Origin of the sequence: Actinoplanes sp. NPDC020271 (assembly GCF_044388125.1) — a bacterium.
Classification (GTDB): Bacteria; Actinomycetota; Actinomycetes; order Mycobacteriales; family Micromonosporaceae; genus Actinoplanes.
Genome location: NZ_JBIRWQ010000004.1, coordinates 203,216 through 380,868 on the forward strand (window position 1 = coordinate 203,216; position 177,653 = coordinate 380,868).

At 70.4% G+C, this 177,653-nt stretch carries 158 protein-coding genes, 5 tRNA genes, 1 other RNA gene and 4 pseudogenes (1 of these 168 cut by a window edge); 81 read left to right on the forward strand and 87 right to left on the reverse strand.

The genetic code is table 11. The annotated features are described in order from the left end of the window. Both ACH442_RS11120 and ACH442_RS11125 read left to right on the forward strand, forming a co-directional pair. Nucleotides 1-547, forward strand: the final stretch of a protein-coding gene (locus ACH442_RS11120; protein ID WP_396337802.1) for a hypothetical protein. Its footprint begins 698 nt before the window's first position; the window shows 547 of its 1,245 coding nt (coding positions 699-1,245); the start codon falls outside the window, past its left edge; its stop codon occupies nucleotides 545-547. Nucleotides 548-813: 266 nt separating this feature from the next. Then, nucleotides 814-1,146, forward strand: coding sequence for a PRC-barrel domain-containing protein (locus ACH442_RS11125; protein ID WP_396337803.1), 333 nt, complete (start codon nucleotides 814-816; stop codon nucleotides 1,144-1,146). Nucleotides 1,147-1,180: 34 nt separating this feature from the next. On the opposite strand, the gene ACH442_RS11130 is transcribed toward ACH442_RS11125, so the two are convergent. The 3 genes from ACH442_RS11130 to ACH442_RS11140 all read right to left on the reverse strand — a co-directional run bounded on the left by ACH442_RS11130 (nucleotide 1,181) and on the right by ACH442_RS11140 (nucleotide 3,827). Then, nucleotides 1,181-2,050 carry an MHYT domain-containing protein gene (locus tag ACH442_RS11130; protein WP_396337804.1) on the reverse strand — a complete coding sequence of 290 codons (870 nt, stop codon included), beginning with the start codon at nucleotides 2,048-2,050 and terminating at the stop codon, nucleotides 1,181-1,183. Nucleotides 2,051-2,333: 283 nt separating this feature from the next. Beyond that, a complete protein-coding gene (locus ACH442_RS11135; protein WP_396337805.1) occupies nucleotides 2,334-3,191 on the reverse strand; it encodes a response regulator in 858 nt (285 codons plus the stop codon). 87 nt (nucleotides 3,192-3,278) lie between these two features. Further along, nucleotides 3,279-3,827, reverse strand: coding sequence for a PadR family transcriptional regulator (locus tag ACH442_RS11140; RefSeq protein WP_396337806.1), 549 nt, complete (start codon nucleotides 3,825-3,827; stop codon nucleotides 3,279-3,281). A 105-nt stretch (nucleotides 3,828-3,932) separates the two neighbouring features. On the opposite strand from ACH442_RS11140, the gene ACH442_RS11145 reads away from it, so the two are divergent. Next, entirely contained in the window at nucleotides 3,933-5,156 is a 1,224-nt protein-coding gene (locus ACH442_RS11145) for an FAD-binding protein (RefSeq protein ID WP_396337807.1), read from the forward strand. A 176-nt stretch (nucleotides 5,157-5,332) separates the two neighbouring features. Here ACH442_RS11145 and ACH442_RS11150 read toward each other — a convergent pair whose 3' ends face one another. Continuing rightward, nucleotides 5,333-5,755 carry a rhodanese-like domain-containing protein gene (locus ACH442_RS11150; protein ID WP_396337808.1) on the reverse strand — a complete coding sequence of 141 codons (423 nt, stop codon included), beginning with the start codon at nucleotides 5,753-5,755 and terminating at the stop codon, nucleotides 5,333-5,335. 71 nt (nucleotides 5,756-5,826) lie between these two features. Here ACH442_RS11150 and ftrA point away from each other — a divergent pair, with 71 nt between their 5' ends. After that, on the forward strand, nucleotides 5,827-6,804 hold the full coding sequence (gene ftrA, locus ACH442_RS11155) for a transcriptional regulator FtrA (protein ID WP_396337809.1): 978 nt from the start codon (nucleotides 5,827-5,829) through the stop codon (nucleotides 6,802-6,804). Here ftrA and ACH442_RS11160 read toward each other — a convergent pair. Together ACH442_RS11160 and ACH442_RS11165 are read right to left on the reverse strand one after the other, a co-directional pair. Further along, complete coding sequence (locus ACH442_RS11160) at nucleotides 6,771-7,325, reverse strand: hypothetical protein (RefSeq protein WP_396337810.1); 555 nt, start codon at nucleotides 7,323-7,325, stop codon at nucleotides 6,771-6,773. The two genes, ftrA and ACH442_RS11160, sit on opposite strands and share 34 nt — an antisense overlap. Nucleotides 7,326-7,335: 10 nt before the next feature. Beyond that, nucleotides 7,336-9,300 carry a beta-galactosidase gene (locus ACH442_RS11165; RefSeq protein ID WP_396337811.1) on the reverse strand — a complete coding sequence of 655 codons (1,965 nt, stop codon included), beginning with the start codon at nucleotides 9,298-9,300 and terminating at the stop codon, nucleotides 7,336-7,338. Between the two features lie 156 nt (nucleotides 9,301-9,456). Between ACH442_RS11165 and ACH442_RS11170 the strand changes: the two genes are divergently transcribed. Then, on the forward strand, nucleotides 9,457-11,541 hold the full coding sequence (locus ACH442_RS11170; RefSeq protein WP_396337812.1) for a glycosyl hydrolase family 95 catalytic domain-containing protein: 2,085 nt from the start codon (nucleotides 9,457-9,459) through the stop codon (nucleotides 11,539-11,541). A gap of 57 nt (nucleotides 11,542-11,598) precedes the next feature. Here ACH442_RS11170 and ACH442_RS11175 read toward each other — a convergent pair whose 3' ends face one another. The 3 genes from ACH442_RS11175 to ACH442_RS11185 all read right to left on the reverse strand — a co-directional run bounded on the left by ACH442_RS11175 (nucleotide 11,599) and on the right by ACH442_RS11185 (nucleotide 15,184). Continuing rightward, on the reverse strand, nucleotides 11,599-12,540 hold the full coding sequence (locus ACH442_RS11175; protein WP_396337813.1) for a carbohydrate ABC transporter permease: 942 nt from the start codon (nucleotides 12,538-12,540) through the stop codon (nucleotides 11,599-11,601). Beyond that, on the reverse strand, nucleotides 12,537-13,418 hold the full coding sequence (locus ACH442_RS11180) for an ABC transporter permease (RefSeq protein WP_396338126.1): 882 nt from the start codon (nucleotides 13,416-13,418) through the stop codon (nucleotides 12,537-12,539). The genes ACH442_RS11175 and ACH442_RS11180 overlap by 4 nt, the downstream gene beginning before the upstream one ends. A 107-nt stretch (nucleotides 13,419-13,525) precedes the next feature. Then, nucleotides 13,526-15,184, reverse strand: coding sequence for an extracellular solute-binding protein (locus ACH442_RS11185; RefSeq protein WP_396337814.1), 1,659 nt, complete (start codon nucleotides 15,182-15,184; stop codon nucleotides 13,526-13,528). A 193-nt stretch (nucleotides 15,185-15,377) separates the two neighbouring features. Between ACH442_RS11185 and ACH442_RS11190 the strand changes: the two genes are divergently transcribed. The 5 genes from ACH442_RS11190 to ACH442_RS11210 all read left to right on the forward strand — a co-directional run bounded on the left by ACH442_RS11190 (nucleotide 15,378) and on the right by ACH442_RS11210 (nucleotide 22,277). Beyond that, nucleotides 15,378-16,484 carry an ROK family protein gene (locus tag ACH442_RS11190; protein WP_396337815.1) on the forward strand — a complete coding sequence of 369 codons (1,107 nt, stop codon included), beginning with the start codon at nucleotides 15,378-15,380 and terminating at the stop codon, nucleotides 16,482-16,484. A 202-nt stretch (nucleotides 16,485-16,686) separates the two neighbouring features. Next, nucleotides 16,687-19,647: a glycoside hydrolase family 3 C-terminal domain-containing protein gene (locus ACH442_RS11195; protein WP_396337816.1), complete on the forward strand. Its 2,961-nt coding sequence runs from the start codon at nucleotides 16,687-16,689 to the stop codon at nucleotides 19,645-19,647. A gap of 223 nt (nucleotides 19,648-19,870) precedes the next feature. Then, nucleotides 19,871-20,503 carry a LysE family translocator gene (locus tag ACH442_RS11200; protein ID WP_396337817.1) on the forward strand — a complete coding sequence of 211 codons (633 nt, stop codon included), beginning with the start codon at nucleotides 19,871-19,873 and terminating at the stop codon, nucleotides 20,501-20,503. Next, the gene (locus tag ACH442_RS11205) at nucleotides 20,503-20,898 is read left to right on the forward strand and encodes a hypothetical protein (protein WP_396337818.1); all 396 of its coding nucleotides are present in this window, start codon (nucleotides 20,503-20,505) and stop codon (nucleotides 20,896-20,898) included. The genes ACH442_RS11200 and ACH442_RS11205 overlap by 1 nt, the downstream gene beginning before the upstream one ends. An 824-nt stretch (nucleotides 20,899-21,722) precedes the next feature. After that, nucleotides 21,723-22,277, forward strand: a complete 555-nt coding sequence (locus tag ACH442_RS11210; RefSeq protein ID WP_396337819.1) for a hypothetical protein — start codon at nucleotides 21,723-21,725, stop codon at nucleotides 22,275-22,277. A gap of 4 nt (nucleotides 22,278-22,281) precedes the next feature. On the opposite strand, the gene ACH442_RS11215 is transcribed toward ACH442_RS11210, so the two are convergent. Genes ACH442_RS11215 through ACH442_RS11225 form a run of 3 tightly spaced genes read right to left on the reverse strand, consistent with a single transcriptional unit; the run spans nucleotide 22,282 to nucleotide 25,158 of the window. After that, on the reverse strand, nucleotides 22,282-22,902 hold the full coding sequence (locus ACH442_RS11215; RefSeq protein ID WP_396337820.1) for a GNAT family N-acetyltransferase: 621 nt from the start codon (nucleotides 22,900-22,902) through the stop codon (nucleotides 22,282-22,284). A 10-nt stretch (nucleotides 22,903-22,912) separates the two neighbouring features. Beyond that, a complete protein-coding gene (locus tag ACH442_RS11220; RefSeq protein WP_396338127.1) occupies nucleotides 22,913-24,457 on the reverse strand; it encodes an APC family permease in 1,545 nt (514 codons plus the stop codon). Nucleotides 24,458-24,516: 59 nt separating this feature from the next. Then, nucleotides 24,517-25,158 carry a GPP34 family phosphoprotein gene (locus ACH442_RS11225; RefSeq protein ID WP_396337821.1) on the reverse strand — a complete coding sequence of 214 codons (642 nt, stop codon included), beginning with the start codon at nucleotides 25,156-25,158 and terminating at the stop codon, nucleotides 24,517-24,519. Between the two features lie 251 nt (nucleotides 25,159-25,409). Between ACH442_RS11225 and ACH442_RS11230 the strand changes: the two genes are divergently transcribed. The 3 genes from ACH442_RS11230 (at nucleotide 25,410) to ACH442_RS11240 (ending at nucleotide 27,583) form a co-directional block, all read left to right on the forward strand. Beyond that, nucleotides 25,410-26,258, forward strand: coding sequence for a helix-turn-helix domain-containing protein (locus tag ACH442_RS11230; RefSeq protein ID WP_396337822.1), 849 nt, complete (start codon nucleotides 25,410-25,412; stop codon nucleotides 26,256-26,258). A gap of 41 nt (nucleotides 26,259-26,299) precedes the next feature. After that, nucleotides 26,300-26,515: a DUF397 domain-containing protein gene (locus tag ACH442_RS11235; RefSeq protein ID WP_396338128.1), complete on the forward strand. Its 216-nt coding sequence runs from the start codon at nucleotides 26,300-26,302 to the stop codon at nucleotides 26,513-26,515. Between the two features lie 243 nt (nucleotides 26,516-26,758). Further along, nucleotides 26,759-27,583 carry a serine protease gene (locus ACH442_RS11240; RefSeq protein ID WP_396337823.1) on the forward strand — a complete coding sequence of 275 codons (825 nt, stop codon included), beginning with the start codon at nucleotides 26,759-26,761 and terminating at the stop codon, nucleotides 27,581-27,583. A gap of 450 nt (nucleotides 27,584-28,033) precedes the next feature. On the opposite strand, the gene ACH442_RS11245 is transcribed toward ACH442_RS11240, so the two are convergent. Both ACH442_RS11245 and ACH442_RS11250 read right to left on the reverse strand, forming a co-directional pair. Next, nucleotides 28,034-29,089 (reverse strand): hypothetical protein, encoded by a 1,056-nt coding sequence (locus tag ACH442_RS11245; protein ID WP_396337824.1) that lies wholly within the window; start codon nucleotides 29,087-29,089, stop codon nucleotides 28,034-28,036. A 93-nt stretch (nucleotides 29,090-29,182) separates the two neighbouring features. Further along, complete coding sequence (locus ACH442_RS11250; RefSeq protein WP_396337825.1) at nucleotides 29,183-29,512, reverse strand: hypothetical protein; 330 nt, start codon at nucleotides 29,510-29,512, stop codon at nucleotides 29,183-29,185. A gap of 310 nt (nucleotides 29,513-29,822) precedes the next feature. On the opposite strand from ACH442_RS11250, the gene ACH442_RS11255 reads away from it, so the two are divergent. Continuing rightward, on the forward strand, nucleotides 29,823-31,631 hold the full coding sequence (locus ACH442_RS11255) for a diguanylate cyclase domain-containing protein (RefSeq protein WP_396337826.1): 1,809 nt from the start codon (nucleotides 29,823-29,825) through the stop codon (nucleotides 31,629-31,631). A 96-nt stretch (nucleotides 31,632-31,727) separates the two neighbouring features. Here the strand turns inward: ACH442_RS11255 and ACH442_RS11260 are convergent, their stop codons facing one another. Then, nucleotides 31,728-33,146 carry an LVIVD repeat-containing protein gene (locus tag ACH442_RS11260; RefSeq protein WP_396337827.1) on the reverse strand — a complete coding sequence of 473 codons (1,419 nt, stop codon included), beginning with the start codon at nucleotides 33,144-33,146 and terminating at the stop codon, nucleotides 31,728-31,730. A gap of 106 nt (nucleotides 33,147-33,252) precedes the next feature. Here ACH442_RS11260 and ACH442_RS11265 point away from each other — a divergent pair, with 106 nt between their 5' ends. Then, entirely contained in the window at nucleotides 33,253-33,903 is a 651-nt protein-coding gene (locus tag ACH442_RS11265) for a DUF305 domain-containing protein (RefSeq protein WP_396337828.1), read from the forward strand. 298 nt (nucleotides 33,904-34,201) lie between these two features. Here the strand turns inward: ACH442_RS11265 and ACH442_RS11270 are convergent, their stop codons facing one another. Together ACH442_RS11270 and ACH442_RS11275 are read right to left on the reverse strand one after the other, a co-directional pair. Then, nucleotides 34,202-34,924 (reverse strand): SDR family NAD(P)-dependent oxidoreductase, encoded by a 723-nt coding sequence (locus ACH442_RS11270; RefSeq protein ID WP_396337829.1) that lies wholly within the window; start codon nucleotides 34,922-34,924, stop codon nucleotides 34,202-34,204. A gap of 71 nt (nucleotides 34,925-34,995) precedes the next feature. Beyond that, nucleotides 34,996-35,814, reverse strand: a complete 819-nt coding sequence (locus tag ACH442_RS11275) for a helix-turn-helix transcriptional regulator (protein ID WP_396337830.1) — start codon at nucleotides 35,812-35,814, stop codon at nucleotides 34,996-34,998. A 136-nt stretch (nucleotides 35,815-35,950) separates the two neighbouring features. On the opposite strand from ACH442_RS11275, the gene ACH442_RS11280 reads away from it, so the two are divergent. Genes ACH442_RS11280 through ACH442_RS11290 form a run of 3 tightly spaced genes read left to right on the forward strand, consistent with a single transcriptional unit; the run spans nucleotide 35,951 to nucleotide 43,280 of the window. After that, nucleotides 35,951-36,514, forward strand: coding sequence for a hypothetical protein (locus ACH442_RS11280; protein ID WP_396337831.1), 564 nt, complete (start codon nucleotides 35,951-35,953; stop codon nucleotides 36,512-36,514). Next, a complete protein-coding gene (locus ACH442_RS11285; protein WP_396337832.1) occupies nucleotides 36,514-38,469 on the forward strand; it encodes an SPFH domain-containing protein in 1,956 nt (651 codons plus the stop codon). Before ACH442_RS11280 ends, ACH442_RS11285 begins: the two co-directional genes overlap by 1 nt. Continuing rightward, the gene (locus ACH442_RS11290; protein WP_396337833.1) at nucleotides 38,466-43,280 is read left to right on the forward strand and encodes a DNA repair ATPase; all 4,815 of its coding nucleotides are present in this window, start codon (nucleotides 38,466-38,468) and stop codon (nucleotides 43,278-43,280) included. The genes ACH442_RS11285 and ACH442_RS11290 overlap by 4 nt, the downstream gene beginning before the upstream one ends. 34 nt (nucleotides 43,281-43,314) lie before the next feature. Here the strand turns inward: ACH442_RS11290 and ACH442_RS11295 are convergent, their stop codons facing one another. After that, entirely contained in the window at nucleotides 43,315-43,908 is a 594-nt protein-coding gene (locus ACH442_RS11295; RefSeq protein ID WP_396338129.1) for an FIMAH domain-containing protein, read from the reverse strand. A 28-nt stretch (nucleotides 43,909-43,936) separates the two neighbouring features. Then, on the reverse strand, nucleotides 43,937-45,160 hold the full coding sequence (locus ACH442_RS11300) for a cytochrome P450 (RefSeq protein ID WP_396337834.1): 1,224 nt from the start codon (nucleotides 45,158-45,160) through the stop codon (nucleotides 43,937-43,939). 143 nt (nucleotides 45,161-45,303) lie between these two features. On the opposite strand from ACH442_RS11300, the gene ACH442_RS11305 reads away from it, so the two are divergent. The 4 genes from ACH442_RS11305 to ACH442_RS11320 all read left to right on the forward strand — a co-directional run bounded on the left by ACH442_RS11305 (nucleotide 45,304) and on the right by ACH442_RS11320 (nucleotide 48,987). Continuing rightward, complete coding sequence (locus tag ACH442_RS11305) at nucleotides 45,304-45,804, forward strand: hypothetical protein (RefSeq protein ID WP_396337835.1); 501 nt, start codon at nucleotides 45,304-45,306, stop codon at nucleotides 45,802-45,804. Between the two features lie 62 nt (nucleotides 45,805-45,866). After that, entirely contained in the window at nucleotides 45,867-46,967 is a 1,101-nt protein-coding gene (locus tag ACH442_RS11310) for a sensor histidine kinase (protein ID WP_396337836.1), read from the forward strand. 66 nt (nucleotides 46,968-47,033) lie between these two features. Continuing rightward, on the forward strand, nucleotides 47,034-47,687 hold the full coding sequence (locus ACH442_RS11315; RefSeq protein WP_396337837.1) for a response regulator: 654 nt from the start codon (nucleotides 47,034-47,036) through the stop codon (nucleotides 47,685-47,687). A 547-nt stretch (nucleotides 47,688-48,234) separates the two neighbouring features. Further along, entirely contained in the window at nucleotides 48,235-48,987 is a 753-nt protein-coding gene (locus ACH442_RS11320) for a calcium-binding protein (protein ID WP_396337838.1), read from the forward strand. Between the two features lie 221 nt (nucleotides 48,988-49,208). On the opposite strand, the gene ACH442_RS11325 is transcribed toward ACH442_RS11320, so the two are convergent. Further along, nucleotides 49,209-49,838, reverse strand: coding sequence for an NADPH-dependent FMN reductase (locus tag ACH442_RS11325; protein WP_396337839.1), 630 nt, complete (start codon nucleotides 49,836-49,838; stop codon nucleotides 49,209-49,211). A gap of 112 nt (nucleotides 49,839-49,950) precedes the next feature. On the opposite strand from ACH442_RS11325, the gene ACH442_RS11330 reads away from it, so the two are divergent. Beyond that, on the forward strand, nucleotides 49,951-51,756 hold the full coding sequence (locus ACH442_RS11330) for a glycoside hydrolase family 9 protein (protein WP_396337840.1): 1,806 nt from the start codon (nucleotides 49,951-49,953) through the stop codon (nucleotides 51,754-51,756). 175 nt (nucleotides 51,757-51,931) lie between these two features. Next, a complete protein-coding gene (locus ACH442_RS11335) occupies nucleotides 51,932-52,132 on the forward strand; it encodes a hypothetical protein (RefSeq protein WP_396337841.1) in 201 nt (66 codons plus the stop codon). Nucleotides 52,133-52,174: 42 nt separating this feature from the next. Here ACH442_RS11335 and ACH442_RS11340 read toward each other — a convergent pair. The 3 genes from ACH442_RS11340 to ACH442_RS11350 all read right to left on the reverse strand — a co-directional run bounded on the left by ACH442_RS11340 (nucleotide 52,175) and on the right by ACH442_RS11350 (nucleotide 53,412). Continuing rightward, nucleotides 52,175-52,247 (reverse strand) — tRNA-Lys (locus ACH442_RS11340). Between the two features lie 53 nt (nucleotides 52,248-52,300). Beyond that, the gene (locus tag ACH442_RS11345) at nucleotides 52,301-53,269 is read right to left on the reverse strand and encodes an SEC-C domain-containing protein (RefSeq protein WP_396337842.1); all 969 of its coding nucleotides are present in this window, start codon (nucleotides 53,267-53,269) and stop codon (nucleotides 52,301-52,303) included. Between the two features lie 67 nt (nucleotides 53,270-53,336). Then, nucleotides 53,337-53,412: transfer RNA gene (locus ACH442_RS11350), tRNA-Lys, on the reverse strand. 133 nt (nucleotides 53,413-53,545) lie between these two features. Here ACH442_RS11350 and ACH442_RS11355 point away from each other — a divergent pair. The 4 genes from ACH442_RS11355 (at nucleotide 53,546) to ACH442_RS11370 (ending at nucleotide 56,885) form a co-directional block, all read left to right on the forward strand. After that, nucleotides 53,546-54,778 (forward strand): Ig-like domain-containing protein, encoded by a 1,233-nt coding sequence (locus ACH442_RS11355; protein ID WP_396337843.1) that lies wholly within the window; start codon nucleotides 53,546-53,548, stop codon nucleotides 54,776-54,778. Between the two features lie 174 nt (nucleotides 54,779-54,952). After that, a complete protein-coding gene (locus ACH442_RS11360) occupies nucleotides 54,953-56,209 on the forward strand; it encodes an Ig-like domain-containing protein (protein ID WP_396338130.1) in 1,257 nt (418 codons plus the stop codon). 73 nt (nucleotides 56,210-56,282) lie between these two features. After that, the gene (locus tag ACH442_RS11365) at nucleotides 56,283-56,477 is read left to right on the forward strand and encodes a hypothetical protein (RefSeq protein ID WP_396337844.1); all 195 of its coding nucleotides are present in this window, start codon (nucleotides 56,283-56,285) and stop codon (nucleotides 56,475-56,477) included. A 9-nt stretch (nucleotides 56,478-56,486) separates the two neighbouring features. Then, a complete protein-coding gene (locus tag ACH442_RS11370) occupies nucleotides 56,487-56,885 on the forward strand; it encodes a hypothetical protein (protein WP_396337845.1) in 399 nt (132 codons plus the stop codon). A gap of 145 nt (nucleotides 56,886-57,030) precedes the next feature. Here the strand turns inward: ACH442_RS11370 and ACH442_RS11375 are convergent, their stop codons facing one another. The 7 genes from ACH442_RS11375 to ACH442_RS11405 form a co-directional block, all read right to left on the reverse strand. Beyond that, nucleotides 57,031-57,825, reverse strand: a complete 795-nt coding sequence (locus ACH442_RS11375; protein ID WP_396337846.1) for a hypothetical protein — start codon at nucleotides 57,823-57,825, stop codon at nucleotides 57,031-57,033. Beyond that, the gene (locus ACH442_RS11380) at nucleotides 57,818-58,339 is read right to left on the reverse strand and encodes a SigE family RNA polymerase sigma factor (RefSeq protein ID WP_396337847.1); all 522 of its coding nucleotides are present in this window, start codon (nucleotides 58,337-58,339) and stop codon (nucleotides 57,818-57,820) included. The genes ACH442_RS11375 and ACH442_RS11380 overlap by 8 nt, the downstream gene beginning before the upstream one ends. A gap of 41 nt (nucleotides 58,340-58,380) precedes the next feature. After that, nucleotides 58,381-59,646, reverse strand: a complete 1,266-nt coding sequence (locus ACH442_RS11385; RefSeq protein WP_396337848.1) for a cellulose binding domain-containing protein — start codon at nucleotides 59,644-59,646, stop codon at nucleotides 58,381-58,383. A 402-nt stretch (nucleotides 59,647-60,048) separates the two neighbouring features. After that, nucleotides 60,049-60,124 (reverse strand) — tRNA-His (locus ACH442_RS11390). Nucleotides 60,125-60,214: 90 nt separating this feature from the next. Further along, nucleotides 60,215-60,805 carry an oligoribonuclease gene (gene orn, locus ACH442_RS11395; RefSeq protein ID WP_396337849.1) on the reverse strand — a complete coding sequence of 197 codons (591 nt, stop codon included), beginning with the start codon at nucleotides 60,803-60,805 and terminating at the stop codon, nucleotides 60,215-60,217. A 396-nt stretch (nucleotides 60,806-61,201) separates the two neighbouring features. Beyond that, nucleotides 61,202-64,942, reverse strand: a complete 3,741-nt coding sequence (locus tag ACH442_RS11400) for a hypothetical protein (protein ID WP_396337850.1) — start codon at nucleotides 64,940-64,942, stop codon at nucleotides 61,202-61,204. Between the two features lie 118 nt (nucleotides 64,943-65,060). After that, nucleotides 65,061-66,722 (reverse strand): copper resistance CopC/CopD family protein, encoded by a 1,662-nt coding sequence (locus ACH442_RS11405; RefSeq protein WP_396337851.1) that lies wholly within the window; start codon nucleotides 66,720-66,722, stop codon nucleotides 65,061-65,063. A 95-nt stretch (nucleotides 66,723-66,817) separates the two neighbouring features. Between ACH442_RS11405 and ACH442_RS11410 the strand changes: the two genes are divergently transcribed. The 4 genes from ACH442_RS11410 to ACH442_RS11425 all read left to right on the forward strand — a co-directional run bounded on the left by ACH442_RS11410 (nucleotide 66,818) and on the right by ACH442_RS11425 (nucleotide 69,664). Continuing rightward, nucleotides 66,818-67,366 (forward strand): sigma-70 family RNA polymerase sigma factor, encoded by a 549-nt coding sequence (locus ACH442_RS11410; protein WP_396337852.1) that lies wholly within the window; start codon nucleotides 66,818-66,820, stop codon nucleotides 67,364-67,366. Between the two features lie 89 nt (nucleotides 67,367-67,455). Beyond that, entirely contained in the window at nucleotides 67,456-67,944 is a 489-nt protein-coding gene (locus ACH442_RS11415) for a MauE/DoxX family redox-associated membrane protein (RefSeq protein ID WP_396337853.1), read from the forward strand. Continuing rightward, nucleotides 67,941-68,690: a DsbA family protein gene (locus ACH442_RS11420; RefSeq protein WP_396337854.1), complete on the forward strand. Its 750-nt coding sequence runs from the start codon at nucleotides 67,941-67,943 to the stop codon at nucleotides 68,688-68,690. Before ACH442_RS11415 ends, ACH442_RS11420 begins: the two co-directional genes overlap by 4 nt. Beyond that, the gene (locus ACH442_RS11425) at nucleotides 68,687-69,664 is read left to right on the forward strand and encodes a hypothetical protein (RefSeq protein WP_396337855.1); all 978 of its coding nucleotides are present in this window, start codon (nucleotides 68,687-68,689) and stop codon (nucleotides 69,662-69,664) included. The genes ACH442_RS11420 and ACH442_RS11425 overlap by 4 nt, the downstream gene beginning before the upstream one ends. Here the strand turns inward: ACH442_RS11425 and ACH442_RS11430 are convergent. Then, the gene (locus ACH442_RS11430; protein WP_396337856.1) at nucleotides 69,651-70,154 is read right to left on the reverse strand and encodes a hypothetical protein; all 504 of its coding nucleotides are present in this window, start codon (nucleotides 70,152-70,154) and stop codon (nucleotides 69,651-69,653) included. The genes ACH442_RS11425 and ACH442_RS11430 overlap by 14 nt on opposite strands. Nucleotides 70,155-70,287: 133 nt before the next feature. On the opposite strand from ACH442_RS11430, the gene ACH442_RS11435 reads away from it, so the two are divergent. From ACH442_RS11435 to ACH442_RS11450, 4 genes are read left to right on the forward strand one after another with little or no spacing between them, the layout of a single operon-like run. Next, on the forward strand, nucleotides 70,288-71,157 hold the full coding sequence (locus tag ACH442_RS11435) for an ATP-binding cassette domain-containing protein (protein ID WP_396337857.1): 870 nt from the start codon (nucleotides 70,288-70,290) through the stop codon (nucleotides 71,155-71,157). After that, on the forward strand, nucleotides 71,154-71,933 hold the full coding sequence (locus ACH442_RS11440) for a hypothetical protein (RefSeq protein WP_396337858.1): 780 nt from the start codon (nucleotides 71,154-71,156) through the stop codon (nucleotides 71,931-71,933). Before ACH442_RS11435 ends, ACH442_RS11440 begins: the two co-directional genes overlap by 4 nt. A gap of 18 nt (nucleotides 71,934-71,951) precedes the next feature. After that, nucleotides 71,952-73,070: a sensor histidine kinase gene (locus ACH442_RS11445; protein WP_396337859.1), complete on the forward strand. Its 1,119-nt coding sequence runs from the start codon at nucleotides 71,952-71,954 to the stop codon at nucleotides 73,068-73,070. Further along, nucleotides 73,067-73,717 carry a response regulator gene (locus ACH442_RS11450; protein WP_396337860.1) on the forward strand — a complete coding sequence of 217 codons (651 nt, stop codon included), beginning with the start codon at nucleotides 73,067-73,069 and terminating at the stop codon, nucleotides 73,715-73,717. The genes ACH442_RS11445 and ACH442_RS11450 overlap by 4 nt, the downstream gene beginning before the upstream one ends. Here ACH442_RS11450 and ACH442_RS11455 read toward each other — a convergent pair. Next, a complete protein-coding gene (locus tag ACH442_RS11455; RefSeq protein ID WP_396337861.1) occupies nucleotides 73,714-74,085 on the reverse strand; it encodes an Asp23/Gls24 family envelope stress response protein in 372 nt (123 codons plus the stop codon). The genes ACH442_RS11450 and ACH442_RS11455 overlap by 4 nt on opposite strands. A 262-nt stretch (nucleotides 74,086-74,347) precedes the next feature. Here ACH442_RS11455 and ACH442_RS11460 point away from each other — a divergent pair, with 262 nt between their 5' ends. Together ACH442_RS11460 and bcp are read left to right on the forward strand one after the other, a co-directional pair. Beyond that, nucleotides 74,348-74,791 (forward strand): S-adenosylmethionine decarboxylase, encoded by a 444-nt coding sequence (locus tag ACH442_RS11460; protein ID WP_396337862.1) that lies wholly within the window; start codon nucleotides 74,348-74,350, stop codon nucleotides 74,789-74,791. Continuing rightward, nucleotides 74,784-75,260 (forward strand): thioredoxin-dependent thiol peroxidase, encoded by a 477-nt coding sequence (gene bcp, locus ACH442_RS11465; RefSeq protein ID WP_396337863.1) that lies wholly within the window; start codon nucleotides 74,784-74,786, stop codon nucleotides 75,258-75,260. Before ACH442_RS11460 ends, bcp begins: the two co-directional genes overlap by 8 nt. 440 nt (nucleotides 75,261-75,700) lie before the next feature. Here bcp and ACH442_RS11470 read toward each other — a convergent pair. The 3 genes from ACH442_RS11470 to ACH442_RS11480 all read right to left on the reverse strand — a co-directional run bounded on the left by ACH442_RS11470 (nucleotide 75,701) and on the right by ACH442_RS11480 (nucleotide 78,139). Beyond that, a tRNA-Leu gene (locus tag ACH442_RS11470) sits at nucleotides 75,701-75,783 on the reverse strand. Between the two features lie 531 nt (nucleotides 75,784-76,314). Then, nucleotides 76,315-77,238 (reverse strand): expansin EXLX1 family cellulose-binding protein, encoded by a 924-nt coding sequence (locus tag ACH442_RS11475; protein WP_396337864.1) that lies wholly within the window; start codon nucleotides 77,236-77,238, stop codon nucleotides 76,315-76,317. An 85-nt stretch (nucleotides 77,239-77,323) separates the two neighbouring features. Then, complete coding sequence (locus ACH442_RS11480; protein ID WP_396337865.1) at nucleotides 77,324-78,139, reverse strand: MOSC domain-containing protein; 816 nt, start codon at nucleotides 78,137-78,139, stop codon at nucleotides 77,324-77,326. Nucleotides 78,140-78,202: 63 nt separating this feature from the next. On the opposite strand from ACH442_RS11480, the gene ACH442_RS11485 reads away from it, so the two are divergent. From ACH442_RS11485 to hutH, 8 genes and pseudogenes are all read left to right on the forward strand, one after another. Then, complete coding sequence (locus tag ACH442_RS11485; RefSeq protein ID WP_396337866.1) at nucleotides 78,203-78,514, forward strand: hypothetical protein; 312 nt, start codon at nucleotides 78,203-78,205, stop codon at nucleotides 78,512-78,514. Then, on the forward strand, nucleotides 78,514-79,179 hold the full coding sequence (locus ACH442_RS11490; RefSeq protein WP_396337867.1) for an HAD family hydrolase: 666 nt from the start codon (nucleotides 78,514-78,516) through the stop codon (nucleotides 79,177-79,179). The genes ACH442_RS11485 and ACH442_RS11490 overlap by 1 nt, the downstream gene beginning before the upstream one ends. A 25-nt stretch (nucleotides 79,180-79,204) precedes the next feature. Next, entirely contained in the window at nucleotides 79,205-80,050 is an 846-nt protein-coding gene (locus tag ACH442_RS11495; RefSeq protein ID WP_396337868.1) for a MurR/RpiR family transcriptional regulator, read from the forward strand. Further along, nucleotides 80,050-81,696, forward strand: a complete 1,647-nt coding sequence (gene hutU, locus ACH442_RS11500) for a urocanate hydratase (RefSeq protein ID WP_396338131.1) — start codon at nucleotides 80,050-80,052, stop codon at nucleotides 81,694-81,696. Before ACH442_RS11495 ends, hutU begins: the two co-directional genes overlap by 1 nt. Next, nucleotides 81,689-82,843: an allantoate amidohydrolase gene (locus tag ACH442_RS11505; RefSeq protein ID WP_396337869.1), complete on the forward strand. Its 1,155-nt coding sequence runs from the start codon at nucleotides 81,689-81,691 to the stop codon at nucleotides 82,841-82,843. Before hutU ends, ACH442_RS11505 begins: the two co-directional genes overlap by 8 nt. Beyond that, the gene (locus tag ACH442_RS11510; protein ID WP_396337870.1) at nucleotides 82,840-84,141 is read left to right on the forward strand and encodes a formimidoylglutamate deiminase; all 1,302 of its coding nucleotides are present in this window, start codon (nucleotides 82,840-82,842) and stop codon (nucleotides 84,139-84,141) included. Before ACH442_RS11505 ends, ACH442_RS11510 begins: the two co-directional genes overlap by 4 nt. Before the next feature lie 58 nt (nucleotides 84,142-84,199). Further along, a pseudogene (hutI, locus tag ACH442_RS11515) lies at nucleotides 84,200-85,384 on the forward strand (imidazolonepropionase); the annotation flags it as partial. 173 nt (nucleotides 85,385-85,557) lie between these two features. After that, the gene (hutH, locus tag ACH442_RS11520; RefSeq protein WP_396337871.1) at nucleotides 85,558-87,093 is read left to right on the forward strand and encodes a histidine ammonia-lyase; all 1,536 of its coding nucleotides are present in this window, start codon (nucleotides 85,558-85,560) and stop codon (nucleotides 87,091-87,093) included. Nucleotides 87,094-87,232: 139 nt separating this feature from the next. On the opposite strand, the gene ACH442_RS11525 is transcribed toward hutH, so the two are convergent. The 5 genes from ACH442_RS11525 to ACH442_RS11545 all read right to left on the reverse strand — a co-directional run bounded on the left by ACH442_RS11525 (nucleotide 87,233) and on the right by ACH442_RS11545 (nucleotide 91,940). Next, nucleotides 87,233-88,495 (reverse strand): MFS transporter, encoded by a 1,263-nt coding sequence (locus ACH442_RS11525; protein ID WP_396337872.1) that lies wholly within the window; start codon nucleotides 88,493-88,495, stop codon nucleotides 87,233-87,235. 82 nt (nucleotides 88,496-88,577) lie between these two features. Continuing rightward, complete coding sequence (gene rdgB / locus ACH442_RS11530) at nucleotides 88,578-89,192, reverse strand: RdgB/HAM1 family non-canonical purine NTP pyrophosphatase (protein ID WP_396337873.1); 615 nt, start codon at nucleotides 89,190-89,192, stop codon at nucleotides 88,578-88,580. Next, nucleotides 89,189-89,917 carry a ribonuclease PH gene (gene rph / locus ACH442_RS11535; RefSeq protein ID WP_396337874.1) on the reverse strand — a complete coding sequence of 243 codons (729 nt, stop codon included), beginning with the start codon at nucleotides 89,915-89,917 and terminating at the stop codon, nucleotides 89,189-89,191. Before rph ends, rdgB begins: the two co-directional genes overlap by 4 nt. Before the next feature lie 10 nt (nucleotides 89,918-89,927). Beyond that, nucleotides 89,928-91,130 carry a glycosyltransferase gene (locus tag ACH442_RS11540; RefSeq protein ID WP_396337875.1) on the reverse strand — a complete coding sequence of 401 codons (1,203 nt, stop codon included), beginning with the start codon at nucleotides 91,128-91,130 and terminating at the stop codon, nucleotides 89,928-89,930. 63 nt (nucleotides 91,131-91,193) lie between these two features. Further along, nucleotides 91,194-91,940, reverse strand: a complete 747-nt coding sequence (locus ACH442_RS11545) for an MBL fold metallo-hydrolase (RefSeq protein WP_396337876.1) — start codon at nucleotides 91,938-91,940, stop codon at nucleotides 91,194-91,196. A 284-nt stretch (nucleotides 91,941-92,224) separates the two neighbouring features. Here ACH442_RS11545 and ACH442_RS11550 point away from each other — a divergent pair, with 284 nt between their 5' ends. Further along, nucleotides 92,225-92,611: a hypothetical protein gene (locus ACH442_RS11550; protein ID WP_396337877.1), complete on the forward strand. Its 387-nt coding sequence runs from the start codon at nucleotides 92,225-92,227 to the stop codon at nucleotides 92,609-92,611. Nucleotides 92,612-92,648: 37 nt separating this feature from the next. On the opposite strand, the gene ACH442_RS11555 is transcribed toward ACH442_RS11550, so the two are convergent. The 5 genes and pseudogenes from ACH442_RS11555 to clpS all read right to left on the reverse strand — a co-directional run bounded on the left by ACH442_RS11555 (nucleotide 92,649) and on the right by clpS (nucleotide 95,431). Beyond that, nucleotides 92,649-93,614, reverse strand: coding sequence for a PLP-dependent cysteine synthase family protein (locus ACH442_RS11555; protein WP_396337878.1), 966 nt, complete (start codon nucleotides 93,612-93,614; stop codon nucleotides 92,649-92,651). Between the two features lie 73 nt (nucleotides 93,615-93,687). Continuing rightward, nucleotides 93,688-94,002, reverse strand: coding sequence for a MoaD/ThiS family protein (locus ACH442_RS11560; RefSeq protein WP_396337879.1), 315 nt, complete (start codon nucleotides 94,000-94,002; stop codon nucleotides 93,688-93,690). Between the two features lie 55 nt (nucleotides 94,003-94,057). Next, nucleotides 94,058-94,557 (reverse strand): annotated as a pseudogene (locus tag ACH442_RS11565) (Mov34/MPN/PAD-1 family protein). Nucleotides 94,558-94,619: 62 nt separating this feature from the next. Next, entirely contained in the window at nucleotides 94,620-95,120 is a 501-nt protein-coding gene (locus ACH442_RS11570; protein WP_203739907.1) for a DUF2017 domain-containing protein, read from the reverse strand. Nucleotides 95,121-95,140: 20 nt separating this feature from the next. Continuing rightward, nucleotides 95,141-95,431, reverse strand: a complete 291-nt coding sequence (gene clpS / locus ACH442_RS11575; RefSeq protein ID WP_203739906.1) for an ATP-dependent Clp protease adapter ClpS — start codon at nucleotides 95,429-95,431, stop codon at nucleotides 95,141-95,143. 96 nt (nucleotides 95,432-95,527) lie between these two features. On the opposite strand from clpS, the gene ACH442_RS11580 reads away from it, so the two are divergent. The 4 genes from ACH442_RS11580 to ACH442_RS11595 are packed head-to-tail and all read left to right on the forward strand — an operon-like array spanning nucleotide 95,528 to nucleotide 98,496. Continuing rightward, on the forward strand, nucleotides 95,528-96,814 hold the full coding sequence (locus ACH442_RS11580) for a nicotinate phosphoribosyltransferase (protein ID WP_396337880.1): 1,287 nt from the start codon (nucleotides 95,528-95,530) through the stop codon (nucleotides 96,812-96,814). 10 nt (nucleotides 96,815-96,824) lie between these two features. Continuing rightward, nucleotides 96,825-97,406 (forward strand): isochorismatase family protein, encoded by a 582-nt coding sequence (locus ACH442_RS11585; protein ID WP_396337881.1) that lies wholly within the window; start codon nucleotides 96,825-96,827, stop codon nucleotides 97,404-97,406. After that, on the forward strand, nucleotides 97,390-97,911 hold the full coding sequence (locus tag ACH442_RS11590; RefSeq protein ID WP_396337882.1) for a GNAT family N-acetyltransferase: 522 nt from the start codon (nucleotides 97,390-97,392) through the stop codon (nucleotides 97,909-97,911). Before ACH442_RS11585 ends, ACH442_RS11590 begins: the two co-directional genes overlap by 17 nt. A 6-nt stretch (nucleotides 97,912-97,917) precedes the next feature. Further along, nucleotides 97,918-98,496 carry an RBBP9/YdeN family alpha/beta hydrolase gene (locus ACH442_RS11595; protein WP_396337883.1) on the forward strand — a complete coding sequence of 193 codons (579 nt, stop codon included), beginning with the start codon at nucleotides 97,918-97,920 and terminating at the stop codon, nucleotides 98,494-98,496. Between the two features lie 215 nt (nucleotides 98,497-98,711). Here ACH442_RS11595 and ACH442_RS11600 read toward each other — a convergent pair whose 3' ends face one another. The 4 genes and pseudogenes from ACH442_RS11600 to ACH442_RS11615 form a co-directional block, all read right to left on the reverse strand. Continuing rightward, on the reverse strand, nucleotides 98,712-99,632 hold the full coding sequence (locus ACH442_RS11600; RefSeq protein WP_396337884.1) for an LLM class flavin-dependent oxidoreductase: 921 nt from the start codon (nucleotides 99,630-99,632) through the stop codon (nucleotides 98,712-98,714). Nucleotides 99,633-100,372: 740 nt separating this feature from the next. Continuing rightward, nucleotides 100,373-101,578 (reverse strand): annotated as a pseudogene (locus ACH442_RS11605) (MFS transporter); the annotation flags it as partial. Nucleotides 101,579-101,751: 173 nt separating this feature from the next. Beyond that, nucleotides 101,752-103,509 (reverse strand): cytochrome c oxidase subunit I, encoded by a 1,758-nt coding sequence (gene ctaD / locus ACH442_RS11610; protein ID WP_396337885.1) that lies wholly within the window; start codon nucleotides 103,507-103,509, stop codon nucleotides 101,752-101,754. A 230-nt stretch (nucleotides 103,510-103,739) separates the two neighbouring features. Then, nucleotides 103,740-104,846: an FAD-dependent monooxygenase gene (locus tag ACH442_RS11615; RefSeq protein WP_396337886.1), complete on the reverse strand. Its 1,107-nt coding sequence runs from the start codon at nucleotides 104,844-104,846 to the stop codon at nucleotides 103,740-103,742. A 304-nt stretch (nucleotides 104,847-105,150) separates the two neighbouring features. Here ACH442_RS11615 and ACH442_RS11620 point away from each other — a divergent pair, with 304 nt between their 5' ends. Together ACH442_RS11620 and ACH442_RS11625 are read left to right on the forward strand one after the other, a co-directional pair. Continuing rightward, nucleotides 105,151-106,212 (forward strand): DNA polymerase ligase N-terminal domain-containing protein, encoded by a 1,062-nt coding sequence (locus tag ACH442_RS11620; RefSeq protein ID WP_396337887.1) that lies wholly within the window; start codon nucleotides 105,151-105,153, stop codon nucleotides 106,210-106,212. Nucleotides 106,213-106,344: 132 nt separating this feature from the next. Beyond that, complete coding sequence (locus ACH442_RS11625) at nucleotides 106,345-107,721, forward strand: MGH1-like glycoside hydrolase domain-containing protein (protein ID WP_396337888.1); 1,377 nt, start codon at nucleotides 106,345-106,347, stop codon at nucleotides 107,719-107,721. 151 nt (nucleotides 107,722-107,872) lie between these two features. On the opposite strand, the gene ACH442_RS11630 is transcribed toward ACH442_RS11625, so the two are convergent. The 9 genes from ACH442_RS11630 to ACH442_RS11670 form a co-directional block, all read right to left on the reverse strand. Next, nucleotides 107,873-108,958: an S-(hydroxymethyl)mycothiol dehydrogenase gene (locus ACH442_RS11630; protein ID WP_396337889.1), complete on the reverse strand. Its 1,086-nt coding sequence runs from the start codon at nucleotides 108,956-108,958 to the stop codon at nucleotides 107,873-107,875. 33 nt (nucleotides 108,959-108,991) lie between these two features. After that, on the reverse strand, nucleotides 108,992-109,441 hold the full coding sequence (locus ACH442_RS11635; RefSeq protein WP_396337890.1) for a MarR family winged helix-turn-helix transcriptional regulator: 450 nt from the start codon (nucleotides 109,439-109,441) through the stop codon (nucleotides 108,992-108,994). Between the two features lie 231 nt (nucleotides 109,442-109,672). After that, entirely contained in the window at nucleotides 109,673-110,059 is a 387-nt protein-coding gene (locus ACH442_RS11640) for a cupin domain-containing protein (protein ID WP_396337891.1), read from the reverse strand. Nucleotides 110,060-110,073: 14 nt separating this feature from the next. After that, on the reverse strand, nucleotides 110,074-111,720 hold the full coding sequence (locus tag ACH442_RS11645) for an EAL domain-containing protein (RefSeq protein WP_396337892.1): 1,647 nt from the start codon (nucleotides 111,718-111,720) through the stop codon (nucleotides 110,074-110,076). Nucleotides 111,721-112,056: 336 nt separating this feature from the next. Further along, nucleotides 112,057-116,394, reverse strand: coding sequence for an AAA domain-containing protein (locus ACH442_RS11650; RefSeq protein ID WP_396337893.1), 4,338 nt, complete (start codon nucleotides 116,392-116,394; stop codon nucleotides 112,057-112,059). Nucleotides 116,395-116,566: 172 nt separating this feature from the next. Next, on the reverse strand, nucleotides 116,567-117,337 hold the full coding sequence (locus tag ACH442_RS11655; protein ID WP_396337894.1) for an SDR family NAD(P)-dependent oxidoreductase: 771 nt from the start codon (nucleotides 117,335-117,337) through the stop codon (nucleotides 116,567-116,569). A 398-nt stretch (nucleotides 117,338-117,735) separates the two neighbouring features. After that, nucleotides 117,736-118,404, reverse strand: a complete 669-nt coding sequence (locus tag ACH442_RS11660; RefSeq protein WP_396337895.1) for a hypothetical protein — start codon at nucleotides 118,402-118,404, stop codon at nucleotides 117,736-117,738. 746 nt (nucleotides 118,405-119,150) lie between these two features. Next, nucleotides 119,151-119,528 carry a YbaB/EbfC family nucleoid-associated protein gene (locus ACH442_RS11665; RefSeq protein WP_396337896.1) on the reverse strand — a complete coding sequence of 126 codons (378 nt, stop codon included), beginning with the start codon at nucleotides 119,526-119,528 and terminating at the stop codon, nucleotides 119,151-119,153. A gap of 75 nt (nucleotides 119,529-119,603) precedes the next feature. Beyond that, nucleotides 119,604-119,975, reverse strand: coding sequence for a hypothetical protein (locus tag ACH442_RS11670; protein WP_396337897.1), 372 nt, complete (start codon nucleotides 119,973-119,975; stop codon nucleotides 119,604-119,606). 151 nt (nucleotides 119,976-120,126) lie between these two features. Here ACH442_RS11670 and ACH442_RS11675 point away from each other — a divergent pair, with 151 nt between their 5' ends. The 4 genes from ACH442_RS11675 (at nucleotide 120,127) to ACH442_RS11690 (ending at nucleotide 125,904) form a co-directional block, all read left to right on the forward strand. Next, nucleotides 120,127-121,422, forward strand: a complete 1,296-nt coding sequence (locus tag ACH442_RS11675; RefSeq protein WP_396337898.1) for an AAA family ATPase — start codon at nucleotides 120,127-120,129, stop codon at nucleotides 121,420-121,422. 36 nt (nucleotides 121,423-121,458) lie between these two features. Continuing rightward, nucleotides 121,459-122,457 carry a beta family protein gene (locus tag ACH442_RS11680; RefSeq protein WP_396337899.1) on the forward strand — a complete coding sequence of 333 codons (999 nt, stop codon included), beginning with the start codon at nucleotides 121,459-121,461 and terminating at the stop codon, nucleotides 122,455-122,457. Between the two features lie 375 nt (nucleotides 122,458-122,832). Then, nucleotides 122,833-123,675, forward strand: a complete 843-nt coding sequence (locus ACH442_RS11685; RefSeq protein ID WP_396337900.1) for a bifunctional DNA primase/polymerase — start codon at nucleotides 122,833-122,835, stop codon at nucleotides 123,673-123,675. Between the two features lie 369 nt (nucleotides 123,676-124,044). Then, on the forward strand, nucleotides 124,045-125,904 hold the full coding sequence (locus ACH442_RS11690) for a GAF domain-containing SpoIIE family protein phosphatase (protein WP_396337901.1): 1,860 nt from the start codon (nucleotides 124,045-124,047) through the stop codon (nucleotides 125,902-125,904). Nucleotides 125,905-126,132: 228 nt separating this feature from the next. On the opposite strand, the gene ACH442_RS11695 is transcribed toward ACH442_RS11690, so the two are convergent. Both ACH442_RS11695 and ACH442_RS11700 read right to left on the reverse strand, forming a co-directional pair. Next, nucleotides 126,133-127,554 (reverse strand): hypothetical protein, encoded by a 1,422-nt coding sequence (locus ACH442_RS11695; RefSeq protein ID WP_396337902.1) that lies wholly within the window; start codon nucleotides 127,552-127,554, stop codon nucleotides 126,133-126,135. Further along, on the reverse strand, nucleotides 127,551-128,600 hold the full coding sequence (locus ACH442_RS11700) for a hypothetical protein (RefSeq protein ID WP_396338132.1): 1,050 nt from the start codon (nucleotides 128,598-128,600) through the stop codon (nucleotides 127,551-127,553). The genes ACH442_RS11695 and ACH442_RS11700 overlap by 4 nt, the downstream gene beginning before the upstream one ends. A 325-nt stretch (nucleotides 128,601-128,925) precedes the next feature. On the opposite strand from ACH442_RS11700, the gene ACH442_RS11705 reads away from it, so the two are divergent. Further along, nucleotides 128,926-129,210: a DUF427 domain-containing protein gene (locus ACH442_RS11705; RefSeq protein ID WP_396337903.1), complete on the forward strand. Its 285-nt coding sequence runs from the start codon at nucleotides 128,926-128,928 to the stop codon at nucleotides 129,208-129,210. Between the two features lie 20 nt (nucleotides 129,211-129,230). On the opposite strand, the gene ACH442_RS11710 is transcribed toward ACH442_RS11705, so the two are convergent. Both ACH442_RS11710 and ACH442_RS11715 read right to left on the reverse strand, forming a co-directional pair. Beyond that, complete coding sequence (locus tag ACH442_RS11710) at nucleotides 129,231-129,563, reverse strand: hypothetical protein (protein ID WP_396337904.1); 333 nt, start codon at nucleotides 129,561-129,563, stop codon at nucleotides 129,231-129,233. Nucleotides 129,564-129,612: 49 nt separating this feature from the next. After that, entirely contained in the window at nucleotides 129,613-130,095 is a 483-nt protein-coding gene (locus ACH442_RS11715; RefSeq protein WP_396337905.1) for a YbaB/EbfC family nucleoid-associated protein, read from the reverse strand. Nucleotides 130,096-130,256: 161 nt separating this feature from the next. Here ACH442_RS11715 and fxsA point away from each other — a divergent pair, with 161 nt between their 5' ends. The 3 genes from fxsA (at nucleotide 130,257) to ACH442_RS11730 (ending at nucleotide 133,720) form a co-directional block, all read left to right on the forward strand. Then, the gene (fxsA, locus tag ACH442_RS11720; RefSeq protein WP_396337906.1) at nucleotides 130,257-130,445 is read left to right on the forward strand and encodes an FxSxx-COOH cyclophane-containing RiPP peptide; all 189 of its coding nucleotides are present in this window, start codon (nucleotides 130,257-130,259) and stop codon (nucleotides 130,443-130,445) included. Nucleotides 130,446-130,456: 11 nt separating this feature from the next. Then, the gene (locus ACH442_RS11725) at nucleotides 130,457-131,893 is read left to right on the forward strand and encodes an aKG-HExxH-type peptide beta-hydroxylase (protein ID WP_396337907.1); all 1,437 of its coding nucleotides are present in this window, start codon (nucleotides 130,457-130,459) and stop codon (nucleotides 131,891-131,893) included. 144 nt (nucleotides 131,894-132,037) lie between these two features. After that, nucleotides 132,038-133,720, forward strand: a complete 1,683-nt coding sequence (locus ACH442_RS11730) for a putative bifunctional diguanylate cyclase/phosphodiesterase (RefSeq protein ID WP_396337908.1) — start codon at nucleotides 132,038-132,040, stop codon at nucleotides 133,718-133,720. A gap of 61 nt (nucleotides 133,721-133,781) precedes the next feature. Here the strand turns inward: ACH442_RS11730 and fxsT are convergent, their stop codons facing one another. Continuing rightward, complete coding sequence (gene fxsT, locus ACH442_RS11735; protein WP_396337909.1) at nucleotides 133,782-136,202, reverse strand: FxSxx-COOH system tetratricopeptide repeat protein; 2,421 nt, start codon at nucleotides 136,200-136,202, stop codon at nucleotides 133,782-133,784. Between the two features lie 108 nt (nucleotides 136,203-136,310). Between fxsT and ACH442_RS11740 the strand changes: the two genes are divergently transcribed. Beyond that, a complete protein-coding gene (locus ACH442_RS11740; RefSeq protein ID WP_396337910.1) occupies nucleotides 136,311-136,613 on the forward strand; it encodes an STAS domain-containing protein in 303 nt (100 codons plus the stop codon). A 203-nt stretch (nucleotides 136,614-136,816) separates the two neighbouring features. Here the strand turns inward: ACH442_RS11740 and ACH442_RS11745 are convergent, their stop codons facing one another. After that, nucleotides 136,817-138,097 carry an MFS transporter gene (locus ACH442_RS11745; protein WP_396337911.1) on the reverse strand — a complete coding sequence of 427 codons (1,281 nt, stop codon included), beginning with the start codon at nucleotides 138,095-138,097 and terminating at the stop codon, nucleotides 136,817-136,819. Between the two features lie 53 nt (nucleotides 138,098-138,150). Here ACH442_RS11745 and ACH442_RS11750 point away from each other — a divergent pair, with 53 nt between their 5' ends. From ACH442_RS11750 to pilO, 9 genes are all read left to right on the forward strand, one after another. Continuing rightward, the gene (locus tag ACH442_RS11750; protein ID WP_396337912.1) at nucleotides 138,151-139,128 is read left to right on the forward strand and encodes a GlxA family transcriptional regulator; all 978 of its coding nucleotides are present in this window, start codon (nucleotides 138,151-138,153) and stop codon (nucleotides 139,126-139,128) included. A 69-nt stretch (nucleotides 139,129-139,197) separates the two neighbouring features. Further along, nucleotides 139,198-140,865: a GspE/PulE family protein gene (locus ACH442_RS11755; RefSeq protein ID WP_396337913.1), complete on the forward strand. Its 1,668-nt coding sequence runs from the start codon at nucleotides 139,198-139,200 to the stop codon at nucleotides 140,863-140,865. An 87-nt stretch (nucleotides 140,866-140,952) separates the two neighbouring features. Continuing rightward, nucleotides 140,953-142,074, forward strand: a complete 1,122-nt coding sequence (locus ACH442_RS11760) for a type IV pilus twitching motility protein PilT (RefSeq protein ID WP_396337914.1) — start codon at nucleotides 140,953-140,955, stop codon at nucleotides 142,072-142,074. Nucleotide 142,075: 1 nt separating this feature from the next. Further along, a complete protein-coding gene (locus tag ACH442_RS11765) occupies nucleotides 142,076-143,308 on the forward strand; it encodes a type II secretion system F family protein (RefSeq protein ID WP_396337915.1) in 1,233 nt (410 codons plus the stop codon). A gap of 92 nt (nucleotides 143,309-143,400) precedes the next feature. Continuing rightward, nucleotides 143,401-143,910 carry a type IV pilin protein gene (locus tag ACH442_RS11770; RefSeq protein WP_396337916.1) on the forward strand — a complete coding sequence of 170 codons (510 nt, stop codon included), beginning with the start codon at nucleotides 143,401-143,403 and terminating at the stop codon, nucleotides 143,908-143,910. An 82-nt stretch (nucleotides 143,911-143,992) separates the two neighbouring features. Continuing rightward, a complete protein-coding gene (locus ACH442_RS11775) occupies nucleotides 143,993-144,775 on the forward strand; it encodes a prepilin peptidase (protein WP_396337917.1) in 783 nt (260 codons plus the stop codon). 47 nt (nucleotides 144,776-144,822) lie between these two features. Next, nucleotides 144,823-145,851 carry a type IV pilus assembly protein PilM gene (gene pilM, locus ACH442_RS11780; protein WP_396337918.1) on the forward strand — a complete coding sequence of 343 codons (1,029 nt, stop codon included), beginning with the start codon at nucleotides 144,823-144,825 and terminating at the stop codon, nucleotides 145,849-145,851. Next, nucleotides 145,848-146,522 (forward strand): hypothetical protein, encoded by a 675-nt coding sequence (locus tag ACH442_RS11785; protein ID WP_396337919.1) that lies wholly within the window; start codon nucleotides 145,848-145,850, stop codon nucleotides 146,520-146,522. Before pilM ends, ACH442_RS11785 begins: the two co-directional genes overlap by 4 nt. A 10-nt stretch (nucleotides 146,523-146,532) precedes the next feature. Continuing rightward, on the forward strand, nucleotides 146,533-147,123 hold the full coding sequence (gene pilO, locus ACH442_RS11790; protein WP_396337920.1) for a type 4a pilus biogenesis protein PilO: 591 nt from the start codon (nucleotides 146,533-146,535) through the stop codon (nucleotides 147,121-147,123). A gap of 39 nt (nucleotides 147,124-147,162) precedes the next feature. Here pilO and ACH442_RS11795 read toward each other — a convergent pair whose 3' ends face one another. Then, a complete protein-coding gene (locus ACH442_RS11795) occupies nucleotides 147,163-148,002 on the reverse strand; it encodes an LLM class flavin-dependent oxidoreductase (protein WP_396337921.1) in 840 nt (279 codons plus the stop codon). A 308-nt stretch (nucleotides 148,003-148,310) separates the two neighbouring features. Between ACH442_RS11795 and ACH442_RS11800 the strand changes: the two genes are divergently transcribed. Further along, nucleotides 148,311-148,697 carry a response regulator gene (locus tag ACH442_RS11800; RefSeq protein ID WP_396337922.1) on the forward strand — a complete coding sequence of 129 codons (387 nt, stop codon included), beginning with the start codon at nucleotides 148,311-148,313 and terminating at the stop codon, nucleotides 148,695-148,697. A 158-nt stretch (nucleotides 148,698-148,855) separates the two neighbouring features. Here the strand turns inward: ACH442_RS11800 and ACH442_RS11805 are convergent, their stop codons facing one another. From ACH442_RS11805 to ACH442_RS11825, 5 genes are all read right to left on the reverse strand, one after another. Then, entirely contained in the window at nucleotides 148,856-150,862 is a 2,007-nt protein-coding gene (locus tag ACH442_RS11805) for a prolyl oligopeptidase family protein (protein WP_396337923.1), read from the reverse strand. Between the two features lie 132 nt (nucleotides 150,863-150,994). Continuing rightward, nucleotides 150,995-151,489 (reverse strand): nuclear transport factor 2 family protein, encoded by a 495-nt coding sequence (locus tag ACH442_RS11810; RefSeq protein ID WP_396337924.1) that lies wholly within the window; start codon nucleotides 151,487-151,489, stop codon nucleotides 150,995-150,997. Between the two features lie 12 nt (nucleotides 151,490-151,501). Continuing rightward, on the reverse strand, nucleotides 151,502-153,349 hold the full coding sequence (locus ACH442_RS11815) for a BTAD domain-containing putative transcriptional regulator (protein ID WP_396337925.1): 1,848 nt from the start codon (nucleotides 153,347-153,349) through the stop codon (nucleotides 151,502-151,504). An 85-nt stretch (nucleotides 153,350-153,434) separates the two neighbouring features. Beyond that, nucleotides 153,435-153,605: a BBE domain-containing protein gene (locus tag ACH442_RS11820; RefSeq protein ID WP_396337926.1), complete on the reverse strand. Its 171-nt coding sequence runs from the start codon at nucleotides 153,603-153,605 to the stop codon at nucleotides 153,435-153,437. Nucleotides 153,606-153,765: 160 nt separating this feature from the next. Then, nucleotides 153,766-154,701: a LysR family transcriptional regulator gene (locus ACH442_RS11825; protein ID WP_396337927.1), complete on the reverse strand. Its 936-nt coding sequence runs from the start codon at nucleotides 154,699-154,701 to the stop codon at nucleotides 153,766-153,768. Between the two features lie 109 nt (nucleotides 154,702-154,810). Between ACH442_RS11825 and ACH442_RS11830 the strand changes: the two genes are divergently transcribed. Then, the gene (locus ACH442_RS11830; protein ID WP_396337928.1) at nucleotides 154,811-155,743 is read left to right on the forward strand and encodes an NAD-dependent epimerase/dehydratase family protein; all 933 of its coding nucleotides are present in this window, start codon (nucleotides 154,811-154,813) and stop codon (nucleotides 155,741-155,743) included. A gap of 239 nt (nucleotides 155,744-155,982) precedes the next feature. Here the strand turns inward: ACH442_RS11830 and ACH442_RS11835 are convergent, their stop codons facing one another. Both ACH442_RS11835 and ACH442_RS11840 read right to left on the reverse strand, forming a co-directional pair. After that, the gene (locus tag ACH442_RS11835) at nucleotides 155,983-156,465 is read right to left on the reverse strand and encodes a hypothetical protein (RefSeq protein ID WP_396337929.1); all 483 of its coding nucleotides are present in this window, start codon (nucleotides 156,463-156,465) and stop codon (nucleotides 155,983-155,985) included. 29 nt (nucleotides 156,466-156,494) lie between these two features. Then, on the reverse strand, nucleotides 156,495-157,211 hold the full coding sequence (locus ACH442_RS11840) for a TetR/AcrR family transcriptional regulator (RefSeq protein ID WP_396337930.1): 717 nt from the start codon (nucleotides 157,209-157,211) through the stop codon (nucleotides 156,495-156,497). 63 nt (nucleotides 157,212-157,274) lie between these two features. Here ACH442_RS11840 and ACH442_RS11845 point away from each other — a divergent pair, with 63 nt between their 5' ends. Together ACH442_RS11845 and ACH442_RS11850 are read left to right on the forward strand one after the other, a co-directional pair. Next, on the forward strand, nucleotides 157,275-158,858 hold the full coding sequence (locus ACH442_RS11845) for an MFS transporter (RefSeq protein WP_396337931.1): 1,584 nt from the start codon (nucleotides 157,275-157,277) through the stop codon (nucleotides 158,856-158,858). 32 nt (nucleotides 158,859-158,890) lie between these two features. Then, on the forward strand, nucleotides 158,891-159,649 hold the full coding sequence (locus tag ACH442_RS11850; protein WP_396337932.1) for an SDR family NAD(P)-dependent oxidoreductase: 759 nt from the start codon (nucleotides 158,891-158,893) through the stop codon (nucleotides 159,647-159,649). Between the two features lie 448 nt (nucleotides 159,650-160,097). Here ACH442_RS11850 and ACH442_RS11855 read toward each other — a convergent pair. Beyond that, nucleotides 160,098-160,173 (reverse strand) — tRNA-Ala (locus tag ACH442_RS11855). A 77-nt stretch (nucleotides 160,174-160,250) separates the two neighbouring features. Then, the gene (locus tag ACH442_RS11860; protein WP_396338133.1) at nucleotides 160,251-160,799 is read right to left on the reverse strand and encodes a YqgE/AlgH family protein; all 549 of its coding nucleotides are present in this window, start codon (nucleotides 160,797-160,799) and stop codon (nucleotides 160,251-160,253) included. 123 nt (nucleotides 160,800-160,922) lie between these two features. On the opposite strand from ACH442_RS11860, the gene ACH442_RS11865 reads away from it, so the two are divergent. Both ACH442_RS11865 and ACH442_RS11870 read left to right on the forward strand, forming a co-directional pair. Then, nucleotides 160,923-161,729 carry an S-methyl-5'-thioadenosine phosphorylase gene (locus ACH442_RS11865; RefSeq protein ID WP_396337933.1) on the forward strand — a complete coding sequence of 269 codons (807 nt, stop codon included), beginning with the start codon at nucleotides 160,923-160,925 and terminating at the stop codon, nucleotides 161,727-161,729. A 329-nt stretch (nucleotides 161,730-162,058) separates the two neighbouring features. Next, nucleotides 162,059-162,502 carry a DUF6232 family protein gene (locus ACH442_RS11870; protein ID WP_396337934.1) on the forward strand — a complete coding sequence of 148 codons (444 nt, stop codon included), beginning with the start codon at nucleotides 162,059-162,061 and terminating at the stop codon, nucleotides 162,500-162,502. A 2-nt stretch (nucleotides 162,503-162,504) separates the two neighbouring features. On the opposite strand, the gene ACH442_RS11875 is transcribed toward ACH442_RS11870, so the two are convergent. Beyond that, entirely contained in the window at nucleotides 162,505-163,416 is a 912-nt protein-coding gene (locus ACH442_RS11875; protein ID WP_396337935.1) for a helix-turn-helix domain-containing protein, read from the reverse strand. A 286-nt stretch (nucleotides 163,417-163,702) separates the two neighbouring features. On the opposite strand from ACH442_RS11875, the gene ACH442_RS11880 reads away from it, so the two are divergent. Further along, nucleotides 163,703-163,894 (forward strand): DUF397 domain-containing protein, encoded by a 192-nt coding sequence (locus tag ACH442_RS11880; RefSeq protein ID WP_396337936.1) that lies wholly within the window; start codon nucleotides 163,703-163,705, stop codon nucleotides 163,892-163,894. 20 nt (nucleotides 163,895-163,914) lie between these two features. Here the strand turns inward: ACH442_RS11880 and ACH442_RS11885 are convergent, their stop codons facing one another. The 11 genes from ACH442_RS11885 to ACH442_RS11935 all read right to left on the reverse strand — a co-directional run bounded on the left by ACH442_RS11885 (nucleotide 163,915) and on the right by ACH442_RS11935 (nucleotide 174,686). Beyond that, complete coding sequence (locus ACH442_RS11885; RefSeq protein WP_396337937.1) at nucleotides 163,915-164,514, reverse strand: DUF5753 domain-containing protein; 600 nt, start codon at nucleotides 164,512-164,514, stop codon at nucleotides 163,915-163,917. A 188-nt stretch (nucleotides 164,515-164,702) separates the two neighbouring features. Continuing rightward, nucleotides 164,703-166,121 carry a Re/Si-specific NAD(P)(+) transhydrogenase subunit beta gene (gene pntB / locus ACH442_RS11890; RefSeq protein WP_396337938.1) on the reverse strand — a complete coding sequence of 473 codons (1,419 nt, stop codon included), beginning with the start codon at nucleotides 166,119-166,121 and terminating at the stop codon, nucleotides 164,703-164,705. Nucleotides 166,122-166,126: 5 nt separating this feature from the next. Next, on the reverse strand, nucleotides 166,127-167,725 hold the full coding sequence (locus tag ACH442_RS11895) for a Re/Si-specific NAD(P)(+) transhydrogenase subunit alpha (protein ID WP_396337939.1): 1,599 nt from the start codon (nucleotides 167,723-167,725) through the stop codon (nucleotides 166,127-166,129). Between the two features lie 477 nt (nucleotides 167,726-168,202). Further along, nucleotides 168,203-168,584, reverse strand: a transfer-messenger RNA (tmRNA) gene (gene ssrA / locus ACH442_RS11900). Nucleotides 168,585-168,614: 30 nt separating this feature from the next. Further along, complete coding sequence (locus ACH442_RS11905; protein WP_396337940.1) at nucleotides 168,615-169,298, reverse strand: cellulose binding domain-containing protein; 684 nt, start codon at nucleotides 169,296-169,298, stop codon at nucleotides 168,615-168,617. A 71-nt stretch (nucleotides 169,299-169,369) separates the two neighbouring features. Beyond that, entirely contained in the window at nucleotides 169,370-169,846 is a 477-nt protein-coding gene (gene smpB / locus ACH442_RS11910) for an SsrA-binding protein SmpB (protein ID WP_396337941.1), read from the reverse strand. Between the two features lie 36 nt (nucleotides 169,847-169,882). Continuing rightward, nucleotides 169,883-171,130: a M23 family metallopeptidase gene (locus ACH442_RS11915; protein ID WP_396337942.1), complete on the reverse strand. Its 1,248-nt coding sequence runs from the start codon at nucleotides 171,128-171,130 to the stop codon at nucleotides 169,883-169,885. 112 nt (nucleotides 171,131-171,242) lie between these two features. Then, a complete protein-coding gene (gene ftsX, locus ACH442_RS11920) occupies nucleotides 171,243-172,118 on the reverse strand; it encodes a permease-like cell division protein FtsX (RefSeq protein ID WP_396337943.1) in 876 nt (291 codons plus the stop codon). A 66-nt stretch (nucleotides 172,119-172,184) separates the two neighbouring features. After that, nucleotides 172,185-172,865, reverse strand: a complete 681-nt coding sequence (gene ftsE, locus ACH442_RS11925; RefSeq protein ID WP_203739818.1) for a cell division ATP-binding protein FtsE — start codon at nucleotides 172,863-172,865, stop codon at nucleotides 172,185-172,187. A gap of 140 nt (nucleotides 172,866-173,005) precedes the next feature. After that, nucleotides 173,006-174,118, reverse strand: a complete 1,113-nt coding sequence (gene prfB, locus ACH442_RS11930) for a peptide chain release factor 2 (protein ID WP_396337944.1) — start codon at nucleotides 174,116-174,118, stop codon at nucleotides 173,006-173,008. Nucleotides 174,119-174,170: 52 nt separating this feature from the next. Then, nucleotides 174,171-174,686, reverse strand: a complete 516-nt coding sequence (locus tag ACH442_RS11935; protein WP_396337945.1) for a PadR family transcriptional regulator — start codon at nucleotides 174,684-174,686, stop codon at nucleotides 174,171-174,173. Between the two features lie 311 nt (nucleotides 174,687-174,997). Between ACH442_RS11935 and ACH442_RS11940 the strand changes: the two genes are divergently transcribed. After that, nucleotides 174,998-176,077 (forward strand): hypothetical protein, encoded by a 1,080-nt coding sequence (locus ACH442_RS11940; RefSeq protein ID WP_396337946.1) that lies wholly within the window; start codon nucleotides 174,998-175,000, stop codon nucleotides 176,075-176,077. Nucleotides 176,078-176,082: 5 nt separating this feature from the next. On the opposite strand, the gene ACH442_RS11945 is transcribed toward ACH442_RS11940, so the two are convergent. Beyond that, nucleotides 176,083-176,613, reverse strand: a complete 531-nt coding sequence (locus ACH442_RS11945) for a DUF6912 family protein (RefSeq protein ID WP_396337947.1) — start codon at nucleotides 176,611-176,613, stop codon at nucleotides 176,083-176,085. 139 nt (nucleotides 176,614-176,752) lie between these two features. Here ACH442_RS11945 and ACH442_RS11950 point away from each other — a divergent pair, with 139 nt between their 5' ends. Together ACH442_RS11950 and ACH442_RS11955 are read left to right on the forward strand one after the other, a co-directional pair. After that, nucleotides 176,753-176,980, forward strand: a complete 228-nt coding sequence (locus tag ACH442_RS11950) for a helix-turn-helix domain-containing protein (RefSeq protein WP_396337948.1) — start codon at nucleotides 176,753-176,755, stop codon at nucleotides 176,978-176,980. Nucleotides 176,981-177,098: 118 nt separating this feature from the next. Beyond that, nucleotides 177,099-177,653: pseudogene (locus tag ACH442_RS11955) on the forward strand (hypothetical protein); the annotation flags it as partial.

The following is a 177,653-nucleotide window of genomic DNA, read 5'->3' on the forward strand; positions in this document are numbered from 1 at the left end:
GGTCGAGCTGGGGCTGGACCCGGATCTGTCCGGCGGGTTGTTCCTCGCCGACGCGCGCTGGCGTCTCGGCCAGGCCGCGGGCGTCGACGGCAACTTCAGCATCGGGTCGTACCTGTCGCCGCAGAGCTTGATCAACCCCGGGCCGATCGACGAGACGTTCACCGCGGAGCTGGCCGGCGGCCGGATCCTGACGTCGATGCTGCTGCGGTCGGGGCGGCTGCTGGTGACCCGCGCGCCGCGCACCCCGGAGCCGTACCCGGAGGAGATCGCGATCGAGCCGCGCCCGCGGCTGGTCCTCGACGATCAGGGGCGGCACGACCTGCTCGGCGACCTGCCGTGGGGCGCCGATCCGGCCGGGCGGATCGACCAGAGCGCGCTGGCGTACTGCGAGCCGGAGGACGTGGTGCTGGCGATCAGCGAGATGGACGGCGTCCTGCATCTGGACGCGACGTTCCATTCCACGACGTACGACCCGGTGGTCGTGCAGCGGGCGCTGGACCTGGTCTGCAGCGACCCCGCCGGTTTGATCACGGCTGCCGCCCGCTGACGGAGGAGCGCACGGCCGGGGCAAGCCGGCCGCGCGCCCTTTCCGTCCGGGTCAGGTCAGTGGTGACCGCTGCCCTGACCCGGCCCACCGTGGCCCTGGCCACCCTGTCGGTGCCCGCACGGGCCGCCGGGCTTGGGCTGGAAAAGCCCGGATAATCGCATTTTTTCCGAGAAGAAACGCAACGTGGACAAAGCGTCATTGACGGCCGGCCGAAAAGACGGTGCCGCCACAGGACTGAAACAAGGGCCGCAGGGTAACGGGAAACCATGGCGGAGAAGGCGGAAGACCTCGGCGAACCGGTCGCCTACCAGGTCCTGCGAAAGGGCGTGCCGGTCTACGCGCTCAACGGCGACACGGTCGGCACCGTGGAACAGGTCCTCGCCGACGAACGCGAGGACCTGTTCCACGGGCTACTGATCACGACTCCCGATGGGCCTCGCGTCGCCACCGGCACGCAGGTGGCCGAGCTCTACGAGCGGGGCGCGATCGTCACCGAGACGGCCGACCGGCTGCCACGGCCGAGCGCGGATCTGCCCGAGGGGCGCCACGAGGCGAGTGGGCTGAAACGGGCGTGGGACTGGCTGGTCCAGCCCCACTGACCCGTACGCGCAAGAGCTCTGGGGGGTTTGACCCTTACTGCTGACCGCGGTCGCGGTAGGTCCAGTTGCCGTTGCCGAGGGTGCCCCGGCCGGTCGACTGACGCGCCGCCTGCTCGGCCTGCTGCGCCATCCGGGCGTCGATGCGGGCCTTCAGGTACTCACTGGCGGCGCGGTCCTCCTCGCTGGGCGCGGCCATCAGCGCGTAGACCATGCCGAGGATCGCGAAGACGACCGTGACACCGATCGGGACCAGCAGTGAACCGGCGGTGGCGCCCTGGATCGTGCCGAAGTGCTGCTCCTCGGTCACCGACATCGCGGACATGCCGGTGAAGTGCATGCCGTTGACCGCGATGCCCATGACCAGGGCGGAGATGAAGATGACCACGGGCTTGCGGACCACCAGGGTGAGCCAGAGCGCGACCGTGGCGGCGACCACGGCGATCACCACGGAAAGAAGGACCCGCGAGCCGGCGTAGTGGATCTCGCCGTCCAGGCGCATCGCGGCCATGCCGGTGTAGTGCATCGCGGCGACACCCAGGCCGGCCAGCACCCCGCCGACCAGGATCCGCAGGTTGCGCGCGCCGTTGCCGAGCAGCGCGATGGCCAGGCCGGCCCCGACCGCGACGACCGCGATCAGCACGCTGGCGGCGGTCAGGCCCACGTCGTAGCGCACCTGGGTGCCGACCACCTCGAAGCCCAGCATCGCGACGAAGTGCATGGTCCAGATGCCGGTGGCGCCGATCGCCAGCGTCGACAGGACCAGCCACCAGCCCTTCTCGGCGTTGGTCCGGGCCGAGCGCAGCCGCACCGCGCCGATCAGCCCGAGCAGCGAGCCGAGCACGGACAGCACATAGCTGAACGTCGGGGTCACCCATCCGTGGTCAAAATGATGGATCTCCGCCATGGTGCCGCGCTCCCTCGCCTCAAGAGTTCTGCCGCGCTGCATCCTGCCGGACCCCCATCGCAGCCGTCACCGATTGTGATCCAAGTTTCGTTACGAGCACACGAGCAGATGATCTCGATTTGGGTCACGGTTGATGGCGCATCGACCGAACTGCCGATATCGGACATGCGTTTTGCCTCGTCGCGGCGACATAGTCCGCTTTCTGTTACGAAGCAACTACAAATAGGGCGATATCGTTATCGACGGGCGTAAACATAACTTCAAGTAACGAATGTGAAGTGGGTCAGCGCGCGGGAGACAGCAGGCTGAGCGCGGCCGACCGTTGCGAGTGAAGGATCTGCACGGTGTCCTCGGTGCAGGTGCCGGGCTTCTCATCCATCACACAGAGAGTGCCCACGACGTGACCCTCCGGGGAATGCAAAGGCACGCTGGCGTACGACCGGACGCCGCTCACCGCGAACAGAGGCGTGTCCGCGTACTCCTCGTTCTCCCGGCTGTCCGCGATCAGCACCGGCACGTCCTCGGCCACCACGATCGCGTCCGGCGACCACTCGGCCGGCACACCGCCCGCCTCCCGGACCCACATCGGCAGCCCGAACGACCCGGCCACCACCACGCTGTCGTTGAGCACCAGCGTGATCGCCGCGGTCGGCAGCTTGGTCAGCACGGCCAGCCGCTCGGCGAACGCGTCCAGTCCACCGGCGGCGTGCGCGGGCCGGGTCAGGAAGTCGGAGACGGCCAGCAGCCGGGGGACGTCGGCCAGCTGGGCCGTCGTGTCGTGGTGCGCCTCCCGTGCGGCCAGCAGCTCGCTGGTCGCCTCCAGCAGGTGCCGCGGGCGGACCGGCTTGGAGATCGTCACGTCGCAGAGGTGGCGCGCGGCGGCCGGCGTCGCGGCGGACAGCATGATCACCGGGATGGCCGCGGTGCCCTCCTCGGCGCGCAGCCGGTCGGCCACCTCGAGACCGGTCATGCCGGGCATGTGGTGGTCGAGAATGACCAGGTCAGGACTGGCCTTGCCGATCAGGTCCAGTGCGGCCGCGCCGTTCGGGGCGGTCTGCACGGCGTGGCCCGCGTTGCTCAGCACCGTGCTCAGCAGCTCGGCGATGTCCCGGTCGTCCTCCGCGATCACGATGGACGCCATGGCCCGCTCCCCTCGGTCAGCCGACGAACGTTCCGACCCTAAACCCGGCGCGGGGAACCGGTTCGCCGAACGCGAAAGATCGGACGGTCACGCCGCCCAAGCCAGGTCGGCCGACCGGATCCGGGACAGCAAGGCCGCGATCCAGGCCGACTCGGCGGCCACCAGCCCGTGCCAGTAATCGTGCTCCAGGGTGCGCAGCTCGGTCATCGCCGCCGCCCCGGCCGGCCGCGCCGCCTGCTCCCGCGCCAGGCGCTCGGCCCGCTCCGACAGCAGCGCCACGGCCCGATCGGCGGGGAGACTCCCCAGGTACGCCACCGCGAGCGCGAAATCCACCGAGGCGACCGGGGTGTCGCGCAGGCCGGACTCGACCTTCTCCCGGAAGCCGGCGACACCCGCCTCGGTCAGCTCGAACACCGTCCGCGGCGGCCGGTTGCCGACCTGACCGGGCTCGCGCGCCACCACCAGGCCCGCCCGGTGCAGCGACTTGAGCAGGGTCGTCACCGTGCTGCGGGTCGCGGACAGCTGCGCATAACGCCCCCGCAGGCGGGTGGCCAGGTCGTAGGCGTGCGCCGGCCGCTCCCCGAGGAACCCGAGGATGGGCAGCACCAGACTGTTCCGTGAGGCATCCAGCGGCATGGAGCAACGTTATGGGCGTATACACCTAGAGACAACCCAATATTGACCTTGATCTCCGATTCCGGCCCGGATGGCGTACTGGCGTACACCCGTAGGGTGAGTCGGGTGGAACCACTGACGAACTGGGCCGGCAACATCACCTTCGGCGCGCGGCAGGTCCTGCGCCCGCGCACCCTCGACGAGGCCCGCGAGCAGATCGCGGCCGCCACGAAACTGCGCGTGCTGGGCAGCGGACACTCGTTCAACCACCTCGCCGACACCGACGGCGACCTGCTCTCGCTGGCCGGGCTCCCCCGGACCGTCGAGATCGCGCCGGACCGCGCGACCGTCCGCGTCGACGGCGGCATCCGGTACGGCGACCTCGCCGCCCGCCTGCACGCCGAAGGCCTCGCCCTGCACAACATGGCGTCGCTGCCGCACATCTCGGTGGCCGGCGCGGTCGCCACCGCCACCCACGGCTCCGGAGTCGGCAACGGCAACCTGGCCACCGCGGTCGCCGGCGTCGAGATCGTCCGCGCCGACGGCGAACTGGTCACCCTGACCCGCGGCGACGCGGACTTCCCGGGCTCGGTGGCGGCGCTCGGCGCGCTCGGGGCGGTGGTCGCGCTCACCCTGGACGTGCAGCCGGCGTTCGAGCTGCGGCAGTACGTCTACGAGACGTTGCCGGCCACGTCCGTACGCGCGAATCTGCCCTTGATCCTCGCCGACGGATACAGCGTCAGCCTCTTCACGCGCTGGACCGGCATCGACGTCGACCAGGTGTGGCTCAAACGACGCGAGCCGATGACCGGGCCGGAATTCCACGGCGCGACCCTGGCCGACGGGCCGCGCCACCCGGTGCCCGGCATGCCGGCCGAGAACTGCACCCAGCAGGGCGGTGTGCCCGGCCCGTGGCACGAGCGGCTGCCGCACTTCCGGATGGAGTTCACCCCCAGCAGCGGCGAAGAACTGCAGTCCGAGTGGCACGTCCCACTGTCGCGTGCCAACGACGCCCTCGATGCGGTGGCCCAGATCCGCGAGCGCGTCGCGGACGTCCTGCAGGTCTCCGAGATCCGCACGATCGCCGCCGACGACCTCTGGCTGTCCCCCAATTACCAGCGGGACAGTCTGGCGCTGCACTTCACCTGGATCGCCGACACCGAGGCGGTGCTGCCGGTCGTCGCCGACGTGGAGAAGGTCCTCGCCCCGCTCGACCCGCGCCCGCACCTCGGCAAGATCTTCACCAGCGCGCCGGAGCTGCCGCGGGTGGCCGACTTCACGGCGCTGGCGGGGCGCTTCGACCCGACCGGCAAGTTCCGCAACGACTTCCTCGACCGCCTCCTCGGATGAGCGCCGCCGCGAGCCGGTTCTCGGATGAGGGCCCGGCCACCCTCGAGTAGCCGGCGCGGGCGGGCCGGCATTCCCCGTCCTGGACTCCGGCGGGCTGGGCGGCGCGGCCCACCCGGCGCAGCACGGCCTGGTCGGCAAGATCAAGAAAAGTCGGCCGGGCCGGCCGGCCTGTGCGGTCAGCAGCCGCAGGTGGCACCGGCCGGGGCGGTCAGCTCGTCGGCGGGGCGGGACCACTCGCCCCGCTCGTCGTGCACCGGGAAGCCCTCCCGTACCCAGTACTCGTAGCCGCCGATCATCTCCTTGACCTGGTAGCCGAGCTTGGCGAACTCCAGCGCCGCCCGCGTCGCCCCGTTGCACCCCGGCCCCCAGCAGTAGGTGACCACCGCCGTGCCGGCCGGGATCAGCGCGGCGGCCCGCGTGGCGATCTCCCGCGTCGGCAGGTGCACCGCGCCCGGAAGGCGCCCCTGCCGCCACGACTCGTCACTGCGGGAGTCGACGACGATCACGCCGGGAGTGCCGGCCGCCACGTCCGCATGGACGTCGCTGACGTCGGTCTCGAAGCGGAGCCGGTTGCTGAAGTGTTCGATCGCACTGGTCATGGCGTTGATCGTGCCGCCCGGCGGCGAAACGGCCCAGTGGCGTGGATGCCATCCACCGCTAACATCTCGCCATGCTCACCATCGGGAAACGCGGACGGCCGGTGACGGTTCTGGCGTTCGACGGCATGTCCGTCTTCGAGCTCGGCATCGTGTCCGAGGTGTTCGGGCTGCCCCGCCCCGAGTTCGACCGGCCCTGGTACGAGCTGACCGTCTGCGCCGAGACCCCCGGCCCGGTGCGGGTGATCGGCGGTGCGTCCCTGCACACCGGGCACGGGCTGGACACGTTCGCGGCCGGCGAGATCGTGATCGTTCCCGGCGTGCCCGACGTCCGGGCCGACCCGTCCCCGGCGCTCGTCGCGGCGCTGCGTGCGGCCCACGCCCGGGGCGCGCGGATCATGTCGATCTGCTCGGGAGCGTTCGCGCTGGCCGGGGCGGGTCTGCTGGACGGTCGCCGGGCCACCACGCACTGGCGGTACGCGGAGATCCTGCGCGCCCGCCACCCGTCCGTCGAGGTGGATGCGGACGTCCTCTACCTCGACGACGGTGACGTGCTGACCAGCGCCGGCAGCGCCGCCGGGCTGGATCTGTGCCTGCACGTGATCCGCCGTGACCACGGGCCGGCGATCGCCAACGCGGTCGCCCGCCGCCTGGTCGTCCCGCCGCACCGTGACGGTGGCCAGGCCCAGTTCATCGAGGCTCCGGTGACCGAGGACCCGGCCGACGACCGCTTGACCCGCAGCATGGAGTGGGCGCTGGGGAACCTCGCCGGTCCGATCACCGTCGACGTGCTGGCCCGGCGCGCGCACATGTCGGCCCGCACCTACCTGCGGCATTTCGCGCGGGCGACCGGCACGACGCCGATCCGCTGGCTGATCGGGCAGCGGGTGCACGCGAGCCTGGCTCTGCTGGAGACGACCGCCAGCCCGATCGAGGAGGTGGCCGCCGCGGTCGGCTTCGATTCCCCGGTCACGTTCCGGCATCACTTCACGCAGGTGATGCGGACGTCGCCGTCGTCCTACCGCAGGGCGTTCCGGTCCGGCCCCTCGTAGGTCAGCCCGGCGAAGAGCACGTCGGCCCGGGTCCGCGCGGAGAACAGGTACCGCCCGTGCTCGCCCGGCTCGGTGCCCTGGCCGGCGAAGACCCGATCCTCGTCCGACTTCGCCGCCACGGCCGCCGGGCACGAAGCGGTGACGTCCTTCCCCGCGTCGGCGGTGAACCGTTTCGCCGCCCAGCCGGCCAGCGCCGCGCACGCCTCCGGGGTCCCCGTCGTGGACCAGACCAGGGTGAACCCGTTCGCCCCGAGCAGGACCGGGTTGCCGTCCTGCTGCGTCCATTCGGTCTGGTCGGACACGTCCAGTCCCGGGTCGGAGACCAGCTGCCAGCCGGACGGCCCGCCGTAGGCCAGCACCCCTTGCAGGGCCGCGTCCCGCTCGTCGGTGGGCGACGGCGGCCGGGTCCAGACCCATGCGGCGAGTGCGACCACCACGACGACCAGGATGCCGAGCGCGACGACGATCGGCCGCCGGCGGCGCGGGACGGTGACGGGCTCGGCGGGGCTTGTCTCGGTCACCGACCCAGTGTCACTCACCTCGCCAGACCGTCACGCCACCGGGCTGCACGGTCACCGCGCCGGACAGTGCGCGCCCGGTCAGCGCGTCGGTTCCCGGCCCCGGCAGCGGCACGATTTCCGGCGTCGCGCCGTGGTTGAACAGGAACAGCAGGTCACCACGCCGCACCGCCTCCACCTCGGGCGGCAACCCGGGCAGCACGGGTGCCACTCCGGCCTCGGCGGTCACCCGGTCCAGCAGCCGTCGCAGGTCGTCGTCGCCGAGACCGGGCGAGACATACCAGGCCACGCCGTCGCCGAGCCGGTTCCGGGTGATCGCCGGCGCGCCCGCCAGCACGTCCCCCGCATACCGCACCACGGTCTCGGCGCCGGCCGTCTCCACCCGCTCGCTCCAGCGAATGCCCTGGTCACCGTTGTCCAGCGCGATGGTGGTGCCGGGCGCGAGCGGGCGCCACTCCACCACCCGCACCCCCAGGACGTCGCGGAACGCACCGGGATAGCCGCCGAGCCGGATCCGCCCCGCCAGGTCCGCGATCCCGCTGAGATGCCCCACGACCAGGTGCCCGCCACCGGCCACGAAGTCCCGCAGCGCCGCCGCGTCCTCGTCGGAGACCAGGAACAGATGCGGCAGGAAGACGACCCGGTACGCCGCGAGCCGCGCCTCGAACCCCTCCTGCCCCGGGAACACGAAGTCGGTGGCGACGCCCGACCGGTACAGCGCCCGGTGCACCTGCCGCACCGCCGCCGGGTAGTCGATGTCCGCGGCCGGCAGCCCGCCCCCTTGCAGCGCCCACCACGACGGCGCGTCCCAGCTCACCGCCACCCGGGCGTCGACCGGGCCACCGGCGTACGGCGCGAGCGTCCTCAGCGCTCGGCCCAGCCCGACCGCCTCGCGGAACACCGGACTGTCCGGCCCGGCGTGCGGCACCAGCGCCGAGTGGAACAGCTCCGCCCCGCCGCGTGGCTGCCGCCACTGGAAGTACATCGCGCCGCGCGAGCCCCGGGCCACATAGTTCAGGCTGTGCCGGGTCAGCCGCCCGGGTTCCTTGGCGTGCATCCGCCCCGGCGTGTAGATCAGGTTCGGCGCGGTCTCCATCAGCAGCCACTCGCCGCCCGCCCAGCCCCGGGCCAGGTCAGCGCCGAACGCCGTTTCCGCCTCGCCCTCGGCGTCGGCCGCGGCCGGATAGTGATCGACCGCGACGAGGTCCACTTCGGATGCCCAGCGCGCGTGATCGACGCTGACCCAGCCGCCCTGCACGAAGTTCGTCGTGACCGGCACCTGCGGGCCGGCCGCCCGGAGCAGGTCGCGCTGCTCGGCGAACGCCGCCAGCAACTCGTCCGACAAAAAGCGCCGGAAGTCCAGCACGTGGGCCGGATTCGGCAGGTACTGCGTGGCGCGCGGCGGCATGATCTGCGCCCACTCGGAGTAGCGCTGACTCCAGAACGCCGTGGTCCACGACTCGTTCAGCGTGTCCAGATCGCCGTGCTTCTTCTGCAGCCAGGACCGGAACGCCGACGCGGTCAGATCACAGCGGCAATCCGTCCCGTACTCGTTGTGGACGTGCCAGAGCGCCAGGGCCGGATGCCGCGCATAGCGCCCGGCCAGTTCGGTGGCGATCCGGCGGGCGGCCGCGCGGTAGGCCGGCGCGGAGACGCAGTACGTGTCCCGGCTCCCGTGCGTCAGCCGGACCCCGTCCGCGGTCACCGGCAGTCCTTCCGGGTGTGCCAGCGTGAACCACGGCGGCGGCGAGGCGGTCGGGGTGGCGAGCGCGACGCGGATGCCGCCCTCGTGCAGCCGGTCCATGATGCGGTCGAGCCACCCGAACTCGAAGCGCCCCTCCTCCGGCTCGAGGTGGGACCAGGCGAAGACGCCGAGCGAGACCATGGTGACGCCGGCCTGGCGCATCAGTGCGACATCCTCGGCCCAGACCTCTTCGGACCACTGCTCGGGGTTGTAGTCGCCACCGAAGAACAGCATCACACCACCTTGATTTTAGTTTGACATCTAAACAAACTAGGCATCGTGACCAGCTCCGTCAATCCACCGTCCTCGCCTCCGGGCCTCCACTCTTCCCCTCCGGCCGCACGGGCGGCCACGGGGCGGACCCCCGAATCTCCGGAGGACAACCCGGGGGTGACAGCCTCCACCGAGGACTGGGAACACGCGCTGATCACCGGGAACGGACGGCAGGGGGCGCTCTGCTACGGCTCCCCCGCGGCGCTGCGGTTCACCCTCGCCCACGAGGACGTCTTCCAGCCGGTCACCGAGCCGCTTCCCGCGCCGGCGACCGCCGCCGCCCTGCCCCACCTGCGGCAACTGCTGGCGGACGGCCGTTACGCCGAGGCCGCCACCACGGTCGTGGACCTGGCCGTCGCGGAGCATCCCGGGTACGCCGGGACGCGCTGGATCGACCCGCTGATCGGCACGGCGACGCTGACGTTCACCCCCGACCGGCCGGGAGACGGCTGGTCGCGGGGCACGGACTTCGGCACCGGGGTGGTCCGCGCGGGATGGGACGGGGTGAGCTGCGAGGCGTTCTTCTCCCGCCCGGCCGATGCCTTGTTCATCCGGGTCACCGGCTGCGACGGGAGGCTGTCCCTGACGCCGATCCACGGGACCCCGGAGAGTCCGATCGAGGCCGAGCTGACCGAGGGGCCCGGGTCGCTCACCCTGACCGCCCGGTTCGGCGGCGCGACCTGGGCCGGGGCGCTGGACGGATACACCGTGACGGTGCGCTCATGGCGTACGCCGATCGGGGTTGTGATCGCGGCCCGGACCACGCCGGGCCTGGAGTCGCGGGACTTCAGCGAGCGGCCGGATTTCGACGCCTTGCTCGCCGAGCACGTCCGGGTCCATGGCGACCTGATCGGCCGGACCCGGCTGACCCTGCCGGACCGGCGCACCGGACTGCTCTTCGACGCCGGGCGCTACGCGATCATCAGCAGCACCGGGGCCCGGCCGCCGACGTTGCAGGGTGTCTGGAGCGGCACGTATTCACCGCCGTGGCGCAGCGGCTGGACCATCGACGGCAACCTGCAGGCTGCCCTGCTCGCGGTGCACACGACGGGGACGCCCGAGCTCATGCCGCCGCTGTTCGACCTGCTCGACGCGCTGCGCGAGGATCTGCGGGAGAACGCGCGGCGGCTCTACGGACTGCCCGGACTGTACGCGCCCGCCCATCTCGGCACGCACGGCAAACAGAACCATTTCGGCCCGGTCTGGTGCCTGACGTTCTGGACCGCCGGCGCGGCCTGGCTGGGCCGGCTCTACCTGGAACACTGGCAGCACACCGGTGACCAGGGCTTCCTACGCGATCGGGCGCTGCCGTTCCTGCGCGAGGTGGCCGAGTTCCACCTCGCGTTCGTGCAGGTCGTGGACGGGCAGGCCCGGTTCAGCCCGTCGTATTCGCCGGAGAATCATCCGCGGAACACCGGCTCGCAGGCCAGTGTGGACGCGACACTGGACGCGCGGGCCGGCGGTGACGTGCTGCGCGCGCTGCTCGACCTGGACGCGGGCCATCCCCGGGCGCAACGCTGGCGGGCGTTGCTGGAGGCGTTGCCGCCCTACCGCATCACGGAGGCCGGTGAGCTGGCCGAATGGCTCGACCCACGCTTCGACGACAACCATGCGCATCGGCACAGCAGCCACCTCTGTTCGCTGTACTACGGCGGCGATCCGGACCTTCTCGACGACCCCGCGCTGCGCGCCGCCGCGGTCCGGACGGTCCGGGAACGCCTGCGGTGGTGGCTGAGCGAGGACTCCGACGAAATGGGGTACGGCCTGGGCCTGCTCGGCGTGGCCGCGGCCCGGCTGGGTCTCGCCGAGGAGGCGCACGCGGCGCTGACCCGGCTGTCGGACGCCTACTGGCGACCGAACCTGGTACCGACCCACAACCGCGATCACATGTTCAACGTGGACCTGGCCGGCGCGTATCCGGCCCTGGTCGCCGCGATGCTGCTGGCCAGCCGGGACGTCGGCCCGGACGGGGTCGCGCGGCTGCACCTGCTGCCCGCGCTCCCGCGCGAGTGGCCGGCCGGAAGTGTTCAGGGTCTGACCGCTCGTGGCCCAGTCCGGGTCGACCTGACCTGGCGTCCGGGGTCAGGGGAGGCCACCCTGACCTCGGCGCTGCCCCGGACCGCGGAGGTGACCTGGCCGGGCGGCACCGTCACGGTCACCCTCGCACCCGGCGTGCCGCACCGGCTGAGCCTGACCGGCTGAGATGAACCGCCGGGCCGGACCGGAGCTGGGATCCGGACCCGCCCGGCGGCCGCCCTGTCAGCCCTTGATCGCGCCCACGATCACGCCCTTGGTGAAGTGCCGCTGCACGAACGGGTAGACGATCAGGGCCGGCACCAGCGTCACCACGACGACGGCCATCTTGATCGCGAGGTTCGGCGGTGCGGTGTAGCCGATGCCGGGCAGGTGCACGACCGTTCCGGCGCCCGCGTTGGTCGGGGACTGACCGGCGAGGATGAACATCTGCAGGACGCGCTGGACCGGTTGGAGATCGTTGCGGTCGAGGTAGAGGACCGCGTTGAAGAACGTGTTCCAGTACCCGACCGCGTAGAACAAGCCGACCACCGCGGTGACCGCTTTTGCCAGCGGCAGCACGATGCGGAACAGGATGCGGAACTCGCCGGCGCCGTCGATGCGGGCGCTGTCCAGCAGTTCGGACGGGATGCCCATGAAGAACGCGCGCAGGACGACCAGGTTGAACGCGCTCACCGCGGCCGGCGCGATCAGGGCCAGCAGGTTGTCCTTGAGTCCGAGACCGGTCACCACCAGGTAGCTCGGGATCATGCCGGGATAGATCAGGAAGGTGAGCAGGAAGTAGAACAGGATCGGGCGGTGCAGCAGCGTGCCGGTGCGCGACAGCCCGTACGCCGCGAGCACCGTCACGCTCAGGCTCACCGCCGTGCCGATCACCGTCACGATCGTGCTGACCAGCACCGCGTCGGTCACCTGGCCACCGGAGAAGATCACGATGTACGCGGATGGATTGAACTCGCGCGGGAGGAAGACGTACCCACCGGCGTTGTTGATCGTCTCGGTCGACGACAGGCTGGTGACCACGACGACCCAGAGCGGCACGACGACGATCGCGATGACGATCGCGATGACCGTGCCCTTGCCGAGCTGGCCGAGCCGGGACGGTTTCTCCTCCCACGCCGGCCGTCCGCTGGGCCGCCGCGGTTTCAGAGCAGCAAGAGTGGTCATTTCTTCGAGTAGATCCCTTGCTCGCCGAGCTTGTGGGCGACCTTGTTGGCGCCCAGGATGAGCAGCAGGCCGACCAGGGCCTTGAACAGGCCCGCGGCCGCACCGACGCCCCACTGCTGGACCCCGATGCCCTGGAAGTAGACGTAGGTGTCGAGCACTTCGGAGGCGTCCCGTCCGACCGCCTCGCGTTGCAGGTAGAACTGCTCGAAGCCGACATTGAGCGCGTCGCCGAGGCGCAGGATCAGCAGCAGCACGATGACCGGTCGCAGGCCGGGCAGGGTGACGTGCCAGAACCGTCGGCGGCGGCCGGCGCCGTCGGCCGCGGCCGCCTCGTAGAGGTTCGGGTCGATGGCGGCCAGCGCGGCCAGGAAGACGATCATGCCCCAACCGGCGTCCTTCCAGATCGCCTGCGAGGTGATCAGAAAGTAGAAGGTGTCCGGGTTCGTCATGAAATCCGGCGCGGTGAATCCGGCGTCGCGCGCGGTCTGCGCGATCAGCCCGGCGCCGCCGAGCATCATCTGGAACAGCGAGACGACCAGCACCCAGCTGAAGAAGTGCGGCAGGTAGACGACGCTCTGCACCAGCGAGCGGATCCGCGGCGACATGATGCTGTTCATCAGCATCGCCAGCAGGATCGGGATCGGGAAGTAGAAGACCAGCTGGAACGCGGTGATCCCGAGGGTGTTGCGGACCGCCTCCCAGAACGCCGGGGTCTCGAAGAGGTACTGGAAGTTGCCGAACCCGATCCACTCGCTGGCGAGGAACGCCTGGATCGGCGAGTCACCGGCGAACGGGTTGTAGTCCTGGAACGCGATGACGTTGCCGAGAGCGGGCAGGTAGTGGAAGACCGCCAGCAGCAACATCGCCGGCACACACATGAGCATGAGCGGCCAGTCGCGACGCAAGCGCGCCGCCACTGACATCTTCGAAGAAACCGCCTCTTTGGTACGAGGTGCAGCCGCGGCCTCCACTATCGACGGCGCACTCATCGGCCGTTGTCCGCCAGCACCTTGGCGTAGAAGTCGCGCGCCTTGTCACCGCCGCCGGCCTTCCACTCCGAGACGACCTTCTGGAAGTCGGAGAGCGGACGCCGCCCGCGCAGGATGTCGGTGACCTTGTCCTGGGTGGGCTGCTCGATCGCGGCCTGCTCGGTCGGCACCTCGACCTTGATGCCCTCCCACGGGTTCTTCTCCAGGTACTTGGTGGCGTCGTTGCCCCAGCCGACCAGGTCCTTCGCGTAGTTCGGCAGGTCGGGGTCGCTGACCACCACGGCGGGGCGGCCGCCGAGGAAGATGAACTGGTTGGCGAACTCCTTGGTGAAGGTCTCGTTGGTCTTCGGGGCGCCGCTCGCGTCCCGGGTGAAGTGGGTGCCCTCGACGCCGTAGTTCTGCAGCTCCCACTCCTTGGTGCCGAACGGCGCCGCCGTGTAGTTGAGCACGCGCAGCAGCTCCTTGGTCCGGTCCTCGCCGAGCCCCTTCTTGATGAAGGTCCACATGATCGACGGGGTGCCGCCCCAGCGGACGGGGGGCGTGCTCCCATCCGCCCCGAACACCTTGACGGCCTGCATGTTGAAGCCCTTGCCCTCCCGCGTCTTCTCGCGCTGCGTCTCCTTCCAGGAGCCGAGACCCGTGGCGTACGAGAAAATCTTGCCGCCCTTGAAGAGCGTGGTCACGTCACCGCCCTTGCTGCTGGCCAGGTCGGGGTGGATCAGCTTCTCGGAGTAGATCCGGGCCATCCACTCGACCGCCCGCTGGTACTGCGGCGTCTCGTAGCGGTGCATGACCTTGCCGTCAGCGGTCTTGAACCAGCCGTTCTGCGAGCCGGGGTTGCCGCAGATCTGCAGCACCTCCTGGAAGATGTCGCCGAACGCCCACTCACCCTTGTCCGGGTCGGTGAACTTCCTGCCGAACTCGTAGAGCGAGTCCAGCGAGGTCGGAGCGGCGATGCCGCGCTGGTCGGCGACGTCCTGCCGGATGAAGAGCGCGGTCGGGTAGGGCGAGTCGGTCGGGAACGGGACGCCCATCAGCTTGCCGCCCCAGACCGAGTCCTTCCAGGCCGCCGTGTCCAGGCCGGCCAGCAGCGGGTACGCGCTCGCCTTGTCCCCGGCCAGGTACGGCGTCAGGTCCTCGAACAGCACGTGCACGCCGTCGGAGAACCGCGCCAGTTTGCTGATCTCCCAGCCCGGGATGCAGGTCAGCTCGGGCACGTCCCGCGCGCCGAGCATGGTGTTCAGCTTGTCGCCGTACGTGTTGCCGTCCTGCACGCTGAACGTGATCGTGCCGCCCAGGTCGGCGCCGACCGCCTCGACGTACTTGTTCGAGGTCGGCGGGGCGGGCCCCCACCACGGGGTGGTCGCGGTGACCGGTTTTCCGCTGGTGATCGCCTTCTCGGTGATCGCGTCCACGAGGCTCGTCGGGTACTTCACGTAGCCGTCGGCCATCGGGCGGATGCCCTTGACGTCCGGCGCCAACAGGTTGGAGTCCTTGAACGTGGGCACGACGCCGGCGGCCTGCTCGGCGTTGGTGGCGGTGCCCGTGGAGCCGGGCTTCTTGCTGCAGCCCTCCAGGGCTCCCAGGCCGGCCATCGAGGCCGCGCCGAGACCGGCCAGGCCCAGGAAAGTACGCCTGCTCGTAGACGCGCCCACGGCGCACCTGCCTTCCTATGTGACTTGACAGTGTTTCTAGGCTTTAGTTTGTCCAGGCTCTAAACTAAGTGCATCGAAGACAAGCTAACTGACGCGGCGCAACCCGACAAGGTGCGGGTGGGAGCGCACCCACGGCGGGATGCGGCAAGATTGTTCACAGCATTGAGCCGGTGACCGGAGAGCGGAGCTTGACTTGACCACCACCCGGGCCGAACCTCAGCCGGCCGACTTCGCGGACGTGCGCACCACCAACCTCGCGGTGGTGCTGCGCCATCTGCGCACCCACGGCCCGAGCTCACGCGCCGCCATCGCGGCGACGACCGGGCTGACCAAGGCAACCGTCTCCAGCCTGACCGGTGATCTGATCGGCCACCGGCTGCTCCGGGAGACCGGGCTCAGCGGCAACCGGATCGGGCGGCCGGCAACCGCGCTGGCCCTGGACGGTTCGGCCTACGCGGCGATCGGCCTCCAGATCGCGTCCGGACAGCTGACAGCCCTGGCCGTGGACTATGCGGGCGATCAACTGCTGTTGTGGCACCGGGCGTACCAGCCTGGCCGGCTGAACAGCGAGATCGTCGCGCTCGCCCAGCGGGCCGCGTCGCGCGTCCGTCAGCAGGGCCGCCACCTGCTCGGGCTGACCGTGGCCTCGCCCTCCCCCGACCTGCGTGAGCTGCTCACCGGCTCGCTGCGCCAGAAGGACCTGGTCGTCACCGTCGCCGGCCACGCGACGCTGGCCGCCGTCGCCGAGCAGCGGCAGAGCGGACAGCCGGGTCGCGACCTGGCCTATGTCGCGGGCGTCGCCGGCCTGGAGGCCGGCCTGATCCTGGACGGTCACGTCGTCCGCGGCGGCCGGCTCGGTGGTTTCACGCTGGGCCCAGCCGGCTCGCCCACCCTGCAGGACCAGGCCGGGATCGAGCCACTGGTCCGACGCGCGCTGCCCGATTTTGATCAGGCAGCCCTGATCGACCTCGGCCCCGCCGTGGCGCAGGTCGCCACCCGCGCGCGGGCCGGCGACGAGGTGGCCCTGGCCGCGCTGACCCACACCGGCACCTACCTCGGCCAAGGCCTCGCGGCCCTGACGAACCTGGTCAGCCCGGATGTCTTGGTCCTCGGCGACCATTACGCCACGCTCGCCGACTGGCTGATCCCGGCCGCCACCGCCGAGTTGAGCCGCCACGCGGCCGTCCCGGAGTGCGGTCTGATCGCGTCCACACTGGGCCTGCATGCCGCCGCCCTGGGCGGTGCGGTGTCCCATCTTGATCAGGTCGACACGGGACGAATCCCGCAGCCGGTCGGCTGATTCATCGATGTAACGATCGATGACCAAACATGCCTGCCGCACCTTGACCTAGTCCTGAGGAGGGTGCGAGCCTCAGGGAACTTCGTCCGAAACATTCGCGAAACCACTCGCGTGGATTTCTTCGCTCGGTTATCGAAGCGCTTCGACGCATGACTTGGGAGCGCTCCAACGGCCGGGCACGGCCCCGAAGGAACACGTTGTGATGACCGAATCCCCCTCTCGCGTCGTCTTTCGCGACCCGCAGCAGAAGCTCGCCACCCGGGTCTCCGACCTGCTCGCCCGGCTCAGCCCGGCCGAGAAGATCGCCCTGCTCCACCAGCACCAGGCACCCGTCCCCGCACTCGGCATGGCCGGCTTCCGCACCGGCACCGAAGCGCTGCACGGCGTCGCCTGGCTCGGCACCGCCACCGTCTTCCCCCAGGCGATCGGCCTCGCCAGCAGCTGGAACCCGGACCTGCTCCGACGGGTCGGCGAAGCAGTCGGCACCGAGGTGCGCGCCATGCACCACGCCGACCCGGACCGCGTCGGCCTCAACGTCTGGGCGCCCGTCGTCAACCTCCTGCGTGACCCCCGATGGGGCCGCAACGAAGAGGGATACTCCGAGGACCCGTGGCTGACCGGGATGCTGAGCACCGCATACGCCGGCGGGCTGCGCGGCGACCACCCGCAATGGCTGCGGACCGCGCCGACCCTCAAACACTTCCTGGCCTACAACAACGAGACCGAGCGGTGCCTGACCAGCAGCAACCTGCCCCCACGGGTGCTGCACGAATACGAGCTGCCGGCCTTCCGACCGGCGATCGAAGCCGGCGCGGCAGTCGCGGTGATGGCGTCCTACAACCTGATCAACGGACGGCCCACCCACGTGAGCCCGCTGATCAACGAGGTGCTGCGCGGCTGGTCCTCCGACGACCTGATGGTCGTCGGCGACGCCTACGCGGTCCACAACATCGCCGGTGACCAGCGTTGGGAGGACGACCACGTGGCCGGCTTCGCGGCCGCGCTGCGCGCCGGCATCGATTGCGTGACCGAAGAAGGCGACGACGCCGCGCCGACCATCGCCCGGTACACCTCGGCGCTGGAACGCGGACTGATCAGCGAGTCCGACGTGGACGCGGCGGTACGGCACATCCTGTCCGTACGGATCCGGCTCGGCGAGTTCAACCCGGCCGAAGACCCGTACCGTGACACCGGCCCCCACGTGATCGCCTGCGCGGCCCATCGGGAACTGGCCCGGGAAGCGGCACGCGCCTCCGTAGTCCTGCTCAGCAACGACGGGATCCTGCCGCTGGACCCGGCCACGGCCGGGCGGATCGCGGTGATCGGGCCACTCGGCGACGCGGTGTTCGACGACTGGTACAGCGGGACGCCGCCGTACCGGCAGACCTTGCGTTCCTCCCTGAACGACGTGCTGTCGCGCTGGTCCCCGGGCGACAGCACATCCCATCCGTCCCCCGGCGACGTGCTCTTCCACGAGGGCGTCGACCGGGTGTCGCTGCGGGCCGCGGGTGGCACACTGGTCACCTCCGACGACGGGCTGCGGATCGGGAACGCCGCATCGCTCTTCGACGTCCTCGACTGGGGGCAGGAGACGATCTCGCTGCGGGCCGTGACAAGCGGCCGCTACCTCGGCTACGACGGGGACGTGCTCCGCGACGACCAGCCCGGACCGAACGGGTGGGAGGTCAAAGAAACCTTCGAATTCGTTCCCGCGGGCACCTCCCCGGGCGGCGTGGCGCTGCGGCACCTGCAGACCGGGAACTTCCTGCGAGCCGGCACGGACGAGCTGGTGCGCCCCGACGCGCCCGAACTGGCCGACGCCACGGTTTTCACCGTCGACGTGCTGGTGGACGGAGTCACCGCAGCCGCGGCGGTGGCGGCTTCCGCCGACGTCGTGCTGCTCGCCCTCGGCAGCCACCCGATGGTCTGCGGACGGGAGACGATCGACCGGCGGGACCTCGACCTGCCCGGCGGCCAGGACGAGCTGATGCGGGCGGTCCGGGCGGCCAACCCCCGTACCGTCCTGATCTTGACCAGCAGTTATCCCTACGTGATCGGCTGGGCCAAGGAGAATCTGCCGGCTGTGGTGTGGTCGGCGCACGGTGGTCAGGAACACGGGGCGGGGCTAGCCGACGTGCTGCTCGGGGCAGAACCGGGCGGGCGGCTGACGCAGACCTGGTATGCCGACGACAGCGAACTGCCGGAGCTGCTGGACTACGACATCATCGCGACGGACGCGACGTATCTGTACTACCGGGGGACGCCGCTGTTCCCTTTCGGTCACGGATTGAGCTACACCGATTTCCAGTACGCCGATCTCCGTGTCACCGCTTCGGGGCCCTCCCCCTCCCCTCCCACCTCCGTCGAGAGCGTGCTCTCGGTGGATCCGGCCGGCACGGTCACGGTCAGCGTGGACGTCATCAACGTCGGCACGCGCCCCGGCGACGAGGTCGTGCAGCTCTACACCCGGCAGCAGCACTCCCGGGTCAAGCAGCCGTTACGCCGCCTGCGTGAGCACCGGCGCGTGCACCTCGCACCTGGCGAACGCACCCGTGTCTCATTCACCCTGGACGTCGCCGAGCTGGCTTTCTGGGACGTCACGCGCTCCCGCTGGGTGGTCGAGCAGGCGGCGCACACCATCGCGGTCGGCCGCTCCAGCCTCGACTGGGCGCTGACCGCGACGCTACGCGTCCGCGGCGAGGTGATCCCGCCACGCACGGCCCGCTCCGGCTTGCGATTGATCGACAATGATGCGTACGCCGGAACAACGCCCGTGGCGATCGCCGCCGAACCCGGCGAGGCGCTGCGCAGCGTCGCACCCGATGCCTGGGCCCTCTTCGCCGGTGTCGACCTGAACGGTGGCCTTCAGCAGATCTCCGTGCTCGCTTCCACGGGCCTCACCTCCCTCATCGATTCGTCGCCGGTCACCTCGCCGGAGGTTGCATCGTTCGCTGATTCCGCGGGCGGCAGCGCCACCGTCACCCTGCGCCTGGATGATCCGTTCACCGGACCGATCCTGGCGATTCTCACGATTCCGCAGGCCGGCGGCCGTTTCGACGTCGCCTCCGCCCGGGCGCCGATCGGCCCGGTCAGTGGCGTGCACGATGTCTTCGTCGTCTTCGACCAGCCCGGCATCGCGGTGGCAACCCTAGCCTTTTCCTGACCGGCTGCCGGGGTTGTCCACAGCCGCCCGCCGGCCACCCGTTGTCCACAGCTCGGCCCGGCCGGCCTCGCGTTGTCCACAGCTCCGCTCGGCGGCTCCGCGTTGTCCACAGCTCCGCTCGGGCGGCTCCGCGTTGTCCACAGGCGGGAAAGAAGGGCCACCGGTGATCGCGTTCGCCTGGCAGAGTCGTGGGCGCAAGCAGGAACCGAACGGGGAGACAACGATGACGACTACGGGGCAGGTGGCGGCATTCGCCGGGGTGATCGCGCTGGCCGCGGCGTCGCCCGGGCCGGATTTCGCCGTGGTGGTGCGGCGTTCGATGGTCGCCGGGCGGCGGCACGGCGTGGTGGCCGGGCTGGGCGTGGCGACCGGCGTGTTCGTCTGGTCGGTCGCCGCCGCGCTGGGTGTCGCCGCGCTCTTGGAGGCCTCGGCGGTGGCTTTCACCGTGGTCAAGCTCGCCGGTGCGGCCTATCTGCTGTGGCTGGGCGTGACCGCCCTGCTCGCGGCGCGTCGGGGTGGCGCCGCGCCGGCGGTATCAGCGGATCGGGTGGCCGCTGCTCACCTGCGGGTCTCCTACCGGGGCGGGTTGCTCTGCAACGTCCTCAACCCGAAGTGCGGTGTCTTCTTCATGGCGGTCCTCCCCCAGTTCGTCCCGGTCGACGGTCGCCCCGATGACGTGCTGCTGCTCTCCACGGTCGCTGTGGTCGTCACGGTCGCCTGGTTCACGGTCGTCGCGACGCTGGTCGCCGCCCTGCGCCGGGGGCTGTCCCGGCCGCGGGTCCGCCGCGCGCTCGACGCCGCCACCGGGACCGTGATGGTGGCCCTCGGCCTGCGGCTCGCCGCCACCAGCGCCTGATGCGGTATGCACGGGCGTCGGTGCAGGCCGGCGGCACGATCGCGGTCGCGGTTCTCGCCGCGCTCAGCTGGTTCGGCTGGATGGGGTGGGACCGGCAGTATCAGACGGATCCGGCCACCGCGACGACCAGTGGTCCCTACGAGGCGTGGCAGGTGATCGGCTGTGCGCTGACGCTCGTCGCGCTCTTCGCCGGGGCGGTGGCCGCGGGCATCCGGCCGGTGCTGGTCTCGGTCGCGCTGACCGTGGCCTTCACCGCCGCCTGGACCGTCACCGCGGCGGCCCACGACGACAGTGGGCTCTTCGCGGTCGGCACCGTCCTGCTGTTCGTCGGTCTCGCCATCGCCACGTCGGTGGCGTCCACGATCGCTGTCGCCCTCCGGAGCCGCCGCCGCTAGGTGTGATGTCCAGCCGGGCCGCGTTCAGCCGGCCGCCCGCTGCTCTCGCTCCGGCGGACTGGCAGCGGTGCCGGATCGGGTGCGCCAACCGGAGCGCAGCTGTGCTTAGAGTTCCGGGTCCCGCCAGGTCAGCGCGGTGCGGTCGAGGTGCTGGCCGTTGTCCCCGAGCATCATGGTGACGTGGTTGATCCGGGCCTGGCGTCGAAGGTGTCGCCCAGGTTCCAGCCGGGCTGCATGGCGGCGACGGCCGCCTGCTCACCAGGGCGGCGCGGCGCCGGCAGCGACCGGCTCGACCAGAGCGAGGGTGGCGGTCGGAGCCAGGCTCAACAACCTGCCGAGCATGGCGCTCCTTCGCCAGCACGGGGGCTCGGTCTCGAGCAGATCATGTTCGGACGTTGAACTACGCCAATCGGTGCACATAGATGCGGGCCATCTCGGCGGCGGGGGGACTAACGCCTGCCGGGACGGCCCGCAGTGTCCAGCCGCATCGGACCCGTTCCGTCGTCGAAGGGATCCCGCCAGGTCGCACATAGGTGAACACTCCGCGTTCAGCGCACGGAGTCCAGTACTCGGAGTATTCCGCAAAAAGGCCGATCCACGGAATACGAACCTTTCCCGGAACCAATTCCAGCGGGAGCTCGATCGGGTTCGACATGGCCTTCAACCTGCTAATTTGCAAGTTGCATGCAGTTCCGCTAATGACCCTCCTTTCTGGAATTTGGCACACTGATTTACCGGGAACGCATTGTCCCGGAGCCATTGCTCTTCGTAGTCTGATGGTCAACTGTCATCGATCGACATAAGTGCGATGAAGCGGGGCAGCCATGCAGATCAAAGTCATCGACCAGATCACCGATGAAGAGATGCACGTGGCCGCGTGGGAACTCTACGAGCGAGCACTCGGAGAGATGCGTTCCCTTGCGGTGCAACGACACCTCATGTACCGGTCCGAGTTCGACGAGGTCATGCGCGACCTGCGGATCGACAAGTACCTCTGCTACGACGACGACGGCACGTTGCGCGGGTTGTCCACCTTCAGCAACGACCTGCGCGCCATGCCTCTCATCTCACCGGAGTACTTCGAACGCCGCTGGCCCGAGCTCTACCATGGCCGGAACATCTGGTACGCCGGTTTTGTAGCGGTCGACCGTGCGGCCCGTGGGTCCCGTGCCCTGCTCGAGCTGATGGAAGCCATGTACCACACTGCTTCCGCGAACAACGGCATGATCGCTCTCGACTTCTGCCGGTACAACGACAGCAAGCGGAACATGGGCAAGGCCACCGAACGGATCCTCGGCCGATTCGCACGCGGGGTGATTCGCGCCGAACGGATGGACGAGGAACAGTTCTGGTCCTACGAGTTCCCGGCTGCTGCCTGAACCCTCAGATTCGGGCCATAGGCTGCCTCCACATGGCCCAGAGCGGGGGCCCGTCAGGCAGCTCGATCACGGTCCGGACCTGGTAGCCGTGACGAAGGTAAAGATCGCGATTGCGCGGGTCGTTCGCCTCGAGATAGGCGGGAATGCCCGCACTGTCGAGCCGGGCGTGATGCCGGTCCAGAAGCGCGCCACCGATGCCGCGGTTCTGCCGGCTCGGACGCACGGCCAGGAACGCCAGGTAGTGATGCGGATCGAGCGGATGGTGGGCTTCGAGCGCGGCGTCCAGCTTCAGGACGCGGTCATGTGCGTCCTCGCTCGCCTCCTTGACCCGCCGGTCGTAGTCGGCCGGTGGCGGGATCAGCGAGGTCAGCGGGAACCACAGCGCGACGCCCGCCATCCGCCCGGTCTCCGCGTCCGACGTGCTGTACACCTCGCCGTACTGAACCGCGTAGTCGACGAAGATCTCGAAGTACCGGGAAGCGTTCCGGCGCCGCATCATCGGATCCGGGTGGAGCCAGCGAGCGACCGGGCCGTCCCACATCGCATCGGCCACGAGCTCGGTGATCTCGGCGGTGTCCAGAGGCGACACGTGCCTGATCACAAGGTCCTGGATGGCGTACGTCATGGAGAAGTCCCTACCTGATCGACGGCATCTGACTGTTGACGGGAACGGAGTGCGAGTGCGGGCGGGCCAGCTCGGGCAGCTCGATCAGCGCACGGCCGTCACCGCCGCGCCCGATCACCGCGTAGGCGTGCGGCCTGGTCCGCCGCATGATGAACGCCCAGCACATGCCGAGCGCCGCGGCCACGGCGTAGCCCACCGGGAAGATCCAGCGGAAGGTCGAGCCCTCGGGCACCTGCAGGATGTCGCCGAGCCCGATCACGGTCGCGTCCAGCACCAGGCTGAGCATGAAGAACGCGAGCACCGGAGCGATCTTCGACCGCCAGAGGTTCTCCCGCCCGGGGTTCTTGAAGAAGAACGCGATGACCGCCGCGGACGCCGCCCACATCAGGATCAGCACGCCGAGGCCGCCGATCGTGGTCAGCCAGGCGAACAGGTACACCAGCGGGTCCGCGTTGATGAACGAGTAGAGGACGATCACGCCGAGAGCGAGCACGCTCTGTGCGATTGACCCGACCACCGGCGCACCAGTTCGCGGGTGGGTGTATCCCCAGACGCTCGGCAGCACGCCCTCACGTCCCAGGGAGAACTGATACCGCGCGACCGCCGCGTGGAAGGCCAGCAGCGCGGCGAAGATACTGGTCATGAAGAGCAGATAGCCGATGGTCACCAGGATCTCCGGCACGTGTGGCCCGACCAGGGCGAAGACCAGGTTCGTCTTCTCCTGCTGAGCCACCGCGACGATCCGGGCCGGGCCGGTGCTGACCGACATCGCCCAAGCCGAGATGCCGAGGAGCAGACCCGCGATGATGACCGAGATGTGCGTCGCCCGGGCAATCGTCCGCTTCGGGTCCTTGGCCTCCTCGGAGAGCACCACGGTCGCTTCGAAACCGACGAATCCCGCGATCGCGAGCACCAGCATCGCGGCGACCTCGGGCGTCAACAGCTGCACCGGGTTGAGAGTGGTGAAGGTGACCGAACCGCCGGCCGGGTTGCCGATCATCACCGAGTCGTAGATGACGACGACGGCGATCTCCAGCGCGAGCAGGACACCGAGCACCTTGCCGCTGAGGTCGACCCAGAGCACGCCGAGCACCGCGACCAGGGCCCAGGCCACCAGCGCGCAGGGCACCCAGGAGGTGGTTATGCCCAGGGCCGCCAGGACACTCGCGGTGACCACGCCGAAGAGCCCGAACAACCCGATCTGCATCATCGAGTACGCCGGCAGCGCGACGAAGGCGGCGGCGACACCCAGCACCCGGCCGAAGCCCTGGCTGATGTAGGAGTAGAAGGCGCCGGAGTTGACGATGTGCCGGCTCATCGCCACGAATCCCACCGTGAACAACGACAGGATCGCGGCGACCACCAGGTACACCACCGGCGCCGCGACCGAGCCGCTGATCACCGCGTAAACGGTCGAGATGCCGCCGATGACCACGGTCAGGGGCGCTGCGCCGGCCACTCCGAAGAACACGACCGACGGAATGCCGAGCCGGTTGCGAGCCAGGGCGCTGCTGATCAGGTCGGGTTCCGCCGCGGTGGCGCGGCGCTGCTCCATCAGGACGCGGCCGGCCCACTGTTCGTAGTTGTCGCGGCGGCGCTGATGCCGGCCCCGGCTCACCGGCGCCCCACCGCAAGCGCGGAGCCCACCGACGACTCGGTGCACTCGACCAGTTCTCGCAGGTCATCGGGGAGCGAGGCGATCATGTTGGGCAGAGCGTGGTAGATGTGCGGGTACATCTCGAACCCGTACATCACGTGCCGGGTGAGTCCCGTGGCGACCACGATGCCGACGAGGGTCCGGTCGGCGACGCTCAGCTCCATACCACGGACCAGCATGTTGGCGATCCGGGTCGAGGCCCAGGCCGCGGCATTGCGCTGCCGTGCGGTGTTGGGCATGTAGAGCGTCTGCGTGCCCCCGAGCATCCGGCGCCGGGTGATCGCCTCGACGGCGCCGACCCGGATCAACCGCTCGGCGACCCGCAGGGCCGAATCCTGCGCGAGGAATGCCAGCCAGGTGTGCACATCCCGGTGCTGCGACTGCGCGCAGAGGAGATCAAGAATGTCGTGCGACAGTGCATCACGCGGCGGATGCTGGTCAATGATGAATAGGTCGCCGTCGGTAATGCCGATGCGGCCTTCGAGGACGAGCTCGGACAGTAATGCGGCGGCCAGCCCCAGGCCGGTCGCACGGGGATGTAGCCTGGACCGCCCGGTGCGGTCCTCGTGTGCGATCAGGTAGTACTGGTCAGCCAACACTTGCGCCACGCCCCTTAGACGCCAGTTCCAATGATCATTTTGCCTGTGTAGCAAACAAGACAGAACTCGATGTCCTCGGCATCATGTCCCCAACAACAAGGTCAATGCAAGAAGTACTAGACTTCTTATTCAGGCCCCGCTGCTCAGCACCCTCCTCTCGTGATCATCAATAGTCGATCATGAATGGGGGTTACCGGATCATGAGGAACACTCGTAATATCAGCCTCCTCAGCACCTTTAGGGAGTCTTAGGTGTCCGATATTGAGGGTCCGACACTCCGCCGCCGCCGGCTCGGGGTGGAACTCAAGCGATGCCGCGAGGCGGCCCATTTGACCCAGCAGGACGTGTCGCGGCATTTCGAGTGGCACTCCGCCAAGGTCACCCGGATCGAGACGGCGCGGGTCGCCGTGACGCCGCGCGATGTCCGAGATCTACTGACCCTCTACCGGGTCGAGGACGAGGAGTACCGGGAGGCTCTGGTCGAGCTGGCCCGCTCCTCGCGGGAGCGCAGCTGGTGGACCGACTACAAGGACATCATGCGCCCGGGGAATTTCGTGGGCATGGAGGCGGCCGCGACGTCGATGCGGTGCTGGGAGCCGATCCTGTTGCCGGGATTGCTGCAGACCGAGGCGTATATGCGGGCACTGATCAGTACCGGTCGCTCGGCCGAGCCGCCGCAGCGCATCGATCGGCGCATCTCGCTGCGGCTGACGCGGCAGAGCCGGCTGCGGAGCGAGCATCCGCTGGAGCTGTCCGCGATCGTCGACGAATCGTCGGTACGCCGCGTGATCGGCGGCGAGGATGTGATGAAAGCCCAGCTCGAGCATTTGATTGAAACAGCTAAATTGCCCAATATTTCATTACAGATCTTGCCGTTCAGCGCCGGTGAACATTCGTTCCTGGGCGGTGCCGTCACCCTTTTGGAATACCGGGATACCACCCATTTGGATGTTGTCTACCTCGAAGGCATTGCGGGAGACTACTACGAGGAGCAGCCGACTGAGGTTGCCCGGTACAGGCAGGAGTTCGAGCGATTGAGCACGAGGGCGCTCGACCATCGCACCACCATAAAGATGATCGAGAGTCTGCTCGGCGCTTAGCGACTCCCGAAACACTCTCATATTGGAGGGAGGTGCACGAATTGCTCGCGCACCAGCTCAAGGGTGCCGTCTGGAAAAAAGGCAGTCGCAGCAACGGCAACGGCGGCAACAACTGCGTCGAGGTCGCAATGCTCGATGAGGGAATCGCCGTCCGTGACAGTAAGAACCGGACAGGCCCTGCTCTCATGTTCACGCAGGCGGAGTGGACCGCCTTCGTGGACTCTGCCAAGGACGGCGAATTCGATATCGCCCCGTGAGCCTACCGATAGGCTCGCACCGACGGAAGGGTCTCGCTGAACTTCTTCGGTGCATGATCTGAAAGAAAGCCGCAACGCCCATCCGGGTGTTGCGGCTTTCTGCATGCTCGTTATCGGTCAGGATTCACAACCGTTGACATAGAAGTAAGCCGATGCGAGGGTACGGGCACCGTCAGACCGGCGGTGACGATCCCCGCCCACTCGGCTGGGCTCCGTCACCTCACAGAAAGGGACGACCCTCGCATGCGCCTACGTCGCGCAGTCGCCGTCATGGCCGCCGCCGTCGCGGCCACCACCGCAGTCCTCGCCGGACCCACCCCCGCCCAGGCGGTCAGCGCGGTGACCCTGGCCAACACGATCACCCTCAGCAACTGCTCCGCATCACTGGTCCGCTACCCCACCTCGGTCAGCACGGACCGGGCGATGATGCTCACGAACGGACATTGTTACGAGGGTGGCCTGATCCCCGCCGGCACCGTTCTGCAGAACCGCACCAGCAGCCGCTCCGGCACGCTGCTCAACAGCAGCGGCCGCGCGCTCGCCACGGTCCGCGCCGACCGCATCCTCTACGCGACGATGACCGGCACCGATGTCACCCTCTACCGGTTGACCAGCACGTACGCGACGCTGTCGAGCAACTACGGCGCCACCCCGCTGACCATCTCGGCGAGTCACCCGGCCGCGGGCACGAACATCAGCATCCCGTCCAGTTACTGGAAGCAGATCTGGAACTGCACGATCAACGGTTTCGTCCCGACGCTGCGCGAGGACGAGTGGACCTGGCACGACTCGATCCGTTACAACGCCGACTGCGACACCATTCACGGCACGTCCGGTTCGCCGATCGTCGACGCGAGCAGCGGACAGATCGTCGGCATCAACAACACCGGTAACGACGACGGCGAATCGTGCACGCTGAACAACCCGTGCGAGGTCGACGCGAACGGCACCACGCACGTGTACCAGGGGCAGAGCTACGGCGAGCAGACGTACTGGTTCACCACCTGCCTGACCAGCACCCGCGCCATCGACCTGACCAAGTCGGGCTGCCTGCTGACCAAGCCGTAGCCCTCTTTCGTGCCCGGCCGGCGGTCCCCCGGCCGGGCACGGGACCACGCCGCGCCCCGCACCGCCGACCGCGATCCGCCATCGGCCGCCGCCGACAACCGCGGAGAAATCGCGGGCCCGGTGCGGGGCGCGCCGTTCGTTCACCGATTCCGCAAGAACCGTCCGGCGCGGCCCGGGCTGCCACTCACGGTCGTCGACATTCAGATTCATTTGCGCGTACGGCGTGCGCCGGGCTCGATCAATGCCGCAGCCGGCCGCCGACGGGCAGTCACGGAGCGACCGGATCGACAACGGCCCCGGCACAGGCGACCGGATCGGCGACGGCGCCCGGCCGGACCACCGGATGAGCACCTGGCGCCCGGCCGGACCACCGGATGAGCACCTGGCGCCCGGCACGGTCGACCGGCTCGGCGGTGCCGCCCGGCCCCGTGGGCGGATGAGCAGATCCGGTCAGGCGATCTGGGCCAGCACCGCGGGATGCGGCGCGGGCGGCGCCGTGACCGGCTCGGGCGGCAGCAGGTGGTGGACCGCCGCCGCCTGGGCCTCGGCCAGGATCGCCTCCTGGCAGAGGCTCTGCCAGTTGCGGCGGGAGGTCTGCGCGTCGTCCCAGGCTCGCGCCTCGGCCTGCACGGCGCGGTTCCAGACGGCTTCCAGGTGGGCGGCGCAGGCCCGCTGGATGACCAGCTCCTGGTCGACCGGGTGCAGGCGGGCGTCCCACCCGCCGCGGCCGGTCAGAGCGTCGGCCACGGCGCTGGTGGGCAGCTCACCGCGTTCGGCGGCGGCGCGCACGGCCAGGTGCAGGAAACGCTCCCGGTCGGCGTACTCGGCCGGGCTCTGCTCGGTGGCCGGCGTGTGGAACGCGGCCGCCTGCCGGCTGCGCCGCACCCGGGTGTCGGCGGCCTGCCAGGCCCGGAACGTGGCGTCGACCCGGCCGGCGGCCGACTCCCAGTGTTCCTGCCAGCGGTCGGCGGCGTACCCGGCGCTCTCCGCGGCGATCCGCACCTCGTCGGCGTAGCGGACCGACCGGATCGCCTCGGCCTCGCGACGGAGGCGTTCTTCGCGTCGCTTCGCGGCCCGGTACAGGAAGCGGCCCAGCCGGGAGCGCCGGTGGGACTCGTGGTCGGCAAGGTCAGAGGCGGCGCCCGCGGCCACCTCGCCGCCGGGAACGGCGGGCGCGGCCGGCTCGGCGGACCGGACGGAAGCGGCCGGAAGCACACCGGCCTGACCGTCGTCAGCAGCTTCAGCGGCGAAAACGGTGTAGGTGATGCCGGGGACGCCGGTCGCGTCAGCGGCGAAGAAGTCGATGACGGCGGGTTCCGGGAGCACCCGGCGACGAACGGGACGGCCGATCAGGAACGAACATGCGTCGCGAAGTGCACGCCCCGGGTTACGGACCCCGGCCGGGCTGGCCAGGACCACCATGGCCGGCACGGTGGCCAGCCACAGCGCGGCCCAGATCGCCACCGGAGCCGGCTCGTGCAGCAGCATTTCGGCAACCATGTTCATGAGTGTCTTCCGTTCCGCTCGTCTGAGGATTCCGCTGGCCGGGCACGTGCACGCGACCCCGGAACGACCGACGAACGGCCGTTCTCCAGGGTGTCAGGCGGCGGTGCGGGGCGGTGCGCGCGAACCCGCGGCCCCGGCCGAGCGCTGCGCGGACAGGGCGCGCGTGCGGTCGGTGACGGGGCGGCCGGAGACCGGCTCGGCGGGCGGTGCGGTGACCTCGGCCGGGGCGGGGGCCTGTGCGGCGGCCGGCGCGGCGGAGGTGGCGGACGCGCTGGTGACGGCGGCCGCGGCGGAAACGGAAGCGCTGTGGGCGACGGGTGCGAGACCGGCCGGCGCGGCGGGAGCCGCGACGAAGGCCAGCAGCAGCGCCAGGAGCGCGGGCAACGACCGGAACACCGAGGTGCGGTGCGCGGTCGTCGTCATGGCTGCCAAGGTAACCGTCCACGCTGGTCGGCCGCGGGACGCGGCGCGCCGGGCGCTCGGGTTCACCCGCAGGTGGCGGACCGTGCCGCCACGGGCCGGGCCGGAGGGAGCGGGGACCCGGGCCGGTTCCATCGCCCGCGAGGAAACCGGCCCGGGTCGTCGGTGCCGGGCAGCGGCACGGTTCGAGACAGTATGGGGGATTTCCGGGTAGATCAGAACGGGTACTGAGGCTGATTTGAAGGAGTTCGCTCACGTCCGCCCGTCGCGGGCCGATGGGACCGTCCGGACCTCGGAGACCTCGGGAGTGAGCATGCGGAGACAAGCCGGCGACCCCGTGCTGCTCGCCGTCGTGCTCGGTGGCCTGCTGCTGGTCCCGCTCTTCCTCACCGGGCTGGCCGGCAACGCGACGTCGTGGACCGCGCAGACCGTCATCGACGTACTGGACGTCCTTTTTGCCTGGCAGTTGGCCCGGCATCCGGATGTCGCGGCGGCCGGTCGGCGGTTCTGGCGCGCGGTGGTCGTCGCCTGCGGGGCATCGGCGATCGGCGACGGCTTCCAGACGATTTCGACGTACGCCGGAGCCGGTTCTCGCATCAGTGTCGTCCAGACCGCCTTCGTGGTGACGGGCATGGTGATCGTGGTCGCCGCCACGCTGCGCCATCCGCTCGGCGGGGAGGGCCGGCAACGGCTGCGCCTGTGGCTTGACGCGGCGACCGTGCTCACCGGCGTGGCCGCGTTCCTGTGGTACTTCCTGCTGGCCATCGAGTTGAACGCGCAGCAGGCGATCGATCGCTGGGGCGCCGCCGCGACCGCCGTGGTGATGCTGCTGATCGCGTTCGGCGTGCTCAAGATGATCTTCAGCGGGACGGCCCCGTTCTTCCGGCTGACCGGGGTGCTCGGCTGTCTCGCCCTGGCCGGCACCGCGCTCGGGGCGTCGGTGGCCGGGGTGCTGTTCGGCGACGAGATCAGCCCGCAGACGTTGTACGTCGTCCAGTTCCTCCCGTGCGTGACGATGGCGGTCACGCTGCGGCTGCAGTGGGTCCTGACCCGGCCGTTCGACCCGGCCGCGCCCCGCGGGGTGCGGCAACGCCCGAGCGTGCTGCCGTACGTCGCCGTGATCGCGACGCAGTTGCTGGTGCTGTACGCGCTGCGGAACGGCGCACCCGGCCTGCGGACCTGGGGTGTGGCGGTCGGCGCGGTGGCGATCACCGCGCTGGTGCTGGCCCGGCAGCTCTCCGCGGTGCGTGACAACGAGCGCCTGATGACCGAGTTGGATCAGCAGCGGGAGTGGTTCCGGGCGCTGGTCCAGAACGCCTCCGACCTGACCGTCGTGGTGCGCGACGGCGTGGTGGCGTACGCCGGTCCGGCCGCGCGGCAGATCCTCGGCGTCGACCCGGAGGAGCTGGTCGGCACGTCGCTGCGGGAGCGCACGCACCCCGACGACCGGCCGCGGGTGGAACAGCACATCGCGTTGTTGCGGGCCGGCTCGGGCACCGGGGTGCCGGTCCAGGTGCGATGGCGGCACGCCGACGGGACATACCGGTGGGTGGACGTGATCAGCACCGACATGCACCACAACCCGAGCATCCACGGCTTCGTGCTGAACGTGCGCGACGCCGGCGAGACCCGCGCGCTGCACGACGAGTTGCAGCGGCAGGCGACCCACGACGCGCTGACCGGGCTGGCCAACCGGGTGCTGCTGCAGCGCCGGATCGACGAGGCGGCGGCCACCGGCCCGGGCGTGATCGGCATGCTGCTGATCGACCTGGACGGGTTCAAGGAGATCAACGACCGGCACGGGCACCACACCGGCGACCAGGTGCTGGTGATGGTCGCGGAGCGGCTCGCCGCGCTGCTCGGCGCCGGCGAGGTGGCGGCCCGGCTGGGCGGGGACGAGTTCGCGGTGCTGCTGCCCGGGACCGGCGCGGAGGCAGCGGCGCTCGCCGACCGGATCACCGCGGTGCTCGCCGAACCCATGATGATCGGCGGCCAGTGGCTGACCGTGGGCGCCAGTGTCGGGGTCGCCACCGGCGGGGCCGGCGAGGGTGATCGGCTGCTGCGCGAGGCGGACGCCGCGATGTACCAGCGCAAGCACCACCGCAAGGCCGCGCTCCCCTGACCCGCGCCCGCCGCCCGCCGTGCTCTGCGCGGGTGCCGGGCGCGGTGACCGTGGCGCGAGACCGGCCGGCATCAGCTGACCGGCCTCGCCCAGCGGTCACCAGGTGTAGAAGTTCTCCTGGGTCTGCGCGTTGAACTGGCGGGTGCGGAACCAGTCGGCGCCGCGGAGCCGGCGGTCGTCGATCTTCAGGACGTCCAGGCCCTTCTGGATGTCGCTGGAGTAGACGTAGCCGTTGTACCAGTACGCGGACCAGGAACCACCCAGCATCAGGCGTTCGGTGCTCAGCGGGCCGCGCTCCCAGTAGGCGATCTCGACCGGCTTCGCCGAGTTCGTGAAGTCCCAGACCGAGATGCCGCCCTGGTACCAGGCCTGCACCATGATGTCGCGCCCGGGAACCGGGATCAGCGAGCCGTTGTGGGCCACGCAGTTCTCGGTCGAGGCGTTCTCCCGCGGGATCTTGAAGTAGCTGCGGAAGACCAGCTCGGCCCGTGCACCCCGGCCGACGATGTCGTAGATCGCATCGGCGCCGCGGTTCGGCCCGACCGTCGGGTTGCAGGTCGCGCCGCCACCGCCGCCGAGCTCGTCGGTGAAGACGACCTTGGTGCCGCTGTTGTTGAACGTGGCGGAGTGCCAGAACGCGAAGTTCGCGGTGTCCCGGACCGTGGTGATCACCTTCGGCGCCACCGGGTTCGAGATGTCGAACAGCGCGCCGTCGCCCATGCAGGCACCGGCGGCGACGTCCTTCTGCGGGTACGCCGTGATGTCGTGGCACCCGGTGGTCGGCGAGCTGTCCTCGTCACCGCCGAAGCCGCCGTCCGGGAAGAGCACCGGGGTCGCCACCACCGACGCGGCGGCCGGGTTCCTCAGCGGCACCTTGACGATCGAGATCTTGTCGTGCGGCAGCGCGCAGTTGGGCACGCTGGCCCCGGACAGGTTGTACGACGACACGTAGAGATAAACCGATTTGTCCCGGCCCTTGCCCGGCACCATCGTCTGGGTGTGCGAGCCGCAGTCGGTCTTGACGGCCGCCACGTAGACCGGGTTCAGCGGATCACGGACGTCGAAGACCTTGATGCCCTCCCAGCGCGGGGTCTCGGCCGGTGCGCTGCCCGGCACCGCCGTGCTGTTGCAGGAGTCGTCGGTGCGCTGCGAGTCGGTGGCGACGAAGAGCAGGTCACCGTAGATCGACAGGTCGTTCTGCGAGCCCGGGCAGACCACCTGGGTGGCGATCTTCGGGTCCCGCGGTTTCGTGATGTCGTAGACGGTGAAGCCGTTGTAGTTGCCGCCGAACGCGTAGTTCCCGCGGAACGCCCAGTCGGTGTTGTAGGAGTTCTCGGCGGCGAACGGTCCGGTCTTGTCCAGGTGGCCGACCTGGGCGATGTTCGGGCTGCTGACGATCTCGTCCACTCCGGGCACAACCGCCGGGGCGGGCGTGCCGGCGCGGGCGGGCGAGGCGATCACCAGGCCGACCATGATCGTTATCGCGGCCAGCCCTCGTGAGGCCAGGTGCTTCATGGAGCTCCTTCCGGCTGCGAGCCACCGGCGAGCACCACATGTGAACGTGCGCGCGCCGCCGGAGACATCGATGATTTTGGTTACGATAGCCGCCGGAGGGGGATAGATGAATCGCCAATCATGGATGGGCCTTACCGGTGTGACGCTGATCGCAGCGGCCCTGATAGTGGGCCTGCGACCGGCGCCGGAGAAGCCGGTGGGACCGCCACCGGGGCCGCCGCCGGTGCGGGTGGTGATGCCCGGCCGCCCCGGGGAATCCGCCGCGGTGTCCGACTCCGATCGGGTGCGAGCGCCGGACGGGTCGACCTACAACACCATCGACGTGGCCTACGCCCAGATGATGATCGCCCACCACGCCCAGGCGATCACGATGGCGGGGCTCGCCCCCGACCGCACCGCCCGCGCCGAGCTGCGCTCCCTCGCCGGCCGGATCAGCGCCGCCCAGCAACCCGAGATCGAAGTGCTCCGCTCCTGGTTGCGGGACCGCGGCAAGCTCGAGACGGAGCCCGGGCACGACCACTCGGGGATGCCCGGGATGCAGTCCGCGGCTGCCCTCGACGAGCTCTCCGCGGCCCGCGGCGCCGACTTCGACCGCCGCTTCGTGACCATGATGATCGCCCACCACCGCGGCGCCCAGCAGATGGCCGGCGACCTGCTCCGCGGCGGCGCCGACCAACGACTGTCCGAAATGGCCAATGAGACGGCGGTCGAGCAGGGCAGCGAGATCAACCGGCTCAACGCCCTCGGCCTCGCTTGAGATCAACCCCCTCTTCCCGTACGTCGTGAGCACGCCCGCCCCCGTCCGCCGCCGGCTGACCGCCAACCGCCGGCCCGGCGCCCGCCCGGCCCCGCCCGCGAGGTCGCCACCCCTCCCGGTCGCCACGCGACGTGCGGCCTCGCGCGGAACCCGCACGGGAGCCGGCCGACGGGCGGCACTCGCACGCCGAGCACGCACGGGCGCCGGCGGCGAGCTGGACCGGGGCCGAGGGCCCGGACAGGGCGGGTCGCGGGGCGGGGCTCTTGCGGGCGTACGGGAAAAGGGGGTTGATCTTCGGTCAGAGGTGCATGCCGCCGGAGGCTTCGATGCGCTGGCCGGTGATCCAGCGGGTGTTGTCGGCGAGCATGGCCGTGATCACGCCGGCGATCTCCTCGGGTTCACCGACCCGGCCCAGCGCGATGACCTGCGACAGCTGGGCCCGGACCTGGTCGTTGTCGCGGAGCAGGCCGCCGGCGAAGTCGGTGGCGGACGGGCCGGGCGCGACCACGTTGGCGGTGATGCCGCGCGGCGCGACCTCCTTGGCCAGGTATCGGGTGAAGACCTCGACGGCGCCCTTCATCGCCGCGTAGGCCGCGTAGCCGTCACCGGTGAACCGGGCCAGCCCGGTGGAGATGTTGATGATCCGGCCGCCGTCGGCGATCAGCGGCAGCAGCTTCTGGGTGAGGAAGTACACCCCGCGGAAGTGCACATGGAGCAGTTGGTCGAAAGCGTCGACGGTGGTGTCGGCGATCGAGGCGTGCACACCGACGCCGGCGTTGTTGACCAGGAAGTCGAAGTCGTCGCGGCCGAACCGGTCGCGCAGCACGGACGTCAGCTGATCGGCGAAGGTGTCGTAGGTGTCGATCGCGCCGACGGTCAGCTCCAGCGGAACCGCGTCGATCTTCTCGCCGGGGTCGCCGCGGTGGGTGTAGATGACCTCGACCCCGGCGTCGATCAGGGCCAGGGCGGTGGCCCGGCCGAGTCCGCGGTTGCCGCCGGTGATCAGGGCGATTTTGGGCATGGTGGTCCCCTCGAATGTCGCGTGCTGGGAAAACGCGCTCGGCGAGCGCGATGGAAGAGGCTCAGGAGACCTCAGGAGACGGCGGCGAGCAGCTGGAGCTTCTCGTAGCTCTCCGAGCCGGGCGCCGCGGTGAAGACGAGCAGGGCCTGTTCCTGCTCGGGGTCGTAAAGGTTCTGGCACCACAGCTCGAGCTCGCCGAGCTGCGGGTGGACCAGGGTCTTGCGGTCGACGTGGGTGAGCCCGACCTGGTGCTCGCCCCAGATCCGGGCGAACTCCGGGCTGACCGCCAGCAGTGCGCTGACGATCTCGCCGGCCCTGCCCTTCGGGTCGGCGGTGTAGGCCCGGCGCAGGTTGGCGGTGAAGTACCGCGCGTGCGTCGGATGGTCCCGCTCGGGATAGACGGCGCGGCTGGACGGGTCGGTGAACCAGCGGTAGACCGTGGAACGGGCCAGCCCGGTGTGCCGCGTCTCGTCGCCGAACAGGGCCAGGGCCATCGGGGTCTGGCGCAGGGTCTCGCCGAACCGCGACATGATCATGGCCGGGGTGTCGCCGAGCCGGTCCAGGATCCGCATCATGCCGGGGCTGATGTGATCGTCGCGCAACGAGCGCCGCGGCGTCGGGTGCCCGGCCAGCCGGAACAGATGATCCCGCTCCTCCAGGCTCAGGTGCAGCGCCCGGGCCAGCGACGCCAGCATCTGGTCGGAGGGCAGCGGGCCGCGTTGCTGCTCGATCCGCCCGTAGTAGTCGGCCGACATGCCGGCCAGCGCCGCCACCTCCTCCCGCCGCAGCCCGCCGGTGCGCCGCCGTGGGCCACGCGGCAGTCCGACGTCCTCCGGCTGCAGCGCCTCGCGCCGGGTCCGGAGGAAATGGGCCAGTTGTTCCCGATCCATGACTCAAGTCTGCCGTGCCCGGATGCCCGGATGAAGGGCGTCCTCATCCAGGGATCACCTATCCGGGGACAGACGCGTTTGACGTGGGCTGTCACCCTGTGGATCGCTACCGGCAAACGGGGGACGGAACACATTCATGGGGAACGGATTCATCGAAGCCGCGTTGAGCTTCCCCACCGTTCTCCTCACTCCCCTGCTGATTCTCGTGATCGGTTACTGGATCGTGGTGATCGTCGGCGGCGCGGACCCGGAAGCGGGTCACGGGCACGGTGATCTGCTCGGCGTTCCGGTGCCGGTCTTCGTCTCGCTGCTGGTCGCCCTCGCCTGGTTCGGCACCCTGGCCGGCAGCGAGTGGCACGCCTCGCTCCCGCTCGGGATCGTCCCGATTCTCGCCCTGCTCGCCGCCGTCGTCGTGACCCGCCTGATCGCGATCCCGCTGCGCCGGCTGCTGCCGACCGGCCCGGACGCCTCGCGCGCCGACTTCCTCGGCCTGACCTGCGTGATCCGTACCGGGCGGGTGACCGCCACGTTCGGCCAGGCCGAGGTGCACGCCGCGGACGGCTCGTCGGCGATCATCCAGGTCCGTCAGGCCGGCACGGACGAGTTCTCCGCCGGCACCGTCGCCCTCATCTACGACGCCGACCCCGAAGGCGAGTTCTTCTGGGTCGTCCCCGCCGATATCGCCAAGAAAGGCCTTTGATGGACGTTGTCTCCACCGGTTTCGGTGTGCTTATCGCCGTTGTCGTACTCATTGCGATCGGCGTGCTGTTCTTCTTCAGCCGGATGTTCCGTAAAGTCGAACAGGGCAAGGCGTTGATCGTCTCCAAGGTGCGCCGTGTGGACGTCACCTTCACCGGTGCGGTGGTGCTTCCCGTTCTTCACAAGGCCGAGGTCATGGACATCTCGGTCAAGACCATCGAGATTTCCCGTACGGGTCGTGAAGGCCTGATCTGTCAGGACAACATCCGTGCCGACATCCGGATCACGTTCTTCGTGCGGGTCAACAAGACCACCGAGGACGTCATCAAGGTCGCCCAGGCGATCGGCACCACCCGGGCCAGCAGCGAGTCGACGTTGCAGGAGCTGTTCAACGCGAAGTTCTCCGAGGCGCTCAAGACCGTCGGCAAGCAGCTCGACTTCGTCGACCTCTACACCAAGCGCAACCACTTCCGGGACCAGATCATCGAGGTGATCGGCACCGACCTCAACGGCTACAGCCTGGAGGACGCGGCCATCGACTTCCTCGAGCAGACCCCGCTGACCTCGCTCGACCCGAAGAACATCCTGGACGCGCAGGGCATCCGGAAGATCACCGAGCTGACCGCGATCGAGTCGGTGCGCACCAACGACTTCCGGCGCAACGAGGAGAAGGAGATCACCCGCCAGGACGTGGACGCCCGCGAGGCGATCCTCGAACTGGAACGCCGCAAGGCGGACGCGGAGATCAAGCAGCGCCGGGAGATCGAGACCATCCGGGCCCGCGAGGAGGCCGAGATCGCGCTGGCCCGCGCCGAGGAGACACTGCGCGCCGAGACCGCGCGGATCAAGACCGACCAGCAGCTGGGCGTGCAGACGGAGAACAAGGCCCGCGAGATCGCGGTCGCCGAGAAGAACCGCGAGCGGGTCATCGCGATCGAATCCGAGCGCATCGAGAAGGACCGGATGCTCGAGGTGATCGGCCGGCAGCGGGAGACCGAGCTGTCCACCATCGCCAAGGACAAGGAGGTCGAGACCGAGAAGCGGTCGATGGCCGAGGTGATCCGGGAGCGCATCGCGGTGGAGAAGACGGTCGCCGAGCAGGAGGAGAACATCAAGCGCCTGCGGACCGTCGAGGAGGCCGAGCGCACCCGTCAGGCGGTCATCATCAACGCCGAGGCCGAGGCGCAGGAGTCGCTGGTCAAGGACATCAAGGCGGCCGAGGCCTCGGAGGCCGCGGCCAAGTTCAAGGCCCGCGAGCAACTGCTGCTGGCCGAGGCCCGGCAGCAGGCCGCCGAGCTCGACGCCCGCGCCAAGATCCGGCTCGCCGAGGGCGTGCAGGCCGAGACGGCCGCGGCCGGCCTGGCGGACGTCCAGGTCCGCGAGCGCAACGCCGAGGCGATCGCCAAGACCGGCCGCGCCGAGGCCGAGGTGATCGAGAAGACCGGCCTGGCCGAGGCCGCGGTCGACCGGCAGAAGGCGATGGTCGCCGCCGAGGCGATCAAGGAGAAGCTGCTCGGCGAGGCGGTGGGCCTGGAGCAGAAGGCCGGCGCGATGGCCACGCTCGACGACGTCACCCGCGCGCACGAGGAGTACCGGCTGCGGCTGGAGATGGAGAAGGAGATCCGGCTCGCCGGCATCACCGTGCACAAGGAGATCGCCGAGTCCCAGGCCATGGTCGTCGCGGCCGGCCTGGAGAAGGCGAACATCGACATCGTCGGTGGCGACTCGGTCTTCTTCGACAAGCTGGTCGGCTCGATCACGCTGGGCAAGAGCATCGACGGGTTCGTCGAGCACAGCTCGGTCGTCCAGGGCGTCGGCGCCCGCTACCTGAACGGTGACGGCGACCTCGCCGAGGACCTGCACAAGCTGGCGAGCTCGGTGTCGACCGCGGACGTGGCGAACCTGAGCGTCGCCGCGGCCGTCGCGAACCAGCTGAAGAAGGACCGGTCTGAGTGACCGCATCGACCATCGACGCCGGCACCTACGAGGTGCTGCGGGCGCGGCTCGGCGCCAAGGCCCGTGAGCTGGGCGAGCGGGCCGAGGCACTGAACGCGCGCCGGGTCGAGGCCTTCGGTGCCCAGCAGACCGAACTGCTGGGCACCGAGCGGATCCGGACCGGCAACAACTGCGTGCCGGCCGACGTCGCCCCGGCCGGGGACGCGCTGCTCTTCGGGGCGAACGCGTTCCTCGGGATGAAGGCCGAGACGTCGGTGGACGACGTGTTCACCGTGGTCGACCGGCAGTTCCAGCCGGCCCACGTGCCCGGGCTGCTGGACGACCCGGGCTTCCGGCGGGACTTCGCCGAGCTGTACCGCTACTACAAGGAGACGCGGCTGCGGCAGCTGCGCCGGGTCGAAGGGCTGCTGCTGGCGGTCTTCCAGACCGGGGCGCGGGCCGGCGACCTGAAGGTGTTGCGCTGGCGGGTCGGCGTGGACGGGACGATCGCGTACCAGGACGCGCGGGGCGAGCGTGACCACGTGCTGCCGCCGACCCACGACTTCACCTGGACGGCCACCACCCGCGAGCAGCACGTGCTCGGTCGGCACCCGCACGTCTCGATCGAGGACGAGGTGTTCGTCGAGACGGTCGGCGGCACGCTGACGGTCAAGGTCGAGAACAATACCGAGGACGGGGAGGGAATCTACTCCGAACCCGTCGACGAGCCGCTGCAGAGCTTGGCGGATGCCGAGATCGCGTACGCCCGGGTCGGGCCTCTGATCCTGCTCCGGGTCCTGCCCTACCAGGAGACCGGGTACCGCCACCTGGTCTTCAACACCCGCACCCGGGACGTGCGGCGCCTGGACGGCATCGGTCAGGCGTGCCGGCGGCTGCCGGAGGACCAGGGCGTCATCTTCCCCGGCGGGTACTACCTGGCCACCGGGGTCGCGAAGACGTTCGACCAGGACACCACCGGGCTGGCGTTCGAACGGGTGGTGAAATCGGTCAACGGGGAGGACGTGCTGCACGTCTTCCACGACGCCGGGTCGGGGCGGTATCTGCTGCTGCCCTACAACGTGATCCGCAAGGAGGTGGCGACGCCGATCGCGGGCCACGGCTACGCGATCTTCGACGACGGCACCCTGGTCGTGCTGCGCAGCCCCGATCAGGCCGGCACTGCCGAGCCGACTCGTGTCCACGCTGTGCAGGTGTGGCGGACCTCGTACGTGTCGGACGCCCACGCCGCCGCCCAGCCCGCCGGAACCGGGCCGCTCGGCCGGATCGGCAACGCCGACCTGGTCCGGGGCATCGCCGACGCGCTGTCGGTGACCCGGATGGTCGACGAGATGTCCGCGGCCGGGCCGGTCTTCGAGGCGATCATCGCGGCCTGCACGCGGGCCTTCGACACCTATCACTGGCTGGGCGAACCGGAGCTGGAGAACCTGGCCGGGCCGCTGTCCGAGGTGCGGGCCGCGGCCAAGCAGGTGCTCGACGAGTTCGCGTCGGTGCAGGCCCTGACCCAGCAGGCCGCGCAGGCCCTGGCCGAGGCCGAGGCCGCCGCCGTCGCGCTGATCCGGCGGGCCGAGGCCGAGGCGCCGACGACGACCGGCGGCTGGGTGAGCCGGCTCGCCGAGCTGCGCCGGGAACGGGGCAGGCTGGCGGGGCTGCGGGAGATGCGCTACGCCGACGTCGCCCGGCTCGACGAGATCGCCGCGTCGCTGGTCACGGCGACCGACGACACGGCCCGGCGCGCGGTCGAGTTCCTGCGCCGGCCCGACGCGTTCGCCGATTACCAGACCGGGGTCGAGGAACTGGCCACGCAGGCCGCGGGCATCGCCACGGTCGCCGAGGCAGAACCGGTCGCCGGGCGGATCACCGAGCAGTCCGACGGGTTGCAGGTGGTCACCGAGGTGGTCGGCGGGCTGGAGATCGCCGACGCGACCGTGCGGGTGTCCATCCTGGAACGTATCGGCACGGTGCTCGGCGGGCTCAACCGGGCCCGCGCCACCCTCGACGCCCGGCGCCGCGAGCTGTCCGCGGTCGAGGGGCGGGCCGCGTTCGCCGCCGAGTTCGCGCTGCTCGGCCAGTCGGTGTCGGCCGCGCTCGCCGCCGCCGACACCCCGGAACGCTGCGACGAGCACCTGGCCCGGCTGATGGCCCAGGTGGAGACCCTGGAGACCCGGTTCGGCGACGTCGACGACTTCGGCGAGCGGCTCGCCGCCAAACGCACCGAGGTCTACGAGGCGATCGCCGGCCGGCGGCAGGCGCTGCTCGACGATCGGGCCCGCCGCGCCGACCGGCTGGCCGATTCCGCCCGCCGGATCCTCGGCGCGGTGCACCGGCGGATCACCACGCTCGCGGATCCGGACGAGGTCAACACGTACTTCGCCACCGACCCGATGGTGGCCAAGGTCCGGACGGTCGCCGGCGAACTGCGCGCGACCGGCGACACCGTCCGCGCCGAGGAACTCGAAGGGCAGCTCAAAGCCGCTCGGCAGGAAGCCGGACGGGCGCTGCGGGACCGGCTCGACCTGTTCGGCGACGGCGGGATCCGGCTCGGGCGGCACACGTTCGCGGTCAACGAGCAGGCGATCGATCTGACGCTCGTGCCGCAGGACGGTGGGCTGGCGTACGCGATCACCGGCACCGACTACCGCGCGCCGATCACCGACCCGGATTTCGCGCGGACCAGGGAGTTCTGGGACCAGCCACTGATCTCCGAGTTCCCCGGGCTCTATCGCGCGGAACATCTGGCGGCGGCGATCCTCGCCGCGGACCCCACGGGCGCGGCTGCCGCCCAGGTCGACGGCACGCTGCGGGATCTGGTGCGCCGGGCCGCCGAGGAGAGGTACGACGAGGGGTACGAACGGGGCGTGCACGACGCCGACGCGACGGTGATCCTGGACGCGCTGCTGCGGTTGCACGCCTCGGCCGGATTGCTCCGGTTCGATGCGACCACGCGGGCCGAGGCGCAGCTGTTCTGGGCGTTCGGAACGACGGGCGAACAGCGCAAGCTCTGGACGTTGCGGGCGTCGTCGCTGGTACGGGCACGGGAGCTGTTCGGGTCGGCGGGGGCGGCCCTGGACGAGCTGGTGTCCGAATTGGATGTGGCCGCCGGCACTTCCGTCGGCGAGTATCTGGTCGAGGAGCTGGCCTCCGGTCACGGATTCGCCACCAGCGCGGGAGCGCGCACTCTGCTCGACCGGTTCCATCGCGAGTCGGGCGGCGCGCGATTCGCGGACGACCTGCGCGAACTCGAATCGGATCTGGCCGCTCGGCGGCAGCTGGCGCACGCGTGGCTGGGAGCGTTTCTGGCAGCCAGGCCCGATGCCGGCGACAAATCAGATCTGCCGGAAGCGGTGGCCGTCGAACTGACCGCGCTCACGCGCTACGACGTGTCCGCCGCCACCAGCGAAACGGTGTCGGGCCTGCTCGGTGTGCATCCACGGATCGTGGACGGACGGCTGACGGTCCGGGTGGACGCCCTGCTTCCCGAGGCTCGACATTTCCGGGATACCCGGATGCCTGCCTACCGGGCCTACCAGAAGCAACGGGCCGCGCTCGCCGCGACCGAAAAGGATCGGCTGCGGCTGGGCGAGTTCAAGCCGCGGGTGATGACCACGTTCGTCCGCAACCGGCTGCTCGACGACGTCTACCTGCCGCTGATCGGCGACAACCTGGCCCGCCAGATCGGCGCGGCCGGCGACGACAAGCGCACCGACCGCTCCGGTCTGCTGCTGCTGATCTCCCCGCCCGGCTACGGCAAGACCACGCTGATGGAATACGTCGCCGACCGGCTCGGCCTGGTCTTCGTCAAGGTCAACGGGCCGGCGCTGGGACACGGCGTCACCTCGCTCGACCCGGCCGACGCGCCCGACGCCACCGCGCGGCAGGAGGTGGAGAAGATCTCGCTCGCGCTGGAGATGGGCAACAACGTCCTGCTCTACCTCGACGACATCCAGCACACCAACCCCGAGCTGCTGCAGAAGTTCATCTCCCTGTGCGACGCCCAGCGCCGGATGGAGGGCGTCTGGAACGGCAGGACCCGGACGTACGACCTGCGGGGCAAACGGTTCGCGGTCTGCATGGCCGGCAACCCGTACACCGAAAGCGGTCGTCGTTTCCGGATTCCGGACATGCTCGCCAACCGCGCTGACGTGTGGAACCTCGGCGATGTGCTCGCCGGCCGGGAGGATCTGTTCGAGCTCTCCTACCTGGAGAACGCTCTGACCGCGAACACCGTGCTGGCCCCGCTCGCCGCGCGGGACGCCGCCGACCTGCCACTGCTGCTGCGGCTGGCCGAGGGTGACGAGACAGCCCGGGCGGACCGGCTGTCGTACCCGTACTCCGCCGCCGAGCTGGACCAGGTCCTGGCCGTGCTGCGCCGGATGCGACAGGCGCAACGCGTGGTGCTGCGGGTCAACCAGGCCTACATCGCCTCGGCGGCGCAGGCCGACTCGAGCCGGACCGAGCCACCGTTCAAGCTGCAAGGTTCCTACCGCAACATGAACAAGCTGGCCGAGCGGATCGTGCCCGCGATGAACGACGACGAGCTGGAACAGGTGCTCGACGATCACTACCTGGGTGAGGCGCAGACCCTGACCGGTGGGGCCGAGGCCAACCTGCTCAAGCTGGCCGAGCTGCGCGGGCGGCTCGACCCGGCGCGGGCTCAGCGGTGGGCCGAGGTCAAGGCCGGTTACCTGCGTGAGCAGGCGCTCGGCGGGAGCGAGGCCGACCCGATGGTCCGGGCGGCGGGGGCGGTCACCCTGGTGGCCGACCGGATCGCCGGGATCGAGGCCGCGATCGGGCGCCTGGCCCGGCCCGCGTAGCCCCGGCGTCCCCGGCCTGCCCGGCCGGGGGCGCCTACCCGTCCAGCGCGGTGGCCAGCTGGGCCGCCTGACCGGACAGGGCGTCGAAACCCGCCTCGCTGATCTTCTCGTCGTCGCGCAGGTCGTCCAGTTTCTCGGCGAAGTCCGCCAGCCGGTCGACCGCCTTCTCCTTGTCGTTCTTGCGGATCGACTCGGAGATCTTGCGGAGCCGCTGGTTCAGCGAGCGGGCGTCGTCGCGCTCCAGCTGCCTGCCCCGCACCAGGACCCCGAGTTCCCGCTGCATCTGCCCGATCATCTGGGCGACCTTGACCGGCGAGGTGGCCGGCTGGGTGGCCGGCCTGCTCGTCGGCGGCTTGCTCGTCGGCGCGGTGCTCGACTCCTCCAGCGGCTCGATGCTCAGCGTCGGAACCACCTGGACGGGGACGCTGGCCACCGCCACCGGCGCCGGGGTGTCGTCGTCGCCCGGATCGGCAATCGCCCAGTAGCCGATGGCGATCGCCAGGAAGGCCCCGGCCGAGCCGAGCACGATCAGGCGGATGCGGCCGGCCCGCTGATACTTGTCCTGCTCGGGCACTGTCGGCAGCACCGTCGTCGGCCAGTGCGGCGACGACGGCCGGGGATCATGCATGTCGGACACGGCCGACATCATGCCCTCTTCAGAGAAAGACCGGCAATCCCTGCAGGCCACGCAGCAGAAGGCCGGGCCGCCAGGTCAGCTCGCCGGGCGCGACGGCGAGCCGCAGGCCGGGATGCCGGTCGACGAGCGCGGTGAACGCGACCTGTGCCTCCAGCCGGGCCAGCGGGGCGCCGAGACAGTAGTGGATGCCGTGCCCGAAGGCCAGGTGACCGGGGCTCGGCGCGCGGTCGAGACGCAGCTCGTCGGCGTCGGGGAACTGCTCGCCGTCCCGGTTGGCCGAGAGCAGGCCGATGATCACGGCGTCGCCGACGGGGATGGTCACCCCGCCGAGCTCCACCTCCTCGGTGGCGATCCGGAACGTGGAGGTCTTGAGCGGGCCCTCGTACCGCAGGAACTCTTCGATGGCACCCGGGAGCAGTTCCCGGTCGGCCCGCAGCCGCTCCCACGCCGTGCGGTCGCGCAGCAGCAGGTAAGCACCGTTGCCGATCAGGTTGACGGTGGTTTCGTGGCCGGCCACCAGCAGCAGGAAGACCATCGAGGAGAGCTCGTCCTCGGTCAGCCGGTCCTCGGCGTCGCGGACCTGGATCAAGCCGGAGAGCAGGTCGTCACCGGGGGCCTTGCGCCGCTCGGCGAGCAGGGCGCGGATGTACTCCACCATCGCTTCGATCGCCGGGCCCAGTCTCGGCCCGGCCGCCGAGCCGGCGACCACCACGTCCGACCACTCGCGGAAGTCGTCCCGGTCCTCCTGAGGCAGGCTCAGCAGCTCGCAGATGACCTGGATGGGCAGTGGGAACGCGAACTCGTCGATCAGGTCGGCCTGCTCGCGGCCCTCGAATCCGTCCAGCAACTCGGTCGCGATCTGCTCGATCCGCGGGCGCAGCGCCTCGATCCGGCGGGCGGTGAAAGCGGCCGACACCAGGCGGCGCAGCCGGGTGTGATCCGGCGGGTCGACCGCCAGCATGTGGCGGGAGATCGCCGCGCCGATGCTCGCCGACGTCGGGGCCGCGCCGGCTGTCCGGGACCCGCCGGCGGGCCGGCCCTCGGCCGACGCGGTGGTCTGCTTCGACAGGCGCGGATCGGTGAGCGCGCGGCGCGCGTCCTCGTAGCGGGTGACGACCCAGGCGTGCGCCCCGCTGGGCAGGACGGCCCGGCGGACCGGCCCGGTGCGGCGCCAGTCGGCATACGCCGCGTGCGGGTCCTCCTGGAACGCCGTGCCGCCCAGGTCGACGATCTCCTGCGTCATCGGTCCTCCCCGAATGCCGGAATCGGCTACCGACAATACCGTCCCTCAGGTGGACATATCCGTCACCCGACCACGGATCTCCACCCGGTTCTCCACCCGTGGGTGGCGGCGCTCCACCCGTTCCGATTCCTACCTTCAGTGGCATGAATCTCGCCACCGCGCTCCTGGTCATCGCCGTTCTCGCCTACACCATGGTCCGCAGGTTCATGGGTGAACCGCTCACCGCGCGCCGGCTGTTCGTGATGCCGCTGGTGCTCACCGCGTACGGCCTCTACACCGTCGCCCAGACCGGTTTCGCCCACGCCACGGCCGACCTCGTCGCACTGATCTCCGGCGGCGTGATCGCCGTCGCGGGCGGGGCGCTGCGCGGCCGGACCGTGCAGGTCCACGTGCGCGACGGGCACGTCTGGTACCGCTACACCTGGGTGACGCTCGCCGTCTGGGCCGCGTTGATCGCACTGCGGTTCGGGCAGGCGGCGGCCGCGGTCTCGCTCGGGGCGGACCGGCCCGTGCTCACCGCGTCCATGGTGCTGGCCCTGGGTCTGAGCTTCCTCGGCGAGGCGGCCGTGGTCGGGCCGCGGGCGATGGCGACCGGGGCGCCGTTCGCGCCGCGCCGCCGGGACCGGAACACGGCCGGGCGCTGACCGTCATGAGCCACGGAAGCGCTGACACCCGGTTGACACCTCCGGTTCGGCAGACTGACGTCGTGCTCACCCTTGACCGGGCCCGGCTGCTGCCGATGTGGCGGCGGGCCCGCAACCTGATCGTCCTGGCCGTCGTCACCGTCGTGATGGTCCAGGACTCACCGCTGAGCCCGGCCCTGGTGGCCGGGCTGGTGATCGGCGGGCTGGGCTGGGCCGTGCTGGCCCTGCGGGTGTTGTCCCCGCGGCGGCACCTGATCGCGGTCGGCGTGACCGGCGTCGTCTCACTGTGGCTGACCGCGCTCGCCGGGCCCGGGCTCGCCCCGGTCTACCTGATGGTCGCGCTGGCCAGCAGCGCCGCCGTGCTCAGCCTGGTCACCACCGGCGTGCTGACCGGTCTGGGGCTGCTCGCACTCGTCGCGGCGCTGGCCTGGCACGGGGTCGAGACGCGCACGATCGCGCTCTGGTGCGGCGTGACGATCGTGGTGGCTCTGGCCGTCCTGCTCCGGCGGCAGCGCGACGCCGGCGTCGAGCAGGAGCGGTTGCTCGCCGACGAGCAGGCCCGGGCGGCGGCGCTGGCCGAGCGGGCACGGCTGGCGCGGGAGATCCACGACGTGCTGGCGCACTCGCTGTCGGCGCTGTCGGTGCAGTTGGAGACGGCCGCCGCGCTGCTGGAGCGGGAGCGGACGGCGGATGCGGCGGTGCTGATCGACCGCGCCGGGACATTGGCCCGCGACGGCCTGACCGAGACCCGCCGGGCGGTGAGCGCGCTGCGCGGCGACCCGCTGCCGGTGCCCGAGCTGATCGGCGAGCTGACCGCGGGCTATGGGCGTGACCTGGGCGTCCCGGCTACGTTCAGGGTCGGCGGCGAGCCGCGGGAGCTGGACGCGGAGACCGGTCTGGCGCTGTTCCGAGCGGCTCAGGAGGCGCTGAGCAACGTTCGCAAGCACGCGCCGGGCAGCATCGTCGAGACCGATTTGGCGTACGGGACGGGCACCGTCGCCCTGCGCATCCGCAACCACGGCCCGGCCGGTCCACCGGTCTCCGGGCTGTCCAGCGGTTACGGGTTGCTGGGCCTGCGCGAGCGCGCCGAGCTGGCCGGCGGCACGCTCCGGGTCGGTCCGGACGATGACGGCTGGCTGGTCGACGTCAGGCTCCCCGGATGAGCGCCGGCACGCCGTCCCCGACGGTCCGGGGCGCGGGGACCGGGGAGTGGGTGTCAGGATTCCGGGGTGAGCATCCGGGTGGTGGTGGCCGACGATCAGACCGTGGTCCGGGAGGGGCTGGCGCTGATGCTGAGCCTGCTCGACGATGTCGAGGTGGTCGGCGAGGCGGCCGACGGCGACCGGGCGCTGGAGCTGGTCGGCCGGGAACGCCCCGACGTCGTGCTGATGGATCTGCGGATGCCGCGGCGCGACGGGGTGGAGGCGACCGCGCTGATCAAGGCGCGTTTCCCGGAGACCCGGGTGGTGGTGCTGACCACGTTCGCCGACGACGAGCACATCCTCGGGGCGTTGCAGGCCGGCGCCGTGGGCTACCTGACGAAGGATGCCGGCCGGGTGCAGATCGCGCAGGCGGTGCGGGCGGCGGCGATCGGGCAGGGGGTGCTCGACCCGCAGGTGCAGCAGCGGCTGCTCGCGGCGGCCACCGGCAGCGGGCCGGTCCCCGCGGGTCCGGGCGCAGCCCTGCCGGACGGGCTGACCGCGCGGGAGGTGGAGGTGCTGAGGCTGATCGCGGCGGGACTGTCCAACAAGGAGATCGCCAAGCGGCTGCACGTCACCGAGGTGACGGTGAAGTCACACGTCAACCGGCTCTTCGCGAAGGCCGGCGTGCGCGATCGGGCCCAGGCCGTGCGCTATGCGTACCAGCATGGCCTGAGCGCCTGAATCAGCCGCCGTGACGACGGGAGAAGCGCGGCGGGCGAACCGGGAGGCGACGGCGACGGGCGGCCGGGCGAACCGGATGCTCCACTGAGGAGCAATCACAGAAGGTGACCACGATGATACGGGGGTGCAACGGGTCTGCGCTGGCCACGGCAACGATCCCTTCCGGAGGAGCGACTCGGGTGTCCACTATGCGTCACCGGCCCCGGAACTGACCCCTCACTTGAGGTTCTTTTAAAGATCATCACAGCGAGCGCTAATCCGTCGTCGCGTGACGGTCGTCGATGAGTGGCGGGCCCACAACGTACGGCTACCGCGTCGACCATGAACGTTCACCGGGCCGGCCGGTCCGGCACCCACGGCGCCACCCCGGCGGGGTGGGACGCCGCCCGTCGCCGGGCGCAGAACAGACGCGCCGGCACAGCCGCAACATCCACGACGGGCGGGCTGCGGAATTCGATGTTCGTCACCGGGTGGCACGAAGCCGGGAGACGAACCGGCCGGGAGTCCTCATAGGATCGGCGTATCAGCAGCTAAGACGGGGGATTCAATGTTCAGTGCCAGCCGTAAGAAGCTGGCCGCGATCGGTATCGCGGCCGCCGCCACGTCAGCTTTCTTCGCCTCGCCGGCGCAGGCCGCCTCGGCGGCCAAGGCCGAGGTCGTCGGGAAGAACGGCACCGTCGTCCGATTCACCGCGGCTGCCGGTCAGGCCAACGCGCTGATCATCACGATCTCCGGCCGGACGATCACCCTGGACGACAAGGTCGCCATCAAGGCCGGCAAGGGCTGCAAGCCGGTCAAGGGCGACAAGACCAAGGTCAAGTGCACCACCGCGAAGAAACCGACCGGACTCAAGGTCACGCTCGGCGACAAGAACGACTTCGTCGAGAGCCGCGGCTCGGTTCCCCTGACCGCCGACGGCGGTTCCGGCAACGACGCCGTCTTCGGCGGTTCCGGCAACGACACCCTCAGTGGCGGGAACGGCGCCGACGACGTGCAGGGTGGACGCGGAAACGACACCCTCCGTGGCGGCCGCGGCAACGACCACGTGGAGGGTGGCGCGGGCAAGGACAAGTTGTACGGCGAGGCCGGTAACGACGACCTGATCGGCGGCGACCTCGACGGCGAGCTGGGCAAGGCCGACAAGAGCGACATCATCTACGGTGGCTCGGGTAACGACTTCCTGCTCGGCAACGCCGGCAACGACGTCCTCTACGGCAACGCCGGCAACGACCGTCTGCTCGGCGGCGCCGGCAAGGACACGCTGGTCGGCGGCTCCGGCAACGACAGCATCGTCCAGTAGTGGGTCATCGGCGAGTCTGCGCCGACTCCAGCAGGTGATAGACCGCCCGGGTGTGCTCGGGCGGTCTTCGGCCGTCGTGACGACGAACGCATCGGTGTCGTGGTCGATCCGGCGGTGACGGCCTCCCGCCAACGGCCGGCATCACCCCCGTGGAGCGTGGGACTTCACCAGCGGACGCCGCCCGGCGTGTCATCGACCGGTGAACGTTCATGGTCAACGCACTAGAAGCCGTTGAAGTCGGGTCGTCGGCCGAAGGCCGGAGTGTCGGACGCGGTGATCACCGGGTAGAGGCTGGAGTGCACCTGCCACGACGGCGCGGGCCGGGCCATCGCCAGCGTGCGGACCAGTGCCTGCAGCATGTCCTGCAGCGCCTGGTGCAGCTGCGGATCGGTGACCAGCCCCTGCTCGTCGACGGCCCGCATGTCCAGCGGGATCCGCGCGCAGGCGGCCCGCAGCACGCGGGCGCCGCCGTGCCCGAGGACCGTCTCGAGGCCGGTCCGGGCGCCCTCGTCCTGCCCCGGGCCGACCACTGACAGCCAGGCCGCGGCCTTGCCGTTCAGCACGCCCCCGTCGACCAGCCACTCGAGCAGGTTCTTGAGGCTGCCGGGCAGCGAGCCCATGTACTCCGGGGTGCTGAACAGCACCGCGTCCGCCGCGGCGACCCGGTTGCGCAGCTCGATGACCGAGGCCGGCGGTTCCGGGTCGCCCGGCACGAACGCCGGCAGGTCACGTAATCCGGTGTAGAGCGTGGCGTCGACCTCCGGCGGCGCCAGCCGGCTCGCGGTGCGCAGGGCCGCGGTGTGCAGGGATCCGTCGCGAGTGCTGCCCGAGATCAGCAGGACGCAGGTCATGGCGGAGACGATACGTCCTCGCAGCGAACGGACCGTTCACAGCGAACTGTCAGATCTTTGGCGCACACCGGGTACGTCCGTCCGCCGGAGCGCTCGGTGAAGCTTGCGCATCGTGAAGCACCGCCCGCACCACCTGCCGTTGATCCTGCTCATCCTGCTCACCACCTCGTGCACCGCCCCGCGTCCGGCGCCGCGGCCCGTGCTGCCGGCCGCCCGGATCCGCCTCGACCAGGTCGGCTGGGCGCCCGGTGAGACGAAGGTCGCGCTGCTGATGGCGCCGGCCGACGTGGCCGGTGCGAAGGCGACGGTGGTCGACGGCCACGGCGATCCGGTGCTCACGGTCACGGCCGGGCCCAGCCGGGGCGACTGGAACAAGCGCTATCGCGCGATCAACCCGCTGGATCTCACGGCCCTGCGGACTCCGGGCACTTATCGCGTACGGGTCGACGACCGTGTCACCGCCGAGTCCCCGGCGTTCCGCATCGACGCCGCCGGCCGGCTCTTCAACCCCGTGGTGGCCGACACCGTCCAGTACTTCCAGGCGCACCGCGACGGTGCCGACCAGGTCGGCGGCGCGTGGCAGCGCACCCCCGCCCACCTGGAGGACCGCGCGGCGACGGTCTACCACACGCCCGTGGACGACGACGGCACGCTGGAACCGACCGCGACGAAACTCGACGTCGAGGGCGGCTGGTTCGACGCGGGCGACTACCTCAAGTTCACGCACACCACGGCGTACGCGCTGATCGTCATGCAACTCGTGCAGCGGGACGGTCCGGCGCCGGCCGCGCTGACCGCGGAGATCCGGCACGGGATGGACTGGCTGACCCGGATGTACCGGCAGGGCGTGCTCTACACCCAGGTCGGCGTGGCCGGAAACGATCAATACCTCGGTGATCACGACACCTGGCGCCTGCCGCAGGCCGACGACGAGCTCGACGTGCAGCCCGGTGACCGGCGTTACTACCTGCGCTACCGGCCGGTGTTCCGGGCCGCCGACCCCGGCGAGCCGATCAGCCCGAACCTGGCCGGCCGGGTCGCCGCCGCGTTCGCCCTGGCCGCGCAGGTGGAAGCGGATTCCGACCCGGCCCGCGCGAAGTCGCATCTGGACAGTGCCGCGCGGCTGCTCGGTCAGGCCGACACCAGCATGAGCGGCGAGGACCTGGTCACCACGGTCCCGCGCGACTTCTACCCGGAGGAGAGCTCATCCGACGACCTCGCCCTGGGCTGGGCCGAGGTGGCCCTGGCCGGGAAGGCGCTCGGCGACCGGCGTCTCGCCGGCTGGACCGAGCAGGCGCAACGCTGGGCCGACGAGACCGGGGGCGGCGACGACGGGCTGACCGTCTACGACGTCGACGTGCTGGCCGACGCCGAGATGTACCGGCTGGCGCCGGCCACCGCGCTCGTCTACGACCTGCGGGCCCGGCTGGACAAGGCGGTCAAGGCCGCGGCCGCCGACCCGATGAACGCGGCGTCGGGCGCCGGCGGGGCCGACTACGCGGCCCGGCAGCTCGGCTGGGCGGCGACCGCGGCGCTCTACCGGCGGATGACCGGCGACGGCCGCTACGACGCCTTCGCCACCGCTCAGCGCGGCGTGGCCCTCGGCGCGAACGGGTGGGGCGTGTCGATGGTGATCGGCGCCGGCGACGAGTACCCGAAGTGCCCGCACGACCAGATCGGGAGCCTCACGCACACCTCCCTGACCGGTGCCGTGGTCAACGGGCCGAACCGGGCGGGACGGGTGGAGTCGCTGGAGGAGGAGACGCCGGACTCGCTCTGCTCCGACGGGTCGTACACCGAGTTCGACCGCGAGGACGCGCAGTACCTCGACGACATGCGGGTCTCGGCGACCAACGAGCCGTCCCTGGACTTCACCGCGACCGGGATGCTGGCGTTCGCGCTGGCCGCCACCGACTGATCTTTGGTAGCGGTACGTAGTCACCCGAAAACCCCATGACTGCCGGATCGGCCCAGCTTCCCGGCGACATGCCACAGTGGCCGGATTGGTGAACCGATCACCGACCGTAGGCGTATCCCGGAGTAGGCCGCCGGTGTTGACGACGGCCGACCGACGATCGGGAGCGTGATCCGCAATGGCGCAATCAGACCTCACCGTGGAGATCGACGGGCGGGGTGAGCCGGCCCCCATGCCCGATTACACCGCGGCGATGTGCGGCGAGACCCTGGCCGGCACGGCTTGGCTGGCCCGGCACGACGCCGAGTGCGAGGACTACTGCAGCCGGGTGGCGGTGGTCTGCCTCAACCCGCTCGACCGCGTGCTGGTCACGCGCTGAAACAGCGGAAGGGCCCCGAGAACGGGGCCCTTCCGGGTGTTGTGCGCCGCGTAGGACTTGAACCTACAACCCGCGGATTAAGAGTCCGCTGCTCTGCCAGTTGAGCTAGCAGCGCTTGCCAACGAGGAAGAACGTTAGCACACCCGCCGGCGTCCCCCTCGGGGTGGGTCAGGCCCGGGAGCGGGGCAGACAGCACTTCTTGTACTTGACGCCGGAAGCGCACCAGCAGGGCGCGTTGCGCTGCGGCGGCCACTCGACGCCGGCAACCGTCTCCCCCAGCTCCTCCGCGTAGTCGGCGTGGGTCTCCGGGTTGGCCGGGTCCAGCTGCTCGGCCGCGGCGAAGGCCAGCAGCCCCTCGAACGATCCCGGGAGCAGGGCGATGTGCACCACACCGGAGGACGACCAGCGAGCCAGGTTGCGCTCCACGTTCGTCCGGTGATCGAGCCAGTCCGGACCGTAGATGTCGCTCCGTTCGGGCCAGCGCTGCAGAATCTGCGCCAGCTCCGCCTCCGGCCAGTAGAGCAGGGCCTGGCCGGTCACCTCCGGACCGTCCGCCACCGCCTCCATCTCGTGGTAGAGGCCGTCCAGGTCGTCATGGGCCAGCTCCAGGTCCGCACGGATGCGGTGCCGCTCGGTGAGCACCGCATAGAGGATGTCGACCGCGTTGAAGCCGTCGTCGCTCTTCGCGGTCCGCTCGGCGAGCGTGTGCGCGGCGTCGGAGAGCCATTCCTGCGCCACCGTGGCCAGCCCGCAGGCTTCGAGCGCCTCACCGACGTACGAGGAAGCATGTGGATCTTGCAGAAGCTCGGGCCGGAGCGCCTCGAAGACCTTGAGCCCCTCCTCCTCGCGTCCCGATTTGACCAGAAGTTCCGCATAGCAGGCACGGGACAGCTCGTCCTCGCCCGGAACCGCGGCGGCCTTCTCGGCGTAGGCGAGCGCGGCCGGCAGGTCACCGGCCTTCTCGGTGATCTCGGCGGAGAGCAGGTACGCGTGGGCGGCGGCCTCGTCGTCGGCGACCCGGCCCTGCTCGACCGCGGCGACCAGCTCGGCGACGACCGGGGACGGGTCGGCCAGCTCGTGCGCCGGGTAGGCGATGGCGTCGATGTCGTCGATGGTGAGCAGAGTCTCAGAAGGCACGCGCCAGCCTAACGCGGCGCAGAACGGCGAAGGCCGCGACACCAGACGGTGTCACGGCCTTCGTTGTTGGTGCGCCGCGTAGGACTTGAACCTACAACCCGCGGATTAAGAGTCCGCTGCTCTGCCAGTTGAGCTAGCGGCGCCCGGCAACGAGAAAACGTTAGCACGGCCTCGGAAGATCCTCGAAATCGCCTGCTGACCCCCTCAAGGGGGACCCGGGATTTGCTTTCATGCGCAAGGATGGCTGCGCCGACAACTCCAGAACGGGGCCCGACGATGGTTGACCTGCGCCGCTGTGTGGCGATGCTGCTCGCGCTGGCCGTGACGGGGCCGCTCGCCGCCTGCAGTGACGACGAGAAACCCGCCTTCACCGGCACGGCCGAGGCCGCCGTCGCGCCCTCGGCCTCGGCCGTGCCGGAGAGCACGACCGCCGCGCTGCCGGCCACCCTGTCGCTCACCCCGGCCGCCGGCAAGAAGGACGTGCCGGTCAGCACCGAGATCGGGCTCAAGGTCAGCAACGGCAAGGTGACCGCGGTCAAGCTCACCGACGCCAAGGGCAAGGCGGTCGCCGGCACGTTCCGCGACGACAACTCGTCCTGGGTGCCGGGCAAGACGCTGGCCACCGAGCAGACCTACACCGCCGAGGTGACCGCGACCGCCGACAACGGCACCACCACCACGGCGAAGACCAGCTTCACGACGATGGGCGCCCCCGGGAAACGGACCGGCACCGGGCTCTACCTGTTCGACGGCCAGACGTACGGCGTGGCCATGCCCGTCGTCGTCGAGTTCAACCCGGGCATCAAGAAGGCCGACCGCGCCGCCGTGCAGAAGCGCATGTTCGTCGAGACCACCCCGTCGCAGCCGGGCACCTGGTCGTGGACGTCGAGCGGCACGCAGGCCTACTACCGCGCCCCGGAGTACTGGCAGACCGGCACCACGATCAAGGTCCGGATCGCCGTCGGCGGCCTGCCCACCGGCAAGGGGATCTACGGCGACCGGGACCGCTCGGCCACCTCCAAGATCGGGCGCAAGTTCGAGATGAACGTCGACAACGCCACCAAGAAGATGACCGTGGTGCAGGACGGCAAGACGATCAAGACGATGCCGGTGAGCCTCGGCAAGACGAGCACGCCGTCGTCGAGCGGCCACATGGTGGTGATGGAGAAGATGGCGTCGACCGTGTTCGACACCACCGACACCGACGGCGCGAGCGGCTACCGCACCAACATCGAGTACGCGCAGCGGCTCACCTGGAGCGGTCAGTACATCCACTCGGCGCCGTGGTCCACCGGGGCGCAGGGGCACACGAACGTGTCGCACGGATGTGTCAACGTCGCGCCGTCGAACGCGAGCTGGCTGTTCGCGAAGACGCTGATCGGTGACCCGGTCACGGTGAAGGGCACCGGCGACAAGCTGGACTACGGCAACGGCTGGACGCCGTGGGACGTGAGCTGGAAGAAGTTCGCCGAGGGCAGCGCGCTCCCGGTGCCCGCGGACCTCGGCTGAAACGGTGCTCCGCCGGCCCGTCAGGGTTCGCCACACCACACCGATAAGCCTGGTGTGGCGTTCGCGGCACGAAACCGGGATTGGTCAACTGGCATTTCAGGGGCAGTATTGGGCGCCGGGGAGAAATGACGCCGTGAGGGGACCATGGAGATGTTTCGAGTTCGGCAGGCAGGGCTGAGGCAGGCAAGGTCGAGCCAGCCGTCCGGCGGCCGACGCCCAGTGCGCGCGACGCTGGTCGCGCTGCTGGCGGGCAGTCTGCTGTTCACGGCCGCCTGCAGCGACAGCAAGTCACCGAGTTGGCAGGGCGGGGGCAACGGCAGCGGCAGCAACGGCGCCGCGGGCACCGCCGAGTCCGGTTCTCCATCGCCCGAGCCCACGCTGAGCACCGTCGCGGTGACCTCGCCGGCCGCCGCCGCCACCGGCATCGAGGCCTGGTCCGACGTGAAATACACCAGCGAGGACCCGGAGAACACCACCGTCAAGGTGACCGACGCCAAGGGCACCGAGGTCAAGGGCACCGTCGACAAGGACGCGAAGGTCTGGCACCCGGCCCAGTCGATGGCCTGGGGCACGAAGTACACGGTGACCGTCAGCACCCCGGCGGTCGACGGGAAGAACAACGAGACGACCAGCGACTTCACCGTGATGAAGCAGCCGGCGAACCTGGTGCGCGTCACCAGCTTCCTCGGCGACGGCAACGTGGTCGGCGTCGGCATGCCGCTGATCATGAAATTCGGCCGCGCGATCCCGGAGAAGTACCGGGCCGCCGTCGAGCGCAACATGGTGGTCTCGGCCACACCCGCGCAGGAGGGCACCTGGGGCTGGATCAGCCCGACCGAGGTGCACTACCGGCCGAAGGTGTACTGGAAGGCCGGCACGAAGATCGACTACAAGGTCCAGCTCAAGGGCGTGAAAATGGGTGACGGGTGGTACGGCAGGTCCGACCTCACCGTCGACCTGAAGATCGGTCGCTCGATGGTCATGACGGTCTCCAACAAGACCAAGAAGATGACCGTCACCCAGGACGGCAAGGTCATCAAGACCATCCCGGTCAGCCTGGGCAAGCCGAGCACGCCGTCCTCCAGCGGGACCATGGTGGTGATCGAGAAGAAGGAGCACACCGTCTTCGACACCACCGACGAGGACCCCTCGGGCGGTTACCGGACCGACATCGACTTCGCCCAGCGGATCACCTGGAGCGGCCAGTTCATCCACGCCGCGCCGTGGTCCGAGGGCGTGCAGGGTAAGCGCAACGTTTCGCACGGCTGCGTCAACGTCTCCGAGGCGATGGGCGCGTGGCTCTTCTCCCGCACCATGATGGGTGACGTGATCACGGTCTCCGGCACCGAGGAGAAGCTGAAGAACGGCAACGGCTGGACCGACTGGAACATGAGCTACTCCGCCTTCAAGCAGATGAGCGCTCTGTCCTGACGGTCGACATCCCCGCTCGGCGCGGGCCCGGTCCTTCACGACCGGGCCCGCGTTCTTTCTTTTCCCGTACGGCTTGTGCACGCTCCCGCCGCGGGGCGAGGGTGTAGCCGAACGAGATCACCAGGTCGACCACGAGGACGACGGTCCACGGGGCCGTCACCTGGGGCTGCACGCGGTGGTGGACGGGCTGACGGTGCACGTGCTGGCGGGGCATCTGACGGCGGACCAGATGGTGGGCGAGTTGGACGCTTTCCTGGCCGGCCTCTAGGTTGGCGGGATGCACCGCTTCGCACCTTTTGCCGCTTTTATCGTCCTCGCCGGGCTCGGCGCCTGTGACGACCGCAGCGAACCCGGCGCGCCGGCCCCCGCGCCGAGCTCGTTCCTCTCCGCGGCCCCCGTGGACGACCCACCCGGACGGCTCACGTGCAGCGCCCTCGCCACGGCGGTGCGGAACGCGTCACTGATGCAGCCGGGCGTCGTCCAGGGCATCGTGGCGGCCGGCGGCACCGCGGACGCCCCGGTCGCCGATGCCGCGGCGGCGCTCGGGGAGGCGTACGGGAAAGCTCTGGTTTCTCATGAGACGCAGAGTGAGCCGGATGCGATCGCGGCGGTCAGCGCGGCCGCGGCCGACATGTCCCAGGTGTGCGCCGACAGCGGGCTCGACTCCGCAAACTGACAGCCCGCAGGTGACGCCGGCCAATCGGCCAGGCGCTGCCGGACCGCCCGTGTCAGGCGGCCAGGCGCCGCCGGGCCGCCCGTGTCAGGCGGCCCGGCGGCGGGCGAGCCGGCGCCACCCCCGGTTCGGGTCCGGGAGCGGCAGCTCAGCTCGCGGTGAAGGCCCCCGTGACCTCCGATTTCTGATCTCCCGCCGAGCAGATCGCGCCGTAGAGGTCAGCGCCGGCATCGCGTTTCCCGGCGGCGTGCTCGTACTGCCCGGCGAAGACGTAGTCGCCGGCCGCCAGCTTGCCGCCCGGCTTGAGGGTGAACCGGTAGACCAGCGCGTCCTTCTGCTCGATCACCGTCAGCGTGATCATGTCGCTCGGGATGGTGCTCCAACTGCCGGTGCTCCTCACGCCGTCGGTACGGGCGATGCTGATCGCCAGTTCCAGCGCGGTGATCTCCTTGGCGGTGGTGACCGTCACGTCGCTCTGCGCCCAGGTGGTGGTCGAATACGCGTTGATCGCCCCTCTGGAGCTCAGGAACCCGGCCACCGGCTGGAAGCTGGGCGGCGCGCTCGCCGGGCTGGAGTGCGGCACCGCCCTGGTCCCACCACCGCCGTCGCCGGTGCGTTTCGGCCGGGCCGACGTCCGTTCCGGCAGCGGCGCGCTCCTGGTCGGCGCCGGCGCGACCGAGGTGGTGCCGGTCGTCGCGGCCGGCGCCCTCCTCGGCTCGTCACCGGTCAAGATCTTGATCCCGGTGAAGCCGGCGACCAGGGTGGCCACCACCGACGCGGCCGCGGCGACCGGGCGCAGGCCGGTGAGGCGCAGGAAAGGGCGCGACGCCTGGACGGGTTCGGGCGCGAACCGGCGACGGTTGATCCGGTCGAACATCGCGTCGCTGTCCGGCACGTGCCGCTCGGCCTCCTGGCGCAACACCGTACCCAGGTCCTCAGCCATGGTGACCTCCTCCCGTCATCAGCGGCATCTCCCGCAGGAACTCGCTCAACTGCGCGGCGCCCCGCGACGTGTGACTCTTCACGGCGCCCACCGAGATGCCGAGGATCGAGGCAACTTCCTTCTCCGGTACGTCGAACGCGTACCGCAGGATGACGCACTCCCGCCGCCGGAGCGGAAGTCGCGCCAGCGCCGCGCGTACGTCCAGGATCGCCGGGGTGTCGGTCTCAGCACGGTCCCGGCGCAGCAGGCCGAGCCGCAGCATCCCGGCGCGTTCCCGGGTCTGCCGCTTGATCCACTGACGGGCCAGGTTGGTGACGATGCCGCGGGCGTACGCGATCGGGCTGTCCGCCGCCTGCACCCGCTCCCAATGCCGCCAGACCTCGACGAACGCGTCCGATGCCAGGTCGTCGGCGGCCTGCGTCTCGCCGGTGACGAGGTACGCGAGACGCGACAGATCGGTGTGGTGTTCGTCGAAGAAGCGCCTGAAGGCGCGTTCGGCGTCGTGCTCCGGCACGCGGCTCTTCCTGACCGTCGAGGGCCCGCAGGCGGACCGGGTTAGCTGATCCTCACCGAGTAGGCGCTGGTGTCGAGCTGACCCGAGCCCGTGAAAATTTCGGTGCCGGCCTGCACGCTGGACAGATACTTGGTCTTGTCGAGCCATCCCCGCCCTGCCAGGTCATCGGTGAAATCGGTCAGGTCCAGGACGGCGGAGGTGGTGTTCGAGGTACGCACGAACGAGTACACGTTCCAGCCGATGTTGCCCCGGTAGAGGTCCCAGGTCGTGCCGCCGACGGTCACCGTCGCCTGCTTGGTGCCGACCGGACCGGCCCCACCCGACTTGTAGAGCCAGACCATGACCTCGTCGGCCGGCTGGTCCGGCCAGTCCGGGTTGCTCTTGGTGTGGAACCACAGGTCGTACGAGACGTTCATGATGTTCGACGTCTTCTGGGTGACCGTGAAGTTCCAGCTGGTCTGCACCTTCTTGCCGGCGCTCAGCTGGACCGGCAGGCCGGTGCCGGTGGTCTTCCAGCCCCAATGCCAGCCGAGGACCGCGCTGGCGTAGGCCTTGACCTTGGTGGTGTCGCCGGCCCAGGTCCAGTTCGTGCCCCAGCTGAGGTTGTCGCCGTTCAGGCCGTTCTCCCAGACGCACTGGGAGCCGGTGCCGTCGGCGCGACCCCAGACGTTGTTGTTCACCCAGTACTTGCCGCGGATGAGGGCGGCGTAGTCGGTGCAGTTCTCCGCGCCTTTGGAGACGGTGGCCGCCGGGGTCGCGGTGGTGGTCACCGGCGCGGCAGTCGTCGGCACGGCAGTCGTCGGCGCGGTGGTCGTCGGCGCGGCAGTCGTCGGCGCGGTGGTCGTCGGCACGGCGGTGCTTTTCGTCGCGCTGGGAGAGGCGGTGGCCACCGCCGTCGCGCCGCAGGTCACGCCGTTGAGGGTGAACGCACCGGGGATCGCGTTGCTCCCGCTCCACGTACCGTTGAACCCGAGCGTCAAGGTCGCGCCGGTGGCGATCACCTTGTTCCAGCCGGCGTCGGTCACGGTGACGTTCGCGCCGGCCTGGATCCACGTGCCGGACCAGCCGGAGGAAATCTTCTGTCCGGAGGGGAACGCGAACCCGAGGGTCCAGCCGTCGACCGCCGACGCGCCGGTGTTGCGGATCTTCACGTCGCCCGTGAAGCCGGAGTTCCACTGGCTGTTGACGGTGTAGGTCACGGCGCAACCGACCGTCTCGGCGGCGTCGGCATTCAGGACACCGGCAACCGCGGCGCCGACGCCGACCGTCACCACCGCGAGCGGGACGACGAAACGCTTGGCGTGCATCAGGGGGACTCCCGGGGGCAGGGATGTTCGTTGATCACCCACCCAGTGGGTCCGCGGCGGCAAAAGGTTGCGCGCTCCGGAGAAGTTTTTCGCCCGACTGCACGGACGGCGGACTGCGGACCGGCGGCCGGCGCGGACGGCGGCCGGCGCGGGCAATGGCCGGCGGCCGGCGCGGGCAATAGCCGGGCGAGCGGGCAGCCAGCGCGGGCAATGGCGGGCGGCCGGCGCGGGCAATGGCGGGCGGCCGGCGCGGGCAATGGCGGGCGGCCGGCGCGGGCAATAGCCGGGCGAGCGGGCAGCCAGCGCGGGCAGCGGGCGGCCACGAGCAGCGACAGGTGAATCCCGCCGTCGCTCCACGGACGCGAAAAAGGCCCGGTCCGAAGACCGAGCCTTTCGTTCACATGGGGTGATCGACGGGACTTGAACCCGCGACCCCCTGGACCACAACCAGGTGCTCTACCAACTGAGCTACGACCACCATGCTCACACGAGAAAACCGGTTCCCGTGGTGCCGACTAATCATAGCGGCACTCTCCGGGCGGCCGTCGAGCGGGTTACCGCCGGCGGGTCAGAGCTCGGCCGCGATCGCCTTGGCCGCCTCCACGTCCGGGCCGGGCTGCGGAACGAAAATGGTCCGCCGGTAGTACTCCAACTCGCGGATGCTCTCCCGGATGTCGGCGAGCGCGCGGTGCGACAGCCCTTTGGCCGGCTGACCGAAATACACCCTCGGATACCACCGGCGGCACAGCTCCTTGATCGACGAGACGTCGATCATGCGGTAGTGCAGGTGGGCGTCGAGTGCGGGCATGTCACGAGCCAGGAAACCCCGGTCGGTCGCGATCGAGTTGCCGCACAGCGGCGCCGTGCGCGGGTTGGGGACGTGCTCTTTCACATACGCCAGGATGATCTCCTCGGCCTCACCCATGGTGAGCACCGAACGGCGGACCTCCTCGGTCAGCCCGGATTTCGCGTGCATGTCGCGGACCACCGGCGGCATCGCGTCGAGCGCCGCGTCGTCTGCGTGAATGACCAGGTCGACGCCCTCGCCGAGGACGTTGAGTTCAGGATCGGTGACCAGCGCCGCGACCTCGATGAGCTTGTCCTTGCCCAGGTCGAGACCGGTCATCTCACAGTCGATCCACACCAGAAGATCCGCCACCCGGACAGCCTACGCCGAGAGCGACACGGCTGTTCGACGCGAGTGTCACCACAGCGAACCTTCATATTGTTTGTCCGCTTTAGTGGGCTGACTTCCCCGTTGGTCGGTTAAGCGGGTAAAGTGCATTTAACGGACGAAGCTCCCTTCGGTTACTCCGTTCCCCCCGGTAAAGGGCCCTCCGTGTCGGCAGCGCGGAGGGTCCTTTCGGGTTCCACCCTGCTAACGACCCGCAAGCAAGACAATCACGCGCCCCTGACCGCTCATGGTCACGCCGACCCTCCACAGCCTTCGGCGGTTTCCCCCGCCGTACGCCGTGAAGCCCCACCACCTCGAGAAAGCCCACGAGGGCCGCCCATCCGGACGGCCCTCGTGATCGCGATCAGTCCCGCGCGGGAGTCAGCTCTCGTCCGGAGTGTCCTTCGGACGGCGCGTCGCCGTCCGGCGGCGCTTGGGTTCCGGGGCGCCGGCCAGGAGCTCGGCCGCCTCACCGAGATAACTCCGGGACCGTGCCTTGCCCGCCCCACCCTTGACCGTCCCTGCCCCGGTCTGCTCAGCCGACTCGGTCGCGGCAGCGCCCGGAGTGACCTGGTCAGCCGACTCGGTCGCGGCAGCGCCCGGAGTGACCTGGTCAGCGGACTCGGTCGCAGTCCCGGCCGGGGTGACCTGGTCAGCAGGCCCGGCCACGGCGCCGGCCGCCTTCGCTCCGGCAGCGGATCCGGTCTTGGCCGTGGTGGCCTTGGGCGTCGTCTTCTCGGCGGCGGTGCGGGCGGTCCGCGGGCGAGGCTTCCGCACCGGGGCAGCCGGCTGGGTCGCCGAATCCACGGCCGTTCCGGCGGCCGGCGCCTCCGAGACTGCGCTGGGGGGCTGCAGGGCGGACCCGTCCGCGGCAGTTCCGGACGGCTGGACGGCCGCGGCGTCATCGGCCGGCCGGGTGGCGGCTCGGGCAGCGACGGTTTCAGCGGCCTTTATCCACGCGGCGGGCGCCTTGCGGGTGGTCGGCGAGCCGGGCTGGCGGCCCACGGTGGTTCCGACGAGGCGGTCCTGGGCCCGGGTCAGGGGACGGTTCGGCTCGGTGACCCGCTTCGCGGCCGGCTTGGCGATGGCCTTGCCGTCCGCTTCCTCGCCCCCCGCTTCCTTGGCCTCGGCTTCCTTGCCCTCCGGTTCGCTGATCTCAGGTTTCCCGATCTCGGCTTCCTTGACCCCCGGCTGCTTGACGTCGACGGATGCCTCGGCCACCGGCGCGGACTCGACGGCGTGGATCGAGGGGCGTTCCTCGACCGTTTCGATCGTCCGGGTTTGGGGCTGCTTCGGTGTCAGCGCGGGAGCGGGTGCCGGAGAGTCCCCGGCTTTCTCGTCCTCCGGCTCGGACGGGACCGCGGCAGCCTCCGTCTCGTGGATCGACGCACGCCGCGGCTCGACGATCTCGGGTGTGACCTCGCCGACCGGCGCGCTCTGCGGCTCGGCAATCTCGGATGCGACCTCGCCGACCGGCGCGCTCTGCGGCTCGGCAATCTCGGATGCGACCTCGCCGACCGGCGCGCTCTGCGGCTCGGCGAACTCAGCTTCGACCCCGCCGCTCGTTTCGGCCGGGTCCGCCTGGACCTCCGGCCGCGTGATGCTGTCTGTGCCCGCGGAGACCTGGGCCGGGACGGCTTTCGGGCCGATCTCGACATCCGCGACCGAGGCCGCCGAGTCGGGCTGAGCCGGAACGATCGAAGTCGGCTCTGACTGAGCCGGAACAACCGGAGCCGAGTCGGACGGAACCGGAACGGACTGAGCCGGCTCGGGCTGGGGCGGGATGGTCAGGCTCGCCTCGGCGTCGGCCAGGGCGGTGGCGGTGTTGCCCTGCTCGGCCGCGGCCCGGCTGGTCACGGAAGCCGCGGCGACCCGGGCGGCGCCCTGCGCGGCGGAGGTCGTCGGCTGGTCCGGGCCGGTGTTCTCGGCAGGCGCCGGGTGATCGGACTTCGATGACGGGCGACTGCCGCCCATCCGGGTCAGGCCGGTGGCCGACCAGTCCGTGGCGTTCGGCCCGGTGAGCAGAGCGACCCGGCGCGGAACCGGGGCCGGCCACACGTTGCGGCGGCGGGTGACGCCTTGCTTCTTCGGGTTCTGCTCCGTGGCAGGCTTCCCGGCGTCACCGGCCTGATCCGAACCGGTCTTGTCTTGCGGCTCCGCGGTCCCGGCAGCGGCGTGGTCGCGCACCTCCGCGGTGCTGCTCCCGGCTGCGGAACGGTCTCGCGCCGCGTCTGTGCTGCTCCCACCAGCGGCACGGTCGCGCGCCGCGTCTGTGCTGCTCCCACCAGCGGCACGGTCGCGCGCCGCGTCTGCGCTGCTCCCGGTGATCTCGGCGGCGGCGTTGTCGCGCGGCTCGGCGAGTTTGGGCGAGCGGACCAACTGGTCGGCCGGGGTGAGCTTGGCGGCTCGGGTGCGGGCGGCTTCGGCGAGCGCGGCCGCTGCTTGGGCTTCGGTCTGGCGGGCACGTTCGGGAGCGGTCTGCGCGACCCACGCGCCGACCGCGGTGGCGTGGAACTCCGGCAGGTCGGCGGGTGCCGCGAGACGACGACGACCCGGGCGGGCGGCCGACTGGGGAGCGGGCTCGGCCAGGGCCGCCGGGCTCTCCCCCAGCAGGCTCAACGGCGTTCCCGGGGCCGGCGTCTGTGCTCCGGGCGCGGCGACGCCGGCAACCGTCCCGGACTCCACGGCCGAAGCCGGAGCGACGGCCGGAGTGAGACCAGCAGCCGGCCCGAGACCAGCGGCGGAGGCCGGCTCGGCGGCGGAGGCCGGCTCGGCGGCGGAAACCGGGTCCACCGCGGGGACCAGGTCGGCGGCGGAAACCGGGTCCACCGCGGGGACCAGGTCGACGGCGGGAACCGGGTCAACCGCGGGAACCGGGTCCACCGCGGGGACCGGGTCGGCGGTCGGCCAAGGGGACGGGATCGGGAGGTCTCCGGGGACCACCGGGGTCAACGTGTTCGGGCGGATGCCCTTCGCGGGCGCGGTCATGGTCGTACCGGGAAGGGAAGCGGACGGCCCGGCGCCGGTCGGCGCACCGGAAGCAGCAGCGTCCCCTGATCCTTCGGGGCTGGTCGGCGGCCAGGCGAACTGGGGCAGTGCCGGCGGCCGCACCGGCTGCTGCGAATCGGCCAGCGTCCGCGGCCGGTGAGCCCCGCCCGCCCCGAAGCCACGCTTGCGCCCCTGACCGAAGGCGAACAGCGCCCCCGGCCCGAACGCAGCCAGCACCCCCTGCCCGAGCCCGCCCGGCGTACCCTGCCCGGGCCCGCCCGGCCCACCGTGCCTGAACGTGGCCGCGTCTGATCCGAACCCGGTCGCCCCGTCGGGGCCGAAGCCGGGCGTTCCCGGGCTGAAGCCGCCCGGCGCTTCGAGGGCGCGGCGCGGCAGCGGTGCCCCGATGGCGAGCATGAGGTCCGGCACCTGGCTGGGCTCGACGACGTAGACGATTTCGCGGCGGCGCGACGGCAGGGTCAGGACGATCACGCCGCCCATCAGCAGGAGCACGCCGGCCGTGAGGAGTCCCCAGGCGGCCGGGTCGAGCCAGCCGGGGCGGGCTTCGACGGTGCCGTCGAGGCGGATGCCGCGCTCCCCGGTGCCGTTCATGATCACCAGGCTGTAGTCGCCGGTGAGGTCGCCCGGGGTCCAGCGCAGGGCGCCGCCGCCGGTGCGGGTCCAGAAGTCCTGGCGGCCGGGGGCGGACGGCAGGGTGCGGCTGCCGTCGACGACGGTCGTGGTGATCGGCAGCGGGCCGGTGCCGACCTGGACGCCGGTGACCTCGGTGCGCGGCACGTCGCGCAGGTATCCGGCGACATCGGCGGAGGGAGCCAGCCCGATGAAGGCCGGGCCGGTGCCGGTCAGTGCGGTGATCCGCAGTTCGGTGCCGCCGGACCGGGCGAACGAGGCGTCGTCACGGAGGAGACGGTCGACGTCGGGGACGACGATCGCGTACCCGGCCGTGCCGAGTTTCTGCAGCTCGGCGCTGTACGCGCCGCCGGCGTCGCGGTGCCGCAGGGCAGCCCACAGGCAGCCCCCGGCCAGCAGCGCCGGCAGTCCGATCGTCAGAAGCAGTATGCCGAGGACCGGCCGGATCAGCCGCATCGTCCATTCCCCCTTCTCGGGCCCCACTGCGCGCACCATACCGAGGCAAATAACCCCAAACTGGGCAAACGAGCAGCCCGCCCTCGATAGATACGGCAAGGGCCCATTTCCGTACGGAAATGAGCCCTTGACCGGAAAAGGGGACCTAGCGAACCTTGGCCGTCATCGTGAACGTGCTCTGGTCGATGTCGGACGTGCGCGCGGTGAACTTGAACGTCCAGTCCCCCGCCTGCGGCAGCGCGATGTCCCCGATCGCGTGGAAGTCGGTGATCCGCAGCAGCGGGATCTCGATCGGCTCGATGCCCTTGTCCGGCAGCGACGCCGTCGCCTTCCACTCGACCACCGGCTGCGGTTTGTTGTCCGGCGTGTACGCGTACAGGTGCATGGAGTTGTTCCCGACGGTCGCCGGGTAGATGTCCACCTGCAGCGACATCGTCTTGTCGGTGAGCGTCTGGGTGACCGTGGTGTCGGTGGTGGTCGTCTCGGCGGCGTCCGCGGTGCGCGGCGGCGAGATCTGGACGAGCGCCGCGGTCACACCCAGCACCACCGCGGTGATCGCCAGCTCGGCCAGCACGACCCGGCGCAGCCCGCGCGGCGATTCCTCGGCCGAGCGGGCCTTGACCAGTTTGCGGGAGAACGCGGCCACCCCGATGACGATCGCCGCGAGCGCGACCTTGACCAGGATCAGCCGCCCGTAGGTGCTGTTGACCAGGCCGTTCAGCGTGGAGACCTCGATCAGCGCCTGCACCACGCCGGCGAAGATCAGCGCGCCGACCGCGGTGAACGCCCAGCGCGACCAGATCGGCAGGATCGCGCCCAGTTCCCGCGCGCTCGCCCGGGGCAGCAGGAACGCGAAGAGCATGACCAGCCCGCCCAGCCAGACCGACATGGCCGCCAGGTGCAGCGCGTCCAGGACCACGGAGACACCGGCCACCGGCGACGCGGTCGGGTGCCCGGTCAGCGGCCAGGTGGCCAGCGCGGCCACGCCGAGGACGCCGAGCAGGGCCAGGTCCAGCTTCGACTCGCTGCCGGAGCCGACCAGCAGCGGCCGCAGCAGGAAGGCCGCGGCGATCACGACGGCCAGCCGGACCAGCATCACCGCGCCGAACGTGCTGCCCAGCACGTCGCGCAGGTCACCGACCCGGACGTCGAAGAGCCCGGTGCCCAGCGTGTACGGCGCCTGCAGCCAGATCGCGAGCACGGTGCTGCCGGCGACCAGGCCGATGCCGGTCCAGATCAGCCGGCCGGGGCCACGGCGGGACAGCCGTTGCGGCCAGAGCAGCGCCAGCACCAGGACCGGGCCGACGAGCAGGACCAGACCCGCGTATCCCAGATATTTCCCGACCGGGATGAGCCCCCGGACCAGCGGGTCGACCTTGACGTCGGCCGACTCGTCGGCCGTGGGCGGCGTGGACGCGGCGCCGACCGAATAGGTGATCGTGCCGCCGACCGGGTGCGTGTCCGCGGAGACCACCCGATAGGTGACCAGATACGTCCCCCGGCCGCCGCCGGACCGCAGCGGGATCGTCACCGTGTTGCCGTCGACCGTCGGATCGCCCTGGTCGGCGCGCGACCCGTCGGGCGCGATCACCCGGATCTTGCCGGAGAGCAGCTGCACCGACTCGCTGAAGGTCAGCGTCACCTTGTTGGGGGCGTCCGGCACGATGTTGCCGTTGTTCGGGTCGCTGCTGACCAGCGCGGCGTGCGCGAAGGCCGGTCCGGCCGAGAAGAGCATGCCGAGCATGCCGATCAGCAGGCCGAGGAGCACTGTCGCGCCTCGGCGTCGGTCAACGGTCATGACGGCCATGTTCTCCGATCACCGTCGGTTCGGCCACGTGCGGGGAGTCGCGCGCAGCCTACGCATGGTTCCAGATCCAGCCGGGACGCGTACCATGCCCACTCGTGACGGCTGGTGAGCAGGAGACGGACGAGACCACCGCGCTGGCGCTGGCCGCCCGCGACGGCGACCCGGTCGCGCAGGCCAGGTTCGTGCGCGCCACCCAGGCCGAGGTCTGGCGTTTCACCGCCGCGCTGGTCGACCCGGGCGCCGCGGACGATCTCACCCAGGAGACGTACCTCCGCGCGTTCCGGGCCCTCGACACGTTCCAGGGGCGGTCGACCGTGCGGACGTGGCTGCTCGGCATCGCGCGGCGCACCTGTGCGGATCATCTGCGCGCGGTGGTCCGGCGGCGCCGGCTCGACGTCCGGCTCGCCGCGCAGGCCGCCACCGAGGGTCCGGCACCCGACCCCGCACACCGGTTGAGCAGTGCGGATCTGCTGGGCCGGCTCAGCGACGAACGGCGGACCGCGTTCGTGCTGACCCAGGTGCTCGGATTGTCGTACGCGGAAGCCGCCGAAGTGGAAGGTGTGCCGGTGGGCACGATTCGCTCCCGGGTGGCCCGGGCCCGCGACGAGCTGATCACCGCGGTGTCGAAGGCCCAGGCGAGTTAGGTCTTTCTTCCCTGTACGTGACCTCTGCCACGGAAGACACAATGATCGGGAACTGAGACCCGATTCTGTCCGTCTAACGGGGCGTGAGCATGGAAACCACCACGCGGCCGGCCGCCGTCTGGCCGTGGATCTCCACGCTGGCCCGGCTCGGGCTGGCCGCCGTCTGGCTGATCGCGGGCGCGACCAAGGTCGGTGACCTGGCCGAGTCGGCACGGGCGGTGAACGCGTACCAGTTGATGTCGTACGACGTGGCCAAGGTCGTCGGTGGCGTCCAGCCGTTCCTGGAGATCGCGCTCGGGCTCCTGCTGCTGATCGGCCTCTCCACCCGGCTGACCGCCGCGATCTCGGCCGTGCTCCTGGTGATCTTCATCGCCGGGATCATCTCGGCCTGGTCCCGGGGGCTGCGGATCGACTGCGGGTGCTTCAGTTCCGGTGGCGAGCTGGGCGCCGGGCGGAACACCGAGTACGGCTTGGACATCCTGCGTGACCTCGGCTTCCTGGTCCTCTCCGGGATCCTGCTGTGGCGGCCGAGGTCCCGTTTCTCGATCGATGGCGCGCTGATGGGGGAGTCGTCTTGAGCAAGGGCAGTCGCGACCGGGCGGAGAAGGCGCGCCGGATCGTCGAGCAGCAGAAAGCCGCGGACAAACGCCGCAAGGTCACCCTGTGGACGTCGGTGGCGGTGGTCGCGGTGCTGGTCATCGCCGGCCTCGTCGGTTACACGACGCTCGACAAGCAGGACACGGCGAGCACCGGCGCGCTGGTCACCCCGGCCTCCGCGGTCGACGACGGCACCGCGTTCGCGGTCGGGACCGGGCCGGTCACCGTCGACGTGTACGAGGATTTCATGTGCCCGATCTGCAACAACTTCGAGAAGCAGAGCGGCGCCACCCTCAAGCAGCTGATCACCGACAACAAGATCACGCTGCGGTACCACCCGGTGTCGATCCTGGACCGGGCCTCGAACGGCACGGAGTACTCGACCCGTTCCGCCGGGGCCGTCGCGGCCGCCGCCGACGAGGGCAAGTTCACCGAGCTGCACGACGTGCTCTACGCCAATCAGCCCGAGGAGAACAGCGACGGTCTCGCCAACTCCAAGATCATCGAGTTGGCGAAGTCGGTAGGGTTGACGAGTGACAAGTTCGCGAACGCGGTCAACGCTGGTACGTACAAGGCATGGGCGACGAAGGTGACCGAGACTTTCTCCTCGCGCGGCTACAACGGCACCCCGACGATCGTGGTCAACGGCACCAAGCTGACCGGGCCGGACGACTCCGTCCCGACCGTCGACCTGCTCACCCAGACGATCGCCAAGGCGGCCGGGTGAGGCGGTTCCTGCTGACGCTCGTCGTGGCCGGTGCGGTCGTCGCACCGGCCACGCCCGCGTTCGCGCACGGTGGGGAGGGGGCGAACGTCACCTCGTACCGGACCACGATCAGCGGCATCAGCAGCCCGATGGACGGCCTCACCATCCGCACCGTCGAGGGTGGCGCACGGCTCGAACTGGTCAACGACACCGGGCGGTCGATCGAGGTGCTCGGCTACTCCGGTGAGCCCTACCTGGAGTTACGGCCCGACGGGATCTACCAGAACGTCTCCTCCCCCGCGACCTACGTCAACCAGACCCTGGCCGGCGACACGCCCGTGCCCACGACAGCCGACGTGACCATGCCGCCGACCTGGCAGAAAGTGTCCTCCGGGCACACCATCCGCTGGCACGACCAGCGGACCCACTGGCTCGGAACGGCCCGCCCGCCCCAGGCGGTGGCCGATCCCGATCACGCGCACCGGCTGCGGGACTGGGCGGTGCCGCTGCGCGATCAGGTCCGGGTGTTCGAGATCCGCGGAACGCTGGACTACGAGCCACCGCCGGTGACCTGGGCCTGGTGGGCCGGCGCGGCCCTGCTCGGCCTGCTCTTCACGGCCCTGGTCCGCTTCCGGTCACGGTGGGTGGTGCCGCTCGCGGTCGTCGCCGGTCTGTCCGTCATCGCGTACGCCGTGATGCGCGGCCTGGACGGCGCCGGCTGGTCCGGGGTGCTGCTGGTGACGGGCGCGCTCGCCCTCGCGACCGCCTGGAGGCATCCGCCGTTCTTCCTGGCCCTGTCCGGCTTCGTGCTGGCCGCCTTCGCCGGTTTCGGCAGCTCCGACGCGTTCCTGGCCGCCGTGGTCCCGGCCACCGGCCCGGGCTGGCTGGCCCGCGCCTGCGTCGTGGGGACGATCGCTTGCGGGGGCGCGCTGGCGCTCACCGGCCTGCTGCGCATGCGAGACGCCGTCCCGGAGCCGGCGCCTATCGCGAGTTGAGGTAACCCAGCACGACCGCCGTCCACCAGGCCCCCTGGGAGATCGCCGCCGCGAGCGCCGCACGGACCAGCAGGCCCACCGGCGGCTCGGCACAGCGACTCAAACGGGACAGGAGGAGGCCGGCGTAGATTCCGTTGAGGCCTACGACCAGTACGGCTATGGCTTTCGGGGCGGCCGGGGCGCCCAGGAAGAGGCCGGAGGCCAGCAGCCCGGTGAAGCCGGCCCAAATCGGGACGTGCGCGCCCTCGGCCGTGCGCAGGACGTCCGAGAGGGTGGCGCGGCGGGCCAGCCAGCGCATGCCGAACCAGTCGACCAGCAGGACCGCGCCGAGACCGACGACCAGCGAGGTCAGGTGCACGAAGAGCGCCACGTCGTGGACCACACCCACGACCGGCTCGTGCGGGGCGGCGACCAGCACCGCCGACCAGCATCCGACGACGACGACGGCGCGCCACGCGGGCGAGGCGGGGCGCCGATGCCGGCCAGTCACGACAACCACACCTGGGAGACGGCCGGGCGGCCGCCCGACAACAGAAAACCGCGACCACGGTCGTAGTCCGGCCGGACCGGATGTAGACCGGGGGTGGGTCCGCCCGCGGGCGAACGTTCCTAGCGTCGATCCCATGATTGAAGTCGACGGATTGGTGAAGCGATTCGGGACGACGACCGCGGTGGACGGGTTGTCGTTCGTGGTGCGGGCCGGGCGGGTGACCGGGTTTCTCGGGCCGAACGGGGCCGGCAAGTCGACCACGATGCGAATGATCCTGGGCCTGGACCGGCCCAGCGCGGGACGGGCGATCGTGGCCGGGAAGGCGTACCGGGAGCATCGTGCTCCGCTGACGGTGGCCGGAGCGCTGCTGGAGGGCAAGGCCGTGCATCGGGGGCGCACGGCCCGGGAACATCTGCTCGGGCTGGCCCGGACGCACGGTATCCCGCGGGCCCGGGTCGACACGGTGCTCGACGAGGCCGGGCTGGGCGGGATCACCGGACGGGCCGGAACGTTCTCGCTGGGCATGGGACAGCGGCTGGGGATCGCGGCGGCGCTGCTCGGGGACCCGGCCGTGGTGATCCTGGACGAGCCGGTGAACGGGCTGGACCCGGATGGGGTGCTGTGGATCCGGACGCTGCTCGGACGGCTGGCCTCGGAGGGCCGTACCGTCCTGATCTCCAGCCATCTGATGAGCGAGATGGCGGTGACCGCCGACCACCTCCTGGTGATCGGAAACGGGCGCCTGCTCGCCGACACCGGCATCGACACCTTGCTGACGCGGGCGACGAGCCTGGTCCGATCGCCGGACGCGGCGAAGCTGCGCGAGGTGCTCGCCACGCGGGGCGCGACGGTGAGCGCGCGGGAGGACGGCCTGCTGGAGGTGGCCGGGCTGGACGTCGAGGGGATCGGCTCGGCCGCGGCCGAGCACCGGCTGACGATCTACGAGCTCACTCCGGTCCGGGCGTCGCTGGAGCAGGCGTACATGGAGCTGGTGCGGTCATGATCGGGGTGACGTTCCCGCGGGTCCTGACCGCCGAATGGGGCAAGCTGCGCGCCCTGCGCTCCACCTGGGCGCTGTTCGGCACGATCGCGATCCTGACCGTCGCGCTGGCCGGGGTGATCGGCTGGAACGCGAACCGGCTTCCCGGCGCGTCCAACACTCCCGCCGAGATCATCAGCCGGGCGTTTCTCGGGATCGACGTGTTCTCCCTGTTCCTGGGCGCGTTCGGGATCATGGCGATAACCGGCGAGTACAGCTCGGGGCTGATCCGGTCGACGTTCGCGGCGGTCCCCAGGCGGCTGCCGGTGCTCGCCGCGAAAGCGGTCGCGCTCGCCGTTCTGGCGGTGCCGGTGATGCTCGTGGTGTGCGCCGTCTCGCTGGCGGTCAGCCAGTCGTTCGCGCCCGCCGCGGCGCGGCTCGGACCGGGCGACCCGGGAGTGATCCGGGCGATCGCCGGCGCGGCCGTCGCCCCGGTGGCCCTCGCGCTGATCGGGCTCGGTCTCGGCGCGTTGCTGCGGCACACGGCCACCGCGCTCACCGTCTACGTCCTGCTCATCCTGGTGGCGCCGACTGTGCTCAGCCAGACGCTGCCCGAGTCGGTCGCGAACAAGGTGCTGAAGTACATCCCGGTCGCGGCGGCGCAGGCGCTCTACGCGGTCCGCGACGGCGGGAACCCGTTCACGATGCTGAACCCGGGCCCGGCCGCGGTGGTCACGGCCGGTTGGGTGCTCCTGGCGCTGGCGACCGGTGGGATCGTGCTCTGGAGACGAGACCCGTAGATGGTCCACACTGGGCGGATGAGACCGCGGGCGGTGGACGCCGGGATCGCCGGGATCGCGGCCCTGGCCTGCGGGATCATCCTGACCGGCCGGACCGGTGCGACGGTGGCCGGGACCGGCCCGCCCGACTGGATCGCGGCGCTGCTGCTGCCGGTCCCGCTGATCCGGCGGCGGGACGAGCCGGTGCTGGTCTTCACCGTCGTCACCGTTCTGACCTGGGGCACCCAGGCGAGCGGGCTGCAGAATCCGGCCGCGCTGCTGGTCCCGCTGCTGGCCCTGCACGCGCTGGCTCGGTACCGGCCGGCCCGATACGTCTGGCCGGCCGCGGTCGTCACCGTGCTGCCGGGGCTCGGCGCGCGGGAGAACTGGGTGGCGGTGGTGGCGGTGGCCGCCCTCGTGCTGGCCGTCGCGCTGATCGGGATCAGTCAGCGCACGCGGGCGGCGTACCTGCGGGAGTTGGAGGAGCGGGCCCGGCGGCTGGAAGTCGAACGGGATCAGCGGGCGCGTCTCGCGGTGGCTCACGAACGGGCGCGGATCGCCCGTGAGATGCACGACGTGGTGGCGCATCACATCGCGGTGATGATCGCGTTGTCCGACGGGGCGGCCGCCACCGCTGCCGTTGATCCGGTGCGGGCGGCGGGCGTGATGGGCCGGGCTTCCGCTGTCGGCCGGGAGGCGATGAGCGAGATGCGGCGCCTTGTCGGTTTGTTGCACGACTTCTCCGGCACGGCGGCGGTTCGAGCCCCGCAACCCGGCCTCGCCGACGTGGACGCGCTGATCGACCGCGTCCGCACGGCCGGCCTCAAGATCACGTTCACCCGGGAGGGTGTCCCCGGCGACTGGGGCCCGGGTGCCGGCCTGGCGATCTACCGGGTCGTCCAGGAAGCGCTCACCAACGTCCTCAAACACGCCGCGCCCGGAGCGGCCAGCGAGGTGACCCTGCGGTACGACCCGGCATCCGCCGAGATATCGGTCGTCGACGACGGCGCGGGGCGTTCCGCCCCTGACCTCGCCGCCGACGGGCGGCACGGCCTGGCCGGCATGCGGGAACGGATCGCGGCATACGACGGGCGGGTCGACGCCGGGCCACTTCCCGGCGCCGGCTGGCGGGTCCACGCGACGCTGAGATTCCGATGAGCGTCTCCGTGCTGCTGGTGGACGACCAGCCGCTGCTCTCCCTCGGCTTCCGGCTCGTGCTGGAGGCCCAGCCGGACATCACCGTCGTGGGCGAGGCCGGGGACGGGACTCAGGCCATCCGGATGACCCGGGCGCTGCGGCCCGACGTGATCCTCATGGACGTACGGATGCCGGTTCTCGACGGCATCGAGGCGACCCGGCAGATCGTCGCCTCCGGGAGTGCCGCCCGAGTCCTGATCCTGACCACGTTCGACCTGGACGAGAACGTCTACGCCGCGCTGCGCGCCGGAGCCAGTGGCTTCCTGCTCAAGGACGTGCCGCCGGCCGACCTGGTCAGCGCGATCCACGCGGTCGCGAGCGGACACGCGGTGGTCGCCCCGGCGGTGACCCGGCGGCTGCTGGACACGTTCCTGCCGCACCTGCCGCCGGACGTCGTGCCCGCGCCACCGCGGGCGGACCGGCTCACCGCACGGGAACGTGAGGTCCTCGTCCTGGTGGGCCGGGGCCGCTCGAACCCGGAGATCGCCGAGGAGCTGCACGTGTCCGAGGCGACCGTGAAGGCGCACGTCGGCCGGCTGCTCGGCAAACTGGAGTTACGTGATCGGGTGCAGATCGTCGTTTACGCCCACGAGAATCGGCTGGTCTAGCTGATGGCGATGTCGTCGACGTTGACGTGGACGGCGAGGACGCGCAGACCGTAGCTCTCGACCGCCTCGGTCACCTTCCGCTGGACGGCGGTGGTCACCTCGGCGACCACGGTGCCGGCGGCCAGGACGACCACGACGTTGATGGTGGCCGTGCCCTCCTTGACCTCGGCCGAGACACCGCGGCTGCCGTCGCCGACCGTGTCCAGGCCGACCTTGTCGAGCACGCTGTTGAAGAATCGCGCAACATCGCCGCCCAGGTCGGCGACGCCGGGAACGGTGCGGGCGGCCGCGGCGGCGATCTTCTCGACCACCTCGCCGGAGACGGTGGTGTTGCCGGACGGGGTGGTGGCGCCGGTGGGCTCGGTCATGACCCTGATCTCCTGCTCTCAACGCAGATTCGCGACTTCGCCGGGAGCGTACTGAAGATCAGCGGCGAACCGCCAGACCGGTACCCGGCTGTCCGCGGAGGAACACCGGAATTCGCGCCGTCCATGGTGGCCGGAATGCGGAAAACGGTGGGATCAAGACTGTTGAAAACGGATTCCCGCATCCGTCTCTAGCTGGGAAAACGTGGCACATTCGCGGGGTTCGGAGGCCGGTAACGTGGCATTAACAGCCACGGGAGGCGTCATGGAGAATGGCCACTACGGCGATGAGCTGACCCTGCGGTTGTCCGGCATCGCCGACATCACCGCGCTCGACGACGACCTGGTCCTGACAACGTTCATGCGTGACCTCGTGACCCGGATCGGCATGACGGTCATCGCCGGCCCGATGGTCGCGACCGAGGCCGGCCCACCGGAGAAAGCCGGCAAATCGGCCGTCGTGATCCTGGCCGAGTCGCACGCCGCCATCCACACCTACCCGCACCTGCGGGAGATCTTCGTCAACGTCTTCTCCTGCAAACCGTTCCGCGAGGCCGACGTGCTCGCCGAGTTCCGCCGGCTCGTCGGCGACTTCCGGATCAGCGAACGTCTGCTGCGGCGCCGCGGCGAGGAGTGGCCCCGCGATCTCGCTGCGGCGGAGCAACTCTGGAGCGACCACCGGGCCGCACTATCGTCGGTGCATGACTGAAAACGTGCGTCTCAGCGCCGGCGACGCCGCGCCCGACTTCACCCTCCCCACCGACAACGGGGACAGCCTTTCCTTGAAGGACCTGCGCGGGCGCAAGGTCGTGCTCTATGCGTACCCGGCGGCGATGACGCCCGGCTGCACCAAGCAGGCCTGCGACTTCCGCGACTCGCTCGCGTCGCTGCAGGCCGCCGGCTACGAGGTGGTCGGCATCTCCCCCGACAAGCCGGCCAAGCTGGCGAAGTTCCGCGAGCGTGACGCGATCACGTTCCCGCTGGTCAGCGACGAGGACAAGAGCGTGCTGACGTCCTACGGCGCGTTCGGCGAGAAGCAGCTCTACGGCAAGACGGTGACCGGCGTCATCCGTTCCACGTTCGTCATCGACGAGAACGGCGCCATCGAGCGAGCCCTCTACAACGTCAAGGCCACCGGTCACGTCGCCAAGCTCCGCCGCGACCTCGGCCTCGACTGACCGGTCCGAACTTCGGGAAAGTCCGCAGGTCCGGGCCCGTCGCGCCGATGAGGAGAGCACTCCACAACCGGCGGAAGACGGTTCCCGGGCTCACGGCGGTCGTCATGCGGTAGCCAACCCGCAAGGCGGCCGCCGTGCACCGCGCCAACCCCACGATCACATTCTTCATTGCCGGTCTCCGCTGTGGTCCTTCGCCGTCGCTCCCGCGGGGACCCTTCCGGGCCGAGCAGGGCGCGGGGCGCCCAGAACGCTCAGCCCTCCAGGGCGACGTCCGTGGGTGGGCCCGGTCAGAGCAAAAGACCGCTGGTGGCCGCGTGACCGGGCCGCCCGTGAACCGGAACCCCGCCGCAGGCTCGCGCGGCCGTCCGGCGTCGACGCCTCGCGGCCCGTGGGGTTGTGCACAACCTGTGGACAAGTGGAACTCAGGAACGTGTGGTCGGTGCGGGAGAAGGGACTCGAACCCTCACGCCCTCTCGGGCACGGGCACCTAAAACCCGCGCGGCTGCCATTTCGCCACTCCCGCCCATTTTGCCCGGCCAGGGCAAAGCGTTGGATGGAGTCTAGTCGCTCCCACCGGTCCGTGACGCCTCGGTTCTGCCCGTTCGTGTCGCCCCGCCACCGGACCGTCGTCCCGGCCCGCTTCTCCCGTTCCTGCCGGACACCGCCACGGCTGGTCCTTCAACGCCGGTTCGCACTCTCTCGGCTGGTTCCCACCGTGGTCGTGAGGCACGAACAACCCCGGCGAGAACCAGCCGGGACCGGGAGCGCGCTGCCCGCTGAACCACCGCCTCGGTCGCGGCTCCGACGGGCGGCGGGCACCGGCTGGGCCTTCGGGCGTGGCCGGGTTCTTCGCTCCGGGCGCGCTCGGGCGCGGGTGGCGCTGCGAGTCACGACGGGGTTGTGATCCGACCGTGCCCACCCACGGACGTCGCCCTTGCGGGCTGAGCGTCCTGGGCGCCCCGCGCCCTGCTCAGCCCGCAAGGGTCCCCGCGGGAGCGACGACCGGGACCACAGCGGAGACAGGCAATGCGGATCTGGAATTTGATCTTCGGGGTCAGCCGCAGCTCGCGGGTCTGGGGTCGGCGGCGAGGTTGAGGAGGGCGTCCTCGGTGGTGCCCGGAACGGCCGCAGCCGACTCGGGCAGCGGGGCCACCGAGGACGCCGTGGGGGGAACGGTGGTGGGCTTGACGGCGGCGGAGGCGGAGGCGGAGGACTTCTTCGCCTCGGGGGTCGGCGTGGACTTGCTCGTGGTCTTGACCGTGGTGGACTTGCCGGAGACCGAGGTGGAGGTCTTCTGGACCACGCCCGGCTTCATCGCGATGCCGGAGACCGTCGACGTGTTGCCGTAGATGTCGGTGATCTTCAGCTTGTACGGGCCGGAGCCGGCACCGCCGTCGATCAGCCAGTAGTTGTAGTCCTCGCGGTGCGCGGACTTGCCGGAGACCTGCACCGAGGCAAGCGGGTTGGCGTGGTTGTCGATGCGCGCCGCGAACCAGTACTGCGACGCGCCCTCCTTGATCCGGACCGTGATCGGGCCCGGCACCGACGGGTTCTTGACCAGCTTGTACGTGATCGGGATGATGCCCGCGACCTCGCTGCCGATCTTCTTGAACGCGGTGCGGCTCAGGTCGAGGTGACCGGTGTCGCACTCGGGGCAGGAGTCGAAGACCTTGACGCGGACCGTGCCCTTGGGGCCGGTGACGTCGAGGTATGCCCCGCAGGAGGCGCCGCCGGCGTACTGATCCGGGCCGAGCGCGACGTAGAGGTCGTCGGCGGGCGTCTCGAACGAGCAGTTGCCGGACGTGCCGCCCAGGTCGTAGAAGGTCGCCTTGCCGGATTTCGCGCTGGTGCTCGGCGGCGCGGCACACGCGGACCCGCCGGTCTGCAACAGCAGCGCCACGCCGATGATGCCGGCGAGGACAGCGGCGCCGCCGGCGGCGAGCCATCGGGTCGGGAACGGGCGTCGATGAGCACTCACGCTCAGCGATACTTGCCGGGCCGGGCGCTCGCGGCAAATGTTCTAAGACTCTCCTAAGACAGGTGTACCGCTAATGAGTGCCGCGTCACTCCTGGAGTGTCACCGTGTCGCCGAGCCGTAACACACCGACATCACCGGCCGTGAGATCCGGGACCAGGTTGACCGCGAACATCAGGCCGCCGTCGATCCGCCGATGCCGGCCGAGGACGTGCAGCGGCTGCCGCCCGGTCTCTCCCGTCTCCTGGTCGATCGTGGTGACCCGGCACCGGGCGCAGTGCTTGGCGACCCGGAACGTCACCTCGCCGACCCGCAGCCGCTTGCCCAGCCAGCCGTCCTCGGCCCAGGCTTCCGCGCCCTCGACCACGAGGTTCGGCCGGAAACGGTGCATCGGGACGGGCTCCTCGCCGGCCTCGGCCAGCCAGTCGCCGACCGCGTCCAGCGAGGCGGTGTTGGCCAGCAGCACCGGGTAGCCGTCGGCGAAGCTGACCCGGTCACCGGGGGTGGCCGTGGCTTCCGGGATGGTCCGGCTGGTCGGGTCGGACTGCCAGACCAGGCGCGCGTCCCGGCCGAGGAACGCGCTGACCCACTCGGACTCGGCGACCCGCCCCGGGTACTCCGGCTTGTTGCGGAACACCCGGACGGCGATCTTCGGACCGTCGGCCGGCTCGTCCAGATCCAGATCGTCCTGGCCGGGCGCGGCGAGACGCAGACCGCCCGGACGCGGCCGGACGTGCAGCCGGGTCAGGAGCGGCGTGTCCCGCTGGGTGATGCCGACGCCGTCCTCGTTCACGATCATCCAGCGGCGGTCGCCCCGGAGACCCCAGGGCTCGACGACGGCCTCGGCATGGTCCAGGCGGTGGCAACCCTTGACCGGGTAGGTGTGCAGTTCGGCGATCCGCATGCGTCCAGCTTTTCACGTTCCGGGCATCAGCTCCCTTTCATGTTCCGGGAATAGGGTGGGCCGGTGATCACACGGATGTGGCGGGGATGGGTGCGCACCGATCAGGTCGAGGCGTACGTGGCGTACATCGAGCGGACCGGCCTGGCCGAATACCGGAAGACCCCCGGCAACCTCGGGGCCCAGATGTGGACACGTGACCTCGGGGACGGCCGCTCCGAGGTGACCACGGTCAGCTGGTGGGCATCGATCGACGTGATCCGCGGGTTCGCCGGGGAGGACCTCGAGCGGGCCGTCTTCTACCCGGAGGACGACGCGTTCCTGATCGAGCGGGAGCTGACCGTCACCCATCATTTCGTGGCCCGGGACTGCGGCTGATGCTCCTGCTGCTCGACCTGGACAACACCTTGATCGACCGGGATGCGGCGTTCCGCGCGGCAGCCGCGGCGTTCCTGGCCGAGCACGGTCTGGCCGCCGACGACCTCGACTGGTTGATGGCGGTCGACGCGAGCGGCTACACGCCACGGGACGAGGTCGCGGCGGCGCTCGCCGGGCGCGGGGCGCCGGCTGCGGCCGTCGAGCGGTTCCTCGGCAACGGCGGTGCTGACCGGGTGTCGCTGGCGGAACCGGTGCGGGCCGCGCTCGCTGATGCCCGGGCCGAGGGCCGGGCCACGGTGATCGTCACGAACGGGCGGGTCGACCAGCAGACGGCGAAGATCCGGAACTGCGGGCTCGACCAGGTCGTCGACGGGTGGGTCGTCTCCGAGTCGGTCGGCCACAAGAAGCCGTCGCCGGAGATCTTCCGGGCCGCGGCAGCGATGGCGGGACGGCCGCTGAGCAGCGGCTGGATGATCGGCGACTCGGCGCACGCGGACATCGGCGGGGCGTGCGCGCTGGGGCTGCGCTCGACGTGGATCTCGCTGGGGCGCACGTGGGCCGAGACCGCCTTTCACCCCAGCCACATCGAGGCCGACGTCGCCGATGCCATCCGCCGGGCCGGGCACCCCCGCTTTCCGGCCCTTCGCCGAGGGCTAGCGGACTGAAAGATTTCATGCATAAGCTGTCGGCGTGAATGACGGAGTGGTCAGGACGGCGGAGCGGGTGCTCGACCTGTTTCACGGGGCCCGCCTGACGCCCACCCAGCGGCGGATCGCGCACAGCCTCGTGGAACATGCCGCCAAGGCCGCCTACCTGTCCGCCGCCGAGGTCGCCGAGCTGGCCGGGGTCAGTCAGCCGTCGGTGACCCGGTTCGCGACGGCGCTGGGCTACTCCGGATATCCGGCGCTGCGCCGGGAGCTGCGCGCCCTCGCCTCCGACGCGCCCAGCGAGCCGGCCGGGGAGAACACCATGCAACGGGCGGTGCTCGCCGAAGCCGATCACCTCCGGCGGCTGGCCGAGGAACTTCACCGGCCCGATGACGTACGGCGGGCCGCTGACCTCCTTGCCGCCAGCCGGCCGTTACCGGTGCTGGGGCTCCGGGCGGCGGCGCCGCTCGCGGCGTATTTCGGGTATTTCGCTGCGAAGGTCTTCCCCGACGTGCGAGTCCTGGACAGTGGGGGGACAGGACTGCAGGACCGGCTGGATCAGGCCCGTGCGGCCGGCGCCGGTGCGATGCTGGCGATCGTGCTGCCGCGCTATCCGCGCGAGTCGGTCGAGGCGGTCCGCGAGGCGAAAGCGGCCGGGTTCGCGGTGGTGGCGATCACGGATTCCGCGGTGAGCCCGGTGGCCGACGACGCGGACGTGGTGCTGCCCGCCGCGGTGGGCACGCGGCTCGTGTTCGACCTGCACACCGGGCCGATGGCGATGGCCATGGTGGTGCTGGAGGCGATGTGTGACGCCGCGCCCGAGCCGGTGCAGCGTCGCCTGGAGGAGTTCGAGGCGTCCGCGGCTCGGCGGAACATCTTCACGGCGTGATGGAGGAGACCTTGTCCGAGATTCGTGCACCTCGCGGTACGTCGTACACCGCCCAGAGCTGGCCGCAGGAGGCCGCCAAGCGGATGCTGATGAACAACCTCGACCCGGACGTGGCCGAAAGGCCCGAAGACCTCGTGGTGTACGGCGGGACGGGTCGCGCCGCCCGCAACTGGCCGTCGTTCCACGCGATCGTCCGCGAGCTGGACTCGCTGCGTGACGACGAGACGCTGCTCGTGCAGTCCGGCAAACCGGTCGGGGTGCTGCGCACGCACGAGTGGGCCCCGCGGGTGCTGATCGCGAACTCGAACCTGGTCGGCGACTGGGCGACCTGGCCCGAGTTCCGCCGGCTGGAGCAGCTCGGCCTGATGATGTACGGGCAGATGACGGCCGGTTCGTGGATCTACATCGGCACGCAGGGGATCCTGCAGGGCACGTACGAGACGTTCGCGGCGGTGGCAGCCAAGAAGTTCGGTGGTGACCTCGCCGGGACGCTGACGCTGACCGGCGGCTGCGGCGGGATGGGCGGCGCACAGCCCCTCGCGGTGACCATGAACGGTGGGGTCTGCCTGGTGGTCGACGTGGATCGGACGCGGTTGCAGCGGCGGATCGACACGCGGTATCTGGACGTGATCGCGGACGACCTGGACGACGCTGTCGCTCAGGCGCTGCGGGCGAAGGCCGACCGGAAGGCGATCTCCATCGGCGTGGTCGGCAACGCGGCGCTCGTCTTCCCGGAACTGCTCACGCGGGGCGTCGAGATCGACATCGTCACCGACCAGACCAGCGCGCACGACCCGCTCTCCTACCTGCCGGTCGGCGTCGAACTGTCCGACGCGGCCGCTTTCGCGCGCGACAAGCCGGACGAATACACCGACCGGGCCCGGGCCGGCATGGCCAAGCAGGTCGCCGCCATGGTCGGCTTCCAGGACGCCGGCGCCGAGGTCTTCGACTACGGCAACTCCATCCGCGGCGAGGCCCAGCTGGCCGGATACCAGCGGGCCTTCGACTTCCCCGGGTTCGTGCCCGCCTACATCCGGCCGCTCTTCGCCGAGGGCAAAGGCCCGTTCCGCTGGGCGGCGCTCTCCGGCGACCCGGCCGACATCGCCGCGACCGACCGGGCAGTGCTCGACCTCTTCCCCGAGAACGAACCGCTCGCACGGTGGATCCGGATGGCCGGCGAACGCGTCGCGTTCCAGGGACTGCCCGCGCGCATCTGCTGGCTCGGTCACGGCGAACGGGACAAGGCCGGCGTGCGTTTCAACGACATGGTGGCGCGCGGCGAACTGAGCGCACCACTCGTCATCGGGCGCGACCACCTCGACGCCGGGTCGGTCGCCTCGCCGTACCGCGAGACCGAGGCGATGCTCGACGGCTCCGACGCGATCGCCGACTGGCCGCTGCTGAACGCCCTGGTCAACACGGCTTCCGGAGCGAGCTGGGTGTCGATCCACCACGGCGGCGGGGTGGGGATCGGGCGCAGCATCCACGCCGGTCAGGTATGCGTGGCCGACGGGACCGCGCTGGCCGGGCAGAAGATCGAGCGGGTCCTGACCAACGACCCGGCGATGGGCGTGCTGCGTCACGTCGACGCCGGTTACGAGTCAAAGGCGGCTTCCGGCGTACGGGTTCCGATGCGCGATGAGTGACTTCGCTGCCCTGTGGGCGGAGATCGTGGCGGTCGGACGGTCGGCGGACGGCGGCTATCTCCGATACGCCCTGACGCCGCCCGAGCTGACCCTGCGCGACTGGTTCCGGGACCAGGCCGGCCGGCGCGGGATGACCGTGACCGAGGACGGCAACGGCAACCTCTTCGCCTGGTGCGGGGAGCCGTGGGCGCCGGGGACCGTGCTGACCGGCTCGCACTTCGACTCCGTCCCCGGGGGCGGAGGTTACGACGGGCCGCTCGGGATCGTCAGCGCGTTCCTCGCCCTGGACCGGCTCGCATCGCCGCGGAACATCGCGATCGGGGCGTTCGTCGAGGAGGAGGGCGGGCGTTTCGGCGTGCCCTGTCTCGGCTCCCGGCTGATGACCGGGGTGATCACGCCGTCGCGAGCCGCCGCGTTGACGGATCGTGACGGGATCACCTTCGGTGAGGCGCTCGGCTCCTCGCCGGCCGGACGGATACCTCTCCTGCGCAATCTGTCGGCCTTCGTCGAGCTGCACATCGAGCAGGGCCGGGCGCTGGACGTCCCCGTCGGCGTCGGCAGCGCGATCTGGCCGCACGGGCGGTGGCGGATGGAGTTCGCCGGGGCAGGCGACCACGCCGGGACGACCCGGATGGCCGATCGCCGCGACCCGATGCTGACCTTCGCCCACACCGTCCTCGCCGCGAACGAGGAGGCCCGGCTGATCGGGGCGCACGCCACCGTCGGGCGGGTGCAGGCCGAACCGAACGCGACCAACGCCATCCCGTCGATGGTCCGGGGCTGGCTCGACGCGCGGGCCGCGGACACCGGGACGCTGGACCGGCTCCTCGAAACGGTGATCAAGCGAGCCACCGAGCGGGCCGGACGGGACGGGACCGAACTGTCGGTCGTCGCCGAGTCGGTCACCGAGGAGGTCGCGTTCGACACCGAGCTGGCACGGCGGCTGTCGGCACTGCTCGGGGACGCGCCGATCCTGCCGACCGGGGCCGGTCATGACGCCGGGGTGCTGTCGGCGCACGTGCCCACGGCGATGCTCTTCGTCCGCAACCCGACCGGGGTCTCGCACGCGCCCGCCGAGGGCGCCTCCGACGAGGACTGCGAGGCGGGTGTCGAGGCGCTCGCCCGGGTCCTGGAGTCCCTGACGTGACCGTTTACCTTGCCGAGCACGCCTGGGTGGGCGGCCGGGTCGAGCGCGACGTCCGGGTCGAGGTGACCGGCGGACGGTTCTCCGCGGTCACGGCGAACTCCGCCGACAGAACGGGCACCAGGCTGGCCGGGCTGGTACTGCCGGGGATGGCCAACGCCCACTCGCATGCCTTCCACCGCGCCCTCCGCGGCCGCACGCACGGCGACCGCGGCAGCTTCTGGACCTGGCGTGACCTGATGTACCAGGTAGCCGGGCGCCTCGACCCGGACAACTACTTCGCGCTGGCCAAGGCGGTCTACGCGGAGATGGCCCTGGCCGGGATCACCTGCGTCGGCGAGTTCCACTACCTGCACCACGGGCCGGACGGGACGCCTTACACCGACCGGAACGCGATGGGACACGCCCTGACCGCGGCGGCCGCGGACGCCGGCATCCGGATCACCCTGCTCGACACCGTTTACCTGACCTCGACCGTCGACGGGAAACCCCTCGACGGGGTGCAGCGGCGCTTCGGCGACGGTGACTACGACGGCTGGTACGACCGGTTCGGCGACCTGCGCGGCGGCGACCACGTGCGGATCGGGGCGGCGCTGCACTCGGTGCGCGCGGCACCCGCCGACGGGATGGCCACGTTCGCCCGGCGGACCGACGGGCTGCCGGTGCACGTGCACCTCTCCGAACAGCCGGCCGAGAACGAGCAGTGCCAGGCCGTGCACGGCTGCTCCCCCACGGAACTGCTCGACGCCAACGGCTTCTGGCAGCCGACCACCACCGCGGTTCACGCAACCCACCTGTCCGAGAATGATCGCCGGCTGCTGGGCGGGCGGTACGTCTGCTTCTGCCCGACCACCGAACGCGACCTGGCCGACGGCATCGGCCCCGCGCGGGCGCTCGCCGACCGGGGCTCGACGCTCACCCTGGGCAGCGACAGCCACGCCGTGATCGACCTCTTCGAGGAGGCGCGCGGCGTCGAGCTGGACGAACGGCTCGCCACCCGGCAACGCGGGCACTTCGGCGCGGACGACCTGATCGCGGCCGCGACCCGGGCCGGGCATGCGTCGCTGGGCTGGGCCGATGCCGGAGAGATCGCCGCCGGGCAGCGGGCCGACCTGGTCGCGGTGTCGCTGAGCAGCGCGCGGACCGCCGGGGTCGACCCGGCCGGGCTGATCTTCGCGGCGACCGCGGCGGATGTCACCGACGTGATCGTGGACGGGCACGCGGTGGTCGCGGAGGGCCGGCACCGCACGATCGACGTCCCGGAATCGCTGCGAACGGCGATCACGGCGGTCCTCCCATGACCGGGATGACGGCACGGACCAGCCCGGCGGACCCGGTCTCCCGTACGGAGGTGACGGCATGAGTCTGTTGATCACGAACATCGGTGAGCTGTTCACCAACGACTCGCACGGCCGGGATCTCGCCCCCGGCGCCGCGGTGATCGTGGACGGCGACCGCATCGCCTGGGTCGGTTCCGCCGACGGGGCGCCGGCCGCCGACGAGCGGATCGACGCGGGCGGCGCGGCCGTGCTGCCCGGCTTCGTCGACAGTCACGCGCACCTGATGTTCGCCGGGGACCGGGCCGCCGAGTTCGCCGCCCGGATGGCCGGCGAGTCCTACACCGGGGGCGGGATCCGGACCACGGTCGGCGCGACCCGCACGGCGAGCGACGAGGAACTGCGCGGTAACGCCCGGCGCCTGGTCAACGAGGCCTTACGGCAGGGCACGACCACGATCGAGATCAAATCCGGTTACGGACTGAACGTCGCCGACGAGGCCCGCTCCCTGCGCATCGCGGCGGAGTTCACCTCCGAGACCACCTTCCTCGGCGCGCACGTGGTGCCGGCCGAGTACCAGGACCGGCCCGACGACTACGTCAGCCTGATCTGCGGACCGATGCTGGCCCTGGCCGCGCCGCACGCCAAGTGGGTGGACGCGTTCGTCGAGCGCGGCGCCTTCGACGAGGATCGCGCCCGGACGATCCTGCTGGCCGGCAAGGAACGGGGACTCGGCGTGCGGGTGCACGGCAACCAGCTCGGCCCCGGCCCGGGCGTTCAGCTCGCCGTCGAACTCGACGCGGCCAGCGTCGACCACTGCACCCACCTGAGCGACGCGGACGTGGACGCGCTCGCCGCCACGAAGATCGAGTGCATGTGCCACGGCACCTGTTACGACGGCTGGGACCGGACCGTCGCCACCCTGCTGCCGGGCGCGGAGTTCTCCACGCGCTCGCCGTACCCCGACGCGCGGCGGCTGATCGACGCCGGGGTGCCGGTGGCGCTGGCCACCGACTGCAACCCGGGCTCGTCCTACACCTCGTCGATGTCCTTCTGCATCGCGCTGGCGGTCCGCGAGATGCGGATGACCCCGGCCGAGGCCGTCCGCGCGGCGACCCTCGGCGGCGCCCGAGCGCTGCGCCGCGACGACATCGGCGTGATCCGCCCCGGCGCCCGTGCCGACCTGCTGATCCTCGACGCGCCGTCGCACCTTCACCTCGCCTACCGCCCCGGCGTCCCCCTGATCCGCGACGTCATCCACGGCGGCCGCCTTGCCCGGGCCGCTGAATCCTCAATGCCTCACCCCGGCCGCCCCGGCGGGGCCGGCGAACCCCCTGCGCCTCACCCCGGCCGCCCCGGCGGGGCCGGCGAACCCTCTGCGCCTCACCCCGGCCGCCCTCTCGGCGCCGCTGAAACCACCAAGCACGACGGAGTGCCGCAATGACCGTTATCGTTCAGCCCACCGGGATCGAGCCCGCCGACGTCCTCGCGGTAGCGCGTGAGAATGCCCCGGTCGAACTCTCCCCCGCCGCCGTCGAGGCGATGGCCACCAGCCGCGCCATCGTGGACGGCATCGAAGCCTCCGGCCGGCCCGTCTACGGCGTGTCGACCGGTTTCGGCGCGCTCGCCAACACCTCGATCGAGCCGGAGCGCCGCGCCGAGCTGCAGCACGCGCTGATCCGGTCGCACGCCGCCGGGGTCGGCGCGCCGATGCCGCGCGAGGTGGTGCGCGCGATGATGCTGCTGCGGGTCCGCTCGCTCGCGATGGGCCGCTCCGGGGTCCGGCCGGTGCTCGCGCAGGGCCTGGTCGACTTGCTCAATCACGGCATCACCCCGTGGGTGCCGGAGCACGGCTCGCTGGGGGCCTCCGGTGACCTGGCGCCGCTCGCGCACTGCGCGATCGTGTTGCTCGGCGAGGGCTGGGCGATGGGCAAGGACGGCGCCCGGATGGCCGCCTCCGAAGCGCTGCACGCGGCCGGGCTGCGCCCGCTGGAGCTGGCCGCCAAGGAGGGGCTGGCGCTGATCAACGGCACCGACGGCATGCTCGGCATGCTGCTGCTGGCCATCGCGGACGCGGCGCACCTGTTCACCATGGCGGACGTGACCGCAGCGCTGGCCACCGAGGCGATGCTCGGCTCGGAGCGGCCGTTCCTGCCGGAGCTGCACGCGATCCGGCCGCACCCGGGGCAGGCCGCCTCCGCCGCGAACATCCACCGGCTGCTGCAGGACTCCGCGATCATGGACTCGCACCGGGACGACCTCGCACACGCGGTGCAGGACGCCTATTCCATCCGGTGTGCGCCGCAGGTCGCCGGGGCGGCGCGGGACACGCTCGACTTCGTCCGGGTCACCGCCGCCCGCGAGCTGGTCTCGGTGGTCGACAACCCGGTGGTGCTGCCGGACGGCCGGGTCGAGTCGACCGGCAACTTCCACGGCGCGCCGCTCGGATTCGCCGCCGACTTCCTGGCGATCGCCGCGGCCGAGGTCGGCGCGATCGCCGAACGCCGGGTCGACCGGCTGCTCGACGTGACCCGCAGCCGGGACCTGCCGCCCTTCCTCTCCCCCGACGCCGGGGTGAACTCGGGTCTGATGATCGCCCAGTACACCGCGGCGGGCATCGTCGCCGAGAACCGTCGCCTGGCCGGCCCGGCCTCGGTCGACTCGCTGCCGACCAGCGGTATGCAGGAGGACCACGTCTCGATGGGCTGGGCCGCCACCAAGAAGCTCCGCACCGTCCTCGACAACCTCACCAGCCTCCTCGCCGTCGAGCTCCTCGCCGCCGTCCGCGGCCTGCAACTGCGCACGCCGATGACCCCTTCCCCGGCCGGCCGGGCCGCGGTCGCCGCCGTCGAGCCCTTCGCCGGGCGCCCCGGCCCGGACGTCTTCCTGGCTCCGGTCCTGGAGCAGGCCCGCGCGGTCATCGCCGGCCCCGAACTGCGAGCCACGATCGAGGACAGCACCGGCTCTCTCCTCTGATCCACCCCGGCCCGCCGTGACCGACGATCAAACCAGGCCCGCGGTGGCCGACCATCAACCCAGGCCCGCGGTGACCGACGATCCGACCCGACTCGCGGTGACCGACGATCCGACTCGGCCGCCGTGACCGCTTGCGTCGTCATGGCGTGGCCGCCCGGGGAGACTCCGCCGTCGTCTCCCGGGGCGGGTCGACGGCATATCTCCGCAGCTCGGGGGCGACCCGGAGCACGACCAGCACGGTGACGACGGTGAGCAGACCGCCGATGCCGATGGTCGGGCGCGGGCCGATGAGCGCGCCGATCGAGCCGTGCAGCAGGTTCGCCAGCTGCGGCCCGCCGACCAGGATGATCGTCAGCGCGCCCTGGATCCGGCCGCGCATCGCATCGTCCGTGCAGGTCTGCGAGATCGCGTTCCGGAACGTGCTCAGCACGAAGTTGACCGCGCCACCGGCGGCCAGCACCGCCAGCGCTGCCCACAGCGAGGTCATCAGACTGAACACGGCGACCGCCACGCCCCAGGCGACGGCCGCGCCGGCCATCATCAGGCCGTGACGCCGGGCCCGGGTGAACACCGACGAGCCGAGCCCGGCCAGCACCACACCGGCCGGATAGGCGGCGTAGAAGAGGCCGACCGACGACTCGCCGAACTCCCGCTGGGCCAGCTCCGGATAGAGCGCCGACGGCATCCCGAAGACCATCGCGGCCAGGTCGACGCTGAGCACCGCCACCAGCATCCGGCTGCCGGCCAGATAGCGGAAGCCGGCCAGCACCTGCCGGACCACGCCGTGCGAGCGCTCGGCGGACGGCGCGGCGGGCAGGGCCGGCAGACGGTGGACCGCGACGAGGACGACCAGCAGGGCGAGCGCGTCGCAGAGATAGAGGGTGGCGAGACCGGTCACCGGGATCAGCAGGCCGGCCACGGTCGGGCCGAGGATGTAGCCGAGGTAGCGGACCAGCGAGTTCAAACTGTTCGCCGCGGGCAGCAACTCGGCCGGGACGAGCCGGGGCAGCACCGCGCCCGAGGTCGTGCCGATCGCGCCGGAGGTCAGGCCCTGCCCGGCCACCAGCAGCAGGAGCACCGGCAGCGGGGCGCCGCCGAGCACGGCCTGCACCCACAGCGCGAGATAGACCACCGCGAGCCCGGACTGGCCGGCCAGCAGCACCCGCCGCCGGTCCCGGGTGTCGGCGATCGCCCCGGTGCCGAGGGCGGCGAACGCCAGGGCCACGAAGGACACCACCGCGGCCGCACCGACCGTGGCCGACGAGCCGGTCGACGCATAGAGCTGGACCGGCACCGCGACCACGCTGAACGAGCCACCCACCGCGGACACCAGCGAGGCCACCCACAGCCGGCGGAACGCCGGGACCGTGAGTGGCCTCCGATCGACCATGAACGAGACCATGCGTCGATGTTGGACTCTGCCCCAGGGGCCGAGTCAAGCCGAAGCCCGACGGAACCGAGTCGCCCCGGTCACCCGGACCGGATCAGCGCGGCAGCTCCTTGGCGATCACCTTCGCCAGCTCCCGGAAGGCCTTGCCGCGGTGGCTGATCGCGTCCTTCTCCGCCGGGCTCAGCTCGGCGTTGGTCCGCTCCTGGCCGTCACCGACGAAGATCGGGTCGTAGCCGAACCCACCCTCGCCCCGCCGCGACCGCAGCAGCCGCCCGGTCTGCCGGCCCTCGACCAGATGCTCCCGCCCGTTCGGCAGGACCAGGGCGGCAGCGCAGACGAACGACGCCCCGCGGTGCTCGTCCCCGACGTCACCGATCTGGGCCAGGAGCAGGTCCAGGTTGGCCGCGTCGTCGCCGTGACCGCCGGACCAGCGGGCGCTGAACACGCCGGGCATCCCGTTGAGCGCGTTGACGGCCAGACCGGAGTCGTCGGCGACGGTCGGCAAGCCGGTGCGCTTGGCGCCCTCCCGGGCTTTGATCAATGCGTTCTCGCCGAACGTGAGGCCGGTCTCGGGCACGTCGGGGTAACCCGGGAAGTCGCCGAGGCCGACCAGCTCGATCTGGCTCATGCCCAGCGCGGCGTCGAGAATGCGCTGCAGCTCGACGAGCTTCTTCTTGTTAGCGGTGGCGAGGAGAAGTCGCGCGCTCACGCCGCCAGGACCTTCTGCTGTGCGATCGCCAGCTCGGCGCACCCGGCCAGACCCAGATCGAGCATCGCGTCGAGCTGGGCGCGCTTGAACACGCCGTTCTCCCCCGTGCCCTGGACCTCGACGAAGTCGCCGGCACCGGTGCAGACCACGTTCATGTCGACCTCGGCGGCGACGTCCTCCTCGTAGGGGAGGTCCAGCCGCGGCTCGCCGTCGATGATCCCGACGCTGACCGCCTGGATCGAGGTGTGCAGCACCTTCTCGACCTTGCCGGCGAGCGCCTTGCGCCCGGCCAGCCAGGTGACCGCGTCGTGCAGGGCAACGTAGGCCCCGGTGATCGCCGCGGTCCGGGTGCCGCCGTCGGCCTGCAGGACGTCACAGTCCAGGACGATCGAGTTCTCCCCGAGCGCCTTGAGGTCGATGCAGGCCCGCAGGCTGCGGCCGATCAGGCGGGAGATCTCCTGCGTGCGCCCGCCGACCTTGCCCTTGACGCTCTCCCGGTCGCCACGGGTGTTCGTCGCGCGGGGCAGCATCGCATATTCCGCGGTGAGCCAGCCCAGGCCGGAGCCCTTGCGCCAGCGCGGCACCCCTTCGGTGACGCTGGCGGTGCAGAGCACTCGCGTGTTGCCGAACTCCACCAGCACCGACCCCTCGGGGTGGATGCTCCAATGCCGGGTCAGGGTCACCGGCCGCAGCTGGTCGGCCGCTCGGCCGTCGGGTCGCGCCATGACCCCAACCCTATGCGTAGCGCGGTGCGCCCGCTTCGTCCGCCCCGGGCTCGCGTGTCGGCGGCGCCATCAGACGCGGCCGCGGCACCGCCGGACGGATCAGCGACGGGCTCACCTCGGCGCCGTGCGCGTGCAGGAAACCCTCGACCGCGCGGGGCCAGCCGTACATCTCGGCTCGGGCGCGGGCCGCCGATCGGCGCTCGTCACGCGGGCGCTGGATCAGCCGGGAGACGCCGTCGGCGAACGCCTCGGCGGTGCCCGGCACCGCGATCCCGGCGTCACCGATCACCTCGGGCAGCGCGCTCTGCTCGTCCACCACGACGGGGGTGCCGCAGGCCAGCGCTTCCAGCGCGGAGAGACCGAACGTCTCCACGGGGCCCGGCGCGACGACGACGTCGGCCGAGGCGAGCAGCGCGGCGACAGCTTGGCGATCGGCGATGTGCCCGGCGAAACGTACGGGCAATCGGGCCGCCCGGTACGCCAGAGCGGTCCGCCTCGTCCCGTCCCCGGCCACCACCAGCACGGCCGGCACCTTGCCGTTGCGCAGCACGGCCACCATGTCCACGGCCAGCTCGGGCCGTTTGGCCGCGGAGAGCCGGCTCGCGAAGACGATCAGCAGTTCCTCGGGCCGGGCGTAACGGGAGCGCACCGCGATGTCCAGCCGCCGCGGGTGGAACATGTCCAGGTCGACGCCGAGCGGCACCTCCACCAGATTCGGCACACCGAGGCGGCGGAACTCGGCGGCGGCGAACGCGGTGGTGCAGACGATCGTGTCGAACACCTCGGCGGTCCGCCGGTTCAGCCGGTCGGCGAGCGCGTCGCGTTTCGGCATGCCCCAGACGCCGAGCAGGCCGGCGAGGCTCTCGTGGGAGACCATCATCGACCGGACCCCGCGCTGGCGGGCCCACGTGCCGGTCCAGCGCAGCGTGGTGCGGTCGGAGACCTCGATCCGGTCCGGCTCGAGGCTGTCCAGCAGCTTGATCAGCTCGCGGCGGCCGGCCAGCACGCGGTGGCCACCGCTGCGCGGGACGGGCGCGCTGGGCAGGGTGATCACGCGGCCCTGAGCGGTCTGCTGGTCGTCGAACTTGCGCCCGGGAATGATCAGGACGGCCTCGTGACCAGCCGCCTCGTAACCCTTACCGAGCTCGCGCAAGGTGGTCCGCAGGCCGCCGGTATGGACCGTGACGAAGTTGGCCAGGCGGACTATGCGCATCCAACAGCTCCAAGGTCACGACACGTGGTGCACCGGTGTTAGCCGATCCACCCCCGTACCGGCTCAGAGATCGTATCTGGCACCCGGGCGGACGACTTCGACCGGTCCCGCGTAAGCGGCCCCGGCCGCCTCGACGATAGCCGCCTCGCTGGCCCAGGCCGGAACGAGATGCGTCAACAGCAACCGCGCCACATCGGCCTTGGTGGCCGCCTCGCCCGCCTCACCGCCGGTGAGGTGCAGGTCGGGCGGGTTCTCCACACCGTCCATGTAGCTGGCTTCGCAGAGGAACAGGTCGGCGCCGGCGGCCAGGCGCAGCAACGCCTCGCAGGGCGCGGTGTCCGACGAGTACGCGATGACCCGCCCGTTGTGCTCGACTCGCACCCCGTATGTCTCCACGGGATGGTTGACCCGATCGACGGTGACCGTCAGCGGCCCGATCGGGAACGTGCCCGGCTGCAGGCCGTAGAACGTGTAGACGTCGTCGACCGGCTCGCCCTCGGCGCTGTAGGCGGCGGCGATGCGCTCGGCCGCCCCCAGCGGGGCGTAGACCGGCAGCGGCGCCAGCGGGCCGGCCGGGTCGTAGCGGCGGACCACGACGTAGGTGCACGCGTCCAGCATGTGATCGCAGTGCAGGTGCGTGAGGAGGATCGCGTCGACGGCGCGCATGTCCGAATACCGCTGAAGGGCGGAGAGCGACCCCGAGCCGAAGTCGATCAGCAGCCGGAATCCCTCGGCTTCCACGAGATAGGCCGAACAAGCCGACTCGGGGCCGGGGAAACTGCCGGCACAACCGAGAACGGTTAGTCGCATGCGGGTCCCTCTGACTCACACTGGGTCGGCCACTGGGTCAACCGTTTACGGGTCGTCCACGCCCCGCCCGACCGGTCCGCGCTGGACTTGTCAGACCAGTCAATCACGGAGCGAAGCGTACGCGCTGACCACTGCCTGACGTAAACAACTGATCGATTTGTCGCTAAATCGACAACGCACATCACAACCACTGTGACCTGGGTCGTCACATTTCCACCGTCACGTCCGGTAAGCCCTCTGCGTTGCTCTGGGTGAGCGCTTGTAAACGATCTGATGGAGGCGACGTGACCGCGGTCGAGCCGACCCGTATCTCCCGCAGCGCGGTACCCGAAATCATGCCCTTCGAACCCTCGTGGGACGAAGATCCTGCGGTATTTCGATTTCCTACCGAAGATGATCCGGCACCTGCTTCGGGACGGGTCCTGGCCATGGCGGGCTATTCCGCGATGCTCGGGCTGACCGGCGTCGGAGTGGGTCTCTACGCCATCGTGGCGGTACTGCGCGGGGCGCCCGGCTGGTACCTGCCGGCACTCGCGATGCTCACCATGTTCAGCGTGGGGCTGGCGGTCGGCGCGTTTCTCGCCGTCCACCAGCGCACCCTGCCGTGGATCCTGCTGGCCGCCGCCGCGCCGCCGATGTTCGGCGCGCTGCTGCTGGCCGTGAGCCACTAGCCGTTTCGCGATCCGGCCCGTTTCCTCGCGACTCGGCCTACGCCCAGAGCTGGCCTTCGAGGGCCTCTTCCGCGTCGTTGAGGGTGCCGCCGTAGGCACCCGTCGACAGATATTTCCAGCCGCCGTCGCAGACCACGAACGCCACGTCGGCGCGGCGGCCGGCCTTGACCGCCTCGTGCGCCACGGCCAGCGCGGCGTGCAGGATCGCGCCGGTGGAGAAGCCGGCGAAGATCCCCTCGACCTCGACGAGCTGGCGGGTCCGCAGCACCGCGTCCCGGGTGCCGACGGAGAACCGGCGGGTCAGGACGCTCGCGTCGTACAGCTCGGGCACGTAACCCTCGTCGATGTTGCGCAGACCGTAGACCAGCTCGCCGTACCGCGGCTCAGCGGCGATGATCTGGATGCCCTCGACCTTCTCCCGCAGGAAACGGCCGGTGCCCATCAACGTGCCGGTGGTGCCCAGGCCCGCCACGAAGTGCGTGATCGTGGGCAGGTCGTGCAGCAACTCCGGACCGGTGGTCTCGTAGTGCGCACGGGCATTGGCCGGATTCCCGTACTGGAAAAGCATCTTCCAGTCGGGATGCTCGGCGGCGATCTGCTTGGCGGTCGCGACCGCCTGGTTGGAACCACCGGCGGCGGGCGAGAAGATGATCTCCGCGCCGTACATCCGGAGGAGCTGGGTGCGCTCGGCCGAGACGTTCTCCGGCATCACGCAGACCAGCCGGTAACCCCGCAGCTTGGCCACCATGGCCAGGGCGATCCCGGTGTTCCCGCTGGTCGGCTCGAGGATCGTGTCACCCGGGCGCAGGTGCCCGGACTCCTCGGCCTCGCGCACCATGAACAGCGCGGCCCGATCCTTGATGCTGCCGGTGGGGTTGCGGTCCTCCAGCTTGGCCCAGAGACGCACCGGCGGCGCCCCTTCGGGCACCACCGGGGAGAGGCGGGGCAGGCCGATGAGCGGCGTGCCCCCGCACGCGTCCAGCAGGCTCTCAAAACGTGCCATCAGAAAAACCAGCCTTCAGTACGTCGTGAGCGCCGCGCAGGCGGCCCAGCCGCCCGCGACCGTCAGCGAACTGTCAGCGGCCCAGCAGAGCGGCGGCAGCCGCAAAGCCCAGGGCGCCACCGGCCACGGCCGGGAGAATGGTGATCGAGTCACCGTCGTTCAGCTTCGCGTCGAGCGCACCGAGGAACCGCACGTCCTCGTCGTTGACGTAGATGTTGACGAACCGGTGCAGGCCACCCTCGGGCGTGATCAGCCGGCCCTTGATGCCCTTGTGCTTCGCGTCCAGGTCGTCGATCAGTGCGGAGAGGCTGTCGCCGGCGCCCTCCACGACCTTGGAGCCGCCGGTGTAGCTGCGCAGGATGGTGGGAACGCGAACTTCGATAGCCATGATTGTCATGCTCCTAGAAAGTCGAAATGCGGGCAGGCAGTCGGGAGGTCGGGGTCTAGAGGACCCGGCGACACTCGTAGAACACCGACGCCGGGCTCTGCCCGAACATGTACGACTGCACGGCACTCACCTTCACGACTTCACCGTCGCATCCACGATGTTGACCTCTTCTTCGGTCACCACACCGTCCAGAATACGGAACGAGCGGATCTCCTCGGAATCGGGCTCACGGGTCGAGACGAGCAGATAATGCGCGTTCGGCTCACCGGCGAAGGAGATGTCGGTACGCGACGGGTACGCCTCGGTCGCGGTGTGCGAGTGGTAGATGACCACCGGCTCCTCGTCGTTGTCGTCCATCTCGCGCCAGACCCGCAGGTGCTCCATGGAGTCGAACTCGTAGAACGTCATCGACCGCGCCGCGTTGTCCATCGGGATGTGCCGCGCCGGCACGTCACTGCCGATCGGCCCGGCGACGACGCCACAGGCCTCGTCGGGGTGATCCCGGCGGGCATGGGCGACGATCGCACGCACGATCGAACTGTCGATGGTCAGCACGGCGTTCACATTACCGAAGTATTTCGCCACTCCGCGCGTGGCGAGGCACACACTCCGTGGCGTTACTTGATCTCCGGTAGCGCGTTGAGCAGCGACTCCTGCAGATATCCCAGGTAGGCGTAGACGGAGAGCTGGAACACCCGGCTGGAACCCGGATCCTCCAGGACCGCGTCGTCCAGCTCCTCGGCCAGGTCCGTGTCGGCCTGGATGTCGAGCCGGGTGCCCATCGCCAGCCGCGCGTCGTTGATCGCCCGCAGCCAGGCCTCGGCGGCCTCACCGTCCAGCCGGACCTCGCCCTCGCCCTCGTCGGGCAGCGCCGCGAGGATCGCGCCGGCCTGATCGATCTTGGCGGTCTTGAGGTCGCCCTCGGTGTAGAGCCGGAACTCGCTGGAGTCGTCCGGCCGATCCGGGTAGATGTCCGGAAAGAGCCGGCCCACCACCGGATCGGTGTGATCCATCCCGTCGGTCAGCAGGCCCACCACCTCGGCGGCCACTTTCCGCAGGACACGCACCTCATCGTGTGCGAACGTGGCCACACACTGACCGCCGCTGCGTCGGAACATGCTCTTCCCCACCCGCTTTGTCAGGCTCGGTCCACAGTTGCCCAAAGACCGTATCCGTGCAGTTGGTTGGCGTCCATCTCCATACGCTCCCGGGCGCCGCTGGACACGACCGCCTTGCCCTTGGTGTGCACATCCATCATCAGCTTCTCGGCCTTGTCCTTGTTATAGCCGAAGAGCTTCTGGAAGACCCACGTCACGTACGACATGAGATTGACCGGATCGTCCCAGACGATGGTCACCCAAGGCCGATCCTCGGCCGGGACTTCTTCGATCTCCGGCGTCTCGACGGGAGCAACCTGAGGCAACGCCATGCCCCCATGGTGCCACCGCTTCCGCCGGATCTGTGAACCGGAGCACCGAACCGCAGGTCGCGACGCGCTCCGGCGGCACGGTTTAGGGTAGGTCCCGTGAATACGACCGGCCCGGCTCTGCTGACTGATCACTACGAGCTGACCATGATCAGCGCGGCGCTCAAGGACGGCACGGCGGAGCGTCAGTGCGTCTTCGAAGTCTTCGCCCGCAGGCTGCCCACCGGCCGGCGGTACGGCGTGGTGGCCGGCACCGACCGGCTGATCGACATGATCGCCGGCTTCCGGTTCGACCCGGCCGAGATCGACTATCTGCGCTCGTCCGGCGTGGTCGATCAGACGACCGCCGACTGGCTGGCCGGCTATCGGTTCACCGGCGACATCGAGGGGTACGCGGAGGGCGAGCTGTTCTTCCCCGGCTCCCCGATCATGACGGTGAGCGGGAAGTTCGCCGAGTGCGTGGTGCTGGAGACGCTGATCCTGTCGGTGCTCAACCACGACTGCGCGATCGCCGCCGCCGCCGCGCGGATGGTCACCGCCGCCCGCGGCCGGCCGATCATCGAGATGGGTTCCCGGCGCACCCACGAGCAGGCCGCGGTCGCCGCCGCCCGCGCGTCGTACCTGGCCGGTTTCGCCTCCACGTCCAACCTGGCCGCCGGCCGGCAGTACGGGATCCCGACCACCGGCACGTCGGCGCACGCGTTCACTCTGCTGCACGACGACGAGCCGACCGCGTTCGGCTCGCAGGTGGCGGCGCTCGGCAAGAACACCACTCTTCTGGTCGACACGTACGACATCGGTCAGGGCATCCGGAACGCGATCGCGGTCGCCGGGCCCGACCTGCGTGCCGTCCGGATCGACTCCGGCGACCTGTCCGTGCTCGCCCAGCACTCCCGCGAGCTGCTCGACTCACTCGGCGCCACCGAGACGAAAATCATCGTCTCGGGCGACATGGACGAATACTCGATCGCCACTCTCGCCGCCGAACCGGTCGACATGTACGGCGCCGGCACCGCGGTGGTCACCGGCTCCGGCGCTCCCACCGCCGGCCTGGTCTACAAGCTCGTCGAGGTGGCCGGCCGCCCCGTCGTCAAGCGCTCGGAGAACAAGGCGACCGTCGGCGGCCGCAAGACCGCGGTGCGCCGCCACAAGCCGACCGGCACCGCCACCGAGGAGATCATCGTCTCCCAGGGGGTGCCCGACCATCAGGCCAACGACCGGCTGCTGCAGCGCCCCTACATCGTCGCCGGCGAGGCACAGACCCGCCCCGGCCTGCAGGAATCCCGCGATCATCTGCGACAGTGCCTGATCTCCATCCCGTGGGAGGGCCTCAAGCTCTCCGCGGGCGACCCCGCCATCCCCGTCGTCATCATTCCCACCGCTTAAGGGGGCCGCCATGTCACGCGCGCTGATCATCGTGGACGTGCAGAACGACTTCTGCGAGGGCGGCTCGCTGCCGGTCGCCGGTGGCGCCGCCGTCGCCAAGGGCATCTCACTGGTGCTCGACAAGGCCGGTGACCGCTGGGATCACGTGGTCGCCACCAAGGACTACCACGTCGATCCGGGCGCGCACTTCAGCGACCGTCCGGACTACGTCGACACCTGGCCGGCGCACTGCGTGGTCGGCTCCTCCGGCGCCGACTTCCACCCCGAGCTGATCACCGACCGGGTCGAGGCGATCTTCCACAAGGGGGCGCACCAGGCGGCGTACTCCGGCTTCGAAGGCCGCACGGAGTCGGGCGAGACCCTCGCCGGGTGGCTGCGGGGCAAGGGGGTCACCGACGTCGAGGTCGTCGGGATTGCGACAGACCATTGCGTACGGGCAACCGCGCTCGACGCCGCGGCCGAGGGCTTCGCGACGACCGTGCTGCTGGAGCTGACCGCCGGCGTGGCGAGAGCGACCACCGACGCGGCCCTGGAGCAGTTCCGCGCCGCGTCGATCGAGACCACGGGGGTGCCGGTTGTCGACCCGTCCTGAGCTCGCCGACCAGCCCTCCGCGGTGATCCGGCCGTTCGCCGACCCCGACTGGGACCAGGTGTGGCCGATCGTGCGGGACGTGGTGCGCGCCGGTGACACGTACACCTACGACACCACGATGACCGAGGCGGACGCCCGCGCCGTCTGGGTGGAACGTCCACCCGGCCTGACCGTGGTCGCGGCCTCGGCCGAGGGCATCGACGGCACCGCGAAGATGGGCCCGAACAAGGGCGGCCCCGGCGCTCACGTCGCCACCGCCAGCTTCATGGTGGCGGCCGACCGGCGTGGACGTGGCGTCGGCGCGGCGCTCTGCCGGTTCGTGATCGACTGGGCAAGGGCGCAGGGCTACGCGGGCATCCAGTTCAACGCGGTCGCCGAGTCGAACGTGGCCGCGGTGACCGTCTACCGCCGCCTCGGGTTCGAGATCATCGGGACCGTGCCGCGGGCGTTCGAACACCCGGAGCTCGGGCGGGTCGGACTGCACGTGATGTACCTGGAGTTCTGACCCCCCATGGGCTATCTGATCCTGCACGGCTGGCAGAATCGCCGCCCGCCCGAGCACTGGCAGCACTGGCTGGCCGGGCAGCTGACCGAACTCGGTCACCAGGTCGACTACCCGCAACTGCCGGACCCCGACGAGCCGGATCTCGACCGGTGGCTCGACGAGCTGGCGACCCGGGTCCGCGGCCTCGACGGGCCGCGAACCGTGATCTGTCACAGCCTCGGCTGCCTGCTCTGGCTCAACGGGGTCGCCCGCGGCGTGATCACCGAGCCGGTCGACCGGGTGCTGCTGGTCGCACCGCCGTCGATCTCCGTCACGCTGGCCCACCCGGAGATCGCCGGGTTCGCCCCGCCACCACTGCGCCCGGAAGCGGTCGCGGCCGCGGCCGGTCACACCCGGCTCGTGGTCTCCGACGACGACCCGTATGCACCGGAGGGCGCCGCCGCGGACTACGGCACGCCGCTGTCACTCGACACGGACCTGCTCTCGGGCGGCGCCCATCTCAACCACGAATCCGGGTACGGCCCCTGGCCGTCCCTGCTCGAATGGGCCCTCAGCCCCACCCCAGCCCCGCGAATCACCCGCTGACCCCTTGGGGATGATCCACACCCCATAACCACCCCCAGGCCCAGCCAGGTGCTTCCGGCGGGGCCCCACCGTCGTAATCGGTCCTGCACAACCACGGTCAGGCCCAGCCGGATGTTTTCGGCTGGGCCTGACCGTGATTGTCGGGGCTTCGTAACAGCTGTCAGGCACTCACCGGAGGTGGAGGCGGCTGCGCTGTGCGCCGCCTCCCCGGGCTGTCAGCGGACGATGTCGGCGAGCAGTTCCACCTGGCGAGGGTCGTCGCCGTAGCAGTAGAAGATCAGCTCATCGGCACCGAACTCGCGATAGGCCGCGACCGTCTCGGCGATCTGGGCCGGTGCGGACATCGGGGCACCCCAGCCGGGCCGGCCGGTGAAGGCGTAATAGTCGGCGACCGCCTGACGACCCCGCTCGACCACCCCCGGGCTGCCCACCGCGACGTTGATCTGGCAGACCAGACGGGGGCGGCCCGCCCGGCCCGCGTCAGCCCACTGCTCATTGACGGTACGGACCAGGCCGCCCGCCCAGGCGAGCGGCGCCGCACAGATGAACCCGTCCCCGAAGCGCGCCACTCGGCGCAGCGCCTCCGGGGCGAACCCCCCGATCAGGATCGGTGGACCGGCAGCCGTGACCGGCCGGGGCCCGATCGGGGCCGCCGTGGGCGACTCCGTGCGCCCCAGACCCCAGTTCTCGGAGGAAGCCGGCGCAGAACCGCAGTCAGCCTTCCCCACGACCTGCGCCTGGTAAGGCTCACCGCGCCAGATCCTTTTCAAGTCGGCCAGTTGGGTGTCGAGGACCCGGCCGCGGCGGCGGAGGGGTACCCCGGCCGCCGCGTGATCGTCCTCGCGACCGCCGATGCCGATGCCCAGGACGAAGCGGCCGGCTGACATCCGGTCCAGGGTGGCGACCTGTTTGGCCAGCAACGCGGTGGATCGCAGTGGACCGAGCAGTACCTCGGTCTGCAGCCGGATCCGGGTGGTGGCTCCGGCCAGCACGGCAAGAGCGGTCAGTGGCTCCGGGTTGTCGTAGGCCAGCCGATCCAGCAGGGCCACCGTGGCGAACCGGTGTTCCTCGGCGAGACGGGCCCACTCCGGCAGCCGGGCGGGGTCGCTGATGGGCAGCCCAAGGCCGAACTCCATGACTCTTGTCCTCCAGAAAGCAGGTAGCAACGACTGACGTCGCCACCTCCTCCCCGCTCATGGCGAGGTCCCCAAGCCCGTCTGCGACATGTATCCAAGGCCCGGAGATTCGGAGTTCACCGCCAACCTACCCGCCCGTCCCCACACCCCCGCAACCCGAATTTCGGGCCCAGCTCTGACCGTCAGACCCGGTGAGCCGCCAGCCCCAGCCGGAGCCGTCGGGCCCAGCCGAAGCGAGATCCGCCAGCCCCAGCCGGCGCCGTCGAGCCCAGCCGAAACCAGAGCCGCCAGCCCCAGCCGGCGCCGCCAGCCCCAGCCGGCGCCGTCGGGCCCAGCCGGCGCCGTCGGGCCCAGCCGGCGCCGTCGGGCCCAGCCGAAACCAGAGCCGCCGGCCTCCAGCCAGGGTCGACAGACCGGGCCGGGCCGTAGAGACCGCCGCCCCGTCAGCGACCGGCCGGAGCGGCACCGCCGGTGGAAGACGAAGCCAGGTCATCAGCCGGCTTCAACTCGGAGTCAGCCGCCGGAACCGCACCGAGCTCAGCGGCCCCGGCGGCTCCCACATGACCAGCCGGCACCGGACCAGCAGCCGACGAGGGCGAGGGCGAGGGCGAGTTGAGCTTGTCGGGCGCGGAGGGAGCGGTGTCAGAGGTCGGGTCCGCGGGTGTGGAGGGAGCGGTGTCAGGGGCCGGGTCCGCGGGTGTGGAGGGAGCGGTGTCAGGGACCGGGTCCGCGGGCGTGGAAGGAGTGGTGTCAGGGGCCGGCTCCGCGGGCGCGTTGCGGCGGCGCAGCTCGGCCGGGAGGACCAGGAGCGCGACCAGCACGCCGACGGTGCCGACGGCGACGAAGCCCCACTTCGGCCCCAGGTTGTCGATGGCCAGGCCGGCCAGCGGGCCGCCGAGGGCGACCCCGACGGTGAGGGCCGAGTTGTGCAGGCCCATCGCTTCGCCGCGGGCCGCGGCCGGGATCATCCGGCTGATCGCCGAGGAGCTGGCGGTGATCGTGGGCGCGCAGAGGGCACCGGCCGGGATCAGCAGCAGCGCGAGCAACCACCAGTGGGAGCCGCCGAGACCGACCGGGACGGTCAGGACGGCCATCGGGATGAACAGGGCGAGCACCGGCAGGCCGCGGCGAACCGTCCCGTAGGCGAAACCGCCGATCAACGAGAACAGCGCCCACAGCGACATCACCAGGCCGCTCCAGCCGAGCTCGCCGGACGAGCGCAGCACGGCGACGACCGACACGTCGGTGCCGGAGAGCACCAGGGTGGCGGCCATCGTGACGGCGAGGATCGCGACGAACCGAGGCTTGAGCCAGTCACGCCGCGGGACGCGCTCGCCGGCCGAAACCGGAGCTTCGTGCTCGGCGCGGGTGGGCGGGTTGAGCAGCCACAGCCCGACACCGGCCAGCAGAATGCCGCCGGCCAGGGTGAGCATGGCCACGCGCGGGCCGGCGTGCTCGTTGGTGGCGATCAGCACGCCGAGCGCCGGGCCGGCCATGAACGACAGCTCGGTGGTCATCGAGTCGAGGGCGAACGCGGGCAGCCGATGGGACTCGGGGGTCAGCGCGGCGATCGACTGGCGGGCCACCGAGAACGCCGGCAGGGCCAGGAAACCGCCGACGACGGCGACCGGGAGCAGCGCCCAATAGGGCAATGCCTGGGCCACCAGCCAGTAGATGACCTCGGCGATCGTGGTCAGCACCAGCACCGGGCGCAGCCCGCGACGGTCGACCAGGCGGCCCATCACCGGGGCGCCGAACGAGCCGCCGAGGGTGGCGGCTGCCCCGACCAGCCCGGCCGCGCCGTAGCCCCGATCGAGGTCGGTGACCACGTGCAGCGTGATCACCACCGCGGCGGCCGCGATGGGGATGCGGGCGAGCGTGGCGACCACGAGCAAGGATGTGACCTTGGGCAGCGCGAGTGTTTCCCGGTAAGGCTTGAGCAGCATGACGTTCCTGACCTCCGCCAGCGATCCTGCCCCAGGGGTACGACATAAACCAACGGCTTTAGTGCAGCTCACGTCGGCAACCGGTCGCGGGGCGAGGAATGCCCCGAAACAATCCGGAAACGGAACGGCCCCGCCTCCGGTGAGGGAGGGCGGGGCCGTCGTCGTACAGGAAATCAGTGTTTGTTGCTCTCGGTGTCTTCCTGGTAGGTCGCGCCACCGTCGGACTCGTGGGACAGCACCCGCGCCCCGCCCTCGGGCGGGCCGGCGAGCGCGCCGTGCTCACCGGCGGCGAGCTCGGGGAACTTCAGGTCGAAGGCCGGCCGCTCGGAGCGGATCCGCGGCATCCGGTCGAAGTTGCGCAGCGGCGGCGGCGAGGTGGTCGCCCACTCCAGCGAGTTGCCGTGGCCCCACGGGTCGTCGGCCGAGGCAACCTTGCCCACCTTGTACGACTTCCAGATGTTGTAGAGGAACGGCAGCGTGGCCAGGCCCAGGATGAACGAGCCGATCGTGGAGATCGTGTTCAGCGTGGTGAAGCCGTCGCTGGGCAGGTAGTCGATGTACCGCCGCGGCATGCCCTTGGTGCCGAGCCAGTGCTGCACCAGGAACGTGGTGTGGAAGCCGATGAAGGTCAGCCAGAAGTGGATCTTCGCGAGACGCTCGTCGAGGAACCGGCCGAACATCTTCGGGAACCAGAAGTAGATGCCGGAGAAGACCGCGAACACGATCGTGCCGAAGAGCACGTAGTGGAAGTGCGCGATCACGAAGTACGAGTCGGAGACGTGGAAGTCGATCGGCGGGGCCGCCAGCAGGACGCCGGAGAGACCACCGAAGAGGAACGTCACCAGGAAGCCGATCGCGAAGAGCATCGGCGGCTCGAAGCTGATCTGGCCGCGCCACATGGTGCCGATCCAGACGAAGAACTTCATGCCGGTCGGAACCGCGATCAGGAAGCTCAGGAAGCTGAAGAACGGCAGCAGCACCTGGCCCGTGACGAACATGTGGTGCGCCCACACCGACATCGACAGCGCGCCGATCAGCAGCGTCGCGGCGACCAGGCCCTTGTAACCGAAGACCGGCTTGCGGCTGAAGACCGGGATGACCTCGGTGATGATGCCGAAGAACGGCAGGGCGATGATGTACACCTCGGGGTGGCCGAAGAACCAGAAGAGGTGCTGCCAGAGCATCGGACCGCCGGTCGCGACGTCGAAGACGTGCGCGCCGAGGACACGGTCGGCCGCCAGCGCGAAGAGCGCGGCCGCCAGGAACGGGAAGACCATCACCGCGAGCAGCGCCGTGACCAGCATGTTCCAGGTCATGATCGGCATGCGGAACATGGTCATGCCGGGCGCGCGGAGCGTCAGGATCGTGGTGATCAGGTTGACCGAGCCGAGGATCGTGCCCAGACCCGAGATCGCCAGACCGACCACCCACATGTTGCCGCCGACGCCCGGCGAGTGCAGCGAGTCACTCAGCGGGGTGTAGGCGAACCAGCCGAAGTCCGCGGCGCCACCGGGGGTCAGGAACCCGCCGATGGTGATCAGGCCACCGAAGAGGTACAGCCAGTAGGCGAAGGCGTTGAGCCGGGGGAAGGAGACGTCCGGCGCGCCGATCTGGATCGGCACCACGTAGTTGCCGAACGCGAACACGATCGGTGTCGCGAAGAACAGCAGCATGATCGTGCCGTGCATGGTGAACAGCTGGTTGTACTGCTCGGGCGACAGGAACTGCATGCCCGGCCGGGCCAGCTCGGCGCGCATCAGCAGCGCCATGAGGCCGCCCAGCAGGAAGAACACGAAGGCGGTGATCATGTACATGATCCCGATCTGCTTCGCGTCCGTCGTGCGCAGGATCCGGGCGAATGCCGAACCCCTGACCGTCCGTCGCACAGGATACGGACGGGTCGCGATCGGCGACGGCGCAACGGTCGTCACGAATTGCCTCCGTTGTCTCGTTCGACCCACTCGGCACACCAATGATCAGGCGTACCTCGCTGGCAGAATAGTCCCCCACCGACCCCCCGCCGTCGCGGGGTGCTCGCCGGGTGACCAAAGGACCACCCAGGACGAACGCCGGGCAGCAAAGATCGACCGCCCTCGCCGGCCGGCGCGGGCGCGGATCCAGGATCGACGGTGCGGCACGGCCGCCGGGCTCGGCGCCGGACCTAGACCGGCGTGACGAGCCCTTTGTAGTGGTCGGTGAAGATGCGCAGGCCGCGACGGCGCAGCATCGGGTCGCGCAGGGTCGGCGGCACGTCCCTGGTCCGGTCCCGCTCGCGGGTGCGGTCGCGCACCTCCGAGCACCGCGGCCGGCGACGCTCCTCGTACGCCCGGAGGGCGGCCGGGATGTCCGGCTCGGCCCGGCGCAGCTCCTGACCCAGCACCCAGCCGTCCTCGAAGGACATGGCGGCGCCCTGGGCCAGGGTCGGGGCGGTGGCGTGGGCGGCGTCGCCGACCAGCACGACCGGGCCGCGCGACCAGGCCGGCAGGACCACTTCGTCGGTGCGGGCGACGGACACCTTCTCGATCCGCTCGAGGATCGCCGGGATCGGGCCGCCGAACTCGCCGAAGACCTCCTGCATCCGCTCGCTCGGGTCGGCCGGGGCCGGCGTCTCGGGTGCGGTCTCGTCGGCGTAGCAGTAGATCTTGCGGCCACCCATGGGCATCGCGACGAACTGGGCCCGGCGGCCCAGCACCGCGGTCCAGTCGGTGAGCGGCGGGCCGCCGGAGACGACCGCGCGGTAGACGATCTGACCGGTCGGCGTGGCCGGGCCGCCCAGCCCGATCTTGTCGCGGATCGTCGACTTGCGGCCGTCGGCCCCCACGACCAGGTCATATTCCGCGATGGCGCCGGTCGAGAACTCGACCTTGGCGGCACCCTCGATGATCTGCACGTCGCGGACCTCGGTCTCGTAGCGCACCTCGCCGCCGACGCCGGTGAGCAGCACCTGCTGCAGGTCGGCGCGGGAGAGTGCGCGGGACTCGCCGACGCCGGCCCACAGACCGGCCACGTCCATCTCGAACAGCTCACGGCCGCGCGAGTCCAGGAAGACCTGTCGGAAGATCAGGTCGCCGAGCGGGCGCAGCGGGACGTCCAGACCGAGCAGGCGCAGCGCGCGAGACGCGTTACCCGGGAGGTAGATGCCGGCGCCGGGACTCATGCTGGCGGGCAGGGCCTCCACCACATCCGGCCGGAAGCCCGCGACTCGCAGGCCCCGGGCCGCGGCCAGGCCGGCGATGCCGGCGCCCACCACGAGGATGCGCAAGGTCATCGGCCAACGCCTTCCTGTCGATGGATACGCGTCGGAGCCAGAACACTACCGCGTGCCACCGTCGCGGGAAAGTCACGATCAACATCGAGTCCGGTTTGCACAGTTGACTGGGCATCCGACCACATTGGTGTCATCCCTGCGGGTGGTTCCACGGTCGCGAACGCGCGCCCGGCGAGCGCCAGCGCCACGGCCCGGCGCGCCCGGATCGCCCGGCGCGGCAAAGTCTGCATCCCCGTCATGCGAAGGACCCAACCATCGGGGTACGACAATTCCGGGCCACGTGCGGTGACGGCAGAATCGGGGCATGCCGGATCGACTGGACGAATACCGCCGCAAGCGGAACCCCGCCCGCACCCCCGAACCCGTTCCCGGCGAGCGTCCGGCGGCGACCGGGCATCGGCGCTTCGTGATCCAGCAGCACCACGCGCGCAGCCTGCACTGGGACGTCCGGCTGGAGCGCGACGGCGTGCTCGTCTCGTTCGCCGTCCCGCGCGGCCTGCCCCGTGACCAGGCCCGCAACAACCTGGCCAAACATACCGAGGACCACCCTCTGGAGTACCTCGGCTTCACCGGCGAGATCCCGGCCGGGGAGTACGGCGGCGGCCGGATGACGATCTTCGACAGTGGCACCTACGAGACCGGCAAGTGGCGCGACGACGAGATCAGCGTCACCTTTCACGGGGATCGCACGAAGGGCCGTTACGTCTTCTTCCAGACCGGTGGCGCCGACTGGATGGTGCGCCGGATGGACCCCCTTGAGCCGGGCTGGGAGTCGATGCCCGACGATCTGCGACCGATGCTGGCCACCCGCGCGGCGGAACTGCCGGCCGACGACGCCGACTGGGGCTACGAGATGCGCTGGGCCGGGCGGCGGTGTCTCGCGTACGTCTCGGGCGGGCGAGTGCGCCTCGGCGGAGCCGGCGGCGAGGATCTGACCTCGTTGTTCCCGGAGGTCCGGGCGTTGGGCCCGGCGCTCGCGCCGGTCGAGGCGATCCTCGACGGCGAGGTGGTGGCGTTCGACGGCGCGCGACCCGACCCGGCCCGGCTGGCCCGGCGAGCCACCGCGAAGAGTCCGAAGAGGAGCAGCGCGAGGGATCCCGTGCAATTCCTGCTGTACGACCTCCTCTGGCTCGACGGGCACACCACGACCGAGCTGCTCCGTTACGCCGAGCGCCGTGAGTTGCTGGACGGCCTCGCGTGCGCCGGGGAGCATTGGCAGACCCCGCCGTTCTTCCCCGGCGGTGGGCGGTTCGCCCTGGAAGCGGCCCGTTCGCAGGGCTTGTCCGGCGTGGTGGCGAAGCGGCTCGATTCGCCCTACCTGCTCGGCCGGGCGAGCCGGCTGTGGCGGGAGATCACGGTGATCTGAGAGGTACCCCGGTTGCGTACCCCGATGCAGCGGTACCGAAGATGCAACCGGCAGTTTCGTTCAGGAGCGCTGCGGCTCGCCCGATGGCGGGGGAAAGCCTGCGACCGCAGTGGAAAGGGCCTCGACCTCAGCATGCATCCGCACCTGCCCTCGTCCCCCGTCGCCGCCCCCGATCCGGCCGCCGAGTTGTGGCAGTCCGCGGTGCGGGTGCTGGACACCAACTGGTCCGGCGACCACACCGTGCCGTCCCGGCGCCTCTACCCGCATCAGTGGAGCTGGGACACCGCGTTCATCGCGATCGGGCTGGCCTACGTGAACCCGACCCGGGCCTGGCGGGACCTGCACACCCTGTTCGAGGCGCAGTGGCCGGACGGGCGGGTGCCGCACATCGTCTTCGACCCGGCGACCGCGGAGGACGACTACTTCCCCGGGCCCGGGTTCTGGGATCTGCCGGTCCTGGCCGGCCGCCCGGCCCGGCGCAGCACCGGCATCGTCCAGCCGCCGCTGCACGCGCCGGCCGCGTGGGAGGTCTACCGTCACGCGGCGGCGCACGGCGCGGCCTGCGTCAGCGAGGCGCGCACCGAGCTGGCCTGGCTCTACCCCCGGCTGGTACGCCAGCAGGAGTACCTGACCGAGCGACGGGACGCCGCCGGTGGCGGGCTGGCCTCGATCGTGCACCCGTGGGAATCCGGCCTCGACAACAGCCCGGCCTGGGACCAGGCGCTCGCCGAGGTGCCGGCCGACCTGACCCTGCTCGATCGTTACCAGCGGCGTGACCTGGCCGTCGCGGACGCCGCGCACCGGCCCACCGACCAGGACTACGCCCGGTACGTCGGGTTGATCCTCAACTACCGCGACGGCGGTTACTCGGACACCGAGCTGGTGCAGCGGCATCCGTTCGCGGTGGAGTGCCCGGCCTTCAACAGCATCCTCGGCGTGGCCGAGCTGGCCCTGGCGCAGATCGCCGGGGTGCTCGGGCTGACCGGCGAGGCGCGGCGGCACCGCGACCGCGCCCGGGAGATCACCGCGGCGATCTCGCGCCGCCTGTGGGAGCCGGTCAGCCGGACCTTCCGCGCCCGGGACGCCCGCACCGGACGGCTCAGCCCGGTCCGTTGCGTCAGCGGTCTGCTCCCGCTGATGCTGCCCGACCTGCCCGCCGATCAGGTCGAGGCGATCATGGCGGAGGTGCGGTCGGAGCGGTTCGGGCTGCCGGCGCCGAGCGTTGACCGGAGCGACGGGAGCTTCGACACGCACCGGTACTGGCGGGGGCCGGTCTGGGTCAACGTGAACTGGCTGCTGCGCCGCGGCATGCAGGTGCACGGGCGGCGCGGGGAGGCGGAGCAGCTGCGGCGGGCGACGCTGCGGCTGGTCCACGAGCACGGGCACTACGAGTACTTCCACCCGGAGACCGGGGCGGGGCTGGGGGCGCCGACGTTCAGCTGGACCGCGGCGTTGTGCCTGGACCTGCTGGCCGATCGGTCGGCGCCCGCCTACGCCCGGGCGGACTGACGGTTTTCGGGGTGACCGCGCCCACCCACGGAGGCCGCCCTTTCAGGCTTCGCGTTCTGGGCCGGCCACGGCCCTGCGAAGCCTGGAAGGGTCCCCGCGGGAGCGACGGTGAAGGACCACGGCGGAGATGGGCAATGAATATCTTGAATTCTCAGAAGACGACGACCGAGCGCAGCACGTCACCGGTGTGCATCCGGGCGAACGCCTGCTCGACGCCGTCCAGCGGGATCTCCTCGGTCACGAACGCGTCCAGGTCGAGCCGGCCCTGGCGGTAGAGCTCGGTCAGCATCGGGAAGTCGCGGCTGGGCAGGCAGTCGCCGTACCAGCTGGACTTGAGCGCGCCGCCGCGGCCGAAGACGTCGAGCAGCGGCAGCTCGATCGTCATGTCCGGCGTCGGCACGCCGACCAGGACCACGGTGCCGGCCAGGTCACGGGCATAGAACGCCTGCTTGTAGGTCTCCGGCCGGCCGACCGCCTCGACCACCACGTCGGCGCCGAACCCGCCGGTCAGCTCGCGCACCCGCTCGACCACGTCGTGCTCGCGGGCGTTGACCGTGTGGGTGGCACCGAAGCCGCGGGCCCACTCCAGCTTCCGGTCGTCGGTGTCGATCGCGACGATCGTGGTGGCGCCGGCGAGTGCCGCCCCGGCCACCGCGCCGTTGCCGACCCCGCCGCAGCCGATCACCGCGACCGAGTCGCCGCGGGTCACGCCGCCGGTGTTGATCGCCGCGCCGAGGCCGGCCATCACGCCGCAGCCGAGCAGGCCGACCGCGGCCGGACGGGCCTGCGGGTCCACCTTCGTGCACTGGCCGGCGTGCACCAGCGTCTTCTCCACGAATGCGCCGATGCCGAGCGCCGGGGAGAGCTCGGTGCCGTCCTCCAGGGTCATCCTCTGCTTGGCGTTGTGGGTGTTGAAGCAGTACCACGGCTTGCCCTTGAGGCAGGCGCGGCAGTTGCCGCAGACGGCACGCCAGTTGAGGACCACGAAGTCACCGGGCGCGACGTCGGTCACGCCGTCGCCGACCGCCTCGACGACCCCGGCCGCCTCGTGCCCGAGCAGGAACGGGAACTCGTCGTTGATCCCGCCCTCCCGATAGTGCAGGTCGGTGTGACACACGCCGCACGTCTGCACCTTCACGACGGCCTCGCCCGGCCCCGGGTCGGGCACCACGATCGTGGCGACCTCGACCGGCTTGCCCTTCTCCCGGGCGATCACGCCCCGCACCAGCTGACTCATCTGTTGCACGCACCTTTCCGCATGATGCCGACTCTACGGATTTTTCAGTAAGGCTTCGGCCAGCTTGCCGAGCTGGCGGGCCTGGGCCGGGGTGAGCCGGTCGAAGACCAGTTGCTGCACCGTCTCGGCATGACCGGGAGCGGTCTCGGCGACCTTGGCGAACCCCTCGTCGGTCAGCACCGCGATCTGCACCCGCCCGTCGCCGGAGTCCCGCTCGCGGCGCAGCCAGCCCTTCTCCTCCAGCCGGGCCACCACGTGGGAGAGCCGCGACAGCGAGGCGCAGGCACGTTTGGCCAGGTGACTCATGGGGAGTCGGCGGTCCGGATGCTCGGAGAGCGTCATCATCACCAGGTACCCCATGTGCGTGAGCCCGGCATCCCGCTGCAGTTGGGTCTCCAGCGCCGCGGGCACCTTGACCAGCACTTCCACCAGGCTCCGCCAGGCCGCCTGCTGCTCCTGCGTCAACCAGCGGGGCTCGTCCATGCTGGAAGGTTAGTGGCGTTCGGACAGTCGGGCATGGGCCGGGCGGACAGCATTCCACGGCGGGTCACCGAATCGATCGACTTACGTGAACCTCACCGAGTAGGCTGTCCGAGGACTTTCCACCTCGACACGGCGCCGGAACCGGCTGGCTGGGGGGCCTCGGCCGGTTCCGGCGTCGTGCGCCTAATAGCAAAACAAAGTGTTCAGAAATGAACGCGCAGAAACGGAAATTCAGGCGGGCGGATTGTCGAGTCCCGCTTCTTCGAGAGCGTCGCCTTCTTCCTTCGTCTTGTGCACCGCGCCGTCGGCGTGCTCCGGCGGGCCGTAAACGGTGTGCAGAACCAGCGGGTTCGGCCCGTCGTTGACGAAGTTGTGCTGCACCCCGGCCGGGACGATGACCAGGTCACCCTGCTGCACCGTGCGGGTCTCCCCACCGATGATCGCCTTGCCGACGCCGCTGACGAAGGTGAGGATCTGGTCCACGTGGTGGATCTCCGCACCGATCTCGCCGCCGGCCGGGACGGTCATGATGACGAGCTGGGTGTGCTTACCGGTCCACAGCACCCGGCGGAAGTCGGAACTCTGCTCGGCGACAGTGGCAATGACGTAGTGCTCCATGCCGCAAACGCTACCTAAGCGAGGCCGCCCGGGTTCACCGGTGACGGACGGCCGATCAGGTACCCCTGGACGTAGTCGACGCCGAGTTCCCGCAGCATGCGGAGGGTGGCCTCGTCCTGGACGAACTCGGCGACGGTGTGGATGCCGTACGCCTGGCAGACCTGGACCAGGGCACGGACCAGTACCTGATCCTGGGGGTTGTCGACCAGATCGACCACATACTCCCCGTCGATCTTGACGAGGTCGATCGGGAAGAGACGCAGATAACGGAAGGACGCGTAGCCCGAGCCGAAGTCGTCGAGCGCGAGCGAGCACCCCAGATCACGGATCCGGTCGGCGAACCGGCGAGCCTCGCTCAGGTTCCCGATCAGCGCGGTCTCGGTGATCTCGAAGGTGAGCTGTTCGGGATTCACCCCGTACTGCGTGAGCAGCCTCTCCACCTCGGCGGTCAGCCGCGGATCGCCGACCGAGCGGCCGGAGAGGTTGATCTGCAAGCCCATCCCGGGCTGTTCGGTGGCGAGGCGCATGGCCCGCTCGACCACCCACAGGTCGATGTCGAAGACCGCGTCCAGCCGCTCGGCGGTGTCCAGCACCTGGGTCGGCGACTGCGGGCCGTCCGCCTCGTCGAGCACCCGCAGCAGCAGCTCGTGCCGGGTCACCCGGTTCGTCTGCAGCTCCAGGATCGGCTGGGAGTAGAGCGTGAACCGGTCGGTGCCGAGCGCGTCGGCAACCCGGTTCCGGTAGGAGCCCTGCCGGTCACGGGCCGGCACCGGATGCGCGACCAGGGTGACCGGGCAGTCCACCTCGCGCGACTGCCGCCAGGCCTGCTCGGCGTCGATCAGCAGGTCGTGGCTGCCGGCCTCGCCGTCGGGCCGGAAGCGGACCAGCCCGCCCCAGACCCGGGCCCCGGACTCGTCGCGCAGGGACTCGACCAGCGCGTTCGCCTGTTTGCGAGCGGCCGGCCAGGCGCACGCGGCCAGCAGGACGGCGATCTCGTTGGTGCCGACCCGGCCGAGCAGCTGGTCCGGGCCGACCCGGTCCTCCAGGCTCCGGGCGGCCCGGTGCAGCAGGTCGGCGTCGCCGCTGTCGGCCTGCACGCGCAGCACCAGCAACGCCCCGGACGCCTGGCGCAGCGCACGGTCGATCTCGTCGGCGAACCGGGCGCGGGTCAGCAGGCCGGTCGCCGGGTCCGGATCGACCAGCGAGGTCTGCACGGTCTCGCCGCGGCGGGTCAGCCGGGCATCCTCGCGGCGGGCCCGTTCCCGGTCGGTGACGTCGCGGACCGTGCCGCGGATGCCGCGGACGGTGCCGTCCGGGCTCATCATCGGCTCCAGCCGGCAGTCGACGTCGAACCAGCCGCCGTCGTGGCGCATCAGCCGGACCGTGGACCGCACGGTGGCCCGGGTGGTCCAGGCCTCGGTGATCGCGCCGAGCGCGGCGGCGAGGTCGTCGCGGTGCACGTAGCGGGCGAGGACCTGGCGGGTCATCCCGTCCCGGGCCGGCGTCCGGCCGAGCATCGCGGACAGGGCGGCGGACCAGACGATCTGATCGTTGGCGGCGGTGTAGGAGAACCAGGCCGCGCGGTCCTCGGCCGGCGGGCGGGGCTCGGGCAGCGAGGCGGCCGGCGGCGTCCAGCGCTCGCGTTCTTCGGGCACGGTCATCCGGCAGCACCTCCCCCCTCGAACACGACTGCTTCCCCAGCCACCACGGACCCCTACCTATTACGACCTGTCACCGGGCCGCAGTAACAGTGGACGCCTTGTCAAAGTTTTGACGTATCCGCAGGCGAGGCCAGGAGCAGGGAATTATCGCCCATCCAGAGTAGCGAAACAACCGAACGGAGGACCGCTTTCCTACCCAATTCCACCGAAAAGCGCCTCAGCCTCCATGACAGACAGTCACTGTTTGTGTCCAGCGGAAAACCTTGCGCAGTTTCCTACCCACGAGCCACCGTCCACATGCACGCGCCGTTCCGAAAAACATGCGGTGGGTGACCCTCACTCGACGGCCGGAGTGATCTCCAACTCGGTGACGCGCTGCCACACCGGCCGCATCGCCGCCTCCGGCTCGCGGGCGAAGACACTGCCACGGATCCGGACGAACACGCAGTTTCCCACCCGTTCCAGCACAGCCTGCCGCCGCATGTCGCTCTCCCACCGCTCCGGCCCCTGGTAGGCGTCACCGTCGCACTCGATCGCCAGCCGCCGGCCGTCCGGCGCGTTCAGCACGAAGTCGATCCGGTAGCCACCGATCCGGAACTGCGGGATCGGCCGGTAGCCCCGCACCGCGAGAAGGCGCAACACATCGCGCTCGAAATCGCTTTCGCACCGGGCCGCCGGATCGCTCACGGTGTTTTCCACCGAGACATTCATCGCGTACGACAACAGGAGCGCCCGTGCGTCGTCCGGGAGCAGAGATCCGGGCCGGACGGAATGGTAAATCCACAACTGATCACGGGCCCGGGACGCCGCCACATTGATCCGGCGGTGGTAATCGCGCTTGGTGAACGCCGCAACGCGGGGATCATTCTCGGACACGACCATGGACACGAGCATTACGTCGCGTTCGTCGCCCTGGAACGTGTAGGCGTCACCGACCCGCAGGCGCCGCGCCTGGATCTCGTCCTCGCCGATCGCCTCGCGCAACTGGGTGAGCAGGTGTCCGGCCTGACCGCTGCTGCTCAGCAGACTGATCACGCCGAGCGTCCGGCCGTCGTACCGCGGATCGGAGACGATCTTCGTGATGCGGTCGACCAGGGCGTCCGCCTCGGCCGGGTTGATGTCACCGACACCCGGGAGGTTGACCCGGGCACCCTCCGGGCAGAACTCGGTCCGGATCGGCGGCAGCGCGGGACGATCCGCGCGCAGCGGCATGATCTTGCCGTCGTAGTAGTGCCGCGACGAGAACTCGATGATCTGCGGCACCGACCGGAAGTGCTCGGTCAGCAGGATCCGCTCCGGAGAGCGTCGCACCGCGTGATCATAAAGTGACGACTCGGGGTCGAAGTGCTCCGCCGACGGCACGTCGCCCAGGTGCCGCTGGATCAGCCCCTGCACCGACCCGACGAAGCCGAGTTGCGGGCCGATCTGCTGATCGTCGCCGACCACCACGGCCCGCTCGGCCAGCGACAGGACCGGCAGCGCGAACAGATCCGCCTGCGACGCCTCGTCGACGATCACCACGTCGAAGGTCGCCCCGCCGGCGAACTGCTCGATCGCCCGGTCCACCGACATGACCCAGACCGGCACCGCGCTCACCGCCGACTCCATCGCCCGCTGAGCGTGTGCCTGCCAGAGCGCGGCGCTGCGACCGGTGCCCTTGCCGATCTTGCGGAGCGCGGCGGTCCAGTCCGCGAGCGCGGCCCGGCGCCGGTCGTCCAGCGCGCGGGCCACCTCCAGCCAGGCCGAGGCGACGACCAGCTCACCGGTCCGGCGGCGGATCTTCGCGCGGGCGCGTTCCACCCGCCGGCCCAGCACGGCCGGGTCGACGTCACCGACCACGCCGTCGAACCAGGTCTGCGCGCGCCGCCACTCCCACGCCTCCAGGCAAGCCTGCCCGGAGACCACCGGGTGCTCCCCCGTGGCGATCTTCGCGGCCCACTCCGGCGCCACGGTGACCAGCCGGTCGTGCGCGGCATGGAACCGCAGCACGTCCGGCTGCAGCAGGGCCACCCGGGTGATCTCCGCGAGCGCCTCGTCCCAGCCGTCCAGCTTCTGCCAGGCCTGCGCCAGCTCCGGCCACGGCGCCAGCCGCTCGGCCACCGCCCGCTCGGCCGCCTGCGCCTGTTCCAGGGCGAAGATCTCGCCGGCGCCGTCGATCAGCTCGGCCACGGCCGCGAGACGCGCAGCATCCAATTCAAGATCAATTTGCGGTACGACCTGGGCCATCCGCTCCACCAGCGGAGGCCAGCGCCGCAGATCGAACTCGAGCGACTGCGCCGCCTCGGTCAGCAGCAGCCCGGCCCACACCTCCGGATCGGTCCAGCCGCCCGCCGGCTCGTCGATGCGCAGCCGGTCCACCCAATCCGTCCACACGTCACCGAGCCGCCGATGGGCCTGCGCCCGCCGCACCCGGGCCGCGACCAGATCCACGTCCTCGGCCGTGCGCATCGGCTCGCCGTCGACCCGGATCTCGTCCGCCACCCGGAACAGGGCCGCCTGCAACAACCGGTTCAGCCCCTTGCCGGCCGCGAACCGCTGACGGATCTCGGCCAGCCGCACCAGCAGCAGCTTCGGCTCGGCCAGCAACTGCTCCCCGATCACCACGCGGTGGCCGGCCTGCTCCTTCGCACTCGCCGCCAACTCGTCGAGCAGCGCCGCGACCGTGGCGACATGATCCGCCCACAACGTGCGCCAGTGCTGGTCGTCCATCAGCCGGCCCAGACGGTCCGTCCACGTGCCCTCGCGACGACGCAGCCACGACACCGCCTCGCGGAGATCGTTCATCAGCTCGGTGTGGGCGGGGCGGTGCCGAGACCGTACAAAATCGATGTCGACGCCCTGGTCCAGCAGGCGCGACAGACGCAGCTGCGCCGCGGCGATCTCGGCCCTCCGGGCCGAGGCCGTGGCCTCGTCGGGCAGATCCATGATCTCCGGCAACGGGCGCATCGACGCGGCCCGGTCCTCCGGGGTCATCCGCGCGGCCAGCTTCAACAGCGACGCGAACTCCTCGATGGTCAGCGGTGGCGGACCCGAGACCGGATCCGGGATGCCGCCGTGCGCCGCCGCCCGCTCCCGCAGCCACGCACCGACCTCGGCCGGGAGCAGACCGACCCCGCCGATCTGGTACGTCGTGGCCTCGCTCTCGGCGATCAGCCGCAGCCCGGCCAGCGCCGACGCCAGCTCGCGCTCGGCCTCCTCCAAGCTCACGGTGAGACGCTCGACCCGCCGCGCCTCGGCCTCCTTGTCCAAGGTCGCGGCACGGTCCGAGAGCTCCCGCGCAGCGAGCTGCAGCTGGACCAACTGATCGGTCGTCCGGCCCAGAACCGCCAGGCAGAGCGCCCGCACCTCCTCGGGCAGACCGTCCCGCAGCACCCGGAGCGGCTCCTCCTTCTGCGCGACGACCAGGACCCGCTTGCCGTTCGCCATCAGATGGCAGATCAGGTTGCGGATGGTGTGCGTCTTTCCCGTGCCGGGCGGGCCCTGAACAGCGACGTTGCGGTGCTGCGCCAGCCGGCGCGCGATCGACTCCTGCGCCTCGTTGGTAGGCAGCGGCATGAGCAGGCGCGCGCCGACCCGGTCCCAGAACTCCGGATGATCGTCGGGCATGGCGAGGCGGCTGGGCTCGTGCGCGAGGATCGCGGCCAGGGCGCCGACGCCCTCGATGGCGCGGTTCTCGGTGAGGCGGTTGCGGAGGTTCTCCAGGAAGCCGCGGAGCTGGCGCTGGCGGGGACGGGCGAAAAGGACAGCGGTGTCCCTGATCAGGGTTCCGGTCGCCTTCTCCGCGGCGCCCAGGACCATACGGTCGTGGCCGAGACGGGTCAGGGCCCGCTCGAAGAACTCCCGGCGCTCCACGTCGTTCCAGAGGTCGACCTCGACGACACCGCCCGGGCCGGCCAGGCCCTGAAGCTGGCTCAGGTGACGTTCGTCGAGCCCGTGCAGAGCATCGGTCTGCAGCCGGGACGGGCCGGCCGGGGAGACGGTGATCAAGGCGCGATCCGCGTCGTACTCGATCAGGACCGGGGTCGCCACCAGCGGATAGCGGACCCGGGTGCCGTTGATCTCGGTCTCCAGGAGGCCGTGGCCCCAGACCATTTCGGTGGTTGCGGCGGCCATGTCGATCTGGTGCATGCGGTCGAACAAGTTGCGGTGCAGGTCGCGGGTTCGGTCGGCGGCGGCGGTCAGGTGGGACCAGGGGCGCCAGGTCTCGTCGCGCCAGCGGTCGAAGTTGTCCGGGGCGGTTTCTTCGTCGTTCTCGGCGTTTCCGGCGTTCTCTGCGCTGTTGGCATTTCTGGCGTTCGCGGCACTCCGGACACTCCCGGCTTCCACGGCTTTCTCGGCGGCTTCAGCCCCGTCTGCCCGATTTATGCTCGCTTCTTGCGATTTATGGTCGTGGATCATCGCCGGTTCGGCAGCGGCGGTGACTTCGCCGCGCAGGCGCCGGCGCAGAGCGGCCGGAACACTCACCGGCGCCGGCAACTCGGGGCGGCCGACCCGCAACCAGGACGCGCCATCCGCGCCCGGACCAGCCTGGCAGTCCGGGTGAGCGGGCAATCCGTCCAGCCAATGCGCATCCGGCGGCACGGTGCGGGCCGGGCGGTCCATCTGCGCGCGGACCGCAAGGAGGTAGTCGGCGACCGCGACAGCCCGGTCCCGGATCGTCGTGGGCGACTCCATCCGGTGAAGTCTAGAGGCGGCGCCGGCGCCCCGCTCCTACGGTCGCCCGCCGTCCCGGCACCCGGATCCAGGCCTTCCCCGAATCACCTCAGGCCTCCTCCGGATCGCGGCCGACCTCCTCCGGAACGCGTCAGGCCTCCTCCGGAACGCGGCCGACCCCCTCCGGAACGCGTCAGGCCTCCTCCGGATCGCGGCCGACCGCCGACCGGCCGCCGTCCAGCGGGATGATCGCGCCGTTCAGGAACCCCGCCGCATCCGACAACAGGAACGCCACCACCTCGGCGACCTCCGCCGGACTGCCCATCCGGCCGACCGGCTGCAGCAACCGGATCTCCCGGTCGAAGGCGAGACGGTCCGCTTCCGGTAGTCCTCGGAGATACGACGCCGACCGTTCGGTCGCGACAGAACCCAGGGCAAGAGCATTTGCCCGTACGCCGCGAGCACCGTAATCCACTGCCAACGCCCTGGTCAGGCCCTCGATCGCGGCTTTCGCCGTCGCGTACGGCAAAGCCCCGCGGACCGCTCGCTGCGCCTGATGCGACGACATGTTCACGATCGCGCCGCCGCCGGGCGGGAACCAGCGCAAGGCGACCGCACAACCGGTCAGTGCCAGATCGAGGTTGCGCCGGATCAACGCGCTCACCTCGGCGGCCGAGGTCTCGTGCAGCCACGCCGCGGGAAAGACCGCCGCATTGTTGACCCAGCCGCGCAGCGGGGCCGCGGAGGTGGCGGTCTCGGCGGCGTGCTCGGCCACGGCCTGCGCGGAGGCGTCACCGATCACCGGGAGGATCCGATCCCGGGCCGGGTGGGTCGCCACCCAACCGACGGCGTCGGGGTCGTTCTCCAGCACCACGACGGTGTGCCGGCCGGCGACGAGACGTTCGACGACGGCACGCCCGATTCCCCGGCCGCCGCCGGTGACCACGATCGACCGCTTGTCCATCGCCCTGCCCCCAACGCCGCCGACTCCGTCGTTGGTCATTTTCCCGCGGAGCCTCACTCGCGCACACCGGCAGCGGGACCGGTGAACGACCGGCAGGTCAGGAGATGGCAGAACCGACGCTCGCCAGCGTGTTTCCGGGCCGGGCGGGACCGGTGCTCACCGCGGACGTCTCGCGCGCTTTCCGGGCGGCGGAACCGGCGGACGCCGCCCAGGGCCAGGGCGGGAGGGCGGCGGAACCGGTGGACGCCGCCCAGGGCCAGGGCGGGAGGGCGGCGGAACCGGTGGACGCCGCCCAGGGCGGGAGGGCGGTGTCCACCGGGCGGCTCCGGCCCGCCGCTGATGGAAGCCTTGCCGGAGGCCGCGGACTCGGGAAGATTCCGAGCCCGCGAACCCCGGCCTCAGGGGAACTGCATGCGCCGGGGACGCGGGATCACCGGAGGCGGAAGAGGCAGATCGTCGAGGTGGCTCCAGTTCAGAGTGCCGTTGTCGGTGGACTTGACCTCGCCCAGGCAGGCCCGCAGCAACCCGAGATTCGGCGCCCCGGCGTAGCCCGCGATCACCACCTCGGGCTTCGGCTCGATGCGCGCGATGGCCGCACAGATCTTGGCGACCTCCCGCTCGTCGACCGCGTCCAGCGGGAGCGGCGACTCCACCGGCGAGCGGCGCCACGGCGGCCCGAACCGCCCGAGCAACTCGCGAGCGAGCCGCCCGAACGAACGGCCCACCTCGGCGTCGGCCATCGACAGCCGTGCGGACTGCCCGTAGCACCACGGCACCACGATGTGCCCGTTGATCAGAACCAACTGGTAGACCGACCGGGGAACGCTGATGATCTCCGCCCCCGGCAGCGTGCCCAGGAAGAGCACCAGCTCCTCGTAGGGCAGTGCCCAGCGCGGATTACCCAGCACGCGCTCCACGGTCTGCGTCATGGCCGAATGTGCGTGCACCTCACGGTCGATCGCTGTGCTCAAGGCCTCCGGCACCCGGGTCCACAGCTCGTCGGCGACCCTGTCACCGAACTGCTCGACCAGCCAATCGCTGGGACCGACGAGAACGTCTGGACGCATTCCCCATCACCACCGTCCGTGATTCCGACGTCACTGCTGGCTAGAAGAGTTGCACTTCCGATGATCGACTGGAAGGGGCGGCGACGAGATCATAAAAACGAACGTGAATGAAATCGCGCTTGCCGACCAAAGGCTAGCCACCACGACGGGGCGTCAACCCGAGAAGTATCGAAACCTGCAACTTGCGCGGCGAACCGCACGCGCAAGTTGCAAGCCGGTTTCGCTTTCCCCCGCACCCGATATTGAACACCGGACTTATTTCCGACCGGTGACGGAGAAGAGAACATCCCTTCACGACCGTTGATCAAATAGCTCGCCACCTGCACGACCGCCATCCGGCGGATCATTCCGATCGCGTACGCCGACGTGGAACTCTCGGACGGAAACTTCTTCCGGACCCTGCCACCCTCTTCCAGCTAGATCGACACAGGCCCGACCGCCCCGTGGCAACCGGGCAAACCCCGGGCGTCGGCGCAACTTGAGACATGCCCACTGTCGGATTCCCGTCAGAACGTCTGCTCTTTGATCAAATTCTCCGGGCGAGCGCTCTCCGGAGCGCTCGCGCCGCCGCGATCTATCGATCTTGGACAGGCAGCCGGTCATCCGCTCCGCACCATCGACTCTCAGCATTGCGGAACCTGGCCGAATCGAACACGGCGGCCTTGTATCGATCCAATCCGAACCGCAGACAATTCCCGCGGCACTCGTTACGACTTCGACCGAACAATCAGCCGGGAGTCAATTCCTCATTCACCGGCGGAAGCCCGCACCGCATATGCCGCCGCCACCGCACGGCCGGTCGCTGATTCCGCCCCGACCGTCTCCGCGGTCGCCTGCCACACCGCCTCGGCCAGCGCCTCGCGAGCAGCACGCACGGTCACCTGGATCTTCTCAGCGGTGTCCGCCGCCGTTCGCTGCCGGATCCCCTCGTCCAGCTCCAGCCCGAGCAGCTCACCGCCGGGCCCGACGGTGACGCTGACCAGGCCGTCGGGGCTTCGCGCCGTCCCGCACACGCGATGGAGCCGGCCAGACAACTCACGTGCCCACCGTGCTCGCTCCCCGAACCCGGATCGCCACTCATCGAGCCAGGCCTGTGCGTCACCGAGCTCACGATCGTCGAACATGGACGCTCTCCTCTCACCGTGGAGCCACGCTAGCGCCGTCGGCAAGATCATGGAGCGGCCTGTGGACAACCTCGGTCAGCCGGGCCCGACGGTGTCCCAGGAGTAGTCGAATCCGGTCGGCGGCAGGCACCATTCCCGCAGCACAGCGAGGAGTTCCGACTCGTCCGCGGCCTCGGCGTGGCGCAGCCGGACACCTCCGAGATCCTGGTCGTAGCCCTCCAGGCGATCCGACTCGTACTCCCAGTGGGTGACCAGGAAGCTGCGGCCGGCATCGCTGCGCGCGACACCCCGGCGGAGCGCGGCCTCGTCGGCGGACCGCCCGCTGGGCACGATGTGCACGAACGACCAGCGGTGCGGCTGCGAGGCCGGGACCGGCATCGCCAGCCTGCGGCCGAGCCGCAACGCCGCCAGCTTCGGAGCGGGCCAGCTCCATTCGCGATGATCCATAGCGTGTCGAAGAGTACCCACGGGAGGGGTCGGACAAAAAAACTTGGGAAAAGCGCCGAGCTGGGCCGATCGACGGCGTGGATCACCGAAGTTTCCGCAGACCAGCACCGGCGTCGGCAATTCCGTCGGTCGCCCGCGCTACGGTGCCCGGGTGAATGAGGTCAGCCCGGCCGAGGAGGCCGCCACCGTGATCGCCGCCGTGCTCGGCGATCTCCGCTCCGGCCGGCACCGGGGCGTCGTCGTCGACTCACCGCCCGGCGCCGGCAAGTCGACGCTGGTGGTGCGCGCGGCCGGCGAGCTGGCCGCGACCGGCGAGCCACTGATGATCGTGGCCCAGACGAATGAGCAGGTCGACGACCTGATCGAGCGGCTCGGCACACGATCCCCGGAGGTGACGGTGGGTCGGCTCTCCGCCGTCGACTACGAGCGGACGGATCGAGTGAAGGAACATCCGAGCTGTCGCGTCGCGGCGAAGGTGCCCGACCTCGGCTCACCGGCGATCACCATCGGCACAGCGGCCAAGTGGGCCACCGTCGCCGAGGGCAGCTGGCCCTGGGCGATCGTCGACGAGGCTTATCAGATGCGGTCCGATGCACTGCTGCGGGTCGCGCCGCGGTTCGAGCGGGCGCTGTTCGTCGGCGATCCCGGTCAGCTCGACCCCTTCTCCACCGTCGAGGTCGAGCGCTGGACCGGCCTGTCGTGGGATCCGATGCAGAGCGCGGTGGCAGTTCTGCTGCGTCACAATCCGGAGCTTCCGGTGCACCGGTTGCCGGTCTCCTGGCGGCTGCCGGCGTCGGCCGCGCCGGTGGTGGCCGAGGCGTTCTACCCGTTCACCGGCTTCCGCTCGGGCACCGGCCCGGGCGACCGCACGCTGCACTTCGAGCGCCCCGCCGAGACCCCGCTCGACCAGGTGCTGGACACCGCGGCGAAAACCGGCTGGGGCCTGCACGAGCTGCCTGCGCGGTTCACCGTGCGCACCGATGCGGAAGCCGCCGCGGCCTGCGCCCAGCTCGCCGCCCGGGCGCTGGCCCGGGGCGGGGTCGCCGAGTCCGAGGCCGGGCGGGGCACGCTGTCACCGGCCCGGATCGCGATCGGCGCGGCGCACCGCGACCAGGCCGCGGCGATCCGTGGGCTGCTGCCACCGGAGGCGGCCGGCATCACCGTCGACACCGCCAACCGGCTCCAGGGCCGGGAGTATGACCTGACCGTCGTCCTGCACCCGCTCTCCGGCCGGCGCGACGCCACCGCGTTCCACCTGGAGTCCGGCCGGCTCTGCGTGCTCACCTCACGGCACCGGCACGCCTGTGTGGTGGTGGCCCGTTCCGGCATCCCGGAACTGCTCGACGCGCACCCCTCGACCGAGCCGATGCACCTGAACGTGCCGGTCAAATTCCCGGACGGATGGGAGGCGAATCAATCGATGCTCGCGCATTTATACCGAACGTAACCCACCGGCAACCGTCGATACGGCTACCGTGGTGCTATGACGCCCAACAGGGCTTATCGACCGATTCTCCGGCCACGGCGCGGCGAGTTCACGGCACTCGCACACCTCTCCGACGAGGAGGCTGCCCGCGTCACGCCGATCGTCGAACTGGATCCGGCGATCAGCATTGTCCCGCTGGTCCGGGAGCTGCCACCGCGTACGGAGGAGCTGGCCCTCGACTTCGCCCACGTTCCCGAGCCACCCGCGCCACTGTCCCTGGCCGAGCAGCTCACGCGACTGGGCGTGGCGATGGTGCCGGTGCTGCGGCCGTACGAGAGCGGTCGTCGCCTTGTCGCCCACGGCATGGCCGCCCGGATGCACCGCCGTCGCGCGGTTCTCCGGCTCCGGCCGCACGTCGACGCCGGCAATCCGGTGGAGGCCGACATGGTCACCGACCGGGTGCTGGCCGCCACCGCGCTCGACGCCAACGAGGTCGACCTGCTGATCGACCTCGCCGAGACCGCCTGCCTGGCCCACGCCGACCAGGTCGAGGAACGGGCCCGGCGGGTGCTGCGCTGGGCCCGGACGATGCCGTGGCGCTCGGTCAGCATCGCCTCCGGTGCGATGCCGCCGAACCTGGACGACCTGCCCACGGATCGTCCGGTGCCGGTCGGCCGGCTCGACGCCCGGGTGTGGGCGCGGCTCGGCGAGCCCGGGGTGGGCTATGCGGACTATGGCGTCACCTCCCCCGTCCGGCGCCTCGGGGTGCAGCATCATCGCCAGTTGCCCACGTTGCGGTACACGACCGAGCAGAACTGGTGGATCTACCGCTGGGCGCGACGCGGCGGGCGCAGCGACGACCGCTGCCACGACCTGTGCCGCACGCTGGTCACCTCTCCGCAGTGGCCGTCGGCGGGCGCCCGGTTCTCGTGGGGCGACGCCGAGATCGCCCGGCGGGCGCGCACGGCCCGGGGCGCGGGCAGTTCGGCGAGCTGGATCGCCTGGAGCACCTCCCACCACATCTCGTACGTGCTGCGGACCCTGCCGAAACCGTGAGAGCGCACCCACCCCGACGACCACGAAGCCGACCGGAACACTCACGCAGCCGAGCCGCCCAGCACGCTCGCGCAGCCGAACCGACGGGCACACCCACGAAGCCAACCGGCACACTCATGCAGCCGAACCGACGGGCACACCCACGAAGCCAACCGGCACACTCATGCAGCCGAACCGACGGGCACACCCACGAAGCCGAACCGACGGGCACACCCACGAAGCCAACCGGCACACCCACGCAGCCGAGCCACCGGCCCGCTCACGCGGCCGAGCCGAGCCGACCGGCAGGCCCACAAAGCGGAGTCGGCCGGCATTGCCGGAACGAGGAACCGGCTGGCACGGCCACGACGGCAAAACTGTCGTACGGTTGTTCTAATGTCGCTCACGGCTGCCCTCGCGTACGCCCGGCACGGCATCCCCGTCCTGCCGGTGCACACGCCTGACCGGGGTGGTGTCTGTTCCTGCCCTCGACGCGAGCGATGCGACAGTCCCGGCAAGCATCCCCGCCTGCGGCACGGGGTGAACGAGGCGAGCACCGACCCGCGCCAGATCGAGATCTGGTGGTCACACTGGCCGCAGGCGAACGTGGGCCTGCGCACCGGCGTAATCATGGATGTGGCCGACGTCGACTCGGTGGAGGGCTGGCACGGCCTGTGCCACCTGCTCGGCGACGAGATCCCGCCCGGCCCGCAGGTCCACACCGGTGGCGGTGGCCGCCACCTGTGGTTCCGCCCGACCGGCTTCGGCAACCGGGTCCGGCTCCTGCCGGGGCTGGACTGGCGCGGCGCCGGTGGCTACGTGCTGGCCCCGCCGTCCCGGCACGTGACCGGTGGTGGTTACACGTGGATCCGCCGTCCCGGCCCGTCGCTGCCGGCCGGCCCACCGGCGCTGCGCGCGATGATCGCCGGTCCCGCACCGGCGCCGTTGCGGCCGGTCGCGCACCCGGATCGCTATGCCGAGGCGGCGCTGGAGTCCGAGACCGAGCGGGTCGCACGCGCGGTCGTGGGCTGCCGCAACGACACGCTCAACCGGGCGGCGTTCGCGCTGGGCCGGTTCGTCGGGGCGGGGCTGCTCGACGCCGGCACGGTCCGGCGTGAGCTGGAGCAGGCGGCCCGCGCCGCCGGCCTGGGGCAGGCCGAGGTCCGTGGCACGATCCGCTCCGGCCTGCACGCGGGCGTCCGGCAGCCGTTCATCGGCGCCCCGGGCCACGCCGCCTGACCCCACCCGGCGTCGCCTCGCAGCCGCGCATCCGATGATCGGCGCGCACCTCCGGGACGATCAGCATCTCGCCGGCCAGCACGACAGGCCGCAGCCGCCCAGCCGGCGCGGCGGGCACACCGCATGGCCTCCACAGACCGCCCCACCTCCCGCTCACGACCGCAACCGCGCCTCAGTCCATGCCGGACCTCAACCCGCCGCCGGACCAGAGCCACGCCGCCCGGCGCCGCGGTGACCCGTGGCACCACAGCCGCGGTGACCCGTGGCACCACACCACGACCGCGTGATCAGGACGACGTTGGCATGGTTGAGGGGCCGGGCTGACCGATCGGCTGACCGGAAACGGATGATCGGGTCGGGAGCACACGGGTGAACCCGGCCCGGACGCCGGTAGCCTGGCAGGCGACCGGCTGGGGGGCGATGGTGCTTCGGTGGGACGTCATCGGCGACACCGAGCAGAGGGTGCTCGCCGATCCGGTGCGTCTGCGTTCGGTCCGGCGGCTGGTCACGCCGGCGCCGGTTGAGGCGTTCGACCGGGTGGCCATGCTGGTCCGCAAGCTGGTGGACGCCCCGCTCGGCGTCGTCTGCCTGGTCGACGAGGAACGGCAGTTCCTGGCCGGCCAGGTCGGCATGCCCGAGCCGCTCGCCACCGAGCGGAGCATGCCGCTGACCCACTCGTTCAGCCGTCATGTCGTGGTGGCCGGCGAGATGCTGGTCATCCCGGATGTGCGCGCCGATCCCCGGATGCGCGGCAACCCGTCGATCGATCAGTTGAACGTGATCGCGTATGTGGGGGCTCCGATCACCGACCCGGACGGCCTGGTCGTCGGGGCGCTGTGCGCGGTCGACCACGAGCCGCGGCACTGGACCGACAGCGAGATCGCGCTGCTCAGCGAGCTGGCCGCGGTCTGTTCGTCGGAGGTCTGCCTGCGTATCGCGCGGGCCGCCGCGGAGGACGCACGGCGCGCCGCCGAGTCCGCCCAGCACCAGTTGGCGCTGCTCACGGACTTGACCGAGTCGCTGGCCGCGACGATGGACGTGGCCGAGGCGATGCGCCGCCTCGGCCGGATCGTCACCAGCCGGTTGGCCGACTGGTGCGTCGTCACCTACGCCGATGCGCCGGGCGCGAGTCCGCACGTCTCGGCCACTCACCGTGACCCGGCTCGCGCCGCCGACATGGCGCGTCTCGCCGATCTGGCCGCCCGTTCGCGCACCAATCTGCAGGCGATCGTGCTGGCGGCGCGCCGGCACGGGCGTTCGGTGCGCCGCGAGCACGGTTCGGCGAAGTTGCGCGGCCGGGTCAGCGACGTGGAGATCGCGGCGCTCGCCACCTCGGCCGGCCTCGGGTCGACGATGGTCGCACCGATCGTGTCGCCGGTGCGTCGGGTGGTGCTGGGTGCGGTGCTGATGGTCAACGGGCCGGAGCGGCCGCCGTTCACCGAGGCCGAGGAGCGGGTCGCCGCCGAGATCGGCCGCCGGGCGGGCCTCGCCGTGGAGAACAGCCGGTTGTACCGGGAGCAGCGCCATGTCGCCGAGGTCCTGCAGCGCAGCCTGCTCACGGAGCTTCCCGCGCTGCCCGGTGTCGAACTGCACGCCCGTTATCTGCCGGCGCAGGACGGTGCCGCCGTCGGCGGCGACTGGTATGACGCTTTTGCCCAGCCCGACGGCAGTGTGATGGTCGCGGTCGGCGACGTCTCGGGCCACGACATCGAGGCCGCCGCGACGATGGGCCAGCTGCGGAATCTGGTGCGCGGCGACGCGTTCGGCCGCGACGACGAGCCGGGCGCCCTGCTCACCCAGCTCGACGAGGCGTTGCACGGGCTGCGCGTGCCGGCGGCCGCGACCGCGGTGCTGGCCCGGGTCCGGCAGTCCTGGTCGGGCTACGCGATCAGTTTCGCCAACGCCGGCCACCCGCCCCCGCTGCTGCTGATGCCGGACGGCCGGGTCCAGGTCTGGTGGATCCCGCCGGAACCGCTCCTCGGCCTGCCCCCGCACCAGCCCCGCACCACCACCATCCGGTATGTCCCACCCGGCTCCACCCTGGTCCTCTACACCGACGGCCTCGTCGAGGACCGCGAGCAACTCCTCGACGACGGCGTCGCCCGCCTCGCCGAACGCCTCCGCGAGAGCTGCGCCTACCCCGGCGACGAGCTCTGCGGCCGCCTGCTCGAGGTTGCCCCACGCCGCAACGACGACATCGCCCTGCTCCTGGTCCGCCTCACCGGCTGAAGATCAACGTCAAATTCTTGATGTCCCACGTCCGCCGTGGTCCTTCTCCGCCGCTCCCGCGGGGACCCTTCCGGCCTGAGCAGGGCGCAGGGCGCCCAGAACGCTCAGCCCGGAAGGGCGACCTCCGTGGAGGGGCGCGGTCAGAGCAAAACCCCACCCCACACCCTCGAACCGGGCACTGGCTCCGGCCGGCCGGAGCACGCCACCGAAGCCGGGCAGGCAGCGCGGTCAGGTGACCGGGTCGAGGGTCAGGGGTGGCGGTCCGCCGTGGGTCCAGGGGGTTTCGGTGGGGTCGGGGAGAGCACCGCCACGGCGGAACTCCTCCGTCAGCGTGGTGAGTATCAGGCGCTCGCCGACCTCCGGCACGCTTCCGGGCTCGGCGACCAGCTTGCGGCCCATGCCACCGGAGAGCTCCAGCAGGACGTCGGTCTCCCCGGTCGCCGGAACCGGCGCGACCGAGATGACGCGCGCTTTCTGGGACGGGCGGGACGGTGAGGTCAGCGACGTCCCGGGCTCGACCCGGACGGCTTCCGCGGTACGAACCATGATTCGCGGCCGCAGCACCGGCCGTTTACCGCTGTCGTCGACCCGGTCGGGCGCGGCCAGCGTGACCGTCCCGGCGAACGCCGCCCCGGCCAGCCGGTATTCGGCGAGCACCAGCGGGTCGTCGAACGCGCGCTGCACCGCGTAGCGGGAGGCCGCCGATTCGAGCCGTTGCAGCCGGGCCGCGGCCGCGACCGCACCGTCCCGGCGGGGTTGTGGCGCTCCGCCCTCGGCGACGTACTGCGTGAACGCCGTGTACGCGTCCCGGTCGGAGTCCCACCGCGAGCCGACCCGCGAACCGGCCGGCAGCCGGCGCAGCAGGTCCAGGACCCGCCACATCTTCTCCCAGGTCGGCAGCATCACCTCGCGCAGCACGTCGGGCAGTTCCGGAGCGGACCGTTCGATGAGCGGCGCCAGCACCTTGTTGTCGAAGTCCGGATCGGTCGCCGGCCCGGCCACCGGCCCGTTCTCCACCGCCCGGGCGGCCGCGGCCCCGTCCTCGATCCACGCGAGCAGGACTCCGAGCTGGGCGTCCTCGGCACCGCTCTGCCCGGTGGCCCAGTGCAGCCCGAGTGCCTGGACCGCGTTGAGCAGCAGGGCGGAGCCGGGCACTTCGGCGCTGTTGGCGAAGAACGTGAGCCAGCGCCCGAGCAGCGGCACCGACACGGGCACCGGGTGCTCGCCGTCGACGGTGCGGAAGCGGGTGGACCGGCCGAACAGGCGCAGGAAGTCGACGCCGCCCGGGTTCGGCACCCACAGCTGCGGCGCGTCGACGTAACGGGTGCGCACGTCCTTGCCCCGGTCGATCGGGACGTCTTCGGTGGCGTCGGCGAACGTATCGACGTACGCGATAAGAATCTGACCCAGACGATCAGCGAACCGGAAACGTTCGTCGCGGTCCCGCGGCTGGGTGACGACGAGCAGTTCCGGTTTGTCCGGGTCGGTGCCGACCAGCGCGGCCAGCGGCGCGTTCGCCTCGCCGGCCATCGCGAGCGGTACGAGCACCAGCGGGTAGTCGTGGACGTGCAGGTGGCGCACGGTGGCGATCGGCTGTGCCCGGCCGGTGGCGGCGGCCTGCGCCCGCGCGAGCGCGGTGAGCGTGCTCACGAGAGCGCCTCGGTCCGCAGGCGTAGCGCCTGCCGGAGCAGTGCCGCGGCTTCCTCCTGGTCCGGTGTCGGTTCGCGGGTTCCGGCGGCGAGTTGCAGCACTTCGTCGACGCTTTCGATGCCGCCGAGCGCTTCCCGGACGGGCCGGCCGAGCGCACTGGTGGTGCCGCTCGCCTCGTGCCGGCAGTACGTGGAGAGTTCGCAGGCGGACAGGCATTCCGGCGCATAGCGAGGTGCGACGTGCCCGAGTGCCACGGTCAGTTCCTCGGCGGGCCGGTTGAGGTCGAACGTCACGCCCGGCGGCAGCGCGTCGATGATCTCGCCGACCCCGTCCAGCCGGGACAGTTGCCGGCGCAGCGTGGCGAGCTGTTTGCGGACGTCGAGGCGCACGGCGACCGGGCGCATCGCGAAGTTCTCCGGGCAGACCAGCACGACCTCGTGGTCGACGAGCAGCGGGTCCATCCCGAGACGTTCGAGCAGTTGGCGCAGCGCGAGCACGTACGTCGCGGCCTGGATCGCCGCCGCCGAGACCTTCGCGCTCTCCGCCTGGCCGTCCACGATCGCGAACGACTTGATCTCGACGACCTGCAGGCGGCCCTGATGCGCGTACGCCACCAGGTCGGGCTCCAGGTAGACGACCTGCCCGGCCACGTCGAGCGTCAGCAGCGGGTGGTCGATCAGGGCGGCCCGGGCCGAGCCGAGCAGCGACACGGTCCGCGAGTGCCGGTCGCTCAGCGTGTCGTCCGAGTCCGTGCCGAGGTCCTGGTAGCTGAGCAGCGCGTCGGAGGCGCCGAGCACCGATCGCAGCAGTTCGCAGTCGTCCGCTTTGAGCATCGCCTCGAACGCGTTGCCGCGTGACAGCGCGAACCGGGACTGCCCGAAGCTGCCGGGGAAGCCGATCGTCTCGGCGAGCTTCAGCTTGTCGACGCCGGCCGCGTCGAGCACGGCCCGCCGGTTGCAGCCGGGGTTGCCGGTGAGCGCGGCGATCGTGCGCGCGTTGTGCCGTTTCGCCTTACCGCTGCCCCGCAGCTCGTCGAGCCGCGCCATCAGCAGCCACCCGAGCAAAGCGGGCCACCCGAGCAAAGCGGGCCACCCGAGCAAAGCGGGCCACCCGAGCAAAGCGGGCCACCCGAGCAAAGCGGGCCACCCGAGCAAAGCGGGCCACCCGAGCAAAGCGGGCCGCCCGGAGAAAGCCGCGCCATCAAGCCTGTCATCAGCGCCCATTCCGAAACCATCGACGAGTCAAGGGGAAGATCGACAAGTCAGGAGAGGAAGTCTACGGGACCGTGGCGATCTCGCCGGGTTTCACCCGCGAGAGGTGAATAAAACGCACATATCAGTCACAAAACCGACGGCGCGCTAGGTTCGGGGCATGCCGAAGGCCATCTGGAACGACGAAGTGATCGCGGAGAGCGACGACACGGTGGTGCTCGAGGGGAATTACTACTTCCCCCGCGCCTCGGTGCGTGCGGACGTGCTCATCCCCTCCGACACGCACACCGTCTGCCCGTGGAAGGGCAAGGCGTCGTACTACTCGCTGCGCGCCGACGGGCAGACCGCCGCGGACGCCGCGTGGTACTACCCGGATCCGAAACCCGACGCCTCGGCCGTCCGCGACCGGGTGGCCTTCCGCAAAGACGTGAAGGTGGAGATCTAAACCGGCAACCGGGGGCCCGCTCACGCGATGCGCGGGTGGGCCTCCTCGATCGCGGTCACCTCGAGATAGTCCAGCATGTCGCCCTGCTCCTCGGGGTCCAGCGCCTGGAACGCCGCGTAGGCCTCCGCCCGCGCGTTCTCCGTCTCCGCCGCCAGCAGCGCGATGATCGCCGACCAGGCCAGTGACACCCGGTCGAAGAGCCGCGCCCGCCGCAGCGAGGTGAGCCGGGAGAGCATCGCCACCTTGGCCACCGCGTCGTCGTCGGTCACGAGCCGGTCGCAGAGCTCGAAGAGCGCCTTCCCCCGGTACGGATGCTCGGCCTCGACCATCCGCGCCAGCTCGGCGTTGCTCATCTGGTCGACCGGCGGGGCCGGCCCACGACGGGGCAGGCGGGGACTCGGCTCAGCGTGCACGACTGTCCCGCCCGCTCTCGAAGCCGTTGCCGGGCGTCTGGTGCGGCAGCGACGGCACGGTGCTGAACGACGGGAACGGCGCCCGCGCCGGCATGACCGGGGCGACCGCGTCGCCGATTGCGCCCTCGGCGACCGGGAAACGCTGCGTGAAGCTGTCCAGCACCGCCTTGCCGGTCTCGGTCTCCGTCCCGACGGTCGCCTCGACCGCGTCGGCGACCCGGGCCGCCAGTGCCGACTGGGCGCGCCGGATCGTCCGCAGGATCTCGGTCGCCAGCCCGGGCGCGCCCAGGCCCAGGGACCGGTCGTCCAGCTCCAGATCAGTCACGTTCCCCGAACTCGCGACGGTGACCAGCACCGCACCGTCCGCACCGGAGGCCGACGCGCGCAGCGTCGCCACCCGGTCGGCCAGCGCGGCGGCCGCACCCCGCGGGCGGGATGCGCCGTCATCGGCACCGCGTTCTCCACCCAGCACTGTTTCGCCCTCCGTTACCGACTTACGGTGGTGATGTCCCATGAGATCACGACCGGGCCATCCCCGCGAGCACCCACGGTAGCGACTCCCGGCGCTCACCCGACCCGGCGACCGCCGTAACCTTCAAGCAACGCATCGACCGCCACGATCGAGGGGGTGCCGTGGAGACAGTTCAGCCGGACGACGGACACGCGCCGGAGTGGCGGTCCGCGATGATCGACGTCTCCGAATCCACCCTGGCCGATCTGGTCACCCGCGACGATTCCGCGCTGGACCGCTGCCTGCGCCGGCTCGCCGGTGACCTGTCCGGGCCGAGCGAGCAGATCGCCGGCTTCAACTCCGCGCTCTGAGCGGCCCGACGTTGCACCCGTTCCGGCTGGCCGACCCCGATCTTGCCGCGCTCGGCGCCGGGCGACCCTCGCCGGGCACCCTCGCCCTGCTGCGCCGGGCGCAGGTCAGCCGCCATCTGCTCCTCCTGCGGGAGCTGCGGCTCGGTCTCGGAAAAAATCCGATGTGGTACGACCGTCTGCACGCCCTGCCGGTCGCCGAGGCGCGCACCCGGATCGCCGACCCGATGACCGGGCTCTGGGCCGCACAGGCCCTGTCCGCAACCCGTTCCGGCGCACCGCACCCGGCCGGCGACCTCCCCGAACCGTCCGGTCACGTGCTCTCCGTGACGCACGCCGGCCGGACCTTGACCGTGCGCCTGGACGATCACGGCCCCCTGCGCCACCTGCTCGGTCTGGCCCCGGCCGACCCGCTGACGCCCGCCGAGGTGGCCCACTGGCGGAACTCCCTCGCCGGGGCGTGGCGGATTCTGATCGCCCGGCACCCGGCCGCGGCCGACCTCGTCGACGGCGTCCTGCGGGTGATCGTCCCGGCCCGGCCGGATCCGCGGGCCGAGGGGGTGAGTGCCACGTCGGCGGCCGCGTTCGGGGCGGTCGCGATGTCGGCCCCGGCGAACGACACGAGCTTGGCGGTCGCCCTGCTGCACGAGACCCACCACAGCGTGCTGAACGCCGTCCACGGCCTGTTCGAGCTGGTCCAGCCGGAGAGCGCGCTCGGCTATTCGCCGTGGCGCGACGATCCGCGGCCGGCCTTCGGCATCCTGCACGGGGTGTACGCGTTCCTCGCCGTCACCCGCTTCTGGCGCGCCGAGCTGAGCAGCGGCACGGGTGCGGGCGAGGCCGAGTTCGAGTTCGCCCGGTGGCGGGCGGCCGTCCACACCGCGGCCGGTGACCTGCTCTACGGCGGGCAGCTGACCGCGGCCGGGATCCGCCTGACCGGCGCTCTGCGGGACGAGGCCGGGCCGTGGCGCGGCGAGCCGGTCGGCGCCGAGGTCGAGCGGCTCGCCGACCTGGCCCGGGCCGACCATCACGCACGCTGGCGGCTGCGGAACCTGATCGTCGCGCCCGAGGACGTGGACGCGCTGGCCGAGGCGTGGCGGGCCGGGCGGGCCGCGCCGCCGGTCGGGTCCACGGTGACCGGGGCCGAGCGGACGGTCGAGCCCAGCCCACGGCTGCGGATGATCCGGGAGTTGCTGCGCGGTGACCTCGCCGGGCCGCAGGACGGCGACGTCGCGTGTGTGCGCGGCGACGCGGGGGCCGCGCTCACGGCGTACCGAATAAGCCTGGGAATCAACCGCGACCAGGAGCCGGCCTGGAGCGGTCTCGCCCTGGTCTCCCCGCACCCGGCTCTGCGCCGCAGGCCGGAGCTGGTCCGGGCCGCCGCGCTGGCCCTGCCCGAAGCGGACATCGCGGACGTCGCCACCTGGTTGTCCCGCGCCGGCGAAGGTTGACCGGGCAGCTGCACGTGCATCCGGCAGAGCACCGGTTGCGAGATGGTTGACCTGCGGTTTTGAGCTCGGTTGCGAATCGTGGAAGGGAGCCGGATCACTTAACCCGCCCGCCGCCGGACCGATCTGAGCGACCGGAGGTGGATCGTGGCTCGGAAAGCACTGTTGGACCGGATGCGGCGCGCCGTCGATGACGGCGTGGTTCTGGCTTCGCTGGTACTGCTGGTGTGGCCGGCGGCGAACGCGGACGTGACCCTCACGTCCCGGCTCGTGCCGCTCGCCGCGGCGCTGTGTCTCGGCGTGGCAATGCTGCTGGTGGCGCCGGAACGTCCGGTGCTGCGGTTCGCGCCGATCGCGGCCGCACTGGTGGTGAGTGGCATCCGGCAGGCCCAGGGCGAACTCGCCCCGGGGGCGGTCTGGCTGCTGCTCGGCATGGCGGTGGCGGTCCTCGCCCGGCGCTGGTTCGGCGCCGGCACGGACAAGGCGATGTTGCATGAGATGACCACACAGCGGGCGCTGCTGGTCCGGCAGGCGTACCGGGATCCGCTGACCGGCGTCGGCAACCGCAAGATGTTCCTGGAACGGGCCGAGCACGAGCTGGCCGCGGCGAGCCGGACGATGACCGCGGTGATCGTGGTCGACCTGGACGGCTTCCGCGAGCTCAACGAGACGTTCGGCCACGAGGTCGGCGACGAGCTGCTGCGGGCCGCCGCGGACCGGCTGGCCGCGAACGTGCGGGCCAACGACGTGGTCGCCCGGCTCGACGGCGACGAGTTCGTGGTGCTGCTGCCCGGCCTGGAGGACGAGCAGGCCGCGGTCGCGGTCGCCGAGCGCGTCCTCACCGAGCTGCACCGGCCGCTGGAGGTGGCCGGCCTGAAGATGACCGTCCGGGCCAGCGCGGGCGTCGCCATGACCGCCGGTGGTGGCGGCATCGACCACGTGCTGCGCGAGGCCGACCAGGCGCTGCACCGCGCGAAGCTGGACGGCGGCGGTTCGGCCCGCCGGTTCGACCCGGAGCTGTTCGCCCTGGAGGAACAGCGCCGCAAGGCCGAGGGTGACATCATCCGCGCCCTCGACATGGGCGAGTTCGAGGTGCACTACCAGCCGATCGTCGACCTGGACGGCGAGCAGACCGTCGGCGTCGAGGCGCTGATCCGCTGGCAGCACCCGGAGAAGGGCCTGGTCCCGCCCGGCCTGTTCCTGGAACTGGCCGAGCAGCTGGGGCTGCTCCCCCGGCTCGGTGGCTGGGTGCTGGAGGAGGCGTGCCGGCAGGCCGTCAACTGGCAGCGACAGTTCCCCGGCTTCGAGATGAACGTCAACCTTTCCGCCTCGCAGCTCAGCAACCCGAACCTGGTCGCCGAGGTGCGCGGGGTGCTGGAGCGTACCGGCCTAGACCCGGAGCACCTGGTGCTGGAGCTGACCGAGTCGGTCGCGCTGGTCGACCTGGAGGAGTCCGCCCGGATCCTCAGCGAGCTGAAGGACCTCGGCGTGCGGATCGCGCTGGACGACTTCGGCACCGGCTTCTCCTCGCTCAGTCACCTGAGCGCGCTGCCGGTGGACGTGGTCAAGATCGACCGGTCGTTCGTGCAGGCCATGCCGGAGAGCGGCGGGGCGTCGGTGGCCGAGGCGGTGCTGCACATCGCCCGGACGTTCAACCTGGCGCCGGTGGCCGAGGGCGTGGAGGACGCGGCTCAGGCCGAGTGGCTGCGCGACCTGGCCTGCAGCCGGGCGCAGGGGTACCACTTCGCCCGGCCGATGCCGGCGCTCGGGGTGACCGAGCTGCTCGACAAGCAGAACGACGCCGAGAAGGACATCCCGCTCGCCAGCTGATAGTCGCCGCCCAGCCCGCTTCCCTCCAACCCCTGCATTTTGCCGAGCGAAGCGAGGCCATCTAGATGGGCGGTAGATCCACATCCGTCTCCAGACGCTGACCGGCGGCGGTCACCCGGAACACCGGGTGACCGTCGCCGTACGCCTTTCCCAGCGCCTCCACCGCCTGCTGCTGCCCGGCCTCGTCCTGATCCGCCAGCGCCAGGTTCCAGGCACAGGCCACCGTGTCCGGGTGGTCCACCCCGCGCACCACCCGCGACCGCCGCAGCGTGTCCGCCGCGAGTTCCCGCGCCGGCTGCGCCTCCCCGGCCGCGAACAGATCCGCCGCCAGCCCGTTGGCGCAGCTCAGCGTGAACGGATGATCGGCGCCCACGCTGCGCCGCAACCCGCCGAGCACCTCTTCGTCGATGGTCCGCGCCTCGTGGAACCGCCCGGCCGCCCGCACCACCCCGGCCAGCCCGGCCGACGCCGCGAGCGTGAACGGATGCTCGTCCCCGAGCACCGCGTGGAACCGGATGACGGCCCGTTCCAGCAGCTCGTGCGCGGCGGCCAGGTCACCGGCCGCGCGCACGCAGTTGGCCAGCGACAACGCGGTCGCCAGGGTGTCCACGTTCAGGTCGCCGAACCGTTGCCGGCACGCCTCCAGGTTCGCGGTCGCCAGGTCACGGGCCTCGGCCAGGCCCAGCCGGTACGCCGCCATCGCCGTCAGCCGCCCGGCCCAGAGCGCGAACGGATGGTCCTCGGCGACCTGCTCGGCGTGCCCGGCCAGGACGCCGGCGACCCCGGTGTAGTCGCCGAGCCCGTACAGGTCGTAGGCGAGCGCGGCCCGCGACGACAGCGTCTCCGGGTGCCCGTCCACGAAGATCGCCTGCCGGTGCCGCAGGGTCTGCTCGTCCAGCGCCCGGGCGCCCCGGAAGTCACCGAGCAGCCGCAGGTCGATGGCAAGGTTGTTGGCGCAGCGCAGCGCGGTCGGGAAACTCTCGCCGAACAGCCGGCGGTAGCGCACCAGGTTGTCCGCGTCGAGCTGTCGCGCCTGCCCGAAGTGCCCCTGCATGCGCAGGTCCCCGCCGACGCTGTTCGCGGTGGCCAGCGTCGCCTCGTCGTCGGCGCCGAACACCTCCCGCTGGGTGCGCAGGGTCTGCAGGTTCAGGTTCCGCGCGTCGGCCGGGCGCCCCACCGCGCGCAACGCGTTGGCCAGGTGGAACGAGGCCAGCAGGGTCTGCTCGGCCGACTCGCCCAGCCCGTCGCGCCAGCGGGCGACCGCCGAGCCGGCCAGCTCGCGGCTGGAGTCGTAGTCGCCGCGCGCGAAGTGGAACCGGATGCAGTTGATCACCAGCTGGCGGACCTCCTCGGCGTCGCCGCCCAGCAGATCGGAGTGGATCAGGTGCGGGGCCAGCTCGGCGTACCGGTACCACCCGGCCGGGTTGTCCGGGTCGCCCGGGTCGGCCGCCGACAGCATGCCGCGCACGATGCGCAGCAGCTCGGCGTGCCGTTCCGAACTGAGCTCCTGCCCGAACATGCCGCGGATCAGCGGGTGCACGGTCAGCCGCGCACCGGACGGGTCCAGCCCGGCCAGCCCGAACCGGGCGATCCGCCGCATCGCCGCCCGCAGCCGGCGCTCGACCCGGACCGTGCGGGCCACCTCCGGCTCCAGCTGCAGCGTCCGGGCCGCCCAGAGCAGCTGCCAGGAGACCGGGGCGCTGGCCAGGAACGTGCACAGCTCCAGCAGCACCCGATCGGCCGGGGCGGCCTCGCCCAGCGCGTCGGCGGCCAGACCCCACGTGATCCGGACCGGGGTGGGGAAGGCCAGCTCGGCGGCGCGGCGGTCGTACCGCTCCAGGTACTCCCCGACCGGCCAGCCGGTGGCGGTGCGCACGGCGGCGGCCAGATCCAGCGCCATCGGCAGGTCACCGAGCCGGGTCGCGAGCCGGTCGGCATCCTCCGCGGAGAGTTCCGGCGCACGGTCGCGCAGCAGGTCGACCGCGTCGGCCCGGTCGAAGACCGGCACCGGCAGGGCCTGCGCGACCTCGGCCGTCCAGCGCGGGTTCCGGCTGGTCACGAGCACGTGACCGGCGCCCGACGGCAGGTACGGCATGATGTCCTCGGGCCGGTTCGCGTTCTCGAAGACGACCAGCCAGTGCCGGTAGGGCTCGCCGCGGCTCAACGCGTCCCGGACAGCGCCGAGCGTCCGGTTGAGGTCGCGCGCCTCGGGCAGCCCGAGTTTCTGCGCGAGACCGGCGAGCGCGGCGCGCATTCCCGCGTTCTGCTCGGCGGGAATCCACCACACCAATTCGTACGCGTCAGCATGACGGTAGGCATATTCCACCGCCAACTGGGTACGTCCTGTCCCGCCGAGTTGATGGTCCGGGCTCGGCAACAACACCACAGGACCGTTGCCGAGCAGGCCGCGCACGCGGGACAGTAGGTCGTCACGACCCACGAAGCGGGGATTGCGCGGCGGCAGACCGCCACGGATCGGCACACCGTGCTCCTCACGTGTTGGTGATGCCGATTACCGTACGTGGAACCCCCGCCACAGCAAAGCGGGCACGCGCCCGGCGAGACGGAAGGCCCCCCGGTGATCGAAGAAGTGACCAGGCTGGATGCCGACGGCGCCATCACCACCGTGTCGCTGTCGGGCGAGATCGATGTCCTCACCGTCGAACAGGTCCGGGTCGCGCTCGGTGAGGCCGTCGCCGGTCGCCCGCGCCAGATCATCGTCGACATGCACGACGTCGCGTTCATCGACTCGACCGGCCTCGGCGCGCTGATCTCCGGCTTCCAGCGGGCCCGCGACCAGGCGATCGCTTTCCGCCTCGCCCGCCCGAGCAGCAACGTGCGCCAGATCCTCGTCCTCAGCGGCCTGCTCGAGGTCGTCGAGGTAACCCCTTAGATCAACCCCCTTCTCCGGTACGCCCGCGCAACGCCACCGGAACTCGGGGCCCCGCCGAGCAGTCCGCGGCACCGCGCGGTGCCGGGCCGCCCCGGCGCCGCCGCCCTCCCGGTCCCCCACCCCGCCGCACGCACCCCGCCCGCACGAGCAGCGCGCGATGCGGCGCGACGGACGGGCGGCTCACGGGCGTACGCGCAGATGTTCTAAGCCTCTGTCGGGACCGCGAGACCGAGGCCGGGGGCGATGGGCTTGAGGTGTTTGCCGGCGAAGAGCATCAGGCTCAGCAGGGAGGCGAGGACGGCGAGGGCGCCGGCGCCGTACCAGGCCCAGGTGTACGCACCGAGCTGATCACGGACGAGACCGGCGGCGGTGGCGGCGATCGCGGCGCCGAACTGGTGGGAGGCGAAGACCCAGCCGAAGACGACCGGTCCGGCGGCGCCGAAGTACTCGCGGCACAGCGTGACCGTGGGCGGCACGGTGGCGACCCAGTCCAGGCCGTAGAAGAGGATGAACACCAGCATGCTCGGGTGCGCGGTGGCCGCCAGGATCGACGGCAGGACCAGCAGCGAGAGGCCGCGCAGCGCGTAGTACCCGCCGAGCAGGACCCGGCTGTCGACCCGGTCGGTGAGCCAGCCGGAGGCGATCGTGCCGACGATGTCGAAGACGCCGACCAGCGCGAGCAGGCTCGCGGCGGTGGTGTTCGGCATGCCGTGGTCGTGCGCGGCCGGGATGAAGTGCGTGCCGACCAGGCCGTTGGTCGTCGCGCCACAGATCGCGAATCCGCCCGCGAGCAGCCAGAACGCCCGTGTCCTGGCCGCGTCACGCAGGGCGGTGAGAGCGGTCCGCGCGGCGTTCCCGGTCGGTTTCACCGGCGGGTCGGTGATCCCGCCCAGAGCGGTCACGCCGAGGTCCTGCGGGTGATCCCGGAGGCGCCAGAGGATCAGCGGTACGACCAGGAGCGCGACCCCGGTCACGGTCAGCGCCGCCGTGCGCCACCCGTGCGCCTCGGTGATCCGCGACAGCACCGGCAGGAAGATCAGGTTGCCGGTCGCGCCACCGGCCGTGAGCACGCCGGTGACCAGACCGCGGTGCTTGACGAACCAGCGGCCGGTGATCGTGGCGACGAAACCGAGCGCGAGCGAGCCGGTGCCGAGCCCGACGAGCACGCCCCAGCAGAGCATCAGCTGCCAGCTGGAGTTCATCCGGATGGTCAGCCCGGAGCCGAGCGCGACCAGGCCGAGCGCGACGGCCGCGACCCGGCGGATGCCGAACTTGGCCATCAGTGCCGCGGCGAACGGGGCGGTCAGGCCGTAGAGCAGCAGGTTCACCGAGACGGCGGCGGAGATCGTGCCGAGTGACCAGCCGAACTCGGCGTGCAGTGGTTCGAGCATGACGGACGGAGTGGAACGGAAGCCGGCCGCGCCGATCAAGGCGATGAACGCGACGGCGGCGACCGACCATGCGGGGTGGAGGCGTGCTTTCACGACCTGAATTCTCCGGAGGCCGGCCCGGTCGGACGAGTGGCCGGGAGGCCATCATGCGCAAGAATTGGGCCATGCCCCATGTGCTTGCGGTTCTGGTCCTGGACGATGTGGTCGGCTTCGATCTCGGCGTGCCCCCGCAGGTGTTCCGGGCCGCCCGCGTCTGCGACGACGAGCAGCTCTACGACGTGCGGGTCTGCGGCCCCGGCCCGGTGCACAGCGCGGCTGGTTTCACCGTGGTGCCCGACCACGACCTCAGCGCCCTGCAGGTGGCCGACACGATCGTGATCCCCGGCATTCACGGCACCGGCCCGATGACCGACGGCACCCTCGACCCGGTCATCCGGGACGCGCTGCGGGCCGCCGCGGCCCGCGGCACCCGGATGGTGTCGATCTGCACCGGCGCCTCGGTGCTCGCCGCGGCCGGGCTGCTCGACGGCCGGCCGGCGGCCAGTCACTGGGGGTGGGAGTCGCGGCTGCGCCGGCTCTACCCGGCAGTCCGGTGGGACTTCGACGTGCTCTTCGTCGACGACGGCACCGTGCTGACCTCGGCCGGGGTCGGCGCCGGGGTGGACCTCTGCCTGCACATCATCCGCTCCGACCACGGCGCCGAGGCGGCGAACCGGGCGGCCCGGCGCTGCGTGGTGCCGCCGTGGCGGGACGGTGGCCAGGCGCAGTACATCGAGCGTCCGGTCCCCGCCGCCGCCGGCAGCGGCACCGAACCGACCCGCGCCTGGGTGCTCGATCGGCTGGCCGAGCCGGTCACGCTGGAGGAGATGGCCGCACACGCCCGGATGAGCGTGCGCACGTTCACCCGCCACTTCCGGGACGAGACCGGCTCCAGTCCGCGGCAGTGGCTGCTGCGCCAGCGGGTCGAGCACGCCCGCCTGCTGCTGGAGTCGACCGACCTGGGGGTGGACGTGGTGGCCCGCCGCGCCGGGCTGGGCAGCGCCACCGCGCTGCGGCAGCATTTGCACGCCACGATCGGGGTCGCCCCGTCCACCTATCGACGGACATTCCGGCACGCTTCCTAGCGCCTAAGTTTTGCGGCGAAGTGTCCGATGGAGGGGTGTATAGCCTGTGCCGCCGCGGTTGAGGATTCCATGGACCAAACCTTCCGTCCGCTGCTCGATGCCCTGAAGCAGATCGGCGTTGACCCGCATGCGGTCGACGCGGCTGCCGAGGAGGCGTTGCGCAGCGGCCGTCCGGTGCGGGCCGTCCTCATCAACGACCAGGTCGTCACCGAGGAGCAGCTGACCCAGGCCGCGGCCACCGCGTTCGGCATCAACACGCTGGACCTGGTCGGTTTCACACCCGACCCGACCGCGCTCAAGCGCATCCCGCTGCCGGTGGTGCTGCGGCACCGCGTGCTCGGCCTGGCGATCAACGACGGCGAGCTGGTCGTCGGCGTGACCGACCCGGCCGACGTGGTGGCGCTCGACGACGTGCGGGCCGCGACCGGCATGACGGTCCGCCCGGTGGTGGTGGCCCGCAGCGAGGTCCGGCGGATCATCGAGAAGCTGCAGCGGGAGGACAGCGACCTCGGTGACCTGGCCGACGCGGGGGCCGACGACGCGGCCGGGATGTCGGCGCAGCAGACCAGTACCGAGGACGCCCCGATCGTCCGCTACGTGAACAGCCTGATCGAGCAGGCCGTCATGAACCGCGCCTCGGACCTGCACCTGGAGCCGACCGAGGACGAGATGCGGGTGCGTTACCGGATCGACGGCGTACTGCACGAGGTCGACATCGTGCCGAAGGGCGTGATGGCCGCGCTCACGTCCCGCATCAAGATCATGTCCGGGGTCGACATCACCGAGAAGCGCGTCCCGCAGAACGGCCGGATCACCGCGCTGATCCGGGACCGCACGGTCGACCTGCGGACCGCGACGCTGCCGACCGTGTGGGGCGAGAAGATCGTGCTCCGGGTCCTCGACACCGGCGGCATCGACCTGGACATCCGCAAGCTGGGCTTCACCGAGCACAACCTGGCCCGGTTCGAGGCGTCGTTCACCAAGCCGCACGGGATGGTGCTGGTCACCGGTCCGACCGGTTCGGGCAAGTCGACCACGCTCTACGCCACGCTGGGCCGGATCAGCAAGCCCGAGGTCAACGTGATCACCATCGAGGACCCGGTCGAGTACCGCCTGCGCGGCATCAACCAGGTGCAGGTGAACGTGAAGGCCGGGCTGACGTTCGCCGCGGTGCTGCCGGCCATCCTGCGCTCCGACCCGGACGTGGTGCTGATCGGTGAGATCCGGGACGGCACCACCGCGCAGATCGCCGTCGAGGCGGCGCTCACCGGTCACCTGCTGCTCTCCACGCTGCACACCAACGACGCGCCCGGCGCGATCACCCGGCTCACCGAGATGGGGATCGAGCCGTTCCTGGTCGGCTCGTCGCTGGACTGCGTGCTCGCCCAGCGGCTGGCACGGCGGCTCTGCGACTGGTGCAAGGAGGCGTACGCGCCGACCGAGGAGGAGATCTACGCCGCCCGGTGGCCGCTGGAGGACCTGCCGTTCCCGAACGTGCTCTACCGCCCGGTCGGCTGCCGGAACTGCGCGAACACCGGGTACAAGGGCCGGATCGCGCTGCACGAGGTGATGCCGGTCAGCGCGGAGGTCGAGTCACTGACCATCCGGCGCGCACCGGCCGGTGAGATCCGGGAGGTCGCGGTCGCGCAGGGCATGTACGACCTGCGGGCGGACGGTCTGGCCAAGGCGTCCGGCGGATTGACCTCCGTACGCGAGGTGTCCCGCGTGGCGGTGTGACAGCTCCCTTGTCGCAACTAAACCGGATTCTCGTCGTGCCGATTGAACAAATGTCGGGACACGCACGGGAGAGGGCCGGAACAGCAGATGGACACGATCGAGCGCGAGGCGCCAGTCGCGGAGTCCGCCGGTAGCGCGGACGACCTCGCCGTGCTCGACCAGTTGCTGGTCACGCTGGTCGAGTCGCGCGGGTCGGACCTGCATCTCACGGTCGGCTCGCCGCCGATGATGCGGGTGGACGGCTCGCTGCGCCCGGTCCCCGGGTACGGCAAGCTCAACGCCGCCGACACCGAGCTGCTCGCCCGCGCGGCGGTCACCCCGGCTCAGTGGGAGACGTTCCAGACCGAGCAGGAGATGGACTTCGCGCACAGCATCATCGGGGTGTCGCGTTTCCGCGGCAACCTCTACCGGCAGCGCACCTCGTGCGGCGCGGTCTTCCGGGCCATCCCGCACAAGATCAAGCCGCTGGACGAGCTGGGCATGCCGGAGTCGGTCGGCCGTTTCGCGCACCTGCCCCGCGGCCTGGTGCTGGTGACCGGCCCGACCGGTTCGGGCAAGACCACCACGCTGGCCTCGATCCTGGATCTGGCCAACCGCAGCCGGGCCGATCACATCATCACCATCGAGGACCCGATCGAGTTCCTCCACCCGCACAAGCGCAGCATCGTCAACCAGCGCGAGGTCGGCTCGGACACCGAGACGTTCGCCAGCGCGCTCAAGCACGCGCTGCGGCAGGACCCGGACATCATCCTGGTCGGCGAGCTGCGGGACCTGACCACCACGTCGACCGCGCTGACCGCGGCCGAGACCGGTCACCTGGTGCTGGCGACGCTGCACACGCAGAGCGCCACCCAGACCATCGACCGGGTCATCGACATCTTCCCGCCGCACCAGCAGCTGCAGATCCGCGCGCAGCTGGCGGCCAGTCTCCAGGGGGTGGTCACCCAGGCGCTGGCGCCGCGTGCGGACGGCAAGGGCCGCGCGGTGATCTGCGAGATCCTGACCGCGACGCCGGCCATCCGGAGCCTGATCCGCGAGGGCAAGTCGCACCAGATCCCGTCGTTCATGCAGGCCGGCAGCAACGAGGGCATGCTCGCCTTCGACCAGCACCTGGCCGAGAAGGTGCGGGAGGGCGTCATCACGATGGCGACCGCCCTGGAGATCAGTCACTCGGCGGAAGAACTCAAGCGGCTCGTCGGGCGGAACTGACATGAGCACCAACAAGACTTTCGCGTACAACACGATCGACGCCTCGGGCAAGAAGTCGAAGGGGACCATCGAGGCCCCCAACGAGGCGGCGGCCACCCACATGCTCCGGCAGCGCGGCGAGGTGCCGCTCGGCCTGACCGAGGCCGGCCAGGGTCTTCAGCGCGACTTGAAGATCCCCGGGCTGGGCAACCGGGTCAAGCTCAAGGACCTGGCGGTCTTCGCCCGGCAGTTCGCCACGATGACCGCCTCCGGCATGTCGCTGCTGCGCTCTTTGTCGATCATGGAGGAGCAGACCTCGGCGCCGCCGCTGAAGAAGGCGATCGGCGAGGTGCGCTCGGACGTGGCCACCGGTGGTGGGCTCTCGGCGTCGATGGCCAAGCACGACCGGGTCTTCCCGCGGCTGATGGTCGCGATGATCCGGGCCGGCGAGACCGGCGGCATGATCGACCGGGCGCTGGAGCAGATCGCTGACAGCCTGGAGAAGGACACCGCCCTCCGCGGCAAGATCAAGAGCGCGCTGACCTACCCGGCGATCGTCCTGGGGTTCACGTTCCTGCTGATCGCGGCAATGTTGATCTTCATCGTCCCGATCTTCGAGCAGATGTTCAAGAACCTCGGCGGCGAACTCCCGGCGATCACCCAGTTCCTGGTCACGACCAGCCACAACATGTGGTGGATCGGGCCGCTGGTGCTGGGGCTCGGGATCGGTGCCACGGTGGCGTACAAGCGGCAGCACCGCAGCAGCGCGGACTTCCGCCTCAAGGTGGACAAGTTCAAGCTGCGCCTGCCGGTCTTCGGCCCGCTGTTCCAGAAACTGGCGATGAGCCGGTTCTCCCGGAACCTCGGCCTGCTGCTCAACGTCGGTGTGCCGGTCATGCAGGCCCTCGCCGTGGTCGGTGAGACCACCGGCAACGAGGTGATCAACATCGCTATGAAGGACATCCAGGCGACCGTCCGTGACGGTCAGCCGATGTCCTCGTCGATGCGGCACCACAAGGTTTTCCCCGAGATGGTCAACCAGATGATCGAGGTCGGGGAAGAAAGCGGTCAGATCAGTCAGATGCTCGACAAGGTTGCCGACTTCTACGACAGAGAAGTCGACGCCGCCGCCGAGTCCCTGGCCGCCTCGATCGAACCGATCATGGTGCTCGTCATGGGCGCCGTGGTCGGCGGCATGGTCGTCTGCCTCTACCTACCGATGTTCACGATCTACCAGAACATCCAGTCGAGCTGACTTTCCCGCGTGCAAGGTCGCATGCCGCAGTGCCCGGCCGAGTCCCGACGGCCGGTTCTCCCACCCCACACCTGCCCTGAAAGGCACCCCACATGCAGAACGTCATCGACCGGCTGGCCGTCAAGCGTGACGACATCCTCGCCAAGAAGGACGACGAAGGCTTCACCCTGATCGAACTCCTGGTCGTGGTCGTCATCATCGGCGTCCTCGTCGCGATCGCCGTGCCGGTGTACCTGAACTACCGGCAGGGTGCGGCCGACAAGTCGGCCCAGTCCGACGTCCGCGGCGCGATCAGCGCGGTGGAGCAGTACTACACCAGCAACGGCAACACCTACCCGGCCAGCGCGGCCACCAGCATCATCACCGGCGGGACCTCGCCCACGATCACGCTCACGGCGACCACCGGCGGCTCGGCCGGCACGATCACCGTCTCCGACAAGACCGAGCTGACCTACGTGCCGCCGTCCGGCACCAACAGCTACAAGATCTGTGCCCGTAACACCGGCGGCAGCGGCAAGACCTACCTGTACGACGCCACCGTCGGTGGCTCGGTCAAGACCGCCACCACCGGCGCCACGCCCGGCTCGTCCACCTGCAGCTGATCCGGCACCGCCGCCGAGCGGTACGCAGTAACGGGTGGCGTCACCACTGGTGGCGCCACCCGCCCGCCCGAGAGGACCCCGCATGCCACTGCTTCCCCTGCTGGTCGTCGTCGGCGTGCTCGGCCTCGCGGTCGGCTCCTTCCTGAACGTCGTGATCCACCGGGTGCCGCGCGACGAGTCGCTGGTCCACCCCGGCTCGCACTGCCCGAACTGCGGTCACGCCGTCCGCAACCGGCACAACGTCCCGGTGCTCGGCTGGCTGATGCTGCGCGGCCGGTGCGCCGACTGCGCCACCCCGATCAGCGCCCGCTATCCGCTCGTCGAGGCCGGCACCGCCGCGCTGTTCGTGGCGGTGGCCGCGCGGTTCGGCTGGTCCTGGGCCCTGCCCGGGTACCTCTACCTGGCGGCCGTCGCCGTCGCCCTGGCCCTGATCGACCTGGACGTCATGCGGCTGCCCGACAAGATCGTCCTTCCCTCGTACGCCGTGGCCACCGCCCTGCTCGCCCCGGCCGCCCTGCTCGCCGGCGACCCGTCCGCCCTGCTCCGGGGCGCGGTCGCGGCGCTGATGCTCTATCTGCTCTACCGCGTGCTCGGCGCGTTCGGCATGGGCGGCGGCGACGTCAAGCTCGCCCCGCTGCTCGGCTTCTACCTCGGCTGGCTGGGGTGGGGTGCGGTCGCGATCGGCGCGTTCGCCGGGTTCCTGCTCGGCGGCGTGGCCGGTGCGGTTCTGCTGCTCGCCGGTGCGGCCGGCCGCAAGAGCCGGATCCCGTTCGGGCCGTACATGCTGGCCGGCGCGTTCCTGGCGGTCTTCGCCGCGGCACCGATCGCGGATTGGTACGCCAACCTGCTCACCCCGCTCGCGTAACGACCGATAGCCCGTAGGACACCCCGCACGCACGGAAAGGACGGCCGATGGCTGGCGCAACACCGATCGGGCTGGACATCGGCTCATCCTCCATCCGGGCCGTCGAGGTCCGCCGCACGCGGGACGAGTACTCGCTGAGCAACTTCGGTCAGATCCCGCTGGAGCCGGGCGCGGTGCACGGCGGCGTGGTGCAGGACCCGCTCGGCGTGACCAGTGCGCTCAAGCAGCTCTGGGCCGCCTCCCGCTTCGGCACCAAACGGGTCAGCCTCGGCGTCACCAACCCGCAGCTGGTGGTCCGGGAGATGTCGATCGCGAACCTGCCGGCCGGGCAGATGCGCCAGGCCCTGCCGTTCCAGGTGAAGGACGCGCTGCCGCTCGCGGTGGAGCGCTCGCTGCTGGACTTCTACCCGCTGGAGCAGCCCGGCGACAGCCCGACCGTGCGCGGCCTGCTGATCGCCATGCCCAAGGACGCGGTCACCGACCTGGTGCATGCGGTGGAGAAGGCCGGCCTGCACGTCACCGGCGTCGACCTGGCCTCGTTCGCGCTGCTGCGCTCGGCTTCCCGGCTGGACGCTCAGGTGGAGGCGATCGTGGACATCGGCGCCGACATCACCAGCGTGGTGGTGCACGCGGACGGCGAGCCGCTGTTCGTGCGGACGCTGCCCCGCGGCGGCGCCGAGATCACCGACAGCATCGCCACCCGGCTCGGCATCCCGGCCCTGCAGGCCGAGGACCTCAAGTGCCGCTTCGGGCTGCACGGCGACGGGAACCCGGACAGCGTCGCCGCGATCACCGACGCGGTGCGGCCGCTCTCCAGCGAGCTGCGCAGTTCCTTCACCTACCTGGCCTCGGGCGAGCGGCAGAAGCAGGTCACCCGGCTGGCCCTGTGCGGCGGCGGCGCGCTGATGCCCGGGCTCGCCGAGCACCTGCAGCGCGAGCTCGGCGGCATCACCGTGATGTACGCGGACAGCACCTCTCGCCTGCGCGACACCCGCCGGGCGCGGGAGCGCGGGTTCGACAGTTTCGTGCCGTCGGCGGCCGTGTCGATCGGCCTCACCCTGGGAGCCGGCCGATGACGACCGCGTTGATGCCGCTGGACCCGTCGGTCTCCCCCCAGCACGCGAACCGGATCCTGCCGATCCGCGCGAACCTGCTGCCGCAGGACATCAGCGCCGGCCGGCGGGCGCGGCGTACCCGCGCCGCCGTGATCGTCGCGGTGGTGCTGGTGGTGGCCATGCTCGGCGCCTGGTACTGGCACGCGACGGTACAGAAGCGGGACGCCGAGGCCGACTTCGCGTCGGTCACCGAGCAGGTGTCCCAGGTGCAGAAGGGTCAGCGTGCGTACAGCGACCTGACCACGACCAAGAACACCAACATCAAGATGACGGGCCAGCTGGGCAAGCTGATGGCCGAGGACGTGCCCTGGCAGGCCGTGCTCGACCTGGTCCGCACCACCGGCGCCACGTACGAGGTGACCGTCACCGAACTCACCGGACAGCTGGCCCGGGACAACACCGGCAGCACGACCGGCGACGTGATCGGCACGATCAACATCAGCGGCAAGGCGCCGGACAAGAAGGCCGTCGCCAAATACGTCCTGGCGCTGGTCGCCCTGAAGTCCAAGGGCTTCACCGACCCGTTCGTCAGCAACGTCTCCGGGGTCGACACGGAGGGTGTCACCTTCAATCTCTCGGTGTCGCTGACCAAGGTCGCGATGTGCGGCACATACACCACGAAGTGCTCGTAGGAGACCACTGATGAGCCTGCTCCGTTCCGACCGCGTCTGGCTGTTCGGCGGGATCGGACTGGTCGCCCTCCTGGTGGCCGCCGGTTGGTTCCTGATGATCAATCCGAAGTACGCCCAGGCCTCCGAGATGCAGGGCCAGGTGGAGGAAACCACGGTCCAGCTCGCCACGCTGCGCAAGAACCTGGCCGAGCTCAAGGCGGACAACGCCAAGCTCTCGACCTACAAGGCCGAGGAGAGCCGGCTGATGAAGGCGCTGCCGACCGGCGCCGAGATTCCCGCCGACGACATCCCCGCGTTCCTGACCCAGCTGCAGGTGATGGGGATGAAGCTGGAGATCGACGTGGACGCCTACTCGGCGACCGGCCGCGCCAAGTCCACCGTGGTGCCGACGGTCGAGGAGCTGCCGATCTCGCTCAACGCCAAGGGCTCGGTCAAGGCCATCAGCACCTTCATCAACCAGTTGCAGAGCACCCAGCCACGGGCGGTGCTGGTGGAGTCGGCCAACCTGAAGTTCGACGGAACCGGCCTCGCCGAACTCGCGCTGACGCTGAACGCCTTCCGCAACCCGGACGACAGCACGACGACGGTGACCACGAACTGACCCGACGGCCGGCCGCCCCTCACCGGCGGCCGGCCACCGTCATCGCAGCAGCTCGGCGACGGCGTCGAAGGCCGGGCGGCGCACCGCGAACCGCGTGATGCCCCACCGGGCCTCGATCCGCTCCAGCTTCGCCCGGATCTCACTCAGGGTGCCGACCAGGGCATAGGGCGTCGCTGCCATCTCGCCCTCGCTGACCTCGGCCTCCGCGGCCAATCGGGCGTACGCCGCGCCGGCGTCATCGGTCACCTCGAAGTAATGCACGAGCGTCTCGATCGGAGTCCCGCCGGCCAGTTCGACCTGCGCGTCCACGTCCTCGATGCGGAACCTCGCGGTGTGCATGTGCCCGTCGGCCAGGGTGCGACCCAGGCCGGCCAGGGCGATCACGTCGGCGTTCGTGGCGGCCCAGCGCAGCAACCGCGTGTTGCCACCGCCGAACATCAGCGGCACCCGGTCCTGCACCGGGCGGGGCCCGGCCATGCCGTCGCCGGCCAGCATCCGGACGGTGGCCTCGGCAACCGCGATGCAGTGGTCGACCCGTCCCCGGACGCCGGGGCGCTCACGACCGACCGCGGTCCACTCGGCCGGGGTGTGACCGGCGCCGATGCCGAGGATCGCCCGGCCGCCGGAGACCAGGTCGAGGGTGGCGACGTCGGAGGCGATCAGGATCGGCTCGCGGACGCCGGCGTTCACCACGTACGACCCGAGCCGGATCGTGCTGGTGACGGCGGCCGCGGCGGCCAGCACGACGAACGGTGACGTGGAGGTGCCGGGGTGGTCGGGGGTGTAGAGGGCGTGGAAGCCGGCGGCCTCGGCGCGCCTGGCCAGGTCGAGCCATGCGGTGGCGTCGGTGGGCTGCGCCTGCAGCGAGAAAGTGGCCATGCGCGGATTCTTCCGACCCGCCACGTGATCCGCCGGCTTCTTCTGCCGATGGCAGACGAGGTCGGGTTCTGTGCTCTGGCCGCGACCACCCACGGACGTCGCCCTTACGGGTCGAGCGTTCTGGGCGCCCCGCGCCCTGCTCGGCCCGGAAGGGTCCCCGCGGGAGCGACGGTCCGGACCCCGGCGGAGAGAGGCAGTGAATCCCTTGAATTTGATCTTTCTCTGACCGCTACTGATCCGCAACCGGCAATACCTGGTCCGCGGCGGGCGACCGACGATGAGAGGGAGGTAGCCGAGGAGGAGCCCGCATGAACCAGAACCTGATCCTGATCGCCGATGACGACGCCGACGTCCGTGACCTGCTGACGGTCAGCCTGGAGGCGGCCGGATACCGTGCCCTCGGCGCCAAGGACGGGCACACCGCGGCCCGGATCCTTACCGTCGCCAAGCCGATCGGCATGATCACCGACGTCCGGATGCCCGCGATGAATGGCATGGAACTGTGCCAGCTCGCGCGCAGCAACCCCGACATCCGCGAGATGGCAATCCTGATGGTGTCCGGAAATGCCCACGCCTACGACGTCAACGCCGGGCTGATCTCGGGCGCGGACGGCTACCTGGCGAAGCCGCTCGCGCCGAAGGCTCTCGTCACCGAGCTGCAGAGCCTGATCAGCCGGCGCCACCTGGGGGTGTGAGGCTCCTCAGCCGGTCCGCGGTCGGGGGAAGTCCGGCGCCCCGGCGCCGGCTTCCCCGAGAACGAACGTCCCGGCGCCCGCCGCGGCCCGGTCGCCCCCGGCGACGACCCGGACTGATCCTGCGCGGACGCCCCCGGCCGGATTGCCGGAACCCGGCGTCAGCCCCTGAGCTTGCGCCAGAGGAATTCCAGGCTCAGGGCCTCGATGGTGGCGGCCTGATCGTTGTCGGCCGCGCCGCCGTGCCCACCCTCCACATTCTCGTAATAGGCGACCTCGTGACCCAGCTCGCGCAGCAGCGCCGCCATTTTGCGGGCATGCCCCGGATGCACCCGGTCGTCGCGGGTCGAGGTCAGAAAAAGAATCGGGGGGTACGGCCGGTCCGGCCGGACCTGATGGTACGGCGAATAGTCACGCAGGAACGCCCAGTCCGCCTCGACGTCGGGATCACCGTACTCGGCGGCCCAGGACATTCCGGCCAACAGTTTCGTGTACCGGCGCATGTCGAGCAGCGGGACAGACGCCACGACGGCTCCGAACAGCTCCGGATATCGCGTCAGCATGACGCCCATGAGCAGCCCGCCGTTGCTGGCGCCGGTGATGCCGAGGCGCTCCGGCGTCGTGATCCCCCGGGTGACGAGGTCGACGGCGACCGCGGCGAAATCCTCGTACGCGCGGAATCTTTTCTCCCGGATCGCCGCCTTGTGCCAATCGGGACCGTATTCGCCGCCGCCACGAATGTTCGCGACCACGTAGGTGCCGCCGCGCGCGAACCAGCCGCGACCCCACGCGCCGCTGTAACCGGGCGTCATGGAGACCTCGAAACCGCCGTACCCGTTCAGGATCGTCGGTGCGTCCGGCTGACTGCCGACGACGAAATAGGGCACGCGCGTACCGTCGGCGGAAACGGCGAAGAACTGTCGCACGGTCATGCCGGACGTGTCGAAGAACGCCGGTTCCCGTTTCAGGACCTCGGTCCGGCCACCGACCACACCGAGGCTGAGCGTGTCCGGCCGGAGAAAACCCTCCGACGAGATCAGGTACGAGTCGTCGCGGTCCGGATCGGTCTGGACGATCGCCAGGTCTTCGGCCGCGGACTCGTCGCCCAGCGGCTCCCGGCGCCAGCCGGCCGGGCCGGGCGACAGGACGAACGCGCGGGTGCGGACATCGGTCATCGTGACCAGGAGCAGGTGGTTGCGGGTCCAGGACCAGGAGCGGAGCGACGTGTGGGGGTCGGGCTCGAAGAGCACGGTCATCCGGCGTACGCCGGAAAGAAAATCGTCGAAATCGGTCGCCAGCAGTGCCCCGGCCGGATAGGTCGCCCCGCCGGTGGTCCACGCCGACCGGGGGCGGATCAGCAACCACTCCCGATGCCAGTCGCAGCCGGCGTCCTCCGGGACATCGAGCCGCACGAAATCGCCGGACGGTGAACGCAGCAGCAGATCACGACGGTAGAAGTCGACCAGCCGCAGGATGTGGTCACGCTCGAACCCGGGCGTCGGATCATGACCGGCCCACACCTCGACGTCGTCGGGCCGCCCCTCGAAGACCACCTCGGCCGCGGCCAACGGGGTGCCGCGGCGCCACTGCTTGACGATCCGCGGATAACCCGACGGCGTCAGCGAACCCGGCCCGAAATCCGTGGCCACGTAGAGGTGATCCACGTCGATCCAGCTCACGCTGGTCTTCGCCTCGGGCAGTGTGAACCCGTCGACGAAAACCCGCTCGACGAGATCGAACTCGCGGACCACCACCGCGTCGGCGCCACCCCGGGACAGGCTGACCAGGCAGCGGTCATAACCCGGCCGCAGGACCGTCACATTGCTCCAGGTCCAGTTCGTGCCCTCGGTCGCGTTCAACGCGTCGACGTCGAGCAGCACATCCCACTCCGGCTCGTCCCGCCGGAACTGCTCCGGAGTGGTCCGCCGCCACAGCCCGCGCGGATGATCGGCGTCGCGCCAGAAGTCGTAGTAGAAGCCGTCGCCGCGCCAGCCCGGATACGGAATCCGCTCCTTGCTGTCGAACGTCTCCAGGATCGCGTCCTTGAGCCGCGCGAACTCGACACCGGCCAGGGAATCGAGCGTCTCCGCGTTGCGCTCGGCAACCCAGCGCCGCGCCTCGGGCGAGTCCAGGTCCTCGAGCCAGAGATAACGGTCGTCGTCCGGCACAGCTACCCCCAGCCCCGATCAATGGCTCGACCATCGCACCCCGGGACCGCGGTTGCCAACCCTCACATCGCGATACGCGACCCTGACGACGAGAGCGGCGGCACCACCCGAGCGAGTGATGCCGCCGCTGCCTCACTCGCCGAGCAGCATCAGCGCGTCGCCCTCGAACCAGGCGTTGGCGATGTCGAGATGCCGGATACGCCACTGCTCGCCGTCACGGACCATGGTGGCGGTGTAGCGGTTCATCATCAGGGCGTGACGGGTCACCGCCGGGTCGGACCCGGAGCCCGGCTTGAAATGCTGAGCCTGGGCGTAGGCCAGCACCGTGGCGCTGTCGCCGTCGATCGTGATGCGGACGTTGCTGATGGCGTGGCTGGAGTCCAGCGGCCCGACCGCACCGATCAGGGCGGTGACGACGGTCTCCCGCGGGGCGAGCGGCGGGAAGTCGTACCCGATCCGCCGCATGGCCGGGCCGAGATCGACGACGGCGTCCTCGGTGAGTGCGGAGGTGAGCAGGTCGGCATCGTTCAGGTCGAGGCCGGCGGCGTAGCGGTGGAGTGTGTCGGTGATCGCGGCTCGGTCGATGAGGCCGGCGAGGGTCGCGGAGGTGTCGATCAGGTCGGTCATGTACTCACCCCATCAAGCGGGCGCAGACACAACGCCGACGAAACGTAGATGCCGGGCCGGTCGCCCCGCGGCCGGCTTGCTGTTCAGGGCGGCCAAGGCTGCCCGGCAGCGATCCGGGCCCTCCACCTGTGCGGCCCGGCGCCGTGCGAAGGCCTGGATCAGTACCGGGTACCGGTAAGTGTCGACGTCGAGGGTCTCCACCAGGTGGGCATCCACGAGCTCCTCCAGAGCGGCACGTGCCTCGGCCTCGGGGAGCCCGGTCATCGCGGTCACCTCGGCAACGGTACGCAGCGGCGAGGCAGCCAGGGCAGCCAGACGAAAGACCTCGGCCGACATCGACCCGAGTCGTGCCTCCGCCCGCCGGATCGGCTCATCGACGATCTTGCAGTCCTCGTGCATGACGACCGGTTCTTGCAGGTCGTTCGCCAGTTGCTCCATGATCTGCCGCACCGTCCACCTCGGCCGGTCGAGCAGCCGGGCAGCGGCCACCCGCACCGACAGGGCGTGCCCGGAGCAGGCCGCGACCAGTTCCCGGGCCGCGTCCGGTTCGGCCCCGACCCGCCGATGCCCCGCGATCTCACCGAGGAGGCGCAGCGATTCCTGGTCGCTCAGCGGACCGAGCCGCTGCCACGCCATCGCCGGCAACTCCAGGAGACGGCGACTCGCCGTCACCATCACCGCGCAGCTGGGCAACAGAGGATCCACCTGCGTGCTGGTGCCTGCGTCGTCGAGGATCACCAGCATCTTGCGTCCCGCCGTGACCGTGCGCCACAGCGCGGAACGCTCGGCCGTCGTGCCGGGCAACGAGATGTCCGCTCGGATCGAGCGGAGCAGCGGTCCCAGAGCCTCGTACGCCGTCATGGAGCGGCCGGTACGGGCGCGTAGATCGAGGTACATCCGCCCGTCCGGGAAGCTGTCGGCGAGAGCATGGGCCACATGCACGGCCAGAGTCGTCTTGCCCGACCCGCCGAGACCGGTGATACCGGCAACCGGTATCCCGCCGTCCTCGGTGAGCACCCGGCGCAGCCGGTCGATCTCCTCGTGACGGCCGGTGAAGTCCCGGATGTCCGGCGGGATCTGCACCGGACGGCCGGGCCGCGGCCCGGCCGTCACCTCCGGCGCAGTGGCCGCCCCGGCTCCCTGCAGCAGGCGCTGATGCAGCCGCTGCAGCTCGGGACCGGGCTCGATGCCGAGCTGATCACGCAGCCCGGTGCGCAGCCGGCGAAACGCCTCGAGCCCGTCTGCGGTCTGCCCGGAACGGTGCAGGGCGGTCATCCACAGCTCGGTCAGGCGCTCGTCCAGCGGGCGATCGGCGACGGCCGCGCCGATCTCCGCGCGGACCGCCTCGTGCCGGCCGAGAGCCAGCTCCGCGGTGAACAGCTGCTCCCGAGCGGCCCGCCGGGACTCCTCGAGCCGGGCGCGCTGGGCGGCGGCGAACTCCGCCCGGACGCCACCCAGCGCCGGGCCGGACCAGGCATCGAGCGCGGCACGCAGAGCGCCGGCCGCGCCGTCGACGTCCCCGCCGAGCCGGGCCTCGCGCGCGGCGCCGACGAGCCGGTCGAACTCGTCCGCATCGACACCGGCGCCGTTACGCACGAGGTGATAGCCACTCGCCGACCGGCGCAGCTCGGCCTCGCCCCCGGCCAGGACCTGTCGCAGGCGGGCAGCATACGTACGAACGGTGCTGTGCGCCGATGCCGGCGGGTGGTCGCCCCACAGCGCGACGACGACGTCGTCGATCGGCACCGGCGCGTTCCGGAGGAGCAGCAGAGCCAGCAGCCCGCGTTGCTGGGGTGCCCCCGGATCGGCGTCACCGGCCTCCGTGATGACCCGCACCGGGCCCAGCAGAGTGAATCTCACGGTTGAATCCTCACGGGGCAGGCAGCGTACGCCAAGCCCTTCCCTACGTGAGCTGCACGATCGGATACGGATTCCGGTGCGCTGATCAGACGGCGGGCTTGATGTTGTGGTTGAGCCGGAAGAGGTTCGCCGGGTCGTACCGGGCCTTCGCCCGCGCCAGCCGGTCGTAGGTGGCGGCCGGATAGGCCGCGCGGACCGCCTCGTCGGCCAGATCCTCCTGACCGATGAAGTTGAGGTGCTTACCTCCAGCGCCCACGGCTCCCGACCGTCGAACAGCTCACCGGTCCAGCGCAGGGCCGGCCCGGTCGTGTCCGGGGCGCCGACGGTGACGACCCAGAGGACGAACTCCGACGTACGCAGACCGGCCCACCAGCGCCCGCCGACGCAGCGCAGACGAACCGTTGACAGCCGGGCCCTCACCACGGGCCGGCCACACCCCGCTCCGGGTTGTCATCGAGTTGTCTCCGCACGTCCCGGGGCACTCGCACACCACGAGCGCGCAGATCGGCGATGAACCGGGCGGCGAGGGGGTCGGGTGCCCCCGGTGTCACCGCGAACAGTTGCCGGACCCACCGGGGCGAAAAGGAGCGAACCACGCCCGGGAAGCCGGCGCTGACCGCACTGACCGGACTGATCGCGATGCCGAGCCCGGCCGCCGCGAGCTGGGGTGCCGCCGAGGTGACCGACGTTCTCAGCACGGGATGGAGACGAAGCCCGGCGGCGCCGAGCGACCGGTCGAGCCAGCTGCTCAAGCCGTTGTCCGGCGCGAAGTGCACCAGATCCGCACCGTCGATCTCGGCGAGTTCCACCGATCCGCGCTCCGCCAGCGGGTGATCCGTCGATGCCGTCAGGACGATCTCCTCCTCCGCGATGAAGGTCGAGGTGAGGTGGTCACTCGCCGGACCGGGAAGCACCCAGACGTCGACCTCGGCCCCATCGACGGAGCTGAACAGGCCGTCCGGCGTGACCGCCTCCCGAATGCCGATCGCCACCTCCGGATGGAGCCGATGCCAGGCACGGATCACCGGAGCGAGCAGTGGCACGGTCAGACTCTGTGCGCAGACCAGGCGCAGCGATCCGCCCTTCGCCTCCCCCACGGCCCGAGCCGAGCGCACCGCCGACGCGGCCGCGTCGATCGCTCGCCGGGCATCGGCGACGGCAGAGCGCCCGGCCGGGGTGAGCGAGACCCCTCGGGACTCCCGGCGCAGCAGCGGTGTGCGGGTTTCCCGCTCGAGCGTGGCGATCTGCTGGGACACCGCGGGCTGCGACGAGTGCAGCAGCCGGGCCGCCTCGGTGATCGAACCGGTGTCCGCGACGGCGACCAGACACTCCAGCGCACGCAAAGAAGCCATTCGGAAATCTTATCGGTGCCGCCCGATAGATAAATGCTTCTGAGGGAAGCGGGAAGCGGTGCCGATTGCTGTTACCGGGCAGAGACCATCACGACCACGGGAGTACGACATGGCACAGACCTTCATCACCGGCGGCTCCGGCTTCATCGGCCGGCGACTGGTACATCGCCTGGTGACCGGCGGACACGCGGTCAAGGTCCTGGTCCGCAGTGCGGCGTCCGCCGACGTCGTGGCCGCACTGGGCGCCGAGCCGGTGCACGGCGAACTGACCGATCCGGCCACCTGGAGCGCCGCCGCCGAAGGCAGCGAAGTGCTGTTCCACCTGGCCGCGGAGACCGACATCACGGCCAGTCGCGAGCGGCAGGAGTTGATCACCGTGGGCGGCACCCGAGCCGCCCTCCAGGCATCCCGGCAAGCCGGAGTCGCCCGCTTCGTGCACTGTGGCAGCGAATCCGCCCTGCTGGCCGGCGAGCCACTCATCGACGTCGACGAGAGCGCCCCGCTGCGGCCGGACTCGGAAGCCGCGTACTGCGCGACGAAAGCACAAGCCGAAGCACTGGTCCTGGCCGCGAACGCGCCCGGCTTCACCACCGTGTCGATCCGGCCGCGGTTCGTCTGGGGACCCGAAAGCTCCCTGATCGAAGGTCTCCTCCACGCGGCCCGCAACGGCCAGTTCGCCTGGATCGAAGGCGGTCGGCACACCACCGACGTCACCTTCGTCGACAACGCGGTGGAAGGACTCGTCCGGGGATGGACGCACGGCCGGTCAGGCCAGGCGTACTTCATCACCGATCAGCACCGCGTGACCCTCCGCGAGTTCCTCGAGACGAACTTCGCGATCTACGGACTCGACGCCACCATCCCCGACATCGACGCCGCCACCGCGGCCGGCGCCATCCCCGTTCCGGCGCGCTGGTTCCTGGAGCAGGTCTGCACCCTGCGCACCGGCAAAGCGGTCGCCGAACTCGGATACCGGCCAGTCGTGACGCAGGCCGAAGGCCTCAACGCCGTACGGGAATCGCTCACCCGCGCCGCCGCCTGACCACACCACCGCGACCCACCCGAGCCGCGCCGATCATCGAGCGCTCGGCGTCTCCTGACCGAGGCCACCCGTGACGTGTCTGCTTCCGAGCCTCGGCCCGGGGGCAGACACGAAGAAGAGCTCAGGTCGCGTCGCCGCGAACCCAAGCCCTCCGCTCACGGGCGGGCCTGCCGGCTGCCGACTCGAACCCGCTGGTCGTGGGACCGGGGCTCGCCGCGCTGCGGAGGGGTCAACGCTCGCTACACGGCGGCAGCTCGCCTCCGGATCCCCTCGGCGAAGAACGCCCGAGCCGATCGAGGCGCCCAGAGCAGCACGACGGTGACGAGCTGGACAGCACCGATGACGGGGATGACCGCGTGGAACATCGGTGTGGACGACCAGGAGAACGCACCGAATGCCACCGACAGCAGTTGTGAAGCCGTCGTCAGCCGGCGCGTCCACGGCTGTGCGGTCCGCAGCTTGCCGATCAGCACCGCGCAGAGCACCAGCAGGACGCCGTGGAAGACGACCGCCGAGGTGACCGCGATGTCGACGGACCGGGTGACCGCCGTCGCGCCGAAGCCGGGATGCCGGGACGCGATCTCGTCGTGAAGGACACCTCGGTCGACCTGCATGACGATCGGCACCGCCAGGTGACTGAGCGCGATGAGCGCCAGCAGTACCCGGGCCGCCCGGATGGGCGAAGGGCTGCGCGGAACGCGGGCCCCACCGGAGGTTTGCATGACTCTCCTCTGTCCTTCGTCGGATCCGGTCAGGTGCGGTTCATCAGAATGGTGAGGCCGTCCAGGATGAGAGCCAGGCCGAAGGCGTACTGCGCGGTGTGGAAGTCCGGTTGGGGTGGCGCGGCGCCGGACTGTGCCAGCTGGGGAAAGGTGTCGGGATCGACCAGTTCGGCGATCCGATGCCCGTAGGTCCCCGGTGGCACGCGTGGCTTGCGAGTCGATCCCACGGCACCGAGCTGCAGGATCAGCGCGGTGTGTGAACGTACGTAACCGTCGATGACGAGCAGGGTCGAGAGCCGCTGCGGGACGGTCAGCCCGGTTCCGGCCAGCGCGACCAGGCCGGCCTCGGTCCAGTGCAGGGGGTTCGGCTCCAGCGGCGGCTCCGCCAGCGGGACGTTCACGATCCACGGGTGCTCGATCAGCCGGGCCGCCAGCGCGGACGCCCACCGTTCGATGCCGGTCCGCCAGTCCGGGGCCGGCGGCAGGTCGGGCCGGCCGTAAGCGGTGTGCAGCATCAGCGACAGAAGCTCTTCTTTGGAGTCGAGGTAGCGGTAGAGCGACATGGTGCTCACGTTCAAGTGCGCGGCCATCGCCTTCATCGACACCGCGTCCAGTCCGTCGCGGTCGGCGACACCGACCGCGGCCACGCCGATCTCCTGAAGGCTCAACGTCGGTTTGGGCCCACGGCGGCGGCCGGCGTCGCGGCCCCAGAGTTGCAGTAGGTAGCGGGGAATCTCGGTGTCCACGGATCTACGCTAGCACTTACTGCTTGACCCGTACGCAGTTAGCGGTCTAGTTTTATCTGCGTGATGCATACGCAGATAACGCAAGGCACTGGATCAACCGCCGCCTCCCGCCGGGAATGGATCGCGCTCGGCGTGCTGTGCTTGCCCCTGCTCGTCGTGTCGATGGATGTGTCGGTGCTGTTCTTCGCGGCTCCGTTCATCGCCTCCGACCTCCGTCCCAGCGCTGTTCAGCAACTGTGGATCTTCGACATCTACGGGTTCGTCCTGGCCGGACTGTTACTGACCATGGGCGCCCTCGGCGACCGCATCGGCCATCGCCGGCTCCTCATGATCGGCGCCGTCGGTTTCGCCGCAAGCTCCCTCGCCGCGGCGTTCGCACCGACCGCCGGCATGCTCATCCTGGCCCGCGCCGTGCTGGGCATCGCCGGCTCGACACTGATGCCCGCCACGCTCGCCCTGATCCGCACGATGTTCCCCGACCCGGCGCAGCGCATCAAAGCGATGTCGATCTGGACCGCGGTCATGGCCGGCGGCGTCACCGTCGGCCCGATCATCAGCGGCCTGCTGCTCGACACGTTCTTCTGGGGCTCGATCTTCCTCATCAACCTCCCGGCGATGGCGCTGCTGCTGATCATCGCGCCGGTCCTGCTGCCCGGATCACGCGGCGCGGCGGCAGGCCGGGTCGACTGGCTCAGCTCACTGACCGCACTGGCATCGATTCTCCCGGTGACGTACGGCGTGAAGAGCCTGGCCGAGAACGGCTGGGCCACCGGTCCGGCGCTGATCCTGGCGGTCGGCGTCATCGCCGGGGCGGCGTTCACCGTTCGGCAGCTACGGCTCGTTCACCCGCTGATCGACGTCCGCGCCCTGGGACAGCGCCTGATCGGCGGCTCCGTCCTGATCAATGTGATCGGCACGTTCGCCCTGATGGCCAGCTCGGTCGTCATCACCCAGTTCCTTCAGTCGGTGCTCGGCCTCGACCCGCTGATCGCCGCACTGTGGAGCGTCGTGCCGGCCGTCGGCGTCGGCGCCGCGGCACCATTGGCGGCCAAATCCTCGTCCGCGTTCGGCCGGCCCCGCGTGCTCGCCGCCGGCCTGGTGCTGAGTGCCGCCGGTTTCGGGGTGCTCACCCAGGTCCGGCTGACCGGCTTCTCGCCACTCACCGTCGCACTGGTCGGGGCTGGACTGGTCGCCGCCGGCATCGTCTCGGTGATGACGCTGGTCGCGGACCACCTACTCGGCGCCGCCCCCGCCGAACGGGCCGGTGCCGTCGGCGGCCTCATCGAGACCTCCGGCGAACTCGGCGGAGCGCTCGGCATCGCCCTGCTCGGCAGTGTCATGGCCGCCAGCTACAAGTCCGCAGTCACCACCCTGCTTCCTACCGGGCTCCCGGCCGCCGCCGCCGACACGGCACAGCAGACCATCGCCGGCGCCTCGGTGGTCGCGCGGAACCTGCCCGCCGCCGAAGCCGACCACGTCGTGCACGCCTCACGTACGGCATTCATCACCGCCATGCACACCACCAGCACGGTCGCCGCCGTCATTCTCGTCAGCACGGCGGTCCTCACCCTGATCCTGCTGCGCGGCCCCGCATCGGCACGAGCCGACGTCCCAGTCCTCAGCCGGCCCGCCTCCCCCGACCAGTGAACACTCCGTACGAACGCGAAGGAGCACGAACGATGGGCACGCTGGACAACAAGACAGCATTGGTCACCGGCGGATCCCGGGGCATCGGGCGGGCGATCGCGAGACGACTGGCCGCCGACGGCGCCGAGATAGTCGTCCACTACGCCGGCAACGACGCGGCGGCAGCCGCGACGGTAACCCAGATCGAAGCGGAGGGCGGTCAGGCTTTCGCGGTCAAGGCCCGATTCGGCGACGACGGTGCCCTGGACGCCCTGTTCGACGCGCTCGCCGGACGCAGACTGGACATCCTGGTCAACAATGCCGGCCTGAGCTCGGGCAACTCGATCGCGCAAGTCACCCCGGAAGAGCTGCAGCACCTGTTCACCATCAATGTCAGCACGCCGTTCTTCCTGATCCAGCGAGCGCTGCCGCTGCTCAACGACGGCGGCCGCATCATCAACATAGGCTCGACAGCCAGCCGGTTCGCGGTCTCCACACAGATCGGCTACACGGTCAGCAAAGCGGCGCTGGAGTCGATGGCGCCGTCGCTGGCCAACGAACTGGGCGGGCGGGGCATCACGGTGAACACGGTCGCGCCAGGCGCGGTACGCACCGACATGACCGCCGGATACACCGCGATTCCCGAGGTGGTGGCCAGCATAGAGGCGATCACCGCACTGGGTCGCCTGGGCGAGCCCGAAGATGTCGCCGAGGTCGTCGGCCTGCTCGCCGGCCCGGCCGGCCGATTCGTCACCGGCCAGACCATCGACGTCTCCGGCGGTACGTACCTCGGCCCGATCGCCCGCGCTTGACCGCCGGCCGCGCCGAGGCCCAACCCCGCACCGACCCGCACCGCGAAGGTGCCGACCGCCGACTCGGCCCCGTCCGGAACCACCGCAACCCCGCGCAGAAACGACGAGAGCTCTGGTCCGCGGAGATCGGGGACCAGAGCCACTCGCTCGAGTGAAGGTGACGACCCTTTGACAGGAGTCCTACCGGTCGATCGCAGCGGGACGGCAGGACGAGCTGCACCGGCGGGCGGTGAGCCCGGTGGCCGCGCACCCGACGAAGCAGTCTTCGCCAAGATTCTCCTCGCCGCGGAGGAGCCTGGGTCGTTCTCGCCGCCCGGCTCGGACCCTACGGTCGAGGTGGCACGTCACCCCGGAAAACAGAAAAGCACCGACCAATCGGTCGGTGCTTCATCCACCGGGTCACTTCTCCGGATCGCTCGCGCTGACCCGGGTTCACGTAAGCAACCCATGGTGGAGCTGAGGGGACTCGAACCCCTGACCCCCACACTGCCAGTGTGGTGCGCTACCAGCTGCGCCACAGCCCCTTGCTGTCGTCCCCGGCGTTTCCCCCGGGCACGCTGGAAATACTACACACCCCCGGGAGGCCCCCCGCACCACCCCCTCAGTTCAGGGAGACGTCCGGCGGGAAGTGGGCGACCGCGGCCAGGATGTCGCCTTGGCGGCGCAGGACCATGGCCCACAGGTCGTCGGGCCGTTCGACGAACGGGTCGCCGGGGAGGGCGTCGAAGACGAACCAGGAGCCGGAGGCGATCTCCTCTTCCAACTGGCCCGCGGACCAGCCCGAATATCCGGCGAAGACCCGGATGCCGGCCACGTTCTCCCGGAGGTGTTCCGGGTCGGCGGAGAGGTCGAGGGTGCCGAGCGAGCCCGCGACCGGGTGGAAACCGGTCACCCGTTTTTTCACTTCGGGGCGGGTGCGGGCCAGGCAGATCGCCGACTCGGGCTGGACCGGGCCGCCTTCGAAGAGCACGGCGGGGTCGCCGGCCAGTTCGCCCCAGTTGCCGAGCACTTCGGCGACCGGGACTTCGGTGGCCCGGTTGAGGACCACTCCCAGGGCGCCGCCCGCTTCGTGGGCGACGAGCAGCACGACCGTACGGTCGAAGTTCGGATCTTTGAGGGTGGGCGTGGCAACCAGCAGCTGACCGGTCATCGACTCCACCGATCGGCCTCCGATCCGCTGCCCCTCACCGAACACGGGATTCCTTCCACCGTCCGACGTCAACGCCATGTCAGCACATTAGCCTGGCTTTCCGGCCACGGATAAGGTCTGCACATGAACCCGTCATCCCCAGCAGCAGAGATCGGCGTCATCGGCGGATCAGGGCTGTACGCACTGCTCGACGGCGCCATTGAACACGACGTCACGACGCCGTATGGTCCGCCATCCGACAAGATCACGATTGCCGAGGTCGGCGGGCGGCGGGTGGCGTTCCTGCCGCGGCACGGGCGCGATCACCGGTTCCCGCCGCACAAGATCCCCTATCGGGCGAATCTGTGGGCGCTGCGTTCGCTCGGTGTGCGTCAGGTCGTGGCGCCGTGCGCGGTCGGTGGCCTGCGGCCGGAATTGGGGCCGGGCACGTTCGTGGTGCCGGATCAGCTGATCGACCGAACGAGTGGCCGGGTGCAGACGTTCTTCGACGAGGGCGCGGTGCACGTGTCGTTCGCCGATCCGTATTGTCCGGCCGGCCGCGCCACGGTTCTGGATTCCGCCGCTCGGGTGAATGCGGTCGACGGCGGCACGATGATCGTCGTCGAGGGTCCGCGCTTCTCGACGCGCGCCGAGTCCCGCTGGTTCACCTCGATCGGCGGCACGATCGTCAACATGACCGGTCACCCGGAAGCGGTCCTGGCCCGCGAGCTGGCTCTCTGCTACACCGCGATTGCGCTCGTCACCGACTTGGACGCGGGCGTCGAGGGCGACCACGGTGTCACCCAGGAGGAGGTCTTCTCCGTCTTCGCCGAGAACACCGCCCGCTTGCGCGACGTGCTCCTGGACGCGGTGACGAAGCTCCCGACCGAGCGCTCGTGCCCTTGCAAGGATTCCCTGGAGGGCATCAAGGTCCCGTTCGATCTCCCTTGAGGATCAACACCTTTTTGCGCGTACGTCGTGAGCCGCCCCGCCTCGGCCGAGCGGATCTGCGCGTGCGAGGAGGTTCGGCGCGCTCGAGCCGGTGAAGTCCTGGGAACCTCCGGTCGACGGCTGGCCCGGGCCGGGGGTCATCCGGCGTGCGGCCAACATGATAAGTGCCGATTGCCGACAAAGAACTCCATACCAGGCACGTATTTGCCTCATAACGCTCAAAACCCTCGATCTGCAAAGTGCAGACAGCGGGTAGCTGACGGCAGGATCGTTACGGCCCATTGCTAGTTGCCTAATCGCGACAGACGATACCTCTTAGGAGGTGCGTCATGTCGACACACTCACGCACGGCGAAGACCGGTCGGATCCTGTTCCCAGGCCCCGGCATCGTTGTCACCAGCACCCACGTCGAGACGTTCGAGGGCTGCTACCGGATCCGCGATCTGGTCATCGAGAATCCGTGCTACTACTACGCGTTTCCCACCAAGGTGATGGCGATCTACTGTGGAGCGGTCGAGATGCTCGCGAGCATCCTCCCTGCCGCGCTCTCCGGGTCGCCGGTGCTGTTCGGTGCGGCCGGCCTGCTGGCCGGGGCCGGCCTGACCGGGGCAATCCTCATCGATCACCACCGCAAACCACGGTGGATGACTCTGACCGCGCGCTGTCGGGGGCGCCGCATCGTCCTCTTCAGCTCGCGCGACCGCCGCGTCTTCGAGCAGGTGAGACGGGCCGTCGTCCGCGCCCAGGAGGCCAGTCGCCGCCCGAAGCCGTGAGCTCAGGATCGGCGGAAGTCGTCGCGGATCGCACGAATCATCTGCAAGGCCCGGTCTCCCGTCCGGCCGTAGTCGAGCAGGTCCTGGAAGAGCGCCCGATGTTGTTTCGTCGAGGCATCGTCGGTCAGAAGGAAGTCGGAGCCCGCCGCCGCCTCGACGAAAAGCACGTCACTGTGACTCTGCCCGGAGAACTGGAGCAACTCGAACGAGCCACCGAGGCCGGAATGATGCTCCAGATCGAGCGGAGTCACACCGATGGAGATCCGGTCGTTGCCCTCGGCCAGTTCGAGGAGCCGATCCAGCTGGCGGGACATGAGGTCGGGCCCACCGACCGGCCGCCTGAGCACCGCCTCGTCGATCACCGCCTCGATCCGTGGCGCATTCGGACCGCCGAGGCGCTCGAAAACCGCCTCCTGACGGCTCATCCGCAGATCCACCCGAGCCTGCACCTGCTCGTCGTTCGGATCGGCACGCAGGGTCCTCGCCACGGCGGTTCGCGCATATTCTTTGGTCTGCAACAGCCCAGGAACGAAAAGAATCTGCCACATCCGGATGACCGCGGCTTCATTCTCGTAAGCGACGAAGTCAGCGAAGGCTCCGGTCAACCGATGCTTGCTGTACCACTGACGGGTGCGGGAGGTCCGTGACAGACGCGACAACTCGTCGACCTCGTCGTCATCGGCCACACCGTAGTAAGTCAACAATGCGCGGACCTCGAGCGGCTGGACCGAGACCTCGCCTTTTTCGATCCGCGTCAGCTTCGATGCGGACCAATCCATTGCTCCGGCAACCACAGAAGCGCTCAGGCCGGCACGCTCGCGCAGCAGCTTCAGGCGCTGCGCGACGCTCGCTCTGGCGATCTTCGGGCCGGCCCCCGGCTGCGGCACGACAGACCGGCCAGACGCTTCTGACATGTCGCCTACATCCCCTCTTCCGTCGCCACCGCAACTTGCAGAAAGCAAGTGGCCGATAAAAACCCGACGAAAGCCTACTGCATCTCAGGGACAGACAAACATCGACGATGCGAGAAACCGATCCGCGCCGTTGTCCGACGGGATCCAGAAAGCTGAATGTCCGGTACTGTGAGTGATCGGTCGGCTCCACTGCGGCGACTCGACCTCCGGTGCAGCCCTGGACCCGGCCGCACCGAGATTCCCAGCCCAAGGCAACCGGGCGACCGTTCGTTTCATAGGAGGCATTGTGGACGGCCACACCCCACCGAAATGGCGCAAAAGCTCGAGGAGTTCCACCGGCAACTGCGTGGAGATCATGATCACCACGGACAGTGCGCTCATGCGCGACTCCAAGGATCGTTCCGGCCCCGTGCTCAGCTTCGGTTGCGAATCCTTCGCGCTGTTCATCGACGCCCTTAAAGCCGGCGAATCCCTCTAGCGGCCGACAGATCTCACGGCTCAACGACCGATGAGCTTGCTCATCAGCCTGCGCGCTTCGTCGCCTCGGGCCGCGATGCCCATCAGCGACCCCACCATGTCGCGATAGCCGGCGATCCGGTCCGGGTCGTCGTCGAGAATCCGGTCGCCTTCCGCACCCTCGAAGAACACGATGCTGCCGTCCGCGGTGTCGTGGACCTCGAACATCCCCGCCAGACCTTCGTGGTACTCGCGCTCTGCCGGGATGATGCCGACCTGAACAGTGGGCTTGCGGGAAATCTCGATCAGATGCTCGATCTGCTCTCGCATCACAGCCGACCCGGGCGACCGCCGGAACACGGCCTCGTCGAGGACCACGTGCACGTGGGGAGGATTTGCCCCCTCGAGGCGCTTCAAGAATGCGGAATGTCGCTCGTTGCGCACCTTCAGACGTTCGATGACTTCCGGGTCATCAACCGGCAGGCCGGAGAGTCCGGCGATCACGGCGCGGGCGTAGGCCGGCTGCTGAAGAACTCCCGGAACAAGCTGCGGCTGATTGTAGAAAATGCTGGTGGCGACCTTCTCCGTAGCGTGGAGGCGCCAGAAGGCGCCCGAGTTCTGGACGTCGAACATCTTTGTCATCGCCGCGCCTCCATAGGATCTCGATGCTAGTGCGGCCGCCGTCGGCCATCTGCAAAACGCTGATTTCGGCATGCGGACTGCACATTACACAGAGTTCCACCATGATCCCAAGACGTGGGCAGGTGTCCGTCGAATGTTCGCCCGAGGAAACCGGCCTGGCCACGGTGACCAGGCCGGGACCGGGCGGATCAGAAGGCGCGCAGGATGTCGGCGACGCGCTCCTTCGCGTCGCCGAAGAGCATGGCGCTGTTGTCGCGGAAGAAGAGCGGGTTCTGCACCCCGGCGTAACCCGACGCCATCGACCGCTTGAAGATGATCACTTCGGCGGCTTCCCACACCTTCAGCACCGGCATGCCGGCGATCGGACTGGACGGGTCATCGGTGGCGGCCGGGTTGACCGTGTCGTTGGCGCCGATGACCAGCACCACCGACGTACGCGCGAAGTCGTCGTTGATCTCGTCCATCTCGAGCACCACGTCGTAGGGCACTTTCGCCTCGGCGAGCAGCACGTTCATGTGCCCGGGCAGCCGGCCGGCGACCGGGTGGATGCCGAACTTGACGTCGACGCCCTTGTCGCGCAGCTTGCGGGTCAGTTCGGCGACGCCGTACTGGGCCTGGGCGACCGCCATCCCGTACCCCGGCGTGATGATCACCGACTCGGCCGAGGCGAGCAGTTCGGCGACCGCGTCGGCCTGGATCTCCCGGTGCTCGCCGTAGTCGGTGTCGTCGGACGGGCCGGCCTCGATCCCGAAGCCACCGGCGATCACCGAGAGGAACGACCGGTTCATCGCCTTGCACATGATGTACGACAGGTAGGCACCGGACGATCCGACGAGTGCCCCGGTCACGATCAGCAGGTCGTTGGAGAGCAGGAAGCCGGAGGCCGCCGCCGCCCACCCGGAGTAACTGTTCAGCATGGACACCACGACCGGCATGTCGCCGCCGCCGATCGAGGCGACCAGGTGCCAGCCGAGCGCCAGCGCGACCACGGTCACCGCGATCAGCAGCCACCGTTGCGGGTCGATCACGAACCAGACCGTGAGCACCACGAACGCGGCCAGCGCGCCCAGGTTGAGGAAGTTCTTGCCGGGCAACGTCAACGGCCGGGAGTTGATCCGCGCGGACAATTTCAGGAACGCCACGATCGACCCGGTGAACGTGACCGCGCCGATGAACACCCCGATGACCACCTCGGCGCTGTGGATGCCGAGCAGGTCCTGCGCGGCGAGCGCGGCCGACTCGGCCCCGCCGGCGGCCGCCTCGACGTGCAGGTATCCGTTCCATCCGACGAGGACCGCGGCGAGGCCGACGAAGCTGTGCAGCAGCGCGATCAGTTCCGGCATGCCGGTCATCTCGACCTTGCCGGCCCGGTACAGACCGATCGCGGCGCCGGCCGCGGTCGCGATCAGGAGCAGGGCCAGGCCCGTACCGCTGAGATCTCCGTCGATGGCCAGGGCAACCGTCGCGATCAGGGCGAGCGCCATGCCGGCGATGCCGAAGGTGTTGCCGAGCTTGGCGCTCTCGTGCCGGGACAGGCCGGCCAGCGCCAGGATGAAGAGCAGGGCGGCGACGAGATACGCCGCCTGGGAGGCCTTTTCGATGGTCATCGGCGTCAGCTCCTGGTGAACATGGCGAGCATGCGGCGGGTCACCGCGAAGCCACCGAAGACGTTGATGCTGGCCAGCAGGATGGCGGCGAACGACAGCACGGTCACGACGACGCCGCCGTGCCCGAGCTGCAGGAGCGCGCCGACCACGATGATCCCGGAGATCGCGTTGGTCACCGACATGAGCGGCGTGTGCAGGGCGTGGTGGACGTGCCCGATCACGTAGTAGCCGATGACGATGGCCAGCGCGAAGACGATGAGGTGTCCGCGCAGGGCCACCGGGGCGAGGGCGGTGAGCAGGAACAGCACCGCCGCGCCGGCGCCGACGAGCGGCAGGGTCCGATTCTTCGGCTTCTCCGGGGCTTTCACGACAGGTGTTTCGACTTTTTGCACCGGTGCCGCCGACACCGGCACGGGCGGTGGGGGCCAGGTCAATTCCCCGTCCCGTACGACCGTGATCGACCGCTGCACGACGTCGTCGAAGTCGAGCACGAGCTGACCGTCACGCTCGGGCGTCATCAGCTTCATCAGGTTCACGAGGTTGGTGCCGTACAGCTGGGAGGCCTGCGCCGGCAGTCGCCCGGCCAGGTCCGTGTACCCGATGATCGTCACGCCGTTCGCGGTGGTGATCGCCTCCCCGGCGACGGTGCCCTCGACGTTCCCGCCGTTCGCGGCGGCCATGTCGACGATCACGCTGCCCGGCTTCATGCTCGCGACCATGCGTTCGGTGATCAGCCGCGGCGCCGGTCGTCCGGGGATCAGCGCGGTGGTGATGATGATGTCCACGTCGGCGCACTGCTCGGCGTAGAGCTGCGCCGCCCGCTCGTTGTAGTCGTCGGACATCTCCTTGGCGTAACCGGTCGACGAGACCTCGACGTCGGCCGCCCGCACCGCCAGGTACTCCCCGCCGAGCGACTTGACCTGGTCGGCGACCTCGGGACGCGGGTCGGTGGCCCGGACGATCGCGCCGAGGCTGCCGGCCGCGCCGATCGCCGCGAGCCCGGCCACGCCGACGCCCGCCACCAGCACTTTCGCCGGTGGCACCTTACCGGCCGCGGTCACCTGCCCGGTGAAGAACCGCCCGAACGCGTGGGCCGCCTCGACCACCGCGCGGTACCCCGCGATGTTCGCCATCGACGACAGCACGTCCAGCGACTGCGCCCGCGAGATCCGGGGCACGGCATCCATCGACAGTACGGTGACGGGCCGCCGCGCGAAGTCGGCGACCAGGTCCTCGTTCAGCCGCGGACTGAAGACGCCGACCAGGGTGGCCCCGGCCTTGAGCCGATCCAGCCGGGTCGGTTCCGGTGGGTTGATCGAAAAAACCACATCTGCGCCGTACGGGTCACCGATCGTGGCCCCGGCCTCGGCGAAGGCCTCGTCGGAGAAGGACGCCAGCCGCCCCGCACCGGGCTCGACGACCACCTCATATCCCAGCTTGAGCAACTGCCCGACGGTCGCGGGCGTCGCCGCCACGCGCCTCTCCCCCGGGCTGGACTCCCCAAGAACACCAATGATCATCAATCGACTCCCATGTAGTTCTAGCGACGTTGCCGGACCTACGGCGGAAACGTGAAGGTGGGTGTCTTCACGGATGCCGACCATGAACGCGTTCAGGGCACGAGCTTGTTACTCGCCAGTAGCGTAACGCCCTCCCATGACCGCTGTCACACTACAACTCATCACATCACTCTCAGTAACCTCAAGGCCATCGCTCACCCCGCAAGCCTGCTTCACCGCTCGCCCGACAGGACCTGATCGATGCGGTCGCTTGATGTGCTTGCTCCATCCGCACTTTCGGCTCAGGCGGAGGCACCTGCCGTCAATCCAGGTAAGCGATGCCACCAGGTCGGCCGTGAGCGCTGCGGCTCAGCTACTGCAGATCTCCGTCGGCGACCTTCTGCGCCGCATGTCCGCTCCGAACCACCCCGCTCGGGACGCCGACCCGGAGCAGGTCGGGCATGGCGTCGCCACACGCCGATGCCGCTGGTCGCTGATGCACAAAAAGCAGCGGCGGCGCCATTGGCGCCGCCGCTGCGGGTGAACTGTCGCCCGCTCTCGCGGGTTCAAGTAATCCTCCACTTGTGGAGGTGCCGGGAATCGAACCCGGGTCCTTCGTTGCTTTGTCAGGGCTTCTCCGAGCGCAGCTCACTACGTCCCTACTCGGCCCTCCGACTCACGTGAGCAAGTTCGGACGACGGGCCCAGTCACTGATTGATCTCGCCGCGCGGTCCCCGTGACCGGGACCGGTTGGCCAGCCTCCTAGCTGATGCCGGCAGCTGGGACGGAGGCGCTCCCAGACCGACAGACCACGCTACTTGCCTCAGGCGGCGAGAGCGTACTGGTCAGCGTCAAACTTAGAGTTGGCGCTTATAAGTTTCCGACGACCGATTCTCGAGACGACGTCGGCTTCCTCGGCTCGCTTCCCCTGTCTCCACCTACGAAGTCGAAACCAGTCACCCCCTGGATATTGGTACAGCCCGACAATATTAGCTCATCCCGCGGTAACCGCCACCGAGCACCCGCCCTGGCTGCCGCTGCCGTCGCCCTGGAACCCGATCATGACGGCGCCGTGGGCATCGACCGGGCGGTTGCCGCGCAGGCCGATCTGGGTGCCGCTGGAGTTGACCGCGCTCGAGTTCCACGGGCCGGAGGTGATCCGGACGTTCGCCGAGTACTTGATGGTCACCTGGAAGTTGTGGCTCTGGTCGCCGTTGTTCCGGACAGTCACGCTCGTGATGAAGCCACCGTTCCAGGAGGTGGTCTTGCAGTTGACGCTCAGGTCGACCGAGGCCGGCGGCTCGGGGCTCTTCGAGGCGCTCGGCTTCGGGCTCGCGGACGTCTTCGAGGGTTTCGGCGAGGCCGAACTCTTGGACGGGCCGGCCGAGGCCGGCTTCGACGGCGTCGGCGACACGGAGGCCGAGGCTGAGGCCGACGGCGCGACCGAGGGGACGACAGCGCCCGGGGCGGACGACGCCTCCAGCGGGACCGTGGTCGACTCGGCCGCCTGCAGGTCGGCCGAGGGCTGCACGATCACCGGGTTCTCGTCGGCCGACGCCGAGCCGCCGGAGCGCACGGCGATGAACACCACGAGGCCGACCAGGATGAGGGCGGCCAGGCCGAACACTCCGCGGGCGAGGAAGAACTGGCGATCACGGTGCTTGGACGGGGCAGACAACGGCCGGTCTCCTCGAGGAAGAGTCGAGCTGGGGCGGAGTGATCAACAAGCCTGGCGGCGCAGGATAACCCCTAAGCCATGCCTTTGGCACGGCGACCCATGGCGCGATTGATCTCTTTCTTCGCATCCCGAGCGGCCATGTCCTGGCGCTTGTCGTAGCTCTTCTTGCCCTTGGCGACGCCTAGCTCGACCTTCGCGTACCCGTTCTGGAAGTAGACCGAGAGCGGGACCAGCGTGACGCCGTCGTCCCTCAGCTTGCCCATGATCTTGGCGATCTCGTCGCGTTTGAGCAGCAGCTTGCGGACCCGGCGGGGCTCGTGGTTGGTCCAGGTGCCCTGCGTGTACTCCGGGATGTGCATGCCGTGCAGGAAGATCTCGCCGTGGTCCTCGTGACCGAACGCGTCGACCAGCGAGGAGCGCCCGGCGCGCAGCGACTTCACCTCGGTGCCAGTGAGGACCATGCCGGCCTCGTACGTATCGAGGATCGCGTAGTCGTGATACGCCTTGCGGTTGGAGGCGACGAGCTTGCGCCCCTGTTCGCGTGGCATACCTGGAACCCCCTGCTGATTGATCGACTCACAACTCTAACAAAGGCAGGGCGGGAGATAATTCAGCGGATTCCGGGGCGCACCGCCGAAACGGGTCTCGAAGTGCAGGTGTGATCCGGTGGAGGCGCCGGTGCTGCCGACCAGTCCGATGATCTGCCCCTGCCGGACGTACTGCCCGACGTGGACGTAGATGCGCGACTGGTGACCGTAACAGGTGGAGAAGCTCGTCCCCATGACCCGCCCGTGGCTGACGCACGTGTAGTTGCCGTACCCGCCTCGCCATCCGGCCTGGATCACCCGGCCGGCCGCCGCGACCCGGATGGGCGTGCCCGAGCCGGCCGCGAAGTCGGTGCCGGCGTGCAGTTGCCAGACCCGGTAGTACGGGTCGTAACGGTTGCCGTAATCGCTGCTCTTCCAACCGTGTACGGGCATCAGCAGCTGCCCGTGATACTGCCGCCGGTATCCGGAGCGGGTCTCCCAGCCTCGCATGCTCGACCGGATCTTGCGTTCGGCCTGGACCGCGGCCCGGTACTGCTCGAGCACGGTCGCCCGCTGCGCGTTGGCGGCGGCCAGAGCCGTGCGCCGGGCCAGCACCAGTTGGTAGACGTCGCGCCGGGCGCGGACCGCGTCGACCTGCGCGGTCTGGGCGGCCTGCAGCTTCGCCGCCGCTTCGGCCTCGGCCACCTCCGCGGCCCGTTTCGCCGCGCCGGCCCGGTCCTGGGCGGCGCGAGCCTCCCGCCGGGCTCCGACCAGGCGGTGCACCTCGGCGTTCTCGTTGCGGACCAGTTCGTCGACCAGGCTCATCCGGTCCATCAGGTCGACCGGCCCGGTCGCCGAGACGAGCAGGTTGAAGCGGGTGACCGAGCCGCTGCCCATGTAGCTGTTGCGGGCGATCTCGGCGACCCGGTCGCGGGCGCCGGCGACCCGTTCCTGCGCGGCCGTCCAGTCCGCGGCGACCTGCTGGTACTGCAGCCGGGCGGCGTCGGCACGGGCTCGGGCGGTGGAGGCCTGGACCCGGGTGGCGACGACGACACCGCGGGCCGCGGCCACCCGGTGCTGGGCGGCCGGGAGCGCGGCTGAGGCGGCGGCGAGGCGACGGGCGGCCGCACGAGCGGTCGCTCCCGCGTTCTCCAGAAGAGCTTCGGCACGACGTACGGCCTGGGCCGCCTTTGATGCGTCGTTCTGGTCGGCGATCGCCGGCGCGGGACGGGCCACGGCGGGTCCGACGGCGCTGACCAGACAGAGAAGCAGGGGCAGCAGGGGATTCGGACGGCGGTACCTCACCGGAGTCACCGTACCCGCACTTTTCGCCCGGATCCCTCTAAACCGCCCTAACGCGACGAAGGCCGCGACCCGGGTGGGGTCGCGGCCTTCGGTGCAGAGGCCCGGAGTGGGGTCAGACCTTCAGGTAGAACCGAAGGGTGATCCATGCGGTCGCGGCGCTCAGCAGCGCGCCGACACCCACCAGCAGCGGCAGCATCAGCCAGACGTTGCCGTTCGGCACCGGGGTCAGAATCGCCGTCAGGGCCTGCAGCTTGTTGTCCAGCAGGACGACCTTGCCGATGAACAGCCCGACGAACCCGAGGATCGCGCCGATCGCGCCGGCGACCACCGCCTCGAGGACGAACGGCGCCTGGACGAACCAGTTCGACGCACCGACGAGTTTCATGACCGCGACTTCTCGCCGCTTGCTGTACGCGGCCACCTGAATGGTGTTACCCACCAGGAGCACCGCGGCCGCGGCCATCACGATCGCGAACACCAGTGACATCAGCTGGACCGAGTTGAAGATGTTGAACACCTTCTGCAAGAGCTCGCGCTGGTCGATGATGCGCTGAACTCCGGTGGCGCCCTTGAACTCCTCGTTGAACTTGTCGTAGTCCTCGGGGTTCTTCAGCTTCACCCGGAACGACTGCGGCAGGCTGTCGGCGTTCACGGCGTTCACGAAGTCGGGCGAGTCGGCGTAGAGAGTCTGGAAGCGCTTGAGCGCGTCCTCCTTGCTCTCGTAGGCAGCCGACTTGACCAGCGGGTTCGAGTCGATCTGCTGCTTGAGCGCCTGGACCTGCGCATCCTCGACGTTGTCCGCGAGGAAGACGGAGACCTCGATCTCGCCGTAGTAGAAGTCCTTCATACGGTCGACCTGCAGGTACATCAGCACGCTGGCACCCAGCATGCCCAACGAGACCGTAATGGTGATGATCATGGCGATCGTCATGGTGACGTTACGCCACAGGCCCACCAGGACCTCGTTGAGGACGTATCTCACGCGCATCGGGGGGATCCTTCCGGGACTCCGCGTGTTGCTGTTTCAGCGTTGAACATGTGGGCGGAGCCGGTCTCAGCCGTAAACACCGCGGGCCTGGTCACGGACGATCCGTCCGCTTTCGATCTCGATGACCCGGCGGCGCATCTGGTTGACGATGTTGGAGTCGTGCGTGACCATCACGACGGTCGTGCCGGTCCGGTTGATCCGGTCCAGCAGTCGCATGATCTCGATCGACGTGTCCGGGTCGAGGTTACCGGTGGGTTCGTCGGCGAGCAGGATCAGCGGCCGGTTCACGAAGGCCCGGGCCACCGCGACGCGCTGCTGCTCACCACCGGAGAGCTCGTGGGGGTAGCGGTGCTCCTTACCGCCGAGGCCGACCAGCTCGAGCACCTCGGGAACGACGCGCCGGGCGACGGCCTTGGTCTTGCCGATCACCTCGAGGGCGAACGCGACGTTCTCATATGCGGTGCGGTTCGGGAGCAGGCGGAAGTCCTGGAAGACGCAACCGATCGAGCGGCGGAAGTGCGGGACCTTCCAGGACCGCAGCGAAGTGACGTCCTTGGCGTTCACGACAACCTTGCCGCGCGTCGCCTGGACCTCCTTCAACAGCAGCTTGATGATCGTCGACTTACCGGAACCTGAAGGGCCGATGAAGAAGACGAACTCACCCTTCTCGATCCCGACGTTGACATTGTCCAACGACGGCCGAGACGCCTTCGGATACGTCTTCGTCACGTTCTCGAGCTGAATCACGGGAGTGGAGTCTACGCGGTGTAACGAATTCGCCAAGTCCGCCGGGGTCGGGAATCTTCACCACCTGCGGCAACAACAAAACTGAGCAACCCTCGCCTGACCCAGCGCTCAGGCGGGGTCGCTCACCGTGATGAATCTTGTCAGGCCGCCATCTCGTTCTGCTTGCGCCAGCGGATGCCCGCCTCGATGAAACCGTCCACGTCGCCGTCGAAGACCGACGAAGGGTTACCGGTCTCGTACTCGGTGCGCAGATCCTTCACCATTTGGTACGGGTGCAGGACGTACGAACGCATCTGGTCGCCCCACGAACCGGTGGTGTCGTGCTTCAGGCCGGCCATCTTGGCCTGCTCCTCCTGGCGGATGCGCTCCAGCAGCCGGGCCTGGAGAACACGCAAAGCGGACGCCTTGTTCTGCAGCTGGGACTTCTCGTTCTGGCACGTGACGACGATGCCGGTCGGAATGTGCGTCAACCGCACGGCCGAGTCGGTCGTGTTGACGCTCTGCCCACCCGGACCGGAGGAGCGGTAGACGTCGACCTTGAGCTCGTTCTCCGGAATCTCGATGTGGTCGGTCTGCTCGACGACCGGCATCACCTCGACACCGGCGAAGCTGGTCTGCCGGCGACCCTGGTTGTCGAACGGACTGATCCGGACGAGCCGGTGGGTGCCGGACTCGACGCTCAACGTCCCATAGGCATAAGGAACCTTGACCGTGAAGGTGGCCGACTTGAGGCCGGCCTCCTCCGCATACGACGTCTCGTAGACCTCGGTCGGGTAACCGTGCCGTTCCGCCCAGCGCAGATACATCCGCATCAGCATCTCGGCGAAGTCGGCGGCGTCCACCCCACCGGCTCCGGCCCGGATGGCGACGAGAGCCTCGCGGGAGTCGTACTCCCCCGAGAGGAGGGTGCGGACCTCCATCTCGTCGATCGACTTGGTCAGCGTGGCGATCTCGGAGCCGACCTCCTCGACCGAGTCGGCGTCACCTTCCGCCTCGGCCATCTCCAGCAGCAGGCCGGCGTCGTCGAGACGACCGCGCAGCCGCTCCAACCTGGAGATCTCACCGGCGACGTACGACAGCCGGCTGTTGACCTCCTGCGCCCGGGCCTGATCGTCCCAGAGGTCGGGGGCGGAGGCCTGCTCCTCGAGATCCGCCTTGTCGCGGCGCAGCTTGTCGACGTCCAGGACGTTCTCGATGTTGCGAAGGGTGGCGTCGAGTGCTTTGAGTTGCTCGGGGAAGTCGGCAGCGGTCACGACACTCAAGTTTACGCCGCCCGGCCAGCTCACTGGCCGGGGCGTCCTCAACTCATTCGGACGGAACGGTCTTGAGCCAGCTCAGCGCCGCCTTGTGATAGGCGACGGCGAACTCCAGCGCGGCCGCGCCGTACGAGTCGCCGTTCTTCTTGACCTCCTTGGCCTGCTCCTTCGCCATCGCCAGCGCCTCGGAGTGGTACTGGTTGGCGGTGGTGTAGAGGGTCTGCAACTGGTCACTGCTGTGTTGCTGGCCGAAGGCGACTCGCAGCGCGACCGGGTTGCGCAACGCGTCCCGGCCGGGCGACTCGGTGAGCCAGCGCCCGAAGGCGCGCTTCCCGGAGGCGGTGATCGCATAGGGCTGACTGGACCGAGGACCCGGCTTGCCGAGGCGGACATACCCCATTTCGGCCAGTACGGGCAATTCGCGGTAGACCTGGCTCCGCGTCATCGACCAGTAGGGCCCGAGGCGGCGTTCGGCAGCCGCCATGAGCTGTCCGCCGGTCATCGGCCCCTCGTGAAGCAGGCCGAGCAAGGCGGCAGCCGTGGGATTGATCTGGAAGTCGGGCATGCCTTCTAAGCTGCCACTTTGTCGCTCCGGCGTCCAGGATTTCGCACGATCCGTCCAGTTTGCGCCTCCACAAACGACTGTCCCGCACAGACAGTCCGACAACGAGCGCCCAGACCGGGTGTTTTGCGCCTCATCCCGTAGTTGACCAGCTAAAATGGAGCACCTATTCGGTCAGACAGGCAGGCCGAGGCAGGAAAGCCACAAATACGGGCGAGTTGCCACGCACATTCGGACATTCAGCGCATGTGGGCGCAGTCGCTTCGCTGACGGCCGGTCGGGGGCTCGCAGGTTCGCCTATTACCCTGGCCCCCATGACCGACCCCGAGCCCCAGTCCGCCCCGGAGACCCGCGAGATCCCGCGCCTCACCGCGATCCTCCTGGCGGTCGCCGCGCTCGCCTGGGCTGCCGGAATGCTGGTCTCGGCCCGCGCCAAGATCACCAGTTGGGCGGACGCGGCGATGGAGGTCACCTCGACGGCGTACGCGTTGCCCGGCGCGGTCTCGGCCGCGATCGTGGCCGGGGCCGCCTTCTCCCTGCTGGTGATCACCCTGATCAGCACGCGCCGCCGACTCGGCGCCACCACCCGGTTCGCCGTCGGCACCGGCGCCGGCCTGCTCACCGGAGTGCTCTGCGCGTTGGTCCTCTTCACGATCAACACCGAGGGCACGATGTACGCCGCGGTGGGCGGGACGGTCGCCGCGGCCGCCACGATCGGCGGGGCGTTCGCCGGCCTGCGCATCCCGCCGGTGATCGCCGCCGCCGCATGGGGCACGCTCGGCGTCTTCCTGGTCGGCCTGGTCCTCAACGACAGCTATGTGCAGGGTCCGGTGCTGAACCTGCTCGGCAACGACACCACCGAGGCCGCCGCCGACGCCAACCAATATTTCTCGTACGGGCAGTCCGCGCTCGGCGGTCTCGCCGCCGGCCTGATCGCCTTCGTCGTGCTGCGCCGCGCCGGCCGCCGCGCGGGCACCGACCTGCGGTGGCCGTTCTTCCTGGTCGCGGGCGGCGGCGCGGGCCTGCTCTCGGTGATCTCCGAGGTCCTGACGCGGACCGCGGGCGCGCAGGTGCTCGACCTGGCCGGCAAGGTCAGCGAGCTGGAGACGTCGGTCCAGCAGATCCTCAGCACGAACCGGCTGAACAGCGCCCTGATCGTGCTCTTCGCCGGAGCGTTCACCGCGATGGTCGCGGTCGGACGGACGATGTCCCCCGCCGAGGACGACGAGGACGAGGACCGCGACGACGAGGTGACGGAGGCGTCAGCGGCCGGCCGGGCCGACGCCGAGGACGCTCCGATCGAGTTCAAGACCCCGGCCACCGACGTCGTCGCGGCCGAGCACCGGACACCCGCGAAGACCGCCGCCTCCGCGGAGGACCCGGAACAGGGCTGAGGCTCTCAGAGCAGTTCGTCGAGCTCGGAGACGGCGTACCACTCCAGTTCGTGGTCCTCGGCACCGTCGACGGTGAACTGGGCGTCCGGGTCGCCGGCCAGCGCCTCGGTCACCACCTCCGCGGCCGCGGCGACCGCCTCGACCGCCTCGGCGCCGTCCACGTGAATGCTCGCCACCTGCGCCAACTGAATCGGCTCGGGCAGCCGGACGGTGCTCGAACCGAGCTCGACGTCCTCCCGGACCAGCGTCGACGCCGGCACGTCGGCGGAGACGACCACCCGGCGGCGAGGTGCGGCAGCGTCGTGCCGGAGCAGCTCGAGGGCGCCCTGCGCGGCACGAGTGAAGGCCACGTACTCCAACTCCTCCTCGTCACCCTCCGCGTACCACTCCCGCAGCGCGGGCGTGACCGCATGCGCCTCCCTCGTCCCGTCGCCGAGCCGGCCCTCCGCCCGCAGGGCCGCCAGCATCGGCACGGTGGCCGGCACGTACACCCGGATCAGCTCGGTGATCGGCACGTTCTCCTCCTGCTTCGACATCCCGGTCAGTACACCGCCGCCGCGGTCCGGGAGAGGCCCATTCCACCAGGCGTCTCCGGATCGGGGTCACCCGGGATGATGTCGGCGGCAAACGGTGGCAAACTGCAGCTGGCGTAACCAAGCAGAGTGGGAGGCCACGGTGGAGGGCCGATTCCTGTTGTTGTCCGACGTGGCGGCCGAGTTGAACGTCTCGGACTCGCAGGTCTATCACATGGTGCGCAGCGGCGAGCTGCCCGCGATCAAGATCGGTGGCCGCGGTCAGTGGCGGGTCGAGCGGGCCAAGCTGGAGGAATACATCCAGGGAAAATATGCGGAGACCGCCGCCTGGGTCCGCGAGAACCCGATGTCCGAGCGCGAGCCGGAGTGATCCCGCAAGGCGGCTTTTGCGCCTCTTCCCGATACCCGTCGCGGCGTTGACGCTCGCTTGTAGACGCAGGCAGACTGAGTCAGTCGCAAGCAAACGGAGGCAAACGCAAGGATCGGTGGTGAACGTGCGATCGTTGACCGACATCGCGTCCGCCGGGCCCCGCGCGGCGATTCGCCTGCGCCCGGTCCCGCGGTATGAACCCCCGTTCGACGACGAGCTGGCACCCCAGCTCTGGTCGTCGGCGCAGCAGCTGGCCCTGGACTGGCCACGACCGATCGTGTCCGAGCCACCCGGGCCGCCTCCGGTGACCGGTCACGTCCGGCGCCGCGAGGCCCGCCCACCGGTCGAGGCCGGTTCTTCCGAGCTGATCCGCCCGGCCAGTGGATCCGATCGGCCCGGTGGGGCCGGCCCGCGCGGTGGGTCACGCCCACGCGGTGAGTCCAGCGCGCACGGTGATTCCGGCACGCACGGTGATTCCGGCACCCGCGGTGGACCCGGCGCACTGGCCGCGGACGGCCCGCTGGGCAGCTACAGCTCGCCCGGCGAGACTGTCAGGCCCGACGCGGCCGGTGCGGCCGTCAGGCCCGACGCGGCCGGTGCGGCCGTCAGGCCCGACGCGGCCGGTGCGGCCGTCAGGCCCGACGCGGCCGGTGCGGCCGTCAGGCCCGACGCG

Excerpts from the sequence above, each read along its gene's own strand:
- ACH442_RS11810 (WP_396337924.1), bottom strand. The coding sequence starts at position 151,489 with ATGACCGACCTGATCGACACCTCCGCGACCCTCGCCGGCCTCATCGAC.
- ACH442_RS11450 (WP_396337860.1), top strand. The coding sequence starts at position 73,067 with ATGAGCGTCTCCGTGCTGCTGGTGGACGACCAGCCGCTGCTCTCCCTC.
- ACH442_RS11215 (WP_396337820.1), bottom strand. The coding sequence starts at position 22,902 with ATGACGTACGCCATCCAGGACCTTGTGATCAGGCACGTGTCGCCTCTG.
- ACH442_RS11650 (WP_396337893.1), bottom strand. The coding sequence starts at position 116,394 with ATGGAGTCGCCCACGACGATCCGGGACCGGGCTGTCGCGGTCGCCGAC.
- ACH442_RS11250 (WP_396337825.1), bottom strand. The coding sequence starts at position 29,512 with ATGACGACGACCGCGCACCGCACCTCGGTGTTCCGGTCGTTGCCCGCG.
- ACH442_RS11335 (WP_396337841.1), top strand. The coding sequence starts at position 51,932 with ATGGCGCAATCAGACCTCACCGTGGAGATCGACGGGCGGGGTGAGCCG.
- ACH442_RS11275 (WP_396337830.1), bottom strand. The coding sequence starts at position 35,814 with ATGGATCGGGAACAACTGGCCCATTTCCTCCGGACCCGGCGCGAGGCG.
- ACH442_RS11645 (WP_396337892.1), bottom strand. The coding sequence starts at position 111,720 with ATGACCGTGCCCGAAGAACGCGAGCGCTGGACGCCGCCGGCCGCCTCG.
- ACH442_RS11670 (WP_396337897.1), bottom strand. The coding sequence starts at position 119,975 with ATGGATCATCGCGAATGGAGCTGGCCCGCTCCGAAGCTGGCGGCGTTG.
- ACH442_RS11700 (WP_396338132.1), bottom strand. The coding sequence starts at position 128,600 with ATGGCGCGGCTCGACGAGCTGCGGGGCAGCGGTAAGGCGAAACGGCAC.
- ACH442_RS11545 (WP_396337876.1), bottom strand. The coding sequence starts at position 91,940 with ATGCGACTAACCGTTCTCGGTTGTGCCGGCAGTTTCCCCGGCCCCGAG.
- ACH442_RS11200 (WP_396337817.1), top strand. The coding sequence starts at position 19,871 with ATGACGACTACGGGGCAGGTGGCGGCATTCGCCGGGGTGATCGCGCTG.
- ftsX (WP_396337943.1), bottom strand. The coding sequence starts at position 172,118 with ATGCGCGTGAGATACGTCCTCAACGAGGTCCTGGTGGGCCTGTGGCGT.
- ACH442_RS11870 (WP_396337934.1), top strand. The coding sequence starts at position 162,059 with ATGTCGACACACTCACGCACGGCGAAGACCGGTCGGATCCTGTTCCCA.
- ACH442_RS11665 (WP_396337896.1), bottom strand. The coding sequence starts at position 119,528 with ATGTTCGACGATCGTGAGCTCGGTGACGCACAGGCCTGGCTCGATGAG.
- ACH442_RS11585 (WP_396337881.1), top strand. The coding sequence starts at position 96,825 with ATGTCACGCGCGCTGATCATCGTGGACGTGCAGAACGACTTCTGCGAG.
- ACH442_RS11205 (WP_396337818.1), top strand. The coding sequence starts at position 20,503 with ATGCGGTATGCACGGGCGTCGGTGCAGGCCGGCGGCACGATCGCGGTC.
- ACH442_RS11435 (WP_396337857.1), top strand. The coding sequence starts at position 70,288 with ATGATTGAAGTCGACGGATTGGTGAAGCGATTCGGGACGACGACCGCG.
- ACH442_RS11635 (WP_396337890.1), bottom strand. The coding sequence starts at position 109,441 with ATGGACGAGCCCCGCTGGTTGACGCAGGAGCAGCAGGCGGCCTGGCGG.
- ACH442_RS11415 (WP_396337853.1), top strand. The coding sequence starts at position 67,456 with ATGGAAACCACCACGCGGCCGGCCGCCGTCTGGCCGTGGATCTCCACG.
- ACH442_RS11445 (WP_396337859.1), top strand. The coding sequence starts at position 71,952 with ATGAGACCGCGGGCGGTGGACGCCGGGATCGCCGGGATCGCGGCCCTG.
- ACH442_RS11600 (WP_396337884.1), bottom strand. The coding sequence starts at position 99,632 with ATGGAGTTCGGCCTTGGGCTGCCCATCAGCGACCCCGCCCGGCTGCCG.
- ACH442_RS11320 (WP_396337838.1), top strand. The coding sequence starts at position 48,235 with ATGTTCAGTGCCAGCCGTAAGAAGCTGGCCGCGATCGGTATCGCGGCC.
- ACH442_RS11150 (WP_396337808.1), bottom strand. The coding sequence starts at position 5,755 with ATGACCAGTGCGATCGAACACTTCAGCAACCGGCTCCGCTTCGAGACC.
- hutU (WP_396338131.1), top strand. The coding sequence starts at position 80,050 with ATGGAGGAGACCTTGTCCGAGATTCGTGCACCTCGCGGTACGTCGTAC.
- ACH442_RS11355 (WP_396337843.1), top strand. The coding sequence starts at position 53,546 with ATGGTTGACCTGCGCCGCTGTGTGGCGATGCTGCTCGCGCTGGCCGTG.
- ACH442_RS11490 (WP_396337867.1), top strand. The coding sequence starts at position 78,514 with ATGCTCCTGCTGCTCGACCTGGACAACACCTTGATCGACCGGGATGCG.
- ACH442_RS11240 (WP_396337823.1), top strand. The coding sequence starts at position 26,759 with ATGCGCCTACGTCGCGCAGTCGCCGTCATGGCCGCCGCCGTCGCGGCC.
- ACH442_RS11785 (WP_396337919.1), top strand. The coding sequence starts at position 145,848 with ATGACGACCGCGTTGATGCCGCTGGACCCGTCGGTCTCCCCCCAGCAC.
- bcp (WP_396337863.1), top strand. The coding sequence starts at position 74,784 with ATGACTGAAAACGTGCGTCTCAGCGCCGGCGACGCCGCGCCCGACTTC.
- ACH442_RS11295 (WP_396338129.1), bottom strand. The coding sequence starts at position 43,908 with ATGCATGATCCCCGGCCGTCGTCGCCGCACTGGCCGACGACGGTGCTG.
- ACH442_RS11195 (WP_396337816.1), top strand. The coding sequence starts at position 16,687 with ATGACCGAATCCCCCTCTCGCGTCGTCTTTCGCGACCCGCAGCAGAAG.
- ACH442_RS11260 (WP_396337827.1), bottom strand. The coding sequence starts at position 33,146 with ATGAAGCACCTGGCCTCACGAGGGCTGGCCGCGATAACGATCATGGTC.
- ACH442_RS11300 (WP_396337834.1), bottom strand. The coding sequence starts at position 45,160 with ATGACGCAGGAGATCGTCGACCTGGGCGGCACGGCGTTCCAGGAGGAC.
- ACH442_RS11555 (WP_396337878.1), bottom strand. The coding sequence starts at position 93,614 with ATGGCACGTTTTGAGAGCCTGCTGGACGCGTGCGGGGGCACGCCGCTC.
- ACH442_RS11525 (WP_396337872.1), bottom strand. The coding sequence starts at position 88,495 with ATGGTCTCGTTCATGGTCGATCGGAGGCCACTCACGGTCCCGGCGTTC.
- ACH442_RS11405 (WP_396337851.1), bottom strand. The coding sequence starts at position 66,722 with ATGGCCGTCATGACCGTTGACCGACGCCGAGGCGCGACAGTGCTCCTC.
- ACH442_RS11270 (WP_396337829.1), bottom strand. The coding sequence starts at position 34,924 with ATGCCCAAAATCGCCCTGATCACCGGCGGCAACCGCGGACTCGGCCGG.
- ACH442_RS11480 (WP_396337865.1), bottom strand. The coding sequence starts at position 78,139 with ATGCGGATCGCCGAACTGCACACCTACCCGGTCAAGGGTTGCCACCGC.
- ACH442_RS11255 (WP_396337826.1), top strand. The coding sequence starts at position 29,823 with ATGCGGAGACAAGCCGGCGACCCCGTGCTGCTCGCCGTCGTGCTCGGT.
- ACH442_RS11560 (WP_396337879.1), bottom strand. The coding sequence starts at position 94,002 with ATGGCTATCGAAGTTCGCGTTCCCACCATCCTGCGCAGCTACACCGGC.
- ACH442_RS11505 (WP_396337869.1), top strand. The coding sequence starts at position 81,689 with ATGAGTGACTTCGCTGCCCTGTGGGCGGAGATCGTGGCGGTCGGACGG.
- ACH442_RS11850 (WP_396337932.1), top strand. The coding sequence starts at position 158,891 with ATGGGCACGCTGGACAACAAGACAGCATTGGTCACCGGCGGATCCCGG.
- ftrA (WP_396337809.1), top strand. The coding sequence starts at position 5,827 with ATGCTCACCATCGGGAAACGCGGACGGCCGGTGACGGTTCTGGCGTTC.
- ACH442_RS11660 (WP_396337895.1), bottom strand. The coding sequence starts at position 118,404 with ATGCGTCCAGACGTTCTCGTCGGTCCCAGCGATTGGCTGGTCGAGCAG.
- ACH442_RS11640 (WP_396337891.1), bottom strand. The coding sequence starts at position 110,059 with ATGGAGCACTACGTCATTGCCACTGTCGCCGAGCAGAGTTCCGACTTC.
- ACH442_RS11615 (WP_396337886.1), bottom strand. The coding sequence starts at position 104,846 with ATGACCTTGCGCATCCTCGTGGTGGGCGCCGGCATCGCCGGCCTGGCC.
- ACH442_RS11180 (WP_396338126.1), bottom strand. The coding sequence starts at position 13,418 with ATGTGTGTGCCGGCGATGTTGCTGCTGGCGGTCTTCCACTACCTGCCC.
- ACH442_RS11460 (WP_396337862.1), top strand. The coding sequence starts at position 74,348 with ATGGAGAATGGCCACTACGGCGATGAGCTGACCCTGCGGTTGTCCGGC.
- ACH442_RS11305 (WP_396337835.1), top strand. The coding sequence starts at position 45,304 with ATGAATCTCGCCACCGCGCTCCTGGTCATCGCCGTTCTCGCCTACACC.
- ACH442_RS11865 (WP_396337933.1), top strand. The coding sequence starts at position 160,923 with ATGAACCCGTCATCCCCAGCAGCAGAGATCGGCGTCATCGGCGGATCA.
- ACH442_RS11625 (WP_396337888.1), top strand. The coding sequence starts at position 106,345 with ATGCATCCGCACCTGCCCTCGTCCCCCGTCGCCGCCCCCGATCCGGCC.
- ACH442_RS11175 (WP_396337813.1), bottom strand. The coding sequence starts at position 12,540 with ATGACCACTCTTGCTGCTCTGAAACCGCGGCGGCCCAGCGGACGGCCG.
- ACH442_RS11750 (WP_396337912.1), top strand. The coding sequence starts at position 138,151 with ATGCGCAAGAATTGGGCCATGCCCCATGTGCTTGCGGTTCTGGTCCTG.
- ACH442_RS11770 (WP_396337916.1), top strand. The coding sequence starts at position 143,401 with ATGCAGAACGTCATCGACCGGCTGGCCGTCAAGCGTGACGACATCCTC.
- ACH442_RS11245 (WP_396337824.1), bottom strand. The coding sequence starts at position 29,089 with ATGAACATGGTTGCCGAAATGCTGCTGCACGAGCCGGCTCCGGTGGCG.
- ACH442_RS11885 (WP_396337937.1), bottom strand. The coding sequence starts at position 164,514 with ATGACAAAGATGTTCGACGTCCAGAACTCGGGCGCCTTCTGGCGCCTC.
- ACH442_RS11845 (WP_396337931.1), top strand. The coding sequence starts at position 157,275 with ATGCATACGCAGATAACGCAAGGCACTGGATCAACCGCCGCCTCCCGC.
- ACH442_RS11775 (WP_396337917.1), top strand. The coding sequence starts at position 143,993 with ATGCCACTGCTTCCCCTGCTGGTCGTCGTCGGCGTGCTCGGCCTCGCG.
- smpB (WP_396337941.1), bottom strand. The coding sequence starts at position 169,846 with ATGCCACGCGAACAGGGGCGCAAGCTCGTCGCCTCCAACCGCAAGGCG.
- ACH442_RS11570 (WP_203739907.1), bottom strand. The coding sequence starts at position 95,120 with ATGTTCCGACGCAGCGGCGGTCAGTGTGTGGCCACGTTCGCACACGAT.
- ACH442_RS11835 (WP_396337929.1), bottom strand. The coding sequence starts at position 156,465 with ATGCAAACCTCCGGTGGGGCCCGCGTTCCGCGCAGCCCTTCGCCCATC.
- ACH442_RS11325 (WP_396337839.1), bottom strand. The coding sequence starts at position 49,838 with ATGACCTGCGTCCTGCTGATCTCGGGCAGCACTCGCGACGGATCCCTG.
- ACH442_RS11370 (WP_396337845.1), top strand. The coding sequence starts at position 56,487 with ATGCACCGCTTCGCACCTTTTGCCGCTTTTATCGTCCTCGCCGGGCTC.
- ACH442_RS11140 (WP_396337806.1), bottom strand. The coding sequence starts at position 3,827 with ATGCCGCTGGATGCCTCACGGAACAGTCTGGTGCTGCCCATCCTCGGG.
- ACH442_RS11630 (WP_396337889.1), bottom strand. The coding sequence starts at position 108,958 with ATGAGTCAGCTGGTGCGGGGCGTGATCGCCCGGGAGAAGGGCAAGCCG.
- ACH442_RS11655 (WP_396337894.1), bottom strand. The coding sequence starts at position 117,337 with ATGGACAAGCGGTCGATCGTGGTCACCGGCGGCGGCCGGGGAATCGGG.
- pntB (WP_396337938.1), bottom strand. The coding sequence starts at position 166,121 with ATGACCATCGAAAAGGCCTCCCAGGCGGCGTATCTCGTCGCCGCCCTG.
- ACH442_RS11875 (WP_396337935.1), bottom strand. The coding sequence starts at position 163,416 with ATGTCAGAAGCGTCTGGCCGGTCTGTCGTGCCGCAGCCGGGGGCCGGC.
- ACH442_RS11455 (WP_396337861.1), bottom strand. The coding sequence starts at position 74,085 with ATGACCGAGCCCACCGGCGCCACCACCCCGTCCGGCAACACCACCGTC.
- ACH442_RS11755 (WP_396337913.1), top strand. The coding sequence starts at position 139,198 with ATGGACCAAACCTTCCGTCCGCTGCTCGATGCCCTGAAGCAGATCGGC.
- ACH442_RS11825 (WP_396337927.1), bottom strand. The coding sequence starts at position 154,701 with ATGGCTTCTTTGCGTGCGCTGGAGTGTCTGGTCGCCGTCGCGGACACC.
- ACH442_RS11945 (WP_396337947.1), bottom strand. The coding sequence starts at position 176,613 with ATGTCGAAGCAGGAGGAGAACGTGCCGATCACCGAGCTGATCCGGGTG.
- ACH442_RS11705 (WP_396337903.1), top strand. The coding sequence starts at position 128,926 with ATGCCGAAGGCCATCTGGAACGACGAAGTGATCGCGGAGAGCGACGAC.
- ACH442_RS11765 (WP_396337915.1), top strand. The coding sequence starts at position 142,076 with ATGAGCACCAACAAGACTTTCGCGTACAACACGATCGACGCCTCGGGC.
- ACH442_RS11280 (WP_396337831.1), top strand. The coding sequence starts at position 35,951 with ATGGGGAACGGATTCATCGAAGCCGCGTTGAGCTTCCCCACCGTTCTC.
- ACH442_RS11940 (WP_396337946.1), top strand. The coding sequence starts at position 174,998 with ATGACCGACCCCGAGCCCCAGTCCGCCCCGGAGACCCGCGAGATCCCG.
- ACH442_RS11800 (WP_396337922.1), top strand. The coding sequence starts at position 148,311 with ATGAACCAGAACCTGATCCTGATCGCCGATGACGACGCCGACGTCCGT.
- ACH442_RS11935 (WP_396337945.1), bottom strand. The coding sequence starts at position 174,686 with ATGCCCGACTTCCAGATCAATCCCACGGCTGCCGCCTTGCTCGGCCTG.
- clpS (WP_203739906.1), bottom strand. The coding sequence starts at position 95,431 with ATGGCGTTGCCTCAGGTTGCTCCCGTCGAGACGCCGGAGATCGAAGAA.
- ACH442_RS11135 (WP_396337805.1), bottom strand. The coding sequence starts at position 3,191 with ATGGCGTCCATCGTGATCGCGGAGGACGACCGGGACATCGCCGAGCTG.
- ACH442_RS11760 (WP_396337914.1), top strand. The coding sequence starts at position 140,953 with ATGGACACGATCGAGCGCGAGGCGCCAGTCGCGGAGTCCGCCGGTAGC.
- ACH442_RS11385 (WP_396337848.1), bottom strand. The coding sequence starts at position 59,646 with ATGCACGCCAAGCGTTTCGTCGTCCCGCTCGCGGTGGTGACGGTCGGC.
- ACH442_RS11895 (WP_396337939.1), bottom strand. The coding sequence starts at position 167,725 with ATGGTCGGCATCCGTGAAGACACCCACCTTCACGTTTCCGCCGTAGGT.
- ACH442_RS11125 (WP_396337803.1), top strand. The coding sequence starts at position 814 with ATGGCGGAGAAGGCGGAAGACCTCGGCGAACCGGTCGCCTACCAGGTC.
- ACH442_RS11830 (WP_396337928.1), top strand. The coding sequence starts at position 154,811 with ATGGCACAGACCTTCATCACCGGCGGCTCCGGCTTCATCGGCCGGCGA.
- ACH442_RS11130 (WP_396337804.1), bottom strand. The coding sequence starts at position 2,050 with ATGGCGGAGATCCATCATTTTGACCACGGATGGGTGACCCCGACGTTC.
- ACH442_RS11595 (WP_396337883.1), top strand. The coding sequence starts at position 97,918 with ATGGGCTATCTGATCCTGCACGGCTGGCAGAATCGCCGCCCGCCCGAG.
- ACH442_RS11265 (WP_396337828.1), top strand. The coding sequence starts at position 33,253 with ATGAATCGCCAATCATGGATGGGCCTTACCGGTGTGACGCTGATCGCA.
- pilO (WP_396337920.1), top strand. The coding sequence starts at position 146,533 with ATGAGCCTGCTCCGTTCCGACCGCGTCTGGCTGTTCGGCGGGATCGGA.
- ACH442_RS11680 (WP_396337899.1), top strand. The coding sequence starts at position 121,459 with ATGACGCCCAACAGGGCTTATCGACCGATTCTCCGGCCACGGCGCGGC.
- ACH442_RS11620 (WP_396337887.1), top strand. The coding sequence starts at position 105,151 with ATGCCGGATCGACTGGACGAATACCGCCGCAAGCGGAACCCCGCCCGC.
- ACH442_RS11285 (WP_396337832.1), top strand. The coding sequence starts at position 36,514 with ATGGACGTTGTCTCCACCGGTTTCGGTGTGCTTATCGCCGTTGTCGTA.
- ACH442_RS11375 (WP_396337846.1), bottom strand. The coding sequence starts at position 57,825 with ATGGCTGAGGACCTGGGTACGGTGTTGCGCCAGGAGGCCGAGCGGCAC.
- ACH442_RS11710 (WP_396337904.1), bottom strand. The coding sequence starts at position 129,563 with ATGAGCAACGCCGAGCTGGCGCGGATGGTCGAGGCCGAGCATCCGTAC.
- ACH442_RS11220 (WP_396338127.1), bottom strand. The coding sequence starts at position 24,457 with ATGGAGCAGCGCCGCGCCACCGCGGCGGAACCCGACCTGATCAGCAGC.
- ACH442_RS11795 (WP_396337921.1), bottom strand. The coding sequence starts at position 148,002 with ATGGCCACTTTCTCGCTGCAGGCGCAGCCCACCGACGCCACCGCATGG.
- ACH442_RS11440 (WP_396337858.1), top strand. The coding sequence starts at position 71,154 with ATGATCGGGGTGACGTTCCCGCGGGTCCTGACCGCCGAATGGGGCAAG.
- ACH442_RS11540 (WP_396337875.1), bottom strand. The coding sequence starts at position 91,130 with ATGCGCATAGTCCGCCTGGCCAACTTCGTCACGGTCCATACCGGCGGC.
- ACH442_RS11165 (WP_396337811.1), bottom strand. The coding sequence starts at position 9,300 with ATGCTGTTCTTCGGTGGCGACTACAACCCCGAGCAGTGGTCCGAAGAG.
- ACH442_RS11685 (WP_396337900.1), top strand. The coding sequence starts at position 122,833 with ATGTCGCTCACGGCTGCCCTCGCGTACGCCCGGCACGGCATCCCCGTC.
- hutH (WP_396337871.1), top strand. The coding sequence starts at position 85,558 with ATGACCGTTATCGTTCAGCCCACCGGGATCGAGCCCGCCGACGTCCTC.
- pilM (WP_396337918.1), top strand. The coding sequence starts at position 144,823 with ATGGCTGGCGCAACACCGATCGGGCTGGACATCGGCTCATCCTCCATC.
- ACH442_RS11860 (WP_396338133.1), bottom strand. The coding sequence starts at position 160,799 with ATGACCGGTCAGCTGCTGGTTGCCACGCCCACCCTCAAAGATCCGAAC.
- rph (WP_396337874.1), bottom strand. The coding sequence starts at position 89,917 with ATGGCGCGACCCGACGGCCGAGCGGCCGACCAGCTGCGGCCGGTGACC.
- ACH442_RS11210 (WP_396337819.1), top strand. The coding sequence starts at position 21,723 with ATGCAGATCAAAGTCATCGACCAGATCACCGATGAAGAGATGCACGTG.